The 226,457-nt window shown below is 69.8% G+C and carries 220 protein-coding genes, 1 tRNA gene and 1 pseudogene (1 of these 222 running past the window's edge); 85 read left to right on the plus strand and 137 right to left on the minus strand.

The features are described 5' to 3' along the window. The 3 genes from QSK34_RS20475 to QSK34_RS20485 form a co-directional block, all read left to right on the plus strand. On the plus strand, window positions 1-941 hold a 941-nt coding region (locus QSK34_RS20475), incomplete at its 5' end, for an RICIN domain-containing protein (protein WP_285585864.1). A 451-nt stretch (window positions 942-1,392) separates the two neighbouring features. Next, window positions 1,393-4,521, plus strand: a complete 3,129-nt coding sequence (locus QSK34_RS20480; RefSeq protein ID WP_285585865.1) for a family 43 glycosylhydrolase — start codon at window positions 1,393-1,395, stop codon at window positions 4,519-4,521. 41 nt (window positions 4,522-4,562) lie between these two features. Further along, on the plus strand, window positions 4,563-7,172 hold the full coding sequence (locus QSK34_RS20485; RefSeq protein WP_285585866.1) for a family 43 glycosylhydrolase: 2,610 nt from the start codon (window positions 4,563-4,565) through the stop codon (window positions 7,170-7,172). 3 nt (window positions 7,173-7,175) lie between these two features. Here the strand turns inward: QSK34_RS20485 and QSK34_RS20490 are convergent, their stop codons facing one another. From QSK34_RS20490 to QSK34_RS20505, 4 genes are read right to left on the minus strand one after another with little or no spacing between them, the layout of a single operon-like run. Next, entirely contained in the window at window positions 7,176-8,189 is a 1,014-nt protein-coding gene (locus QSK34_RS20490; protein ID WP_285585868.1) for a glycoside hydrolase family 68 protein, read from the minus strand. 2 nt (window positions 8,190-8,191) lie between these two features. Then, complete coding sequence (locus QSK34_RS20495) at window positions 8,192-9,016, minus strand: carbohydrate ABC transporter permease (RefSeq protein WP_161479980.1); 825 nt, start codon at window positions 9,014-9,016, stop codon at window positions 8,192-8,194. Continuing rightward, window positions 9,013-9,897, minus strand: coding sequence for a carbohydrate ABC transporter permease (locus QSK34_RS20500; protein ID WP_285585869.1), 885 nt, complete (start codon window positions 9,895-9,897; stop codon window positions 9,013-9,015). Before QSK34_RS20500 ends, QSK34_RS20495 begins: the two co-directional genes overlap by 4 nt. A gap of 1 nt (window position 9,898) precedes the next feature. Then, the gene (locus QSK34_RS20505; protein ID WP_285585870.1) at window positions 9,899-11,269 is read right to left on the minus strand and encodes an ABC transporter substrate-binding protein; all 1,371 of its coding nucleotides are present in this window, start codon (window positions 11,267-11,269) and stop codon (window positions 9,899-9,901) included. Between the two features lie 107 nt (window positions 11,270-11,376). Between QSK34_RS20505 and QSK34_RS20510 the strand changes: the two genes are divergently transcribed. Beyond that, entirely contained in the window at window positions 11,377-12,402 is a 1,026-nt protein-coding gene (locus tag QSK34_RS20510) for a LacI family DNA-binding transcriptional regulator (RefSeq protein WP_285585871.1), read from the plus strand. Window positions 12,403-12,409: 7 nt separating this feature from the next. Here the strand turns inward: QSK34_RS20510 and QSK34_RS20515 are convergent, their stop codons facing one another. The 13 genes from QSK34_RS20515 to QSK34_RS20575 all read right to left on the minus strand — a co-directional run bounded on the left by QSK34_RS20515 (window position 12,410) and on the right by QSK34_RS20575 (window position 30,052). Continuing rightward, window positions 12,410-13,180 carry a FadR/GntR family transcriptional regulator gene (locus tag QSK34_RS20515; protein WP_285585872.1) on the minus strand — a complete coding sequence of 257 codons (771 nt, stop codon included), beginning with the start codon at window positions 13,178-13,180 and terminating at the stop codon, window positions 12,410-12,412. 64 nt (window positions 13,181-13,244) lie between these two features. Continuing rightward, a complete protein-coding gene (locus QSK34_RS20520; RefSeq protein ID WP_285585874.1) occupies window positions 13,245-14,093 on the minus strand; it encodes an amidohydrolase family protein in 849 nt (282 codons plus the stop codon). Next, window positions 14,090-16,900, minus strand: a complete 2,811-nt coding sequence (locus QSK34_RS20525; protein WP_285585875.1) for an NEW3 domain-containing protein — start codon at window positions 16,898-16,900, stop codon at window positions 14,090-14,092. The genes QSK34_RS20520 and QSK34_RS20525 overlap by 4 nt, the downstream gene beginning before the upstream one ends. 35 nt (window positions 16,901-16,935) lie before the next feature. Then, window positions 16,936-18,063, minus strand: a complete 1,128-nt coding sequence (locus tag QSK34_RS20530) for a mandelate racemase/muconate lactonizing enzyme family protein (RefSeq protein WP_202609930.1) — start codon at window positions 18,061-18,063, stop codon at window positions 16,936-16,938. A 25-nt stretch (window positions 18,064-18,088) separates the two neighbouring features. Then, a complete protein-coding gene (locus QSK34_RS20535; protein ID WP_285585876.1) occupies window positions 18,089-18,910 on the minus strand; it encodes a carbohydrate ABC transporter permease in 822 nt (273 codons plus the stop codon). Beyond that, window positions 18,910-19,878 carry a carbohydrate ABC transporter permease gene (locus QSK34_RS20540; protein WP_285585877.1) on the minus strand — a complete coding sequence of 323 codons (969 nt, stop codon included), beginning with the start codon at window positions 19,876-19,878 and terminating at the stop codon, window positions 18,910-18,912. The genes QSK34_RS20535 and QSK34_RS20540 overlap by 1 nt, the downstream gene beginning before the upstream one ends. Before the next feature lie 3 nt (window positions 19,879-19,881). Then, a complete protein-coding gene (locus QSK34_RS20545) occupies window positions 19,882-21,030 on the minus strand; it encodes an ABC transporter substrate-binding protein (RefSeq protein ID WP_285585878.1) in 1,149 nt (382 codons plus the stop codon). Window positions 21,031-21,246: 216 nt separating this feature from the next. After that, window positions 21,247-22,002, minus strand: a complete 756-nt coding sequence (locus QSK34_RS20550; protein WP_285585879.1) for a FadR/GntR family transcriptional regulator — start codon at window positions 22,000-22,002, stop codon at window positions 21,247-21,249. A gap of 94 nt (window positions 22,003-22,096) precedes the next feature. Continuing rightward, window positions 22,097-24,484: an RICIN domain-containing protein gene (locus QSK34_RS20555; RefSeq protein WP_285585880.1), complete on the minus strand. Its 2,388-nt coding sequence runs from the start codon at window positions 24,482-24,484 to the stop codon at window positions 22,097-22,099. Window positions 24,485-24,526: 42 nt separating this feature from the next. Continuing rightward, the gene (locus QSK34_RS20560) at window positions 24,527-25,855 is read right to left on the minus strand and encodes a lectin (protein WP_285585881.1); all 1,329 of its coding nucleotides are present in this window, start codon (window positions 25,853-25,855) and stop codon (window positions 24,527-24,529) included. Window positions 25,856-26,356: 501 nt separating this feature from the next. Beyond that, window positions 26,357-27,811, minus strand: a complete 1,455-nt coding sequence (locus QSK34_RS20565; RefSeq protein WP_285585882.1) for an acyl-CoA synthetase — start codon at window positions 27,809-27,811, stop codon at window positions 26,357-26,359. Further along, complete coding sequence (locus tag QSK34_RS20570) at window positions 27,804-29,102, minus strand: MFS transporter (RefSeq protein WP_285585883.1); 1,299 nt, start codon at window positions 29,100-29,102, stop codon at window positions 27,804-27,806. Before QSK34_RS20570 ends, QSK34_RS20565 begins: the two co-directional genes overlap by 8 nt. Window positions 29,103-29,191: 89 nt before the next feature. Next, on the minus strand, window positions 29,192-30,052 hold the full coding sequence (locus QSK34_RS20575; protein WP_285585884.1) for an amidohydrolase family protein: 861 nt from the start codon (window positions 30,050-30,052) through the stop codon (window positions 29,192-29,194). Between the two features lie 72 nt (window positions 30,053-30,124). On the opposite strand from QSK34_RS20575, the gene QSK34_RS20580 reads away from it, so the two are divergent. Continuing rightward, the gene (locus QSK34_RS20580) at window positions 30,125-30,958 is read left to right on the plus strand and encodes a PaaX family transcriptional regulator (RefSeq protein WP_285585886.1); all 834 of its coding nucleotides are present in this window, start codon (window positions 30,125-30,127) and stop codon (window positions 30,956-30,958) included. Here QSK34_RS20580 and QSK34_RS20585 read toward each other — a convergent pair. Continuing rightward, window positions 30,948-32,297, minus strand: coding sequence for an extracellular catalytic domain type 1 short-chain-length polyhydroxyalkanoate depolymerase (locus tag QSK34_RS20585; protein ID WP_285585887.1), 1,350 nt, complete (start codon window positions 32,295-32,297; stop codon window positions 30,948-30,950). The two genes, QSK34_RS20580 and QSK34_RS20585, sit on opposite strands and share 11 nt — an antisense overlap. A 194-nt stretch (window positions 32,298-32,491) precedes the next feature. On the opposite strand from QSK34_RS20585, the gene QSK34_RS20590 reads away from it, so the two are divergent. Beyond that, the gene (locus QSK34_RS20590; protein ID WP_285585888.1) at window positions 32,492-32,923 is read left to right on the plus strand and encodes a MarR family winged helix-turn-helix transcriptional regulator; all 432 of its coding nucleotides are present in this window, start codon (window positions 32,492-32,494) and stop codon (window positions 32,921-32,923) included. A 198-nt stretch (window positions 32,924-33,121) separates the two neighbouring features. Here the strand turns inward: QSK34_RS20590 and QSK34_RS20595 are convergent, their stop codons facing one another. The 3 genes from QSK34_RS20595 to QSK34_RS20605 form a co-directional block, all read right to left on the minus strand. Then, complete coding sequence (locus tag QSK34_RS20595) at window positions 33,122-34,546, minus strand: endo-1,4-beta-xylanase (protein ID WP_285585889.1); 1,425 nt, start codon at window positions 34,544-34,546, stop codon at window positions 33,122-33,124. 780 nt (window positions 34,547-35,326) lie between these two features. Next, complete coding sequence (locus tag QSK34_RS20600) at window positions 35,327-36,796, minus strand: tetratricopeptide repeat protein (RefSeq protein WP_285585890.1); 1,470 nt, start codon at window positions 36,794-36,796, stop codon at window positions 35,327-35,329. A gap of 42 nt (window positions 36,797-36,838) precedes the next feature. Continuing rightward, window positions 36,839-37,351, minus strand: coding sequence for a winged helix-turn-helix transcriptional regulator (locus QSK34_RS20605; protein ID WP_285585891.1), 513 nt, complete (start codon window positions 37,349-37,351; stop codon window positions 36,839-36,841). Between the two features lie 90 nt (window positions 37,352-37,441). On the opposite strand from QSK34_RS20605, the gene QSK34_RS20610 reads away from it, so the two are divergent. Beyond that, on the plus strand, window positions 37,442-37,756 hold the full coding sequence (locus QSK34_RS20610; RefSeq protein ID WP_285585892.1) for a putative quinol monooxygenase: 315 nt from the start codon (window positions 37,442-37,444) through the stop codon (window positions 37,754-37,756). Here the strand turns inward: QSK34_RS20610 and QSK34_RS20615 are convergent. Next, a complete protein-coding gene (locus tag QSK34_RS20615) occupies window positions 37,684-38,706 on the minus strand; it encodes a hypothetical protein (RefSeq protein ID WP_285585893.1) in 1,023 nt (340 codons plus the stop codon). The genes QSK34_RS20610 and QSK34_RS20615 overlap by 73 nt on opposite strands. 114 nt (window positions 38,707-38,820) lie before the next feature. On the opposite strand from QSK34_RS20615, the gene QSK34_RS20620 reads away from it, so the two are divergent. The 3 genes from QSK34_RS20620 to QSK34_RS20630 all read left to right on the plus strand — a co-directional run bounded on the left by QSK34_RS20620 (window position 38,821) and on the right by QSK34_RS20630 (window position 41,409). Continuing rightward, window positions 38,821-39,816, plus strand: a complete 996-nt coding sequence (locus QSK34_RS20620) for a sensor histidine kinase (protein WP_285585894.1) — start codon at window positions 38,821-38,823, stop codon at window positions 39,814-39,816. After that, complete coding sequence (locus tag QSK34_RS20625) at window positions 39,813-40,457, plus strand: response regulator (RefSeq protein WP_285585895.1); 645 nt, start codon at window positions 39,813-39,815, stop codon at window positions 40,455-40,457. The genes QSK34_RS20620 and QSK34_RS20625 overlap by 4 nt, the downstream gene beginning before the upstream one ends. A gap of 82 nt (window positions 40,458-40,539) precedes the next feature. Then, window positions 40,540-41,409, plus strand: coding sequence for a helix-turn-helix transcriptional regulator (locus QSK34_RS20630; protein WP_285585896.1), 870 nt, complete (start codon window positions 40,540-40,542; stop codon window positions 41,407-41,409). Here QSK34_RS20630 and QSK34_RS20635 read toward each other — a convergent pair. Further along, on the minus strand, window positions 41,380-41,622 hold the full coding sequence (locus QSK34_RS20635) for a hypothetical protein (protein ID WP_285585898.1): 243 nt from the start codon (window positions 41,620-41,622) through the stop codon (window positions 41,380-41,382). The genes QSK34_RS20630 and QSK34_RS20635 overlap by 30 nt on opposite strands. A 94-nt stretch (window positions 41,623-41,716) precedes the next feature. Continuing rightward, window positions 41,717-42,601: an AraC family transcriptional regulator gene (locus QSK34_RS20640; RefSeq protein ID WP_285585899.1), complete on the minus strand. Its 885-nt coding sequence runs from the start codon at window positions 42,599-42,601 to the stop codon at window positions 41,717-41,719. Between the two features lie 95 nt (window positions 42,602-42,696). Here QSK34_RS20640 and QSK34_RS20645 point away from each other — a divergent pair, with 95 nt between their 5' ends. Beyond that, window positions 42,697-43,710, plus strand: a complete 1,014-nt coding sequence (locus QSK34_RS20645) for an aldo/keto reductase (RefSeq protein ID WP_285585900.1) — start codon at window positions 42,697-42,699, stop codon at window positions 43,708-43,710. 7 nt (window positions 43,711-43,717) lie between these two features. Here the strand turns inward: QSK34_RS20645 and QSK34_RS20650 are convergent, their stop codons facing one another. From QSK34_RS20650 to QSK34_RS20660, 3 genes are all read right to left on the minus strand, one after another. Beyond that, on the minus strand, window positions 43,718-44,092 hold the full coding sequence (locus tag QSK34_RS20650; RefSeq protein ID WP_285585901.1) for an SSI family serine proteinase inhibitor: 375 nt from the start codon (window positions 44,090-44,092) through the stop codon (window positions 43,718-43,720). A 307-nt stretch (window positions 44,093-44,399) separates the two neighbouring features. Next, window positions 44,400-45,650, minus strand: coding sequence for a cellulose binding domain-containing protein (locus tag QSK34_RS20655; protein WP_285585902.1), 1,251 nt, complete (start codon window positions 45,648-45,650; stop codon window positions 44,400-44,402). A gap of 215 nt (window positions 45,651-45,865) precedes the next feature. After that, window positions 45,866-46,813, minus strand: coding sequence for a PaaX family transcriptional regulator (locus tag QSK34_RS20660; RefSeq protein ID WP_285585903.1), 948 nt, complete (start codon window positions 46,811-46,813; stop codon window positions 45,866-45,868). A 215-nt stretch (window positions 46,814-47,028) separates the two neighbouring features. Here QSK34_RS20660 and QSK34_RS20665 point away from each other — a divergent pair, with 215 nt between their 5' ends. From QSK34_RS20665 to QSK34_RS20675, 3 genes are read left to right on the plus strand one after another with little or no spacing between them, the layout of a single operon-like run. Beyond that, on the plus strand, window positions 47,029-47,751 hold the full coding sequence (locus tag QSK34_RS20665; RefSeq protein ID WP_285585904.1) for a TNT domain-containing protein: 723 nt from the start codon (window positions 47,029-47,031) through the stop codon (window positions 47,749-47,751). 30 nt (window positions 47,752-47,781) lie between these two features. After that, the gene (locus QSK34_RS20670) at window positions 47,782-48,120 is read left to right on the plus strand and encodes a PadR family transcriptional regulator (RefSeq protein WP_235966487.1); all 339 of its coding nucleotides are present in this window, start codon (window positions 47,782-47,784) and stop codon (window positions 48,118-48,120) included. Beyond that, complete coding sequence (locus QSK34_RS20675; protein WP_285585905.1) at window positions 48,117-49,157, plus strand: hypothetical protein; 1,041 nt, start codon at window positions 48,117-48,119, stop codon at window positions 49,155-49,157. The genes QSK34_RS20670 and QSK34_RS20675 overlap by 4 nt, the downstream gene beginning before the upstream one ends. Window positions 49,158-49,200: 43 nt before the next feature. On the opposite strand, the gene QSK34_RS20680 is transcribed toward QSK34_RS20675, so the two are convergent. After that, window positions 49,201-51,273, minus strand: coding sequence for a WD40 repeat domain-containing protein (locus QSK34_RS20680; RefSeq protein ID WP_285585906.1), 2,073 nt, complete (start codon window positions 51,271-51,273; stop codon window positions 49,201-49,203). 295 nt (window positions 51,274-51,568) lie between these two features. Here QSK34_RS20680 and QSK34_RS20685 point away from each other — a divergent pair, with 295 nt between their 5' ends. The 5 genes from QSK34_RS20685 to QSK34_RS20705 are packed head-to-tail and all read left to right on the plus strand — an operon-like array spanning window position 51,569 to window position 55,762. Next, entirely contained in the window at window positions 51,569-52,519 is a 951-nt protein-coding gene (locus QSK34_RS20685; protein ID WP_285585907.1) for an ABC transporter ATP-binding protein, read from the plus strand. Next, window positions 52,512-53,264 carry an ABC transporter permease gene (locus QSK34_RS20690; protein WP_285585908.1) on the plus strand — a complete coding sequence of 251 codons (753 nt, stop codon included), beginning with the start codon at window positions 52,512-52,514 and terminating at the stop codon, window positions 53,262-53,264. The genes QSK34_RS20685 and QSK34_RS20690 overlap by 8 nt, the downstream gene beginning before the upstream one ends. After that, window positions 53,261-54,019 (plus strand): ABC transporter permease, encoded by a 759-nt coding sequence (locus tag QSK34_RS20695; protein WP_285585909.1) that lies wholly within the window; start codon window positions 53,261-53,263, stop codon window positions 54,017-54,019. The genes QSK34_RS20690 and QSK34_RS20695 overlap by 4 nt, the downstream gene beginning before the upstream one ends. Before the next feature lie 10 nt (window positions 54,020-54,029). Continuing rightward, window positions 54,030-55,160 (plus strand): sensor histidine kinase, encoded by a 1,131-nt coding sequence (locus QSK34_RS20700; protein WP_285585911.1) that lies wholly within the window; start codon window positions 54,030-54,032, stop codon window positions 55,158-55,160. Continuing rightward, complete coding sequence (locus QSK34_RS20705; protein ID WP_285585912.1) at window positions 55,157-55,762, plus strand: response regulator transcription factor; 606 nt, start codon at window positions 55,157-55,159, stop codon at window positions 55,760-55,762. The genes QSK34_RS20700 and QSK34_RS20705 overlap by 4 nt, the downstream gene beginning before the upstream one ends. A 101-nt stretch (window positions 55,763-55,863) precedes the next feature. Here QSK34_RS20705 and QSK34_RS20710 read toward each other — a convergent pair whose 3' ends face one another. Both QSK34_RS20710 and QSK34_RS20715 read right to left on the minus strand, forming a co-directional pair. Then, on the minus strand, window positions 55,864-56,478 hold the full coding sequence (locus tag QSK34_RS20710; protein WP_285585914.1) for a hypothetical protein: 615 nt from the start codon (window positions 56,476-56,478) through the stop codon (window positions 55,864-55,866). 486 nt (window positions 56,479-56,964) lie between these two features. Then, window positions 56,965-57,294 carry a putative quinol monooxygenase gene (locus QSK34_RS20715; RefSeq protein WP_285585915.1) on the minus strand — a complete coding sequence of 110 codons (330 nt, stop codon included), beginning with the start codon at window positions 57,292-57,294 and terminating at the stop codon, window positions 56,965-56,967. A 387-nt stretch (window positions 57,295-57,681) separates the two neighbouring features. Here QSK34_RS20715 and QSK34_RS20720 point away from each other — a divergent pair, with 387 nt between their 5' ends. Beyond that, window positions 57,682-58,890 carry a recombinase family protein gene (locus tag QSK34_RS20720; protein ID WP_285585916.1) on the plus strand — a complete coding sequence of 403 codons (1,209 nt, stop codon included), beginning with the start codon at window positions 57,682-57,684 and terminating at the stop codon, window positions 58,888-58,890. A 224-nt stretch (window positions 58,891-59,114) separates the two neighbouring features. On the opposite strand, the gene QSK34_RS20725 is transcribed toward QSK34_RS20720, so the two are convergent. The 3 genes from QSK34_RS20725 to QSK34_RS20735 form a co-directional block, all read right to left on the minus strand. Then, window positions 59,115-59,294: a hypothetical protein gene (locus tag QSK34_RS20725; RefSeq protein ID WP_285585917.1), complete on the minus strand. Its 180-nt coding sequence runs from the start codon at window positions 59,292-59,294 to the stop codon at window positions 59,115-59,117. A 9-nt stretch (window positions 59,295-59,303) separates the two neighbouring features. Next, window positions 59,304-60,314 (minus strand): DeoR family transcriptional regulator, encoded by a 1,011-nt coding sequence (locus tag QSK34_RS20730; RefSeq protein ID WP_285585918.1) that lies wholly within the window; start codon window positions 60,312-60,314, stop codon window positions 59,304-59,306. 889 nt (window positions 60,315-61,203) lie between these two features. Beyond that, a complete protein-coding gene (locus tag QSK34_RS20735) occupies window positions 61,204-61,428 on the minus strand; it encodes a hypothetical protein (RefSeq protein WP_285585920.1) in 225 nt (74 codons plus the stop codon). 86 nt (window positions 61,429-61,514) lie between these two features. Between QSK34_RS20735 and QSK34_RS20740 the strand changes: the two genes are divergently transcribed. Beyond that, window positions 61,515-61,736: a GntR family transcriptional regulator gene (locus QSK34_RS20740; RefSeq protein WP_285585921.1), complete on the plus strand. Its 222-nt coding sequence runs from the start codon at window positions 61,515-61,517 to the stop codon at window positions 61,734-61,736. A 59-nt stretch (window positions 61,737-61,795) separates the two neighbouring features. Here QSK34_RS20740 and msrA read toward each other — a convergent pair whose 3' ends face one another. Next, the gene (gene msrA, locus QSK34_RS20745; protein WP_285585922.1) at window positions 61,796-62,485 is read right to left on the minus strand and encodes a peptide-methionine (S)-S-oxide reductase MsrA; all 690 of its coding nucleotides are present in this window, start codon (window positions 62,483-62,485) and stop codon (window positions 61,796-61,798) included. Window positions 62,486-62,604: 119 nt separating this feature from the next. Between msrA and rarD the strand changes: the two genes are divergently transcribed. After that, window positions 62,605-63,507, plus strand: a complete 903-nt coding sequence (gene rarD, locus QSK34_RS20750; RefSeq protein ID WP_285585923.1) for an EamA family transporter RarD — start codon at window positions 62,605-62,607, stop codon at window positions 63,505-63,507. Here the strand turns inward: rarD and QSK34_RS20755 are convergent. The 17 genes from QSK34_RS20755 to QSK34_RS20835 all read right to left on the minus strand — a co-directional run bounded on the left by QSK34_RS20755 (window position 63,504) and on the right by QSK34_RS20835 (window position 81,830). Then, on the minus strand, window positions 63,504-64,487 hold the full coding sequence (locus QSK34_RS20755) for a polyprenyl synthetase family protein (protein ID WP_030456116.1): 984 nt from the start codon (window positions 64,485-64,487) through the stop codon (window positions 63,504-63,506). The two genes, rarD and QSK34_RS20755, sit on opposite strands and share 4 nt — an antisense overlap. 12 nt (window positions 64,488-64,499) lie before the next feature. Beyond that, on the minus strand, window positions 64,500-66,050 hold the full coding sequence (gene nuoN / locus QSK34_RS20760) for an NADH-quinone oxidoreductase subunit NuoN (protein WP_285585924.1): 1,551 nt from the start codon (window positions 66,048-66,050) through the stop codon (window positions 64,500-64,502). Continuing rightward, entirely contained in the window at window positions 66,047-67,558 is a 1,512-nt protein-coding gene (locus QSK34_RS20765) for an NADH-quinone oxidoreductase subunit M (protein WP_285585925.1), read from the minus strand. The genes nuoN and QSK34_RS20765 overlap by 4 nt, the downstream gene beginning before the upstream one ends. After that, window positions 67,558-69,462, minus strand: coding sequence for an NADH-quinone oxidoreductase subunit L (gene nuoL / locus QSK34_RS20770; RefSeq protein ID WP_502875535.1), 1,905 nt, complete (start codon window positions 69,460-69,462; stop codon window positions 67,558-67,560). Before nuoL ends, QSK34_RS20765 begins: the two co-directional genes overlap by 1 nt. A 9-nt stretch (window positions 69,463-69,471) precedes the next feature. Next, on the minus strand, window positions 69,472-69,768 hold the full coding sequence (gene nuoK / locus QSK34_RS20775; protein ID WP_030456120.1) for an NADH-quinone oxidoreductase subunit NuoK: 297 nt from the start codon (window positions 69,766-69,768) through the stop codon (window positions 69,472-69,474). After that, the gene (locus QSK34_RS20780) at window positions 69,765-70,517 is read right to left on the minus strand and encodes an NADH-quinone oxidoreductase subunit J (protein ID WP_030456121.1); all 753 of its coding nucleotides are present in this window, start codon (window positions 70,515-70,517) and stop codon (window positions 69,765-69,767) included. Before QSK34_RS20780 ends, nuoK begins: the two co-directional genes overlap by 4 nt. Continuing rightward, window positions 70,510-71,025: an NADH-quinone oxidoreductase subunit NuoI gene (nuoI, locus tag QSK34_RS20785; RefSeq protein WP_030456122.1), complete on the minus strand. Its 516-nt coding sequence runs from the start codon at window positions 71,023-71,025 to the stop codon at window positions 70,510-70,512. Before nuoI ends, QSK34_RS20780 begins: the two co-directional genes overlap by 8 nt. Then, window positions 71,018-72,376: an NADH-quinone oxidoreductase subunit NuoH gene (gene nuoH, locus QSK34_RS20790; protein WP_407929408.1), complete on the minus strand. Its 1,359-nt coding sequence runs from the start codon at window positions 72,374-72,376 to the stop codon at window positions 71,018-71,020. The genes nuoI and nuoH overlap by 8 nt, the downstream gene beginning before the upstream one ends. A gap of 5 nt (window positions 72,377-72,381) precedes the next feature. Continuing rightward, on the minus strand, window positions 72,382-74,724 hold the full coding sequence (locus QSK34_RS20795) for an NADH-quinone oxidoreductase subunit G (protein ID WP_051760882.1): 2,343 nt from the start codon (window positions 74,722-74,724) through the stop codon (window positions 72,382-72,384). A gap of 41 nt (window positions 74,725-74,765) precedes the next feature. Beyond that, window positions 74,766-76,052: an NADH-quinone oxidoreductase subunit NuoF gene (gene nuoF / locus QSK34_RS20800; RefSeq protein ID WP_030456125.1), complete on the minus strand. Its 1,287-nt coding sequence runs from the start codon at window positions 76,050-76,052 to the stop codon at window positions 74,766-74,768. Next, complete coding sequence (gene nuoE / locus QSK34_RS20805; RefSeq protein ID WP_285585929.1) at window positions 76,049-76,702, minus strand: NADH-quinone oxidoreductase subunit NuoE; 654 nt, start codon at window positions 76,700-76,702, stop codon at window positions 76,049-76,051. Before nuoE ends, nuoF begins: the two co-directional genes overlap by 4 nt. Further along, window positions 76,699-78,015: an NADH-quinone oxidoreductase subunit D gene (locus tag QSK34_RS20810; protein ID WP_030456127.1), complete on the minus strand. Its 1,317-nt coding sequence runs from the start codon at window positions 78,013-78,015 to the stop codon at window positions 76,699-76,701. Before QSK34_RS20810 ends, nuoE begins: the two co-directional genes overlap by 4 nt. Beyond that, a complete protein-coding gene (locus tag QSK34_RS20815) occupies window positions 78,012-78,665 on the minus strand; it encodes an NADH-quinone oxidoreductase subunit C (RefSeq protein WP_285585931.1) in 654 nt (217 codons plus the stop codon). Before QSK34_RS20815 ends, QSK34_RS20810 begins: the two co-directional genes overlap by 4 nt. Further along, window positions 78,662-79,213 (minus strand): NuoB/complex I 20 kDa subunit family protein, encoded by a 552-nt coding sequence (locus QSK34_RS20820; RefSeq protein WP_030456129.1) that lies wholly within the window; start codon window positions 79,211-79,213, stop codon window positions 78,662-78,664. Before QSK34_RS20820 ends, QSK34_RS20815 begins: the two co-directional genes overlap by 4 nt. Further along, window positions 79,213-79,572 (minus strand): NADH-quinone oxidoreductase subunit A, encoded by a 360-nt coding sequence (locus QSK34_RS20825; protein ID WP_030456130.1) that lies wholly within the window; start codon window positions 79,570-79,572, stop codon window positions 79,213-79,215. Before QSK34_RS20825 ends, QSK34_RS20820 begins: the two co-directional genes overlap by 1 nt. 53 nt (window positions 79,573-79,625) lie before the next feature. Further along, the gene (locus QSK34_RS20830; RefSeq protein WP_285585932.1) at window positions 79,626-80,891 is read right to left on the minus strand and encodes a geranylgeranyl reductase family protein; all 1,266 of its coding nucleotides are present in this window, start codon (window positions 80,889-80,891) and stop codon (window positions 79,626-79,628) included. A gap of 210 nt (window positions 80,892-81,101) precedes the next feature. After that, window positions 81,102-81,830: a demethylmenaquinone methyltransferase gene (locus QSK34_RS20835; protein WP_161479935.1), complete on the minus strand. Its 729-nt coding sequence runs from the start codon at window positions 81,828-81,830 to the stop codon at window positions 81,102-81,104. Window positions 81,831-81,930: 100 nt separating this feature from the next. On the opposite strand from QSK34_RS20835, the gene QSK34_RS20840 reads away from it, so the two are divergent. Further along, complete coding sequence (locus tag QSK34_RS20840; protein ID WP_285585933.1) at window positions 81,931-83,145, plus strand: NHL repeat-containing protein; 1,215 nt, start codon at window positions 81,931-81,933, stop codon at window positions 83,143-83,145. Here the strand turns inward: QSK34_RS20840 and QSK34_RS20845 are convergent, their stop codons facing one another. Then, a complete protein-coding gene (locus QSK34_RS20845; RefSeq protein WP_285585934.1) occupies window positions 83,146-83,352 on the minus strand; it encodes a DUF4229 domain-containing protein in 207 nt (68 codons plus the stop codon). A gap of 240 nt (window positions 83,353-83,592) precedes the next feature. Between QSK34_RS20845 and QSK34_RS20850 the strand changes: the two genes are divergently transcribed. Further along, the gene (locus tag QSK34_RS20850) at window positions 83,593-83,817 is read left to right on the plus strand and encodes a BldC family transcriptional regulator (RefSeq protein ID WP_030456135.1); all 225 of its coding nucleotides are present in this window, start codon (window positions 83,593-83,595) and stop codon (window positions 83,815-83,817) included. Window positions 83,818-84,094: 277 nt separating this feature from the next. On the opposite strand, the gene QSK34_RS20855 is transcribed toward QSK34_RS20850, so the two are convergent. Both QSK34_RS20855 and QSK34_RS20860 read right to left on the minus strand, forming a co-directional pair. Beyond that, window positions 84,095-84,334 (minus strand): hypothetical protein, encoded by a 240-nt coding sequence (locus QSK34_RS20855; RefSeq protein ID WP_030456136.1) that lies wholly within the window; start codon window positions 84,332-84,334, stop codon window positions 84,095-84,097. A 10-nt stretch (window positions 84,335-84,344) separates the two neighbouring features. Continuing rightward, a complete protein-coding gene (locus QSK34_RS20860) occupies window positions 84,345-85,049 on the minus strand; it encodes a hypothetical protein (protein WP_285585935.1) in 705 nt (234 codons plus the stop codon). 305 nt (window positions 85,050-85,354) lie between these two features. Here QSK34_RS20860 and QSK34_RS20865 point away from each other — a divergent pair, with 305 nt between their 5' ends. Then, window positions 85,355-85,651, plus strand: coding sequence for a PLDc N-terminal domain-containing protein (locus QSK34_RS20865; RefSeq protein ID WP_202609923.1), 297 nt, complete (start codon window positions 85,355-85,357; stop codon window positions 85,649-85,651). A 7-nt stretch (window positions 85,652-85,658) separates the two neighbouring features. Here QSK34_RS20865 and ccsB read toward each other — a convergent pair whose 3' ends face one another. The 13 genes from ccsB to QSK34_RS20930 form a co-directional block, all read right to left on the minus strand. Then, window positions 85,659-86,585 (minus strand): c-type cytochrome biogenesis protein CcsB, encoded by a 927-nt coding sequence (ccsB, locus tag QSK34_RS20870; RefSeq protein ID WP_285585936.1) that lies wholly within the window; start codon window positions 86,583-86,585, stop codon window positions 85,659-85,661. Further along, complete coding sequence (resB, locus tag QSK34_RS20875; RefSeq protein WP_285585937.1) at window positions 86,575-88,122, minus strand: cytochrome c biogenesis protein ResB; 1,548 nt, start codon at window positions 88,120-88,122, stop codon at window positions 86,575-86,577. Before resB ends, ccsB begins: the two co-directional genes overlap by 11 nt. Then, a complete protein-coding gene (locus QSK34_RS20880) occupies window positions 88,119-88,847 on the minus strand; it encodes a cytochrome c biogenesis CcdA family protein (RefSeq protein WP_161479930.1) in 729 nt (242 codons plus the stop codon). Before QSK34_RS20880 ends, resB begins: the two co-directional genes overlap by 4 nt. After that, a complete protein-coding gene (locus QSK34_RS20885) occupies window positions 88,834-89,412 on the minus strand; it encodes a TlpA family protein disulfide reductase (RefSeq protein WP_161479929.1) in 579 nt (192 codons plus the stop codon). Before QSK34_RS20885 ends, QSK34_RS20880 begins: the two co-directional genes overlap by 14 nt. A 244-nt stretch (window positions 89,413-89,656) precedes the next feature. Next, on the minus strand, window positions 89,657-90,280 hold the full coding sequence (locus QSK34_RS20890; RefSeq protein ID WP_285585938.1) for a histidine phosphatase family protein: 624 nt from the start codon (window positions 90,278-90,280) through the stop codon (window positions 89,657-89,659). A 71-nt stretch (window positions 90,281-90,351) separates the two neighbouring features. After that, the gene (locus QSK34_RS20895) at window positions 90,352-91,272 is read right to left on the minus strand and encodes a LysR family transcriptional regulator (protein ID WP_285585939.1); all 921 of its coding nucleotides are present in this window, start codon (window positions 91,270-91,272) and stop codon (window positions 90,352-90,354) included. Between the two features lie 188 nt (window positions 91,273-91,460). Beyond that, window positions 91,461-92,753 carry a glutamate-1-semialdehyde 2,1-aminomutase gene (hemL, locus tag QSK34_RS20900; protein ID WP_285585941.1) on the minus strand — a complete coding sequence of 431 codons (1,293 nt, stop codon included), beginning with the start codon at window positions 92,751-92,753 and terminating at the stop codon, window positions 91,461-91,463. 11 nt (window positions 92,754-92,764) lie between these two features. Further along, entirely contained in the window at window positions 92,765-93,388 is a 624-nt protein-coding gene (locus QSK34_RS20905) for a bifunctional DNA primase/polymerase (RefSeq protein ID WP_161479925.1), read from the minus strand. A gap of 161 nt (window positions 93,389-93,549) precedes the next feature. After that, on the minus strand, window positions 93,550-94,536 hold the full coding sequence (hemB, locus tag QSK34_RS20910) for a porphobilinogen synthase (RefSeq protein ID WP_285585942.1): 987 nt from the start codon (window positions 94,534-94,536) through the stop codon (window positions 93,550-93,552). 20 nt (window positions 94,537-94,556) lie between these two features. Then, window positions 94,557-96,137, minus strand: coding sequence for a bifunctional uroporphyrinogen-III C-methyltransferase/uroporphyrinogen-III synthase (locus QSK34_RS20915; protein WP_285585943.1), 1,581 nt, complete (start codon window positions 96,135-96,137; stop codon window positions 94,557-94,559). Beyond that, on the minus strand, window positions 96,134-97,039 hold the full coding sequence (gene hemC / locus QSK34_RS20920; protein ID WP_285585944.1) for a hydroxymethylbilane synthase: 906 nt from the start codon (window positions 97,037-97,039) through the stop codon (window positions 96,134-96,136). Before hemC ends, QSK34_RS20915 begins: the two co-directional genes overlap by 4 nt. After that, window positions 97,036-98,316, minus strand: coding sequence for a glutamyl-tRNA reductase (locus QSK34_RS20925; RefSeq protein WP_161479923.1), 1,281 nt, complete (start codon window positions 98,314-98,316; stop codon window positions 97,036-97,038). The genes hemC and QSK34_RS20925 overlap by 4 nt, the downstream gene beginning before the upstream one ends. After that, complete coding sequence (locus QSK34_RS20930) at window positions 98,313-99,011, minus strand: redox-sensing transcriptional repressor Rex (protein ID WP_030456151.1); 699 nt, start codon at window positions 99,009-99,011, stop codon at window positions 98,313-98,315. Before QSK34_RS20930 ends, QSK34_RS20925 begins: the two co-directional genes overlap by 4 nt. A gap of 157 nt (window positions 99,012-99,168) precedes the next feature. Between QSK34_RS20930 and QSK34_RS20935 the strand changes: the two genes are divergently transcribed. Further along, window positions 99,169-99,408, plus strand: a complete 240-nt coding sequence (locus tag QSK34_RS20935) for a glutaredoxin family protein (protein WP_030456152.1) — start codon at window positions 99,169-99,171, stop codon at window positions 99,406-99,408. Here QSK34_RS20935 and QSK34_RS20940 read toward each other — a convergent pair. Next, window positions 99,398-100,987 (minus strand): putative quinol monooxygenase, encoded by a 1,590-nt coding sequence (locus QSK34_RS20940; protein WP_285585946.1) that lies wholly within the window; start codon window positions 100,985-100,987, stop codon window positions 99,398-99,400. The two genes, QSK34_RS20935 and QSK34_RS20940, sit on opposite strands and share 11 nt — an antisense overlap. A 166-nt stretch (window positions 100,988-101,153) precedes the next feature. Between QSK34_RS20940 and QSK34_RS20945 the strand changes: the two genes are divergently transcribed. The 3 genes from QSK34_RS20945 (at window position 101,154) to QSK34_RS20955 (ending at window position 103,484) form a co-directional block, all read left to right on the plus strand. Further along, a complete protein-coding gene (locus tag QSK34_RS20945; protein WP_030456154.1) occupies window positions 101,154-101,789 on the plus strand; it encodes a sigma-70 family RNA polymerase sigma factor in 636 nt (211 codons plus the stop codon). Window positions 101,790-101,870: 81 nt separating this feature from the next. Next, window positions 101,871-102,560: a DUF5667 domain-containing protein gene (locus tag QSK34_RS20950; protein ID WP_285585947.1), complete on the plus strand. Its 690-nt coding sequence runs from the start codon at window positions 101,871-101,873 to the stop codon at window positions 102,558-102,560. Window positions 102,561-102,617: 57 nt separating this feature from the next. After that, window positions 102,618-103,484 (plus strand): HAD family hydrolase, encoded by an 867-nt coding sequence (locus QSK34_RS20955; protein WP_285585948.1) that lies wholly within the window; start codon window positions 102,618-102,620, stop codon window positions 103,482-103,484. Here QSK34_RS20955 and QSK34_RS20960 read toward each other — a convergent pair. From QSK34_RS20960 to QSK34_RS21020, 13 genes are all read right to left on the minus strand, one after another. Continuing rightward, complete coding sequence (locus tag QSK34_RS20960) at window positions 103,481-104,302, minus strand: lysophospholipid acyltransferase family protein (protein WP_285585950.1); 822 nt, start codon at window positions 104,300-104,302, stop codon at window positions 103,481-103,483. The two genes, QSK34_RS20955 and QSK34_RS20960, sit on opposite strands and share 4 nt — an antisense overlap. Then, window positions 104,299-105,285: an NAD-dependent epimerase/dehydratase family protein gene (locus QSK34_RS20965; RefSeq protein WP_202609922.1), complete on the minus strand. Its 987-nt coding sequence runs from the start codon at window positions 105,283-105,285 to the stop codon at window positions 104,299-104,301. The genes QSK34_RS20960 and QSK34_RS20965 overlap by 4 nt, the downstream gene beginning before the upstream one ends. 29 nt (window positions 105,286-105,314) lie before the next feature. Continuing rightward, window positions 105,315-105,413, minus strand: coding sequence for a 30S ribosomal protein bS22 (locus QSK34_RS20970; protein WP_018654693.1), 99 nt, complete (start codon window positions 105,411-105,413; stop codon window positions 105,315-105,317). A gap of 138 nt (window positions 105,414-105,551) precedes the next feature. Next, complete coding sequence (locus tag QSK34_RS20975; RefSeq protein ID WP_030456159.1) at window positions 105,552-105,755, minus strand: helix-turn-helix domain-containing protein; 204 nt, start codon at window positions 105,753-105,755, stop codon at window positions 105,552-105,554. Between the two features lie 302 nt (window positions 105,756-106,057). Beyond that, entirely contained in the window at window positions 106,058-106,828 is a 771-nt protein-coding gene (locus QSK34_RS20980) for a phosphatase (RefSeq protein ID WP_285585955.1), read from the minus strand. A gap of 8 nt (window positions 106,829-106,836) precedes the next feature. Next, window positions 106,837-108,021 (minus strand): acetoin utilization protein AcuC, encoded by a 1,185-nt coding sequence (locus QSK34_RS20985; protein WP_161479917.1) that lies wholly within the window; start codon window positions 108,019-108,021, stop codon window positions 106,837-106,839. A gap of 21 nt (window positions 108,022-108,042) precedes the next feature. Next, a complete protein-coding gene (locus QSK34_RS20990; protein WP_161479916.1) occupies window positions 108,043-109,227 on the minus strand; it encodes an ABC transporter permease in 1,185 nt (394 codons plus the stop codon). Next, a complete protein-coding gene (locus QSK34_RS20995) occupies window positions 109,224-109,904 on the minus strand; it encodes an ABC transporter ATP-binding protein (RefSeq protein ID WP_285585956.1) in 681 nt (226 codons plus the stop codon). The genes QSK34_RS20990 and QSK34_RS20995 overlap by 4 nt, the downstream gene beginning before the upstream one ends. Next, window positions 109,901-111,220 (minus strand): efflux RND transporter periplasmic adaptor subunit, encoded by a 1,320-nt coding sequence (locus QSK34_RS21000; protein ID WP_285585957.1) that lies wholly within the window; start codon window positions 111,218-111,220, stop codon window positions 109,901-109,903. The genes QSK34_RS20995 and QSK34_RS21000 overlap by 4 nt, the downstream gene beginning before the upstream one ends. A 66-nt stretch (window positions 111,221-111,286) precedes the next feature. Further along, window positions 111,287-112,486 carry an MFS transporter gene (locus QSK34_RS21005; RefSeq protein WP_285585958.1) on the minus strand — a complete coding sequence of 400 codons (1,200 nt, stop codon included), beginning with the start codon at window positions 112,484-112,486 and terminating at the stop codon, window positions 111,287-111,289. Between the two features lie 71 nt (window positions 112,487-112,557). After that, window positions 112,558-113,358, minus strand: a complete 801-nt coding sequence (gene proC, locus QSK34_RS21010) for a pyrroline-5-carboxylate reductase (protein WP_202609920.1) — start codon at window positions 113,356-113,358, stop codon at window positions 112,558-112,560. Window positions 113,359-113,368: 10 nt separating this feature from the next. Further along, a complete protein-coding gene (locus QSK34_RS21015) occupies window positions 113,369-114,094 on the minus strand; it encodes an ABC transporter permease (RefSeq protein ID WP_161479913.1) in 726 nt (241 codons plus the stop codon). Continuing rightward, window positions 114,091-114,819 carry an ABC transporter ATP-binding protein gene (locus tag QSK34_RS21020; protein WP_161479912.1) on the minus strand — a complete coding sequence of 243 codons (729 nt, stop codon included), beginning with the start codon at window positions 114,817-114,819 and terminating at the stop codon, window positions 114,091-114,093. Before QSK34_RS21020 ends, QSK34_RS21015 begins: the two co-directional genes overlap by 4 nt. A gap of 78 nt (window positions 114,820-114,897) precedes the next feature. Here QSK34_RS21020 and QSK34_RS21025 point away from each other — a divergent pair, with 78 nt between their 5' ends. The 8 genes and pseudogenes from QSK34_RS21025 to QSK34_RS21060 all read left to right on the plus strand — a co-directional run bounded on the left by QSK34_RS21025 (window position 114,898) and on the right by QSK34_RS21060 (window position 123,387). Further along, window positions 114,898-115,338 (plus strand): hypothetical protein, encoded by a 441-nt coding sequence (locus QSK34_RS21025; RefSeq protein WP_285585959.1) that lies wholly within the window; start codon window positions 114,898-114,900, stop codon window positions 115,336-115,338. Then, window positions 115,335-115,703, plus strand: a complete 369-nt coding sequence (locus QSK34_RS21030; protein WP_285585960.1) for a hypothetical protein — start codon at window positions 115,335-115,337, stop codon at window positions 115,701-115,703. Before QSK34_RS21025 ends, QSK34_RS21030 begins: the two co-directional genes overlap by 4 nt. A 162-nt stretch (window positions 115,704-115,865) precedes the next feature. Then, on the plus strand, window positions 115,866-117,734 hold the full coding sequence (dnaK, locus tag QSK34_RS21035; protein ID WP_161479910.1) for a molecular chaperone DnaK: 1,869 nt from the start codon (window positions 115,866-115,868) through the stop codon (window positions 117,732-117,734). Next, window positions 117,731-118,330 carry a nucleotide exchange factor GrpE gene (gene grpE, locus QSK34_RS21040; protein ID WP_161479909.1) on the plus strand — a complete coding sequence of 200 codons (600 nt, stop codon included), beginning with the start codon at window positions 117,731-117,733 and terminating at the stop codon, window positions 118,328-118,330. The genes dnaK and grpE overlap by 4 nt, the downstream gene beginning before the upstream one ends. An 81-nt stretch (window positions 118,331-118,411) precedes the next feature. Then, on the plus strand, window positions 118,412-119,581 hold the full coding sequence (gene dnaJ / locus QSK34_RS21045) for a molecular chaperone DnaJ (protein ID WP_285585961.1): 1,170 nt from the start codon (window positions 118,412-118,414) through the stop codon (window positions 119,579-119,581). Window positions 119,582-119,584: 3 nt separating this feature from the next. Further along, window positions 119,585-119,843: pseudogene (locus tag QSK34_RS21050) on the plus strand (heat shock protein transcriptional repressor HspR); the annotation flags it as partial. 176 nt (window positions 119,844-120,019) lie between these two features. Continuing rightward, the gene (clpB, locus tag QSK34_RS21055) at window positions 120,020-122,599 is read left to right on the plus strand and encodes an ATP-dependent chaperone ClpB (protein ID WP_285585962.1); all 2,580 of its coding nucleotides are present in this window, start codon (window positions 120,020-120,022) and stop codon (window positions 122,597-122,599) included. A 98-nt stretch (window positions 122,600-122,697) separates the two neighbouring features. Beyond that, window positions 122,698-123,387: a hypothetical protein gene (locus QSK34_RS21060; RefSeq protein ID WP_285585963.1), complete on the plus strand. Its 690-nt coding sequence runs from the start codon at window positions 122,698-122,700 to the stop codon at window positions 123,385-123,387. A 130-nt stretch (window positions 123,388-123,517) separates the two neighbouring features. Here QSK34_RS21060 and QSK34_RS21065 read toward each other — a convergent pair whose 3' ends face one another. Beyond that, the gene (locus tag QSK34_RS21065) at window positions 123,518-124,048 is read right to left on the minus strand and encodes a tetratricopeptide repeat protein (RefSeq protein WP_328794323.1); all 531 of its coding nucleotides are present in this window, start codon (window positions 124,046-124,048) and stop codon (window positions 123,518-123,520) included. A 158-nt stretch (window positions 124,049-124,206) separates the two neighbouring features. On the opposite strand from QSK34_RS21065, the gene QSK34_RS21070 reads away from it, so the two are divergent. Continuing rightward, window positions 124,207-124,587, plus strand: coding sequence for a hypothetical protein (locus tag QSK34_RS21070; protein ID WP_161479905.1), 381 nt, complete (start codon window positions 124,207-124,209; stop codon window positions 124,585-124,587). Here the strand turns inward: QSK34_RS21070 and QSK34_RS21075 are convergent. The 3 genes from QSK34_RS21075 to QSK34_RS21085 are packed head-to-tail and all read right to left on the minus strand — an operon-like array spanning window position 124,538 to window position 127,692. Then, window positions 124,538-125,233, minus strand: coding sequence for a TetR/AcrR family transcriptional regulator (locus tag QSK34_RS21075; protein ID WP_285585964.1), 696 nt, complete (start codon window positions 125,231-125,233; stop codon window positions 124,538-124,540). The two genes, QSK34_RS21070 and QSK34_RS21075, sit on opposite strands and share 50 nt — an antisense overlap. A gap of 22 nt (window positions 125,234-125,255) precedes the next feature. After that, window positions 125,256-126,551, minus strand: coding sequence for a DUF2252 domain-containing protein (locus tag QSK34_RS21080; protein WP_285585965.1), 1,296 nt, complete (start codon window positions 126,549-126,551; stop codon window positions 125,256-125,258). A gap of 55 nt (window positions 126,552-126,606) precedes the next feature. Beyond that, a complete protein-coding gene (locus tag QSK34_RS21085) occupies window positions 126,607-127,692 on the minus strand; it encodes a CapA family protein (protein ID WP_285585966.1) in 1,086 nt (361 codons plus the stop codon). A gap of 147 nt (window positions 127,693-127,839) precedes the next feature. Between QSK34_RS21085 and QSK34_RS21090 the strand changes: the two genes are divergently transcribed. After that, complete coding sequence (locus QSK34_RS21090) at window positions 127,840-129,288, plus strand: catalase (RefSeq protein WP_285586686.1); 1,449 nt, start codon at window positions 127,840-127,842, stop codon at window positions 129,286-129,288. Between the two features lie 60 nt (window positions 129,289-129,348). On the opposite strand, the gene QSK34_RS37945 is transcribed toward QSK34_RS21090, so the two are convergent. The 4 genes from QSK34_RS37945 to QSK34_RS21110 all read right to left on the minus strand — a co-directional run bounded on the left by QSK34_RS37945 (window position 129,349) and on the right by QSK34_RS21110 (window position 131,403). Further along, window positions 129,349-129,696, minus strand: coding sequence for a DUF397 domain-containing protein (locus QSK34_RS37945; protein ID WP_502875536.1), 348 nt, complete (start codon window positions 129,694-129,696; stop codon window positions 129,349-129,351). Window positions 129,697-129,988: 292 nt separating this feature from the next. Next, window positions 129,989-130,189, minus strand: a complete 201-nt coding sequence (locus QSK34_RS21100) for a DUF397 domain-containing protein (protein ID WP_353051408.1) — start codon at window positions 130,187-130,189, stop codon at window positions 129,989-129,991. Window positions 130,190-130,312: 123 nt separating this feature from the next. Beyond that, entirely contained in the window at window positions 130,313-130,519 is a 207-nt protein-coding gene (locus QSK34_RS21105; protein WP_285585967.1) for a DUF397 domain-containing protein, read from the minus strand. A gap of 20 nt (window positions 130,520-130,539) precedes the next feature. Further along, a complete protein-coding gene (locus QSK34_RS21110) occupies window positions 130,540-131,403 on the minus strand; it encodes a helix-turn-helix domain-containing protein (protein WP_285585968.1) in 864 nt (287 codons plus the stop codon). 669 nt (window positions 131,404-132,072) lie between these two features. On the opposite strand from QSK34_RS21110, the gene QSK34_RS21115 reads away from it, so the two are divergent. Genes QSK34_RS21115 through QSK34_RS21125 form a run of 3 tightly spaced genes read left to right on the plus strand, consistent with a single transcriptional unit; the run spans window position 132,073 to window position 135,758 of the window. Beyond that, on the plus strand, window positions 132,073-134,175 hold the full coding sequence (locus tag QSK34_RS21115; protein WP_285585969.1) for a molybdopterin-dependent oxidoreductase: 2,103 nt from the start codon (window positions 132,073-132,075) through the stop codon (window positions 134,173-134,175). 23 nt (window positions 134,176-134,198) lie between these two features. Then, window positions 134,199-134,801 carry an HD domain-containing protein gene (locus QSK34_RS21120; RefSeq protein ID WP_161479899.1) on the plus strand — a complete coding sequence of 201 codons (603 nt, stop codon included), beginning with the start codon at window positions 134,199-134,201 and terminating at the stop codon, window positions 134,799-134,801. Between the two features lie 48 nt (window positions 134,802-134,849). Further along, window positions 134,850-135,758, plus strand: coding sequence for a Rieske (2Fe-2S) protein (locus tag QSK34_RS21125; protein WP_285585970.1), 909 nt, complete (start codon window positions 134,850-134,852; stop codon window positions 135,756-135,758). On the opposite strand, the gene QSK34_RS21130 is transcribed toward QSK34_RS21125, so the two are convergent. The 4 genes from QSK34_RS21130 to QSK34_RS21145 form a co-directional block, all read right to left on the minus strand. Beyond that, the gene (locus tag QSK34_RS21130) at window positions 135,742-135,969 is read right to left on the minus strand and encodes a DUF8836 family protein (RefSeq protein WP_030456190.1); all 228 of its coding nucleotides are present in this window, start codon (window positions 135,967-135,969) and stop codon (window positions 135,742-135,744) included. The genes QSK34_RS21125 and QSK34_RS21130 overlap by 17 nt on opposite strands. A gap of 41 nt (window positions 135,970-136,010) precedes the next feature. Next, window positions 136,011-136,757 (minus strand): sulfite exporter TauE/SafE family protein, encoded by a 747-nt coding sequence (locus QSK34_RS21135; protein ID WP_285586693.1) that lies wholly within the window; start codon window positions 136,755-136,757, stop codon window positions 136,011-136,013. 89 nt (window positions 136,758-136,846) lie between these two features. After that, on the minus strand, window positions 136,847-137,788 hold the full coding sequence (locus QSK34_RS21140; protein ID WP_285585971.1) for an SPFH domain-containing protein: 942 nt from the start codon (window positions 137,786-137,788) through the stop codon (window positions 136,847-136,849). Between the two features lie 76 nt (window positions 137,789-137,864). Next, window positions 137,865-138,653, minus strand: a complete 789-nt coding sequence (locus QSK34_RS21145; protein WP_030456193.1) for an ABC transporter ATP-binding protein — start codon at window positions 138,651-138,653, stop codon at window positions 137,865-137,867. Window positions 138,654-138,713: 60 nt separating this feature from the next. On the opposite strand from QSK34_RS21145, the gene QSK34_RS21150 reads away from it, so the two are divergent. Beyond that, window positions 138,714-139,439: an Rv1486c family protein gene (locus tag QSK34_RS21150; protein WP_285585972.1), complete on the plus strand. Its 726-nt coding sequence runs from the start codon at window positions 138,714-138,716 to the stop codon at window positions 139,437-139,439. On the opposite strand, the gene QSK34_RS21155 is transcribed toward QSK34_RS21150, so the two are convergent. After that, entirely contained in the window at window positions 139,436-142,177 is a 2,742-nt protein-coding gene (locus QSK34_RS21155) for a WD40 repeat domain-containing serine/threonine protein kinase (protein WP_285585973.1), read from the minus strand. The genes QSK34_RS21150 and QSK34_RS21155 overlap by 4 nt on opposite strands. A gap of 120 nt (window positions 142,178-142,297) precedes the next feature. On the opposite strand from QSK34_RS21155, the gene QSK34_RS21160 reads away from it, so the two are divergent. Further along, a complete protein-coding gene (locus QSK34_RS21160; protein ID WP_285585974.1) occupies window positions 142,298-142,981 on the plus strand; it encodes a hypothetical protein in 684 nt (227 codons plus the stop codon). A gap of 4 nt (window positions 142,982-142,985) precedes the next feature. Here the strand turns inward: QSK34_RS21160 and QSK34_RS21165 are convergent, their stop codons facing one another. Both QSK34_RS21165 and QSK34_RS21170 read right to left on the minus strand, forming a co-directional pair. Continuing rightward, window positions 142,986-143,588 carry a response regulator gene (locus QSK34_RS21165; protein ID WP_285585975.1) on the minus strand — a complete coding sequence of 201 codons (603 nt, stop codon included), beginning with the start codon at window positions 143,586-143,588 and terminating at the stop codon, window positions 142,986-142,988. Continuing rightward, window positions 143,585-144,697, minus strand: a complete 1,113-nt coding sequence (locus tag QSK34_RS21170; protein ID WP_285585976.1) for a GAF domain-containing sensor histidine kinase — start codon at window positions 144,695-144,697, stop codon at window positions 143,585-143,587. Before QSK34_RS21170 ends, QSK34_RS21165 begins: the two co-directional genes overlap by 4 nt. A 91-nt stretch (window positions 144,698-144,788) precedes the next feature. On the opposite strand from QSK34_RS21170, the gene QSK34_RS21175 reads away from it, so the two are divergent. The 3 genes from QSK34_RS21175 (at window position 144,789) to QSK34_RS21185 (ending at window position 147,064) form a co-directional block, all read left to right on the plus strand. Further along, a complete protein-coding gene (locus QSK34_RS21175) occupies window positions 144,789-145,451 on the plus strand; it encodes an SDR family NAD(P)-dependent oxidoreductase (RefSeq protein WP_285585977.1) in 663 nt (220 codons plus the stop codon). Next, the gene (locus QSK34_RS21180) at window positions 145,448-146,425 is read left to right on the plus strand and encodes an S-adenosylmethionine:tRNA ribosyltransferase-isomerase (RefSeq protein WP_285585978.1); all 978 of its coding nucleotides are present in this window, start codon (window positions 145,448-145,450) and stop codon (window positions 146,423-146,425) included. Before QSK34_RS21175 ends, QSK34_RS21180 begins: the two co-directional genes overlap by 4 nt. 99 nt (window positions 146,426-146,524) lie before the next feature. Next, window positions 146,525-147,064, plus strand: a complete 540-nt coding sequence (locus QSK34_RS21185; protein WP_030456201.1) for a DUF11 domain-containing protein — start codon at window positions 146,525-146,527, stop codon at window positions 147,062-147,064. Window positions 147,065-147,125: 61 nt separating this feature from the next. Here QSK34_RS21185 and QSK34_RS21190 read toward each other — a convergent pair whose 3' ends face one another. Continuing rightward, window positions 147,126-148,172: an ABC transporter permease gene (locus QSK34_RS21190; RefSeq protein ID WP_161479889.1), complete on the minus strand. Its 1,047-nt coding sequence runs from the start codon at window positions 148,170-148,172 to the stop codon at window positions 147,126-147,128. Continuing rightward, window positions 148,169-149,074 carry an ABC transporter ATP-binding protein gene (locus tag QSK34_RS21195; RefSeq protein WP_030456203.1) on the minus strand — a complete coding sequence of 302 codons (906 nt, stop codon included), beginning with the start codon at window positions 149,072-149,074 and terminating at the stop codon, window positions 148,169-148,171. The genes QSK34_RS21190 and QSK34_RS21195 overlap by 4 nt, the downstream gene beginning before the upstream one ends. Window positions 149,075-149,281: 207 nt before the next feature. On the opposite strand from QSK34_RS21195, the gene QSK34_RS21200 reads away from it, so the two are divergent. After that, window positions 149,282-150,010 carry a hypothetical protein gene (locus tag QSK34_RS21200; protein ID WP_285585981.1) on the plus strand — a complete coding sequence of 243 codons (729 nt, stop codon included), beginning with the start codon at window positions 149,282-149,284 and terminating at the stop codon, window positions 150,008-150,010. A gap of 54 nt (window positions 150,011-150,064) precedes the next feature. Here QSK34_RS21200 and QSK34_RS21205 read toward each other — a convergent pair whose 3' ends face one another. After that, window positions 150,065-150,946 carry a lysophospholipid acyltransferase family protein gene (locus tag QSK34_RS21205; RefSeq protein WP_285585982.1) on the minus strand — a complete coding sequence of 294 codons (882 nt, stop codon included), beginning with the start codon at window positions 150,944-150,946 and terminating at the stop codon, window positions 150,065-150,067. After that, window positions 150,943-151,671, minus strand: a complete 729-nt coding sequence (locus tag QSK34_RS21210; RefSeq protein ID WP_285585983.1) for a GNAT family N-acetyltransferase — start codon at window positions 151,669-151,671, stop codon at window positions 150,943-150,945. Before QSK34_RS21210 ends, QSK34_RS21205 begins: the two co-directional genes overlap by 4 nt. A gap of 145 nt (window positions 151,672-151,816) precedes the next feature. On the opposite strand from QSK34_RS21210, the gene serB reads away from it, so the two are divergent. Next, on the plus strand, window positions 151,817-153,037 hold the full coding sequence (gene serB / locus QSK34_RS21215) for a phosphoserine phosphatase SerB (protein WP_030456208.1): 1,221 nt from the start codon (window positions 151,817-151,819) through the stop codon (window positions 153,035-153,037). Here the strand turns inward: serB and QSK34_RS21220 are convergent. The 5 genes from QSK34_RS21220 to QSK34_RS21240 form a co-directional block, all read right to left on the minus strand. Next, window positions 153,021-155,096, minus strand: coding sequence for an FUSC family protein (locus QSK34_RS21220; protein ID WP_285585985.1), 2,076 nt, complete (start codon window positions 155,094-155,096; stop codon window positions 153,021-153,023). The two genes, serB and QSK34_RS21220, sit on opposite strands and share 17 nt — an antisense overlap. Next, on the minus strand, window positions 155,080-155,538 hold the full coding sequence (locus QSK34_RS21225) for a SixA phosphatase family protein (RefSeq protein WP_285585987.1): 459 nt from the start codon (window positions 155,536-155,538) through the stop codon (window positions 155,080-155,082). The genes QSK34_RS21220 and QSK34_RS21225 overlap by 17 nt, the downstream gene beginning before the upstream one ends. A gap of 187 nt (window positions 155,539-155,725) precedes the next feature. Then, window positions 155,726-158,026 carry a sodium-translocating pyrophosphatase gene (locus tag QSK34_RS21230; RefSeq protein ID WP_285585989.1) on the minus strand — a complete coding sequence of 767 codons (2,301 nt, stop codon included), beginning with the start codon at window positions 158,024-158,026 and terminating at the stop codon, window positions 155,726-155,728. 455 nt (window positions 158,027-158,481) lie between these two features. Further along, the gene (locus QSK34_RS21235) at window positions 158,482-158,937 is read right to left on the minus strand and encodes an ATP-binding protein (RefSeq protein WP_030456212.1); all 456 of its coding nucleotides are present in this window, start codon (window positions 158,935-158,937) and stop codon (window positions 158,482-158,484) included. Window positions 158,938-158,939: 2 nt separating this feature from the next. Further along, entirely contained in the window at window positions 158,940-159,290 is a 351-nt protein-coding gene (locus QSK34_RS21240; protein WP_030456213.1) for an STAS domain-containing protein, read from the minus strand. Between the two features lie 158 nt (window positions 159,291-159,448). Between QSK34_RS21240 and QSK34_RS21245 the strand changes: the two genes are divergently transcribed. Further along, window positions 159,449-161,785, plus strand: a complete 2,337-nt coding sequence (locus QSK34_RS21245) for a DEAD/DEAH box helicase (protein WP_502875537.1) — start codon at window positions 159,449-159,451, stop codon at window positions 161,783-161,785. Between the two features lie 78 nt (window positions 161,786-161,863). Here the strand turns inward: QSK34_RS21245 and QSK34_RS21250 are convergent, their stop codons facing one another. The 8 genes from QSK34_RS21250 to QSK34_RS21285 form a co-directional block, all read right to left on the minus strand. Further along, window positions 161,864-162,229 carry an Rv3654c family TadE-like protein gene (locus QSK34_RS21250; RefSeq protein WP_285585991.1) on the minus strand — a complete coding sequence of 122 codons (366 nt, stop codon included), beginning with the start codon at window positions 162,227-162,229 and terminating at the stop codon, window positions 161,864-161,866. Between the two features lie 39 nt (window positions 162,230-162,268). After that, window positions 162,269-162,631, minus strand: a complete 363-nt coding sequence (locus QSK34_RS21255; protein ID WP_285585992.1) for a TadE family type IV pilus minor pilin — start codon at window positions 162,629-162,631, stop codon at window positions 162,269-162,271. Next, complete coding sequence (locus QSK34_RS37810; RefSeq protein ID WP_328794318.1) at window positions 162,628-162,912, minus strand: DUF4244 domain-containing protein; 285 nt, start codon at window positions 162,910-162,912, stop codon at window positions 162,628-162,630. The genes QSK34_RS21255 and QSK34_RS37810 overlap by 4 nt, the downstream gene beginning before the upstream one ends. A 271-nt stretch (window positions 162,913-163,183) precedes the next feature. Further along, on the minus strand, window positions 163,184-163,825 hold the full coding sequence (locus tag QSK34_RS21265) for a type II secretion system F family protein (RefSeq protein ID WP_285585993.1): 642 nt from the start codon (window positions 163,823-163,825) through the stop codon (window positions 163,184-163,186). Between the two features lie 472 nt (window positions 163,826-164,297). After that, window positions 164,298-165,014: a type II secretion system F family protein gene (locus QSK34_RS21270; protein ID WP_285585995.1), complete on the minus strand. Its 717-nt coding sequence runs from the start codon at window positions 165,012-165,014 to the stop codon at window positions 164,298-164,300. Between the two features lie 1,187 nt (window positions 165,015-166,201). Then, window positions 166,202-167,347 (minus strand): TadA family conjugal transfer-associated ATPase, encoded by a 1,146-nt coding sequence (locus QSK34_RS21275; RefSeq protein ID WP_285585996.1) that lies wholly within the window; start codon window positions 167,345-167,347, stop codon window positions 166,202-166,204. Then, on the minus strand, window positions 167,344-168,381 hold the full coding sequence (gene ssd, locus QSK34_RS21280; protein WP_161479802.1) for a septum site-determining protein Ssd: 1,038 nt from the start codon (window positions 168,379-168,381) through the stop codon (window positions 167,344-167,346). The genes QSK34_RS21275 and ssd overlap by 4 nt, the downstream gene beginning before the upstream one ends. Before the next feature lie 709 nt (window positions 168,382-169,090). Then, the gene (locus QSK34_RS21285; protein WP_285585998.1) at window positions 169,091-169,855 is read right to left on the minus strand and encodes a Fic family protein; all 765 of its coding nucleotides are present in this window, start codon (window positions 169,853-169,855) and stop codon (window positions 169,091-169,093) included. A 347-nt stretch (window positions 169,856-170,202) separates the two neighbouring features. Here QSK34_RS21285 and acs point away from each other — a divergent pair, with 347 nt between their 5' ends. The 5 genes from acs (at window position 170,203) to QSK34_RS21310 (ending at window position 174,755) form a co-directional block, all read left to right on the plus strand. After that, window positions 170,203-172,161, plus strand: coding sequence for an acetate--CoA ligase (acs, locus tag QSK34_RS21290; RefSeq protein WP_285586000.1), 1,959 nt, complete (start codon window positions 170,203-170,205; stop codon window positions 172,159-172,161). Window positions 172,162-172,530: 369 nt separating this feature from the next. Then, window positions 172,531-172,923: a Na+/H+ antiporter NhaA gene (locus QSK34_RS21295; protein ID WP_285586001.1), complete on the plus strand. Its 393-nt coding sequence runs from the start codon at window positions 172,531-172,533 to the stop codon at window positions 172,921-172,923. A gap of 25 nt (window positions 172,924-172,948) precedes the next feature. After that, window positions 172,949-173,407 (plus strand): phage holin family protein, encoded by a 459-nt coding sequence (locus QSK34_RS21300; protein WP_285586003.1) that lies wholly within the window; start codon window positions 172,949-172,951, stop codon window positions 173,405-173,407. Continuing rightward, a complete protein-coding gene (locus tag QSK34_RS21305; RefSeq protein WP_285586004.1) occupies window positions 173,404-174,330 on the plus strand; it encodes an alpha/beta fold hydrolase in 927 nt (308 codons plus the stop codon). Before QSK34_RS21300 ends, QSK34_RS21305 begins: the two co-directional genes overlap by 4 nt. Beyond that, complete coding sequence (locus QSK34_RS21310; protein ID WP_285586005.1) at window positions 174,327-174,755, plus strand: DUF309 domain-containing protein; 429 nt, start codon at window positions 174,327-174,329, stop codon at window positions 174,753-174,755. The genes QSK34_RS21305 and QSK34_RS21310 overlap by 4 nt, the downstream gene beginning before the upstream one ends. Here QSK34_RS21310 and QSK34_RS21315 read toward each other — a convergent pair. Then, on the minus strand, window positions 174,752-175,927 hold the full coding sequence (locus tag QSK34_RS21315; protein WP_285586006.1) for an MFS transporter: 1,176 nt from the start codon (window positions 175,925-175,927) through the stop codon (window positions 174,752-174,754). The two genes, QSK34_RS21310 and QSK34_RS21315, sit on opposite strands and share 4 nt — an antisense overlap. Window positions 175,928-176,006: 79 nt before the next feature. On the opposite strand from QSK34_RS21315, the gene QSK34_RS21320 reads away from it, so the two are divergent. After that, complete coding sequence (locus QSK34_RS21320) at window positions 176,007-176,966, plus strand: ArsR/SmtB family transcription factor (RefSeq protein ID WP_285586007.1); 960 nt, start codon at window positions 176,007-176,009, stop codon at window positions 176,964-176,966. Here QSK34_RS21320 and QSK34_RS21325 read toward each other — a convergent pair whose 3' ends face one another. Further along, a complete protein-coding gene (locus QSK34_RS21325; protein WP_285586008.1) occupies window positions 176,967-178,553 on the minus strand; it encodes an ATP-binding cassette domain-containing protein in 1,587 nt (528 codons plus the stop codon). It abuts the gene before it with no gap. A 76-nt stretch (window positions 178,554-178,629) separates the two neighbouring features. Between QSK34_RS21325 and QSK34_RS21330 the strand changes: the two genes are divergently transcribed. Further along, window positions 178,630-179,310 (plus strand): TetR/AcrR family transcriptional regulator, encoded by a 681-nt coding sequence (locus QSK34_RS21330; RefSeq protein WP_285586009.1) that lies wholly within the window; start codon window positions 178,630-178,632, stop codon window positions 179,308-179,310. On the opposite strand, the gene QSK34_RS21335 is transcribed toward QSK34_RS21330, so the two are convergent. Beyond that, window positions 179,307-180,497 carry a MarP family serine protease gene (locus QSK34_RS21335; protein ID WP_285586010.1) on the minus strand — a complete coding sequence of 397 codons (1,191 nt, stop codon included), beginning with the start codon at window positions 180,495-180,497 and terminating at the stop codon, window positions 179,307-179,309. The genes QSK34_RS21330 and QSK34_RS21335 overlap by 4 nt on opposite strands. A 111-nt stretch (window positions 180,498-180,608) precedes the next feature. On the opposite strand from QSK34_RS21335, the gene QSK34_RS21340 reads away from it, so the two are divergent. Continuing rightward, a complete protein-coding gene (locus QSK34_RS21340) occupies window positions 180,609-181,154 on the plus strand; it encodes a HEAT repeat domain-containing protein (RefSeq protein WP_161479792.1) in 546 nt (181 codons plus the stop codon). On the opposite strand, the gene QSK34_RS21345 is transcribed toward QSK34_RS21340, so the two are convergent. Both QSK34_RS21345 and nth read right to left on the minus strand, forming a co-directional pair. Continuing rightward, window positions 181,104-181,748 carry an NUDIX hydrolase gene (locus QSK34_RS21345; RefSeq protein ID WP_285586011.1) on the minus strand — a complete coding sequence of 215 codons (645 nt, stop codon included), beginning with the start codon at window positions 181,746-181,748 and terminating at the stop codon, window positions 181,104-181,106. The genes QSK34_RS21340 and QSK34_RS21345 overlap by 51 nt on opposite strands. Before the next feature lie 37 nt (window positions 181,749-181,785). Next, a complete protein-coding gene (gene nth, locus QSK34_RS21350) occupies window positions 181,786-182,484 on the minus strand; it encodes an endonuclease III (RefSeq protein ID WP_161479790.1) in 699 nt (232 codons plus the stop codon). A 76-nt stretch (window positions 182,485-182,560) separates the two neighbouring features. Here nth and QSK34_RS21355 point away from each other — a divergent pair, with 76 nt between their 5' ends. The 3 genes from QSK34_RS21355 (at window position 182,561) to QSK34_RS21365 (ending at window position 184,599) form a co-directional block, all read left to right on the plus strand. Beyond that, window positions 182,561-183,052: an RNA polymerase sigma factor gene (locus QSK34_RS21355; RefSeq protein ID WP_285586013.1), complete on the plus strand. Its 492-nt coding sequence runs from the start codon at window positions 182,561-182,563 to the stop codon at window positions 183,050-183,052. Beyond that, entirely contained in the window at window positions 183,049-183,933 is an 885-nt protein-coding gene (locus tag QSK34_RS21360) for a hypothetical protein (RefSeq protein WP_285586014.1), read from the plus strand. The genes QSK34_RS21355 and QSK34_RS21360 overlap by 4 nt, the downstream gene beginning before the upstream one ends. A gap of 123 nt (window positions 183,934-184,056) precedes the next feature. Then, the gene (locus QSK34_RS21365) at window positions 184,057-184,599 is read left to right on the plus strand and encodes a hypothetical protein (protein ID WP_285586015.1); all 543 of its coding nucleotides are present in this window, start codon (window positions 184,057-184,059) and stop codon (window positions 184,597-184,599) included. A 37-nt stretch (window positions 184,600-184,636) separates the two neighbouring features. On the opposite strand, the gene QSK34_RS21370 is transcribed toward QSK34_RS21365, so the two are convergent. Together QSK34_RS21370 and QSK34_RS21375 are read right to left on the minus strand one after the other, a co-directional pair. Continuing rightward, a complete protein-coding gene (locus QSK34_RS21370; RefSeq protein ID WP_285586016.1) occupies window positions 184,637-185,818 on the minus strand; it encodes an NAD(P)-binding domain-containing protein in 1,182 nt (393 codons plus the stop codon). An 8-nt stretch (window positions 185,819-185,826) separates the two neighbouring features. Beyond that, window positions 185,827-186,366 (minus strand): OsmC family protein, encoded by a 540-nt coding sequence (locus tag QSK34_RS21375; protein WP_285586017.1) that lies wholly within the window; start codon window positions 186,364-186,366, stop codon window positions 185,827-185,829. A gap of 47 nt (window positions 186,367-186,413) precedes the next feature. Here QSK34_RS21375 and metX point away from each other — a divergent pair, with 47 nt between their 5' ends. From metX to QSK34_RS21390, 3 genes are read left to right on the plus strand one after another with little or no spacing between them, the layout of a single operon-like run. Then, a complete protein-coding gene (gene metX / locus QSK34_RS21380) occupies window positions 186,414-187,598 on the plus strand; it encodes a homoserine O-acetyltransferase MetX (RefSeq protein WP_285586018.1) in 1,185 nt (394 codons plus the stop codon). Then, complete coding sequence (locus tag QSK34_RS21385) at window positions 187,595-188,917, plus strand: O-acetylhomoserine aminocarboxypropyltransferase/cysteine synthase family protein (protein ID WP_161479787.1); 1,323 nt, start codon at window positions 187,595-187,597, stop codon at window positions 188,915-188,917. The genes metX and QSK34_RS21385 overlap by 4 nt, the downstream gene beginning before the upstream one ends. Beyond that, the gene (locus QSK34_RS21390) at window positions 188,914-189,384 is read left to right on the plus strand and encodes a CoA-binding protein (protein ID WP_285586019.1); all 471 of its coding nucleotides are present in this window, start codon (window positions 188,914-188,916) and stop codon (window positions 189,382-189,384) included. Before QSK34_RS21385 ends, QSK34_RS21390 begins: the two co-directional genes overlap by 4 nt. A 4-nt stretch (window positions 189,385-189,388) precedes the next feature. Here QSK34_RS21390 and QSK34_RS21395 read toward each other — a convergent pair whose 3' ends face one another. Together QSK34_RS21395 and QSK34_RS21400 are read right to left on the minus strand one after the other, a co-directional pair. Further along, the gene (locus QSK34_RS21395) at window positions 189,389-190,321 is read right to left on the minus strand and encodes a polyprenyl synthetase family protein (protein WP_285586020.1); all 933 of its coding nucleotides are present in this window, start codon (window positions 190,319-190,321) and stop codon (window positions 189,389-189,391) included. A gap of 24 nt (window positions 190,322-190,345) precedes the next feature. After that, window positions 190,346-191,239, minus strand: a complete 894-nt coding sequence (locus QSK34_RS21400) for an SDR family NAD(P)-dependent oxidoreductase (protein WP_285586021.1) — start codon at window positions 191,237-191,239, stop codon at window positions 190,346-190,348. A 91-nt stretch (window positions 191,240-191,330) separates the two neighbouring features. Here QSK34_RS21400 and QSK34_RS21405 point away from each other — a divergent pair, with 91 nt between their 5' ends. Together QSK34_RS21405 and QSK34_RS21410 are read left to right on the plus strand one after the other, a co-directional pair. After that, a complete protein-coding gene (locus QSK34_RS21405) occupies window positions 191,331-191,921 on the plus strand; it encodes a TetR/AcrR family transcriptional regulator (RefSeq protein WP_285586022.1) in 591 nt (196 codons plus the stop codon). 41 nt (window positions 191,922-191,962) lie between these two features. Continuing rightward, window positions 191,963-192,643, plus strand: coding sequence for a Crp/Fnr family transcriptional regulator (locus tag QSK34_RS21410; protein ID WP_030456245.1), 681 nt, complete (start codon window positions 191,963-191,965; stop codon window positions 192,641-192,643). On the opposite strand, the gene QSK34_RS21415 is transcribed toward QSK34_RS21410, so the two are convergent. The 4 genes from QSK34_RS21415 to sp36 are packed head-to-tail and all read right to left on the minus strand — an operon-like array spanning window position 192,640 to window position 194,839. After that, complete coding sequence (locus tag QSK34_RS21415) at window positions 192,640-193,422, minus strand: MBL fold metallo-hydrolase (protein WP_285586023.1); 783 nt, start codon at window positions 193,420-193,422, stop codon at window positions 192,640-192,642. The genes QSK34_RS21410 and QSK34_RS21415 overlap by 4 nt on opposite strands. After that, the gene (locus tag QSK34_RS21420; protein ID WP_285586700.1) at window positions 193,422-194,210 is read right to left on the minus strand and encodes an NUDIX hydrolase; all 789 of its coding nucleotides are present in this window, start codon (window positions 194,208-194,210) and stop codon (window positions 193,422-193,424) included. Before QSK34_RS21420 ends, QSK34_RS21415 begins: the two co-directional genes overlap by 1 nt. A gap of 21 nt (window positions 194,211-194,231) precedes the next feature. Next, a complete protein-coding gene (locus QSK34_RS21425; RefSeq protein WP_285586024.1) occupies window positions 194,232-194,687 on the minus strand; it encodes a RidA family protein in 456 nt (151 codons plus the stop codon). Next, on the minus strand, window positions 194,684-194,839 hold the full coding sequence (gene sp36, locus QSK34_RS21430) for a Sp36 family protein (protein ID WP_137246435.1): 156 nt from the start codon (window positions 194,837-194,839) through the stop codon (window positions 194,684-194,686). Before sp36 ends, QSK34_RS21425 begins: the two co-directional genes overlap by 4 nt. Before the next feature lie 62 nt (window positions 194,840-194,901). Here sp36 and bagA point away from each other — a divergent pair, with 62 nt between their 5' ends. Continuing rightward, on the plus strand, window positions 194,902-195,882 hold the full coding sequence (gene bagA / locus QSK34_RS21435; RefSeq protein ID WP_030456249.1) for an ATPase BagA: 981 nt from the start codon (window positions 194,902-194,904) through the stop codon (window positions 195,880-195,882). Beyond that, window positions 195,879-196,997, plus strand: coding sequence for an ATPase BagB (gene bagB, locus QSK34_RS21440; RefSeq protein ID WP_285586025.1), 1,119 nt, complete (start codon window positions 195,879-195,881; stop codon window positions 196,995-196,997). Before bagA ends, bagB begins: the two co-directional genes overlap by 4 nt. A gap of 3 nt (window positions 196,998-197,000) precedes the next feature. Here bagB and QSK34_RS21445 read toward each other — a convergent pair whose 3' ends face one another. Then, on the minus strand, window positions 197,001-197,297 hold the full coding sequence (locus QSK34_RS21445; RefSeq protein WP_030456252.1) for a WhiB family transcriptional regulator: 297 nt from the start codon (window positions 197,295-197,297) through the stop codon (window positions 197,001-197,003). A gap of 287 nt (window positions 197,298-197,584) precedes the next feature. Between QSK34_RS21445 and QSK34_RS21450 the strand changes: the two genes are divergently transcribed. Then, window positions 197,585-199,789 (plus strand): transglycosylase domain-containing protein, encoded by a 2,205-nt coding sequence (locus QSK34_RS21450; RefSeq protein WP_353051410.1) that lies wholly within the window; start codon window positions 197,585-197,587, stop codon window positions 199,787-199,789. A 62-nt stretch (window positions 199,790-199,851) separates the two neighbouring features. On the opposite strand, the gene QSK34_RS21455 is transcribed toward QSK34_RS21450, so the two are convergent. Next, window positions 199,852-200,307: a GatB/YqeY domain-containing protein gene (locus QSK34_RS21455; RefSeq protein WP_030456254.1), complete on the minus strand. Its 456-nt coding sequence runs from the start codon at window positions 200,305-200,307 to the stop codon at window positions 199,852-199,854. Between the two features lie 81 nt (window positions 200,308-200,388). Between QSK34_RS21455 and QSK34_RS21460 the strand changes: the two genes are divergently transcribed. The 3 genes from QSK34_RS21460 (at window position 200,389) to QSK34_RS21470 (ending at window position 203,631) form a co-directional block, all read left to right on the plus strand. Continuing rightward, complete coding sequence (locus QSK34_RS21460; protein ID WP_285586026.1) at window positions 200,389-201,291, plus strand: metallophosphoesterase; 903 nt, start codon at window positions 200,389-200,391, stop codon at window positions 201,289-201,291. Between the two features lie 46 nt (window positions 201,292-201,337). Further along, window positions 201,338-201,411: transfer RNA gene (locus tag QSK34_RS21465), tRNA-Pro, on the plus strand. 231 nt (window positions 201,412-201,642) lie between these two features. Further along, window positions 201,643-203,631: an alpha/beta fold hydrolase gene (locus QSK34_RS21470; RefSeq protein ID WP_285586027.1), complete on the plus strand. Its 1,989-nt coding sequence runs from the start codon at window positions 201,643-201,645 to the stop codon at window positions 203,629-203,631. A 69-nt stretch (window positions 203,632-203,700) separates the two neighbouring features. Here the strand turns inward: QSK34_RS21470 and QSK34_RS21475 are convergent, their stop codons facing one another. Then, window positions 203,701-204,552, minus strand: coding sequence for a helix-turn-helix domain-containing protein (locus QSK34_RS21475; protein ID WP_285586028.1), 852 nt, complete (start codon window positions 204,550-204,552; stop codon window positions 203,701-203,703). Window positions 204,553-204,707: 155 nt separating this feature from the next. Here QSK34_RS21475 and QSK34_RS21480 point away from each other — a divergent pair, with 155 nt between their 5' ends. The 5 genes from QSK34_RS21480 to QSK34_RS21500 all read left to right on the plus strand — a co-directional run bounded on the left by QSK34_RS21480 (window position 204,708) and on the right by QSK34_RS21500 (window position 210,128). Next, window positions 204,708-205,553 (plus strand): SDR family NAD(P)-dependent oxidoreductase, encoded by an 846-nt coding sequence (locus QSK34_RS21480; protein ID WP_285586029.1) that lies wholly within the window; start codon window positions 204,708-204,710, stop codon window positions 205,551-205,553. Window positions 205,554-205,667: 114 nt separating this feature from the next. After that, window positions 205,668-206,114: a (2Fe-2S)-binding protein gene (locus QSK34_RS21485; protein ID WP_161479765.1), complete on the plus strand. Its 447-nt coding sequence runs from the start codon at window positions 205,668-205,670 to the stop codon at window positions 206,112-206,114. Then, window positions 206,107-207,087: an FAD binding domain-containing protein gene (locus tag QSK34_RS21490; RefSeq protein ID WP_285586030.1), complete on the plus strand. Its 981-nt coding sequence runs from the start codon at window positions 206,107-206,109 to the stop codon at window positions 207,085-207,087. The genes QSK34_RS21485 and QSK34_RS21490 overlap by 8 nt, the downstream gene beginning before the upstream one ends. Beyond that, the gene (locus QSK34_RS21495; protein ID WP_285586031.1) at window positions 207,084-209,291 is read left to right on the plus strand and encodes a xanthine dehydrogenase family protein molybdopterin-binding subunit; all 2,208 of its coding nucleotides are present in this window, start codon (window positions 207,084-207,086) and stop codon (window positions 209,289-209,291) included. The genes QSK34_RS21490 and QSK34_RS21495 overlap by 4 nt, the downstream gene beginning before the upstream one ends. A gap of 57 nt (window positions 209,292-209,348) precedes the next feature. Further along, complete coding sequence (locus tag QSK34_RS21500) at window positions 209,349-210,128, plus strand: hypothetical protein (RefSeq protein WP_285586033.1); 780 nt, start codon at window positions 209,349-209,351, stop codon at window positions 210,126-210,128. Here the strand turns inward: QSK34_RS21500 and QSK34_RS21505 are convergent. After that, window positions 210,125-211,417 carry a serine/threonine-protein kinase gene (locus tag QSK34_RS21505; protein ID WP_285586034.1) on the minus strand — a complete coding sequence of 431 codons (1,293 nt, stop codon included), beginning with the start codon at window positions 211,415-211,417 and terminating at the stop codon, window positions 210,125-210,127. The genes QSK34_RS21500 and QSK34_RS21505 overlap by 4 nt on opposite strands. A 79-nt stretch (window positions 211,418-211,496) precedes the next feature. On the opposite strand from QSK34_RS21505, the gene QSK34_RS21510 reads away from it, so the two are divergent. Next, window positions 211,497-212,099 (plus strand): TenA family protein, encoded by a 603-nt coding sequence (locus tag QSK34_RS21510; protein ID WP_285586035.1) that lies wholly within the window; start codon window positions 211,497-211,499, stop codon window positions 212,097-212,099. A gap of 4 nt (window positions 212,100-212,103) precedes the next feature. On the opposite strand, the gene QSK34_RS21515 is transcribed toward QSK34_RS21510, so the two are convergent. The 4 genes from QSK34_RS21515 to QSK34_RS21530 form a co-directional block, all read right to left on the minus strand. Next, a complete protein-coding gene (locus tag QSK34_RS21515; protein ID WP_285586036.1) occupies window positions 212,104-212,943 on the minus strand; it encodes a PhzF family phenazine biosynthesis protein in 840 nt (279 codons plus the stop codon). A gap of 8 nt (window positions 212,944-212,951) precedes the next feature. Next, window positions 212,952-213,401 carry a DUF3307 domain-containing protein gene (locus tag QSK34_RS21520; RefSeq protein WP_285586037.1) on the minus strand — a complete coding sequence of 150 codons (450 nt, stop codon included), beginning with the start codon at window positions 213,399-213,401 and terminating at the stop codon, window positions 212,952-212,954. A gap of 84 nt (window positions 213,402-213,485) precedes the next feature. After that, on the minus strand, window positions 213,486-214,142 hold the full coding sequence (locus tag QSK34_RS21525; protein WP_161479756.1) for a Crp/Fnr family transcriptional regulator: 657 nt from the start codon (window positions 214,140-214,142) through the stop codon (window positions 213,486-213,488). Next, window positions 214,139-215,020, minus strand: a complete 882-nt coding sequence (locus QSK34_RS21530; protein WP_285586038.1) for an LLM class flavin-dependent oxidoreductase — start codon at window positions 215,018-215,020, stop codon at window positions 214,139-214,141. Before QSK34_RS21530 ends, QSK34_RS21525 begins: the two co-directional genes overlap by 4 nt. Before the next feature lie 105 nt (window positions 215,021-215,125). Between QSK34_RS21530 and QSK34_RS21535 the strand changes: the two genes are divergently transcribed. Next, entirely contained in the window at window positions 215,126-216,265 is a 1,140-nt protein-coding gene (locus QSK34_RS21535) for an MFS transporter (protein WP_285586039.1), read from the plus strand. An 18-nt stretch (window positions 216,266-216,283) separates the two neighbouring features. Here QSK34_RS21535 and QSK34_RS21540 read toward each other — a convergent pair whose 3' ends face one another. Then, the gene (locus QSK34_RS21540) at window positions 216,284-217,042 is read right to left on the minus strand and encodes a hypothetical protein (protein WP_156046096.1); all 759 of its coding nucleotides are present in this window, start codon (window positions 217,040-217,042) and stop codon (window positions 216,284-216,286) included. Between the two features lie 289 nt (window positions 217,043-217,331). On the opposite strand from QSK34_RS21540, the gene QSK34_RS21545 reads away from it, so the two are divergent. The 3 genes from QSK34_RS21545 to QSK34_RS21555 all read left to right on the plus strand — a co-directional run bounded on the left by QSK34_RS21545 (window position 217,332) and on the right by QSK34_RS21555 (window position 220,201). Further along, window positions 217,332-218,336: an NAD(P)-binding domain-containing protein gene (locus QSK34_RS21545; protein WP_285586704.1), complete on the plus strand. Its 1,005-nt coding sequence runs from the start codon at window positions 217,332-217,334 to the stop codon at window positions 218,334-218,336. A gap of 76 nt (window positions 218,337-218,412) precedes the next feature. Continuing rightward, entirely contained in the window at window positions 218,413-219,363 is a 951-nt protein-coding gene (locus QSK34_RS21550) for a daunorubicin resistance protein DrrA family ABC transporter ATP-binding protein (RefSeq protein WP_030456276.1), read from the plus strand. 13 nt (window positions 219,364-219,376) lie between these two features. After that, window positions 219,377-220,201 carry an ABC transporter permease gene (locus tag QSK34_RS21555; RefSeq protein ID WP_285586041.1) on the plus strand — a complete coding sequence of 275 codons (825 nt, stop codon included), beginning with the start codon at window positions 219,377-219,379 and terminating at the stop codon, window positions 220,199-220,201. Here the strand turns inward: QSK34_RS21555 and QSK34_RS21560 are convergent. Further along, complete coding sequence (locus tag QSK34_RS21560) at window positions 220,183-223,224, minus strand: AfsR/SARP family transcriptional regulator (protein WP_285586042.1); 3,042 nt, start codon at window positions 223,222-223,224, stop codon at window positions 220,183-220,185. The genes QSK34_RS21555 and QSK34_RS21560 overlap by 19 nt on opposite strands. Window positions 223,225-223,261: 37 nt before the next feature. Here QSK34_RS21560 and QSK34_RS21565 point away from each other — a divergent pair, with 37 nt between their 5' ends. Both QSK34_RS21565 and QSK34_RS21570 read left to right on the plus strand, forming a co-directional pair. Next, entirely contained in the window at window positions 223,262-224,119 is an 858-nt protein-coding gene (locus tag QSK34_RS21565) for a DUF4429 domain-containing protein (protein WP_285586043.1), read from the plus strand. Window positions 224,120-224,141: 22 nt separating this feature from the next. Then, entirely contained in the window at window positions 224,142-225,008 is an 867-nt protein-coding gene (locus tag QSK34_RS21570; RefSeq protein WP_285586044.1) for an aldo/keto reductase, read from the plus strand. On the opposite strand, the gene QSK34_RS21575 is transcribed toward QSK34_RS21570, so the two are convergent. Continuing rightward, window positions 224,992-225,450 (minus strand): NUDIX domain-containing protein, encoded by a 459-nt coding sequence (locus QSK34_RS21575; protein WP_285586045.1) that lies wholly within the window; start codon window positions 225,448-225,450, stop codon window positions 224,992-224,994. The two genes, QSK34_RS21570 and QSK34_RS21575, sit on opposite strands and share 17 nt — an antisense overlap. A 104-nt stretch (window positions 225,451-225,554) precedes the next feature. Between QSK34_RS21575 and QSK34_RS21580 the strand changes: the two genes are divergently transcribed. Beyond that, window positions 225,555-226,457: the start of an MMPL family transporter gene (locus QSK34_RS21580; RefSeq protein ID WP_285586047.1), read on the plus strand. Its footprint extends 1,305 nt past the window's final position; the window shows 903 of its 2,208 coding nt (coding positions 1-903); it begins with the start codon at window positions 225,555-225,557; its stop codon lies off the right edge, out of view.

Genomic DNA, 226,457 nt, shown 5'->3' on the forward strand with positions numbered 1-226,457 from the left:
TGGAACTACGCGGCGACGACGGCACCGGCTGGTCCCTCGCCTGGAAGATCAACTACTGGGCGCGGATGGAAGAAGGCGCCCGCGCCCACACCCTGCTCCGCCTGCTGGTCACCACCGCCCGCCTCGCCCCCAACATGTTCGACCTGCACCCGCCCTTCCAGATCGACGGCAACTTCGGCGCCACCTCCGGCATCGCCGAAATGCTCCTCCAAAGCCACAACGGGGAGCTGCACATCCTCCCCGCGCTGCCCTCGGCCTGGCCCACCGGCAAATACCAGGGGCTGCGCGGGCGTGGTGGTTACACCGTCGGCGCGACCTGGGCCTCCGGCCGGGCGACGGAGATCCTCGTGAGGTTCGACCGGGCCGGGACCGTCCGGGTGCGTAACGCGGTCTTCACCGGCACGGTCGAAGTCACCGACAACGGCGCGGCGGTCACCTTCACCAAACCCGAATCCGACCTGGTCTCCTTCACCGGGCAGGCCGGGCGCACCTACCGGCTGACCGGCACCGGAACCCCGCAGCAGCCGACCTCGTATGTGCGGATCGTCAACGGCACCACCGGGCTGGTGCTGGACAGCGGCGGCAACGTCGCCTCCGGCTCGGTCGTCAAGCAGTGGAACTACGACGGCTCGACCAACCTGCAGTGGCAGCTCGTCGACCTGGGCGGCGGCTGGTACCGGATCGTCAACCGCACCAACGGCATGGTCATCGACAGCTGGGGCAACACCGCCAACGGCGCCAACGCCCGCCAGGCCGCCTGGACCGGCAGCAACAACCAGCAATGGCGGCTGGCCGCCGCGAGCAACGGCCGCTACCAGATCATCAACCGGGGCACCGGCACCGCCCTGGACGGCATGGGCAACGCCACCTCCGGCTCCACCGTCTGCATGTGGGCGCCGAACACCAACACCAACAACCAGTGGACCGTCGTCACGATCTGACGGAGCCCTCCGAGTTCCTCGCCGCCGCGGGTGCCACCGCGGCGGCGAGGCCGTTCACGGGACAGGTTTCGCGGTTGTTACGGGATCTTGCTCCGCGCCTCTTGTCTGAAGTGTCCAGTCACTTTACAGTTTCAGACGAAAGGTTCAGAAAATAACCAGAAAATAACTGCCACCTTCTTGACCGTATGCCCGGTTGAGGCGTTCTCGCCTCCCGTCCATCCGAAGGGTGCTTTCGTGTCCTGACCGAATCCACGCGTGTACGTGTCCCCCGATTTGTTAGCGATAACAGCTCATCTACACGCGCCGATCCCTCCAGGAGCCTCATCATCACCATCGACAGAGGTCGGTGACGCATGCCCGCACGCGAACAGAATGACGCCTCTTCACCTTGAAATGTTAGCGATAACAGTTACGTAGCTTTCCGGCGCCCGCTGTACCTCTGGAGTCCGCCATGTTCGTGTCCCCCCGCCTCCGTTCACGTCTCCCCGTCGTTCTCCTCGCCGTGCTGGCCTGCGTCGGAATGGTGGCCCCACGGGCGAGCGCCGATTCCTGGTCGCCGGCCTCGTCGTACACCTCCACCGACAGGGGCGACGGCAGCTACACCGTCCCGCTGCTGCGCTCCGACGTGCCCGACATCAGCGTGGAACGGGTCCCGGCCGCCGAGAACGACGAGGGCCGCGACATCTACTACATGATCAGCACCACGATGCACCTGAGCCCGGGTGCGCCGATCATGAAGTCGTACGACCTGGTGAACTGGGAGATCGTCAACTACGTCTTCGACCGGGCGAACATCGGGGACTCCTTCTCCCTGCGCAACGGCCAGAACAGCTACGGCCAAGGCCAGTGGGCGTCGTCGCTGCGCTACCACGACGGCATGTTCTACGTCGCCTTCAACACCAACAACCTGGGCGGCGCCTACCTCTACCGGACCGACGACATCGACGACGGGAAGTGGGAGCGCACGGCCCTCGGCCGGGGCCTGCACGACCCCTCGTTGTTCTTCGACGTCGACGGCACGGCCTACATCTTCTACGGCTCGGGCGGGACCAGCGCCGTGCGGCTGAACGACGACCTGACGGCCATCGCGCAGGACTACCCGAACATCTTCACCGCGGCCGACTACGCCGGCCGGCCCTTCATCGGCGGCCTGTTCGAGGGCGCGCAGTTCTACCACATCGACGGCTGGTACTACGCGGTGATCATCACCTGGCCGTCCGGGCAGGGCCGCCAGGTCGTCATGTTCCGCTCCCGGGACCTGCTCGGCCGTTACACCTCCGCCGGCGGCGTCAACACCTACGAGGCGCGCGGGGTGCTCAACTCCAACGGCTTCGCGCAGGGCAGCCTGGTGCCCATCTCCCGCGACGGCGGCCGGACCGACTGGTACGGCATGTTCTTCCGCGACACCTTCCCCGTCGGGCGCATCCCCGCGCTGATCCCCGCGACCTGGCAGGACGGCTGGCCGACCTTCAGCGCCGCCCAGGTGGACGGCGTGTTCGACAAGCCGATCCGGCTCACCCCGGAGCAGGAGACCTTCGAGCGGCAGAAGAGCATCGTCGCCTCCGACGACTTCGCCAACGACGCCCCGGAGCGGGAGTACATGGAGGAGGACTGGACGATCCCGGAGCCGCCCGACATCGACGAGTCGCTGATCGGCGTCGAACTGGTGCAGAATCCCGGGTTCGAGGCCGAGACGACCTCCCCGTGGGCGGCCCAGTTCGGCGCGACCCTCAGCCGGGACACCGGTGACCCCGCCGCGGGCGCGGCGGCGCTGAAGGTCGGCAACCGGACCCTCAACGGCTCCGGCCCCAACCAGTACCTCAACGGGAAGATGCAGCACGGCGTGACCTACACCGTGTCCGCGAAGATCAAGTACACCTCCGGCCCGAGCAGCGTTCGGTTCAACCTGGTGGCCGACTGGGGCTCCGGTGTCCAGGTGATGACGTTCGGGAACGTGCCGAGCGGCCAGTGGACGACGGTCTCCGGCCGCTTCACCGTGCCGGCGACGGCCAACCTGAACAACTTCAAGTTCGCGGTGGAGACGCCGTGGGCCAACCCGCAGCCCGCGTCGTCCAGCGTGGAGTACCTGATCGACGACGTATCGGTCGTCGGGTTGCCGTCCACGGCGGAGTACCCGACCGAGGCGGAGATCGCCCCCAACGGGTCGCGGCTCGACGTCGCCTGGGAGTGGAACCACGCCCCCGACAACCGCAACTGGTCGCTCACCGACCGGGACGGCTGGTTGCGGCTGACCACGGGCAAGCCCGTGACCGGCCAGTACGTCTACACCAAGCTCTCCAACCGGGCCGAGCTGGCGTGGCTGGAGGAGGCCCGCAACACCCTGACGCAGCGCACGTTCGGGCCGCGCCAGTCGGCGGAGACCCGGATGGACGTCTCCGGCATGAAGAACGGCGACGTCGCCGGCCTGGCCGCCTTCAACCGCGGCTTCTCCTACGTGGCGGTCAAGCGGGCCGGCGGCGTGAACACGCTGGGCGTGGTCAACCGAGGCCAGCCGTTCGGGGTCGACCTCGACCAGACCGCGTTGGAGGCCTTCGTCCCGGGCACGACGGTGCCGCTCGGCGACGCCACCGTGGTGTCGGTCAAGGCCGACCTCGACTTCGCCTCGCCGGTCGGCCAGTTGTGGACGACCTTCTACTACAGCCTCGACGGGCTGACCTGGACCCGGCTGGGCAACCGCGTCGGCCCGCAGACGCTCGACGGCAGCCTCGCCCACTTCATGGGCCACCGGGTCGCCCTGTTCAACTACGCGACCCAGGAGAAGGGCGGGCGGGTCGACTTCGACCACTACCTGCTCAGCGACACCCTGACCGCGCAGAACCTCCCCCTCGACACCTCCCGCCTGGACGCCGCCATCGCCCACGCCGGGACGCTGAACGAGCACCTCTACCCGGCCGACGCCTGGGCCCGCGCGCAGAAGGCGCTCACGGCGGCGAAGGCGGCCCGGGCGGGCGCGTTCGGCACCCAGAACCAGATCGACGCGCCGGAGCGGGCGCTCAGCTACGAGCTGGCCCGGCTCGGCACGCTGGAGATCGAGGACGTGACCGGCCCGGTCGTCGAGGTCTCGGGTGTGGAGGACAGCGGCGACAGCCGGGACCTGCACATCGGCTGGAAGGCCACCGACGCCCAGTCCGGCGTCGGCACGACCACCGCGACCCTCGACGGTGAGCCGGTCCAGCCCGGCCCGCTCACCCTCTACGAACTGGCCCTCGGCGAGCACGTGCTCACCGTCACGGCCGTCGACCACGCCGGGAACCAGACCGTGCAGACCGTCCGGTTCACCGTCTCCACGTCGGTCGAGGACGTCTCGGCGCTGATCGACCGGTTCGCGGCCGAGGGCAGGACCAACGCGAGCAGCGCGGTCCGCCTGCACAAGGAGCTCGACCGGATCATCGCCGCCATCGCCGAGAAGAAGGACGCCAAGAAGATCATCAAGGTGATCGAGAAGTTCAAGAGCGGGGTGAAGGACCACCGCGTCGAGGCCGACGAGATCGTCCGCACCACCCTGCTCCGCGACGCCGACGCCCTGATCGTCGGTTACGGAGGAACCCCCCGGTCCTGACCGCCGGTTCAGCAGATCTCGACGAACAAGGAGAACATGTCGTGAAATTACGCTCGCGCTTCGCCGCGATCGTGACCACCGCCGCGATGCTGGGCACGTTGTCGACCGTCACGGCCTCGCCCGTCCAGGCGGCCGGTCCCGACCTCATCGTCAACGGCGGCTTCGAGTCGGGCCTCACCGGCTGGTTCCCGAACAACGGGAACGCGACCGACACGGCCACGCTGACCCCGACGACCGACGCCTACTCCGGCTCGGCCGCCGTCGCGGTCACCCAGCGGACGACGACCGGATCGGGCCCGATGCAGGACCTGTCGGGCAAGGTGCAGGCGGGGAAGACCTACTCGGTCACCGCACGGGTCAAGTACGAGAACCCGAACAGCCCGGCCACCAAGCAGTTCTTCGTCACCATGCACTACGGCGGGGGGACGTACACCAACCTCGGCACCGTGACCACCCCGCGAGGACAGTGGGGCCTGATCCAGGGCACGTTCACCATCCCCGCCGCGCAGAGCGTGACGACCGCGCGGATCTTCGTCGAGACCCCGTGGACGCAGACGCCCTCCACCGCGCCCGACACGCACCTCATGGACTTCAAGGTCGACGACGTGACGCTCAGGGAGTTCACGCCCTCGACGACGATCGAGGTGCTCGGCAAGAACCCCGGTGAGGGCAACCCGCTCATCTCGCACAAGTTCGGGGCCGACGGCAACGCCTTCGTGCACGACGGCCGGGTCTACCTCTACATGACCAACGACACGCAGGTGTACAACCCGGGCCCGAACGGGATCTCCCCGACCAACACCTACGGCGGGATCAACACCATCACCGTCATCTCCTCCGACGACCTGGTGAACTGGGTCGACCACGGCGAGATCCCGGTCGCCGGGCCGAACGGGGTCGCGAAGTACGCGAGCCAGTCGTGGGCCCCGGCGATGGAGAGCAAGATCGTCGACGGCAAGGAGAAGTTCTTCCTCTACTTCGCCAACAACGGCGCCGCGACCGGCGTCATCGTCGGCGACTCGCCGCTCGGCCCGTGGCGGGACGAACGGGGCAGCCTCCTGATCACCGGCGCGACGCCGGGCGCGTCCAACGGCGTCAACTGGCTCTTCGACCCGGGCGTCTTCATCGACGACGACGGCCAGGCCTACCTCTACTTCGGCGGTGGCGGCGACGACGGGTCGCGCAGCTACGAGAACACCAACCACCCCAAGTCGACCCGCGTGATCAGACTCGGCGACGACATGACCAGCACCGTCGGTTCGGCGGAGGTCATCGACGGGCCGCTCATGTTCGAGGCGGGCCACGTCTTCAAGCGCGAGGGCAAGTACTACTACTCGTACTCCTCGAACTTCGGCTTCGGCGGGCCGATCGACCCGGCCGGTCCGCCGACCGGCGCGATCGCCTACATGGTGGCCGACAACCCGATGGGCCCCTGGACCGCCGACAAGTACAAGGGCGTGATCTTCCGCAACCCCGGCAACTTCTTCGGCGCGGGCGGCAACAACCACCAGTCGGTGTTCCAGCTCGGCGGGGACTACTACTTCACCTACCACGCCCAGACGCTCAACCGCCGGATCACCGGTGGCGCGACCCAGGGCTTCCGCAGCCCGCACATCGCCAAGCTGGAGTTCAACCAGGACGGCACGGTCAAGGAGGTGCTCGGCACCTACGACGGCGTCGAGAACATCCGCGACCTGGCCCCCTACCGGGTGATCGAGGCCGAGACCATCGCCTGGCAGCAGGGCATCGCCACCAAGAAGGTCGAGGGCTCCTCGGCCGAGTTCGGCGACCGGGCGCCCAACCTGGTGCTGCACGACGTCGACAACGGCGATTGGACGTCGCTCGCGTCGGTCGACTTCGGTGAGAAGGGTGCCACCGCGCTCACCGCGAAGGTCAAGCCCCTGGTCGCCGGCGGCCGGATCGACGTCCGCCTCGACGACCGCACGGCCCCGGTGGTGGCCACGATCCCCGTCGACGCGCCGCTCAACGCGTGGACGGAGCTGACCGCTGAACTCGACGGCCTCACCGGCGTGCACGACGTGTACTTCACCTACGCCGGACCGGCCGGCGCCGACCTGTTCGAGGTCGACTCGTGGGCCTTCGAGAGCAAGGCCGAGGACGAGACCGCTCCGGCGGTCGAGGTCACCGGCGCGGCCGACGGCGGCGAGTACGGCGACAGCGGCGACCTGACCCTCGGTTGGACCGCCGAGGACGCCGAGTCGGGCGTGGCCACGATCACCGCGACCCTCGACGGCCAGCCGGTCCAGCCCGGCGCGATCACCCTGTACACCCAGGCCCTGGGCGAGCACGAGCTGGTCGTCACCGCCGTCGACCACGCCGGGAACGAGACGGTGAAGACCGTCGGGTTCACGATCACCACCTCGGTCGAGGACGTCTCGGCGCTCATCGACCGCTTCGCAGCCGAGGACAAGACCAACGCCAGCAGCGCGGTCCGTCTCCACAAGGCACTCGACCGTGTCATCGCGGCCATCGCCGAGGAGAAGGACGACAAGAACGTCATCAAGGCGATCGAGAAGTTCAAGAGCGGGGTGAAGGACCACCGCGTCGAGGCCGACGAGATCGTCCGCACCACCCTGCTCCGCGACGCCGACGCCCTGATCGTCGGTTACGGGGGCACGCCCCGGACCTGACGCTCAGCAGGGTTCGACCCGGGTGCGGTGGCCCTCCAGGCGCAGTCTGAGCAGGGGGGCCACCGTGCCGCCGAAGTTGGCCCGGTCGACCGGGCCCCGGTAGTCGAGGAAGCTCACCACCCGCAGGTCGTCGAGCACCATCCAGGCGTAGGCCTGGTCGGGCTGGGCCTGCGGGTTCCCGATGACGAGCCCGGAGCCGTTCAGGGGTTCGTACGGCCCCTCCAGCGAGTCGGCGACGAAGCCGTAGAGGCCGGTCGGGGCGGCGTCCGCCGGTTCGAACGACTGGCGGTGGGTGCAGAAGAACAGGTAGTGCAGGCCGTCGTGGACCACCACGTGGGGGCGTTCCAGCTCGCGGTTGATCCCGTCGGCGACCAGCAGCGGGTGGTTCCCCGACCCGGAGTCGGTCAGGGCGACGGCCCCCATGTAGCGGTCGCCCCACGGAACCGAGGCGGCGATCAGCAGGCGTCCCCGGAACCAGGCCGGGTCGCGCCAGGCCAGGATCCGCCCGGGGCCGCCCTCGATCTGGTCGGCGGGCAGGAAGTACCGCGGGTCCGGCTTGGCGAGCTCCCGGTGGACGCCGTCGCGGGCCTCGAACACCCGCTGCGTGAAGGTGCGGCGCTCCTCGCCGCGGAACCCGCTCGCCGTGTAGAAGACCGAGATCGTGCCGTCGGCCCGCCGGATCGCGGTGCCCGACCACTCGCGGCTGCCGGGAGAGGCCCCGTCGGGGAAGACGTCGCCGAGGTCGACCCACTTGCCGTCGTCGAAGGCGAGCGAGCGGATGCGGGCCACGTCGTGGCGGTCCTCCGGATGGCCGGCCGCCGGGGCGGCCAGGCCCATCCAGAGTTCGCGGCCGTCGAAGAGGGCGGTGGCACCATCCTCTTCCTGGATCGGCCACATGTCCCACAGGTCGAAACCGGGCAGCGCCGGTTCGACGGGTCCGGTGATCAGCGGCGCGGTCGTCGCCGGGTCGTCTTCGATCAGGTCGAGGTGGCGCCTGGTCCACCGGGTGGTCGTCACGGTCATCCCTTCAACGAGCCCTGGAGGAGGGCCGTCACGAAACGGCGCTGGAAGATCAGGAACACCAGGAGTGTCGGCGTGAGGATGAGCAGCGAGCCCGCGCACAACAACGGGATGTCGGTGCCCCACTGCCCCTGGAACGCCCCGAGGGCGCCCGACATGGTGCGCTGCAACGGGTCGTCGACCAGCACGATCGCCAGCAGGAACTGGTTCCACGTCCAGAGGAACAGCAGGATCGCCAGCGACGACGTGGCCGGGGCGGCCAGCGGCACGTGCACCTTCCAGAACAGCTGCCAGGTGCTCGCGCCGTCGATGCGGGCGCTCTCCGAGAGCTCCTCGGGCATGTTCACGAAGTGGGCCCGCATCCAGAACACCGAGAACGGCATGAACAGGCCGATCAGCGGCAGGATGATCGCCCACCGCGTGTTCAGGATCCCCATGTCGCGGGCCAGGTAGTAGAGCGGGGTGACGATGCCCTCGAACGGCAGCGTCAGCCCGAGCACGAACGCCACGAACACGAACCGCCGCCCGGGGATGCGCAGGTGCCCGATGGCGAACCCGGCCATCGTGGCCACCACCAGCGAGATCGGCACCACCCCGAGGACGATCAGCACGCTCGACTTCAGCAGCTCGGTCATCCGGGCGGCGGTGAACGCGGTGGCGAAGTTGCCCCACTGCGGGTCGTCGGGCCAGTCGAGGCCGAGCGGGTAGCTGCCCGACGGGTGGAGCGCGGTGACGAAGAGGCTGACGAACGGCATCAGGGTGGCGGCCATCAGCACCAGCAGCAGCACCCGGCCGGTCCAGGCCTCACGACGAGCGGTTTTCATGATGAGCGGTCCCTGGTGAGCCACTGGATCGGCAGCGCGCACGCGATCACCAGCACGGTGAGGACCACCGCGAGGGCCGAGGCGAGGCCGACCTCCCGTTCGGAGAAGGCCAGGTAGTAGATCTCCAGGCCGGGCACCATGCTGGCGTTGCCGGGCCCGCCCTGGGTCGAGATGTAGACGATGTCGAAGCTGGCCAGCGCGGCCACGACCGTCACGGTGACGCACACCCCGATCTCCTGCCGCAGGCTGGGCAGGGTGATCGAGAAGAACTCACGGAGCGGACCGGCGCCGTCGAGCCGGGCGGCCTCGTACAGGGCCGGATCGATCTTGCTCATGCCGGCCAGCAGCAGGAGCGTGCACAGGCCCAGGAGCACCCAGGCGCCGATCACCCCGACCGCCGGCAGCGCGGTGGAGAAGTCGCCGAGCCAGGCCCGGGTGATGCCCTCCAGTCCGACGGCGGTCAGCAGCTGGTTCACCAGCCCGGTGGACGACAACAACCAGCTCCAGGTGATGCCGGCCGCGACCAGCGGGATCACCTGCGGCAGGAAGATGACCGTGCGGGCCACCAGGGCGAGGCGGCTGGCCGCGATGCGCCGGATCGTCGCCGCGATGGCCAGCCCGAGCACGACCGGGACGGCGCTGAAGAACACGATCAGCTTCAGCGCGTTGAGGATCGCGGCGAACAGGTCGGGATCGGTGAAGACCCGCAGGTAGTTCTGGACGCCGTTCCAGGTGGCCACGCCGATGCCGTCCCACGAGTAGAGGGAGTACTGCACCGTCATGACCAGCGGCTGGATCACGAACACGACGTAGAACGCGGCCGCGGGCAGCACGAACAGCCAGCCGGCCCAGTTTCTGCGCCGCTGCGCGGCCGCCTTCACGTCAGCCTCCCTTGACCTGGGACTGGTAGTCGGCCTGCACGCTCTTCAGCAGGCCGTCGGGCGTCTGCTCGCCGGCCACCAGCTTCTGCAGGTTCGGGGTCCAGCTCTTGGCGTAGATCGCGCCGGTGGCGTTGGCGATGAAGTCCATCGCGCCGTTGTCCTCGGCGATCCGCGCGCCCGCCGCGAGGGTGTTCTCGGTGACGCTGCCCGCCGCGACCGGCGGCATCGGCGCGTCGGCCGGGCCCATCGGGTGGGAGCCGCCGACCTCGACGCCGATGGTGCGCGCCTGGGTGTCGGTGGCGACCCAGTTGAGGAAGGCCGCGGCGCAGTCGGCGTTCTTGGCGTTCGCCCCGATGCCGAAGGTCAGCGGGGCCGACATCGCGGCGCGCTTGCCGCCGGCCTGGGCCGGGGGCATCAGGAAGAAGCCGATGTTCCCGGCCATCTGCTTGTCGAGGTTGCCCGACTCCCAGTCGCCGTTGAACATGAACAGGCCGTCGCCCTTGATGAAGCGGCTCATCATGGTGGCGTAGTCGACGGCGTTGACGTCCTTCCAGAAGTAGCCGGACTTGATCCACTTCTCCAGGTGCTGGGTGGCCTGGAGGTTCGACGGGGTGTCGATGGTCGCGCCGGGCTTCTGGTAGATCCACTCGTTGATCGGCGCCGGCGGCCCGTAGGAGGCCATCAGGTCCTGGAGCGGGAAGGCCAGGCCGCCGGTCGCGCCGCCGTTGAACTGGGCGATCGGGGCCAGGCCCGCCTCCTTGGCCTTGGCCAGGGCGGCGTCGAGGTCGGCGAGCGTCTCGGGCGGGGTGGTCATGCCGATCTGCTCGGCCAGCTTCTTGTTGTAGAAGACGCCCGTCATGGAGAAGTTCAGGCCCATGGCGTAGAGGGAGCCCTCGCCGCGCACGGCGCCGCCGGGGGACAGCCGCATCTGCTCCAGCTGCGAGGGGGGCCACTTGTCCCAGCCGAAGACCTTGGCGTAGTCGTCGAGGTTCTTGAGCAGGTTGTTCTTGACCAGTTCGGAGACCTGGGGCAGGCGCATCAGGTCCGGCGGGTCGTCGGCCAGCACCCGCGGCGCGTTCTGGGTGATCACCGCGAACTGGTCTTCGCGGATGTCCCAGGTGACGTTCGGGTGCTGCTTGGTGAACTCGTCGGTGAGGGCCCTCGCGATCGGGAAGCCCGTTTCGAAGTAGCCCTTCAACGTGATGGGTTCGGTGCCGCAGGTCGGCGCGGCCGACAACGCCGGCGCCGACGAGGCGGCGGCCGTCGGCTGCGCGTTGCCGCTGCCCGGCGCGGCGCACGCGGCGGCCAGGCTTCCCCCCAGGATGACCACCATCGCCACGCGGCTCCGGCGGGAGTGAACTCGACGAGACATGGTGCGTCTCCCTTTGCTAAATCGGATTAGCGATGCGATAGTCTCACCGTGCGTATCCGACCGTGTCAAGGCCCCGTAATTGGGTTGAAATATGGAGGTCTCCCCCCGTGAGCCGACGTCGGGTCACCTTGGCCGATCTGGCCGAGGCGGCCGGAGTGTCCCGTACGACCGCCTCGCTCGTGATGACGGGCAGGGGCCGTGAGCTGCGCATTTCTCACGACGTGGAGCAGAGGGTACTGCGTGCCGCCGACGAGTTGGGCTATCGCCCGAACGCGGTCTCCGTCGGGTTGCGCACCGGCACGACACGCACGATCGGCTTCGTCTCCGACACCGTCGCGACATCACACCTCGCCGGAGACATGATCAAGGGCGCCCTGGAGGCCGCCCGCGAACGCGGCGTGATGTTGTTCATCGGTGAGAGCGAGGGCGATCCCGAACTGGAGCGCGGCCTGCTGCACGCCATGCAGGACCGCCAGGTCGACGGCATCATCCTGGCCGCCATGTTCACCCGGACGATCAAGGTCCCGAAGGACATCGGCCCGGCCGTCCTGCTCAACGCGCTGCCCCGGCCGGCGTCGGGCCTGCCCTCGATCGTGCCCGACGAGATCGAGGCCGGGCGGTCGGCCGCCCGGGTGCTGCTCGACGCCGGGCACCACGACGAGGTCTATGTGATCGGGGCCGGGCCGACGCTCCAGGACGTGCCCGCCGACAGCGTCGCGGCCGTCGAGCGCCTGATCGGCATCCGGGAGACCGGGCTGAAGATCGCCGGAGCCCGGGTGTGCCCCGACTGGCAGCCCGAACACGGCCTGGCCGCGACCCGCGCGCTACTCGCCGACCACCGTCCCCGGGCGCTGATCTGCCTCAACGACCGGGTGGCGATCGGTGCCTACCAGGCGCTCGCCGAAGCCGGGCTCTCGGTGCCCGGCGACGTCTCGGTGGTGTCGTTCGACGACCATCCGATCGCCTCGTGGATGTGGCCCAAGCTGACGACCGTGGCACTGCCCCACTACGACCTGGGTCGCAAGGCCGTGGAGGTGCTGTTCGCCCAGATGGCCGGGGAGGTGGAGCCCGGCCAGGTGTTCCGGGTGCCCATGCCGGTGCGGCACCGGGAGTCGGTCGCCGCGAGGGCGTGAGACCCGGTCAGCGCCGCAGGCGCACGGGCTCGCCCGGACCGCCCCGGCGGACCAGCCAGGCCTCGGTGATGTGGGTGAACATCGCCTCGGAGGCCCCTTCGGGGTCGCCGAGGGCGATGCGCTCGTAGACCCGCCGGTGGCCGAGGTTGGAGGCCACGCACAACGCGCGTTCGGTGCGGCCCGTGTAGCGCGAGGTGTTGATCACCTGGCTCTCCAGCTGCCGCACCACCGCCCGCGCGATGCGGTTGCCGGACGCCCGCATGATCGTGTCGTGGAAGGCGCGGTCGTAGTCGGCGTAGGCGACGGGGTCGCCGACCAGTTCGTCCATGCGGTCGACGAGGGCGCGCAGGCGGTCGACGATCTCGCGGTCGGCGACGCGGGCGGCCACGTGGGCCATGTCGGACTCCAGCAGGCGCCGCGTGACGACCAGGTCGTCGAGCACGGTGATGCCGTCGTCCTGGGCGATGGTCGCACCCAGCACGAGTTCGTCGAGCATGTTCCACTCGCTGGACGGGGTGACGATGGTGCCGCTGCCCTGCCGCACCTGGACCAGCCCCTTCTCCTGCAGGACCTTCACCGCCTCCCGGACGACGGTCCGGCTGACGGAGAAGGACTCGCACAACGCCGGTTCGGGCGGCAGCGGGGTTCCGGGGGCGTGCACCCCGCGGACGATGCGGTCGACGAGCTCCCCCGTGAGCGCCTGGGCGAGGTTGGCCGGTCGTTTCGTCCAGTCCGGAGACGGCCCGGTGCCCGTGGACGCCCTCCCAGATGCCGCCATGTCCCCTCCAGCTGACCCCCACGCACGTGTGCGATGAGTCTAGACGTCATACGAATCAGGTGGTTTACAGGCGGTACACGCGCTCGGCCGTTCCGCTGAAGATCGCCTGCCGTTCCGTCTCCGACAACCCGGCCAGCAGGGTCCGCACGGTGTCGGTCCACCGGGGCAGCGACCCGGCGAGCAGGCAGACGGGCCAGTCGGAGCCGAACATCAGCCGGTCGGGACCGAACGCGTCGATCGCGACCTCCACGTAGGGCCGCAGGCCGTCGGCGTCCCAGTGCTCCCGGTCGGCCTCGGTGATGAGGCCGGAGAGCTTGGCCGTCACGTTCGGCTCGGCGGCCAGCCGCCGCAGCAGGACCGCCCACGACTCCAGCTCCCCGGCGGCGATGGCCGGTTTGGCCAGGTGGTCGAGCACGAAGCCGAGGTGGGGCAGGGCCCGCACGGTCTCGATCGCGGCCGGAAGCTGGTGGGGCGCCACCAGCAGGTCGTAGGTGAGCCCGGCCGAGGCCACGTGGCGCAGGCCCGCGCGCACGTCGTCGCGGGCGAGCCAGGCCGGGTCGGGTTCGGCCTGCACGAGGTGGCGGATGCCGCGCAGCAGCCCGCCGCCCGGGGAGGCGGCCAGTGCGGCGAGTTCCTCCGGCAGGTCGGGCCGGGTCAGGTCGGCCCAACCGACCACGGCGGCGATGGTCTCCGACCCGGCCGCCGTGAGGAGGAACTCGCGCGTCTCGTCGGCGTCGGCCAGCACCTGCACCAGGACCGACCGGCTCACCCCCGCCTCGGCGGCGGTGGCGGCGTAGTCGGCCGGGGAGAAGTCGCGCAGCAGGACCTTCATCTCGGGGGAGGTCAGCCAGTCCTGGGGACGCCGGGACAGGTCCCAGAGGTGGTGATGGGCGTCGACGACGGAGTTGCTCATGCCTGCCTCACACTGAAGTCGCTGAATCCGAACCAACCCGCGCGTGCCGTGGCCGTCAGGCCCGCGTCCTGCCGGTGGGCGCCCGTGACGTCGGCGGTCGGGCCGACCTTGATCCACGTGGTGCCGCTGCGAGAGTAGTAGCCGCTGACCTGGTCACCCGAGCGCACCAGCCGCACCCAGACCGGCGCCCCGATGTCCGGGACCGACCCGGCCGAGTCGAGCCGGCCGTCGCCGTCGGCGTCCCACCGGAAGGCCACGCCGTCGCCAGGTGTGGCGACCATGGCCGCGTGGCCGCGCGAGCAGCCGGAGAGGTCGTCGCGCAGCACGACGCCGGCCTCGGCCCGGGGGTCGGCGGGGTCGAGGTGGGTGACCCGGGCCGTGATGACGGCCGAGGGGCCGGCCACGCCGTCGCGGTAGACGACGCCGTACTCGTCGGGCGACCCGGGCTCGGCGATCATGATGGCGTACCGGGAACCGGCCTCGGCGAACCGGCTGGACACCGAGCCCTGCGACTTCAGCGACGTGAGCGGGTTCAGCGCGGTGAGCGTGAGCGACCGGACCACCTCCGCCCCGGCCAGGTCGGCCCATCCGGACACGACCGCCTTCACCACGGCCGACCCCACGGGGACGCGGGCCGACGCGGGCGCGGTGACCTTCCAGCGCTCCGTGCCGGACGCCCCGGAGTCCAGCCCGCACCGCACCGGCCGGCCGGCGCGTTCGGCCCGCCAGCCGTCGGGGACGACCAGCGCGACGGTCACCGCCGACGCGCGGCGATCACTCAGGTTCCGCACGTCCACCGTGACGACCGCCGTCTCCCCCGCGTCGAGCACGGGCGGGTCGGCCGCCAGGGACACCCCGAAAGGGGGCCGCCCCGGGTCGGGCGGGCCGCGGTGGTCGCCGGTGGGACCGGCGTCGTACATCACCCGGGCGGCCTCCACCGAGACGGTCTCCGGCGTGACGGTCACGTTGTCACGCAGGACGTCGCCCCGGCGGCCGTCGGCGATGCCGGTGACGGCCGAATTGGTGACGTGGTTGCCGGTCAAGGTCAGGTCGCCGGTGCGGTTGCCGTTGGCGATGTTGGCGTGCGCCCACGGGCCGGCGGTGTCTGCGAAGACGTTGCGGCGCACGGTCAGGTGGCGGGAGGCCTCGTCGAAGTAGACGCCGTACTGGCCGCTCCTCTCGCAGTAGTTCTCCTCCAGGACGCCGCCCGGTATCGCCGAGAGCGTGTAGAGCGCGCCGCCGCCGGCCATCGTCCGCACCACGTCGCGGACGTGGTTGCCGACGACGTGGACGTCCCGCATCGTCGTCGGGGTGTCGTAGACGGGGCGGAAGTCGTACAGGCCGCGGGCGAGGTAGTCGAGGCTGCCGCCCGGGTCGTTGGCGCCCCAGCCGTAGCCGAGGGCGATGCCCGAGTAGGGCAGCTCGGCGACGTAGTTGTGGGCGATGGTGAGCCGGGTGACGTAGCTGGCGAAGACGCCGGCGTGGTCGAGGTAGTCGACCGCCGTCGCGAAGACGCGGTTGTCGCTGATCACGATGTCGCTGTTGACCATGCGCGGGTCGGAGGGGTGGTGCGCGTCCGGGCGCACGCCGCCGACCGTGATGCCGCCTCCGGCGTTGGCGGTGAAGACGCCGCCGGTGACCGTGATCCGGCGCGCGCCCAGGCCGACGCCGGTGGCGTGCGCGTTCGCGTCGTTGCCGATGCCGAGGGCGACCGAACCGAGGTTGACGAACGTGCATCCGGCGAAGGCGACGTCCTCGGCCGCCGACACCTGGACGGCCCCCGGCACCTGGAACCAGCCGTCGCGGGAGGCCTCGAACCCCGCGCAGCCGACCGCGCACGTGGCGAACGCGTCGGCCGGGCGGTGCGGCTGCGGGCCGGCGATGAACGCGCCGGTCTGCTGGTTGGCGTATCCGTCGGAGGACGACGGGCGCAACCACGTGGTGCCGGTGAAGGTCAGGTTCTCGAACCGCAGGTTGCGGACCGGTTCGTCGTAGGTGCCGCCGACCTCCAGCAGCGACTCCAGGCGCGGCAGCTCGACCCGCGCCGTGGCCATGTCCTGCCCCGGGAGCGGCCGGTAGTACAGCGTGGCGGAGGTGGGGTCCAGGTGCCACTCGCCGGGTTCGTCCAGGAAGCTGCGGGAGTTGACCAGGAAGAACTCCGGGACGCGCATCGGCGCCTGGAGGGTGTCGTAGCCGTAGGTGTTGTTGTCCCACGCCGGTTGCCGCATGACGACGGTCGTCCCGGTGATCCGCTCGACCGGGGCGAACCGGTTGGTGAACGCCGACGTCGCCTGGAACTCGACGCGGCCCTGGTCGGGCAGGCCGGCCAGCCACGCCAGGGCCGGGTCGTCCAGGGTGAGGCCGGTGGCGGTCAGCGTGACGTGCTCGCGCGGCAGCCTGATCCGGGCCCGCCGGGCGAGCGCGCCGTCGACGTAGAGCTGGCGGCTGTCGGCGCCGGCCTCCACCCGGGCCCGGTGCACACCGGTCGCCGGGTCGTCGGGCTCCCACCCGGTGACGGCGACGGCGCCGCTGATCACGGGCTCGGCCCCGCGGGCCGCCGTCCAGATCACCGGGTGGCCGTCGCGGCCGGAGTCGGCCGCGTCCAGCCGCAGCGGCGCGGTCAGCCGGTGCACGCCGTCGAGGAGTTCCACGGTCACGTCGAGGTGCCCCTGGGCGAGGGCGGCGCGCACCCTGCGCCGCGCCTCGCCCAGGGTCGCGAGCGGCCGGCTCCGCCTGCCGGGCCCGGCGTCGTCGGCGTTCGCGGCGCCGGTGGGGGCGACGGTGACGACCACGGGTGAGAGAGACACGGCAGATCCTTTCTTCCGGTACGGACACGGCGACGTCAGTGCACGCGGGGAGCCAGCAACCGCAGTCCGGCCAGCCCGGGACGGACGGCGGGGCTGTCGTAGGCGCGGGTGAACGGGCCGCCGGTCACCGCTCTGATCGCGTCCTCGTCGAGCGTGACGCCCGCCCCCGGCGTGTCGCCGAGGATGAACGCGCCGTCCTCGATGGACACGTCGAGGTTGAGCCCGGTGGGCGGCCGGAGGTCCTGCAACTCGGTGACCAGGTGGTTCGGCACCGACGTGGCGGCGTGCAGCAGGCCGAACGGCGTGGTGCCGATCGGGCTGACCGGCAGGTCGTAGGCGTGCGCCAGCGCCGACACGCGCAGGAAGTGGGTGACCCCCCAGACCGCCGCCGTCTGCACGACGTCGACGGCCCCGGCCGTGATCAGGGGCCGGAACTGCTCCAGCCCCGTGAGGTTCTCGCCCGTGGCGACGGCGGCGCGCACACCCCGGCCCACCGCCGCCAGGCCGTCGGCGTCCCAGCGCCGGACCGGCTCCTCGATCCAGGTCAGATCGAGGGTGCGTTCCAGCTCGGCCACGTGGCGGACCGCCTGCTTGCGCGACCAGGCCTCGTTGGCGTCGAGCATCAGCCCCGGCCGGGCGCCGTTCCCGGCCTCGGTCAGCACGTCGCGGACGAGGGTCAGGCGGTCGCGGTCGCGGTCGACGTCCAGGCCGCCCTTGAGCTTGGCGGCGCGCAGGCCGCGTTCGGCGTACTCCTTGTACAGGCTGACCAGCCCGGCGTCGTCCAGGCCGATGTCCAGGCCGGAGGCGTAGGCGGGCACCCGGCGGTCGCGCCCGCCGAGCAGGCGCCACAGCGGTTCGCCGGCCGCCTTGGCCTTGATGTCCCACAGGGCCGTGTCGAGCGCCCCGATGGTGCCGAACACGGTCCCGGCGTGGCCGGCCTTGAAGGTCCGCCGCAGCATGCGGTCGTAGAGCGCCGTCACGCCGCGGGGGTCCTCCCCCTCCAGCGCGGAGAAGATCGAGTCGATCTCCACGTGCGGGCCCATGCCGACGCCGGTTATGCCCTCGTCGGTCTCGACGACGACGATCGGGACCTGGACGACCCCGTCGGCGTAGAGACCGTTGGCGTCCCCCACGGGACGGCCCCAGTCATGGACGGTGGTCAACGCGCGATACCCCGAGATGCGCATGTCAGCCCTTCGTGGAACCGGCGGTCACACCGTCGGCGATTTGACGCTGGAGGAACAGATAGACGAGCAGGACGGGCACGGCGGCGATCAGCACCCCGGCCGCGAAGGTCGGGACGTTGTCGGTGTACTGGCCGCGCAGGGAGGTGACCCCGACCATGAGGGTGCGGTGGTCGGCCGACGGCATCATCAGCAGCGCGATGAGCACGTCGTTCCAGCAGAACAGGGCGTCCAGGATGCCGACCGACAACAACGCGGGCCGGCCGATGGGCACCATGATCCGGCGGTAGACGCCGTAGACGGTGTTGCCGTCGATGCGGGCCGCGTCCACGATCTCCTTGGGGACCGACCGGTAGTAGCTGGTCATGAGGAACACGGTGAACGGCAGGAACTGGGCCACGTAGGCGAGGATCAGCCCCGGGTAGGTGTCGATGAGACCCGTGTCGGCCATGACCCGCGACAGCGGCACCATGATCACCTGGAACGGGATGAACAACGCGGCCAGGCAGCCGATGAACAGGGCCTTCGACCCTCGGAACGGCAACCTGCTCAGCGCGAACCCGGCCATCGAGCCCAGGAGCAGCAGCAGGAACACCGACGCCGCCACCACGAACAGCGAGTTGGCGAAGTAGCGCGCCATGCCGACGCTGCTCCACGCCGCGACGATGTTGTCCCAGTGGAGCGACTCGGTCAGCGAGAACCGGTCGAGCACGTACTCGCGCCGGGTCTTCATGGCCACGTTGGCCGTGAAGATGATCGGATAGATCGTGGCCAGGGCCAGGATCGCCATCGGAACGGCGACCACCCACTTGGCGAGGCGCCGCATCAGTCCTCCCGTCCTGCGCGGCGCAGCACGCTGATCTGCAGCAGGCCCACCACGAGCATGATGAGGAACAGGACCGTGGAGGCCGCCGAGGCGAGCGCGGGCCGGTTCATCTGCCCCTGCTGAATCCAGATGTAGTACTCCGGCAGGTAGGTCGACCCCTCGGGCCCGCCGCTGGTCATCACGTAGAGCAGGCCGAACATCGAGGTCAGCATGCCGATCATCGTCGTGACGAAGACGAACTGGATCGTCTGGCTCAGGCTCGGGATGATGACGTGCCAGATGCTCTGGCGCAGCGACGCGCCGTCGACGCGGGCGGCGTCGAGCAGCGAGGAGTCCAGGGTGGCGAACCCGGCCAGGAACACCACCAGGGCCATGCCGAACGTGGCCCAGATCTGCACCCCGACGACGGCGAACTTCGCCACCCCCGGGTCGCCCAGCCAGTCGACCGGACCCAGTCCGACCGCTCCGAGGAACTCGTTGAGCGGCCCGTCGAAGGCGAGCATGAGGTTGAAGATGGCCCCGACGATCACCGGCGACAACACCGCGGGGAAGAAGTACACGCTGCGGAAGAACCGGTGGCCCGGCACCTTCAGGTAGATGAACGTCGCCAGCAGGCCTGGGATCGCGACCGCGACCGGCAGGAGCAGCACCAGCAGCCCCACGTTGGCCAGCGCGGTCTGGAACAGCGGGTCGTCCAGCAGCTCCAGGTAGTTGGCGAAGCCGACCGCCGTGCCGTTGGCCTCGCCGTCTCCGGTGAAGGAGAAGTTGACGCCCAGCACGAGCGGGTAGAGCCGCAGCGCCACGATGATCAGCACCGCCGGAGCGATCAGCACATACGGCGCGAAGCGTTCGGAACGCCCTCTGCGGCGGGCCGCGCCGTGGCGGGCCCGCTCCCTCTTGTCGCCTCCCTCGACGGCCCGCCCGGAAGTTCCCGGGCGGACCATCGGTGAGGTGTTCCTCGTCGGCACCGCTCAGTTCTCCTGGTCGGAGGCGGCCAGTTCCTCCACCGCCTCGTCGACGGTGGCCGAACCGCTCAGCAGCTTCTGGGACAGCCGGCCCATCAGGTCGATGGTCTTGGAGTCCATCGCGACGTGCAGCGCCGGCTTGCCCGCCTTCAGCTGCGCCACGATCTCGCCGACGACGGGGGCGTCCTGTGGAGCGGAGATGGTGGTGTCGGACGCGATGGCGCCCGCCTCGGCGGAGAAGGACGACAGGGCGTCGGTGGTGGTCAGCGAGCGGACCAGGTCGGCCGCGGCCTTGGGGTCCTTCGTCCACTTGGCCACCGCGTAGCCGATGCCGCCGTCGTAGGGCAGGCTCGGCGTGGCCCCTTCGGTGACGACCGGGGCGAGCATGATGCCGACCTTGTCGGGGCCGATGAACTCGCCGAAGTCCTTCCAGTGGCCGATGTCGGACATCAGGCCGATGATGTGGGCGGCCTTGCCGGTGTTGAAGACCGAGAAGATGTCGGTGAACATCGCCGTGGAGTTGGCGCCCTCGTTGTTGAGCTTCTTGTCCCCGGTCTCCTTGAACATCTCGAAGATCTTCTTGACGTGGGGGGACTTCCAGTCGCGCTTGCCGGCGATCCAGTCGTCGTACTCGGCCGGCGTCAGGACGCCCGAGCCCATGGCGGAGAGCCAGAACTGCGGGCCGATGCCCTCCTTGTTGCCGAGGGCGAAGCAGGCGGCGCCGGTCGCCTTCTTGAGCTTGTCGCAGTTGGCGAGGAACTCGTCCCACGTCGTGGCGGGGGCGGTGATGCCGGCCTTCTCGTAGAGCGCCTTGTTGTAGTAGATCGGGTGGCCCTGGAGGGTCACCGGGGCGCCGTAGGTCTTGCCGTCCTTGGCGAAGGCCTCCCAGCCGGCCAGGCGCGACTTGTCCTCGGCGACGTACTCGTCGAGGGGCAGGAGCGAGTCGGCCCGGTCGCGGATCTGGCCGCCGCCGTTGAAGAGCATGACGTCGGGCCCGGTTTTGGTCTGCATCGCCGCGCCGAGCAGGGTGTAGTACTGCTCGAAGGGCTGGGGCACGAACTCGACGGTGACGTTGGGGTGCTTCTTGGCGAAGTCGGCCTTCGCCTTCTCGATGTACGACGCGGCGTAGGGCTCACCGGACTTCCAGTCCCACACCACGAGCTTGCTCGCGGCTCCGGCGGCTCCAGCGGATTCGGTCGGCGTGGACGCGGGGCGCGTCGCACTGCCGCACCCGGCAACCGTTAACGCTAACACCACAACGCCCGCGCTCAGGGTTCGCTTCATCGTTGGTTCACTCTCCCGGCGGCGGCCGGTCGGCCCGGCCGCTCATGTGAACCGGAACGTAATTCGTATGACGTCTTACGTCAATACTTATTCGGTCGCTGAGAAGATCCGTTGCTGAATCTCTCTCCGGTAGTCCTCAAGAGTGTTGTCGATGTGGGCGGCGGCGGCCTCCGCCGCGGCCTCGGCGTCGCCGATCCTGATCGCCTGGAAGATGGCCTCGTGCTCCTCGACCGCCTTGGCGGCGTGGCCCCCGATCGAGCCGCTCATCCCTATGAGGCTCGACTGCGCCTGGAGCCGTCGCGCCTCCCGGACGGCCACCTGAAGGAACATGTTGTGCGAAGCGGTCGCGATGGCCGTGTGGAAGGCGTCGTCGCCCTCGTTGAACAGGTCTCCACGGTCGGTGTCGAACCCATGCCGACAGACGCCCGCGGCCTTCTCGATCTCGTGCAGCTCCGCGGGCGTGGCCCGGCGCGCGGCCAGGCGGCTGGTCTCCATCTCCTGGGTACGCCGGAACTCGAACAACATGTAGACGTGGTCGAGGTCGGCCGGGAGGAAGAACGGCGCCCACCGGCCGGTTCCGAGCATGCCCTCGTCGTCGGCCACATAGAGGCCCCGGCCCTTGTGCGCCCGCACCCGGCCCAGGGCGGAGAGGATCTTCACCGCCTCACGGACCACCGTGCGGCTGGTGCCCAGCCGCTGCGCCAGGTCGATCTCGGTGGGCATGCGGTCACCCGGCCGCAGCCTCAGCCGGCTGATCAGCTCCAGCACCTGCTCCGCCGCCACCTCATAACCGGGCCGATAAGGGGCCGCCGCCCGTTCCACGCCGCTCGTCTGCTCTGCCACACCCCCAAGAGTACGACTGATGGGCCTCGCCATGAGGCCGCACATCCCACGATGGAAGGGGGGCCGGGCGCCGAGTCCGGCCCCCCTCGTCTCGTCAGCCCCGCAGGGTCCAGCGCTGGTTCGCGCCGGCGTGGCAGGACCAGAGCTGCAGACGGCTGCCGTTGGCCGTGGCGTTGCCGGACACGTCCAGGCACAGTCCCGACTGGACGCCGGTGATGGTGCCGTTGGCGTTGACCGTCCACCGCTGGTTGGCGCCGCCGTTGCAGTCCCAGATCACGACCGGGGTCCCGGTGGCGGTGCCCTGGCCGGAGGCGTCCAGGCACTTGTTCCCGAACACCGTGAACTGCCCGGACGACGTCCGCGACCACCGCTGGGTGGCCACCCCGGAGCAGTCCCAGATGTGCGTCGGGGCTCCGTTGGCGTTGCTGTTGTTCTGCACGTCGACGCACCGGTTGGACTGCACGCCCACGATCTCCACGGTCTGCGGAGTGGTGGTGCCGCCCTGCGGCCCGGCGGCGTTCATGACGGCCTGGGCGCCCGACGGCCAGTTGCCGTTGGAGACGACGACGTTGTTGTTGACGACGTTGCCCCGGTCACCGTTGGTCACGTTGGTGGAACTGCTGCTGGTCCAGTTCCCGGTGACCGTCCAGTTGCCCATGTTCTCCCCGCCCCAGTAGTTGGCGGTGGCCCACACCCCGATGGAGGAGAAGACGTTGTTCCTGACGGTGTAGTACTTGGACCCCTCGTCGAAGTAGACGCCGAAGTGCCCGTTGGTGCGCAGGCAGTAGTTGTCGCTGATGACCGCGCCCGGGTTCCACGACAGGGTGTAGATGCAGCCGCCGTCGTTCATCTGCTGCATCACGTCGTGGACGTAGTTCCCGATGAGCCGGTTGTTCGAGGCGGTCGTCGGGGTCGTGTAGCGGGGCTGGTAGTTGTACAGGCCCCGGTTGGCGTACTGGGTGTTGCCGCCGGTGTCGTTGGCGCCCCAGCCGTAGCCGATCGACATGCCGGTGTAGGGCATGTTGTAGACCTCGTTGTACGACACCGTGGCGTCGCTGACGTAGGTGGTCAGCACCGACACGATGCCCCGGTAGTCCAGCCCCAGGTCGTGGATGCGGTTGTGGCTGATCGTGATGTTGCGGTTGACCATGCGCTGGTCGCTGGGGTGGTGGGCGTCGGCCCTGACCCCGCCGACCACGACGCCGCCGGCCGAGCTGCGCGCGATCTCCGACCGGGTGATCGTGATGTTGCTGGCCGCCAGGCCGACGCCGCTGGTGGTGGCGTTGGCGTCGTTGCCGATCCCGATGGCGGTCTGCCCCAGGTTGACGAACTGCGAGTCGCCGAACGTGATGTTGTCGGCGGCCGAGATCTGCACGGCGGCGGGCATCTGGTTCCAGTTGGGCCGGGCCGCCTCGAACTGCGTGCAGCCGTTGTGGCAGGTCGAGAAGCCGGGCCAGTTCCAGTTGCCGTAGATGTAGGAACCGGTCTGCTGGTCGACGAAGCCCTGGTTGCTGCTCGGCCCGAGCCAGGTCGTGCCGGTGAAGGTGATGCCGGAGAAGGCGATGTGGTGGGCGGGCGCGGACAGGGTGCCGCCCACCGACACGAGCGACTGCAGCACCGGCAGTTCGACGCTGAGGCTGCTCATGTTCTGCCCGGCGGCCGGGATGTAGTAGAGCACCCCGGTGCCGGTGTTGAGGTACCACTCGTTGGCGGCGTCGAGGAACTCGTAGGCGTTGGTCAGGTAGAGCGGCCCGGCCCGGTGGGGCTGGGTGAAGGTGTCGTAGCCGAAGTTGTTGTTGTTCCAGGCCGGCTGCTGCATCGTGATCTGGCCGCCGCTGATGCTCTGCACCGGGGAGTACCGATCGGTGAACGACCCCACGCTCTCCATCTCGACCCGGCTCTGGTTCGCCAGGTTGTTGAGGTAGTTCAGGGCGCTGCTGGTGAAGCGCATGCCGGTGCTGCTCGCGGTGAAGTCGGCCCGGTTGACCTGCGTGCGCGCCCGGATCGCGGCCGCGCCGTTGACGTAGAGCTGCCGTGAGTCGACGCCGGTGCCGACGTTGGCCCGCCAGATGTTCCTGGCGGAGTCGGCGAGCGTCCAGCCGGTGACGGCCCTCGCGCCGGTGATCACAGGCCGGGCCCCCGCGGCGGCCTGCCAGCGCACGGTGTAGCCGTTGTTGCCCGAGTCGGCCGCCGTCAGGCGGAGCGGCGCGGTCAGCCGGTAGGTGCCCGCGGCCAGTTCGACCACGATGTCACCGGACATGCCGGCGTTGAGCGACCGCACGGCCGTCTGCGCCGCCGGGATGGAGCACGGCTGCGCCGAGGTGCACGCGCTGCCCGAGCCGGTGGCCGAGACGTACAGGGTCGTCGTCGCCGCGGCGGCCGGGGAGACCGGGGCCGCGACGGTGACCGCGACGGTGAGCCCGAGCGCGGTCGTCCCTGCGGACAGCAGCCTTCTCAGGGCGGGTAAGGAGAACGGGAGCATGGAGCCTTCCTTGGGGGGAGCGTTCGGCCGGAGGCCGCTTTCTCAGGCGCGCGTCCAGCGCTGGTTGGTGCCGCCGTGGCAGGCCCAGATGTGCACCCGGGAGCCGTTGGCGGTGCCGTAGTTGGACACGTCGAGGCACTTGTTGGCGCCGAGGGCGGTGACACTGCCGTCGGAGTTGAGGCGCCACTTCTGGTTGTTCTGGCCGTTGCAGTCCCAGATGATCACCGCGGTCCCGTCGGCCGTGCCGCCGCCGTTCACGTCGAGGCACTTGCCGCCGTAGACCCGCAGCTCACCGGCGGCGGTGGCGGTCCACTGCTGGTTGGCCTGCCCGTTGCAGTCCCAGAGCTGGGTCACCGCGCCGTTGGCCTGGGAGGCGCCGCTGACGTCCAGGCAGCGGCCCGAGCCGACCCCGCGCAGCGGAGCGGTCGTGCCCGGAGAGGTGGTGGGCGTGGGCGTCGGCGACGGCGAGGGGTTGGGGCCGCTGCCGAACTGGGAGAAGAACTTCCAGACCTCGCCCTTGGTCCAGGTCGTGACGCCGCTCTCCCCGTAGGTGCCGTCGACCGGGCCGGGCATGTGCCCGTTGTCGAAGGCGGCCCACACGACCGGGTAGCCGGCGCGGCAGCCGGAGTAGGTCGTCAGGGTGTGGGTGCGGCTGCCCGCGGCGGGCTCGGGCGGGTTCTGCGCGGTGCATCCGTTGTTGCGGACGAACCGGTCGCGCAACGACCGTCCCTGGGAGATGTTGAGCACGTTGTCGGTGATCCCGTGCAGTCCCATGTACGCGATCGGCTGCGTGCCGCCCTCACATCCGCTGAGCTGCGCGCCGGCGAAGACAGCGACCGCGCGGAAGACCGTCGCCCGCGAGCAGGCCAGGGAGTAGCTCATGCCGCCGCCGTAGCTGAAGCCGGTGGCGAAGCGCTGGGTGGTGTCGACGCACAGGTCGCTCTCGATGCGCGCGATCATGTCGTCGACGAAGCGCACGTCCTCGCCGCCGGAGTTGGCCCAGCCGTTGCCGAAGCCCTGCGGCGCGACCAGGATGGCGCTGTTGTTCGACTGCTCCTGCTGCCCGTAGTAGGACCACGCGGTCCCGCTGGTGCCGCCGGAGGCGACGTCGTTCATGGTGCCGCCCCGCCAGTGGAAGGCGAAGATCAGCCGGTACTGCCGGTTGTTGTCGTAACCGTCGGGCACCCTCAGGATGAACTGCCGGGTCTTGCCACTGCTCTGGATGGTCTGCGTACCGCTGCGGAGCGTCGGCGCCTTGCCGCACCCGGCGGTCGCGGCGGCGCCGGCCGGGGTGGCGACCAGCCCCGAGGCCAGCACCAGCCCGGCTGCGGCCACGACGGCCGCGAAGATCGTTTTTAATCTTGACGTCATGCGACTTCCTCTGCGCTCGGTAGGACGATGAGGTCGCTCTCGACCGGCTTCAGGGCAGGCGAACAGGGCCGGCGCGTCCGGCATGCCGTTCAGGGGAGACGAAGGCGGCCCGGCCGGTGACCGGAGTGGCACCACCGGATACTGGCCGGGGCCGCCGTGACATCTGTGTGGCGCATATCGGTCTGATCAGGGGCTCGGGAGAAGGAAGAGCCTTCTCACCTGCGGCTCCTCATCGACGACCTCTGCGGAGGGATGCGGCGTCCATCCTCAGACGATGCGCAGTTCACGAACATGTGAGCGTTAACACGCGCACACGTCGCCACAGCTCCTTTCTTCCTGTGAATCCACCCTGACAGGTCTTGCGTAGCAAACAACAGGCGAGCGGGCAGCGTCAAGAGTATGAAACATTCCGACAAACTCGGGGGCGTGTCGCGGACCCGGGGGTCCTGCGCTTACAGGCCTCCCCGTGCTCTCCGCGTAGATCGCGACCTGCTGAAATCTTCATTTCGGGACGCCCAGCGCGCGCAGCTCCGGTTTGCGGATCTTGCCGGAACCGGTCTTCGGGAGGGCGTCGACGACGTCGAAGTACACCGGGATCTTGTACTTCGCCAGCCGGTCGCGTAGGAAGGCGGTCAGCTCCCCGGTGCTCACCTCCGCGCCCGCCACGGGCACCAGGAAGGCGCGGCCCACCTCACCCCACCGGGGGTCGGGCACGCCGACCACGGCGGCCTCAGCCACCGCCGGATGGGTGAACAGCACCGCCTCGACCTCGGCGGGATAGACGTTCTCACCGCCGGAGATGTACATGTCCTTGACGCGGTCGACGATTGTGAGGTGCCCTTCGCCGTCCATGACCCCGATGTCGCCGGAGTGGAACCAGCCGTCCTCGGTGAGGGCGGCGGCGGTCGCCGCGGGGTTGCGCCAGTAGCCGGGGGTGACGTTCGGCCCCTGGATGAGTACCTCGCCGGGTGTTCCGGGGGGCGCGTCCACCCGCACGTCGGCGAAGAAGACCGGCACCCCGGCCGAGCCCGCCCGGCGTTCGCTGTCGGCCGCCTCCAGGAAGGTGGCGCCGGGGGCGGTCTCGGTCAGTCCGTAGCCCTGGCAGAAGACCAGGCCGCGTTCCTGGTACGCGCGGATCAGCGCCACCGGGATCGGCGCCCCGCCCGACATGAGGGTGCGCAGCGACGACAGGTCGGCGTCGCGCCATCGGGGCGACCGGGCGAAGTCGGCGAACATGGTGGTGACGCCGAACATCCACGTGACGCGGTGCTCCTCGATGAGGTCGTAGCAGCGGTCGGCGTTCCACGACGGCATGATCACCGAGGTGCCGCCCTTGAGGAAGGTCGGCAGGAGGGTCTGGTTCAGGGCCGCGACGTGGAAGAGGGGCGCGCTGATCAGCGTCACCTCGGTGCTCGTCAGGTCCACGCCGATCATCATGTTGACGCAGTTCCACACCAGGTTGGCGTGGGTCAGCATGGCGCCCTTCGGGCTGCCGGTGGTGCCCGAGGTGTAGAGGATCAGCGCCACGTCCTCGGGCGCGACCGCCACGTCGATGGGGGCGGGGTCGCCGGCCGCGATCCACGTCTCGATCTCGTCGAGGTCGGCGGCCGGGATCTCCACCCCCTTCTGGGCGTGGGCGGGGTCGTACACGAGGAGGGACGCGCCCGAGTCGCGCAGCATGTACATGATCTCGGGCCCGGCCAGGCGGAAGTTCAGCGGGACGAACACCCCGCCGCGCAGGTGGGTGGCGAACATGGTCTCGGCCAGCGCCACGTGGTTGGGGCCGAGGTAGGCGACCCGGTCTCCCGGCCGGATGTCCAGCCGGGAGGCCAGGCGGGTGGTCCTCTCGTGGAACTCGGCGTAGGTCACCGCACGGCCGGCGTACACGAACGCGGTCCGGCCGGGGCTCATCCGGGCGCGGCGGGCCGGCCAGCCGCCGAGCCCGGCGTTACGCATCGGTGGCGGCGAGGTCTCGGGTGCTGGTCTCCCGCAGCGCCAGCACGCAGACGACGGTCAGCAGGCAGCAGACCGCGATGACGACGGACACCGCCGTGGTGCCGCCGCCGCCAGACGAGGCGTCGATCTGGGCGAACAGCAGCGGCCCGAGGCCGGCGCCGAGCCCGGCGAACTGGTAGCCGAGCGAGGCCCCCGTGTACCGGTTCCTGGTGGGGAAGAGTTCGGCGTAGAGCGCCGCGAGGGGGCCGTACATCAGCGGGTGGATGATCGCCTGGCCGATCACCAGCGCCAAGGTGAGCACGACGACGCTGCCGGTGTTCACCATCGGGAACAGCACGAACGCGAAGGCGGCCATCAGCAGCGCGCCGACGAGCACGACCGGCCGCCGGCCCGTCCGGTCGGACAGCGCCGACCAGCCGATGATGCTCACCACCGCCAGCGCCGACGAGAGGGTCAGGCCGTTCAGCACGTCCTGGCGGGCGAAGCCGGTCCGCACCCCGTAGGCGATCAGATAGGTGGTGAGCGTGCCCTGGGCGACGAAGGCCGACAGGCCGACGCCCACGCCGAGCAGCAGGGTCCGGGGATGGTCGCGCAGCACCTCCAGCAGCGGCATCCGGGCGGGCCGCTCGGCCGCCGTGAACACCGGGGTCTCCTCGACCCGCAACCGGACGAACAGCCCGACCGCCAGCAGCAGGATGCTCAGCAGGAAGGGCACCCGCCAGCCCCAGCTCAGGAACGCCTGCTCGTCGAGGAGCGCGGCGGTGCCGCTCAGCGCGCCGGTCGAGAGCACCATGCCGAACGGAGCGCCGGCGTTGGTGAAGCTCGCCCACAGGCCGCGCCTGCTGGTCGCGTGCTCCGCCGACATCAGCACGGCCCCGCCCCACTCACCGCCGATGGCGAGGCCCTGCACGATCCGCAGCGCGACGAGCGCGACGGGGGCGAGCACGCCGATCTGCTCGTATGTGGGCAGCACGCCGATGAGGAAGCTCGCCAGGCCCATCAGGGTCATGGTGAGGACCAGCATGCGCTTGCGGCCGAGCCGGTCGCCGAAGTGACCGAAGATCACCCCGCCCAGAGGCCGGGCGAGATAGCCCGTGGCGAAGGTGCCGAAGCTGGCGACCGTGGCCGTGAGCGGGTCGAGGGTGGAGAAGAAGACCTTCCCGAAGACCACGGCCGAGGCGGTGGCGTACAGCAGGAAGTCGTAGTACTCGATGACGCTGCCCAGGAAGCTCGAGGCCACCGCGCGGCGGAGCTGAACCTGGTTGTGGGGTAAGACCGACGGGTCCGACATGACAAGCTCCTCGATCAGGGAGTGAGCCGCTGCGCCTGCTGCCCGGAGGTTAGGCACATTCGTGACGGACGTCAATCCTTTGCCAACTATCAACTCAGACCGAGCAGCCGGGCCGCGTTCTCCTTGAGGATCTTCGGCCGGACCTCGGGCTTGATGTCGAGTTTGTCGAAGTCGGCGAGCCACCGGTCGGGCGTGATCATCGGGTAGTCGGAGCCGAACAGCACCTTGTCCTTGAGCAGCGTGTTGGCGTACTGGACGAGGATCGGCGGGAAGTACTTCGGCGACCAGCCCGACAGGTCGATGTAGACGTGGGGCTTGTGGGTGGCGACCGCCAGGGCCTCGTCCTGCCAGGGGAACGACGGGTGGGCCAGGATGATGCGCAGCTCGGGGAAGTCCACGGCGACGTCGTCGACCAGCATCGGGTTGGAGTACTTCAGCCGGATCCCGCCGCCGCCGGGCAGGCCCGCGCCGATGCCGGTCTGACCGGTGTGGAACAGCGCCGGCACGCCCAGCTCCTCGATCGCCTCGTAGAGGGGGTAGGCCGCCCGGTCGTCGGGCGCCATGCCCTGCACGCTCGGGTGGAACTTGAAGCCGCGCACCCCGTACTCGGCCACCAGCCGGCGGGCCTCCCTGACGCCCGCCCTGCCCTTCCACGGGTCGACGCTGGCGAACGGGATCAGCACGTCGGCATGGGCGGCGCAACTCTCCGCCACCTCCTCGTTGGAGATGCGCGGATGCCCGGTGGCGTGCTCGGCGTCGACGGTGAAGACCACGGCGGCCATGCGGCGCTCGCGGTAGTGGGCGGCGATCTCGGGGATCGTCGGCCGGGCCCCCTCTTTGAAGTACTTCGCCGAGGCGGCGACCAGGTCGTCGCTCAGCGACGCGTGCCCGTCGGCGGAGACCTCGGCGTGCGTGTGGACGTCGATGGCGACCAGTTCGTCGACGTTCATGGGACCTCCTTGGGCACAAATCTGACTTTCGTCAATTATGTGCCTGACATCTGGCCCGTCTACGCTTTCGCTGTGACCATCGGCGGCGACGACGAACCGGCCGCGCCCTCCGCGCGCCCCCAATCCCTGATCTTCAGCTTCCTCGGCGTCTACGCCCTCGACCGCGGCACCGCCATCTCCTCGGGCAGCGTCATCGAGGTGTTCGCCCGCCTCGGCGTCTCCGAGGAGGCCGTCCGGTCGACGCTCGCGCGGATGGTCAAACGCAACCTGCTGGTCCGCCACCGGCTCGGCCGGAGGGTCTACCTCGGGCTCACCCCCCACGCCGAGACGGTGCTGCGCGACGGCCGCCGCCGCGTCTGGGAGACCGGCGCGGTGAACCGCGACTGGGACGGCACCTGGACCGTCGTCGGCTTCTCGTTGCCCGACAGCCGCCGGAGCACCCGCCACGACCTGCGCTCACGCCTGATCTGGGCCGGATTCGGGCCGCTCCAGAGCGGGCTGTGGATCACCCCGGGCACCAAGGACGTCACCGGCGTCTTCGACGGCCTCAATGTCGACGACCACGTCACGGTGCTGACCGCCCGCGCCTACACCCCCACCGAGGCCGCCGACCTGGTCGCCAAGGCCTTCGACATCGAGCAGATCGCCCGCCGCTACCGCGCCTTCCTGGCCCGGTGGGACGTGCCCCGGCCGCTCCCCGACGCCCCCGACGCCCTGGTCAGGCAGCTGCTGCTGCACACCGACTGGTTGCAGCTCGTCCGGCAGGACCCCCACCTGCCGGCCGAGCACCTCCCCGACGACTGGCCGGCCATCCGGGCGGAGCAGGTCTTCCACGCGCGCGCGGAAGAATACGTGCGCCCCGCCCGGCTGGTCGCCGACGGCGTCCTGGACGAACTCATCCCATGACGCAGGCCGTGCCGTTGAGCGTGAACCCGGACGGGTTCGTGTTGGTGCCGCTGTAGGTGCCCTGGACGCCGAAGCCGGCCCGGCCCTGCGGTGCGATGGTGCCGTTGTAGTTCACGTTGCGCGCGGTGACCTGCGTGCCCGACTGCGTCACGGTGGCGTTCCACGCGTTGGTGACCCGCTGGTTGCCTGCCCACGACCACGTGACGGTCCAGCCGTTGACGGGCGTCGTCCCGGTGTTCGTGACGCTGACCTCGGCGGTGAACCCGTTGTTCCACGTGTTGGGCACGTAGGTGACCCGGCACCCGGAACCGGGGCTCGGCGACGGGCTGGGCGACGGGCTGGGCGACGGGGACGGACTGGGAGAGGGACTCGGCGAAGGCGAAGGTGAAGGCGAAGGGGACGGGGACGGGCTCGGCTCGCTGGTCAGGCCGAAGAACTGGATCGCGGCCGCGGCCATGCCGGTGCTCGGCAGGCTGTGCCCGGCGCCCTGGATGCTGTACGCCTCGACCCGCACCGTGCCGGACGAGTCGGCGTAACGGCGGCGGTTCCAGTTGGCCTGCGGGGTGTCGCTGCTGGTGGGCGTCTGGCTCAGGCCGAACACGTTCGTCCACTGGTCGATCGCCTGCTGGTGGGTGGCGTAGTAGACGAGGGTGTCGTTGGTGCCGTGCCAGAGCTGGACCCTCGGCCGGGGGCCGCTGTAGCCGGGGTAGGCGGCCCGGACCAGGTCACCCCACTGCTGCGGCGTCTTGTTGATGCGCCCGGAGGCGCAGTCGCTGACACCCGGCGACGGCACGTAGTCGGCCTCGTTCGGGAAGCACGCGAACGGCACCCCCATGAACGCCGCTCCGGCCTTGAACACGTCGGGGTAGTTGCCGAGCATGATGTTGGTCTCCATGCCCCCGGCGGAGCTGCCGGTGACGAAGAGACGGTTGGCGTCGCCGTTGTGGCGCTGCCGCGTGTAGGTGACCATCGACATCAGCGAGACGGGGTCGCTGCCGCCGTTGCGCACCTGCGAGGCCGCCGACCACGAGTCGAAGCAGTTGCCCTTCTTGGACGCCGACGGGTAGATGACGATGAAGCCGTACTGGTCGGCGAGAGATCGGAACTCCGAGCTGGAGTAGAACCCCGGTCCGGAACCTCCGCATCCGTGCATGGCGAGCACGATCGCCGGGCTGGGCCGCACGTTGTCCGGCACGTACAGGTGCATACGCAGGTTGCCGGGGTTGCTGCCGAAGTTGGTCACCTCGGTCAGCGTGGCAGCGGCCGCGGGTTGTCCGGCCGCCAGGATCGTGGCGGCGTACACCACTCCGGCGGCGACGACTGCGGTCAATCGCTTCATCGGCCCTCCTCTGGTCGACGTCCTGACGTCAGCCGGTATACGAGCGGCGCGGAACCCCGGTCAAGGTTCGCCCGTACGCGATCACAATCGAATGATCATGGAAATGCGCTGCTCACGCTGGTCATCGGGCCAGTGCTTATCAAGTAGCTTGATATGTGGGGCGGGAAACTTACATCGCCCGTTATGGTCATCCGGTGAACCCGCCCAGGCTGAGCTATCTGGTCTACCGGCTGGAGCGCCGCATCCGCGCCCGGCTCGACGAGGCCCTCGCGCTCCACGGCATCACGACGACCGAATACATGGCGCTCGGCGAACTGCGCGTACGCGACGGCCTGTCGTCGGCCGAACTGGCCCGCATCGCCTTCGTCACCCCGCAGGCGATGAATCTGGTGGTCCGCGACCTGGAGAGACGTGGTCTCATCCACCGTGACGCCCACCCGGACGGCGGGCGGATCCTGCGGGTCCACCTGTCCCGCCAGGGCCGGGCGGCGCTGCGCAGGTGCGACCGCGCGCTCGACGGCATCGAGGACGAGATGCTGGCCGGCCTCGACGACAGCACCCGCGTCACGCTGCTGGAGGCCCTGACGTGGTGCACCCGCGCACTGCACCCGCCCGGGGCTGGGTGACCTCCCGAAATCACCCAGACCCGGTGGTGGACTCCGGGCGTTCCCGCCCCACGTCCACCGACTGGTCGGCGCCGCCGCGGCGTCCCAGACCGGGGTCTGGGCGCCGTCGGCGGCGCCGGAGTTCGGCAGGACCGAGCCGCGCGTCCCCTACGGCTCTACCGGTCGGACAGGGACCGGATCACCGAGGGAGACCGCGGGTCAGGTCCGGCTCCACCGCTGGTTGGCCCCGTTCCAGCAGGAGTAGACCTGGATCAGGGCGCCGTTGCCGGAGCCGGCGGCGTCCAGGCACAGGCCCGACTGCACGTTCCTGATGCTGCCGTCGGAGTTGATGGTCCACTTCTGGTTCGCGCCGCCCCAGCAGGTGTAGATCTGCACCTTCGCGCCGTTGCCGGTCCCGGCGGCGTCGAGGCACTTGTTGCCGTAGACCCGCAGTTCCTGCGCCGAGGTGTAGCTCCACTGCTGGTTGCTGTTGGTGTGACAGTCGTAGAGCTGGACCTGCACGCCGTCGGTCGTCGAGGCGCTCGGCACGTCGACGCACCGGTTCGACTGCTGGCCGCGGATCTGTTGCCCGGTGCCCGGCGTGGGCGTGGGGTTCGGCGTGGGCGAGGTGCCCGGCGAGGGCGAGGTGCTCGGCGACGGCGACGGGTTGGGCGTCGCGGCGTTGAGGGCGTTCAGCACCGAGTTGTAGGCGGCCTTCTTGTTGCCGCTGGTGTCGAAGAGCAGCGGGCTGGTGTTGGCGCCCAGCCAGGAGTCGCTGTCACGCACGCCCCACACGGTGATGCCGGTGCAGCGCGCCACCGCGAGGCAGTCGTTCACGACGGCGGCGTAGGTCTGGGCCGAGCCGCCCTGGATGTCCAGCTCGGTGATCTGCACGTCGACGCCGAGAGCCGCGAAGCTCTGGATGGTCGTGCGGTAGTTGCTGTTGTACGGGCTCTGGCTGTTGAAGTGGGACTGGAGTCCGACGCAGTCGATCGGCACGCCGCGCTGCTTGAAGTCGCGGACCATGTTGTAGACGGCCTGGGTCTTGGCCCAGCTCCAGTTGTCGATGTTGTAGTCGTTGTAGCAGAGCTTGGCGGCCGGGTCGGCGTTCCGCGCGGTGCGGAAGGCCACCTCGATCCAGTCGTTGCCGGTCCGCTGGAGGTTGGAGTCACGGCGGCCGCCGGAGTTGCCGTCGGCGAAGGCCTCGTTGACGACGTCCCAGGCGTAGATCTTGCCCTTGTAGTGGCCCATCACGCCGTTGATGTGGTCGATCATCGCCTGGCGGAGCGAGCTCCCGGACGTCTGCTCCATCCAGCTCGGCTGCTGGGAGTGCCAGGCCAGCGTGTGGCCGCGCACCCGCTTGCCGTTCTGCACCGCCCAGTTGTAGATCCGGTCGCCGGCCTGGAAGTTGAACTGCCCCCGGTTGGGTTCGGTGGCGTTGATCTTCATCTCGTTCTCGGCGGTGATCATGTCGAACTCGCGGTTCGCGATCGTCGTGTACTGCGAGTCACCCAGCTTGCCCTGGGCGATGGCGGTGCCGAAGTACCGCCCGCTCTGCTGCGCGGCGGCGGCCAGCGTGCTGCCGGCGGCGTCCGCCGGCACCGTCACCATCAGCGCGGCGCCCACGATTCCGACGACGCTCACCACACCGGCGCTGAAGACCCTCCGAAGGGAGGATGCGGGTAATGCGTTCATACCCATGCCTGACTCCATAACTGAAATCACCGAAAGAGGGAATGCGGGAACCCGGCGAACGACGCCGCACCCCAGACCGCTGGCGCACACCACTGATGGCGTCATGACCGGCGGCCCCTCTGATCACCACATCAGGCCGGGCCGACCGCCTCGGAGACTTAGTGTGGAAACCCAACCGAAACATGTCAACACCGGAGCGAAATTTTCGGCGGCCATGCACCCTGGCCTGATATCCGCCGCGAGCACGTGTACAGGCGTCAACGAGGCAGTGTGTCGCGGGAGGGCGGCGAAAATTTACCGGTGCCGCACAACTGCAAGTTTCATGCTCACGCCGTAATTTACGGACGCCGAAACGGCTTGTCAGCAGGGCACGCCACCCCGTCGCGGCCCCCGAGGGCCCTTGACGCCGTCCCACCCGCTGTATTTACTCACCGCCAGCACCACCGACGCCGGGACGCCGAAGGGAGGTCGCACTACGACTTGGTAGCGCTAACAGGGCCGAGCCTGTTCAGCGCGACGTCGTAGGGCCTGGGTGGCACCACACTCCTGGGTCCCCGTGTCCGTCGCTCCGCCTCCTCCGGGAGGCGGAGCGACGCCCGGACCGGTGGTTTCACCGATGTCCGGCGCACGCCTGTCCCGAGACCATGCCCATATGGCCGACAAGCCGGTTCGACCCTCGTCCGCCGCCGAGCTGACGACCCTGCCCACCCCGCGCGCCGGCTCTGGCCGTTACCCTCCGGCGACCAGGCGGCCCCGGAACTCGGCGGTCGCGCTCTGGATCAGCTGGTTCAGGTGCTCGATCTCGGCCTCGGTCGGTTCGCGCCGGAGTTCGGCGTTGATCGCGAAGTCGCCGTTCTCGACGGTCACGGCGAGGTCGGCGAGCAGGTCGTTCGGCAACCTGCCGAGAACGAACTCCCGGAACGCGTCGGCGATCGCCCCCTGGACGTCGCCGCAGCCGCACGACCGCCCGGCCGCGATGGCCGTGAGGTGGCTCCGCCCGGTGATCGCGTCGGGGTGCGCGACGTCCAGCGTCGCCAGCCCTGCCTCCACGACGTGCCGGGCCTCGTCGAGCCGGTCGGCGTGCTGAAGGAAGAGCCCGAGCGCGATCCGCGAACGGCCGAGGATCTCGTGGTCGGTGCCGAGGTCGGCCACACCGACGGCCGCCCGCAGCCGTTCCTCCGCCTCGCCAGGACGATCCGCCGCCGCCAGCGCGAGACCCCAATTGCGCAGCACCTGGGCGTGGAACTCCGGACGACCGAGGCGGTCGGCGATGGCCTGGGCCCGGGCGTAGGTGGCGAACGCCCCGGCCGTGTCACCGGTTTCGTCCTGCGCCATGGCGAGGGCGAGCGCCGCCGTCAACGCGTCCTCCTCCCGGCCCTGCCGGTCGTAGGAGGCGAGCACCTTCCCGATCGCCTCGACCCGTCCGGCCTGGTCGCCGGAGTCGCGACCGGCGTTGGCGAGCTGGGAGAGCACGTTGAGCGTCGCCTGGTGGTCGGGGCCCAGGCGCTCCTCCAGGGCGTCGGCGAGCCGGGCGAGCACGGCCTTCCCCAGCATCGGGTCGCGGGCCGACCGGTCGACCGCCGCGTACGCGACGCCCGCGACCACCTCGTCGGGCAGCCGGTCGAGCGCGGAGAACGGGGGCTCGCCGGTGTCACCGGCCACGACGATCTCTCCCCGCGCCGCCAGCGCGGCGGCGACCCGCTCGTGACCGCTGCGCCAGTAGACGCCGACCGCCTCCTCGACGACCTGGCGCGCCTGCGCGACGTCGCCGCGCCGCAGGAGCACATCGGCCAGCGGTTCGAGCGCGAAGGCGTGACCGGGGTGGTCCCGGCCGTAGAAGACCTCACGGTCGCGGAGGTTGCGGCGCAACTCGGTCTCGGCCTCGTCGAGCCGTCCGGCGACGTCCAGCGCCATGCCGAGGTTGAGCCCGTAGGTCAGCTGCTCCTTGCGGGTCTCGGGGTCGCCGGACGGCGGGCCGGAGCAGGCGCTGCGAAAACATTCGACCGCCCGGTCGGACTGACCGGAGGCGAAGAGGAGGTTGCCGAAATCGCACTGGGCGGAGGCCCATTCTGGGCTTTCCCGGCCGTGCCGGCTCTCGACGGCCAGCAGTTCTCTCCGCATGACTTGTTCGGCGTCGACCAGCCGGCCCTCGTGCAGGAGCCCGAACGCGATGTCGAGCGACGACGGTGATCTTGACATGCCGGGAGTATAGGGACGTCCACCGACACGACCCCGAGGGCGTCAGCCGATCGGTTCGAGCAGCCGCCGTGGCGTGTTGATCGCGTCGGACACCGGGTCGTCGCCCTGGTCGGCCGGGTCGAACCCCGGGCCGGGCTCGACCCGGGTCTCCGTGACCGGCACCAGCTCGCCGCACCGCTCGCAGCGCCCGGCGGGGTCGAGCAAGCCCCCGTCGCCGTCGTGGCGGACCGCGCGTCGCGCCCCGCCCGGCGAATAGTGGGTGTCGCCCCAGCTCATCAGGGTCCGCACGACCGGCCACAGTTCGACGCCCTTGGGGGTCAGCCGGTATTCGACGGTCGCGCCCTCCTCGCGGGTGAGCACGCCTTCCCGTACGAGCAGCTTCAGCCGGTTGGTCAGCACGGCACGCGGGATCTTCAGCTGGGTGGCAAAGTCGCCGAACCGGCGCACCCCGAAGAACGCGTCGCGGACGATCAGGAGCGTCCACCGCTCACCGACGACCTCCAGCGCGCGCGCCAGTGAGCAGTTGCGGTCGGCATAGGTGCTGGGCAGGGTCATGCGCCCGATTCTACCCACCTCGGTTCGGTGACTGAACTGTGCGTGCTACGTTGTAGTTCAGTCACCGAACCAGCCACGTGAGGATCGTCCATGTACCAGTTCGTCGTCTCGTTCACCGTCCGGCCCGAGCACCGCGACGACTTCGTCCGCGCGGCGCGGAAGACCGCGCGCGACTCCCTCGCGAACGAGCCCGGCTCCCGGCGGTTCGAGGTCATCGCCGACGAGGCGAACCCCGACGTCTTCTACCTGAACGAGGTCTACGCCGACGTCGACGCCTTCAACGCGCACGCCGCGGGCCCCTACTTCGGCGCGTTCTTCGCCGAGGCCGGCGCCTACGCCGAGGGGCCGACCTGGCTCATGCGCGGCACCGTCGTCACCGACCACCAGCCTCGGCGCAGGGCGTAGGCCCAGGCCGCGACGCCGAGGGCGAGGCCCCACACGGTCCAGAGCATGCCCGGCACGTTCACCCCCCACGAGGCGGGGTCGACGCCCATCCGGACGTTCATCAGCCCGGCGGGAACCAGCACCACCGCCACGACCGACGCCGGGACGACGGCCAGCGCGGGCGGCACCCGTTCGCCCGCCCTGAACCAGACCCAGCGGGGATAGACCTCGCCCCACCGGCTGACCAGGCCGTGGGTGAGCACGCATCCGCCGATCGACCCGATCGCCCCGCCGAGACCCACCTCCAGCATCCCCGGCGTCTGCCGCATCATGAGCAGGAAGTCCTCGGGGATGCCGAGCGGTACCCCGAAGTACCAGGCGATCCTGGTGATCTCATAGGGAACGGGCGCGGCGCACGCCACGTAGACGGCCCACCGGCCCCAGCGACGGGCCGCCTCCGGGGTGGTCCACCGCGGGCGGTGGTAGGCGAGGGCCGCCAGGGCCCACAACAGGCCGCCCAGGAAGACGATGATCAGGTTCACCCGGTGCCAGTACAGGATGTCCCCGATGCCGTCCTGCGGACCCGGCACGCCCGTGAAGGCGAACACCAGCAGCAGCGGCGCGAAGGCCAGCACGAGCAGGGTGTAGTCGGGGATCGCGAGCGCCAGCGTCGCCGCCATGGTCCAGCCGAAGACCAGCATCACCGTCCGGGCCCAGCCCCGTCCCCACCCACGCGCCATCGCCACCGCGACGACCGCGCCCGCCAGCCCGGCGACGGCCATGACGGGCGCCACGACCCCGGCCCGGCTGCCCTCCAGGATCGACCCCGACGCGCGGTCGGCGGCGACGGGCGCGAACGGGAACCCGCCGCCGCCCAGCGCCCAGAACACCCCGAGCGCCCCATAGACCGCCGACCAGGCGGCCGCGGCGTACCCGGCCCAGGTCGGCCAGTGCCTCCACCAGCGGAGCATCACTTCATCACGTCCTCACATCCGGTTGGCACCAGCCTTGGGTACGCCGGGCCGCCCGCCCATATGCCGTTCGGCACATAGGCGACGGGCCGGCCGCCTACCTAGGCTCAGGACATGCGCACCCGAATCACCCGGCCGGTCGACGGCCGCCTGATCGCGGCGATCACCGGCGGCGCGGGCGTCGTGTCGCTGACCGTCACCGCCGTGACAGTGGCGACCGGCGGGCAGAACGACGCGTCCGGGTGGACCGTCGCCGAGTCCGGGTGCCTGCTCTCGCTGATCATCGTGGCGGTCCGCGCCGCCCCCGCTCGCGCCGCGCTCACCGCTGCGGCGCTCGCGGGCCTGGCCACGCCGTCTCTGCTGCTCCGGTACGGTCTGGGCACTCCGACCCCCGAGGCGGTGGCCGGTTTCGCCGTCTGGGCTATGTCGGCGGCGCTCGCCGCCACGGTCGGCCTCTATCTCCGGTCCCTGGACGACCGCCGCACCCGCTCGGTGCTCGACGCACGCCGGGCCCAGCGCACCCAGCTCGCCCGCGACCTGCACGACTTCGTCGCCCACGACATCAGCGGCATGCTCGCCCAGGCCCAGGCCGGCCGGGTCCTCGCCCAACACGACCCCCGACGCGCGGCCGCCCTCTTCGAGCGCATCGAACAGACCGCCCTCCAGGCCCTGGCGTCGATGGACCGCACCGTACGGATGCTCGACGACTCCGCCGACCGGACGCCGCTCCCCTCCTTGGCGGACCTCCGGGACCTGTGCGACCGCTTCTCCGGCGCCACGACCGTCCACCTGGACATCGGCCCCCGGCTCGACCACCCGGCCAGGGAGGCGGCGGCCACGGCCTATCGGGTCGTCGTCGAGGCCCTGACCAACGTCCGCCGCCACGCGCCGACGGCGAGCCACGTGGAGGTGACCGTGACCGATGTCCCCGGCCCGGCCCTGCGGGTCACCGTGACCGACGACGGCCCCGGCGGAACCCGCCGCGGCGGCGGTTCGGGCCTGCCGGGCCTGACCGAACGGGTCGAGGCGCTCGGCGGCACGCTGTCCGCGGGCCCGCACCCGCCGCGCGGCTGGCGGGTCGAGGCGACCATGCCGTCGGTGACGACGTGATCCGCGTCCTGGTGGCCGACGACCAGGCGGACATCCGCAGCGCGTTCCGGATCATCATCGACGCCCAGCCCGACATGACCGTCGTCGCCGAGGCCGCGTGCGGCGCCTCGGCCGTCGAACAGGCCCGGCACCTGCGCCCGGACGTCGTGCTCGCCGACATCCGGATGCCGCGCCTCGACGGCCTCGAAGTCACCCGCCTGCTCGCCGGACCGGACGTGCGCGACCCGATCCGCGTCGTGGTCGTCACCACCTTCGACCTCGACGAATACGTCCACACGGCACTGCGCAACGGCGCCTGCGGCTTCCTGCTGAAACGGTCGAGCCCGGCGATGCTCGCCGAGGCGGTCCGCGCGGCCGTGTCGGGCGACACCCTCATCAGCCCGCAGATCACCGTGCGCCTCCTGCGCGACCTCACCACCCCGTCGCAGGCGAGCCCGGCCGGCCTCACCGCCCGCGAACTGGAGATCACCCGCCTGGTCGCCCAGGGCCACACCAACGCCGAGATCGCGGCGGCCCTGTTCATCACGGCGGGCACGGTCAAGAACCACGTCGCCGGGATCCAGCGGAAGCTCGCGACGAGGAACCGGGTGGGCATCGCCGCGTGGGCCTGGTCCACGGGCAACGCCCGGCGCCCGGCGTGAAAGTTTCACGCCCGGCCGTCGCTGACCTCGTGCCGTGCGAACGCGCCCTCGGCATTTCGGTCAGGTAATGCAAGATTCAACCATGGCCGATGAGTGGGCGGCCGCCCGGGAGCTCGGAAGGTTCCTCCGGTCCCGGCGGGAGCAGACGACGCCGGGAGAACTCGGGCTGGAGCCCGGCCCGAGGCGGAAGGTCGAAGGACTGAGACGTGAGGAGGTGGCGGTGCTGGCCGGTCTGAGCACCGACTACTACCAGCGTCTGGAGCAGGGCCGGAGTGTGCGTCCCTCCCAGACCGTCCTCGACTCGATCGCCGACGCGCTCGACCTGGACGAGGTGGAACGCCGCCACCTGATGAGGCTGGCGCAGCTCACGCGCCGGCCGCATGCGTCGTCAGGACGGGCGGCCGACCGGGTGCCGAGGAACGCGCGGCTGCTGCTCGCGTCGGTCGGCCTGCCCGCGTTCGTCGCCAGCCGGCATCTCGACATGCTCGCGTGGAACCATCTGGCCGCGGCGTTGCTGGGCGATCCGGGCCGGCTGCCGCCCGACCGGCGCAACGTGCTGCTCACCCTCTTCCACGAGATTCCCAGGCCGCGCTGCTCGGCCTGGGAATCTGTGGCGCTCGACTACATCGGCGTCCTGCGTGCCGCCGTCTCCACCGACCCCGACCACCCCCGAGCGGTCGCGGTCGTGGCGGAACTCAGCATGACCAGCTCCGAGTTCCGCCGGATGTGGGCCCGGCACGACGTCAGAGAGGGCGTCCACGGCACGAAGACCTTCCAGCACCCCCACGTCGGCGACATCGCCGTCGAGTGGGACGCCTATCCGCTGCGGCCCCCGCCCGGCCCGCTCATGGTCGTGTTCACTCCGCAGCCCGGGCACGAGGAGCGGCTGCGGCTCCTGAAGGTCGTCGCGGACGCCGACGGGTCAGCGCTCCCACACCTCCCAGGCGGTTGACGTCCCCACGCAGGCGTACCAGTCCCCGGCGTGCCCCTCCTGCTCCGCCCTCCAGTTCTCGTAGTAGCGCTCTACGCCCTCGCAGTAGAGCTGCCCCGCGTAGGACTTGGCGAAGGTGTGGAGCAACGTGGCCGCCTGCGCCGGGGCGGCGAGCAGGCCGACGCTGGAGACGGCGGCCACGGCCATGACGGCGACACGTGTTCTGAGCTGCACGGTACGGCTCCCATCTGGGCGGATCCGGATGTCGTACCGCCGACGGTAGGCCGTGCCGACGGGCCTTCCCTGGGTCTGGCGCACCCACCCAGAGTCACCGGTTCTGCGCTAGGGCCGCCAGTTGCGCGGCGTCCCGGCCCGGGGAGGCGCCGAACGCCTTGCGGTATTCGCGGCTGAACTGCGACGGGCTCTCGTAGCCGACGAAGTAGCCGACCTCCGCCACGTTGCCCGACCTGGTCATGAGCAGGGTGCGGGCCGCCTGGAGCCGGATCTGCTTCTGGAACTGGACCGGCGTCATCGACGTCGCCGCCCGGAAGTGCCGGTGGAAGGACGACGCGCTCATCCCGCACAACCCCGCCAGGTCGGCGACGACGAGATGCTCCCGGTAGTGCTCGCGGATCCAGCGGATGCCCCGCGAGATGAGCGCGAGGTTCCCGTCGACGAGCCCGATCTGCCGCACGAGCGCGCCCTGGTCGCCGCTGAGCAGCCACCAGAGGATCTCCCGCTGGTATCCGGGCGCGAGCACCCGCAGGTCGTCGGGCCGGTCGGCGACGCGCAGCAGCCGGACGACCGGATCGAGCAGCTCCGGCGTCGCGTCGCTCACCGCCAGCCCGGTGAACGCCGGGGACGGCCCGGTCACGGCGATCTCCAGCAGCAGGGGCGCGACGACGGCCGGGCTCAGGGCCATGCTGAAGACCACGAACGGCTCGTCCGGGCTGGCCGCCAGCGCCTGGCCGACCACCGGGAGGTCGACCGACACGACGACGTACTGGCCGGCGCGGTAGTCGTACGGGACGCCGTTGAGCACCGTGCGCTTGACCCCCTGCGCGACGATCGCGACCGACGGCTCGGAGATCGTGGCGACCGGCGGGGTCGCGCACGCCACCGACGCGATGGTCACCCCACCCGCGATGGTCCTCTGACGGCCGTCGGCGGTGTGGCGCATGATCAGCCGCCGCATCTCGTCCAGGAGCTCCATGCGCGCCAGTCAACCACCCTGATTGACAGGATCGGGCACGGCGGCGGCAGGATCTGGCTCACGGCCGGGCGGCCCGGCTTGGTGGACTTGACCACATGAAACGCAGAACTCTCGGCGCGACCGGGATGTCGGTCAGCGAACTCTCCCTCGGCGCGATGATGTTCGGCAGCATGGGGAACCGCGACCACGACGACGCGATCCGCATCATCCACCGCGCGCTCGACGCGGGCGTCAACGTGATCGACACCGCCGACGTCTACTCCCACGGCGAGTGCGAGGAGATCGTCGCCAAGGCCGTGAAGGGCCGCCGCGACGACCTGGTGATCGCCACGAAGTTCGGCCTGCCGATGGGCGAGGACCCGAACCAGCGCGGCGGCTCCCGCAGGTGGATCGTCAAGGCGGTCGACGACAGCCTGCGCCGCCTCGACGTCGACCACATCGACCTCTACCAGATGCACCGCCCCGACCACGAGACGGACGTCGGCGAGACGCTCTCGACGCTGACCGACCTCGTCCGGGCCGGCAAGATCCGCGCCTTCGGCTCCTCCATGTTCCCCGCCGAGCTGATCACCGAGGCCCAGTGGGCCGCCCAGCGCACGGGCACCCACCGCTTCCTGACCGAGCAGTCGATGTACTCGATCTTCACCCGCAAGCCCGAGGCGGCCGTCTTCCCGACCACCCAGCGCCACGGCATGGGCGTCCTGACGTTCAGCCCGCTCAACGGCGGCTGGCTCTCCGGCCGCGCCGACCTGGCGGCCGGCCACCGCGCCACCCTGCTCCCGGGCCGGTACGACCCGGAGAGCCCGACCGGCCGGCTCAAGGCCGCCGCGCTCGCCGAACTCACCGACCTCGCCGCCGAGGCCGGGCTGACGCTGCCACAACTCGCGATCGCCTTCGCACGGGCGCACCCGGCCGTCACGTCCGTGATCATCGGCCCGCGCACCGCCGACCAGCTCGACGGGTTGCTGCCCGGCGCCGAGGTCGACCTCACCGACGACGTCCTGGACCGCGTCGACGCCATCGTCCCGCCGGGAACCGACCTCGACCCCAAGGACAACTACGACACCACCCCGCCGGCCCTGCGGCACGCCCGCCTCCGCCGCCGCTGAACCCGCCTCAGAAGTTGAAGACGGCCCCCGTGACCACGGTCATCTCACAGCGGTTCCCGAAGGTGCGGATGTAGCGAACCGGCCTGCCCTCCCAGGTGCCGAAGGCCGTGACCCGGTGCGGGAGGTACTCCTTGGTGCAGATCACGTTGGGGTTGGACACCAGCCTGCCGAGGTCACCCTTGATCTCGCGAAGAAGGTCACATGCCGGCTTGGGGCTGGTGTGCGTGCCGCCGTCCGGATCGCAGAACAGCGTGGCGACCGTGTGCCCCCGGCCGTCGACGCTCCTGCTGAGCGTCAGTGCCCCCGAGGGCGTGTCGGCCAGGGCCGGATGGGCGGCGAACAGCGGGGCGGCCACGATGGCGGCAGCAAGAAAGGCACGCATGTTGACTTAGGGTAGCAATGCGTATCCGAACAGTCACATAGCCACGCACCCCAAAGGCCCGTGGCCGATTCGATCGGCCACGGGCTGCCTGCCCACAACAGGCGACGGCGGCTCCCGCGCCCCGGAGCCGATCGGCACGGGCCGCCGCCCGCCCAGGTCAGGCGACGACGGCGACGGGGTCGGCGATGGCATGGCCGCCGACCACGGCATACCCGACCACGGCGCAGCCGACTTCGGCGGCCATGGTGCACGCGCCGCTCATCCGGTGCCCTGGAGCCGATCGGCCACGGGCCGCCGCCGGCCTAGGTCAGGTGGCGGTGCAGGTGACGGTGGCCCCCGCGCCGGTTCCGGTGCCCTGGAAGCCGAGGGTGGCACTCTGCCCGGCTGTCAGTCGCCCGTTGTAGCTCTGGTTGGTGACGGTCACGGATCCGCTGGTGCCGGAGTTGACGCCGTTCCACAACGACGTGATCGCGGCACCGGAGGGCAGGGTCAGGGCCAACCTCCAGCCGTTGATCGCGGCGCTGCCCGCGGTGACGGTGATGGACGAGACGAACCCGCCGCCCCACTGGTCCTGCACCGTGTACGTCGCCGAGCAGCCCTGCGTCCCGCTGGGCGAGGGGCTCGGGCTCGGCGAAGGGCTGGGGGACGGACTGGGCGAAGGACTGGGCGAAGGACTGGGCGAAGGACTGGGAGACGGGCTGGGCGACGGGGAGGGCGTGCCGTCGAGTGTCAGGTTCTTCCGCTGGATCTGCCACTGCGTGTTGCACAGACCGCAGTTGTTGCCCACGAACGCGCCGCCGGCCGCGGTGTCCCCCTTCAGCCGCCATTTCAGCCACAACACCGCGACCCGGCCGAACTCGCCGCCGTTCGTCTGCCCGTAGGTGCCGCCGTGACCCACGTTCAGATTGCCCATGAACGCGGGCAGCCCGGACGGCAGCTTGCCCCAGTCGTCGATCGCGTTGGGGTAGGCGATGTCACTCGTGCCGCCGATGAAGTAGGCGATCGGCTTCGTCAGCCGTCTGAGCTGGTAGTCGTCGGCGTCGTTCAGCAACCCGCTGCTGAAGATGGTGGTCGTGGAGATGCGCGGGTCGTTGGAGACGGCGTAGGCCTCCAGCCCTCCGCAGGAGAACCCGCCGACCGCGATCTTGCTCGTGTCGAGCCGGTTGTACAGGACGCTGCCCTGGCGGCCGTTCTCCGAGATCGCCCAGTCGATCGACTGGGTGAGCATCTGGGACGTCGTCGAGCCGGATCCGTTCGGGCTGCCGTTGGCGATGACCAGGAACCCGTGCGAGGCGATCTCGCGGAGGAAGTTCGCCTGCGACAACCCGTTGGCGGAGCAGGCGCCGTTGCCCCACACGTATATAGGGAGTCTCTGGGACGGGATGGTGACGGGCCGGTAGACGGTGTGGTTCTGGAGGCTGCCGTCCCAATCGGCGGGGTACGGGCCCGACCCGCCGACGGCCGCGGCGGCCGGCGTGTTGGTGAGCGCCACTATTCCAGCCAATAAGGGGACGACCGCGGCCGCCAATCCCGCGCTGATGATCGAGCGTTTCCTCACTTCACCCTCCAAAGGCGTTCGAAATGTGCAGTTACTATCACTGCGGTAACAAAAAGTGTCAAACACTCGAACTCGCCCTATTAATAGGTGTGGCACGCAGACCGCGAACACCCTCGGACAAGGCGCATCCAGAGGCCCAGATCACCTCGCCCCGCGGCCCGGCATCCCACGGCGCGCACGAAACAGCCCCGCGCCGGGTGACGGTGAAACTTTCCTCAGCGGTCCCGGTGCACCCGAACCGACAGAGACTCCTCGGACGCCCGGAAGTGCGTGATCCAGGACGCGGCGTCCGGCCAATGAGGGGTCGCGATCTCGATGAGCCGCGCCTCGGCGAGCGAACCGAGCGCGGAATGGATCTCCAGCAGCAGTTCCCGGGCCGCATGGCGCGGCCACGCCGCAGGAAGAAGATGCTCGGGCAGGTCCGGATCGACGTCCGGGAACTTCCGCCAGGAATCCATGACGGAGGTCCGCGCCACCAGCGCCCGAGTGGCGTCGACCTCCCCGTCGCGCACGGCCACCCGCAGGCCGGAGTACTGCGCGATGAAGTCCTCGTAGCCCGAGGCGAGCCCGGCCAGATCATAGGCGGCGGCCGGACCGTGCGGCCCGGCCTCCTCGTCGAACCGGGTGTGCATCACCGACCACCGGCCCCCGTCGACCCCGTCGAGGATGTCGTGCATCGCCTGTTTCACCGGGCCGGACTCCGATCCCGGCCGGATCCAGACACTGTCGTACAGCCGGGCGAACCCCAGCGCCCCCAGGGCCTTGCGCACCGCGTGCCGCGCGGCCTGGCCCGACTGCGGAAGTGAGAAGGAGACGGTCACCCAGTCGCCGGTCCACTTCGGCGGACGCGCGCCGAAGCTCAGGAAGTGATCCATCCGGGAACGATGCCGCGCGATCGCCTGCGGCGTGAGGTGGTAGACGGGCGGCCGCCCCGACCCCCGCACCGCGATGAGGCCGCGCTTGGTCAGCCGCGACAACGCGGCCCGCGCGCTCGACTCGCTGATGCCGAACTCCGCGAGCATCGCGACCACCGCCGCCGACGGCAGGTCGGCCTCCGAGGAGTCGAGGTACTCGCCGAGCAGGGTCGCCAGCAGGTGTTGCGGGTTGGGGCCGGCCTGCGTACGCGGGTCGCTGACGTCGTCCGCAGGTAGTTGGGCGTGCACGGCACAAGCTTGCCCCACGTGGCCGACGTGCGGAGCATTCCCGCATATCAGCATTTATCGCAGGGCGGGGAAAAACGTTTTCCCGCCTTGCCTTTTGCCCTTCCCTTATGACGCATCGGGAATGTAGAAGTCGTTCACCGTCTCAAATAGCCAACAGGGAAGTCATGCCACATTACCGACGGAGTGTCGTACTGGCCATCGCCATGGCCTGCACCATGGGCGGCACGGCCGCATATGCCGAAAACGCCGTCCAGCCGAAAAGCTCGCCGACTCTCCGGCCCTCGGCGCCCCCGCCCAGGAAAATCGTCCACAATCGAATTCCGCAGAACATCGGTCAGATCTGCGGCGCACCCTATGTGACGGGCGACCCGGACCTCGGGCCGGTACGCCTGCCACGGTCGGGCTACCTCGGCGCACTCGTGCGCGGCTACGTGCCCATGGGCGGCCTCAAGCCCCAGCACTTCCTCTCGCGCTACTGGAACTACGGCGTGAACGACTACCGTTACCCGCCGAACTCCGGGTTCGGCCTCTCCGGCAATTACCCCAACGGCAGGCTGCTGTCCAAGACGACGTTCCTCCAGATCGGCATGAAACTCGACCGTTTCGGCGGCTACGGAGGCGCATTCTTCGCTCCCATGGGAGACGCTTTCGCCAAACGCGCCCTGCCGCCGCGCAACCTCAACACCAATCCGCAGGACCCCGCACACCCGTGCAACTATCACGTGTTCAGGGTGCTCAAGTCGTTCCGCGTGGACGTGGGCCCGGTCTCCCCCGCGTTCCAGCAACCGGGCGGCGGCACGCAGTATCACGTGCTCAGCAAGTACATTCCCGAAGCCCCGCAGTCGAACGAAGAGGTACCGGTGAGCTGGCTGCTGCAGAACGGGTACCTGCGGGAGCTCACCCCGCCCGACCAGCGGACCAGCATGCGCCGATCCTAATATCCTGCTAGACAGGATATGCTGAGCCTCATGAACTCACGGGGCATGACGGAGCAGGCGTTCCTCGTCCTCACCGCACTGGCAGACGAGTCCCGCCACGGCTACGGGATCGTCCAGGAGGTCGAGCGACTCTCAGAGGGCCGCGTCCACCTGAAGATCGGCACCCTGTACGGAGTGCTCGACCGACTGGCCGCCGAGGAACTCCTGTCGCTCGACCGCGAGGAGGCCCACCAGGGACGCCTGCGGCGCTACTACCGGCTCACCGACCAGGGCGCGAGCGCCCTGGAGGCGGAGGCCGCCCGCCTCACCGAAACCGCCCGCTACGCGACCGAACGCCTGCGCGCCCGCCATGCCGGGGGGACGGCGTGACCACCCTGGAAGACCGCTACCGGCGGGTGCTGCGGCTGCTGCCGGCGGCCTACCGCGCCGAACGCGAGGAGGAGATGGTCTCGGCCTTCCTCGACGGCGCGGGCCCGGACGACGAGAACGCGCGGCCACGCTGGCCGGAGATCGCCGGCGTGGCCGCCTTGGCGGTGCGGATCCGGCTGGGAGGCACGACCCCGAGAAGCGCCGCCTGGGGCCGGACCGTACGACTGACCGCCCTGATCGGCCTGGCCTTCCAGGCGACGATGAGCTGCGTCTACCTGGCCCAGACCCTGGGCGTCCACGGGCTGCTCCCCCTGCCGTTCGACGAGACGCCGATCGGCGATCCCGCCTCGGCCGAACGACTGTGGCACGTGACCAGGGACCTCTCGTCCCTGCTCTGGATCGCCGGCTATGTGGCGCTGGTCCGCGGCCGTCCGCGTGTGGCAAAGGCGACGGCGACCCTGGGCCTGACCGTCTACGTGCTGTCCGGGACGGAGGCGGCGGAGTCGTTCGTGCTCGTCGTCGCCACGCTCGCCCTGCTGGCCGGATATCACCGCGACGCCCCGGCGCACCGCCACTCGGGACGACTGGCGGCGCTCCCCGTGGTCGCCGGTGCGGCGGTCTTCCTGGTCATGATGATGTCGACCTGGGCCATGACAGCGTCGAGCCGGTCGCCGGAGTGGCCGGGCACGTGGGTCTGGGTCTGGTCGTGGCTGCCGCCTTCCGGCCTGTTCTGCCTGGCGCTCCTGGTGGCATGCGCCGTCTGTCTCGCGGCCCACCTGACCGCCCCTCGGTGGCGCTCGCCCTCCGTGCCGCTGGCACTGGCGATCCTGACCGTGCCCGTCACCCTGGCACGCCTGTCCTACCTGAACCCCGGCTCCGACCAGGCCACCGACACGATGAACGCCGTCACCGTCGCCCAGGCCGTCGCACTGGTGCTGGCCGGCACGATCCTCACGGTGATCGGCACCCGGACACTGCCCGCCAGGCGCACACAGCGAAGGCCCGCAATCGATGTGGACGATCAGGGGCCGGCCTGAGATTGTCCTACCGGGTCACACCGACAGGACTACGGACGCTGCATCACGCGGCAGGCCCCAGATCCCAGGTCCACAGCGCTTCGCGGCCGCCGCCGACAAGCACGGCGCGGCCGTCGAGGTAGCTCATCGAGAGAGAGCCGAGGTAGCGGGAAGGACACTGAAGCGTCCCGATCTGCCGGCTGGTCGTGAGGTCCCAGACCCGCATGCTCCTGTCCTGGGGCGAGTAGGTGACCGCGATCGGGACACCGGCGACCCGTCCGGAGGCGATGCTGTTCACCTGCTTGGAGTGGCCGAGCAACGGACGCTCGACCTGCTTGCCCGTGGCGAGGTCATAGAGTTCCACGGTCCTGCCTGTGGCCACGATCGCGACCGCCGTACAGTCGAACAAGGCGATCTCCACCCGGGCCGAGTGCTCGGTCTTCGCGATGCGGAACGATGCCATCCGTTTTCCCGCGCCGACGTCCCAGAGCCGGGCGCGGGTGGCGCTGAAGGTCACCGCGACCGGCCGGTCGGCGAGGCTGATGAGGGCCAGCTGTCCGGCCGGGCCCTTTCCGACGGCGAGATCGTGCAGCAGCGTTCCCGAAGGAAAGTCCCAGATGCGTACCGCGCCCCGAGAGGAAGAGCCACCGGCCGCGTCGTCCTCGTCGACCGCTCCGACCACAAGCGTCCGGCGATCGGCTTCGGTCAGCGCGACCCCGTTGACGAAGCCGTCAGAGCCGATGAGGGGTTCGCCGATCGGCATGCGACTGGCAAGATCTAATAGCCGGATCGAATAGTCTCCGGAACCGATCCCCGCGGCCAGAACCGCTCGTCCGCCGTAGTCGCCGGTCGCGAACGAGGTGATGCGCCCGGGCAGCCTGACCGGCGCGTCCAGCGGCCTGCCGCTGCCGAGATCCCACACGCCGGGGAATCTGTCGTCACCGTTCCCTTGGGCCACCACGATCGGCCTGCCGTGCAGTTCGCCGTTCACGCCGTGGATGTCACCGTTGGGCCCCCCGGTGGCAGGAGGAGCGGATTCCCGGCCGGTGGCGAGATCGTAGGCGCGGACGGCGTTGTCGCGCCCGCCGGTCACGATCATGGGACGGTCGCCGAGATCACCGACCGCCAGCGACGTGACGTGCCCCGCAATCTCGAAGGACGACACCCTTTCACCAGTGGCCGTATCGATGACCGCGATCGAGCTACGGAGCCTCGATCCGTAAGGGTCGGTGGCGATGCCCCCGACGGTTTCGACCGAGACGAACACGGTCCGGCCGTTCAGCACGGCGAGCGACGAAGGGCCGAACCTTCCCCTCAGCCAGTGGTAGGTCGCCTCACGCGTGACCAGATCCCAGCGGATCACCCCGAGATCGGGCGTGGGGATCAGTGCCACCGGACGGCCGCCGATCGTGGTCGTCCTGATCGTGTCGATGCTCTGGATGAACTCGTCCTGAAGAGTGAGCGGTTTCCCGACGGGTTTTCCGGACACCGGATCCCAGGCGATCACGGCGTCGCCCTCTCCGGTCAGCACGAGCGGGACGCCGTGGACGCGGGTCAGCGCGACGGCGCTGAAGATCCCGGTGCCGATGGGCCGACCGATCCGGCGGCCGGTCGCCAGATCGAACACATGGGCGCCGTCGGTGCCCGCCGCGGCGGCGATCGGCCTGCCGTCGAGCTCGCCGAACGCGACGGCACGGAACCGCCCGGCGGGGAGCGGTCCGCCGACGGGCAGCCGAGTGGTCGCGTCCCACCTCTGGAGCGCCCCATGGCTCCGGCCGAGGATGACGGGCCTGCCGTCGACGGTGCCGTACGCCACCGGGCCGTCGCCGGGGATCGGATCGCCGATCGGTTTCAGAGTGGCCCTGTCCCAGATCCGGATCGTGTGCTCGACACCCGCGCTGATCGCGACGGGCCGGCCGTCCAGCTCATCTACCGCCACCGAGGTCACGTCGGAGTGACCGCCCATGTCCATCGCGACGGGCGCCGCGAACGAGGCGGGAACGCCACCGGGTGACGTCTCCTGGCAGGCGGTGGCCGCCCGAGGCCACTTCACGACGGTCGACCCGGCCGAGGCCAGCGGCACGAACCCGGCCAGAATCAGCGCGGCGAGGATGGGTGGCAGCCGTCGAGAGAACATCCGAACCCCTGTCGCCGAATGGCTCCCGAGCATAAACCGCATCCCCGCCGGCGATGTCGCCCCGACGTGATCCGCCGAAGGACACCGAGGTCGCCACGTCAACCCGACCTCTATCTCTCTGCATTCATTGCGTGCGCCAGGCTCTCAATGATGGGCAGCGTCGGGATTGTCCCGCTGTCGCGCAGCATCTTGCCCAGTTCATACGCAAGTCGCGTCGCCTCGAATGCTTCGCACGCGCCGCGAAGTCATGAATTGCTCACTGTCTCCACCACCTCCCCTACCGAAGAATCAAGGCGTGACAGCGATTCAGGTGAACCGCATCAGCAAGAGCTACGGCGAATTCCAGGCGGTCGACGACATTTCGTTCGAGGTCGAGGCGGGAACGGTCTTCGCCTTGCTCGGCCGCAACGGCGCGGGCAAGACCACGACGATGGAGCTGCTCATCGGGTTCCAGAAGCCGGACACCGGCTCGGTCCGGGTGCTGGGCCTCGACCCGATCAAAGACCGCGCCCAGGTGCGCGGCAACGTCGGCATCATGTTGCAGGAGGCCGGGTTCTTCCCGGACCTGACGGCCGGGCAGACGGTCGAGATCTGGCGGGACTTCACCCCCGCCGCGCGCCCCGCGAGCGAGGCGCTGGAGCTGGCGGGCCTCACCGCGAAGGCGAAGACGAAGGTGCGGCAGCTGTCCGGCGGTGAGAAACGCCGCTTGGACCTGGCGCTGGCCCTGCTGGGCCGGCCCGACGTGCTGTTCCTGGACGAGCCGACCACCGGCATGGACCCCGAGGCCCGCCGCAACATCTGGGAGGTCGTCCGCGACCTCGCCGCCCGGGGCACGACCGTGCTGCTGACCACCCACTATCTGGAGGAGGCCCAGCAGCTGGCGACGAACCTGGCCATCATGGACAGAGGTGAGATCGTCGTCGGCGGCGACATGGCCGAGACGCTGGCCGCGCGGGTGGGGCGGGTCTCTTTCGAGCTGCCGTCCGTGATCGATCCCGGGGAGTTGCCGCTGCCCGCGACCGTGCGGGGCAGAGTCGCCGTGGTCCAGGCCGCCGATCCGGACCTGGCCGCCCAGACGCTGCTGGGCTGGGCGAGCGAACGCGGCCTGCGCCTGCGCGGACTGGAGGTCCGGGCGGCCTCACTGGAAGACCTGTTCCTGGAACTGGCCCAGAACCACGAAACACTTCCAAACGGCGCACCGGCCCGAAGCGACCGCCCTGGCCGAAGTGGTGGCGCCCGTGCGTGACGTGCTGGCCGTGGCGCGGCTGGGCGGACGGCTGTTCTGGGGCGACGGGCGGGCGGTCGGCGGCATCGCGGTGCTCGGCGTCTGCCTGGGCGCGGGCCTGCCGTTGCTGATCGCCGCCTCGCTCAGGAGCCGCGATGTGGAGGTGGTGCTCGGCATGCATCTCGGCATGCTCGCCGTGGTCCTGACCATGGTCGCGACCACTCAGACGGCCGTGACGCTGTCGACCCGGCGGGAGATGCTGGTTCTCAAGCGGCTACGCGCCTCGGGCCTGCGCGGGCGGGCCATCATCGGCGGCGAGCTGGTCAACATCGTGACGCAGGCCACTCTCCTGTCGGCCCTCATCTCGCTGATCCTCTACACCTTCACCTACGTCCCGCCACCTGAACTGCCGCTGTTGTTCGCGGCGTGCGTCGTCGCGGTGGCCGGGGTGCTGGCGCTGATCGGCGTCGTCTTCTCGATCGTGACCCGCCGCCCTGACCTGAACGCCCCCGCCACGATCCCGTTCATTGTGGCCGCCGCGGTCGGGGCCGGAGGATATGGGCCGTTCGTCACCGCCCTCCTGCCCGGCTGGGTCCAGTGGGCACTCGACCTGCTGCCGACCGGAGCGATGGTCGAGATCGCCGGACTCGCCTACCGGGGCGGCGAGCTTGCGACGCTGACCGGGCCCGTTCTGAACCTGACCGTCTGGGCCCTCCTCGGCCTGGTCACCGTCCGCTTCCTCTTCCGATGGGACCCACGGCGATGAGTTTCACAGCCACCTACAAGCTGAGCGCCCGGCTGTTCTGGCGCGACAAGGGCATGCTGCCCGCCTCCGTGATCACCCCGCTGGGGCTGGCGATCGGAATGCCGACGCTGATGCGCAACGTCCGGGCCGACGGCGTCGCGGCCGCGGCGCAGATGTTCGCGGGGGCCCTCGCGCTCATCCTGGCGGCAACCGCGTTTCTGAACATCACCGTCGCCCTGACCATGCGCCGCGACCAGCTCGTGCTCAAACGGCTGCGCACCACCCGGCTCACCGACCGGCAGATTCTCCTCGGCGAGGTCGCGAACAACGTCACACAGACGGTCGCCCTCATGATCGTGTCGGCCGTGGCCGTACACTTCCTGGCCGATGTGCCGCTGCCGAGGAATCCGGTGCTGTTCACGGTGTTCGCGATCGCGGGTTCGGCGGTGCTGGCGACGCTGGGGGTGGCGTGGACGGCCGCGATCCCGCGTGGGGAGCTCGCGGCGCCCATGACTCTGCCGTTCTTCTTCCTGGCCGGGCTCGCGTCCGGGGCGATGGGCTCGATCATGGACCTGCTGCCCTCCTGGCTGCACCCATTGCTCGCCGCCCTGCCCACCAGCGCGGTGGTGGACGTGGTCCGCACCTCCTACGGGCCGGGAACACTCGGCTCCGACCTGGCGGCGGCAGCCGTACCGGCTTTGGCTCTGGCGGTGTGGGCGGGGGTCGCACTGCTCTCGATCAGGAGGTGGTTCCGCTGGGACTCCAGAAAGTCATAATGGGCCGATCATGAACTCGACCTCCGCACGGCGGCTCGGGATCGCGCTGATCGTCCTGATCTCCATCGGCTACACGATCATCCCCGTCGTGGCCTCCCTCGTGACCGCCTCCATGTCGATCAACGCCCGGCTGCTCGCTGCGCTGACCGCTTTCTACTTGCCGCACATCCTTCATGTACGACAGGCGTTCACAGGCGCCAGATCCCGGTGGCTCCCCGCGACACTGACGGTGCAGGTGGTCGCCGCCTACCTGCCGGAGGTCATCGGATTCCCCAACTGGTCGGCCGGGACCGCGCCGCTCCTGGCCGGGCCGGTGCTCCTGCTGCTCCCACTGCGCTGGGGCGGCGTCATGGTGATGACGATGGCGGCGGTGGAGTTCTGGTGGCTTTACGGCATCTGGCACGACGTGACCGGCTCGTTCTTCTACTCCCTCACCATCGTCATCACCGGCGCCATGTTCTACGTCGTCGTGCGGCTGGTCCGGGTCACCGCCGAACTCGAGCAGGCGCGGGCCGGCCTGGCGGAGGCGGCGGTACTGAAGGAGCGGTTGCGGATCTCCCGCGACCTGCACGACGGGCTGGGCCATAGCCTCACCGCGATCGTGTTGAAGGGCGACCTGGCCACCCGGCTCATGGACCGCGATCTCCCCACCGCGAAGACCGAGGTCGGCGCGCTGGTCCAAGTGGCGAGGGAGGCCGCGCAGGAGGTGCGTCAGGTGGCTCGCGGCTACCGGCGGATGACGCTCACCGATGAGGTGCACCGGGCCGCGGCGCTGCTCGAATCGTCTGGCATCGGCTGCCAGGTCAACCTCGCCCAAATCACCGTGTCCCAGGAGCCGGACGAGGCCCTCGCCTGGGCCGTGCGCGAGGGTGTCACGAACATCCTGCGGCACAGCCGCGCCACCACCTGTTCGATCACCACCTCCAACCGTGCGGGACGCGCCCATCTGGAGATCGTCAACAACGGCCTCCCACCTGATGACGCGCAAAGCGCTACGGCCGGTGATGGCCCTGGGGGTGTCCAGACTCTCACCGGCGGGCTGGTCGGGCTGGCGGAGCGGGCCGCGCAGGTGGGGGGCACGGTCGAGGCCGGGCGCACGTCAGAGGGCGGATTCCGGTTGACCATGGAGGTGCCCACATGATCCGCGTCCTCCTGGCCGAGGACATGCATATGATCCGGGCCGCCCTCACCGCCCTGCTCCGACTGGAGGCCGACCTGGACGTGGTGGCCGAGGTGACGCGCGGCGACGAGATCGTCCCCGCCGCGCTGCGGGTGCGGCCTGACGTGGCGATCGTCGACATCGACCTGCCCGTGCTGGACGGCATCACCGCCGCCGCGCAGCTGCGGGAGGTCCTCCCCGACTGCCGCATCCTGGTGCTGACCGCGATGGGCCAGCCAGGTCAGGTACGGCGCGCATTGTCGGTGGGCATCGAGGCGTTCCTGGTCAAGGACGCCCCCGGCGACCGCCTGGCCGACGCGATCAGGCGCACGGCGGCCGGGCTGCGGGTCCTGGACGCGGAGCTGGTGGCCTCGGCGATGGAGCGCGGAGAGAGCCCTCTCACCTCACGCGAGGCCACCGTCCTGCGGGAAACCGCCGGAGGCGCCACCGCCGAAGAGATCGCCGCCCGGCTGCACCTGTCGGCGGGCACCGTACGCAACTACCTCACCGGCGCCATCACCAAGACCGGCGCCCGCAACAAGATCGACGCCATCCGAATCGCCGAGGATGCGGGCTGGCTGTGAACCTCGGTCCGCCGTGAGGCCGACCGTGCATCAGACTCCACGAGATCGATCCCGCACGCCGGGAACTACACATCCTTTGCCCGCAAATGAGACATGCGCATTCATTCGGAAATGACGCCCAGCAGCCCTTGCGATGAAAACAAGTCGCGGTCGAGAAACCGCCCACTGACTCTTCCCAAGACACATAGATACTCTTCCAGCTGCCCTTCCAGTGAACTGATGTCACATGTCAGATCCTCCCAGTGAACGCGATATTCTTCCTCATCGTAGATGGTTCCATCCCATACACCATCGTGGATGTAAGAGAGTTCATCGATTTCTCCTATGCCGTAGATGCATGAGACATCGAAGACGCGCTGGCCGCCTAGGCTGAGGGCCTCCGGAGACGACCTGAATCCATTGAGATAAAGAACTAGGGACCAGCCGGGAGCAAGGCGGGTGATCCAAGCCCGCTGCGACCCTCCGGACTTAGAACCGTAAAATTCCATGGCAGCCTGAAAGTCGCACACGACTGTCGTCTCCGCTGCGATGCGCAACCGCCGGGCCACCTCGCCGATGTCTTCGATGCTGACCCATTGAGCCATGAAGAAGCTATGGAGTCCATGTTCAAGCAGGAGGCTCTGTTGACTTTCGGCAGGAAAGGCATTCATAGAAGATATCCAGATCCTGTACGACGACAGCGAGAGGAAAGCGGGCGAGAAGCTCAGCAATGTCACTCCTCGCCCGCCTCCCAGGACGGGTTCACCTGGCGAATCTTAAAATTCGATGAGCACCTAGAATCAGTGCCTCGTCCTGGCGCCCGGACGCGCCGCCGGCCGCCCCAGGCGGGCGCCTTGACCCTGTCGAGAAACTCGTCACCGAAAACACGTCCGGCCCAAGATCAGCTCCACGCACGGAGCCGATTAAGGGCCGCTCTCCGCCTCACCAGAAGTAAGACCGACCGGACATGGGACACCCGTCCCTACGAGCGTGTACTTAGGTGACCCATTAGGACCGGAGCATGCGCAGATCTGGGCGTGGCTCGCCGCAAGCCGCTTTCCGCCCGGCCAGACCTGTGACCTGCACGGCCAGCTGAATCCGGACCTCGCCCGGTGCTCCAGTGCAATGGACAGTGGCTCCGTGCTGCCGATTCGGGCCGGCCTGCGCCCGGGAGGCTCTGACATCGTCCGCGGGTACGTGGACATTCACGCCCCAAGCCTGCCTCACGCCTCAGGCACGGCCATCTCGCCGAGAAGTGACCAGTCGTCCTGCGGAAGCGTCGCGTTGACGATCCGGGGGGTCTCGGCGAGATGGCGGGGCAACGTCTGCTGCGCCTTTCTGAAGTGATCGGACTGGACGTGCGCACCTCCCGCATCGCCATCCCGAAACGCCTCGACGAGGACGTACTCCGTCGGGTCCTCGACACTGCGCGACCAGTCGAACCACAAGCAGCCAAGCTCACCGCGAGTGGCCTCGGTGAACTCGCGTGTGATCTCCGGCCACTGGTCGGCATACTCGGGCAGCACGTGGAACTTCGCCGTAATGAAGATCATGGAATGTCTCGCAAGTCAGTGAGATGGCATGGTACGACCGGCATGACCGGCGCGTGATCCGTCGAGTCTAACCAGACGGCCTCCGCCCGACGGAGACCGCGACCCCCACCCGCCAACGCCGAGGGGTGCGCCTCCACGGTGAGCATTACACCTCGACTGGAGCTCTCGGAGAAACTCGTCGCCGAACACACATCTGGCCCGAGATCAGCCTCCGAAGGAGGACGACCAAGGGCCAGCGATTCAGGCCGAAGCCGCAGCTCTACGCCTCACCGGACGTAAGACCAACAGGACAGGAACCCCAGTCCCAACCAACGTGTATCTATGTGGCCCATGACGAGACGCGCAGCGATCTACTGCCGTATCAGCCAGGACCGAGCAGGTGCGGGCTTGGGAGTCGCCCGACAGGAAGCCGATTGCCGCGCTCTGGTCGAGCGCAAGGGCTGGCACGTCGTCGGCGTCCTCGGAGCGGCGGCCCGCCACGAAGCAGAGCACAAAGCAGAACGTCCAAAGCGGCAGCGACGACAGAACGCCGAAGCGGGCAAGGTCTCCGGAGGAGGATTGCGCCCGTATGGCTACGGCGACGATCGCGTAACCGTCATCGAGGAAGAAGCGGCGATCATCCGGGAAGCAGCCCGGAGAGCCCTGGCCGGCGAATCGCTGTCGCGCATCTGCCGTGACTTCGAGCAGCGTGATGTACGTACACCCGGTGGCGGGCACTGGATCCCCACCACGCTGCGGCGGTTACTTGCTTCAGCGCGGATCAGCGGCCGACGCGAGCACAGTCCGCGCAGCGCTTCCGAGACCACCCGGCCACTCTTGGGCGAAATCGTCGCCGACGCCGTCTGGCCGAGCATCATCACTGCCGTCGATTCCGACCGGCTCCGCGCCCTGCTCAATGACCCGGCCCGCGACTACCACCGCCAGGCCGCCACCGGGCGCACCTATTTACTGTCCGGCATTCTGCGTTGCGGCCGATGTGGGCACCGTATGAACGGACGTCCTCGGTCAGGAGTCCCTCGCTACGTCTGCCCGAATGTCCCCGGCAGCGGCTCTTGCGGCGGCATCGCCACCAACACCACCCGAACCGATGACCATGTCCGCGACATGCTGCTGACCGCGCTCGACTCTCCGACCCTGGCCCAGCGCATCCGCAGCCAGACCGGCGACAACCACAACCTCGCCGAACTTGTCCGCACCGACGAAGAGCAGCTCGAAGAACTCGCCGAAGCATGGGCCAGCCGCAAGGAATGGATGGCCGCTCGCGCCCATCGACCTTCGCCTGGAGAAGAACCGCGCCGAGCTCGCCAGCCTCTCCCGCCACTCACCACTGATCACCTTCATCGGCACCGCCGAACAGATGCTCAACCGGTGGAAAGCGATGAACGTCTCCCAGCAACGCGCGATCGTCGCCGCCACCGTGCGCACGATCTCAGTCGCCCCCGCCGACCCACGCAAGAGGTGGGACCCCGACCGCTTTGCCTTCGACTGGATCGCCTAAGCGGCCACCAGGCGGCGCTCCGACCCTCCATCGCCAACCAGCCGGAACACCGCCGCCACCCGCTCCAACACCGCAAGATCCTCAATTACCGGCGGTAACCCTTGAGCCGCCCGAGAAGCAGCCACCCTAGCCCGCAGTTCCTCAGTCACTTCCGCCACCGAGCAGGAACCTCTGCCCAGCCTCGCTGGCAACGCCTACGTACTTGCTCCCTTCGTCGCATGCTTGCCTCCCTTCTCGTACTCCTCTCTGTATGGCTCTACAAAGAGGATGCGAGTTGGGTAACGAGCAGCACGACCACACGCAGGGACGACATCAGGACGTCTCAGATCAGCAGACGTCCCGGGTGGCTACACACTGCACCCACCATGATCAGAAAGAAAAATATCTGTACGTCTTTAAAGCGGCCCGCCTGCGGCGTGCCGCGCGCCGGGCGATTGCGGGCCGCGCTGCGGCTCTTCGGCCGGTCGCGGCCCGCGCCGCCCGGCACCCAGGGCGTTTCCACTGCAAAATGCTAGCCATCAGAAGACATCGCCGCGTGGAAACGCTTCAGCCAAGCAGACCGCTCGGAATCAATAGAGTTTTCAAAGTATGACTCTGACCATTCAAGATCGAATTGTTTCGTTGCCCAGAGAGCCTGATCAACTAGGCCTTCGAACAATTCCTTGGCCGTGGGCGCGGCTAGCGGATCGTCGCTCGTTGCGGACCGCCATTCTCGACTTAGTTTTTCCATGTATTCGAGTCCAAGAACTTCCAAAATGTAAATCATTTCTTCCGTTAGGCCAGTATCCTCCGATCTGGTGGCAAGAAAAAGCGCGCGGCATATATCCAGAATAACCTTCCCTCGGAGAGAGGTCTGATACATCTGCGCAGACGGATTTGGTTGATCCAAAAGGCCGGCTGCCGCAAGAATATGCACACGATTTCGAACGGTGGTGGTTGATACATGGAGCCGCTCGGCCAGATTGGGCATGTTAACGAACCCGGCCCTTGCAATCGACTCAATCAGGGCCAGGTTGAGGCCAGATATGCCGCCTCCTAGGAGGTGGCTTATATCGGTGCTGGAGACGCCGCCAAGGATTGTTGAAACAAGAAGATCTTTTGCTATGCGTTCTTGGAGGTGTCTAGATACCGCCGTTCGGTCATCCTCCTTATCGGAGTCGAAGTTTGATGGTATCCAGATAATGCGGAGTCGAGATAATCGATCTCTCAGGGGGGTCTTCTTGAAGTCTTCGATTATCTCCCAAGTTGCGCGATGATTCGAAGTGGTATCTCGGGCAACATAGAGAGATATCTTGGTTTCATCGTCGGACAAGAGGATCCTCAGATCCTTGTCTATGCCTTCCGAGTGCCGCCAAAGAGTTTGACCGCTCAGCGCGCGAGACCAGTCGCGCTTTAGTTCGCAGGTGAAGTCAAATTTCTTCCGCTCGCTCTCTTTAAAGCCGTAAAGCCTGCTGCCCGAAAGGCGTTTCAAGATCGATATTGTTTCCTCGGATAAGAACTTATGCTCATCTGATTCAGCCACCACACCTCCTGCGGATCCCTAACAGTCTGGCACGGACCACTGACAATTTGCCCGAGTTTGCGATGCTGCGGTGGCCGCAGGAGTTCGTCGCTGCCTAAGCATGGTGTCTTGTGTGGGCTCACCTGGCAGGGCCTAGTGTGCTGACTGGCGGTTGCGCGATATCTGCGCGATGATCTTCTCGACGATAGCGAGAGGACGCCCAGGTAAAGGGTGGGTGTCCGAGTTGCTCACGGCGGTCTTGAAACCGCTAGCGATTCCAAGTCGGGGCCGTGACGAATCGCCACCTCGGACCTCTTGTTGACGGGTTGGGGCGATCGGCTGCCGCGCCGCTTCCGGTGCTCGGGCCTAGCGGCCCTGTGCTCCGGGTCGGCTTGCCATCGGATGAGCCTGGGTGATCACCGCAGGGCACGACGAGGACACACGAGACCGAGAAGCAGCCGCGGGGAACGACAACCACCGGCAGACATCTCCTAAATCAGAACCCAGATGTCGCGATCACCCCACGTCACAGCGCCCCCGCGCAGTTCAAGAACAACTGCTCGGGAGGGACACTCCTGGAAGGGCTACAGATCAGGTGCTTAGCGGGCACCGCCCATCAGAAGAAGCCGCCACCAGTAGCGGGCCTTCTCCGCCCGCCACGCCTCCGTGAACATGTGTTGTTCAGGCTCGCTCTGGATCACTTTGTGAATCTGCTGGAGCCCACCGACCTGAACGAGCTCGTAGTACACCGCCAGGCACGAGCACGTGTAGTCAAGGACTCGATACGGCCCACGCGACTGGGCCTCCCAGGCTAAAGCGACTCGATCAGCGGCCAGGGGCGCAACATGAGGCGATATCCCTGGACAGTCCACATCGTGCGGGGTCATACCGCCATGCGCCTGTCTGCGTGTCATTCGTCAACGCGAGCGAGACAGGCGGCCTGAGCGTTGAGGAGGACGTGCAGGACATCAAGGCTTGGGGCATCGACCGTCATGCACACGCCGGCCGCAAGCTCGGGACCGGTGATGCGATGAGCGCGACATGTGGCATACCAGGATCCGGTTCCGTCGACGCTCTCGCTACGCCAGATCGACCAGGTCGGGAAGCAAGCGGCAAGCTCCTCAAGCTGCATCATTCGCAACACAATAAGCAGGAAATATATACCTGTCTATAGCTAGCTACTTCTATGGCTACCAGCCTGCACCTACCTACAGTGCTGCGGTGATCGACTACGACCCCACCCGACCCAAGTGGATCCAGATCGTCGAGGTCGTACGCGCACGCATCGAGTCAGGCGAATACCCGCCCAATCACCTGATCTCGGAAGTCCAGTTGGAGGCGGAGTTCAACGTCGCCCGAGTGACCATCCGCAAGGTCACCGCCCAACTACGCGAAGACGGCCTGATCGTTACCACTCGCGGCATGGGCTCGTTCGTGAAGTAGGGCAAACAAAGGAGACCCCCGAGCGGCCGTGCCGCCGGAGGTCTCACCCGAACCGCGAACTACTCCTCAGGCGAGGAGCTGGTCAGCCCTGTGGGGCACCAGTTCGACGGGTCACCTATCTTGACGCCCGTCCCGCCAATCCCGCAGTACCCGTTAACGTTGCGGTGAAGGTACTGCTGGTGGTAATCCTCCGCGTAGTAGAACTCCGGCGCCTCCCGCACCTCAGTGGTGATCCCCCCGTACCCAGCCGCCGTCAGCACCTCCTGGTAAGCCGCCAGCGAAGCCGCCGCCGACTTCTCCTGCGCCTCGGAGTGCGTGTAGATCGCCGACCGGTACTGCGTCCCGACGTCGTTCCCCTGGCGCATCCCCTGCGTGGGGTCGTGCGCCTCCCAGAACACGCGGAGCAGCTCCTCGTACGACACCCGGGAGGGGTCGAAGACGACCCGGACGACCTCGGTGTGGCCGGTCAGCCCGGAACAGACCTCCTCGTAGGTCGGGTTGGGGGTGTACCCGCCCTGGTAGCCGACCGCGGTCGAGACGACCCCGGGGGTCTGCCAGAACTTGCGCTCCGCGCCCCAGAAGCAGCCGAGTCCGAAGTCGGCGACCTCGGTGCCCTCGGGCCACGGCGGGGTCAGTGGGGCGCCCAGGACAAGGTGCCGGTCGGCCACCGGCATGGTGGCGGACCGTCCCGGGAGCGCGTCGCCGGCGCTCACCATGGTTGCCTTGTTCGTACCGAAGATCCAACCCATGTCTACCTCCTGACCACCTCAACCAAGGTGCGCCAAGCTTTGTTCCGTTAGAACCACTTAACCATCAAACCAACATCACTTATTTGTAATAAACAAGGTAAGCAGCCAAACTTGGGTTCATGCCTGATTTGCGCCGAGGAGTCTGGTACGGCATCGCCGCCTACGTCCTCTGGGGCCTGTTCCCTCTGTACTGGCCTCTCCTCAAGCCCAGCGGTGCCGTCGAGATTCTCGCGCACCGCATGCTCTGGTCGCTGGCCGCCGTGGTCGCCATCCTGGCGGTCCGGCGGCACTGGAAGTGGATCAGGCGGATGACCAGGAGGCAGGTCCTGCTGCTGACGGCGGCGGCGGCGCTCGTGTCGGCCAACTGGGGCGTCTACATCTACGCGGTCAACTCCGGGCACGTCGTGGAGAGCGCCCTCGGCTACTTCATCAACCCGCTGGTCAGCATTCTGTTCGGCGTCGTCATCCTCGGTGAGCGGCTGCGCCGGTGGCAGTGGGTCGCGGTCGGCCTGGGAGCCACCGCGGTCGTCATCCTCACCCTGGGCTACGGGCAGCTGCCCTGGATCGCCCTCACGCTGGCGTTCAGTTTCGGTCTGTACGGCCTGGTCAAGAAGAAGGCCCAGGTCGGAGCGGCCGAGAGCCTCACGATCGAGACCCTGGTCATGCTGGTCCCGGCCGCGATCTACCTGTTCACCCTGGGCGGGGGCAACACCTTCGGCAACCACGGCACGGGGCACGCCCTGCTGCTCATCAGCTCCGGCATCGTGACGGCGGTTCCGCTGCTGTTCTTCGCCGCCTCGGTCATCACCGTGCCGCTGACGATCGTGGGGCTGCTCCAGTACATCGCGCCCGTGCTGCAGTTCCTCTGCGGGGTGCTGATCGTCAAGGAGACCATGCCGGCCGAGCGCTGGCTCGGCTTCGGGGTGGTCTGGCTGGCCCTGGCGGTGTTCACGTGGGACAGCCTCCGGTACGGGCTCGTCAAGCAGCCCGTACAGGAGAAGGAGCTGGCGACGGTCGGTTAGCCCGAGCGCTCCACCACGAAGTCGCACAGCGACAGCAGGGCGGCGCGGGCCGGGATGTCGGGCAGCTCGGAGAGCTGCTCCTTGGCGCGTGCTGACCAGCGCTCCAGCTCCGCCCGTGCCATCTTCAGCGACTCCGAGGCGCGCAGCAGTTCCAGCGCCTCGTCGATGTCGGCCTCGGGCACCGGGCCGGCGACGAGGGAGCGCAGACGGGGGTTCTCGTCGGAGTTGAGGGCGTAGAGGACCGGCAGGGTGCGGATGCCCTCGCGCAGGTCGGTGCCGGGCGTCTTGCCCGAGGTGTCGGAGGCGACGTCGATGATGTCGTCGCCGAGCTGGAAGGCCACCCCGATGGCCTCGCAGGCCGCGGTCAACCGGAGCACGACGTCCTGCGGCGCGCCGGCCAGCATCGCGCCGAGCCGGGCGGAGGTGGCGATCAGGGAGCCGGTCTTGTCGGCCAGTACGTCGATGTAGTGCTCGATGGGGTCGACGCCCTCGGCCGGGCCGACGGTCTCGCGGATCTGGCCGCGGACCAACCGGGCGAAGGTCTTGGCCTGGATGCGGACCGGCTCGGGTCCGAGGTCGGCCATGATGTCGGCGGCCCGCGCGAACACGTAGTCGCCCGTCAGGATCGCCAGGGTGTTGTTCCAGCGGGCGTTGGCCGACGGCTTGCCGCGCCGCTCGGACGCCTCGTCCATCACGTCGTCGTGGTAGAGCGTGGCCACATGGGTCAGTTCCATGACGACGGCGCCCGGGATGACCCCGGGCGCCGTGTGGTCGCCGAACTGGGCGGCGAGGAGGACGAGCATCGCGCGGAAGCGCTTGCCGCCCGCCTCTATGAGGTGTTTGGACACGTCGGTGACGAACGTGTCCTCACTTTCCACCGCCGAACGGAGCTGCTTCTCCACAGCCGCGAGGCCGTTGGAGAGGTCCTCGGCCAGCCGCGCGTCGGCGACGGGCAGGTCAACAACGGGCGGCGCGGCCATAGCAAAGCTCCCTTATTGCACGAACAATGACTTCGCAGCCTTTTCCGCCAGATCGAGGACAGGCTGCGGGAAAACCCCCAGGGCTACCGTAGCGAATGCCGAGAAGCCGACCACAGTCGACGTGGCCCACGACGGCGTGACGACGGTCGGGCCGTCGGCCGAGGGGTCGCTGAAGAACATCAGCACGATCACGCGGACGTAGAAGAACGCCGCCGCGGCCGAGGCCACGACCGCGAGCACGACCAGGCCGGTCAGCCAGCCCTGGCCGACGGCCACGGCCGACCTGAAGACGGCGTACTTGCCGAAGAAGCCGCTGGTGAGCGGGATTCCGGCGAAGGCCAGCAGGAAGAAGGCGAACAGGCCCGCCAGCTTCGGCGAACGCTTGCCCAGGCCCGCCCAGCGCGACAGGTGCCACGCCTCGCCGCCCGGGTCGCGCACGAGCGTCACGACGGCGAACGCGCCGACCGTGGTGATGCCGTAGGTGACCAGGTAGAACAGCAGACCCGACAGCGCCAGCGCGTTCTGGCCCTTCTCGCCGACGGCCATGACGCCGACGAGCAGGAAGCCCGCGTGGGCGATCGAGGAGTAGGCCAGCATGCGCTTGATGTCGGTCTGGGTGATCGCCAGGATCGAGCCGACCACCATCGTCAGGGCGGCGACGCCCCACATGATGGGCTGCCAGTTCCAGCTGTCGTTGCCCAGCGCGACCCAGAAGACCCGCAGCACGGCGCCGAAGGCGGCCACCAGGGTTCCGGAGGCCATCAGCGCGGTGATCGGGGTCGGGGCGCCCTGGTAGACGTCGGGCTTCCACGCCTGGAAGGGCGCGGCGCCGATCTTGAAGAGCAGGCCCACGCCCAGCATGGCCGTGCCGACGAGCAGCAGGGTCTCGGTGCCGCCGGCGGTGGCCAGGGCGCGGGAGATGCCGACCAGGTCGACGGTGCCGGCGAAGCCGTACAGCAGCGCGGTGCCGTACAGGAAGAAGGCCGAGGAGAACGCGCCGAGCAGGAAGTACTTGACCGACGCCTCCTGCGACAGCAGGCGGCGGCGACGGGCCAGACCGCACAGCAGGTAGAGCGGCAGCGACATGACCTCGAGGGCGACGAACATGATGAGCAGGTCGTTCGAGGCCGGGAAGAGCAGCATGCCGCCGATGGCGAACAGGGCCAGCGGGTAGACCTCGGTGTGCGCCGCACCCTCCGTGATCGCCTTCTCCTCCTCGGCGGAGCCGGGGACGGAGGCGGCGGAGGGCACGAACTGCTCTTCATCGTTGATCAGCAGGATGCTGACGAACGACAGCACCAGGATGGTTCCCCAGATGAACAGGGTCGGGCCGTCGACCGCGACCGAGCCCATCGCCGCCGGAGTCGTCGGGACGCCGCGGATCGTCTGCAGGATGACCAGCGCGAACGCGCCGACCAGCGACAGCAGCGTCAGCGGGACGTGGACCGCCCGCCGCAGGTAGCGAGGCGCGAACGCCTCGACGAGCACCCCGATGATGGCCGCGCCGAAGATGATCAGCAGCGGGGCCAATGCGAAGTACTCGATGGTGGGAGCCGTGATCACTGGCCCTCCTTAACAGCGACGACCGGAGCCGGGTCGGTGACCTTCACGTTGACGAGCGACTCCTTGACCGCGGGGTTGATCACGTCGAGAAGCGGCTTGGGGAAGAAGCCCAAGACGACGATCAGGGCGATCAGCGGCGCGACGACCCAGCGTTCGCGCCCGTTGAGGTCCTTCATCTCGGCGACCGACTCGGCGGTGGGGCCGTTCATGGTGCGCTGGTACATCCACAGGATGTAGATGGCGGCGAGGATGACGCCGGTCGTGCCGATGATGGCCGGGACGGCGTAGCGCTCGAAGGTGCCCAGGAGCACCATGAACTCGCTGACGAACGTGCTCAGACCGGGCAGCGACAGACCCGACAGACCCGCGATGAGGAACGCGCCCGCCAGCAGCGGGGCGACCTTCTGCACGCCGCCGTAGTCGGCGATGAACTGCGAGCCGCGACGGTAGATCAGGAAGCCCGCCACCAGGAACAGCACACCGGTCGAGAACCCGTGGTTGACCATGTAGAGGGTCGCGCCCGAGGCCGCCGTGGTGGTCATCGCGAACACGCCCATCGTGATGAACCCGAAGTGCGAGATCGAGGTGTACGCGATGAGCCGCTTGATGTCGGTCTGACCGATCGCCACGATGGCGCCGTAGACGATGCCGATCACCGACAGCGCGATGACGACCGGGGTCGCCCACTTGGCCGCGTCGGGGAACAGCTCCAGGCAGAACCGCAGCATGCCGAAGGTGCCGACCTTGTCGAGCACGCCCACGAGCAGCACCGCGGCGCCGGCCGGGGCCTGCGCGGCGGCGTCGGGCAACCAGGTGTGCACCGGCCAGAGCGGGGCCTTGATCGCGAACGCGATGAAGAAGCCCAGGAAGAGCCACTTCTGCGTCGTCGGGTCGGTGACCGCGCCGATGAGCTCGGGGAACAGGAAGCTGTTCTTGTCGGCCACGTTGTAGAGCGCGATCACGGCCACCAGCATCAGCAGGCCGCCGAACAGCGAGTACAGCAGGAACTTGACCGCCGCGTAGGACCGCTGCGCGCCGCCGTACGACCCGATCATGAAGTACATCGGGATCAGCATGGCCTCGAAGAACACGTAGAACAGGAAGACGTCGGTCGCCGCGAAGACGCCGATCATCATCGCCTCGAGGACGAGCAGCAGCGCGAAGTAGGTCCGGACCGAGCGCTTGCCCTGCTCGGCGTCGTGCCAGGAGGCCAGCACGACGATCGGCACCAGGACGGCCGACAGCAGGATCAGCACCAGCGCCACACCGTCGACGGCCACCGCGTAGTGGACGCCGAAGGAGGGGATCCAGTCATACGTCTCGGCGTACTGGAACCGGTCGCCGTTGGGGCTGAAGCCGACCGTCATCACGACGGCCAGCACCAGCACGAGCAGCGAGACGCCGAGCGTCGCCTGCTTGGCGACCTTGTCGTTCTTGAGGAACGACACGCCGAGCGCGCCCAGGACGGACACGCCCATCAGGATCGAAAGCCACGGGATGGCGGTCATCACAGGGTCCCAACCACGAACCAGGCACCGGCCAGCACGGCGGCACCGACGAATATCGACAGGGCGTACGACCGGACGTAGCCGGTCTGGATCTTCCGCAGCCTGCCGGAGGATCCGCCGACACCGGCCGCCAGGCCGTTGACCACGCCGTCGATGCCCCGGTTGTCGAAGAAGACCGCCAGGCGGGTGAGCCACTGGCCGGGGCGCATGAACAGCGCCTCGTTGAGGGCGTCGCCGTAGAGGTCACGACGGGCGAAGACGGTGAGGAACGAGCCGCGCGGCTGCACGACCGGCACTTCGGAGCGGCCGTACTTGGCGATCGCGATCCCGGCGCCGACGGCGACCAGGGCCAGGGTGGTCAGGCCGGGGACGCTGAACGGGTGGAACCCGGGCAGCTCCGCGGGCTGGCCGACGGCCGGGCCGAGGAAGACCATCAGGCGGTTGCTGAGGATCAGGTAGGCGCCCAGGCCGACCGAGAAGATCGACAGGACGATCAGCGGCCAGGTCATCACGGCGGGCGACTCGTGCGGGTGGGCCTTCTCGTCCCAGCGCTTGGGGCCGAAGAAGGTCATCACGACCATGCGGGTCATGTAGAAGCCGGTGATGCCGGCGCCCACCACCGCGAGCCAGCCGAGGATCGCGTTGTGGTGCATGACCGACTCGATGATGCCGTCCTTGGTGAAGTAGCCGGACAGCAGCGGGAAGCCGATGATCGCCAGGTAGCCGATGAAGAAGGTGACGAACGTGATCGGCAGCAGCTTGCGCAGGCCGCCGTAGCGCCGCATGTCGACCTCGTCGTTCATGGCGTGCATGACCGAACCGGCGCCGAGGAACAGGTCGGCCTTGAAGAAGCCGTGGGTGATGAGGTGGGCGATGGCGAAGGCGTAACCGGCCGGGCCGATGCCCGCGGCGAGCATCATGTAGCCGATCTGCGACATCGTCGAACCGGCCAGGCCCTTCTTGATGTCGTCCTTGGCCGTACCGATGATCGCACCGGCCAGCAGCGTGGCCACACCGACGATCGTCACGACCAGACCGGCCGTGCTGCCCTCGGGGAAGAACGCGGCGCCCGAGCGGACCACCAGGTAGACGCCGGCGGTGACCATCGTCGCGGCGTGGATGAGGGCCGAGACCGGGGTCGGGCCCTCCATCGCGTCCAGAAGCCACGACTGCAGCGGGAGCTGCGCCGACTTGCCGCAGGCGCCGAGCAGGAGCAGCAGGCCGATCGCGGTCTGCACGCCCTGCGAGGCCTGGGCGGCGTTCGGGAACACTTCGGCGTACGACAGCGTTCCGAACTGAGCGAAGATCAGGAACATCGCGACCAGGAGGCCGAAGTCACCGACCCGGTTGACCACGAACGCCTTCTTGGCGGCCACGGCCGCCGAGGGCTTGTACTGCCAGAACCCGATCAGCAGGTAGGACGCGAGACCCACACCCTCCCAGCCGATGAACAGGGCGACGTAGTTGTCGGCCAGCACCAGCAGCAGCATCGCCGCGACGAACAGGTTCAGGTAGGCGAAGAACCGCCGCCTGTCCGGGTCGTGCGACATGTAGCCGATCGAGTAGATGTGGATCAGCGAGCCGACAAACGTGATCAGCAGGCAGAACGAGATCGACAAGGGGTCGATCAGGAGCCCGATGTTGGCGACGCCCGGGATGAACTCGTAGAGGTTCACCGACTGGCGGCGCTGCGCCGGGTCGAGCCCGATGAGCTGAAGGAACACGAGGGCCGCCACCACGAAGGCGCCGACCGACATGAGCACGCCAAGGAGGTGGCCCCACTTGTTCGTGGCGCGGCCACCGATAAGGAGAATCGCGGCACCGGCGAGGGGCAGCACGATCATCAGCCAGGCCAGGCTGATCGCACCCCCGCCGGCGTGCGACAGGATCTCTGCGGGTTCCACGGCCACCTCTTAGTACTTCAGCAGGCTGGCGTCGTCGACCGACGCGGACCTGCGGGTTCGGAAGATCGTCACGATGATGGCCAGGCCGATGACGACCTCGGCGGCGGCCACGATCATCACGAAGAAGGCGATGACCTGGCCGTCGACGTTGCCGTTCTGGCGGGCGAAGGTGACGAACGCCAGGTTGCACGCGTTGAGCATGAGCTCCACGCACATGAACACGACGATGGCGTTGCGCCGGACGAGCACGCCGATCCCGCCGATCGCGAACAGCAGCGCGCTGAGCACGAGGTAGTGGGTGGTCACTTGTCCTCACCTTCCAGGATCTCGGCCACCTTCGGGTCGATGGTGCCCTCTTCGGCCTCGTACCTGGCGATGTAGCGGTTGACCGACAGCTTGGAGATCTTGCCGTCGGGCAGCAGCGCGGGCATGTCGATCGCGTTGGCGCGGGCGTAGGTGCCGGGGCCGGGCAGCGGGGACGGGTCGACGCCCTCCTCGCCGTACTTGACGAAGCGCTCGCGGGACAGGTCCCGCTGGGTGGCCTTCTGCTCCAGGCGCTCGCGGTGGGCCAGCACCATCGCGCCCAGCGCCGCGGTGATCAGCAGCGCCGAGGTGACCTCGAAGGCGAACACGTAGCGCGTGAAGATCAGCTCGGCCAGCGACGGCACGTTGCCCGCCGCGTTCACCGCGCCGAGACCGGCGGCCGGGGCGAACACCACGTTGCCGATGCCCAGCGCCACCAGGGCGGCGAAGCCGAGCCCGGCGACGATCGCCCAGAAGCGCTGGCCCCTGATCGTCTCGACGAGCGAGTCGGAGGAGTCGACGCCGACCAGCATCAGCACGAACAGGAACAGCATCATCACGGCGCCGGTGTAGACGATGATCTGCACCGCCGCCAGGAACGGAGCGTCCTGGACCGCGTAGAGGACCGCCAGCGAGAGCATCACCACGCCGAGCATCAGGGCGCAGTAGACGGCCTTGCGGCTGAAGACGAGCCCGAGTGCCGCGCTGACCGAGACGACGGCGAGCACCCAGAACGTGATGGTCTCACCCATTGTCGCGTCCCAGTCGGTAGTAGTCCTCTTCGGTCTCTCCGAGGCGCATCGCGTGGGGCGGCTGCTCCATGCCCGCGGTCAGCGGGGCGAGCAGCATCTCCTTGGTGTAGATGAGCGCCTCGCGGCTGGAGTCGGCCAGCTCGTACTCGTTGGTCATCGTGAGCGCCCGGGTGGGGCACGCCTCGATGCACAACCCGCACAGGATGCAGCGCGCGTAGTTGATCTGGTACGTCCGGCCGTAGCGCTCCCCGGGAGAGAAGCGCTCCTCGTCGGTGTTGTCGGCGCCCTCCACGTAGATGGCGTCGGCGGGACAGGCCCAGGCGCACAGTTCGCAGCCGACGCACTTCTCCAGGCCGTCGGGCCACCGGTTGAGCTGGTGCCGCCCGTGGAAACGCGGCGCGGTGGGCCGCTTCTCCTCCGGGTAGTTCACCGTCACCGGCTTCTTGAACATGTGGTGGAAGGTGACGCCGAACCCCTTGACGGGGTTCAGCCAGTCGAACTTAGGCACTGGGGACCTCCTTGCGATTCGCCCCGTGGTAGTGCGGCAGATCCAGCGGCGGGACCGGGAATCCACCGGCGGTGGGCTCCTCGCGGAGCTGCTCGAACTCCTCTTCGACCTGCTCGGCCTGGGCCTCGCGGCGGCGCTGCTGCACGGTGTCGAAGCGGAAGAAGACCGCGAGGGCGCCGATCACCACGATGGCCATCAGGATGAAGACCGGGGTGCTCTGCTCGACACGCAGCGCGCGGAAGGTGGCGACCAGCAGGATCCACGCCAGGTTCAGCGGGATCAGGACCTTCCAGCCGAAGGCCATGAGCTGGTCGTAGCGGACCCGCGGCAGCGAGGCGCGGACCCAGACGAAGAAGCAGAAGATCAGCACGATCTTGGCGAAGAACCAGAGCAGCGGCAGCCAGCCGACGTTCGCGCCGTCCCAGAGCGAGATGGGCCAGGGGGCCCGCCAGCCGCCGAGGAACAGGGTGACCGCCACACCGGAGACCACGAACACGTTGACGTATTCGGCCAGCTGGAACATCGCGAACTTCAGCGAGGAGCTGTATTCGGTGTGGTAACCCGCGACGAGCTCGCCCTCGCCCTCGGGGAGGTCGAACGGCACGCGGTTGACCTCGCCGAACATCGTCATCACGTAGATGAGGAACGACGGGATCAGCAGGATGGCGTACCAGCTGGGCAGCGGGACGTCGACGCCGAAGAGCGTCGCGGTGCCGCCGTCGGCCTGCTTGGCGACGATCTCCGAGGTGGAGAGCGTGCCGGCGTACAGGAAGACCGCCACGAACGACAGGCCCATCGCGATCTCGTAGGAGACCACCTGGGCCGACGACCGCAGGCCGCCGAGGATCGCGTAGGGCGACTTGGACGCCCACCCGGCCAGCACGATGCCGTAGACGCCGATCGAGGACATCGCGAGGATGAACAGGACCGCGACCGGCATGTCGGTCAGCTGGAGCGGGGTCTTGTGGCCGAACATCGAGACGACCGGGCCCATCGGGATGACCGAGTAGGCCAGGATCGCCGGCACCGAGATGACCACCGGCGCGAGGAAGAAGATGACCTTGTCGACCTTGCGCGGCATCAGGTCTTCCTTGAGCCCCATCTTCAGACCGTCGGCGACGGTCTGGAGCAGGCCGAACTTGCCCGCCCGGTTGGGGCCGTAGCGGTGCTGCATGCGCGAGATGAGCTTGCGCTCCAGCCACACCCCGAACAGCACGCCGAGCAGCAGGAAGACGAAGATGACCAGGCCCTTGATGATGCTGATCCACACGGGATCGTGGCCGAAGTCGGCCAGCCCGGGGCCGGGACTGCCCGGGGCGGCCGGGCTGGCCAGCACGCTGGCCGTTGTCAGGAGGCTCATGAGGCACTTCCGATCGTGACGACATCGCCCGCCTCGGCCCGCAGGTCGCGGGTGACCGAGACTCCGCCGGAGTTGGCCGGCACCCAGACGACCCGGTCGGGCAGGTCGGCGATCCGCAGCGGCAGGGTGACGCCGTTGACGGTGACCTTGTCGACCGCGCCGATCTCGGCGGCGGTGGCCGGGGACAGCAGCGCGACCGCGTCGCGGGCGGTGCCCGCGAGGAACGGCTCGCCGTCCTGCAGCTTTCCGTCGTCGAGCAGCAGGTGCCAGCTCGCCAGGACGGCCTGGCCGGCGCCGGTCTCGGCGACGGTCCCGCCGGTGACGCTCGGCGCGGCCGGGCGCCCGCCCTTGTAGGAGCCCAGGGCGCCGAGCTCGCGGCGGACCGCGGCGACGTCGGGCAGGCCCAGGTGGACGTCCATCGCGTCGGCGATGGCGGCGATGGCGCGCAGGTCGCTCATCACGCCGGGCTGCGGGATCGACGCCTCGAAGGACCGGCCGCGGCCCTCCCAGTCGACGAACGTGCCGGCCTTCTCGGCGACCGCCGCGACCGGCAGCACCACGTCGGCGCGGTCGGTGACGGCGCTGGCCCGGATCTCCAGGCTGACGATGAACGGCGTGTTCTCCAGGGCCCGCAGGGCGAGCTCGGGGTCGGGCAGGTCATAGGGGTCGACGCCCGCGATGACCAGCGCGTCGAGCCGCTCGTCGAGGGCGGCCCGCAGGATCTCGCCGGTGTCGAGGCCGACCTGGGCCGGCAGCGAGGCGACGTTCCAGACCCGGGCCACTTCGGCGCGGGCGGCCTCGTCGTCGACCGGGCGGCCGATCGGCAGCAGGTTGGGCAGCGCGCCCGCCTCGACGGCGCCGCGCTCACCGGCCCGGCGCGGCACCCAGGCCAGCCGGGCGCCGGTCGAGCCGGCCAGCCGGACCAGGGCCGACAGCGCGCCCTTGGCCGAGGCCAGGCGCTCGCCGGCCATGATGATCGTGCCCGCGGGCAGCTTGACGCCGTCGGAGATGAGCTCGCCGATCGACTCGGCCTCGGCGCCGGGGACGGTCCGGATCAGGGTGCCGCCCATCTTGGCCAGGCCCGGCGTGGCGAACGGCGCCAGCGCGTAGACCTTGAGCCCCTTCTTCTGGGCCGCCTTGCGCAGCCGCAGGAAGACGATGGGCGACTCCTCCTCGGGCTCGAACCCGGCCAGCAGCACGGCCGGGGCGTTCTCGAGGTCGGTGTAGGAGATCTCGATGCCCTTGCCGGCCACCGAGTGGGCCAGGAACTGGGCCTCCTCGGCGGAGTGGGGGCGGGCCCGCATGTCGATGTCGTTGGTGCCGAGGGCGACCCGCGCGAACTTGCTGTAGGCGTAGGCGTCCTCGACCGTCAGCCGGCCGCCGGTGAGCACACCGGCCTTGCGGCCCGCGAGCCCGGCGGCGACGGCCGCGAAGGCCTCCGGCCAGGAGGCCGGGACCAGCACGCCCTCCTCGTTGCGGACCAGCGGGCTGCGCAGGCGGTCGGGCTGGGTGGCGTAGGAGAACGCCCACCGGCCCTTGTCGCAGTTCCACTCCTCGTTGACCTGCGGGTCGTCGCCGGCCAGGCGGCGGGTGACCTTGCCGCGCCGGTGGTCGGTGCGCAGGGCGCAGCCGGAGGCGCAGTGCTCGCACGCGCTCGGCTGCGAGACGAGGTCGAACGGACGCGACCGGAAGCGGTAGGCCGCGCCGGTCAGCGCGCCCACCGGGCAGATCTGGATCGTGTTGCCGGAGAAGTAGGACTGGAACGGCTCGCCGTCGGCGACGCCCACCTGCTCCTTGGCCCCGCGCTCGAAGAACTCGATGAACGGGTCGCCCGCGATCTGGTCGGAGAAGCGCAGGCAGCGTGCGCACTGCACGCAGCGCTCCCGGTCGAGCAGCACCTCGGTCGAGAGCGCGATCGGCTTCTCGAAGGTGCGCTTCTGCTCGACGAACCGCGACTCGCCCTGGCCGTTGGACATCGCCTGGTTCTGCAGGGGGCACTCGCCGCCCTTGTCGCAGACCGGGCAGTCGAGCGGGTGGTTGAGCAGCAGCATCTCCATCACGCCGCGCTGCGCCTTCTCGGCGACCGGCGAGGTGAGCTGGCTCTGCACGACCATGCCCTGCGCGACCTCGATCGCGCACGAGGGCTGCGGCTTGGGGAAGCCCCGGCCGTTGCCCGCGTCGGGGATGTCGACGAGACACTGGCGGCAGTTGGCCGCCGGGTCGAGCAGCGGGTGGTCGCAGAAGCGGGGGATCTGGATCCCCAGCAGCTCTGCCGCCCGGATGATCATCGTGCCCTTCGGCACGCTGACCTGGAAGCCGTCGATGGTCAGGGTGACCATCTCGACGACCGCCCGCTCCTCGGGCTGGGTTGCTTGGATGGTCACTTGGCCCCCCACACGGTGGCGAGTGCGGGATCGAACGGGCAGCCGCCGATCTCGAAGTGCTTGAGGTATTCGTCGCGGAAGTGCTGCACCGAGGAGTAGATCGGGCTCGTCGCGCCGTCGCCCAGGGCGCAGAACGACCGGCCCAGGATGTTGTCGGCGATGTCGGTGATCGTGGTCAGGTCGTCTTCGGTGCCCTGACCCTTCTCCAGCCGCTTGAGCACCTGCTTGAGCCAGAAGGTGCCCTCACGGCAGGGGGTGCACTTGCCGCACGACTCGTGGGCGTAGAACTCGGTCCAGCGCAGCGTCGCCCGGACCACGCAGGTGGTCTCGTCGAAGATCTGCAGCGCGCGGGTGCCGAGCATGGAGCCCTTGGCGCCGACCGACTCGAAGTCGAGCGGCACGTCGAGGTGCTCGTCGGTGAAGATCGGCGTCGAGGAGCCGCCCGGCGTCCAGAACTTCAGCCGGTGGCCCTCGCGGATGCCGCCCGCCATGTCGAGCAGTTCCCGCAGGGTGATGCCCAGCGGGGCTTCGTACTGGCCCGGACGGGTGACGTGGCCGCTGAGCGAGAAGATGCCGAAGCCCTTGGACTTCTCGGTGCCCATGCCGGCGAACCACTCGGCGCCGTTGGCGACGATCGAGGGTACCGAAGCGATCGACTCGACGTTGTTCACGACCGTCGGCGCGGCGTAGAGGCCCGCGACGGCCGGGAACGGCGGCTTGAGCCGGGGCTGGCCCCGGAAGCCCTCCAGCGAGTCGAGCAGCGCGGTCTCCTCACCGCAGATGTACGCCCCGGCGCCGCTGTGCACGACGATCTCCAGGTCGTAGCCGCTGCCGAAGATGCCGCGCCCGATGTAGCCCTTCTCGTAGGCCTCGCGCACCGCCGCCTGCACCCGCCGGATGACGTGGACGACCTCGCCGCGGATGTAGATGAAGGCGTAGTTGGCCCGGATGGCGAACGCCGTGATGATGACGCCCTCGATCAGCGAGTGCGGGTTGGCCATCATCAGCGGGATGTCCTTGCAGGTCCCCGGCTCCGACTCGTCGGCGTTGACGACGAGGTAGTGGGGCTTGCCGTCACCCTGCGGGATGAAGCCCCACTTCATGCCGGTCGGGAAGCCCGCGCCGCCGCGGCCGCGCAGACCGGAGTCCTTGACCGCCTGGATGATCGCGTCGGGGTCCATCGCCAGCGCGCTGCGGGCGGCGGAGTAGTCGCCGTAGCCCTCCAGCGTGAAGGAGTTGGGCAGGTCCCAGTTCTTGGTGAGGACCGGAGTCAGCGTGGTCACTTGGGAGCCTCCCAGCCGTTGGCCTTGGCGATGCGCAGGCCCTCGAGCGAGGGACCGGCGGCCGAGGGACCCTCACCGGCGAGCTCGTCGGACAGGCCCGAGAGCACCCGCGAGGTCTCCTTGAAGGTGCAGAGCCGGCTCGGGCCACGGGTCGGGACGACGGGCTTGCCGGCCCGCAGGTCGTCGACGAGCTGCTTGGCCGACTCGGGCGTCTGGTTGTCGAAGAACTCCCAGTTCACCATCATCACCGGCGCGAAGTCGCAGGCCGCGTTGCACTCGATGCGCTCCAGCGACACCTTGCCGTCGGGAGTGGCCTCCTCGTGGCCGACGCCGGTGTGCTCGCTGAGCTCCTCCCAGATCTGGTCGCCGCCCATCACCGCGCAGAGGGTGTTGATGCAGACGCCGACGTGGTATTCACCGGCGGGCTTGCGCTTGTACATCGTGTAGAACGTCGAGACGCCGACGACCTCGGCCTTCGACAGGCCCAGCATCTCGGCGCAGAACTCCTGACCGGCGTCGGAGACGTAGCCGTCCTCCGACTGGACCAGGTGGAGCAGCGGGAGCAGCGCCGACCGGGCCTTGGGGTACTTGCCGATGATCTCCTTGGCGTCCAGTTCCAGACGCTCGCGGACCTCTGGGGAGTAGGTCATCGGTCCACACCTCCCATGACGGGGTCGAGCGAGGCCACCGCCGAGATGACGTCGGCGATGTATCCGCCTTCGCACATGGCCGGCACAGCCTGCAGGTTCGTGAAGGACGGGTCGCGGAAGTGGACCCGGAAGGGCCGGGTGCCGCCGTCGCTCACCACGTGGGCGCCCAGCTCGCCGCGGGGCGACTCGACCGGCACGTACGCCTGGCCGGCCGGCACCCGGAAGCCCTCGGTCACCAGCTTGAAGTGGTGGATCAGGGCCTCCATCGAGCTGCTCATGATGTGCGCGATGTGGGCGGGCGAGTTGCCGAGGCCGTCGGGGCCGAGCGCGAGCTGCGCGGGCCAGCCGATCTTCTTGTCCTCGATCATGACGGGCTGGTTCTTCAGCGGCCCGGTGAGCCGGTCGAGCGCCTGCTCGATCAGCTTCAGCGACTCCTCCATCTCCGAGACCCGGACCTGGTAGCGCCCGTAGACGTCACAGGTCTGCTGGGTGGCGATCTCGAAGTCGTAGGTCTCGTAGCCGCAGTAGGGCTGCGACTTGCGCAGGTCCCACGGCAGGCCGGCCGCCTTCAGCACCGGGCCGGTGATGCCCAGCGCCATGCAGCCGGTCAGGTCGAGGTAGGCGATGTCCTTGGTACGCCGGGTGTAGACCGGGTTGGCGTCCAGGATCTTGCGCATGTCCTTGATGCGCTCCGGCATGACCTTGAGCAGTTCGCCGATCTTGTCGACGGCGCCCGCCGGCAGGTCGACGCTGACGCCGCCCGGCCGGATGTAGGCCATGTTCATCCGGAGACCGGTGATGTACTCCATGATGTCGAGCACCATCTCGCGCTCGCGCAGGCCGTAGAGGAACGGGGTGGTGGCCCCGAGCTCCATGCCGTAGGTGCAGATCGCCATCAGGTGGGAGGAGATGCGGGTGAGCTCCATCGTGAGCACCCGGATCGCCTGCGCCCGGTCGGGGATGCGGTCCTCGATGCCGAGGAGGCGCTCCACGCCCAGGCAGTAGGTCGTCTCGTTGAAGATCGGCGACAGGTAGTCCATGCGCGTCACGAACGTGACGCCCTGGGTCCAGGTGCGGTATTCGAGGTTCTTCTCGATGCCGGTGTGCAGGTAGCCGATGACGGTCCGGGCCTCGGTCACCGTCTCACCGTCGAGGGTGAGCACCAGCCGGAGCACGCCGTGGGTCGACGGGTGCTGCGGGCCCATGTTGATGACCAGCCGCTCCTCGGACGACTCGGCCACCGCCTCGGTGAGCTTGTCCCAGTCCTGGCCCGCGACGTCGTAGACCTTGCCTTCGGTCGCTTCCTGAGTCATGCGTACGACCTCCTCTGGTCCGGCGCGGGGATCTCGGCGCCGCGGTATTCGACCGGGATGCCGCCCAGCGGGTAGTCCTTCCGCTGCGGGTGGCCCTCCCAGTCGTCGGGCATCTCGATGCGCGTGAGCGCCGGGTGCCCGTCGAAGATGATGCCGAAGAAGTCGTAGGTCTCCCGCTCGTGCCAGTTGTGCGTCGGGTAGACCGACACCGTCGACGGGATGTGCCGGTCGGTGTCGGGCGTCGCGCACTCCACCCGCACGCGGCGGTTGTGGGTGATCGAGCACAGGTGGTAGACCGCGCGCAGCTCCGACCCGGTCTCGTGGGGGTAGTGCACCCCCGAGACGCCCAGGGAGAGCTCGAACCGCAGGGCGGGGTCGTCGCGCAGCTTCTTCATGATCTCGACGAGGTGCTCGCGCGCCACGTGGAGGGTGAGTTCGCCCCGGTCGACCACGACCCGCTCGACGCCCTCGTGGTCGAGGCCGTCGACGATCTCGTCGAAGTAGCTCCCGTAGGGGCGCGGGCTGGAGACCGGCGCCGGGCGGCGGACCACGAGGCCGCCGTAGCCGGAGGTGTCGCCGGTGCCGGAGGTCCCGAACATGCCGGTCCGGGCGATCGGCTGCTCCGGGACCTCAGGAAGGTTGTCGCTCATTTCTGCCCTCCCTGGTCGATGAGCGGCAGGGTGCGAAGCGCCTGGAGTTCGAGCTCCTGGACCTGCTTCTCCCTGTGGGCGCCGAACTTCATGTTCTGGATCTTGTCGTGCAGCTTGACGATCGCGTCGATGAGCATCTCGGGCCGCGGCGGGCAGCCGGGCAGGTAGATGTCGACGGGCACGACGTGGTCGACGCCCTGGACGACCGCGTAGTTGTTGAACATGCCGCCGGACGAGGCGCACACGCCCATGGAGATGACCCACTTGGGCTCGGCCATCTGGTCGTAGATCTGGCGCAGCACCGGCGCCATCTTCTGCGACAGGCGACCGGCCACGATCATCAGGTCGGCCTGGCGGGGCGACGCGGACGCGCGCTCCATGCCGAAGCGGGCCAGGTCGTGCTTGGGGCCACCGGTGGACATGAGCTCGATCGCGCAGCAGGCGAGACCGAAGGTGGCCGGCCAGACGGAGTTCTTGCGCGCCCAGCCGGCGACCTGCTCGACGGTGGTCAGCGCGAAGCCGCTGGGCAGTTTCTCTTCAAGGCCCATTAGTCCCAGTCCAATCCGCGACGCCGCCACACGTAGGCGTACGCCACGAGCACGGTGACGATGAACAACACCATCTCGACCAGACCGAAGACCCCGAGCTTGTCGAAGGCCACGGCCCACGGGTAGAGGAAGATGATCTCGATGTCGAAGACGATGAAGAGCATCGCGGTGATCATGTACTTCAGCGGGAACCGGCCGCCGCCGATCGGCTGCGGAGTGGGGTCGATGCCGCACTCGTAGGCGTCGAGCTTGGCGCGGTTCCACCGTTTCGGCCCGGTGAACGGGGCGATGCTCACGGAGAAGACGGCGAATCCCGCCCCGAGGACCGCGAGCACCAGGATGGGGGCGTAGAGCTCCATCGCTTAAGGCGTCCTCTCGGTGAATGTGGTCATGGTTCTTCGATCCAGTGGTGTCATGCCGACGGCGCGACCTTCGACAGGGCGTTGATGATCCGGTCTGACGCGTCGCCACCGTGGTCGGTCAGGTTGCCCAGCAACTTCAGGCCGAACCTCATCAACCGGGGGTGGGGCAGCGCGTGCCGCGTCAGGAAGTTCATCACGCCTGGTTTGCCGATCGCCTCGACGAAGGCCCGGCCCAGGGTGAAATAGCCGCCGTACGCGTCTTTGAGTATCCGCGGGTAGGCCCGCAGGACCCGCTCGCGCGCGGCGGGGGTCGGCTGGGCGAGCGCGGTCACCACGGCGTCGGCCGCGATGCGGCCGGTCTCCATCGCGTACGCGATGCCCTCGCCGTTGAAAGGGTTGATCATCCCACCGGCGTCGCCGACGAGAACCAGGCCCCGGGTGTAGTGGGGCTGCCGGTTGAAGGCCATCGGCAGCGCGGCACCCCGGATCGGGCCGACCATGTTCTCTTCGACGAAGCCCCACTCGGCCGGCATGTTCTTGGTCCAGCGCCGGAGCAGGTCGCGGTAGTCGATCTTCTTGAACGCCTCACTGGTGTTGAGCAGCCCGAGGCCCACGTTGGAGGTGCCGTCGCCGACGCCGAAGACCCAGCCGTAGCCGGGCAGCAGGCGTTCGCCGTCCCAGAGCTCCAGCCAGGTCTCGAGGTAGTCGTCGGTGTGGCGGGGGCTCTTGTAATAGGTGCGGACCGCGACCCCTATGGGGCGGTCTTCGCGCTTGTGCAGGCCCATGGCCAGGGAGATGCGGGTGGAGTTGCCGTCGGCCGCGATCACCAGGCGGGAGCGGTAGACGTCGCCGGAGGCGGTCTTCACCCCGACGACGTGGCCGCTGCGCTCGTCGATCACCGGGGCGGTCACGTTCACGCCCTGAAGGAGGGTGACGCCCTTGGACACGGCGTGGTCGGCCAGGATGACGTCGAAGTCCTTGCGGGTGCGGACCAGCCCGAAGTCGGGGAAGCTCGACAGCTCCGGCCAGTCGAGCTCGAACGACAGGCCGCCGCCGACGACGCGCAGGCCCTTGTTCCTGATCCAGCCGGGCGCGTCGACGTTCACGCCCATCGCCAGCAGTTCCTTGACCGCGCGCGGGGTCAGGCCGTCGCCGCAGACCTTCTCCCTGGGGAAGGTCGTCTTCTCCAGCAACAGGACCGAGAGCCCGGACTGCGCCAGATAAAACGCGGTCGTCGATCCGGCGGGGCCGGCGCCGACGACGATCACGTCGGCATCGGTCTCGCTCCGCCGGGCCGCAAGGGCTGGCTCGCTCACGAGGGGACCTGTCCTGTCCTTTTGAGTTTCTTGGGGCCGCAGACCGTGTAGGCTGAGCCTTTCGTGCCTTTGTGAACTACTTCACAAACTTGTCGCGCCGCAGTCTAGTCCCTCTTCCGACACCTTCGTCAGGGGGTAGACACCTACCGGCGGGTAAACATGCACAGTCGTGACGAAAAGATCGCCATACCTGGCGTGCCGGTGCAAATTTCATGACTTTTCCGGGCGGATGCCCCGGTGCAGCGCCACGATCCCCATGCTCAGGTCACGCCACGCCACCCGCTTCCACCCGGCGCCCTGGATGACCGCCGCGAGGCTCTTCTGGTCGTGCCAGTCGCGGATGGACTCGGCGAGGTATTCATAGGAGTCGGGGTTGGAACTCACCGTACGGGCCACCACCGGCAGCAGGCGCATCAGGTAGTGGGTGTAGACGAGGTCGAACGCCTTCGGCTTCGGCCGCGAGAACTCGCACACCACGAGCCGCCCGCCGGGACGGGTCACCCGCAGCATCTCCTCCAGCGCCTGACCGGTGTCGGCGACGTTGCGCAGCCCGAACGAGATCGTGACCGCGTCGAACACCCCGTCGGCGAACGGCAGCCGCAACGCGTCGCCTGCGACGAACGTCACACCCGCGACACCGCCGGTCAACCCGGACGAACCACGCCGCCGCACTCCAGTCTGCAACATGCCGAGCGAGAAGTCGCAGGCGATGGCACGTGCTCCGAGCTGGGTGAACGCATCGGTAGAGGTGCCGGTGCCGGCCGCCAGGTCGAGCACCAGCTCGCCGGGCCCGGCGTCGATCGCGGACGCGGTCGCCCGCCGCCACAGCCGGTCCTGGCCGAGCGACAACACGTCGTTGACCAGGTCGTAGCGCGCGGCCGTGCGGTCGAACATGGCCGCGACCTCATGGGGCTGTTTGTCCAGCGAAGCGCGCGTCATGGTGCCCAGCCTAGGACGACCTCACACACCGTCATGCCACGCCCGGTCGAATGTGCGCAACGTAGTGCGTTGATTACTCTGCGTCTGCTAGGACTTGGCCATGCGTGCCAGATTCATGATCACAGTAAGCGCTCTCGCGCTCGTGGCCACGCCGGCCTCGGCGGGCGTCCGTCACCCCTCGGTCGTGTCGCCCGATCCGGTGAACCACACGCCCCACGTCCTCGACGGGATCGTCAACGCGCTGGCGCTGGTCGGGAACACCGTGGTCGTCGGCGGCGAGTTCTCCTCGGTGAAGTCGGGCACCTCCACCTTCCGCCGCGCCAACCTCTTCGCCTTCGACCTGACGACCGGCAGGGTCACCCCCTTCGCCCCCTTCCTCGACGGCCCGGTCAACGCACTGGCGGCCGGCGCGAACGGCACGGTCTACGCCGGCGGCTCCTTCTCCCGGGGCCTCGCCGCCTTCTCCGTCCCGTCGGGAGCCCCGATCCCGTCGTTCGGGGCGACCGCCTACGGCGGTGAGATCACCTCTCTTGTACGCCGGGGCGCGCACCTCTACGTCGGCGGTGACTTCTCCCACATCAGCAGAGTCCAGCGCACCGCGCTGGCCCGCCTCGACGTCTCCACCGGAGCGGTCGACCCCGCATTCGCCGTCGCCGTCGGCGGGGGCCGGTCGGAAGGCGATCCGAAGGTGCACGCGATGGCCGCGACGAAAGACCGGTTGATTCTCGACGGCTCGTTCACCACCCTCGGCGGCCAGCCCCGCGACCAACTCGGCCAGATCGATCTGAAGACCGGCGGGGTCGCCCGGTGGCGCACCAATGCCTACGCCCCCCATTGCCGCGACGGTTTTCCGTCCTATGTACGCGGCCTCGACGTCTCCCCCGACGGTTCCTATTTCGTGGTCGTCACCACCGGGGGCGCCGCGCCGAAGACGGGGAAACTGTGCGACACCGCGGCCCGCTTCGAGACGTACGCGAAAGGCGTGAACGTGAAGCCGACCTGGGTGAATCACACGGGCGGCGATTCGCTCTACAGCGTCGCGGTCACCGGCGCGGCCGTTTACGTCGGCGGCCACCAACGCTGGATGGACAACCCGCTGGGAAAGGACTCCGCCGGGCCGGGAGCGGTCCCACGAGAGGGCATCGCGGCGCTCCATCCGCGTACCGGAAAGGCGCTCGGGTTCAATCCCGGCCGCGAGAGAGGAATCGGGGTGAAGGCCTTTCTCGCGGTAAAGAAGGGGCTTTTGGTGGGAAGCGACACCACGAAGCTCGGGCACGAGTACCATGCCCGAGTCGGAATGTTCCCGATGCCCTGACTAGCCCTCGGGCTGGCCCCTCTTCTCGCTGATCTTCTCGCTGACCGCGTCCCGCTGCTTCGACAGCAGAACGTAACTGGCGAGCCCGCTCACGAGGAAGGCGGCCACGAAGAGCACGAAGGTGCGAAGGCCGAGCAGGTAGAGGACGCCGAAGCTGGCGGCGAACAGGGCCACGCGGGACACCGTGTAGACGATTACCGGATGCACACCGTAGAGGTTACGTCACTGTCCCGTATGGCGGACTCTCTTCGCATCCGGCACGAGCGCTGCTAGTGTGCCCATCACGGCGCTTTCGTAAAGAAACACCCATGAGCGCCCCAAAGAGGCTCTATCATATAACAATCGGGCACTGAGCCGGTAACATCCCGTGATCTTCTCTGAAAACCACGGATAAATCAGGCTTCGCTCGGCACACTGGTTACCTGTCCGCCCGCTGCATGACGCGGGATGCGAGGGGGAGAGATTGTGGAGAGTAGCAGCGAGCGACTGCTGACCCCTGGAGAGGTTGCCGCCCTCTTCCGGGTCGACCCGAAGACCGTGACTCGCTGGGCCGCGGCGGGGCGAATCAGCAGCATCCGTACCCCCGGAGGGCATCGGCGTTTCCGCGAGTCGGAAGTGCACGCCCTTCTCCGTGGAGAAGACGTCCTGACGGCCGACAAGCCGAACGGGTAGAGCTTCACGGGAAGAAGCAGAGAGGCGCGGCCAGAACCTGGGAGCCGCGCCTTTTTCTGTGTCTATGGACGCGCCTTCGGCGCGGCAGTCCTCGCGCTTATACCCGGCGCCTTCCCTCGTCGCTCCGGGTCGCTTCGCTCCCCTGCGCTCCTCAGTCCAGACGCCGGCGCGCTGCGGCAATTCATGAATCTGGCCTGAATTATTTCCCGGCGCCGGCCTGGTGATTGAATATTTGACCACTTGGTGGCATGTGAAATTGCACGCCGCTGAGGCTCGATTATTTTTCCTGCTCTGCCTTGAAGGCCAGGAATTCTTGTTCCAGGGCGTCGTTCTCTTCTTGCCATCTTCTGCGGCGTTCTGCTTCTTCTTCCTCGGTGATGGACTCTTCGAGCCACTGGTCGTAGTCCGGCTCGCCGGGCGCTATCTCGACATACGCGTTGCCGATCAGGCGGCCGTCGTCGCTGGTCAACGACTGCGGGACCCGCAGCGTGCCGTCAGCGAGCCGGATCACGAACATCAGGGGACCTCTAGATTCCGTAGCGCCTGTTGAAGAAGAGCATGACGTTGAGTGCCGTGCGGGTGTCGCCGCCCAGCATGTCTATCAGGGCGGGACGCTGCCTCGACGCGATGGCGGCGAAGGCGTCGGCGAAGAACTCCTTGCGGCCGAGTTCTCCGGACTGCTTGTGGAAGGCGGAGGCCAGGTGGGGGATGCACTCGTCGTAGAGGGCGGCGAACTCGGGTGAGTCCGAGACCCACTCTCCCGGACGGGAGTCCACGTCGTCCAGCGCATGACCGACTTCGTGCATCATCACATCGGGGGTGGGACTCGGGCGGTCGCCGACGACGATCTTCCGGTCGCCGTAGGCGCCGGCGCAGATGTCCCAGGTCGCGCGGCCGCTCGGCAGCGGGGCGCCTCGCAGGTAGCCCATGTCGTCGAGGTCGGGGACGCCGCCCGGGCCGACGTAGATGCCGTCCAGGCCGACCGCCAGCATCTCCTTGAGCCGGTCGGGCAGTCTGGCGAGGCTGTCGACGGCGCGGATGACGTCGGGGGGCGGGGGGCCGTCCATGGCGTCCCACTGCCGGTAGAGGATCGTCTCCAGGGCGCCGCAGTTGCGGCGGCCGTCACGGTAGTCGGGGCTGTCGGGGTGGTGCGGCTCGGCGCGGGCGGGCTGGTCGTCCAGCTCGAAGTCGCGCCACGTGTACTGCGGGCGGTCGACGACCGGGGCGGTCACCGGGGTCTCTGCGACCCTCGGCGCATCGGCCCATCGGTCGGTGACCTTCGTCTCGATGCGTTCCTGCGTCGCCTCCGCCCCACGACGGGAGACGTAGCTGGCCCCTGCGTGGCTCCGCTGCCACCACCGATTCCCTCGCCGGTGGCGGCCTCTGTCGCCCTGCTGCGCCATCGCACCTCTCTTTGGTCGGGAAGGTGCTGTACCGGTGCAGCGTACGATGCCCGTCTGGTCCGAGTCATCCCGCTTCGTCGGTCGCTATGCAAGACGCAACACGATCAGGCCACGGGATGGCATACCGTGTTGGAATGGCGAACGTGGTTGTCGGCCTGGCGTTGCTGGCCTTCTGGCTCTACTGCCTCTTCGACGTCATCACCACTCCCCCGGAGATCGTGCGGACCCTCCCCAAGGCCGCGTGGGTTCTGGTCGTGATGATTCCGGCGATGGGCGGAGTGTTGTGGCTGCTCGCCGGGCGGCCGGTGCTTGAACCGATCACCCCCGGACAGAACCTTCTCCCCTCACCGCCCCCTGAGGCGCCGAGGGGTCCCGACGACGACCCCGACTTCCTGCGCAGCCTGGAGCGCAAGCTGCGCGACGAGGACTAGCCGGCGTCTACTTGTTGACGTCGGCGTAGGAGTGCAGGCCGCCGATGAAGATGTTCACCCCGACCAGGTTGAACATCAGGCACGCGAACGCGATCAGCGAGACGATCATCGCGGCCTTGCCCTTCCAGCCGGCGGTCGCGCGGGCGTGCAGGTAGGCGGCGTAGGCCACCCAGGTGATGAACGCCCAGACCTCCTTCGGGTCCCAGCCCCAGTAGCGACCCCACGCCTTGTCGGCCCAGAGCGCGCCCGAGATGACGGCGAACGTCCAGATCGGGAACGCGATGACGATGACCCGGTGGGCGACCCGTTCGAGGTCGGCCCGCGACGGCAGCCGCGACGGGCCCTCCTTGCGGATCAGGAACAGCGCCGCGGCGACGCCGCCGACGATGAACAGGCCGCTGGCCGCGACGGCGGCGGTGACGTGGATGGCCACCCAGTAGGAGTCGAGCGCGGGCACGACCGGGCCGGCCTGCGTGTAGAGGACGCGGACCGCGAAGCCCAGGCCGATCGCGGCGACCACGCCGACGAACGCGCCGAGGAACCTCACCGGGTAACGCAGCTGCAGGAGCAGGAACACCGTCACGGCCGCGAGCAGCATGGCGACGACGAACTCGTACATGTTGCCCCACGGCCAGCGGTCGACCGCGAGGCCGCGCGTGAGCGTGCCGCCCACGTTGGCGGCCCAGCCGAGCCACATGGCGGCGGTGCCGACGAGGCCCGCCTTGGGGGCCCACGACGCCGGTTCGGGCGCGGGGGCCGGTTCGGGGAGGTCGTCGGAGGGACCGCCGACGGCGACCAGACGGCGCTCCTTCACCGTCTCGGTGACCCGGCCGAAGGCCAGCTCCAGGGCGTAGCCGATCATCGCGGCCAGGTAGAGGAGAATTGCGGCCAGCACGAGCTGGTCGCTCAGCGTGGCCAAACGATCAGGAGACATCCTTCACCTCTGCGCGAGCGTGGTGTTCCAGGGCTTTCGTCAGCTCGGCGAACTCCTCGCCGAAGTCTCCGCCCTCGGTGCGGGTCAATCCTCCCACCGTGACCCCTCCGTCCCTCACCCGCACCCAGACGCGGCGGCGGTGGATGAGCAGGGACAGCAGCAGGCCGAGAATGGCGGCGCCGGAGGCGAGCAGGGCCGGGAAGCGGCCCGGGTCGTAGGTGGTCTGAAGGGTGATCCACTCCTTCACACCGGTGAACTCGATCTTGCCCGCCCCTTCGGGCAGGTCGGCCACGTCGCCGACGGCCATCGGCTTCGGCGACTCGGTCATCTGGCCGAGCGGCTTGAGGTTCTGGTGGCCGCCCAGGTCGTACACCGACTGGGGGATTCCCTCGTCGAGCCCCAGGTCGCCCTTGAACGGCCAGATCTGCACGGTCGGGTTGGCCGCGCCCGGGAAGATCGACAACCAGTCCTTGCCGTTGGGCACCGTGGAGGGCAGGAAGCGGCCGAGGAACGCGAGCTGCTCGGGGGCCGCGTCGGGCACCTTGATGACACACTCCGACTCGTAGGTCGAGGTGTTGTTCACCAGGCACGGCACCGCGCCCTCGAAGGCGACCTTCCCGTCGCCGCCGGTGATCCGGAACGTGGGGGCGTAGCCGTGCCCGATCAGGTACGTCAGCGCGCCGTCGGCCTCAAGGGGCTCGTTGACCCGGAGGGTGACCTCGCGCTCGGGAGACGTGGGCGAATCCTGCACGGCCAGCTTGGCGTAGTAGTCGAGCGGCTGGCCCTGCTTCTCGTGACCGGGCCCGATGTAGGTCGCCTGGAAGTCCTTGAGCGTGAACGAGAACGGCTGGAGGTCCTCGGGCGACACCTGCGACCCCGGCAGATAGCGGTCGTACGCCGCCACCGTGTTCGCGAACCCGTCGCCCTCCACCACGAGCACGTTGCCCCGGTAGCCGAACAGGCCGCCCACCCCGACGGCGACCAGCAGCACGAGCAGCGCGACGTGGAAGAGCAGGTTGCCGGTCTCGCGCAGGTGACCCTTCTCGGCCGACACCCAGCCGTCGCCGGTCGTCACCCGCCAGCGCTTCGACCGCAGGTAGGCCTCGGCCGAGGCGAGGTCGCCCTCGATCTCGGCGTGGTGCGGCAACCGGGCGAGGTTGCGGGGCGCGGGCGGCGGCGTGCGCCGGATCTCCTTCAGGTGCACCATCGTGCGCGGCAGCACGCAGCCGATCAGCGACAGGAACAGCAGCAGGTAGATCGCCGCGAACCAGGGCGCCGTGAAGACGTCGAACAGCGAGAACCGGTCGAGCCACTCGGCCTTGGTCGGGTCGTTCTGGAAGTAGCGGGCGACCGCGCCCGGATCGACCCCGCGCTGCGGGTAGAGCGACCCGGGCACCGAGGCCAGGGCCAGCAGGAACAGCAGGATGAGGGCGGTGCGCATCGAGGTGAGCACCCGCCAGCCCCAGCGCAGCCAGCCGACCACGCCCAGCCCCGCGGGGCCGGTGCCGGTCGTCTTCTCTTCGTCGGTCAGTGTCATATCACCGGCTCGAATCCGCCGATCCACACCTGGAGACCGGCGATGAGCTCGCCCCACAGACCGGTGACCAGCAGCAGCCCGACGGCGACCAGCATGGCTCCTCCGATCCGCGTGATGAGCTGGGTGTGGCGGCGCACCGCCCGGAACGTGTGGAGCGCCTTGCGGTAGGCGAGCCCGGCCGCCACGAACGGCAGCCCGAGCCCGAGGGCGTAGCCGAACGCCAGCAGCGCGCCCCTGGCGGCGCTGCCCTGGTCGACCGAGAGGGTCAGCACGACGGCCAGCGTCGGCCCGATGCACGGCGTCCAGCCGAGTCCGAACACGATACCCAGCAGCGGCGCCCCGGCGAGCCCGGCGGCCGGCACCCGGTGGATGCGGAAGTCGCGCTGCAACCCGGGGATGATCCCGATGAAGGCCAGCCCCAGCACGATCGTGACCACGCCCAGCACCCGCGTGATCACCTCGGCGTTCCCGAGCATGGCCGCCCCGAGCCCGCCGAACAACGCCCCGCCCAGCACGAAGACCAGGGCGAACCCGAGCACGAACAACCCCGAGCCCAGCACCAGACGCCCCCGCTTGGGGTCGGCGCTCATGCCGGTCACGTACGACAGATAGCCCGGCACCAGCGGCAGCACGCAGGGCGACAGGAACGACACCAGGCCCGCGAGCAGCGCGATCGGCAGGGCGACCAGCAGCGACCCGGAGGCGACGGTGTCAGCGAGATTCACTGGAGACCTTGGTCACGGCGTCGAGGAGGGCCTGGTACTTCACGGCGCCCAGGGCGCGGGCCGCGATCCGGCCCTCCTTGTCGATGATGAGCGTGGAGGGGATGGCGGCGGGCGGGACCGTGCCGGAGAACCCGAGCAGGACCTTGCCGCTCTGGTCGTGGATGCTCGGATAGCCCGGCGTGAGCTGGGCGTCGTAGGCGGTGGCGGCGGCCTTCTGGTCCTTGAAGTTGATGCCGAGGAAGTCGACGCCGTCGGCCTTGGTGCGGGCGGCGACGTCCTTGAGCGTCGGCCCTTCGGCCCGGCACGGCGCACACCACGAGGCCCAGAAGTTGATCACCGTGACCTTGCCGGGAGCCATCTTCGTGGGCGTGCCCTCAAGGGTCTGGCCCTCGACGACGGGGGCGGGCTTGCGCTCGCCCACGTCGAAGACCTGGACCTTGCCGTCACCGGCGACGAAGCGGGTGTCGTCGGACTCCGGCTGCCCCGACCCTCCGACGTTCCCGGCGCATCCGGTCAGAACGAGCACCGAGCACACGGCGACGAGAGCACGCGAGAAGGGGGACATGGAGGAGATCTCCTTGAACTACAACCGGTAGAGCAAACATAGTATCGACCCACCTGGTTGGTGGTCGGTCCGGGCGCTCTCTGTTTGACGGCCGCGCCTCCGGCGCGGCGGGTCCGGGCGCTCTTGTCCGGCGTCTTCCCTCGTCGCTCCGGTTCGCTTCGCTCTCCTGCGCTCCTCAGTCCAGACGCCGGCGCGCCCGGACACGGCACAAGTAGACGTGGCTACACGTGAAGCGAGATCTTTACTAGTTCTTCAGCAGTGCGGCGGCGGGTTCGCTGTAGCCGACGCTGATGAGGCGGTCGCCGTCGAAGGTGAAGGTGGTCAGGCTGCACAGGCTGGCCTGGCGGCGGCGGGGGTCGTGCCAGAGGCGTTTGCTCTCGGCGGCCAGGCGGATGATCCAGATCGGCAGCTGGTGGGAGACCAGCAGCGCCTCGTGGCCCCGGGACTCGGCGCGGGCGTCGTCGATGACCGATTTCATGCGGGCCACGACGTCGCGGTAGGCCTCGCCCCACGAGGGGCGGCGGGGGTCGCGGAAGTGCCAGAAGTTGCGGGGGTCGCGGAAGAAGGCGCGGTTGTCGCCGGCGACCGGCTTGCCCTCGAAGACGTTCATGGCCTCGGTCAGCCGCTCGTCGAGGACCACGGGGAGCTTGAGCACCTCGGCGGAGGGTGCGGCGGTCTCCTGGGCGCGCTCCATCGGTGAGCTCCACAGGGTCACGATGTCGCGGTTGGCGATCGACTTGGCCACCATGTCGGCCATCGCCCGGCCGTTGTCCGACAGGTGGAAGCCGGGCAGCCTGCCGTAGAGGACCCCGGTCGGGTTGTAGACCTCACCATGGCGCAACAGGTGAACGACGGTCATCTCAGTCATGGTGGCGCCAGCCTACTCGCGGGAAATGACGAGACGGCGTCAGGCCAGCCGAAGAGTCTGATCGGAATGCCTCAGACGAGCTCGAGCGTGGTCTCCAACTGGCCGCACACCGTGCGCAGCGCGTCGACGGCGGCCCGGATGGCCGGCCGGCGGGCCGCGTCGGTACGCCATAGGGCGTAGATGCGCCGGGTCGGCCGGGGCAGGATCGGGATCGCCCGCACCCCTTCCGGCAGCACGCCGCGCCCGAGCCTGGGGATCAGCGCGTGGCCGTGGCCGCCCGCGACCAGCGCGAGCTGGGTCGGGTATTCGTCGGCCATGCAGACGATGTCGGGCTCCTTGCCCGCCGACCGCACCAGGAACAGCAGGAAGTCGTGGCAGACCGTGCCCGGCGCCGAGGTGATCCAGCGGTCGTCGGGCAGCTCCGACAGGGAGATCTCGCGCCGGTCGGCCAGCGGATGCTCGGCCGGCACGGCGATGTCGGCGACGTCGTCGAGCAGGGCGGCGCGCGAGAGCCCCTCGGGGATGGCCATCGGGCGGTTCAGCCAGTCCTGCACCACCGCCAGGTCGATCTCACCTCGGGTGACCTCGCGGATCTGCCGCTCGGGCTCCCGCTCCCAGAACAGCATGCCCAGGTCGGGATGCTGCTCGTTGAGCAGCTTGAGCGCGGCGGGGAAGATGCCGCGCGCGGCCGTCGGGAAGGCTGCGATCGAGAGCCGCCCGACCACCGCGCCGCGCAGCGCCTCGAAGTCGGCCTCGGCCGTCTCGACCAGGGCGAGGATCTTCTCGGCGTGCTCGGCGAGCAGCCCGGCGGCGTCGGTGAGCTTCACGCCCCGGCCGTTGCGCTCGACGAGCACCGCGCCGGTCTCCTTCTCCAGCTTCGCGAGCTGCTGGGAGATCGCCGACGGGGTGACCATCAGCGCCTCGGCCGCCGCGCCGACCGAGCCGTAGGTGGCGACCGCGTACAGGGCCTTCAAGCGGTGCAAGTCCAACATGTAGTCAGTCTAAAGGGTCCACCCAAGAAAATCTCGCTTGTCCTCAACTATTAAGCGTTGCATCATGAAGACATGCGAATCATCAACAACCTCTTCACGAAGCAGTCCACCGTCGCCCGCGTCTCCTACCTCGAGACCCTGGCCACCAACGCTCGCCAATCGCGCGCCAAGAACCGCGCCCGGAGCGCCTAACCCGCAGCCTGGGCCGCGGCCTTGGCCGCGATCGGGAGAGCGTCGACGACCTTCGACAGCGCCCCGTCGTCATGGGCGGACGACAGGAACCAGGCTTCGAAGGCCGACGGGGGAAGATAGACGCCCTGGTCGAGCATCGCGTGGAAGAACGCGGTGAACACGGCCGTGTTCTGGGTCTTCGCCGACGCGAAGTCGGTCACCGGCCCCTCGGTGAAGAAGATCGAGAACAGGTTCCCGGCCCGCTGCAGCCGGTGGGGAACACCCTCGGCCGCGAGCGCGCCGGACGCGGCGTCGCCGAGGGCCAGCGCGGCGGCGTCGACTCGCGCGTAGACGTCGGCGTCACAGTGCCGCAGCGTCGCCAGACCGGCTGCACAGGCCAGCGGGTTACCCGACAGGGTGCCCGCCTGGTAGACCGGGCCCTCGGGGGCCAGCCGGGCCATCACGTCGGCCCGTCCGCCGAACGCGGCGGCGGGCAGCCCGCCGCCCATGACCTTGCCGAAGGTCATCAGGTCGGCGTCCACCGGGTCGAGGCCGTACCACCCCTCGGCCGAGACCCGGAAGCCGGTCAGCACCTCGTCGACGATGAGCAGCGCGCCGTTGGCCGCGCAGAGCTCCTTCAGCCGCCGGTTGAAGCCCTCGGCGGGCGGCACCACGCCCATGTTCGCCGGGCACGCCTCGGTGATCACCGCGGCGATCTCGTGGAGCGTGAACGCCTCCTCGACCGCCGCCAGGTCGTTGTAGGGCAGCACCAGCGTGTCGGCCGCCGCCGCGCCCGTCACCCCCGGGGTGTCGGGCAGGCCGAACGTCACCACGCCCGACCCCGCCGAGGCCAGCAGGGCGTCGACGTGGCCGTGGTAGCAGCCGGCGAACTTGACGATCTTCGAGCGGCCGGTGAAGCCGCGCGCGAGCCGTACCGCGCTCATCGTGGCCTCGGTGCCCGAGCTGACCAGGCGGACCTTCTCGACCGGCGCCACCCGGGAGACGATCTCCTCGGCCAGCAGCACCTCGCCCTCGGTCGCCGTGCCGAAGGAGAACCCGCCCGACATCGCCCGGGTGACCGCCTCCACCACCGCCGGGTGGCGGTGGCCCAGGATCATCGGCCCCCACGAGCAGACCAGGTCGACGTAGGTGTTCCCGTCGACGTCGGTGATGTGGGGACCCTGTCCGGACGCCATGAAGCGGGGCGTGCCCCCCACCGAGTTGAACGCCCGGACCGGCGAGTTGACCCCACCCGGCACGATCTCCTTGGCCCGCGCGAACAGGGCCGCTGATTCATCGGTACGACTCACGGCCACCGAGCCTAGTCGGCGAGCACGTCCAGCACGCGCAGCGGATCGGGCAGCGGACGCCCGTCGGGCGGCCGGAGCCACCGCACCGTCCCCCCGCCGACCAGCGACGACGGCGGCGCCAGGACGTAGGAGTCACGGCAGTGCCAGCGCAGCCCCGGATTCGACTCGATCGTCTCGGGAGCGTGGTCGATCGACGACGTCCACCACTCGTCCTCGTCCTCGGGGTTGCCGCGCGTGGCCACGAAAAAAAGAACCCGGTCGCCGCTTGCGGCAACCGGGCCTGGAGACTCCATGGCGGTCAGGGCGGACATCCCGAGGTCCGCCGGGACGTCGAACACGTCGAATACGCGTCCGGTGGGCAGGATCACATTCGCCTCCGGCTCCTGCTCCCACCACCGGGTGAGCTGCGCCGTGTCGGTCGTGGCCTGCATGCGCCAGGCCGGCGACAGCGGATGGGCGCCCGGATCCGGACAGCCCACACGGTCACACGAGCACGCCCGCTGCCCCTCACGCAGCGGATGAGCTCCCAGACAGCTCGCCCAGCCCAGCCGGGCGTAGTCGACCACCGCTTCGAGCCGGTGCGGTATTCGGTGCGCGCGGCGTTTGGAGCGGCGAGCGAGCGGGACCCCGACCATCAGATGCTGTTCCTCCCCCACAGAGAAAAAACGGGCTGTTGCCCCCGATAATGCCCGGACCGACCGGATCTTCGCAGGGCGACCCCAGGAAAGCGGGCCGTGGACGGCCGAAGTCCGGCCGTGGTTCGCGCTCTGAATCCACCCGATGACAAAGCGTCGAGTCAGCCCAGCCGCCGGGCCACTTCCGTGGCCCAGTAGGTGAGGATGAGGTCGGCCCCCGCGCGGCGGATCGCGATCAGCGACTCCATGATCACGCGGTCGCGGTCGATCCAGCCGTTGGCGGCGGCGGCCTCGACCATGGCGTACTCCCCCGACACCTGGTAGGCGGCCACCGGCACGTCGACCAGGTCTCTGACCTGGCGCAGGATGTCGAGGTAGGCCAGCGCGGGCTTGACCATGACGGCGTCGGCGCCCTCGGCGAGGTCGAGCCGCACCTCGCGCAGCGCCTCGCCGACCGGGCCGGCCGGGTCCTGCTGATAGGCGCTGCGGTCGCCGAACTGGGGGGCGCATTCGGCGGCGTCGCGGAAGGGGCCGTAGAACGCCGAGGCGTACTTGACCGAGTAGCCCAGGATCGGGATCTCGGCGTGGCCGTCGGCGTCGAGGGCGGCCCTGATCGCGCCGACCTGGCCGTCCATCATGCCGCTGGGTGCGATCACCTGGGAGCCCGCGCGGGCCTGGGCGACCGCGGCGGCGGCGTAACGCTCCAGGGTCAGGTCGTTGTCGACCTCGCCGGCCTCGGTCAGGATGCCGCAGTGGCCGTGGTCGGTGTACTCGTCGAGGCAGGTGTCGGACATGATCACCAGCGCGTCGCCGACCTCGCTCCGCAGATCGTTCAGGGCGAGCTGGACGATGCCCTCGGGGTCGTCGGCGCCGGAGCCCCGGCCGTCCTTGACGGCCGGGATGCCGAACAGGATGACGCCGCCCACCCCGGCCTCAGCGGCCTCGTGGGCGGCCTTGCGGAGGCTTTCGCGCGTGTGCTGGACGACCCCCGGCATCGACCCCACCGGAGCCGGCTCGGTGATGCCCTCCTTGACGAACATCGGCAGGATCAGCTCGGCCGGGTGGAGCCGGGTCCCGGCCACCATCCGGCGCAGCGGAGCGGTCCGGCGCAGCCGTCGCGGGCGGGCGACCGGGAACTCGGCACTCATGCGAAAACCACCTTCTGAGGTCACTTGGGACGTCGCCGGGCACCCCTTCGGGTCTGCGAGGGGCGGCGTGGGATCTCGCCGGCGGAGACGGCCGCCTGGCGCTGCTTGGCACCATACTCCGCCAGTGCGGCGGCCAAGGCCGAGGCCGAGGGTTTGTCGGCCATCACGTCGACGCGCAGGTTGAACTCCTCGGCCGTCTTGGCGGTCTGCGGCCCGATGACCGCGATCACCGTGACGTTGTGCGGCTTGCCGGCGATGCCGACGAGGTTGCGCACCGTCGAGGACGAGGTGAACAGGACGGCGTCGAAGCCGCCGCTCTTGATGGCGTTGCGGATCTCCTCGGGCGGCGGGGCGGCCCGGACGGTCCGGTAGGCCGTCACGTCGTCGCACTCCCAGCCGAGCTCGGTCAGGCCCGCCACCAGCGTGTCGGTGGCGATGTCGGCCCTCGGGAGCAGCACCCGGTTGATCGGGTCGAGCATCGAGTCGTAGGGCGGCCACTCCTCCAGCAGCCCCTCGGACGACTGCTCGCCCGTCGGCAGCAGGTCGGGCTTGACCCCGAACTCGACCAGGGCCCTCGCGGTCGCCTCGCCGACGGCGGCCACCTTCAGCCCCGCGAAGGCGCGGGCGTCGAGGCCGTACTCCTCGAACTTCTCGCGGACGGCCTTGACCGCGTTGGCGCTGGTGAAGGCCACCCACTCGTAGCGGCCGGTGACCAGGCCCTTGATGGCGCGGTCCATCTGCTGCGGGGTGCGAGGCGGCTCGACGGAGATCGTCGGCACCTCCTCGGGCACCGCGCCGTAGCTCCGCAACTGCTCCGACAGGCCGGCGGACTGTTCCTTGGTACGCGGCACCAGAACCCGCCAGCCGAACAGCGGCTTGGTCTCGAACCACGAGTGCTTCTCACGCTGGCCGACGGCGTCGCCGACCACGACGAGCGCCGGTTCGGTCATGCCGGCGTGCTTCAGGTCGGGCCCGAGACGGCCCAGCGAGGAGACCACGGTGTACTGCTCGGTGGTGGTGCCGTCGCTGGTCACCGCGACCGGGGTGTAGTCGGGCAGGCCCGCGGCGATCAGCGCCTTGCCGATCGCGGGCGCCTCGGCCACCCCGTTGTAGATCACCAGCGTGCCCTCGACCGAGGCGTGCTTGGACCAGTCGTCGACCTGGCTCGCGTCGACGATCCGGAACTCCGGCCCGGACGACGCCGGCGGGATGCCCGCGTAGGTCAGCACCGCCGTCGCCGGCGGCACACCGGGCACGATCTCGAAGTCGACCTCGTCCTGCGAACACGCCGCGACCTCCTCGGACACCGAGGAGAAGAACGACGGGTCGCCGGGGCACACCCGGACGACCAGCTTCCCGGCCTTGGCCGCGCCGACCGCGCCGACCAGCGCGCCGGGGTCGGCCACGACGTCACGCACGTCGACGCCGGCCCGGCAGTGCCGCAGCAGCGGGCCGTACGACTCGCGGTCGACGACCACGACGTCGGCCTTGGACAGCAGATCGGCGCCCCGGAGCGTCAGCAGGTTCTCGTCACCGGGACCAGCTCCTACGAAGGCGACGAAGCCCCCGATGCCATGCTCATGATGCTCTGATGTGGTCAATGGGCCTGCTCTCCCATCAATTGCCCGGCCCCCTCCGCGATCATGGTGGCCGCGAGCTCGCGCCCGAGTTCCATGGCCGAGGAGACGGGTCCGGTGGTGGACTTGCGCACCGCCGCGGCGCCGTCGATGGACACCACGGTGGCGGTCAGGGTGAGCGTGTGGCCGTCATCGACGGCATAGGCGCCGACGGGGGCCGAACAGCCCGCCTCCAGCGCCGCGAGAACGGCACGCTCGGCGACGACGGCGTCACGGGTGCGCGCGTCGTCGAGCGTGCTCAGAAGCTTGATCAGCTCGGGCCGGTCGGCCCGGCACTCCACCGCGAGCGCACCCTGGCCGGGGGCGGGCAGCATCTCGTCGGTGTCGAAGAAGTTGGCGATCTCGTCGTCGCGCCGGAGCCGCGCCAGGCCGGCGGCGGCCAGCACGACGCCGTCGAGCTCGCCGGAGGTCACCTTGCCGATCCGGGTGTCGGCGTTGCCGCGGATCGGGACGTAGTCGAGGTCGGGGCGCAGCAGCCGCAGCTGCGCGATGCGGCGCGGCGAACCGGTGCCGACGCGGGAGCCGGGCGCCAGATCGGCGAGCTTGCGGGCGCCGACGAGCGCGTCGCGCGGGTCGTCGCGCAGCGGGATCGCGGCCAGGACCAGCCGGGGGTCGGGGGTGGTCGGCAGGTCCTTGAGCGAGTGGACCGCGAAGTCGATCTCGTCGGCGGCCAGCTTCTCGCGCAGCTCGCTGACGAACACGCCGGTGCCCCCGAGCTGGGAGAGCTGGGCCTTGCTGACGTCGCCGAAGGTGGTGATCCCGACGAGGTCGACAGCACGGCCGGTGAGCTCGGTCAGCCGGTCCGCCACCTGCTGCGACTGCGTGGTCGCCATCAGGCTCTTGCGGGTGCCCAGCCTCAGGTTCACTGCTCGATCTCCATCCGGGAAACGGCGTCGGGCGCCTTCGGGTCCAGGTTGAACAGTTCGCGCAGCGCCTCCGCATAATGATCGCCTGCCGGAGACGCAGCGAGCTGCTTGACACGCACAGTCGGCTCGTGGAGCAGTTTGTCGACCACCCGCCGGACCGCCTGCGCCACTTCGTCGCGCTGACGCTCGTCGAGATCGGGCATGCGCGAGTGGAGCCGGCCGAGTTCCGATTCGACCACCTGGGCCGCGCGACTGCGCAGCGCCACCACAGTAGGCGTCACCTTGGCCGCGCGCGCGGAGTTGAGGTAAGCGGTGACCTCGTCGGCCACGATCCGGCGTACGGCCGCGATGTCGGCGGCCCGGCCGCCGTCGGACCCGGCGCCCGACTGCTGCATGTCTTCGAGGTCGACCAGGGTGACCCCGGGCAGCGCCCGGACGGCGGTGTCGACATCGTGCGGCAGCGCGAGGTCGAGCAGGAAGAGGGGGACCCGCCGCGCGGGAATCATCTCGGGGGTGATCACGCGGGTGCCCGCGCCGACGCAGGAGACGACCAGGTCGGCGGTGGCCAGCTCGGCGGCGATCTCCGACAGCGGCACGGCCCGGCCGCCGACGGTCTCGGCGAGCCGCTCGGCCCGCTCGAAGGTCCGGTTGGCGATGACGATCTCGGTCACGCCGGCCCGCGCGAGGGTCGCGGCGGTCAGCGCGCTCATCGAGCCCGCGCCGACGACCAGCGCCCGGCGGCCCTCGACGGGCCCGAGCACGGTCTCGGCCAGGGTGATGCCGACGCCGATGAGGGAGGCGCCCGCGCGGTCGATGCCGGTCTCGCTGTGGGACCGCTTGCCGACCCGCAGGGCCTGCTGGACCAGCTCGTTGAGGATCGAGCCGACCGCGTCCTCCTGCTGGGCCAGGCGCAGCGCGGCCCGGATCTGCCCGAGGATCTGCCCCTCGCCGACCACCATCGAGTCGAGCCCGGAGGCCACCGACATCAGGTGGTGTACGGCCTGGTCCTCATAGTGGACGTAGAGATGGGGAGCCAGGTCGACCCCCGCGTGGCGGTCGAGCAGGGTGGTGATCGCCGACACCCCGCCGTGGAACCGGTCGACCTCGGCGTAGACCTCGACCCGGTTGCACGTGGAGACCACCATGGCCTCCGCGACGTGGGCGTCCTGCCGCACGTCGTGGAGGAGCTTCACCAGGGCGTCGCCGGAGATGGCCACCTGTTCGAGCACCGAGACCGGCGCGCTCCGGTGGCTCAGCCCCACGATCAGCAGACTCATGAGACCTCCCCCGCCCATTCCTCGCCCATTACGGGCCCCCCATTCACCTTGCGCTGCTCATGGAACGCGAGGATCTGCAGTTCGATGGACAGATCGACCTTGCGGACGTCGACGCCCGCAGGAACCGTGAGCACGACGGGGGCGAAGTTCAAGATACTCGTCACTCCGGACGCGATGACCCGGTCGCAGACCGCCTGGGCGGCGGTCGCCGGAGTCGCGATGACCACGATCGACACCCCCCGCTTGGCGATCACCGATTCCAGTTCGTCGCTGTGTTCCACGACGAGCCCGGCGATGTGGTCGCCCACGACCTCCGGGTCGGCGTCGAGCAGCCCGGCCACCCGGAACCCCCGGGAGACGAACCCGCCGTAGTTGGCGAGGGCCCGGCCGAGGTTTCCGACTCCGACGATCGCGACCGCCCAGTCCTGGGTCAGGCCGAGTTCGCGGGAGATCTGGTAGATGAGGTACTGAACGTCGTAGCCGACGCCCCGTGTTCCATAAGAGCCCAGATGCGACAGATCTTTGCGCAGTTTGGCGGAATTGACCCCCGCCGCGACCGCGAGATCCTCGGAACTGACTGTGGCTACGGCCCGCTCGGCCAAACCGTTCAACGCACGCAGGTAGAGCGGCAGCCGAGCGACGGTCGCGTCGGGGATGCCGCGTTCACGCGGTTGTTGCGGGGTTCGGCGGATCACAGGCCGGCACTCCTGAGGGGGAATCGGTTTCGGGGCCGCTTTCCAGGTTAGTGCCTTTGTGAAGTGATGCACAAAGTCGAGCGACCCCCTTGTCGTGCTCACTTCCAGGGTGTCAGGACTGGCCGCCGGTCTCGAATCCGCCCCATACGGTAGGCATATGGCTCACCGCATCACGCTGCTCGGCAAACCCGGCTGCCACCTGTGTGACGACGCCCGCGCCGTCATCGAGCGCGTCGCGACCGAACTCGGCGTCGAATGGGACGAGCGCGACATCACGCAGAACCCCGCCGACCTGGAGAAATACTGGGAGATGATTCCCGTCACATTGGTCGACGGCGTGCAGCACGACTACTGGCGGGTCGACGAGAACCGGCTGCGGCAGGCGCTCAGATCCTGAAGGTCGTGGGCAGCGGCACGACCTTGGCGGCGTTGACCGTGAGTTCGATCACATTCGTGGCCAGCACCAGCGGCTGACGCTCGGTGGCGAACCGCTCCATGTGGGCCTGCCGCTGGTGGTCGTGGAAGGCGGTCTGGTCGCGGTAGAGCTCGTAGACCAGCCGCTGGAGCGGGGCCGACTTCACACCGTGGCAGACGAACAGCAGCGTGTCGGGCTCGTTGCGGAGCACCTGCTCGACGGTGTCTTCGGCCAGCTGGTCGAAGGCCTCGCCGGCGCCGTCCATCAGCGTGAAGACGGTCAGCATGCCGTAGATGTTCGGTGAGGGCCGGACCGAACCGGTCGCCGTCGTGGGGGCCGGGACCTGCGCCGCCGCCATCGACTGGGCGGCCTGCACCTGACCCGGGTAGAGCACCCCGGTGTTCGGCATCTGGAACTCGGTTGACGCCGTCGGGGGCGGCACCGGCATGGCGTATTCGGGGGCCTGAGGGTTGAAGGCGTCGGCGGCCATGAAGGTGCCGGTCGCCGGGGCGCCGAAGTCGGGGGGCAGCGGCGGCTGGGGCGGCTGCTGCTGCGGCGGCGGGGGCTGCATGCGGGAGGCGTAGTCGAAGCCACCGCCCTGCTGCTCGCCGGCGCGGTATTCGGCGACCAGGTCGCCGAGGCCCGAACGGGGCGCGGGCGGGACCGCCGGCTGCGGGCCGGTGGTGGGCATCGGCGGGCCGCCCATGGGACCGCCCATGGGGGCGCTCATCGGCCCGCTCATGGGGCTGGCCATGGGTTGCTGCTGAGGCGGCGGCGGCATGCCGGCCACGCGGCGGCCGAGGCTCTGCTCCTGCCAGACCGGCTGCTGCGGCTGCACCGGCATGGGGCCACTCGGCGGGCCCTGCTGCTGCGGCGCCGGTTCCTCCTCGTCGTCGTAGGGGGCGAGGGGGCGGTTGACGGCGTACCAGACGCCACCGGGGATGGCGGCCAGCAGCGCCGCGACGAAGATGCCCTGCACCAGGAAGAGCTGGGAGCCGATCGCGGCCATGCCGATGGGGGCCAGCACGACGGTCGCGTTCATGTTGTCGGCGTCGTAGTCGTCACCCGACCGCATGCGGATCAGCGCGACGATCAGCGCGACGAACAGGATCACCAGCGCGAGCACGTGGACGCCGCGCAGCAACCACTCGGGCGGGATGTCCCACTTGTCGGCGGCGATCGGCAGCGTCTTGTCGAAGCCGCTCTGCACCGGGTCGAGGGTCATGATGACCACGCCGACGAAGCTCAGGCCGCCCACCAGGAGCCAGCCGGCGAGCCGGGCGGACCGTGACTCCGCGAGCAGCTGGATCAGTCCAGCGGCCAGCCACAGCGGCGCCAGCAGGGCGCCGCCGATCTGGAACACGCGGAAGGTCAGCGGGCCGAACCCGAGGAGGGTGCCGATGGCGATCGCGCCGAGCCCGAGGCACACCGCGACCGTGGTGATCGCCCACGCCACGAGCCAGCCGGAGGACTCCTCGCGGATCCGCCCGACCAGGACGCCTGTGGTGATCGCGGCGAGGATCGCCCCCGCGAACGCGATGACTGCGACAACGAGTTCCATGACGGACCAACTCTATGGCCTGTCCCTGTCCACACGCCCAGCCAGCGGGACTCGTCGGAAGCGTCCGTTACGGAAGGGATTACAGAGACCACCCTCATTGTGTAATTTATGGGAGATTTCTAGAGTGGCGAGCACGCCGACTTCCCCTCTCCCATGGGATATCCGGATGCTGAACAGTTGGTCGTTAGCCGGGCTGGCCCCTTCGGTCCCCGCTGGAGCGTTGCAGCCCGCGCCCGAGGCGGTCTCGCCGGAGTTCGACGAGATGCGCACGCTGGTGCTGCGCGCCAAGACGGGCGACACCGAGGCCTTCGGGCAGCTTTACGACCGGTACGTCGACCTCGTCTACCGGTACGTCTTCTTCCGCGTGGGCTCCCACCCCCTCGCCGAGGACCTGACGAGCGACACGTTCCTGCGCGCCCTGCGCAACATCTCCGACTTCACCTGGCAGGGCCGCGACTTCGGCGCCTGGCTCGTGACGATCGCCCGCAACCTGATCACCGACCACTACAAGTCGGGCCGCAGCCGCCTTGAGGTGTCCACCGCCGAGGTCCTCGACACCCCGCTCGACGGCCCCCACATCCCCGAGAACGCCGCGATCACCAACATGGTGAACGAGCACGTCATGCGCGCCGTCCAGCAGCTCGGCCCCGAGCAGCAGGAGTGCGTGATCATGCGGTTCCTGTACGGCATGTCGCTCGCCGAGACCGCCGCCGCGATGGGCAAGAAGAGCGGCGCGATCAAGGCCCTCCAGTTCCGCGCCATCAAGGCGCTGGCCAGGTCGCTCCCGAAAGATCTCAGTTGAGACACACCCCGTAACCCCTCCGACGCAGCGTCGTTGGTCTATTCGCAGGGGTGGGTGGATCTTCGAGCGGGAGCTCTGGCGATGGGGTGGTGGCGTCTTCCGCGTGCGCGGCGTGCCGCGCGTGTCGCCGCCCGGCTGGAGGAGCTCGGCCGTCGTGAGGCCGCCGGCCGCGAGGTCGCCGGGCCCCGGGCCGAGTTCCGCGAGGAGCTGCGGGCCGAGTTGTTACGTACACACCAGGAAGAACGCGCCGCGCCGCGGCGTCCCGGACCTGCGCACGCGCGGCCGCGCATCCGGCGTGTGCCCCTGCTGGTGCGGCTGCGCCCGTGGCTGGCGCTCGGCGCGATGGTCACGGCGACCATGTCGGTGGCGACGGTGACCTACTCGTCCGGGCCGGGCGAGGTGCTCTACCCGCTGAAGCGGGCGGCCGAGTCGACGCTGCTGACGCTCACCCGCAGCGAGGCCGAACGCGCCGACCGGCAGATGACGGTGGCCCGCTCGCGCGCCGCCGAGGCGGCCGAACTGCTGAAGGCCGCCACGCCCGACCGCGCGGAACTGATCGAGCAGACCCTCGAAGACATGGACAGCACCACGCGGCTCGCGCTGGAGAAGGTGAAACAGCCCACCAAGCCGCCCGCGAAGGTGCGCCGGTTCGCCCGGGAGCAGAAGAAGGTCGTCGAGAAGATGGTGCCGAAGCTCGACGCCGAGAACCGCGAGATCGCGACCGAGTACCTGAGCCTGATCGACGGCTACGCGGGACCCGCCGGCAACTAGCGCTGTTCATGCGCGGGCAACCGGGCGAAGGGGGCCCAGCGGTTAAGCTCGGAGGTTATGAAGCGGCTACTGAGACGGCGCGAAGCGGCGGAACTCGCGGGTGAGGTGGCGGCCGCGGCCGCGTTGCCGGCCCCGAGCGCCGAGCCCGATCCGACCGCCGCCGCATTCTTCGACGTCGACAACACCATGGTCCGCGGCGCGTCGATCTACCACTTCGCCAGGGGCCTGGCCGCCCGGGGCCTGTTCACCACCGGCGACCTGGTCAAGTTCGCCGTCGGGCAGGCCATGTTCCGGGTCCGCGGCAACGAGAACCCCGACCACGTCGCCAAGGCCAAGGAGATGGCGCTGGCGTTCGTCGCCGGGCTGAAGGTCGACGAGGTCGTCCTGCTGGGCGAGGAGATCTACGACGAGGTGATGGCCGACCGCATCTGGTCGGGCACCCGCGCGCTGGCCCAGGCCCACCTCGACGCCGGTCAGCGGGTGTGGCTGGTCACCGCGACGCCGGTCGAGCTGGCCCACGTCATCGCCCGGCGGCTCGGCCTGACCGGCGCGCTCGGCACCGTCTCGGAGACCAGAGACGGCGCCTACACCGGTCACCTGGTGGGCGATTTACTGCACGGCCCGGCCAAGGCCGAGGCGGTCAGGGCACTGGCCCGCCGTGAGGGGCTCGACCTGACCCGCTGCTCGGCCTACAGCGACTCGGCCAACGACCTGCCCATGTTGTCGCTGGTCGGCCACCCCTACGCCATCAACCCCGACACCGAGCTGCGCGAACACGCCCGGCAGCGGGGCTGGCAGGTGCGCGACTTCCGCACCACCCGCAAGGCGACCATGATCGGGTTGCCCATCGCGGCGACGGCGGGCGCGATCGCGGGCAGCGTGGCGGCGGGGCTGGCCCTGCGACGCCACTACAAGAAGCACTAGAGGAAGAAGGCCGGTCCGCGGCGCAGCCGCAGCGCGTTGAGCGAGCGCTGGATCGTCTCGCGGACCTGGTCGGTGAGTTCGAAGACCACCATCGGGTCGTCGGCGTCGGCGGGGTCGACCTCGTCTGACCTGATCGGCTCGCCGAACTCGATCAGCCACTTCGACGGCAGCGGCACCAGCCCGAGCGGGCCGAACCACGGGAACAGCGGCGTGATCGGCAGATAGGGCAGGCCGAGCAGGCGGGCCAGCGGGCGCAACTCGCCGATCTTCGGATAGATCTCCTCGGCCCCGACGATCGAGCACGGCACGATCGGCACCCCGGCCCTGATCGCGGAGGCGACGAACCCGCCCCGGCCGAACCGCTGGAGCTTGTAGCGCTGGGACCAGGGCTTGCCGATGCCCTTGAAGCCCTCGGGGAACACCCCGACGAGTTCGCCCTTGCGCAGCAGCCGGTCGGCGTCTTCCTTGCAGGCCAGGGTGTGGCCGGTCTTGCGGGACAGATGGCCGAGCAGCGGCAGCCGGTGGACGAGGTCGGCGCCGAGCAGCCGCACCACCCGCCCGGCCTTGTCGTGGAGGGCGACCTGCAACATCAGGGCGTCGATCGGAAGGGTGCCCGAGTGGTTGGCGACCACGAGGGCGCCGTCGGGCGGCAGGTTGTGCAGGCCGATGGTCTCGACGCGGAACCAGTGGCGGTAGAGCGGGCGCAGCAGTTCGAGGAGGACCTTGTCGTTGAGCTCGGCGTCGTAGCCGAACTCGTCGACCTCGTAGCGGCCCGAGATGCGGCGGGCGGCGAAGGTGAGGAGTTCCTCGGCGGTCACCACGTGCTCCGGGTCTGGAGGAAGTCGTCGAACGCCGACGCGGTGGTGTGTTTGGGCACCCAGCCGAACTCGTCGGCCAGCCTGGCCGAGTCGACCACCCGGCCGTGGCTCATCAAAGCCAGTTGGTCGGGCGTGAAGTCCATGCGCCCGACCGCGCGGGCGGCCTCGCCCAGGAACCGGAACGCCGGGGCCGGCACCGGCAGGAAGAACCGGCCGGCCCGCCGCAGGCACTGCGAGAGCAGCAGCACGCCGTCGCCCGCGACGTTGAAGACGCCGGGATGATCGTCGAGCGCGGCCCGCCTGAGCACCTCGACCCCGTCGTCTTCGTGGACGAACTGGAGTCGCGGGTCGAAGCCGAGCACGGTCGGCAGGACCGGCGCCCGGAAGTAGCGGGTCAGCGGGGAGTCGACCTTGGGCCCGATGAAGTTCGCGAACCGCAACGTCGTCGTCACCACGTCGGGCCGCCGCCGCGCGTAGCCGCGGACGTAGCCCTCGACCTCGGACGCGTCCTTGCCGTAGCCGGTGTGGGGAACCTCCACCGGCTCGCTGTCCTCGGTGAAGACGGCGGGGTCGGTGGGAGAGGAGCCGTAGACGGCCGTGGTGGAGCGTACGACGACCCGGCGCACGGTCTCGGAGCGCTGGCAGGCCGCGAGCAGTTGCATCGTGCCGATGACGTTGTGCTCTTTCATCGCCGGACGACTGCCGGCCGGCCCGCTCATCAGGCTCATGTGGACGACCGTGTCGATGTCGGCCGCCGCGATGACCTGGGCGATGTCGGGGCTGCGCAGGTCGACGCGGACAAACTCGACGCGGCCCAGAGGGTTGAGTTGGGCGCCGCCATCACGCGTAAGCGACGTCGGCGGCACCGTGTCGACTCCGATGACCCGGCTGACGGCCGGGTCGGCTGCGAGGACGCTCGCCAGCCGAGCGCCGATGTGCCGGGATATCCCGGTGACCAGGACTGTCCGGGTCACGGGACTCATAGACTCTTCCTCGCAGGGACCGCGCTGGGCTACTTCTTGTTACGCCGCTGGATGCGGGTCTTCTTGAGCAGCTTGCGGTGCTTCTTCTTGGCCATGCGCTTGCGGCGCTTCTTGATCACAGAGCCCACGGGACCCCCAGGTGAAGATAGACGTCGTACCGGTGCGCGAGCGCACACCGGCACAACAGCCTACCGGCGATCCATGGTTGATCGTTCCCCTGGGGGGACCCGCGTTGCCCTTGGTATCGCTAGTCGCTACAGGTCACTTCATCCAGCCTCGATGAAAGCGTCCCTCAGATAGTCGTGCACCGCCTGTTCGGGCACTCTGAAGGACCGGCCTACCCTGATGGCCGGCAACTCGCCCGAGTGCACGAGCCGGTACACCGTCATCTTGGACACCCGCATGACGGTGGCCACTTCTGCCACCGTCAGGAACTTCACCTCGCTGAGAGGTCTTTCGCCTGCACCCATCGGACGCCTCTTCCGCACGTGTTTCCGGGTTATCCCCACTGGTGCCATTGCTCACGCACGTGTACTGCTGTCAGCGTAAGTCGGGACTTCACGGAGGCAAACCCCCCATTTCATCAGCCATCGGGGGATCTTGCCCGCGAAACACCGAAAAACGCTGGCCAGCAGCCGGACCGTGCCCCTCGCCTTGATCTTGGAACGGACCAACTTCTCTCACATTAGAGTCGCCCAGGATCAGGAAAAAGTTGTCAAGCGGTCGACACACCAGTGCAAAAGTGGGCGTGAAACCCCTAAAAGGGACGCCCCTAAAGGCCGGCCGCCACACATCGAAGCAGGTAGTCGGTCAACGGTCCGTAATAGCGGGGCAGCACGTTGTCATCCAGGGGCACGGTGACCGCGATCTTCCCCTCGGCTTCTCCCACGAAAAGGGCCGGATCGTTGCAGTCGGCGAACCCGACCGTCTCGACGCCCGCCTCCCCGGCCGCGCCCGCCCAGCCGTGGTCGGCGATGACGAAATCCGGTCTCTGCTCCTCGAGCATCCGCCGCATCGGAGCGGAGTCATGCGTGTGCACAAGGGCACCGCCGTCGTCGAGGAGGGCGACGTCGTCGATGTAGCGGATCGAGCGCCGGCGGCCGAACGAACCGGGAAGGTACGTCCACCCTTCCGCCGGAGTAAGTAGAGTCGCCCCCTGAGTCACGACGAAACGAGCGATAGCCATGTGAACGACCATCAGCCCGGTCGGGTGGCCGGTGGCGATGATCATCTTGGGGTCGGGCCGCCGCAGCGCCCCCGCGATCCGGTCGCCCATCGCGTCGAGCGCCGCGACCGTCCGCTCGGGGTCGATCGTGTCCTGACCCGACCGGTGGCCCGGATCGGCCACCACACCCGCCGACTTGGCCATCAGGTCGAGGACGTCGCGGTAGGTCCAGGCGCCCTCGAAGGTCAGCCCGAACATGTAGTGGGGGTCGCGCACCGCGAGTGACCGGTAGTGGTCGAGGTTGTTCTCACGGCTCGTGGCGACGTCACCCGCGATGCGGGTGCGCACGAGGTGGTCGATGAGCTCTGCTCGCGTCATGCCTGATGTCATGGCAGTGGGTCCAGACCGTGGTAGGGGAAGACCGCGTTCCGGGTGGCCATAATCGCGCGGTCGATCGGATCGGCCGGGTCGTAACCCTCGGAGATGGGCCGATATTCGGGGGTGCGGCCGTCGGTCATCGTGAGCGGCGGCAACTCGCCGGTCCGCGCGCGGACGAACTCGCGCCACGCCTCGGGGGTGGCGGTCTCGGGCTCGACGGGAGCACCCGCGGCCTCGGCGATCAGATGGGTCCACGCCCTCGGCACCACCTGGACCAGCTCGTATCCCCCGCCGCCGGTGGCGAGCCACCGCCCGCCGGCCGTCTCGTGGGCCAGCTTGTGCAGTTCCCGGTACGCCGTCCGCTGGCCGTCGAGCGACAACATCAGGTGGGCCAGCGGGTCGAGGGCGTGGGAGTCGCAGCCGTGCTGGGTGACCAGGAAGTCGGGGGCGAACTCGCGCAGCAGCGGCGGCACCACCGCGTGGAAGGCCCGCAACCACCCGGCGTCGCCGCAGCCGGCCGGGAGCGGCACGTTCACGGCCGTCCCCTCGGCGCCGGTCTCCTCGGCGAAGCCGGTGCCGGGGAAGAGCGTGCGGGGCGACTCGTGGAGGCTGATCGTCAGCACCCGCGGGTCGTCGAAGAACATGGCCTGCACGCCGTCGCCGTGGTGGACGTCGACGTCGACGTAGGCGACCTTCTCGACCCCCTGGGCGAGCAGCCAGGCGATGGCGACCGCCGGGTCGTTGTAGACGCAGAAGCCGCTGGCCGTGGCCGGCATGGCGTGGTGGAGGCCCCCGGCGACGTTCAGCGCGTGCATCGCGCCGCCCTGGTGCACCTGCTTCACGGCCTCCAGCGTCGCCCCCGCGATCAGCGCGGAGGCCTCGTGGACGCCGGCGAAGGCCGGGTTGTCGCTGGTGCCGAGCCCCGCCCGCAGATCGGGCCGGCCGTCTTCGGAGACCCGCTTGACCGCCTCGATGTAATCACGCTTGTGCACGCTCGCGAGGTCGTCGTCGGTCGCCGGCGCACAGGGCACGATCTCGACCGCGCCGAGCACCCCGAGCTCCCGGGCCAGCGCCATGGTCAACTCGACCCGCACCGGCGCGAGAGGGTGATGGGGCCCGAAGTCGTACGACGTCAGGGCGTCGTCCCAGACGACCCGCACGGGTCCGCAGGCGCCACGCGCGAAGTCGCTCATAGCCAGCAAATTACCGCACGCTCATTCGGCCCGGAGGGCCACCACCGGGTCGAGGCGCCCGGCGCGGCGGGCCGGGGCGACGCCGAAGAAGACGCCCACGACGGCCGAGACGCCGAAGGCCAGCAGGATCGACCAGAGGGTGATCGACGCCGGTACGGGAGAGAGCGCCTCGATCAGGAGTGAGCCGCCGATGCCGAGGGCGATGCCGATGGTGCCGCCGATCGTGGTGAGCAGCACGGCCTCGATGAGGAACTGGCCGAGGACGTCGCGCTGGCGGGCGCCCAGGGCCTTGCGCAGGCCGATCTCCTTGGTGCGTTCGCGCACGCTGACCAGCATGATGTTGGACACCCCGACCCCGCCGACCAGCAGCGAGATGCCCGCGATGGCGGCCAGCACGCCGGTGAGCATGCCGAGGACGGTGCCGATCGTGCCCAGCAGCTGGGTCTGGGTGACGGCCGAGAACTTCTCGTCGGGGTAGCGGGAGGTGAGGGCGTCCACGACCTTCTGGCCGAGGGAGTCGATCACGTCGGGGCCGGAGGCGCCGATGGCGATGCCGTTGACGCGCTGGACGCCGAGCAGCCGCTGGGCCGTGGTGACCGGGATGTGGGTCTCCCGGTCGCGCGCGACCCCGAAGGTGGCGCCGACCTTCTCGTACACGCCGACGACCCGGAAGCGCACCCCGGCGATCGTGGCCTGTCTGCCCACCGGGTCGAGGTCGCCGAAGAGCTGCTGCGAGACCTCCGAGCCCAGGACCGCGACGCGGCGGCGGGTGTCGACGTCGGTCTCGGTGAGGTAGCGGCCGCGCTTCAGCGGGCGTTCGAAGACGTTGGGGATGTTCTCGTCGGTGCCGACGACGGTCACGAACGCCTCGTTGCGGCCGACGCGGATGTTCTCGCCCGACTGGACCGACACGGTGACCCGGCTCGGGTCGCCGACGACCCTGCGCACGTAGTTGACGTCGGACAGGTCGAGGCGGCTCTGGGTGGGGGCGGCCTGGAAGTTCAGCTGGCCCGGCACGACGAGGATGATGTTGGAGCCCAGGCCGGAGATCTCGTCTTCGATGGCGTCCTTGGCGCCGGTGCCGATGGCGACCAGGATCACCACGGCCGACACGCCGATGATCACACCGAGCATGGTCAGGGCGCTGCGCAGCCGGTTGACCCGCAGCGCCTCGAGGGCCATCCGGAAGGCCTCGGCGGTCCTCACGCGACGTCCCGCTCGATCAGGCCGTCTCTGACGTGGATCTGCCTGCGGGCCCGGTTCGCCACCTCGGCTTCGTGGGTGACCAGCACGATCGCCACGCCCTGGTCGGCGTTGAGGCGTTCGAGCAGGCCCATGACCTCCTCGCCGTTGCGGGTGTCGAGGTTGCCGGTCGGCTCGTCGGCCAGCACCACCTGCGGGTCACCCACGAGCGCGCGGGCGATGGCGACCCGCTGCTGCTCGCCGCCCGACATCTGCGACGGGCGGTGGTCGAGCCGGTGGGCCAGGCCGACGGCCTCCAGAGCGGCCCGCGCCCGCTTGCGCCGGTCGGCCCTGGCGACCCCTCGGTAGACGAGCGGCAACGCCACGTTGTCCAGGGCGGAGGTCCGGGCGAGCAGGTGGAACGACTGGAAGACGAAGCCGATCATCCGGTTGCGCAGCTCGGCCAGTTGGGTGTCGTCGAGGGTCGAGACGTCGACGCCGCCCACCCTCAGCACCCCCGAGGTCGGCCGGTCGAGGCAGCCGAGCAAATGCATCAGGGTCGACTTCCCCGACCCCGACGGCCCGACGATCGCGGCGAACTCGCCGTCGCCGATGGTCAGGTCGACGCCGCGCAGCGCGTCCACGGTCACGCCTTCGAGTTGGTACGACCTCGTCAACCCTGCGGCCTCGAAGGCGCTCACGGGATCTCCTGCCCCTGACGCACGCCGTCGGCCCCCCGCGTGATGACCCGGTCGCCTACCTTGACCCCGTTGACGACCTCGACGAAGGCGTCGCCCTCCGCGCCGAGGGTGACGGTCCGGCGTTCGGCCCTGCCGCCGACGACGGCCCAGACGACGGTGTCGCGCCCGCTGGTGACCACGGCGGCGGCCGGGACCGCGACGGCCTCGGGCGACTCCTTGACGATCATGCGGACGACGGCGCTCATGCCGGGTTTGGGGTCGGGCGCCTCGGAGCCGTCGTCGAAGCGGCCTTCGGCGAGCGAAAGGCGTACCGGATAGCTGACGCCGCCCGTCGCGCCCTCCTGGGGCGTCACCCCGACGCCGGTGACCTCGGCCGTGTAGACCGCGCCGGGCACGGCGTCGAACTCGACCTCGGCCCGGGTGCCGTTCTCGACGAGCAGCACGTCGGTCTCGTCGACGTCGGCCCGCAGGTTCAGTTCGGAGACGTCGGTGACGGTCAGCAGCGCCTCCCCCTGGCCGACCGGGACACCTTCGGCGATCGTGCCCGCCGAACTGCCGGCCGCCTGGGCCGGGACACCTCCGCCGGAGACGAGCTCGGCCAGATCGGGCAGCGCGGGCGTGGCCGACCCGCCACCACCGCCGAGGGTGACGACCCCGCCGAACGGCGCCTTGATCGTGAGCCCTTCGACGGTCTCCTCCGCGGCCTTCACGGCGGCCCGGGTCTGGCTGCGCGAGGCCGCCTGAAGCGAGCTCATCGACGACGAGAGCCCGCTCATGCCCGCGCCGAGTTGCCCGGTGAACGAGGTGAGCATGCGGTTGAGGCCGCCGACGATCCCGTTCAGCGCCTTCTGCTGGGATCGGTGCTGTTTCTCGGCCAGGTCGATGGCCGACAGCAGGTGCCTGCGGATGGCCTTGTCCTCGACCTTGCGGGCCGCCTGCCGGGCCTGCGCGAACGATTTCCGGACGTGGGGGTCGATCCCGTTCGGCAGCCGTAGCGACGGCACACTCGGCGCGCCTCCGAAGGAGACCGGCTTCGCCGCCTGCCGGTCGGCCTTCTTGGCCTCTTTCAGCCGGTCACGGGCCTGCGGCGCGCTGATGCGGGCGAGGATCTCGCCCTTCTTCACGGTGTCGCCGTCGGAGACGTAGAGCTTGGCGACCGTCCCGGCCGCGGGAGAGGTGAGGCTCGCGGTGGCCCGTGCCCCGACGGTCGCCGGGGCCTCCACCACCTCACTGACGGGCGCCCGCGCCACGGTCGCGGTCTGCACGACGGGCGCCTCCTCCGCCGTACAGGCGGATAACGCGAGAAGGAGCGCCAACAGGGGGATACCACGCCGGATCACCACAACAGCCCATCGTAGATCCCGGCCGTGCCGGTCCCCGAGTCAGCGGCCGACCGCGCGCAGGTTCCGGACCGGGCGGATGGACAGCAGGACGCCGATGCCGGCCAGGCCCGCGAAGAAGCCGGCCCAGATGACCGTCTGGGCGCCGATGGCCTCGCCGACGATCGGGCCGAGGGACTGGCCGATGGGGATGCTCAGGACCGAGCCGGCCACCTCGTAGGCGGTGACGCGGTTGAGGACCTCGCCCGGGACCTGGGTCTGGACGCTGGTCGCCCACATCACCGACCAGAAGGCCCAGGCCGCGCCCGCGAGGGTGTAGCCGGTGACGATCACCGGGATGGGGGCGGCCAGCGCGACGACCAGGGGCATGGCCATGAAGGCGATCATCGCCACCGCGCCGGAGAAGAGCGGTCTGACCGGGCGGTAGCGCATGGCCACCAGGCCGCCGACGATGCTGCCGAGGCCCTCGCCCGTGATGGCCATGACGTAGGCCGCGTCGCCATTGGTCTCGGAGATGACCTGGGCGCCGACCGGCCACATCGGGCCGAACAGGACGATCCCGTAGACCGCCCAGACGAGGATGACCGACCACATCCACGTACGGGACCGGAACTCGGCCCAGCCCTCCCGCAGGTCGCTGATCAGCGAGGTCGCCTCGGTCTTGGTCAGCCGCACCCGCATCGCGAGCAGGCACAGAGCGCTGACCAGGAACGTTCCGGCGTTGATGGCGTACACGACACCGGGGCCGCCGAACAGGACGATCGCGCCGGCGATGCCGGGGCCGACGAGGCGGGCCACCGCGTCGGCCACGCGCAGGGTGGCGTTGGCGCGCTGGGGGTCGGCGGCGATCTGCGGGATCATGCTGTTCACGCCGGGCTGGAAGAGCGCCGCCCCCAGGCCGCTCAGGAACGACATCGTGATCAGGAGCCAGAGCGGGGGCTGCCCGGCGAAGAAGGCCACCGCGATCGTGAGCTGGGTGGCGATGCGCAGGACGTCCGCGAAGATCATCATGCGCCGGGCGGTGAACCAGTCGGCCAGCACCCCGCCGAACAGGACCAGGCCGCCGAAGGCCGCCATCCACGCCGCCAGGACGACGCCGACCCCGACCGGGCCGTAGATGCCGAGGACGCCGAGCGTCACCGCCACCGGCAACATCGCGTCGCCCATGAGGGCGACCGCCCGGCCGACGAAGTAGAGGGAGAAGTCACGAGACCACAGGCGAGCCGGGGAGAGTACCACCACTCGCCTTAGCCTATAAGGAAAGCTTCCTAACCATTAAGTCCTTTTCGGCTGGTCACAATGGGTAGCGGGCGCTACTTGTTCGTGCCGCCGAGCTCCCGGCTGCGGTCGCGGGCGGCCTCGATCGCGTCGAGGAAGGCGGCGCGCACGCGGTGGCGCTCCAGTTCGGCGATGGCGGCGATCGTCGTGCCGCCGGGCGAGGTGACCGCCTCGCGGAGGATCACCGGGTGCTCCCCCGAGTCGCGCAGCATGATCGCCGCGCCCACGATCGACTGCTTGACCATGTCGAGGGCCGCCGCCCGCGGCATGCCGAGCAGGATGCCCGCGTCGACCATGGCCTCGACCAGGTAGAAGAAGTAGGCGGGACCCGAGCCCGACAGGGCCGTCGCGCCGTCTTGCTGCGACTCGGGGATGCGCAGCACCTTGCCGACCGGCTGGAGCAGGTCTTCGGTCAGCTTGAGGTGCTCCTCCTTCGCGTGGGCCCCGGCCGAGATCACGCTCATCGCCTCGTCGACCAGCACCGGCGTGTTCGACATGACCCGGACGACCGGGATCGGGCCGCCCAGCCGGGCCTGCACGAAGTCGGTGGTGATGCCCGCCGCGACCGAGATGACCAGCCGGTCGGACGGCACCACGGGGGCGATCTCGCGGAGCAGGGTGCCCATGTCCTGGGGCTTGACCGCGAGGATCAGCGCGTCGGCCTGCTCGGCCGCCTCCAGGTTGGTGACGACCTTGACGCCGTAGGTCTCCGTCAGCTGCCTGGCCCGGTCGGGCCGGCGGGTGGTGACCATGATCTGGTCAGCCGCCCGCCCCGCCCGGACCAGGCCGGAGAGCAGAGCCTCACCCATCTTGCCGGTGCCCAGGATCGCGATCATGCGTGGCAGTTTACGGGGTGCGCCTCTTCAGCGTCGCGGCCCCCAGAACCAGGGCCAGCAGGACCGATCCGGCCACCACCGCGATGTCGCGCCAGAAGTCGGAGCCCAGGTCGCCGCTCATGACGGCCAGCTTCATGGCCTCCAGGGCGTAGGACATCGGCAGCACGTTGGAGATCCACTCCAGCACGGTCGCCATCTGGTCGCGCGGCACGATGATCCCGCCGAGGAGGAGCTGCGGGACCATCACCAGCGGCATGAACTGGACCGCCTGGAACTCCGAACGGGCGAACGCGCTGCAGAACAGGCCGAGCGCGGTGCCGAGAAGCGAGTTGAGCAGGGCGACCAGGACCAGCGCCCAGAGGTCTCCCCGCAGGTCGAGCCCGAGCCAGGTCAGCGAGACCGTCAGCGCCAGGGCCACCTGGAGGACGGCGGCGGCGCCGAAGGCGAGGCCGTAGCCGAGGAGGAGGTCGAGCTGGCGCAGCGGGGAGGCCATCAGCCGCTCCAGCGTGCCGGAGGTGCGCTCGCGGAGGGTGGCGATGGAGGTGACCAGGAACATCACCAGGAACGGGAAGATCGACAGCAGGGCGGGGGCCCACTGGGCGAAGACCGGCTCGTTGTCGATCACGTAGTAGAGCAGGATCATGATCAGGCTGGGCACCAGCACCATGAGGGCGACCGTGCGATGGTCGTTGCGGAGCTGGGCCAGGATCCGGCGGGCCGTGGCGAGCGTGATCATGCCGGCTGCCTCTCTTCGATGAGGCGCAGGAAGGCCTGCTCCAGGTCGGCGGTGTCGGTGCGGGCGCGCAGGCCCTCGGGGCTGTCGTCGGCGAGGATGTCGCCCTCGCGCAGCATGATCAGGCGCTGGCAGCGGGCGGCCTCGTCCATGACGTGGCTGGAGACCAGGATCGTCACGCCGCGCTCGGCCAGGCCGCCGAACAGCTCCCACAACTCCTTGCGCAGCACCGGGTCGAGCCCGACGGTCGGCTCGTCGAGGACGAGGAGCTGCGGCGACCCGAGCAGCGAGACCGCCAGGCTGGCCCGGCTGAGCTGGCCGCCCGACAGGGTGCCGCCGAGCTGGTCGGCGTGCCCTTCGAGGCCGACCTCGCGGAGGACCCGGGCCGGGTCGGTCTTCGGCGCGCCGAGCACGGCGGCGAAGTAGCGGAGGTTCTCCATGACCGACAGATCACGGTAGATCGCCGGGTTCTGGGTGGAGTAGCCGATGAGCCGGCGCAGCTCGGCCGACCCCGCCGGACGCCCCAGCACGGTCACCTCGCCCCCGGCGACGACCTGCACGCCCACGATCGATCGGATCAGCGTGGTCTTGCCGCAACCACTCGGGCCCAGCAGCCCGGTGATCTGGCCCTTCGGCACCTCGAACGACAAGCCGTGGAGCACTTCGCGGGCTCCCCGGACGACCCGCAGCCCGGTGACGGCTATCGCGGGTTCAGCAGAACTCATCATGTGATGAAATTAAACCTGGGCCCATACCGGAGTCAACGGGTTACTGAACCCCCGCCGAGTGACGCCCGTCATAGGGGCATGAGAAGGATCTGGCTCGCCACCGCGGCCATGCTCACGGCCGTGATCATGACCGCGGCCTGCGGAAAGGGAGACACCGTGGACAGCGGTTCGCCGATCGGCCCCGACCAGCCCGCCACCCCGCCGGCCTCGGCCGCGCCGAGCCCCGGGCCGGAGCTGGTGCGGCCCAAGGGCGGCACGGTGGACCCGCGGAAGGTGCCCTGGACCCGCGCCACCCCCGCCGGAGACGGCGTGATGATCTCCTGGAGCTCGGGGGTCGAGCCCTGCTACACCCTCGACCGCGTCGACGTGAAGGAGTCCGACACCGAGGTCACGGTGACCCTCTGGGAGGGCACCACCGACCCCGAGGCGGCCTGCATCCAGATCGCGATCGAGAAGGAGACGTTCGTCAAGCTGGCCAAACCCCTGGCCGGCCGGGAAGTCGTGGATGGTGCCAAGTGAGACTCTTAGTCGTCGCCGCGGCCGTGGCCGCGCTGCTCGTCCCCGCCGCCGCCCCCGCGCAGGCCGCCCCCGGGCCGAAGGTGGTGAAGGTCCAGAAGGGCGCCCTCTCCCCCAAGAAGGTGAAGTGGCTGAGCGCCAAGCCCCACATGCGCGGGGTGCGCGTCGTGTGGTGGTCGGGCGTCGAGCCGTGCACCGTGCTGACCAAGGTCACGGTGAAGGAGACCAGGAAGACGGTCCGGATCACCCTGTACGAGGGCTCGGTCAAGGACGCCGGCATGTGCGTGGCCATGGCGATCAAGAAGGCAACGTACGTGAAGCTCAAGAAGCCCGTCGGGAAGAGGGTGATCCTCGACGGCGCCAGGTAACCCTTAAGGGTCGAATCAGGGATATCCCGGGAACATTCCGCTCGCGCTGAGAGTTGAGCCCACTAGACTCAAGACCGTTGACAGGACAGCGTTTGACAAGGGCTGTCGTACTCACCGAAACTTGAGTCACCACGACTCAACTTTGACTACAAGGACGTACTCATGGCACGTGCGGTAGGTATCGACCTGGGGACGACCAACTCCGTCGTCTCGATCCTCGAAGGCGGTGAGCCCACCGTCATCGCCAACGCGCAGGGCTCCCGCACCACCCCCTCGGTGGTCGCCTTCGCGAAGAACGGAGAGGTCCTCGTCGGCGAGGTCGCCAAGCGTCAGGCCGTGACCAACGTCGACCGGACCATCCGCTCTGTCAAGCGTGAGATGGGCACGAACTGGTCCGTCGAGATCGACGGCAAGAAGTTCACGCCCCAGCAGATCAGCGCCTTCGTCCTCCAGAAGCTGAAGCAGGACGCCGAGGCCTACCTCGGTGAGAAGATCACCGACGCGGTCATCACCGTCCCGGCCTACTTCAACGACGCGCAGCGCCAGGCCACCAAGGAAGCCGGCCAGATCGCGGGCCTCAACGTGCTCCGGATCATCAACGAGCCGACGTCCGCGGCGCTGGCCTACGGGCTCGACAAGGACAAGGACCAGACCATCCTGGTCTTCGACCTCGGTGGCGGCACCTTCGACGTGTCGCTGCTCGACGTCGGCCAGGAAGACGGTCACGGGTTCGTCGAGGTCAAGGCCACCAGCGGTGACAACCATCTGGGCGGCGACGACTGGGACCAGCGCGTCGTCGACGAGCTGGTGACCCGCTTCAAGAACGCCCACGGGGTCGACCTGTCCAAGGACAAGATGGCCCTCCAGCGTCTGCGTGAGGCGGCCGAGAAGGCGAAGATCGAGCTCTCGGCGCAGACCGAGACCACGATCAACCTGCCCTACATCACCGCCTCGGCCGAGGGCCCGCTCCACCTCGAGGAGAAGCTGACCCGCTCCGAGTTCCAGCGCATCACGGCCGACCTGCTCGACCGCTGCAAGGGCCCGTTCCACCAGGTCATCAAGGACGCCGGGATCAAGGTCTCCGACATCGCCCACGTGGTGCTCGTCGGCGGCTCGACCCGCATGCCCGCCGTGACCGAGCTGGTCAAGGAGCTCACCGGCGGCCAGGAGCCCAACAAGGGCGTCAACCCCGACGAGGTCGTGGCCATCGGCGCCGCGCTCCAGGCGGGTGTGCTCAAGGGTGAGGTCAAGGACGTCCTGCTGCTCGACGTGACCCCGCTGTCGCTGGGCATCGAGACCAAGGGCGGCATCTTCACCAAGATCATCGAGCGCAACACGACGATCCCGACCAAGCGCTCCGAGGTCTTCACCACGGCCGAGGACAACCAGCCGTCGGTGCAGATCCAGGTCTACCAGGGCGAGCGCGAGATCGCCGCGCGCAACAAGAAGCTGGCGACCTTCGAGCTCACCGGCATCGCCCCGGCGCCCCGCGGCATCCCGCAGATCGAGGTCACCTTCGACATCGACGCCAACGGCATCGTCAACGTCGGCGCGAAGGACCTGGGCACCGGCAAGGAGCAGTCGATGACCATCACCGGCGGCTCCGCGCTGAACAAGGACGACATCGACCGCATGGTCCGCGAGGCCGAGTCCTACGCCGAGGAGGACAAGCAGCGTCGCGAGGAGGCCGAGGTCCGCAACAACGCCGACTCGCTGGCCTACCAGACCGACAAGTTCCTCCGCGAGAACGACGACAAGGTCCCGGCCGACATCAAGACCGAGGTCACCGAGTCGCTCGCCGAGCTGAAGAAGGCTCTGGAGGGCACCGACGTCCCGGCCATCCGGACCGCCGCCGACAAGCTCGCCACCGTCAGCCAGAAGATGGGTTCGGCGATCTACGCCAACTCCCAGGCCCAGGCCGGCGAAGGCGCCCCCGGCGCCGAGCAGGGCGACGCGGGCAAGGCCGACGACGACGTCGTCGAGGCCGAGATCGTCGACGACGAGCCGAAGCGGGAGGGCGGCGCCAAGTGACCCCGCGTGAGAACGGTTCCGAGCAGGAGCCGGTGATCCGCGACAACCGCAAGATCGACCCCGAGACGCTGGCGGCCCGCGAGAACGCACCGGCTCCCGACGAGACCGCGGCCGACGCCTCCGCCCTGGGCGGGGCGGCCGCGGAGCTCCTGGCCGAGCGCACCGCCGATCTCCAGCGTCTGCAGGCGGAGTACGCCAACTACCGCAAGCGGGTCGAACGCGACCGGATCACGGTCCGGGAGCAGGCCGTCGCGGGTGTCATCAACGAACTGCTGCCGGTTCTCGACGACATCGGCCGGGCGCGTGACCACGGGGAGCTGACCGGTGGTTTCGCCAAGGTGAGCGAGTCGCTCGAAGCGGCCGTCGGCAAGCTGGGCCTGACGTCGTTCGGCACGAAGGGCGACCCCTTCGACCCGACGTTCCACGAGGCCCTGATGCACAGTTACTCGACCGAGGTCACCGAACCGACCTGCGTCGAGATCCTGCAGCCCGGCTACCGGCTCGGCGAGCGCGTCCTGCGCCCCGCCCGGGTCGCGGTGGCCGAGCCGGAGACCGGTGGTGGCGACGTCCTCGACGACGAGCCCGCCGGCGCCTGATTCTCCAGGGAGCCCCCTCCCGCCCCGGACGCGGGAGGGGCACCCATCACATATGTGTCTTTCACGCGGAGGAAGCGTTAGATGAGCACCAAGGACTACCTGGAGAAGGACTACTACGGCGTCCTCGGTGTGCCCAAGACCGCGACCCCCGAAGAGATCAAGAAGGCCTACCGCAAGCTCGCCCGGCAGTACCACCCCGACGCGAACAAGGGCAACAAGGAGACCGAGGAGAAGTTCAAGGAGGTCTCCGAGGCCTACGACATCCTGAGCGACACCAAGCGCCGCAAGGAGTACGACGAGGCCAGGAGCCTGTTCGGCAGCGGTCTCGGGGGGTTCAACCGGGGCGGGCGGCCGGGCCAGGGCCAGCAGGGCTTCGACTTCGGCGACCTGTTCGGCGGCACCGCCCAGGCGGGCGACCGGATCGGCGACATCTTCGGCGGCCTGTTCAACCGCGGCGGCGGCCCGAAGGCCAACACCGCCGGGCGGGCCCGCCGCGGCCAGGACATCGAGTCCGAGGTCACCCTGTCGTTCGCCGAGGCGATCGACGGCACGACCGTCTCGCTGCGGCTGACCAGCTCCTCGGCCTGCCCGGCCTGTTCCGGCACGGGCGCCAAGGCCGGCACCACGCCCCGCGTCTGCCCGACCTGTGACGGCACCGGCGCGGCCAGCCGCAACCTGGGCAACTTCGCCTTCTCCGAGCCCTGCCGCGACTGCCGGGGCCGTGGCCTGCTGGTCGACGACCCGTGCCCGGTCTGCGAGGGCAGCGGCCGCGGCCGCAGCACCCGCACCATCCAGGCCCGCATCCCGGCGGGCGTCAGCGACGGCGGCCGGGTCAAGCTGAAGGGCAAGGGCGCACCCGGCGAGAATGGCGGCCCCGCTGGTGACCTCTACGTGCTGGTGCACGTCCAGCCCCACCCCGTGTTCGGCCGCAGCGGCGAGAACCTGACGGTCAACGTGCCGGTCACGTTCCCCGAGGCCGCGCTGGGCGCCGAGATCAAGGTGCCCATCCTGCGCGGCATGCCGGTCACGCTCCGCATCCCCGAGGGCACCCCCAACGGCCGCACCTTCCGGGTGCGCGGCCGGGGCGCCCCGCGCAAGGACGGCACGAAGGGCGACCTGCTGGCGACCGTCCAGGTCGCCGTGCCCGAACACCTCGACGAGAAGGCCAGGGCCGCCCTGGAGCAGTTCCGCGACGCGACCGACGGCCACGACCTTCGCGAAGAATTGATCAAGCAGGCCAGAAGCGAGTAGCGCATGGACGCCAATTTCTTCGACCTGTCCGACGAGACGCCCGTCTATGTGATCTCAGTGGCGGCCCAGCTCAGCGGCCTCCACCCCCAGACCCTGCGCCAGTACGACCGCCTGGGCCTGGTCAGCCCCGGCCGCACAGCCGGCCGAGGCCGCCTTTATTCGACCCGCGACATCGTCTTGTTGCGCGAGGTCCAGCGCCTGTCACAGGAAGAGGGCATCAACCTGGCGGGCATCAAACGCATCTTGGAGCTGGAGACCGAGAACCTCCGCCTGAGAGACGAACTGACCCGCATGGCCGCGGAACTCAAGCTGATCCGGGCTCTGGTCAGGTATGAACTCCCACCGTCATAGGTCCAAGCATTTGTCATATGGGGGAAGTGCCCAGCCGCGCCGGCTGAAAGCGGCTGGGCCGCCGAGCGAAGCGAGGCAGGTAAACAGGTGGATTACAAACTGACCCAGAAGAGCCAGGAGGCGCTGGCGGGGGCGGTGCGCCGGGCGGCGGCCGAGGGAAACCCCGAGGTGGCGCCGGCTCATCTGCTGACCACGTTGCTGGCGCAGACCGGGGGCACGGCCGTCCCGCTGCTCGAGGCCGTCGGGGCCGACTGGAAGAGCCTGCGCACCCGCGCCGAGACCCTGCTGGCGGCGCTCCCGAAGGCACAGGGCGCCACGGTGAGCGCGCCGTCGACCTCCCGCCAGTTGCTGACCGTGCTGCACACCGCCGCTCAGCGGGCCGCCCAGCTCGAAGACGAGTACGTCTCGACCGAGCACCTGCTGGTCGGTCTCGCCACCGACGGCGGCCCGATCGCCGACCTCTTGAAAGAGCAGGGCGCGACCGCCCAGGCGCTGCTCGACGCGTTCGAGAAGGTGCGCGGTCACACCCGGGTCACCAGTGAGAACCCCGAAGACACCTACCGGGCGCTGGAGAAGTACGGCGTCGACCTGACCGAGCGGGCCCGCCACGGCAAGCTCGACCCGGTCATCGGCCGTGACTCGGAGATCCGCCGGGTGGTGCAGGTGTTGTCGCGGCGGACCAAGAACAACCCGGTTCTGATCGGTGAGCCGGGCGTCGGCAAGACCGCCGTGGTCGAGGGTCTGGCCCAGCGGGTGGTGGCGGGCGACGTGCCGGAGAGCCTGCGGAACAAGCGTCTCGTGGCGCTCGACCTCGGCGCGATGGTCGCCGGGGCGAAGTATCGCGGCGAGTTCGAAGAGCGCCTGAAGGCCGTGCTCAACGAGATCAAGGAGAGCGACGGCCAGGTCATCACGTTCATCGACGAGCTGCACACGATGGTCGGCGCGGGCGCGGCCGAGGGCGCGATGGACGCGGGCAACATGCTCAAGCCCATGCTGGCCCGCGGCGAGCTGCGCATGATCGGCGCGACCACGCTCGACGAGTACCGCGAGCGCATCGAGAAGGACCCGGCGCTGGAGCGCCGTTTCCAGCAGGTGTACGTCGGCGAGCCCACCGTCGAGGACACGATCGCCATCCTGCGTGGCCTGAAGGGCCGCTACGAGGCCCACCACCAGGTCCAGATCGCCGACGGCGCGCTGGTGGCCGCCGCGACCCTGTCCGACCGCTACATCACCGCCCGCTTCCTGCCCGACAAGGCGATCGACCTGGTCGACGAGGCCGCCTCGCGGCTGCGCATGGAGATCGACTCGCGTCCGGTGCAGATCGACGAGCTGCAGCGCATCGTCGACCGGCTCAAGATGGAGGAGCTGGCCCTGGCCAAGGAGACCGACGAGGCGAGCGTGGCCCGCCTCGAACGGCTCCGCGAGGAGCTGGCCAACCGTCAGGAGGAGCTCAACGGCCTGGTCGGCCGCTGGGAGGCCGAGAAGGCCGGCCTCAACCGGGTCGGCGACCTGAAGATGCGCCTCGACGAGACCCGCAGCCAGGCCGAGCGGGCCCAGCGCGACGGCGACTTCGAAGAGGCCGCCCGCCTCATGTACGGCGAGGTGCCGCGCCTGGAGAAGGAGCTGGCCGACGCCATCCAGGCCTCCCAGCGCGAGCAGACCATGGTCAAGGAGGAGGTCGGCCCCGACGACATCGCCGAGGTCATCTCCGCCTGGACGGGCATCCCGGCGGGCCGCCTGCTGGAGGGCGAGACCGCCAAGCTGCTGCGGATGGAAGACGTGCTCGGTGAGCGTCTCATCGGCCAGAAGGCCGCCGTGCAGGCCGTCAGCGACGCCGTCCGGCGGGCGCGGGCGGGCGTGGCCGACCCCGACCGGCCGACGGGCTCGTTCCTGTTCCTCGGCCCGACCGGTGTCGGCAAGACCGAGCTGGCCAAGGCGCTGGCCGACTTCCTGTTCGACGACGAGCGGGCGATGACCCGCATCGACATGAGCGAGTACAGCGAGAAGCACAGCGTGGCCCGCCTGGTCGGCGCCCCGCCCGGCTACGTCGGCTACGAGGAGGGCGGCCAGCTCACCGAGGCGGTGCGGCGCCGTCCCTACACGGTCGTGCTCCTGGACGAGGTCGAGAAGGCCCATCCCGAGGTCTTCGACATCCTGCTCCAGGTGCTCGACGACGGGCGGCTGACCGACGGGCAGGGGCGTACCGTCGACTTCCGGAACACGATCCTGATCCTGACGTCCAACATCGGTTCGCAGTTCCTGGTCGACCCGGCTCTTGAGCCGGGGGCCAAGCGCGACGCGGTGATGGCGGCGGTGCGGGGATCGTTCAAGCCCGAGTTCCTCAACCGGCTCGACGACGTGATCCTGTTCGACGCGCTCGGCTCCGAGGAGTTGTCGCAGATCGTCGACCTGCAGGTGGACCACCTGGCGCGGCGGTTGTCCGACCGGCGGCTGACGCTGACGGTCACCCCGGCGGCCCGCGACTGGCTGACCCTGACCGGTTACGACCCGCTCTACGGCGCCCGGCCGCTGCGCCGCCTGGTGCAGTCGGCCATCGGCGACAAGCTGGCCCGCGCGTTGCTGAGCGGGGAGATCCGCGACGGCGACGAGGTGATCGTCGACCTCGACGAGGCCGGCGACACGCTGAGCGTGCGGCCCGGCGTGTAATCAGTTCTCCACGACTGGGACAAGCGGCTCCCGGCTGCGAAAACCCCGCTGCTACGTTCGGCACTCACCGAACTACCGCAAGCAACAGGGGGACGTCGATGCCGACGACACCACGTAGCATCCGGGGGCGGCTCGTCGCCCTGGCGGTCGTCACCGCCGGGGTGAGCTGGTTGTCCGCCGCCGGCCACCAGGCCCACGCCGACGACGGCGTGTGCGTGACCGGTTACCGGGCCGCCGCCAGGACGGGCGCGGTCACCGCCTCGGTCGTGAAGGGCGCCGCCGACGTCGCGCGGGCGGCGGGCGCGGCCGGCCGGACGGCCCGCGACCTGACCCGCACGGGCGGGTCCGCGGCGATGACCATGGCCCAGGCCGGCCGTCTTGCCGGGGTGCCGTGCGGGCGGGTGGCCCCTGCCGACGAGGTGTCCCGGACCGTCCAGCGCGCCGCCGCCCTGCTCGGGCTGGCGGGCCTGGCGCGGACCGACGGGGTGCTCGGCGTCGCGTCGGGGTCCGCTCTGCCGGGGGTGCCCAACGTGGTGCCCGATCTGTCGGTGCTGCCCGACCTGCCGGGTGTGCCGCCGGTGCCCCGGGTGTCGAAGGCGCTGCCGAAGGTCCCGAAGGTGGCCGTCGTGCCCCGCGGGATCACCGACTCGGTGGGCGGCGTCGTCGACGGCGTCCAGCCGCAGCAGGCCCCCGCGCCGAAGAGGAAGGCCGACGACCTGGGCGTCGGCGGTCTCTCCGGCATCACCAGGCTGACCGGCGGCCTCCTGGGCGGAGCCCTCCTCCACTGAGGCGGCGTCCCGCCACCACTGATCTTGTTTTCCCCTTCGCCTCCGGCCAGCGCTCCCCGAGAGCGGGCGGGCCGTCGACATATGAGAACGGGCCGCGAGTGTGCGTACACTCGCGGCCCGTTTCTCTTGGTCAGGAGGCCAGGGCGTCGAGGTCGTCTTCCGGGAGGCCCAGGTCGATGCGGATGCGGTAGCGCGTGCGCAGCAGGGACTCGCGGAGCGAGTTGCCCGGAGGGCAGGCGGTGACGCCCTCGGTGGCCCATTCGTGGGCTCCGGCCAGGTCGCCGTACGCCGCCAGGGTCTCGGCCACGTTGAGCACGGTCGCCGGGGTGCAGGGCGCGGCGCGCAGGGCCTCGATCACGTCGCGGGCCTCGTCGGGCCGGTCGAGTTCGAAGAGGGTGTCGGCGATGCCCGCCCGGGGGTCGACGTTGACATCTCCCCCGTCGTCTTCGGCCGCCATGCGGTAGCGGTCGAGCGCCGCGTCGGGGTGACCCGCCTGACGCCATTCCTCGGCGGCCAAGGCCAGGATGTAGGCCCGGGATACTTCGCCCGATTCGTACCCTTGCGCGAGGTCGTCGAGGCGCCTCGCGAGGGCACCGTGGTCGTCGAGCAGCAGAGCCTGTTCGAGCAGACGATCAAGCTGCTCCCGCGTCACATGTGCCACAAGGATGAGGCTAGCGAGCGCGAAGGTTCTTTGCCCGGACAACGGCAGGCATTCCTCCGGCAACGATTCGCGCCAGATCACCTACAGAGCGTGTGTCGTTCCAGCTCATGGGCATTATTCACGGGACCTGAGCTTCATCAGGAGGTGACGGGACTGCGATGGGCCTTTCCAAGCAGACGACCTTCACAGTGGCCGGCGCGCTCATGGCGGCTGCGATTCTGCCCGGTTTGGCGGGTTATGTCGCGGCGCGTTTCGAGGCCCACGAACAAGCCGTCAACGAGGTGCTCCGGCTGCGGGCACAACTGAAGGACATCCGGACGGCGAGGGGCGCCGACATGCGGACCCTCGAACTGCGCGACGCCGAACTGCGGGCCGCGCAGACAGGCCAGGACAGGGCGCAGCGGCAACCGTGCCGGTCACAACTCCAACGCGTGATCCTGGCCGAACCGCGCACGCCGATGCCCGACCCGGCCGCCGTCGAGGCGCTCATCAGGAGCCGGATCGAGCTCCAGGCGCCGCCCGGTTGGCCGACGCGGTGAAGTCGCGCAGCTGCCGCGACAGATAGCTGCGCACCAGGGTCTTGGCCTCCGCGATGATCTCGGGATCTCCGTCGGGATCACGCCGGAAGGCCAGTTTCAGCACGGCGTCGCCGCCCTCGACCGCCACGAGGATCGCGGTGTCGAGGCGTTCGCTGTCGGCCATCCCGAACTCCTTCAGCAGGAGCCCGCGCAGGCGGCCGGCGATGACGGTGTTGTTGTCGGTGCCCGCGTCGAGCAGGTTGAGGTCGACCGCGTCGCCGAACCGCAACGACCGGAAGCCGGGCACCGACCGGTGCATCTCGACGTACTCGTCGATGATCGCGTCGACCGCGTCCCACCAGCCGCCGTACTCCTCGCTGATGAAGCGGCGGCCCACCCGGGCCACGAAGAGTTCGACGTTGCGCCTGGTCAGAGCCTGGCTGATGGCACGTTTGTCGGGGAAGAACTGGTAGACCGAGCCGATCGCCACGCCGGCGCGCTCGGCGATCCTGGTCGTCGACAGGCCGTCGTACCCGACCTCGTCCAGCAGCTCGGCGCAGGCGTCGAGCATGCGCTCGACCCGGCGCGCGCTGCGGCGCTGCGTCGGCTGACGGCGCAGCGAGGAGTTTCCGGCATCGTCGGAGTAGTCAAGGGGCTGGCTGGACACTCTCCCTATCTTGCCCGGGAATCTACAGACCGGGGAATCGCCCGTTACGGAACAGATCCACGAAGAGCTGGTGGTCGCGCCGGGCACGGGCGCCGTATTCGTGGGCGAAGTCGACGAGCAGCGTGGTGAACGCGGCCTCGTTGCCGTCGACCACCGCGACGATCGCCTCTTCGGTGGAGAAGTCGACCAGGTCGTGGCTCGACTCGTCGTCGGCGACCGAGTGCATGCGGGCGACCGCGCGGCCCAGGTCGGTGATCACCGAGGCGAGCTCGGCGGGCTCGTTGACGTCGCTCCAGTCGAGGTCGGCCGAGTAGGGCGAGACCTCGGCGACGAGCTGGCCGACGCCGTTCAGGTCGGCGTACCCGAGCCAGGAGTCGGCGTAGGCCTGGAGGGCACGCTGCGACTCGGCGGTGCGGTGGCCCTGGTGCCTGAAGTAGCCGTGCACCTTCTCGTCGTCGATGTAGCGGGCCACGGCCGGGACCTGGGCCTGCTTCATGTAGAGGATGACGTCGTTCTCCAGCGCCTGGGTGTGCCCTTCGAGGAGCAGGTTGTACGACGGCAGCCCCGCCGACCCGATCCCGATGCCCTGCCGCAGGACGACGTCCTTGACGTGGTGCTCGACCGGGTTGAGCGGCTGCGGCAGCGTGGCCAGGTAGCCCTCGTAGGCCGTCAGCACGGCCTCGCGGGTGGCATCGTCGACCGGGTGACGGTTGTCGGCGACCGCGAAGCGGCGCTCGAAGTTCTCGATCGTGGTCTCCTCGTCGAGCAGCGCCACCCGCGTGTTCAGCCGCGCGGTCTGCAGCACCCGGTGGAGCACCCCGCTGGTGGTCTCCAGCGTGAGCGACCCGATGGCGTCGTCGCCGCCGTGGGCGATGGCGGTGAGCTCGTGGAGGTAGGAGCCGGCGAACTCGCGGACCAGCTCGGAGATGACCTCGTCGGACAGCGCCTTGGCGTAGCCGATGAGCGCGACGCTCGCCACGAACCGCTTCAGGTCCCAGATGTACGGCCCGACGTAGGCCTCGTCGAAGTCGTTCACGTTGAAGACCAGGCGGCCCGAGGAGTTCATATAGGTGCCGAAGTTCTCGGCGTGCAGGTCGCCGTGGATCCAGACGCGGCGGGTCAGGTCGTCGAGGAACGCGTCGTCGGCCAGCTCACCCGCGAGGTCGGCGTAGAACAGGCACGCGCTGCCCCGGTAGAAGGCGAACGGGGAGGCGGCCATCTTGCGGAACTTGGCCCGGAACGCCCCCGGAGTGCGGCCGATGGACTCACCGAACTCGGCCAGCAGGACGTCGAGAATGAACTGGGACCGCTGCGTCATGAGGAGACGGTAGTGCCGCCGGGGCTGACAACGCCATGACCAGCCGATTGACAAATCAGGGCTTGGCCGAGAGTCCCGTGCACTCGCGCAGCGACCGCCAGTAGGCGATCTCCTGCCTGCCCGCCGACCCGGTGACCGGAACCGGCACGCCGCCGTTGATGCGGGCCGGGGTCCAGGTGTCCTTCATCACCTTGCGCCCGTTGATCGTCAGGGTCAGCACGCCGGTGCGGCCGGTGTCGGGGCCCCAGTTGTAGAAGACGAAGTTGCCCAGGCCGTAGCTGACGTAGGCGTCGTCGAGGTAACCCGCGCCGAGCAGGATGTGGGCGTGCCCGCCGACCACGACGTCGGCGCCCGCCTCGACCAGCTTGGGGGCCAGCGAGAGCTGCGCCTGGTTGGGGCACTTCTGCAGCTCGGTGCCCCAGTGCAGGTGGACGATCACCGTGTCGTTGTTCCGGCGGGCGTTCTTGACCGCCTGGATCAGCCGCGCCTCCTCCTTGGCCGAGGCGAGGCCGCCCTGGGAGCCGGTGGCCGTCCACGAGGAGATGAACTCGGCGTCGAGCACCTGCGTCGCGCCGATGATCGCGACCTTGTTGCCGTTCACGACGGTCCGCCAGGGGCGGTAGGCCTCGGTCGCGTTGCGCCCGATGCCCACGATGGGGAACTTCGACTTCTTGATGGCGGCGAGGGAGTCGTCCAGGCCGCTCTGCATGTAGTCCATGCCGTGGTTGTTGGCCATCGAGGCGACGTCGACCCCGGCGGCCTTCAGCGCGGTCAGCGCGGTGGCCGGGGCGCGGAAGGTGTACTGCTTGCCGGGGGCCGGGGTGCCCGCCTCGGTGATGGCGGTCTCCAGGTTGACCATCGCGAGGTCGGCCTTGGACAGCACCTTGGCGATCGGCCCGAGCGCGGTCTTCGGGTTGGCGTTCAGCCGCGACCGCAGAATGCCCTCGAAGTGGACGTCACCCCCGAAGGCGATGGTGAACGGCTTCTTCGTCGGCTTCGGCTTGGGAGACGGCGTCTGGCGGGTGGCCTGCTCAGGCGCCTTGACGCGCTGGACGCCGGGGTCGCCCTCGGCGGCGGCGCATCCGGCACTCAGGGCAGCGGCGGCGATCATCGCAATTGCACGTCTCACGGTCCAGAGCATGCCATCTCATGAAGGTTCGCGCCTTAGGGAGACTTCTTATGGACAAACTGGGGAAATTCACTTACTTGAACAGTTCAAGTTAAGCGACGTAGCGTGGGGAAGGTGGTGAGACCAGACCACTCTGGAGGACACCCGATGACTGACCGAATGAATGGCAGGCCACGTACCACGACGGATTCCGGCACACCGGCCCCGAGCGACGAGTTCTCGCTCTCCGTCGGCCCCGGGGGCCCGCTTCTGCTGCAGGACCACTACCTGATCCAGAAGATGGCCCAGTTCAACCGGGAGCGGGTGCCAGAGCGTGTCGTCCACGCCAAAGGCGGCGGCGCCCACGGGTTCATGGAGATCACCGAGGACGTCAGCCAGTTCACCAAGGCCGGGCTCTTCCAGAAGGGCGCCCGCACCGACCTGTTCCTGCGCTTCTCGACCGTCGCCGGCGAACTCGGCAGCGCCGACACCCAGCGCGACCCGCGCGGCTTCGCGATCAAGTTCTACACCGACGAGGGCAACTACGACCTCGTGGGGAACAACACCCCCATCTTCTTCGTACGAGACCCGCAGAAGTTCCAGGACTTCATCCACAGCCAGAAGCGCCGCGCCGACAACCACATGCGCGACCACAACATGCAGTGGGACTTCTGGACGTTGTCCCCCGAGTCGGCCCACCAGGTGACCTTCCTGATGAGCGACCGCGGCACCCCGGCGTCGTGGCGGCACATGCACGGCTTCGGCTCGCACACGTTCCTCTGGTACAACGCCGCCGGCGAGAAGTTCTGGGTCAAGTACCACCTGCGCACCGAACAGGGCATCAAGAACTTCACCGACGCCGAGGCGACCGCGATGATCGCCCAGGACGCCGACTTCCACATCCGGGACCTGTACGACGCCATCAAGCGCGGCGACCACCCGTCGTGGACGGTGAACGTGCAGATCATGCCGTTCGAGGAGGCGGCCGACTACCGTTTCAACCCGTTCGACCTGACGAAGGTCTGGCCGCACGGCGACTACCCGGAGATCACGATCGGCCGGTTCACGCTGAACCGGAACCCCGCGAACTACTTCGCGGAAGTCGAACAGGCGGGCTTCGAGCCGTCGAACTTCGTGCCCGGGATCGGCCCTTCGCCGGACAAGATGCTGCAGGGGCGGCTGTTCTCCTACCCGGACACGCACCGTTACCGGATCGGCGCCAACTACCAGCAGTTGCCGATCAACGCGCCGAAGGTGCCCGTCCACAGCTACAACCGGGACGGGGCGATGCGGTACGCCAACATGCCCGACCCCGTCTACGCGCCGAACAGCATGGGCGGCCCGGCGGCGTTCGAGGACCTGTACGCGGGGGACACCTACCACGTGACCGGGGAGATCATGCGCTCCGCCTACCGGCCGCACGCCGAGGACGACGACTTCGTGCAGCCTCGGGCGCTGTGGGAGAACGTGCTGAGCGACGAGGACCGGGCGAACCTGACGAGCAACATCGTGGGGCACGCTTCGGCGCCGGAGATGACGCGTGAGGTGCAGAAGCGCGTGGTCGAGTACTGGACCAACGTCCACAAGGACCTGGGACAGGGCGTGGCCCAGGGGCTCGGGATCGACTAGCCGTCCGACCGAGAACGGCCCGTGTCCTCCGGAGAGGATGCGGGCCGTTCAGGCTTTCAGTTAGAAGTCGAACTCGCCGTCCCGAACTCCTCGCTGAAAGGCGTCCCATTCGGGACGAGTGAAGATCAAAGCGGGACCGGACTCGTTCTTGCTGTCACGCACCGCGATCCCGCGGAGACCCAGATCCGCCACCTCGACACAGTTGCCCGCGCAGCTGTAAGAGCTCTTCTTCCAAACTGGCCTGATCGTTTCCACTGGCTCAGCCCCCAATCCCGGCGACCGGTTTCTCAGCACCGCGTCGCAGACCAGCGCCGCCCTGCCTTGTCCATGGAGCAGTCGAAAGCACGCTCGCGAACTGAGTCGTCCCTCGCGGGCTTTCACCACGGGCATCATAAAGATCATTCTCATGCCCGCTTCGGAAGGCCGAATGAGTCATGGGCAACGCGCTTCCGGTGGGAAATCCAGCAGATCCGCCACTTGCCGAATCCAGGTCATGGAAAGAAGCGCCGAGTTATGACGGTGACCTATGTGGCGTGCATCACCTCAGGCACCGATCTGGATTACCCCCACATCCATGGTAACAGCGATATTTGACCATTTGCAGTAATATTTACCTAACCCCAATGGGGGCTTCCGGTCCGCCGCAAAACGAACGGCCCGCTTCCTCCCCACCGAGGACGCGGGCCGTTTCACGTCAGCCTCAGTCGAACTCTCCAACCGCCAAACCCTGGAGGAAGGCGTTCCACTCGGCTTCGGTGAACACCAGTACAGGCCCGTCAGGGTCCCGACTGTTTCTGACGGCGGTGTAACTCCCTGCCAGCCGAGCCACTTCAACACAGTTGGACTGACCGCTGAAGCTGCTCTTCTGCCAGACGGCATCGGACATGTCGACACTCGACACGGCCCACCCCTTTTCGTCTTGGTCATCCCAAGAATGACGAAAAGGGGATGGGTCGCTCAATGCCTCAAACGTCACTATGTAGTCCAGCAATACCCCATTCGGCACAACCAGAACATAGTTAACTTACAGGTCAAACTCGCCGTTCTTGACGCCCCCGACGAAGGCGCGCCACTCCTGCGGCGTGAAGATGAGCGCAGGGCCCGACCCATCCTTGCTGTCACGCACGCCCACATGTTCTTCATCGAGCCGCGCCACCTCCACGCACTGCGCGGTCCCGCTGAACGAACTCTTACGCCAGACAGCCCTGCTCATGTCCATGTAGACCGACATCCATTTCCGCGCCTGGCACCCTAACCATGCCAGAACGCCGCTGCGTCCTTGATCGCCCGCCTGGAAGCGGCGGCATCTAGGGCCACTCCCATCAGATGATCGAAAGCTCGCTCGTACCTGAAGACCTCTTCCGCGTCCTCCAGGAAGCGCGATCCTTCGAGATCTTCGAGGTACACGATGTCCGGGAAGTCGGGGAACGTGAAGTGAACGAACGGGCCGGTGGTCACCGGCAGCGGCGTTGACGTGGAAATGACCCTGATCTCGACGTGATCGAATTCGGAGACGACGACCAGCTTCTCCAGCTGCTCGCTCATCACCTCGGCGCCGCCGACGTCTCGGCGGAGCAGCGATTCTTCGAAGACGACCCGCAGCCGCAGCGGTTTGGGACCGTGCAGGAGGATCTCCTGCCGGCGTTCTCGCACCTCGACCCGGTCGTTCAGCCACGTCTTGGGGATCGGCGCGATGGGCTGCATGTGCTGCCCCATCAGCGTTCGGGCGTAGGCCGGGGTCTGCAGCAGGCCGGGCAGCACCATCGGCTCCCAGTTCCGCATCTCCTCGGCGTCGGCCTCGAGTCCCAGATATGAGACGAATCCCTGTGGCATGGATTCGCTGTACGGCTCCCACCAGCCCTTCTGGGCGGCATCCTGCCGGAGCTTGAGAACATGCCCGAGTGTGGTGTCATCGGCACCATACGCAGATACAAGTGCGGTGATGTCAGCCTCGCTCGGCATGGTCTGTGCGGTCTCGATACGGCTTACCTTCGCGGCGGACCAGCCCAGAGGGCCTGCCACTTGCGCGCCGGTTTTGCCGGTCGCCTCTCTGAGGCGGCGAAGTTGCTGACCGAGGCGGCGGCGACGAGGTGCGGCGGTGTCCTTCTCTGCCATTTCGTCCCCTCCGTCCCTCAACTGCTGGACTGGGAGCCCTCATAGGGAGAGCCACTCGCATCGTATGCAAATTGCACTGCACATGCAGTGTAAGCCGAGAATTTTCTTACGGCACGTCTTGCCGACAAATCTCATCTGATAGACCATCGAGACAGAAAGGTTCATAGAAGATCACTCAACCGGACAGAACCGGCTCTAGAACCTTCCGGCAATGAAAAAAGGCCGGGCCGAAGGCTGCCACCGACGACCCGACCCGAGAGCTCCACTCGAAGCCACCGATAAGGAGTCTCCTATGCCCTTCCACCGTACCAACGCCATCTTGCTATGCAAGGCCCGACTCATACTGCTCCGCGATGGGGCCGACCGTCGGTTGTGCTCGGCGCAGGATCGTTGGGCCTATGAGCTGGAATGGACCACCACTCGCAGAGGCTTCGGGAGTCGCGTCTACCGTGACCCCCGTTTCGACGTCGTCCGCGAGGTCGAGGAGGCCGGCCGGCTCCTGCTGGCCGGCTGACCCCATAGAGCTGGGCCGTGCCCACCGGGCGCCGGGCGCGGCTCAGGAGGAGGCCCGGACGGTCCGCGGGGGCGTCTGGGCGACGGCGGGGCCGCAGAATTTTATTCCGTTCTGGGGCTTCCGCCCCTCCTGCTCGTGGGCGCACGATGAGATTCATGACGACCGTCCACCGAACCTGCCCGCTTTGTGAGGCCGTCTGCGGTCTCACGATCACCCTTGAGGGTGGCCACGTCACCAAGGTCACCGGCGACCGTGACGATCCCTTCTCCAAGGGTTTCATCTGCCCCAAGGGGGCCTCGCTCGGGCGGCTCGACGAAGACCCCGACCGGCTCTCCGCACCATTGGTTCGCGAGGGTGACCAGTGGCGCGAGGTGAGCTGGGAGGAGGCCTTCGCGGCCGTCGCCAAGGGCCTGAAGGACATCTCGGGACCCGAGCGGGCCGTCTACCTGGGCAATCCCAGCGCCCACAGCATGGCCGGGTCTCTCTACGGAGGGGCGCTCATCAGGGCGCTGGGCACCCGGAACGTCTTCTCGGCGAGCACGGCCGACCAGATGCCCAAGCACGTCGCCTCGGGGCTGATGTTCGGGCATCCGATGACGATCGCCGTGCCGGATCTCGACCGGACCGACTTCCTCCTCATGCTGGGGGCCAATCCGCTGGAGTCCAACGGGTCGCTCTGCACCGCGCCCGACTTCCCCGGCCGTCTCAAGGCCCTGCGGAAGCGGGGCGGGACCCTCGTGGTGGTCGATCCCCGGCGGACGCGGACCGCCGACCTGGCCGACGAGCACGTCTTCGTCCGGCCCGGCACCGACGCGTTCCTGCTGGCCGGGATCGTGCACACGCTCTTCGCCGAGAACCTGGTGAAGGTCGCCCTGCCGGTCGAGGGGCTGGCCGAGGTCGAGGCGGTCGTCAAGGACTTCCCGCCGCAGGTGGTGGAGGCCGCCTGCGGCGTCCCGGCCGAGGTGACGGTACGGCTCGCGCGCGCTCTCTCGGCCGCCCCCACCGCCGCCGTCTACGCCCGCATCGGGACCTGCACCGCCGAGTTCGGCACCGTGACCCAGTGGCTCGTGGACGTCCTCAACGTCCTCACCGGCAATCTCGACCGCCCGGGTGGGGCCATGTTCCCGGCGCCCGCGACCGAGGGGGCGCGCCGGCGCAAGCCGTACCGGACCGGACGGTGGACCAGCCGGGTCCGCGGCCTTAAGGAGACCAACGGCGAGTTGCCCGTCGCGACCCTGGCCGACGAGATCGAGACGCCCGGCGAGGGGCGGATCAGGGCCCTGGTCACCGTGGCCGGGAACCCGGCCTCGTCGGCGCCCAACGCGAAACGGCTGGCCGAAGCCCTGACCAGGCTCGACTTCATGGTCAGCGTCGACATCTACCTCAACGAGACCACCCGCCACGCGAACGTGATCCTGCCGCCGCCCCGGCTGCTGGCCACCGGCCACTACGACTTCGCGCTGCTGAACTTCGCGGTGCGGAACTACGCCCGCTACTCGCCGCCGGTCATGGCGGCCGACGGGCCGTCGGAGGCCGAGATCCTCACCCGGCTCATCACGATCGCCTCCGGTGTCGTAGACGTCGACGACCTGATCATCGGTCAGATCATCGGCGACCACGACCCGGCCGAACTCGACGGGGGCACCGGGGCCGAGCGCCGTCTCGACGCCATGTTGCGGCTGGGGCCGTACGGGAAATGGAACGGCGGCGACCTCACGCTGCGCAAGCTCCGCGACGAGCACCCCCACGGCCTGGACCTCGGGCCCCTTCAGCCACGCCTGCCCGGGATCCTCACCACGGCCTCCGGGAAGGTCGAGCTGGCGCCGCCGGAGATCGTCGAGGACGTCTCCCGGCTCAGGGAGCGGCTCACCGTCCAGAGTCCGGAGTTCGTGCTCATCGGACGCCGCCACCTGCGGTCGAACAACTCGTGGTTGCACAACATCGAGCCGCTCGTCGGCGGCAGCAACCGCTGCACGCTCCAGATCAACCCCGCCGACGTCGCCCGGCTCGGGCTCGGAGACCACGCGCTGATCCGGTCGGAGGCGGGCGAGCTGACCGTCCCGCTCGAACCGACCGACAAGATCATGCCCGGCGTGGTGAGCCTGCCGCACGGCTGGGGACACGACGGGTTGCCGCAACAGGTGGCGTCCGGGAACGCGGGTGTGAACGTCAACGTGCTGACGGATGAAAAGATCATTGATCCGCTGTCCGGGAATGCCGTGTTCAACGGTGTTCCGGTGATCCTGTGCCGCGTTTGATCACCACGGAATAGGGTGGCGCGGTGACCATCGCGCAGCACCGGGATCGCCTCGACGCTCAGCTCGCCTTCGTGGTGGAGATCGACAAGCTGAAGCGTGTCATCCGCCGGAACACCCTCATCGACGGATCGCGCCGCGAGAACGACGCCGAGCACTCCTGGCAGCTCGGCGTCTGGGCGCTGGTGATGGCCGAGCACGCCCCCGAGGGCACCGACATCGACAGAGTGGTGCGCATGCTGCTCGTCCACGACATCGTCGAGATCGACGCCGGTGACACCTTCATCTACGACCGGGTGGCCGTCGAGGCGCAGGAGGCGGCCGAGCGGGCCGCCGCCGACCGGATCTTCGGGCTGCTGCCGAGCGACCAGGCCGGGCCTCTGCGGGAGTTGTGGGACGAGTTCGAGGCCCGGCAGACCCCGGAGGCCCGCTACGCCAAGGCCCTCGACCGGCTCGCGCCGATCATGGCCAACCACCACAACGACGGCGGCACCTGGGCGCTCTACAAGGTCACCGCGTCCCAGGTGCTCGCCAACGTGGCGATCATCGAGGAGGGCTCCCCCACCCTGGGCGCCTACGCCCACGATCTGGTCGAGACGTCGGTGCTCCGAGGTCACCTCGCCCGATGATGTTCGTCTCCTGACAGTCCGGGTACGTCGTGTCAGGGGGTGACATCGATGGACAGATCAACCGAGAAGTCCGCGAAGCCACGCAAAATCGGCAATGGCGGCGGCGATCTCCTCGACCGGCTCGAACACGCCACCGCGCTCGACCGGCCGATCAGGGGGCTCGCGAAGGCGGTCAGATCGCGGATCGGGCCCGGCTGGGTGCGCGACGCGCTCCACGGCGTGCCGATCGGCCATCCGGTGCACCCGCCGCTGGCGACCGTGGCCGTGGGCTGTTTCGTGGCCACCGCCATCCTCGACGCGACCAAGTCCGACCCCATGGCCGCCCGGACCGTCCTGGCCGCCGGCCTGGCGACCGCGTTGCCGACCGCGGCGGCGGGGGTCACCGACTGGTCGACCCTCCACCGTGAGCAGCAGCGGGTCGGATTCGTGCACGCCGTCGCCAACGCCGCCGCCGTGGGCCTCTACGCCGGTTCGCTGGCGTTCCGGATCGCCGGGCGGGAGAAGGCCGGGCGGTTCTTCGCGACGGCGGGCCTGATGGCCGCGAGCGCCGGCGCCTACCTGGGCGGCCACCTGGCCTACCGGCTCGCGGCGGGGGCCAACCACGCCGAACAGGTCAGCCATCTGGTGCCGACCGGCTGGCACGACCTCGGCCCGATCAGCGACCTGCCCAACGGACGGCCCGTCGCCCGCCGCCTGGGTTACATCGACCTGTTCGTGCTGCGGCTGGGCGAGGGCGTGACGGTGCTGGCCGACGGGTGTTCCCATCTGGCCGGGCCGCTGCACCAGGGCCGGGTGACGATCGAGAACGGCGAGCCGTGCGTGGTGTGCCCGTGGCACGGCAGCGTGTTCCGGATCGCCGACGGCGCGGTGATCCACGGCCCGGCGACGGCGAGGCAGCCCTCGTTCGAGACGAGGGTGCGCCGCGACGGCGTGGTTCAGGTCAGGCCGGCTCGTTAGCGTCGATCGGGTGCTCCACCAGGGCGAGCACCCGGCTCTGCATGAACCGGGCGGTGCGGACCGGAGTTCCGTTCCTGGTCACTTCGGAGACCTCGACGACGCCCCGGCCGGTGGTCACCTCGACCCGGCGGCCGGCCTTCGTCGCGATGACCTCGTAGGTGCGGGGGGTCCCTCCGGCGTCGATGACGATTTCTACGCGATCGCCTTTCACATGGGGTTTCATACCCATTTTCGATAATTTGTACGCATAAATCAGGCCAACAACTTCACGATCGCCGCGATCCCCACCACGACGATCACCCCCCGCAGAACGGGCGCCGGAATACGCCGCCCGATCCGGGCGCCCACGAATCCGCCGATCGCCGAACCGAGCGCGATCAGCGCGACCACGGTCCAGTCGACCTCGGCGATCACCACGAACAGCACCGCCGCGGTGAAGTTGACCAGCAGCGACAGCAGGTTCTTGGCCGCGTTGAGGCGCTGGAGCTCCTCGTCGAGGAACACCCCCATCAGCCCGATGAGCACGACCCCCTGGGCGGCGCCGAAGTAGCCCCCGTACATGCCGGCCCCGAAGATTCCCAGCCAGAGCCACGGCCCGCCGTGTTCCGAACGGCGGCGATGGGAGATCCAGCCGGCCACCCAGGGCTGGATGACCACCAGCACGCACGCGATGGCGATCAGCACCGGCACGATCACGTTGAAGGCCTGGGCCGGGAGCCGGAGCAGCAGGAACCCGCCGACCAGCGACCCCAGGACCGAGGCGGCGGCGAGCCTGGTCAGCCGGGCGCGCTGCCCCCGGAGCTCGGCCCGGTAGCCGAGCACGCCGGTGACGCCGCCGGGCACCAGCCCGATGTTGTTGGACACGTTCGCGACGATCGGCGGATACCCCACCGCGAGCAGCGTCGGGAACGTGATCAGCGAACCGGAGCCGACGACGGCGTTGATGCCGCCCGCCCCGATCCCGGCCGCGAACACCGCGGCCGCTTCCCACGCCGTCAACACGGTGTCACAGATCCTCATCTCGTACCGGCTGACGGAATCCTAGGCGGCAGCGGCCCGAGCTCAGGACAGAGGGTCGGGACTTCCGGTCAGGTCGCGGGAGGCTTGGCGGGGAGGTCCTTGTCGGGCTTGCTCTGGGGCTGGAAGAGGCCCCCTAAGGACTCCAGGGCCTTGCCCATCTCCGAGGGGACGATCCACAACTTGTTCGCGTCGCCCTTGGCGATCTGCGGCAGGGTCGTCAGGTACTGGTAGGCCAGCAGCCGCTCGTCGGGGTTGCCGTCGTGGATGGCCTTGAAGACCATGCCGATCGCGTCGGCCTCACCCTTCGCCCGCATCGCGCGGGCCTCCGCCTCGGCCTGCGCCCGCAGCACCACGGCCTCGGCCTCGCCGCGCGCCTTCAGCACGGCCGCCTCGCGCTCGCCCTGGGCGGTGAGGATGGCCGACTGCTTGTTGCCCTCGGCCGTGAGGATCGCGGCGCGCTTGTCGCGGTCGGCGCGCATCTGCTTCTCCATCGAGTCCTGGATGGAGGCGGGCGGGTCGATGGCCTTGAGCTCGACCCGGTTGACCCGGATGCCCCAGCGGCCGGTCGCGTCGTCGAGCACCCCGCGCAGCTCGGTGTTGATCTCTTCCCGGGAGGTCAGCGTGCGTTCGAGGTCCATTCCGCCGACCACGTTGCGCAGGGTCGTCACGGTCAGCTGCTCGACAGCGACGATGAAGCTCGCGATCTCGTACGTCGCCGCCTTGGGATCGGTCACCTGGAAGTAGATGACCGTGTCGATGGAGACGACCAGGTTGTCGGACGTGATGACCGGCTGGGGAGGGAACGTCACCACCTGTTCGCGCAGGTCGACCTCGACCTTGATGCGGTCGATGAACGGCACGACGATGTTCAGTCCCGCGTTCAGAGTGCGGTGATATCGACCGAACCGTTCGACGATTCTCGCCGTCGCCTGCGGCACGATGCGAATCGTCCGGGCCAGCGCGAACGCGGCGAGGAAGACCACGACGAGGGTGATGACGAGCTGGGTCATGCGTCCACTCCAGTCTGTGACGACTGGAGTGAATGATATTTGGACGACGCTTTACAAGAGGAAAAAGAACGAAATATCAGAATGGCCTGGCGTACCAACGACCGGACGCGTTCCTCTCCAGCCCCAGCGGCACCCCGAACGTCTTCGACAGGTTGTCGCCGGTCATCACGTAGTCGATCGGGCCCTGGGCCACGATCGAACCGTGCCGGAGCATGAGCGCGTGGGTGAACCCGGCCGGGATCTCCTCGACGTGGTGGGTGACGAGCACCATCGTCGGCGCCTTCGGGTCCTGCGCGAGCTGGGAAAGGCGCCTTACCAGATCTTCGCGGGCCCCGACGTCGAGTCCGGCGGCCGGCTCGTCGAGCAGCAGCAGCTCGGGGTCGGGCATAAGGGCACGGGCGATCTGGACGCGCTTGCGCTCACCCTCGGAGAGGGTGCCGAACCGGCGGCGGATCAGGTGGGCGCAGCCGAGCTGGTCGATCAGCTCGACGGCGCGGGTGACGTCGTGGGAGTCGTACTCCTCGGTCCAGCGGCCGAGGATGGCGTAGGAGGCGGTCAGCACGAGGTCGATGACCTTCTCCTCCGGCGGGACCTTCTCGGCCAGCGCCGAGCTGGCCAGGCCGATGCGCGGACGCAGCTCGAACACGTCGGTCTGGCCCAGGCGCTCGCCCAGGATGTCGACGTGGCCGTCGGTGGGGAACAGCAGCGCGGCGGCGATCTGCAGCAGTGTGGTCTTGCCGGCGCCGTTGGGGCCGATCACCACCCAGCGTTCGTCTTCGGCCACCGCCCAGTCGATGTCGCGCACCAGGATCGCGCCGTCGCGCCGGATGGCGACGCCACGCATGTTGAGCACCTGACCGCCCACGACGATCCCCCTCACGTCCGAATCCGTCCGCGTAAAATCTATTGCCTTATCGTGGTTGGGGTGCGCACCGATTCACCGATCTCCGCGGCCCTGGTCTCCTGGGGGAACGCCTGGCTGACCGGCCACGCCGGTCTCGACGACGCCGTCGACGCCCTTGAGCGGGTGGCCGGTCCCCAGATCGTGACGGATATCACTGGCGAGTCGCCGCTGCGCGTCTTCCTCGCCGAACTGCGGGCGACCGGACTGTCGTCGTTCCGGCTGGCGCTGCCCATCCCCGGCGATCTTCTCGGCCTCACCGGGCCGCCCGTCTTCAACGGCGCCGCGCTCGAAGCGGGGCAAGCCGTCATCGCCGTGCTCGGCACCCGGCGGTTCGGGCTGGTGCCCTCCCCCGACCGGCGCGGCTCGTCCTACTCGGGCATCCGGTGGACCGTCCACGACGCCCACGTCGCCGACGCCGACGTGCCGCAACTGGCCGACGCCGAGCGGGCCCTGTCGGCCGCGATGCGGTCGGCGACCGACGCGCTGACCTCGGTCGACGGGCCCATGCAGGGCTTCCCGGCGCTCGACCACGTCGACGGCGCGCTGGCGCCCGGCTACCCCGGCCGCGCCCACCGCGTCGGCCACCTCGCGGCCCGCCTCTCGCTCGCGCTGCGGCTGGCCGAGGAGCGCGGGCTGACCTCCGGCCAGGTCACCGCGCGCCGCGAGGCGCTGAAGGCCCTCGATCATGCGGTACGCCGGGCGCGGGTCGCCGCCCACCACGCGATCCTCGAACAACTTCGCGCCTAGTTCGTCAGCTTCCAGAATCTGACCCGCTTGTCCTCCCCGGCCGAGACGACGACCGTCTCGCCGTCGACGTCGGCGAAGCCGACCGAGTAGACGTTCTTGCCGTCGTGGGCCTTCACCGGCTTGCCGGCCTCCTCCGACTCCTCCAGGTCCCACATCCGGAGCGTGCCGTCGGTGGAGCCGGAGACCGCCATCGGGTGGCCGCCGATCTCGCGGTAGGCCAGCGAGTAGACGTTGTCCTTGTGGCCCGTCAGGCTCTTGCCCACCTGCTTGCCGGTCTTCAGGTCCCAGACGCGGACCTTCTTGTCCTGGCCGCCCGAGATGGCGACGGCCTTGCCGTCGACCTCGCCGGTGGTGACGGAGTAGACGGGCTTGCCGTGGCCCCTGAAGGTCTTGCCGTACTGCTTGCCGGACGAGGCGTCCCAGACCTTGAGACTCTTGTCCTCGCTGGCCGAGACGATGACGGTCTTGTCGCCGACCTGGCCGAAGGCCAGCCAGTTGATCACGTTCTTGTGGGCCCTGATGCCGCCGCCGATGGGCTGGCGGGTCTTCAGATCCCAGAGCCGGATCCGGCCGTCGGCGCCCGCGGAGGCGGCCACCCACTTGCCGCCGACCTTGCCGATGGCGACCGTGTAGACGGAGTCGCCGTGGCCCCACAGGCCGCCTCCGACGGCCTTGCGCTTCTCGACGTCCCAGACGCGGACCGAGCCGTCGCGGCTGCCGGTGACGGCGAGCGGGCGGCCGTTGACCTCGGCCGTGGCGACGGCGTAGACCCAGTCGCCGTGGGCGTAGATCGGCTTGCCGAGCGCCTTGTGCGACTCGGCGCTCCACATCCGGACCGACCGGTCGACGCTGGCGGTGACGACGACGGGCTTGTCCTTGTCGCCGCCGACGGCGACGGAGTAGACGGAGCTCCGGTGGCCGGCCAGGGAGCCGCCGTCCTGCTTGCCGAGTTCGGGCACCGGCGCCACGGTCGGCGTCGGGCTGGGGGACGGCGACGGCGACGGCGCGGTGGTCGGGGACAACGAGGCCGCCGCCGGCGACGGGACCGAGGCCGCGGTGGTGGTGCCCGGCAGCTGGGTCACGGGCGCGTCGGTGACCCCGCCCTGGGCGGCGACGGGGATCTTCTCGGGCTCGTCCTCGTCGCCGCCGAAGAGGTTCGGCACGAGGAACAGCGCGGTCGCCGCCACCGCGAGCACGCCGACGAGGACCCCGGTGACCAGGCCCGCCCTGCTCTTCGTGGGCGGCGCCTCGCCGAGCCAGCCGCCGGTGGGGTCGGGACGGGGGTGGTAGGTGGTCGCGTCGGCGTCGAGGGGCGGCGGCGGTGTGTCCTTGGACGTCGCCACGTCCTTCGACTTCGACTTCGACTTGGCCTTGGACTTGCCCTTGGCCTTCGGCTCGGCCGGCGGCTGGTATCCGGGCGGCGGAAAACTCTGGTGCGGTCCAAGCGGACCCTGGTAGCCCGGCGGCGGGAAGCTCTGCCCCGGCTGCGGCTGCTGGTAGGGCGGCGGGTATCCGGGGGCCTGCGGGTAGCCGGGCTGGGCCTGATGACCCGGAGGCGGGAAACTCTGACCCGGCCCCTGCGGGTGGCCCGGCTGGACCTGATAACCGGGTGGCGGAAAGCTCTGGCCCGGCTGGACCTGATAACCGGGTGGCGGAAAGCTCTGGCCCGGCTGCCCCTGATGGCCGGGTGGCGGGAAACTCTGGCCCGGCCCCTGCGGATATCCCGGCTGCGCCTGATAGCCGGGTGGCGGGAAGCCCTCGCCCGGTGGCCGCAGGTGGGGTGCCTGCGGGTCGGGCGGGGCGAAGCCCGGGGTGACGGGCGGGGGCGTGGACGGGGGTTTCTCCGCCGGCGATTTCTTCTCCGCCTGCGGCGTGTTGTCCTTCTTCTTCGAGGCGGCGTTGAGGCCGGCCAGGAGGGACTTGTCGAGGTCGTCGTCGACCTGGTGGTCGAGGAGGGCGAACAGAGCCTCGCTCGCGGTCGGGCGGTTCTCGGCCTGCTTGTCGAGGCTGGCCTCGACGATGGGGCGCAGCAGGTCGGGCAGCGTCGAGACGTCGGGGGTGTCGTTCATGACCCGGTAGAGCACGGCGGGCAGGCTGTCGTGGCCGAAGGCGGGCCGCCCGGTCGACGCGTAGAACATCGTCACGGCCCAGCTGAACATGTCGGACGGCGGCCCGACGCGCTTGGCCTCGATCTGCTCGGGCGACATGTACGCCGGCGTGCCGACCACCCCGCTCGACAGGGTCGACGACGAGTCGAGCGCCCGCGCGATGCCGAAGTCGATCACGCGCGGCCCGTCCTGGGCCAGCAGCACGTTCGACGGCTTGAAGTCGCGGTGGACGATCCCGGCCCGGTGGATGGCCGCCAGGGCGGTGATGGTGCCGACCGCCAGCCGGTGGAGGTTGCCGCCGGTGCGGGGACCCTCCTGCTGGACGACCCGCTGCAGCGAGACGCCGTCGACGAGCTCGGACACGATGTAGGGGCGGTCGCCGTCCATGTGGGCGCCGATGACCTGGGCGGTGCAGAACTGCGCGACGCGGCGCGCGGCGGAGACCTCGCGAAGGAACGAGTCGGCGTCGATTGCGTCCGTAACGCGCAACAGTTTTATCGCGACCGGGGTCCCGTCGGGTGCGGTCCCGGCGTACACGACACCCTGCGCGCCCTCCCCAAGGCGCGCATCGATGCGGTAAACCCCCAGCTCAGTTGGGTCGCCAGGCCGTAATGGCGAAGTCTGCGGCACGACGGTGCTCCCCCGTACAAACGATCAACTCTACGCGAAGTGTAGTAGTGCTTAACCGTTCCAAAGTGATAATGGTCTAGACATACGGGGATTGCCATGTCTTGTCCAACGGAGAATTCCATGCGCCGAACTTCCGGCATCGTCGCCGGACTCATGCTCTTAGCGCCGCTCGCGGTGAGCGTTCCCGCGAGCGCCGCGCCCGCTTTGGCGAGCGCCGCCAAGGGCGTCACCGCGAAGAAGGCTCCTTTCGCCACCTTCAAGGTGCACAACGTCGTCTATCCGAAGAAGGTGAAGGCCGGGGCCAAGATCACCTACTACTTCGAGATCACCAACGTCGGCCCGCACAGCGCCGACTACTACTACATCGGGGGCATCCTGCCGAAGGGCATCATCAGCACCCTGAAGTGGAACGGCCCGAAGAACACCACGTGCACGTGGGAGGGCAACGAGTTCTGGTGCTGGCCGCCGCCCATCCTCTACCCGAACCCGGAAGAGGACTGGCAGACCGACACGACGTGGCTGACGATCCAGGTCACCCTGAACAAGAAGACCCGCGGCACCGCCACCGCCAAACTCGGCGGCATCACCTTCGACGTGCCGACCGGCGCCGGCGACCTCGACGAGAAGCGCCTCCGCGAGCTGGGCATCAAGGGCTGGATCTACACCAAGACCGTGAAGACCCAGATCGTCGCCCCCTCGGTCAAGAAGACGAAGAAGAGCACGAAGCAGGTCTACGTGCCGCCGCCCCCGCCCCCGCCGAAGCCCGACCGCGCTCCCACGCGCAACCGCAAGAAGGGCACCTGACGGCTTACGCCAGTCCGTGCCGCACGGCGTACAGGGCCGCCTGTGTCCGGTCCTGTACGCCCAGCTTCATCAGCACGTTGGACACATGCGTCTTGACGGTCTTCTCGGCCACGTCGAGCGCCCGCGCGATCTCCCGGTTCGACCGCCCGCCGGCGATCAGCGCCAGCACCTCGCGTTCCCGGTCGGTCAGCGCCACCGCCTCGGACGACGGCGTCAACATCGCCTCGGCCGCCTCGGGGGCCAGCGCGACCTGCCCGCCGTGGACAGCCCTGATGGCCGACACGAGCGCCCCCGGGTCGACGTCTTTGTAGAGGAAGCCCGCCGCCCCGGCCCGCATCGCGGGGGCGACGTCGCCGCGCTCGGTCATCGAGGTCAGCACGATCACCCGGGCGGCCCCGTCGAGCTCGGCCAGCGCGCCCAGCCCGTCGAGCACGGGCATCTTCAGGTCGAGCAGCACGACGTCGGGCGACAGCGCGCGGGCCAGCTCGACCGCCTCGGCGCCGTCACCGGCCTCCGCCACGACCTCGATGTCGCCCTGGACCTCAAGGAACGTGCGCAGGCCCTGGCGCACGATCGGATGGTCGTCGGCGATCAGCACCCGGATCATGTCGGCACCACCATCCTCACCGTCGTCCCGGCCCCCGGCCGGGAGATCACGTCAAGCCTGCCACCGACCCCGGCCGCGCGGTCGCGCATCGACGCGAGCCCCAGGCCCCGGGTGGGCTCGCCGTCGAAGCCGACGCCGTCGTCGACGACCTCCAGCACGAGGTCGGCGTGCTCACGCCGGAGCCGCACCCGCAACGACGAGCACCCCGAGTGGCGCAGCGCGTTGTGCTGGGCCTCCTGGGCGACGCGCAGCACCGCGACCTCGGTCTCGGCCGGGAGGTCGCCGTCGAAGCGCCCCTCGAAGCTGACCGTCGCGGAGTGGAGCCGGTCGAGCAGCCCGACGTTCTTGCGCAGCGTCTCGACCAGCCCGTGGCTGTCGAGCTCGGCCGGCCGCAGCTCGACGATGACCTCTCTCAGCTCGGCCAGCGCCTCACCGGCCACCCGCTGGACGGTGTCGAGCTCCCGCGCGGCCCGTTCGGGATCGGTGGCCACCAGCGCCTTCGCGGCCTGGGCCGTCAGCCGCAACGAGAAGAGCTTCTGCGTGACGGCGTCGTGGAGCTCGCGGGCCATGCGCTGGCGCTCCTCGATGACCGTCAGCTCGCGCCCCCGTTCGTAGAGGCGGGCGTTGGTCAGCGCGATGGCGGCGTGGGCGGCGAAGAGGGTCAGCACATCCTGGTCGTCGGCGGTGAAGGGGCCGCAGGCCTTGTTGGCCAGGAAGATGATGCCGAGCACCTGGTCGCCGTCCTGGATGGGGACGCCGAGGAAGTCTTTCAGGATGGGATGGGCCTTGGGCCAGCCGTCGAACCGGGGATCGCGGCGCACGTCGCCGAGCCGGACCGGGGTGCCCTCCCGCAACATCGCGCCCAGCAGGCCGTGCTGGCGCGGGGTGGGCCCGATGGCCGCCCACTGCTCGGGGGTGATGCCGTCGGCGACGAACTCGGCGAACGACCCGTCGTCGTCGGGCACGCCGAGGGCGGCGTAGCGGGCGTCGAGGAGCTCCCGGGCCGAGCGCACGATGACCTGCAGCACCTCCCGCGGGGAGAGGTGCCGGGTGACCGCGAGGACGGCGGCGCTGACGGCGTTCAGCAGCGCGTCCTGACTATCCCGCATGCTGCAACCCTAAGTCCTAGCCCGGAAGGCCTAGGTCCGGCGGGTCTCGGGCCCGATGTGCCGGAACGCCGCTGTTCCTAGCGTTGAGGGCATGAAGAACGCACTGATCACCGGGGCCTCCCGAGGGCTCGGGCTGGCGCTGGCCACCGAACTCGCCAAGGACGGATGGCGCCTGACCCTGACCGCCCGGGGCGCCGACGACCTCGCCGAGGCGGCCGAGCGTCTCGGCGCGACCGCGATTCCGGGGGACGTGGCCGATCCCGCGCATCGGGAGCGGCTGGCGGAGGCCGTACCGGACCTGGATCTGCTGGTGAACAACGCCAGTGGGCTGGGGGCCGCGCCCCTGCCGCCGCTGGGCGACTATCCCGTCCCGGTCCTGCGGCAGTTGCTGGAGACCAACGTGGTGGCGCCGCTGGCGCTGACGCAGGCGGTGCTGCCCGCGCTGCGCCGTCGCAAGGGGGCGGTGCTCAACGTCTCCTCCGACGCCGCCGTCGAGGCCTACGAGGGGTGGGGCGGGTACGGCGCCTCCAAGGCCGCGCTGGAGCAGATCTCCAACGTGCTGGCCGTCGAGGAGCGGGACGTGGCGGTCTGGTGGCTCGACCCGGGCGAGATGCGGACGCGGATGCTGGCCGACGCGATCGGGCCGCAGGAGGCGGGCGAGGCGCCGCTCCCCGACGAGGTCGCGCCGCTGATCGTCAAGCTGGTCGCCGAGCGCCGGCCCAGTGGACGCCACACCCGGGGGAGCCTGGCATGAGCATCGACTTCGCCCTGCCCTCGGTCAACGAGGCCCACCGGCCGCCGGAGGCCCGCGACTCGGTCAAGCTCATGGTCTCCGACCGGCGGACCGGCGCGATCACCCACCACGCCTTCACCGATCTGCCCGAACTGCTCGACCCCGGCGATCTGGTCGTGGTCAACAACTCGCGCACCCTCCCGGCCGCCGTGAAGCTCGACCGGCTCTGGGTGCACTTCTCGACCGAGCTGCCCTGGGGAGAGTGGCTGGTCGAGCTCCGGTGCCCGGAGGGCACCACCTACAGGGGCGGCGCCCCGGGCGAGTGGTTGCCGCTCCCGGGCGGGGCCACGCTGCGGCTGGTCGAACGTTTCACCCCCCGGTTGTGGAAGGCCCGGCTCGACACCGACGTCATCGGCTACCTGCAGCGGCACGGCACGCCGATCCGCTACTCCTACGTCGACCGCGACTGGCCCATCGACGACTACCAGACCGTGTTCGGCCGGATCCCGGGCAGCGCCGAGATGCCCAGCGCCGGACGGCCGTTCACCACGCGCCTGGTCACCGACCTGGTCTCCAGGGGGATCACGATCGCGCCCGTCACCCTGCACACGGGAGTGGCCTCACCGGAGAAGGACGAACCGCCCTACGCCGAACGCTTCGACGTCCCGGCCGCCACCCGGCGGCTCGTCGCGATGACCAAGGAGAACGGCGGCCGGGTCGTCGCGGTCGGCACGACGGTGGTCCGGGCGCTGGAGACCGCCCACGACGAGGGCTGGACGTCGCGGATCGTCTCGCCGGAACACCCGCCCGAGGTCGTCGACGCGTTGTTGACCGGGTTGCACGAGCCCAGGTCCACGCATCTCATGATGTTGTCGGCCGTCGGGGGCGCCGATCTCGTCATGAAGTCGTACGAGGCCGCGCTCGACAACGGCTATCTGTGGCACGAGTTCGGCGATGTCCACCTCATCCTTGGAACGCACCGAATCGACGCATAAAAGATCTTTCGAAGTTCAACCGGGTAATGGTAGGAAATCCTCCGAGTATCACGGGGGTTCCTTCTCTCTCCCCGTCTGTTCTTTGGGAGAACACAACACATGCGCACTGTCACGCGCGCGATCGCGGGGGTCGCCCTGCTGGCCGCGGCGGCCTTAGTCGCCCCGGCCTCCGCCTCGGCCACCACCGCCGACGACCCGTGGTCGCTGTTCAAGATCACGAAGCTGTCGTACACCAAGAAGGCCAAGCCGGGCGGCTACGTCACCTACACCTTCGAGGTGACCAACAAGGGCCCGCACGCGGCCGACTACTTCGACGTCGGCGGGGTCCTGCCCCCGCACGTCGACCTCAAGAAGAGGATCTCCTACGGTTCCGGCGACGAGCTCAAGTGCTACATCGACGGACGGAACTTCTTCTGCCCCAACGACTTCATCCTCGAGGTGGGCGACTCCACCTGGGTGAGTCTGCGGTTCCAGCTCAAGAAGACCGCCAAGGGCACCCAGACCGGCAAGGTCGGCGCCTGGGTGTACGACATCCCCGCCGGCGCGGAGAACCTCGACCGGGCCCGGCTGCGCGAGCAGAACCTCAAGGGCTGGGAGATGATGCGGACCGTCAAGACCGCGGTGGTCAAGAAGAAGTAGCGGCACCCCAAGGCACCCCCAAGACCCGCCGTCGTGGCCGCGACGGCGGGTCGCCGTTTTCCTAGACGCTGTCCCAGCGGAACACCTTCATCGCGATCAGGCCGATGACCAGCCCGAACGCCAGCACGATGCCCAGTTCGGGCAGCACCGACAAGGGCCCCTGGCCGCGCACCATCACGTCGAGCAGGCCCTGGTTGAGGTGCTTGAGCGGGAAGACGTTCGACAACGTCTGGAGCCAGCCGGGCGCGGCGTCCAGCGGGATGAACGAGCCCGACAGGAACGCCATCGGCAACACGATCAGGTTGGCGATGCCCGACGCGGCCTCGGCCGACTTGGCCAGCCCGCCCGCGACCAGGCCGATCGCCATGAACGTCAGGGTGCCCGCGACGACCAGCGGGATCGCCATCCACCAGTAGGCCGACAGCTGCAGCCCGAAGAACGGCAACGAGGCGACGACCAGGAAGATCGCGGTCTGGATCAGGGCGATGGCGACGCTGACGCCGACCCGGGCGCCGACGACCGACCCGAGCGCGACCGGGGCCAGCCGCAGCCGGCGCAGGATGCGCTTCTCCCGCCAGGTGACCAGCGTGGCCGCCGCGCCGAACGCGGCGCCCATGGCGATCGCCCAGCTCAGCAGGCCGGGCGTGACGTACTGGATGGCCTTGAGCGAGTCGTCCTCGACCTGCTGGGCGGTCATCGTGAAACGTTGCGGCACCCCGACGGCGTTGGCCTGCGTGACGACCTGCCGCAGCACACCCTGGACGGTGCCCGACCGCACCTGGTCGGCGGCCGAGTAGGAGACCTGGAGGGTGTCGCCCTGCTGGCTGATCGCCGCGACGACGTCGCCCTCCCTGACCTTCTCGCGCGCGGCGGCCGGGTCGTCGCTCTTCTGGATCTCCAGTACGTCGCCCAGCCCGGCCGCGCTCTGCTCCAGCAGCGGCACCCTGCCGACCTGGATCACCGCCATCTTGGAGGTGCCCATGTCGCTGAAGATGCCGCCGAACAGGACCAGGAACATCAGCGGGAACAGGATGGAGAAGAACAGGGCCGACCTGTCCCGGAACCACCCGAGCAACATCGCCCGCGACAGGGACGTGAAGGCGGTCACGCGCGGTACTCCCGTCCGGTGAGGTTGAGGAAGACGTCTTCGAGGGTGGCGCCGCGCACCTGGATGCCGGTGAGCAGGTTGCGCTCGGCCAGCGCGGTCAGCACCCGCGCCGGGTCGTCGGTGCCGATGGTGACCGAGACCCCGTCGTCGTCGACGGAGGCGCCGGGGCCGGCGATCTCGGCGGCCGACTCGACGCTGAGCGTGCCGGTCTCCAGGCTGATCCTGGTGACCGACTCCAGGCCTCTGACCAGGGAGGCCGGGGGGCCGAGTTCGAGGATGCGGCCGTCGTCCATGATGGCGACGCGGTCGCAGAGCGACTCGGCCTCGTCCATGTAGTGGGTGGTCAGCACGACCGTGCGGCCGTTGTCGTTGATCTGGCGCAGCAGGTCCCACAGGTTGCGCCGGGCCTGCGGGTCGAGGGCGGCGCTCGGCTCGTCGAGGAAGACGATGTCGGGGTCGTGGACGAGCGCGCAGGCGATGGAGAGCCGCTGCCCCTGGCCGCCCGACAACCGTTCGGCCGGGGTGTCGGCCTTGTCCTCCAGCCCGACCTGGGCGAGCATCTCGTCGGCCTTCTTGGCGGCGACGCCGTACAGGGAGGCGAAGGTCCTGATCTGCTCGCGGGCGGTGAGCCGCTCGAAGAACGAGGTCGCCTGCAGCTGTACGCCGATGCGCGTCAGCAGCTTGGCGTTGCGCGGCCAGGGACGCATGCCGAGGACCTCGACGGTGCCGGAGTCGGCCTCGCGGAGGCCTTCGACGATCTCCAGGGTGGTGGTCTTCCCTGCGCCGTTCGGGCCGAGGATGCCGAAGAATTCGCCCTCTTCGACGGAGAACGACACGCCGTCGACGGCGCGCACCTGACCATAGTGTTTTCGCAGATCATTGACGATGATCGTGGACCCCATGGGGCGAAGACTACCCAGGTATGAAGGTAGGCGGGCGATTCGCCCCCAGCCGCCCCAAAAGCCCCCTCCTACGCTGAGGTATTGATTTTGCGCTTTCGGTAACCGGTGTCACAGGATTCACATTCGTTCACGGGTATTTCTGATCTTGCGCCCCCTACGGGGCCGAACGTACGGGGCGCTTCTCTCAGACAACCCAAAGGAAAAACAGTGATTCACCGACTCAAGATCGGGTCTTCGTGCTCGCCGGCCAAGGGGTCCCTCGCGGGCGCCCTGGCGACGGCGGCGCTGATGGCCGGCGGCCTCCTCTCGATGGCGACGCCGGCGCAGGCGAGCGAGGTCCAGCCGGTCACGCCGCAGTACGTGGCCGAGGCCCAGACGTCCAGCTGCAACCACTGGAGCTGCGACCGCTACCACCACCACCACAAGCCTCACCACAAGCCGTGCGTGATCTGCAAGGGCCGTCCCGGCCCGCCCGGACCGCCCGGACCGCCCGGACCGCCCGGAATGCAGGGCCCTCCCGGCCCTCCCGGAATGCAGGGCCCTCCCGGCCCGCCTGGAATGCAGGGCCCTCCCGGCCCTCCCGGAATGCAGGGCCCTCCCGGCCCGCCCGGACGCTCGGGCAGTTCGATCGACAGCGCCTTCCAGGGCAACAACAAGTTCATCGGCTACGCGCCCGGTGACGGCACCACGCTGATCCGCGACCCGCGGACCGTGCCGACCTGGCACGACATCAGCAGCGTGCCGAACTACCCGGCGAACGTGACCGGGGTGTCGCTGGCCGTCATGGGTAACGACCTGCACGTCACGGTCGTCACCTCCACCGGCGTCGTCCGGCAGACGTCGTGCACGGTCAACCCGACTCCGGGCACCGGCATGAACCCGGCGTGGCCGGGCAACTGCTCGCCGTTCGTGAACCACACGCCGCCGAACGGCTGATCGTGAAGTAGGAGGACGGGCGATCAGGCCTCATGGCCTGGTCGCCTGTTCGTTTCACGAGTGCGGGCCGGTAAAAGAGGTGCCGAGGGCGGTCCTGACCTGCGCCTCGGCCACTCCGGCCAGGGACCGCCGCGTCTGGCCGGTCCCCGCGACCGGCGGGAACATCGTCACCTCGACCGTCATGTGCTTGGTCGCGGCCACCCGGGTGATCGACCCGATCAGGGAGTCGCCGCCGACGTAACAGGGCCGGGCGGAGGTGGCGTCGTCCTCCAGGTAACGGATCGTCGCGGGGCGGACGGCCGCGCCCGCGTCGATGGCGGCCTGGAACAGGGCCGGGCGGAAACCCCCCATGCTCTGGCCGCACCACGTGGTGCCCTCGGGGAAGGCGACCACGGTGTCGCCGGCGCGCAGAGCCACGGTGACCTCGCCGACCGTGCGGGGCAGCAGGCTGAGCCGTTCACGGTCGATGAAGATGGCGCCCGAGCCGGCGACGAGCGTGTTGATGAGCGGCCAGCGGGCGATCTCGCTCTTGGCGAGCAGGCGTGCGGGCATGACTGCCGCCATCACGAGCGGGTCGAGCCAGGAGATGTGGTTGGCCACCATGAGGGCGCCGGCCCCGTCGGAGACCGCTTTGACGGCCATGGCCGCGCCGCCGACGAAGGCGAACCCCTGGGCCACCGTGACCTTGATGCCGAGGGCCCGCAGCAGCAGCCGTGACCAGGCCATCGTCACCCGGGCCAGGGTCTCGGCCGACAACCGCCGCGCGAACACCGCGAAGACGAGCCCGGCCGTGAGCACGACGACGGCACCGGTCAGCCGCGCCGCCTGGCGCACCACCCCGGCCGGACGGCGGGCGGGCGCCACGCAGGTGTCCGGCTCGCAGGGCGCCAGCGGCAACCAGGGCGTGAGCGCCCGGACCGGCGCCGTGATGGTCATGCCGCCTCTCCCAGGAAGTGCCGCAGGTAGCGGGTGTCGACGTTGGCCAGCGAGAGCAGCACGAAGAAGTCGGCGGTGCCGAAATCCGGGTCGTGGGCGGGCGCGCCGCAGATCCACGAGCCGAGCCGCAGGTAGCCGCGCAGCAGCGGCGGGATGACGAACCGCTCCGGCGGGACGCCGCCGACCCACGGCCTGCGCGGGGCGACGCGGTACTCCTCCGGCCCGAGGTCGATGTTGGCGACCACCCCGGCCGCGGCCGCGCCGTTGTCGTCGAGGGGCACCGAGCAGCACCCGGCCAGCCAGGAGTGGCCGCCGCCGACCATGTAGTGGGCGATGGCCGCCCACATCAGGCCCATCACCGCGCCGCCCCGGTGGTCGGCGCGCACGCAGGTGCGGCCCACCTCCACCAGGCCGTCGCGGACGCCCGCCAGCCGGCCGGTGTCGAAGTAGCCGTCGGAGTACATCCGGTCGGTCCGCCCCGGGGGCAGCATCCGGTAGGTGCCGACGACCTCGGTGCCCGCGCGCACGATGAGGTGGTCGCAGTAGGCGTCGAACCGGTCGGCGTCGAGCCCGGACACCGGGGAGTCGAGCCGCGCGCCCATCTCCCCGGCGAACACCTCGTAGCGCAGCCGCTGGGCCGCCTGGACGTCCGCGGCGCTGGTGGCGAGGCTGACGGAGTACCGTCCGCGGGCGTCCGTGAGGTGGAGTTCCCTCTCAGTCTTCATGACTGAAATGACGACATGAGGAAGTGACGAAGATCTCTCACTTTTCGGGCGTGTCGGCGTCCGCATGGTGAACCTGGTGTACGGCCCCGGTACCAGGCCCAGTAGCGTTGAGGCGACGGAACCGTCCTACGCCCAGAGATCCGGGATGAAACAGCGCACTCTTCTGATCACGCTCACCGGTCCTGACCGCCCTGGGGTCACCTCCCGACTCTTCTCCGTACTCTCCGGTTTCCCCGTGACCGTCGCCGACGTCGAGCAGGTGGTCATCCGCGGCCGCCTGACGCTGGGCGTCCTGGTGGCCTACGCGGGAGGCAAACCGAAGGGCACCGGTGAGACCATCGGCGGCCTGTGGACCGCAATCGAGCAGGTCGCCGCCGACCTGGACATGGACCTCGAACTCACCACCGGGACGGCCTCCAAGGAGGCCCGCAGGCGAGGGCGCCTGCACATCTCGGTGCTCGGCAACCCGCTCACCCCGGCCGCGATGGCCGGGATCACCGGCCGGATCGCCGCCAGCGGGGCCAACATCGACCGCATCGAACGCCTGTCGTCCTACCCGGTCACCTGCATCGAGATGGCCGTCTCCGGCGCCGACCCGAAGACGCTGCGGTCCGAGCTGGCCATCGAGGCCAGCCACCAGCAGGTCGACGTGGCGGTGCAGCGCACCGGCATCCTCCGCCGGGCCAAGCGCCTGGTGGTCATGGACGTCGACTCGACCCTCATCCAGGGCGAGGTCATCGAACTGCTGGCCCGCCACGCGGGCAACCTCGACGAGGTGGCCCGGGTGACCGAGGCGGCGATGCGCGGCGAACTCGACTTCGCCGAGTCGCTGATCCGCCGGGTCGCGCTGCTGGAGGGCCTGCCGGAGGAGGTCTTCGAGAAGGTCGCCAAGGAGGTCGTGCTCACTCCCGGCGCCCGCACCCTGGTCCGCACGCTGAAGCGGCTCGACTACAAGTTCGCCATCGTCAGCGGCGGGTTCACCCAGATCACCGACACGCTGGTGGCCGACCTGGGCATCGACTACTCGGCCGCCAACACCCTCGAAGTGGTCGACGGCCGGCTGACCGGGAAGGTCGTCGGCGAGATCGTCGACCGGCCCGGCAAGGCCCGCGCCCTGGAACGCTTCGCCGCCCAGGCCGGGATCGCGGTCAGCCAGACGGTCGCGGTCGGCGACGGCGCCAACGACCTCGACATGCTGGAGGTCGCCGGGCTCGGCATCGCCTTCAACGCCAAGCCGGTGGTCCGGGCCAAGGCCGACACCGCGCTGAACGTGCCCTATCTCGACTCGATCCTCTACCTCCTCGGCATCTCCCGCGAAGAGGTCGAGGCGGCCGACGCCGAAGACGGCCTCACCGGTCTCCGGTAGCCAGGATCACCACCCGCGCCGAGTCGTCGGCGAGGGCCTTGAGCGCGTGGTCGGCGGCGGCCGCGTGCAGCAGGGCCCTCCTGACCTCGGTGCGGGAGTCGACCGGGTCGGTCTTCAGCTCGTCGAGCCGTCGCAGAGCCAGCTCTCCGAGCCATTTCCGCAGGTCGGACAGCGTCTGGTCGACGTCACCCTGTGACTGGTAGGGCTCTCCCTCCTGTACGGCCACCGCCCCGCCCTCCAGCCGATCGGCCACCGCGTGCAGCACGGCCGGAGCCGGGCCGACGTCGTTGCCCGGGTCCTCCCGCAACACCGAGGTCAGCGTGATGAGCCCGTCGCGCACCCTGGTCACCTCTTCGAGCAACTCGGCGACGTGCCCCGTCTCCCCCGCGCCGGGCTCGTGCGCCATCGCCGCGATGCCCTGCCCGACCGCGTCGGCCATGTCGGCGGCCCGCCGGATGGCCAGCTCGGCCGACCCCTCGGGCCGTCTGCCCCGGGTGGTCTCGGCCAGGGTGCGGGCCGCCAATGCGTGCGCCCTGAGCAGGTCGGCCAGCCGCCGCCGGAGCCGCACCGCCTCGCCGCGCGGCCAGAGCAGCCGCACGCAGGCCAGCGCGATGGCCCCGCCGAGCACGTTCAGCCCGATCCGGAACCCGGCGATCTCCCAGGTCTGGACCGCCTGGATGTCGATCAGCAGCAGCACGCACATGGTCATGAACGTGGCCCAGTAGACGTAGTGGACGGCGTACAGGCCGAATCCCAGACCGGCGCTGACCACGATCAGAGCGGCGAGCCAGCCGTACCCGGGGGCGATCACCAGCACCACGGCGGCGACCAGCGCCCCGGCGATGCTGCCGCCGACGCGGGCGCCGGCCTTGTCGAGGGTCTCGCCGTAAGTGGGCTGGATGGTCAGCAGCACGCCCAGCGCCAGCCACTGCGCGTGCTCCGGCGTGAAGATCGCGATGATCACGCACGCCGTGGCGGTGCCCAGCATGGCCCGCAGCAGATGCCGGAAACCGGGGTCGTCCCTGGTCAGGCGCATTGAGGGAGATCTGGGAACGATCATGATGGCGTCGGTGACCGGGCTCTCCACGGGCAGCCGCGGGATCGGGATCAGGCCCGACCGCAGCTTCATCGCGGGCATCCTCGCCTGGTCGAGCGTGGCCCTGATCCGGGTGGCGGCGTGGTCGACCTGCCGCAGCAGCACCAGCCGCAGCAGGGTCCGTTCGTCGTCGGGCCGCTCGCCGCGCAGTTCGTCGACGCGGGCGGCGAAGTCGACCTCGACGATCTCGACGTCGTCCTGGAACAGGGCGCGGGTGCGCGCGGCCAGCTCGGCCGTCAGCGGCTCGATCTCCGCGCGCAGGCCCGCCGCCTCGGCGAGTTCGCGCAGCGTGATGGCCTCGTAGAAGACCCTGCGCAGGGCCGTGGTGACCCGCTCGGCGTCGCGGGAGCGGCGCTCCCACCGGTGCCGGGCGCAGGCGGTGCGGGCGCTGTGGAGGGCGCCCGTGACCTGGTCGCGCAGCTCCTCCCGGCGCTCGCCGTCGAACGTCGCGTCGAGCAGGTCCGCCAGCAGGCCGGAGGCCTCGGAGAGGGTCGCGGCCAGCGGCCGGGTCCGCCGCCACGCCCACGGCAACGTCAGCAGGAACGCCGCCAGCAGCCCTCCCACCACCTGAAGGACCAGGTGGGGGATCGGGTCGACCGGCAGCGGGTTGGCCGCCGTCAGCAGCAGCGCCAGCGGCGCGGTGAAGCCCACCACCGGGAACCGGATGGCCAGCGCCGCCGCGACCGTCGCCACGGGCACCAGCAACCAGTCGTGCCCCACGAGCAGGGCACCGAGCACCGACCCGGCGGCCAGCACGAGCACGCCGGCGAGCATGAAGGGCAGGCGTACACCCGGCGGATCGGGGTTGGCCCTGATGGTCACCAGGAAGGCGCCGAGCGCCACCACGCCGCCCTTGGCGGGGTGTCCGGCGGCCAGCCCGACGATGAGCGGGATGAGCAGTCCGGCCGCGCCGACGAGGCCGTAGCCGACGGCGAGGCCGCGGTCTCTAAGGCTGGTGGCCATCGACCAGGGTGCCGGTGCCCGGGTCGAGCTCCTCCCACGGCCCCGGCAGCTCGATCACCGCGAACGCCCCCGGCTTGAAGGTCTCGGTCTGCGGCCCCGACAACTGCACGACCAGGTCGTGGACCGAGGGGTTGTGCCCGACCAGCACCAGCGTCTCGAGCTCGGGATCGGTCCGCCGGACGATCTCGATCAGGTCGTCGGTGTACGCCTCGTAGATGTCCCGCTCGAACTCGATGGGCACCCCTTCGAGCCCGAGAAGTTCGGCCGTGAGCCGGGTGCGGGCCGACGGCGACGCCACGATCAGGTCGGGGGTCAGCCGCGCGATCAGCTCACCGGCCTCGCGGGAGTTGCGCTCGCCACGGTTGGTCAGCACGCGGTCGAAGTCGAGCACGCCGGGCGTGTGCTCGGCCTTGGCGTGCCGCAACACGATGAGCTTCTTCACGCGGTCAACTCCCGTTTCAGGGCATCGCCCACATGGCGAGGCCGACGATCACGGCGAACATCAGAGCCATGCCGAGCAGAATGACTGCCAGGCCGCGGCCACCCTTGTCGTTCATGAAAGTCGAGTCTATGGACGTGCGGCGGCCCTCCGGCACATGGGTGCCGGAGGGCCGCCGCCGACCGGGGGTCTAGCTGACCACCGGCTCCAGCTTCTGCTCGTTGTCGGTGTTCGGCTTGTCGATCGTCACCGAGCGCCGCTTCGACGCGACGATCGCGCCGATCACGACGACCACGGCCACGACCGTCACGCCGACCCGCAGGGCGACGTTGTCGAAGTAGGTCACCACGGCCGGGGCGATCAGCAGCGCGACCAGGTTCATGACCTTGATCAGCGGGTTGATGGCCGGACCGGCGGTGTCCTTGAACGGGTCGCCGACGGTGTCGCCGATGACCGTCGCGGCGTGGGCCTCGGAGCCCTTGCCGCCGTGGTGGCCGTCTTCGACGAGCTTCTTGGCGTTGTCCCAGGCGCCGCCCGAGTTCGACAGGAAGACCGCCATCAGCGTGCCGGCCGCGATGGCGCCGGCCAGGAAGGCGCCCAGCGGGGCGTATCCCAGCGCGAAACCGACCGCGATCGGCGTCATGACGGCCAGCAGACCCGGCGTCGCCAGCTCACGCAGCGAGTCCTTGGTGCAGATGTCGACCACGCGGGAGTAGTCGGGCAGTTCGGTGCCCGCCATGATTCCGGGCTTGCTGCGGAACTGGTCGCGTACCTCGAAGACCACCCGCATCGCCGCGCGCCCGACCGCCATGATCGCCAGACCGGAGAACAGGAACACCACGGCCGCGCCGACGATCAGACCGACGAGCACGTTCGGCGAGTCGACGCTCAGCGAGAAGTTGGCGAACCCGCCGAGCATGTCTCTCACCGCCGGTGACGCGCCGGCCAGCGCCCCTTCGACGGCCGTCCGGAACGAGCCGAACAGCGCCGTCGCCGCGAGCACGGCGGTCGCGATCGCGATGCCCTTGGTGATCGCCTTCGTCGTGTTGCCCACGGCGTCGAGCGAGGTCAGCACCTGCGCGCCCTCGCCCTCGACGTCGCCCGACATCTCGGCGATGCCCTGGGCGTTGTCGGAGACCGGGCCGAAGGTGTCCATCGACACGATCACGCCGACCGTGGTCAGCAGACCGGTTCCGGCCAGGGCCACCGCGAACAGCGCCACGGTGACGTTGCCGAAGCCGAGCAGGAAGGCGCCGTAGACGGCGCCGCCGATCAGCAGGGCCGAGTAGACGGCCGACTCCAGGCCGACCGAGATACCCGACAGGATGACGGTCGCCGGGCCGGTCAGCGAGCTCTCGCCGATCTCCTTCACCGGACGGCGGTTCGTCTCGGTGAAGTAGCCGGTGAGGATCTGGATCGCGCTGGCCAGCACCAGGCCGACGAGCACCGCGCCGATGGCGATCCAGCGCGGGTCGGCGTCGAGGTTCTGCACGCCGCCGTTCAGCTCCGAGAAGCTGCCCGGCAGGTAGAGGAACGCCGCCACCGCCACGAAGATCGCCGAGATGATCGCCGAGATGAAGAAGCCGCGGTTGATGGCGGCCATCGCGTTGCGGTCACCCGCCCGGGGCGCGGTGATGAAGATGCCGATGATCGCGGTGATGACACCGATCATCGGGACGATCAGCGGGAACACCAAACCCTCGGTGCCGAACGCCGCCTTGCCCAGGATCAGCGAGGCGACCAGCATGACCGCGTACGACTCGAACAGGTCGGCCGCCATGCCGGCGCAGTCGCCGACGTTGTCGCCCACGTTGTCGGCGATGGTCGCCGGGTTGCGCGGGTCGTCTTCCGGAATGCCCTGCTCGACCTTGCCGACCAGGTCGGCGCCGACGTCGGCGGCCTTGGTGAAGATGCCGCCGCCGACTCGCATGAACATCGCGAGGAGGGCGGCGCCGAAACCGAACCCTTCGAGGACACTCGGCGCGTCGCCCTTGTAGGCGAACACCACGATCGCCGCGCCCAGCAGGCCCAGCCCCACGGTGAACATGCCCGCCACACCACCGGTGCGGAAGGCGATGCGCATCGCCGTCTTCTCACCGGACTCACGGGCCGCCGCGGCGACGCGGACGTTGCCGCGCACCGCCAGCCACATGCCGATGAAACCGGTCAGCGCCGAGAACAGCGCGCCGATCACGAAGAAGACGCTGCGCCCGATACGCACCCCCGTCGTCTCCGCCGGGAGCAACAGAAGCACCAGCGGGATCAACACGACAAAGATGGCAAGCGTCTTGAACTGCCGGGTGAGATAGGCGGCGGCGCCCTGCTGAACGGCTTTCGCGATGTTCTGCATGCGCTCGGTGCCCTGACCCGCCGCGAGGACCTCGCGTACGAGCCCGCCCGCGACAGCGAGGGCGAGAAGGGCCACGGCCGCCACCACGACCACGAGAGTGAGGTGACCACCGCTCAGGGAAACCGCCGCGCCGTCATCCACGGCTAGAAAATGTGCAGGAACAGACAATCCGTCCTCCTCGGCCAGACGGGTAGGTCCTGCCCGGGAGTGGCTGCCCCAAAATGTTACGGCTGCCCCGTAGGAGGAGAGCTCCGGCGGCGCACTTCCGGGTCATTGGCAGTGCCGCTTCCGGTTGCGTTCCGCAATACCTTGGCCGGTGCCGGGTACTCTACGCAGCGCTTCGCCATATATGAACCCCCTGCGCCCCGCAAATTGGTGAACAGATCGGCTGCGGATTGGGCATCGCCGTATGTCGCGGGGATTGCGCACAGGTAAAAAGAGGCTCCCGCATGACAGGGAGACGTGACTTCGAGGCAGATTCCAAGTCGCGAGACACGACCGGCCTGGGGCCGGCCGGATCTCGTGTCTTTGCAGCAAAGTCAGGGCGCGAGCCACAGCCGGCCTTCCGCCGGCCGCGTCTCGTGTCTGCGTCTTGCTTAGACGGCAGCCAACCCGTTAGGGGTGGGGGCGGCCGGCCAGCTCATTCGAATCTTCACGCCGGTGGGGCCGGGTGAGACCTCGACGTCGTCGGCCAGGCCCGCGATCACCGCGATCCCGAGGCCGGGCATCTCGGGCACTATCCCGAGCATCGCGTCGACCAGCCGGTAGCCGTCAGAGGAGTCGACGGCCTTGAGGTCGTCGCTGGGGGCGGCGTCGGTCACGGTGACCTCGAACCGCCCCGAGTCGTCTTTGAGCTCGATCCGGATCGGCTCCCCCGGACAGTGGAGACGATGTGCCTCCACGGCCCGGGAGCACGCCTCTCCGACGGCGAGCCTTACTTCGTCCAGCAGCGCCTCGGCCACCCCGGTGCGCCGGGCGATGGCCGTCGCGACCAACCGAGCGGTGCGCACGTGGGCCGGTAGCGCGCTGAACGTCAGCTCGACGGTGGCCATGACTACTTGTCTCGGCCGTGGGCTTCCTTGGCCTCCTCCACAGAGGCGTAGATCCCGAAGACCTTGGTCAGTCCGGTGATCCGGAAGATCTTCAGAATCCGCTCCTGAGTGCAGACGAGTTCCAGGGAGCCATCGTGCGCCCGCACCCGCTTGAGCCCGCCGACCAGCACACCAAGGCCGGTCGAGTCGAGGAAGTCGACCTTCTCCATGTTCACGAGAAGGTGGAAGTTCCCCTTGTTCACCAAATCGATGAGCAGCTCACGCAATCTGGGCGCGGTGTAGACGTCGATCTCACCCTCAACCTCGACGATGGTGAGTCGGTCCTCGGTACGGTGGTCCAACTTCAGATCCACTGATCCTCCAGCGCCTTGCCTGCGTAGGTCCCGATGCGGATCGTGCATCCTAGGAAAGCACGACCCCGACGCGCGGCATTCAACCACGCCACGCCCCTGTGTCTATACGAAATCACGACTCCGGGCGACTCTCCCCCGAGATGCCAGGATGGAAACCCATGACTTCGCCGACATCCCCAGCTCTTCCCCGAGAGCGTACGCCAAACCGGGGCGGCCCCCTTCTCGACCGTCTGGTCACGGTCCCGGGCCGCCACGGGCGGGTCACTCATGTGGAGCATGTTCCGGCACGTCAGGCAGGTCAAGCCCAGTGGCCCTCCTGGGTTCCGCCGCAGGTGCGGGAGGGATTCGAGGGACTCGGGATACAGGGGTTGTGGAGTCACCAGTCAGAGGCCGCCGACCTGGTGCATCGTGGCCAAAACGTGATCATCGCGACCGGCACCGCGTCGGGGAAATCGCTGGCCTATCTGGTGCCGGCGGTGACCGAGGCCCTGTCGGGCGGGACCGTCCTCTACCTGACCCCGACCAAGGCCCTGGCGGCCGACCAGCTCCGCTCGGTGAGCGCGCTGGGCGTCCAGGGCCTGCGCGCCGCGACCTTCGACGGCGACACGCCCCATGAGGAACGGGCCTGGGTCAGGCGGAACGCCAACTACGTCCTGACCAACCCCGACATGCTGCACCGCTCGATCCTGCCGAGGCATTCGGCCTGGACGTCGTTCTGGCGCCGCCTGCGCCTGGTGATCGTCGACGAGTGCCACGGCTACCGGGGCGTCTTCGGCTCCCACGTGGCCCAGATCCTGCGCCGCCTTCGGCGCGTCTCCGCCAAATACGGCGCCTCCCCCGTCTTCTTCCTGGCGTCGGCCACGGCGAGCGACCCGGCGACGACCGGCATGCGCCTGACGGGCCTCCAGATGGCCGAGGTGACCCGGGACGCCTCGCCGAGAGGCACGACGACGGTCGCGCTGTGGGAACCGCCCCTGACCGATCTACGCGGCGAAGGTGGAGCTCCAATTCGCCGGGCCGCCACCGCCGAGGCCGCCGACCTGCTGGCCGACCTCGTGGTCGACGGGGTGCGGACACTGGCGTTCGTCCGCTCCCGCCGGTCGGCCGAGACGGTGGCGCTCACGGCCCGCGGCCACCTGGAGGACGCGGGCGTCCCCCTGGCCGACAAGATCGCCGCCTACCGGGCCGGCTACCTGGCCGAAGACCGCCGCCTCCTGGAGAAGGCCCTGCGGTCGGGCGACCTGCTCGGCGTGGCCACGACCAACGCCCTGGAACTCGGCGTCGACGTGTCGGGCCTCGACGCCGTCTTGATCGCCGGCTGGCCCGGCACCAGGGCCAGCCTGTGGCAGCAGGCCGGCCGCGCCGGACGCGACGGGCAAGACGCCCTGGCGGTGCTGATCGCCCGCGACGACCCGCTCGACACGTATGTCGTCCACCACCCGGAGGCCCTTTTCGGCCGCCCGGTCGAGGCGACCGTCCTCGACCCCGACAACCCCTACGTGCTGGCCCCCCACCTGTGCGCCGCGGCGGCCGAGGTGCCGCTGACCGAGGCCGACCTGGAGATCTTCGGCCCCTCCGCGGCCGGGGTGCTCGACGACCTGGTGGCCGACGGCCTGCTGCGCCGCCGCCCGACCGGCTGGTTCTGGACCAGCCGCGACCTGGCCGCCGGCCTGGCCGACATCCGGGGGTCGGGCGGGTCGCCGGTGCAGATCGTGGAGACCGACACCGGACGGCTGCTGGGCACCTGCGACGAGGCGTCGTCGCACACCTCGGTGCACACCGGGGCGGTGCACATCCACCAGGGCGAGACGTTCGTGGTCGACGAACTCGACCTGGAGATGGGCGTCGCCCTGGTCACCCCCGGCACCCCCGACTACTCGACCTTCGCCCGCGACGTGACCGACATCGCCGTGATCGAGTCGCTGCGCTCCCACGCCCTCGGCCCCGGGGAGCTGCACTTCGGCTCGGTCGAGGTGACGAGGCAGGTGGTGTCCTACATGAAGCGCCGTACGTCCACCGGCGAGATGCTCGGCGACGAGCCCCTCGACCTGCCCCCGCGCAGCCTGCGGACCAAGGCGGTGTGGTGGACGCTGCCGCCCGAGTCGCTGCCGCCCGGCATCGGCGACCTGGGCGGGGCCGCCCACGCGGCGGAACACGCGTCGATCGGCCTGTTGCCCCTGTTCGCGACCTGTGACCGGTGGGACATCGGAGGCGTCTCGACCGAACTTCACCCCGACACGGGACGCCTGACGGTCTTCGTCTACGACGGGCACGCCGGCGGCGCCGGCTTCGCCGAACGCGGCTTCGGCAACGCGGTGGCCTGGCTGACGGCGACGCGCGACGCGATCGCGTCGTGCGAGTGCGGCCACGGGTGCCCGAGCTGCATCCAGTCGCCGAAGTGCGGCAACGGCAACGAGCCGCTGAGCAAGCGCGGAGCCCTGGAGCTGCTGGACGTTTTACTGGGCGGCTCCGTTCAGCGCTCCGCCTCGAGGTAGACGGGCCCGGCTTCCACCGTGGCCGACGCCTGCCGTTCATCCAGCCCCGGAACTGGACGTTTCACCGGGCGGTCCCGCTCAGCGTTCCGCCTTGAGATAGACGGGCCCGGCCCGCGACGTGGCCGACGCCTCCCGCTCGTCCAGCCCCGGAAACCGCAACCGGACCCGCGCCGTCACCTCCGACACCCCGCCCTCGATCTCACACGATGCGATCCGGGCGTCGTTGGCGGCGACCACCTCCGCGGCCCGCCCACACGCCTCACCGGGTGCCGCGACGGCCAGTTCGGCGGCGGCCAGGGCGCCCAGGTCGGCGGCGGTCCGGGCCGCGTGCACGGCCACTCTCGCCATCCCGACCTGGACGAGCACATAAGCCAACCCCCACACCACGGCCATCACCGCGACGACCCAGACGGTCGCCGACCCCCGATCACATCGCCTGTTCACTTCACCGGCACTCACCATCACCCGTCGCCTCCCGCCTTCTCACCGACCGACCGGCACGCCCTTCTCGGTCGCCGAACTCGCCGACGCCGACACCGCCACCTCGGGCAGCACGACAGCCCAGGCAGGCCGAACCCGAGCCCGCACCGTCACCTCCGTGACCACCGCCCCCACCGTCAGCTCGACCGTGGCTCCGGCCGGCGCCACCTCCAGGGCACCCGCACGCACGGCGGAGACCTCGTCTCCCCGGGCCGCGGCCCGCGCACCGGCCCGGGCGGCGTCGACGCACTCCAGCCGCGCCCCGACCACACTCACCGCCCACAGCGCGGCGCCGAGCACGACCACGAGCGCGGGCAGCGCCGCGGCCATCTCGGCGGTGACCGAACCGCGCTCGCGCCGGCTCATCCGGCCAGCGCCAGCGCCTTCTGCACGAGCGAGACGAGCATCTGCTGGACGTCGGGCGAGGTCACCACCTTGAACAGCAGCCCCGCGAACCCACAGGCTGCGATGGTGCCGACGGCGTATTCGGCGGTGGACATCCCCGCGTCGGCACGCCGATCTCCCTTGGGCTCCGACAGCACCCGAGCCGCCCGGGCGGCCGCCTCCCGCAACCGCTCGGCGGCCTGAGCCCGCTTGGCCTCGGCGGTCGCGCGGGTCCACGAGATGCCTTGGGTCTTGACGTTCACGCGTCCTCCTGACACCGGCCCGGACCATCCGTTCCGGCGGTCCCAGCCTGCCGATCGGACCGGCCTTTCCACCGGGACCAGCCTCGGCCTGTGGAAAACGAAAGACCTGTGGATAACTCAAAAGACCTGTGTGTACGGGGGAATCGAGCCCAGAATCCACATGGAGAGCCAGCGTTATCCACACCTGTGGACAACTTCCGTCCACACCCTGTGCAGTACCGCCGATGGGTGTGGAAAACCTCGCGCAAAGATCATGACAGCTCGCCCGGGATCAGGGCGCGAGAACCTGGGTCGCCAGCCCCGCGACGACCGGGATGATGCCCAGAAAGCAGAACGCCGGCAGGAAACACACACCCAAGGGCGCCACCGCCTGAACCCCCACCCGCCGCGCGGCGGCCGAAGAGGCGGCCCGCCCGGCCTGCCGGGCATCCTCGGCGACCCTGGTCAGCACATCGGCGACCGGCGCGCCTGACTCGACCGCCCGCGCGATGGCCCTGGCCAGCAGAGCGAGCGCGTCTTCGGCGGCGAGCCCCCGCCACACCTCGACGGGATCGGCGCCCAACCGCATCTGCCCACCCGCCCACCGCAACCGCTCCCCCAGGGGACCGTCGACGACCCGGGCGACGATCTCGATCGCCCCCACGAGCGGCTGACCGGCCCGCAGGCACTCGGCCATGAGATCGGCGGCGAACGGCAGATCTGCGCGGACGAGCTCCCGATGGCGGCGATCTTGGGGAGCCTCCTTCCGCCTGAAGTGGACGACCACGGCCCCGGCCAGGAGCACCCCCAACACGACCCCGGCCACCCCACCGACCACGAGCACGACCAGCACGAGCACCGGGCCCGCGACCAAGGCGATCCGGCCCGCCGGGTTCTCGGCCGAGGGACCCTTCGCCCGCGGAGGATCGACCACCGCCTTGAGCCGCTCAGCGGCAGTACGCCGAACCGGCCAGCACATGATCGACAGCGCCAAACACAGACCGGCAAGAACCCCGACCACCACGCCCTCCTTCTTGAGCCGATCTCAACCACTGGTGAATCGCCGCCCGCCTCGCACAGCGGCTTGGAGGCCCTGCCTGAAGTGGGAACTCCTGAAGCGTGCACCGGCCTCATCGAGCCCGACGCCGGGCTACGACCCAGAGCTTCTGGCCAACCACCCGAGCGGGTTCCTAGCCCCACGCCGGACTGCACGAGCGTCTGGCCAACCGCCCGAGCCGGGTTTCAGCCCGACGCGGGGCTGAGAGACGAGCGTCGGGCCAACCGTCCGAGCCGAGTCCTGGGCTTCTACGCCACCTCGTGTCTGAAGACAGCCCCCGAACCCACATCGATACCGACATCGCACCCCGGAGAAAGATCATTGAAGTGGAACCTGAAGCACCGCCCCATCAGCGGACACTGTCTTCGGCCTTCCGCACCATGCGGTCCGTCCACCGCAGCCCGGCCACATTGAGCAGCAACCCCACGACGAGACACCCGATCCCCGGCAGAGTCGTGAAGAGAAACGGGAGCGGCCGCATCCCCAACCCGGCCGCCATCAACAACCCGAGCGCGGGCAACCCCGCAAGCAGCCGAGCAGTGGCCCGAGGCCCGGCGAGTTGCGCCGAAATCTCCTGCCGGTGGTTCTCCATGTCCCGCAACGCCCCACCCACACGCTCGACGAGAGGCGCAAGCCCACCACCGACGCTGACCCCCACCTCCCAGCAGGACGCCAGCCGCCGCAACCCTTCACCTCCCACGGGCGGCGCCGCATCGATCAACGCCGCCGGGACATCCCCGCCATCGCGAGCCACCCGCGCGACCGGCCGAAGCGCTGCGACGATCTCCGGCGGCCCCTCGATGGAACCGATGGCCCTGGAAAGAGCCTCACCAGGCGTCCGCCCGGCCGCGAGCTCGGCCACGATCGCCTGACACAACTCAACGGTTCCACCCCGCCAGGCCCGCACCAGCCCCTTACGCGACCGCCTGGCCTTCAGCAGGTCGGGCAAGGAGAACCCGGGCCCGGCCTCCCGCGTCAACTGCGCCAGTCGCACCACGGGAACCGAAGGCCCGGACCACACCCAAACCGCCAGCCCGGCACATAACCCGACCAACAACGTGATCACGCCATCTCCAATCGCCCAACGCCCATCTGGCGCAGAGGCCACACCCCTGGGCCGTTCGCACTGACCTCGCTCACAGGCACGCCAAACCGCGCGCACAGGATGCGCGCATAGGCGACGCAGGCCACGCTCCAGGCCACGCCGTACACGTCACGCCCAAGACCGCTCTGCAGAGACGCACACAGACCTACGCCGGGCAACCGAACCGCGCAGACCGCCCGTCATCCACCGCCGCAGCACAAGCCACGCCCACAGACCGCGCCGCAAACACCAGCCCTTCAGACCACCCCCAGGACCGGGCGGCGCAGACGCGCACATACCACCGCCCAGACCGGCACTGCCCAGACCACGCACGGCACAGAGCACAGGCCGAGCCCACAGACCGCGCCCCAAAGACCGCGCCCCAAAGACCGCGCCGCAAACACCAGGCCTTCAGACCACCCCCAGGACCGGGCGGCGCAGACGCGCACATACCACCGCCCAGACCGGCACTGCCCAGACCACGCACGGCACAGAGCACAGGCCGGGCCCACAGACCGCGCCCCACAGACGCGCCCCACAGACCGCGGCCCAAAGACCGTGTCGCAGACACCTCAAGCCTTCAGGCCACGCACCAAGAACCGGGCGGCGCAGGCCCGCACAGACCACCGCACAGACCGGCGGCACTCAGACCACGTCCAAGGGCCAAGCCACGTACGCCTTACCGCACGACAGACGCCGCATCGGCCACGCTGCACAGGCGACACCCCAACGCCACGCCCCAACGCCACGCCCCAAGGACCAGGCGGCACAGACCCGCACAGACCTCGCCTCACAGGCAATGCCGCTACGCCACGCGCCACCGCCACGCCACCCGACGAACGCCCCGCCAGCCACGCTGCACAGCTGACGCGCGAAGGCCACGTCGCACAAGCCACGAGATGACGCGCAAAAGCCACGTCGCATAAGCCACGCTGCCCACGCAGAGCCTCCATGACGACCGCCATGAACATCGACAAGGCCCGGCCGTCGATGCTCGCCTCCTGGCTCCGCGCAAACCCTGCCGCCGTAACAAAGCAGCACCGACGCGGCCGGTTGCCGCCGTTCACAGGAGAGGTCCGGAGGCGGCGGGCGGTGCCGACCAGGCGAAGCCGTAAAGGAGAAAGACCGACATCCCGCGGCAATCGCTGCCACAAGCCGGAAGGCCCCCTTCACCTCCCCAGGCACCGTTCCCGCAGCGCCCCGACCGCCGCCCCCTCCCGCACCCCGCCCCGCCCGTCGAACGAAACCGCCGGCACCGCCTCGACAAACCCATCCACCCCCCGCCGCAACAAACAGATCTCCGCCACCCGCCGCACCCCCGTCCCGGAGTCCCGAACCACGTGGATCACCGCATCCAGCGCCGCCGCCAGCTGGCTGTGCACCGCCTCCCGGCTCAACCCCGCCGCGCACGCCAACGCCTCAAGCCGAGGCGGCACGTCAGCCGCCGTGTTGGCGTGCAAGGTCCCGCATCCGCCCTCGTGCCCCGTGTTCAGAGCCGCGAGCAGGTCGACCACCTCGGCCCCGCGAACCTCCCCGACGACCACCCGGTCAGGCCGCATCCGCAACGCCTGCCGCACCAGGTCTCGCAGCGTCACCCCGCCGACTCCTTCGAGGTTCGGCGGCCGCGTCTCCAGCCGCACCACGTGGGGATGCGCCGGCCGCAGCTCGGCCGAATCTTCGACCAGCAGCAGCCGCTCCCCCGGGTCGGCCAGCGACAACAGCGCCGACAACAACGTCGTCTTCCCGGTCCCCGTCCCGCCCGACACGACGAACGCCAGCCGGGCCCGCATCATCGACCGCAACACCTGCGCCCCCACACCGGTCACCAGGTCGTCGAGCCCGTAGGTGTGCCGGGGCGGCAACCGCAACGACAAACACGTCCCCTCCGCGGAAACCGGCGGCAGGACCGCGTGCAGCCGCACCCCGCCGGCCAGCCGCGCGTCGACATAGGGGCAGGCGTCGTCGAGGCGTCGCCCGGCGGCGGCCGCCAGCCGTTGTGCGAGACGTCGCACGTCGTCGTCGGACCGGAAGGTGACGGACGTCTTCCGCAACCCGCCCCCGTCGTCGACCCACACCTCCCGGGGACCGTTGACCAGCACGTCGGTCACCCCGGGTTCGGCGAGCAGGCCTTCGAGCGGACCGGCCCCGATCAGTTCGGCGCGGAGCAGCCGGGCGACGGCCAGGACCTCGGCGTCGCCGAGCACCGCACGTTCGGCACGCAGGGCGGCGGCCACCTGGGCGGGTGACGGGTCGAGGCCGTCGCGGGCGAGCCGGACGCGGACCGCCTCCAGCAGCTCCGCCGACACCGCGCTCACGACACCGACAACCCGGCCAGCAGTTCCCCGCAGAACCGCCCGAGCGGCGTGCGTTTCAGCGGTGGGGCGTCGCCGCGGTCGAGCGCCTCGGCCAGGCCTCGCTGCTCCGGCACGACGCCCGCCAGCGGCACCCCCAGCGACTGCGCCACCACGCCGGGCTCCAGGCTTCCGGCGCGCACGACCGCCCGTACGTCACCGGCCTGTTCCCGCACCCCGGCCAGTGCCTGACCGGCGGCGAGCACCCCTCGCACATCCGCGGAAACCACCAGCAAAGCCACGCCGGACCGCGAAAGCGCCTCCTCGGCACCGGCGTCGACGAACCGTGGCAGATCGACCACCACGAGATCGCAGCCTCGCCGCGCCGCCTCCAGCACCGCGCGCATCGCCTCGCGGGGGATGCGCATCGGTTCGCCCCGGTGCCATGACAGGACAGTCAACTCGCCGAAGGTCGGCAGTGCCCCCTGGAGGGCCGCGTAGCTCACGCGGCCCTCCCGGCCGACGATGTCGGGCCATCGGGCGCCGGTCGCCTCCTCCTGTCCGAGCACCACGTCGATGCCGCCGCCGAGCGGGTCGGCGTCGACGAGCAGGGTTCGGGAGCCCGATCGGGCCGCCGTCAGGGCCAGTGAGGCGGCCAGCACCGTGGCGCCGACGCCGCCGCGGCCGCCGGCCACGCAGACCACGGCCCCGGCGCGGGAGGAGGGTTCGGCGGCTTCGGCGAACTCGTCGACGAGCAGCCGTTCGGCGTCGGGCAGCTCCAGGACGGCCGACGCCCCGACGGCCACGCAGCGCCGCCACATCGACGGATCGGCCGGGTCGGACGTCACCAGCAGCACGCCCTGCCGGGGCGGCGGGCCCGTGGCCGCGAGGGCGTCGGCCAGGTCAGCCCCTATGACGACCAGCGGCGCGGTCCGCCACCGGGGGCGCGCCTGGGCGGCCTCATGGGCGACGTCGAGCTCGACTCCGGCGGCCGCGGCCACCCGCAGCAGGTCGTCGAGCAGGTCGCGGTCGGCGGTGACGGCCAGCGGGCGGTGCATGGGCGGAGGCTCCTCGGTCGTGGGTCGGAAGCCTCACGGTGCCGACCTGCCGAAGATCACGAACGCCCGAACCGGGATCTGTGGATAAGGGTCGCCCTGTGGAAAAGGGGGCGACCCCCGCCGGGGGGGAGAGCGGGGGTCGCCGATCGGTCCGGCTCCGGGGGGGTAGAGCCGGTCCCGTGTGATGAAAGCTTTCATCAGTGGGCCAGGGCATGGCAAGGGACTTGCAAAGGTGCCCTGTGCACAGTCACTCCCACACTGGGAGATAACACCGTATGCTGCCCGATCCGCCCGAGTTTCGTCGAGCAGCAATCTGCAATTTGCGGCAGTTTTTTTGGGCTTCGCGCAAGCAGGGGGAATGCGGCCGTATGGTCACGGTCAGTGATCACTGTCAGGAGGGGACGTGATGTATCGATCCATTGCCCCACATGGTCACAAACCACACCAGAAGCCGGAATCGGCGGATTCCGGGCTCGGTAAAGGTCTTGCTCGGAGGGGTTCCCAAGTGCGCAGTTCCGACGTACAAAGGGCGTACGGACCGAGTGTCCGGGTACGGCCGTCGGGCACCCACGTGCGACCAGCCGCGGGAGGCGTGTCGTTGCGGGCTTGTCCCGTTTCGACAAATTAGGTGCACGCTTGGTAACCCGACTCGACGTACTGGCGACGGCGTCCCATTCCAGGGACGCCGTCCGCTTGTGTCCGCAATTGATTAACGCGACAGCGCTTCACAAATGGCCGTGGTCTCCCTGACGCCCAGGACCACTGCCCGCGCGCAGTGGATCACCCACGTCGCGACACCCTCGGACGTGCCGGTCAGATAGGCCTTCAGGGCCTCCGGGTACGCCCCCGCCGACTCCCGGTGCCCCACCTCCACCGCCACGAGCGACTTGGGGTCGAGGCCGTGTTCGACCAGGCTGAGCCGCTCCGCCGCCCGCGCCACCAGCCCGTCGGCCACGCCGAACGGCCGCAGCGCCACGATCTCGGCGTGCACGATCGCACCCAGCACCAGCGCGGGCGCCTTCGTCGAGGTCAGCCCGGCCAGAGCGGCCATGCGCGCGGAGACGTCCACCGGGGCCGGGCCGATCCCCAGAGGGTCGGCCGCCGTGTCGCCCGTACGCGGACGCCCCGGATCGGCGAGCAGCCCCGCGGCCGCGAGCGTGTGGAGCCGGGCCAGCACCTGCGGCGGCGCCGACCGCCACAGCGGCCCGAGACGGCCCAGCTCGGCGGAGACCCGCAGCGCCCCCTGCGCCACCGGATCATCGGCCTCCCCGGCCCGGAGCGTGCCCAGCGGAACGTCGGCGCCCTCCAGCGCGGCGGAGGCACGCGCGCCGCGCAGGGCGGACTCGGCCGACACCTCGGGCTGCCGTCTGCGCAGGATGCGATGCCGATAGAGGACGTCGACGGCCTCCCGGGCCTCCGTGACGGCCTCGGGCACACCGGGCAGCTCGGCCACCACGACCAGCGGATCACTCATCCGCCCGACCCTATCGACAACAGAAGAGCCCTTCCGTTACGGCTCCCCGGCCGGCCCCGCCCGCCGCCCCCGGCCCCGCGCCGCATCCGGCGCCGGCCCCCGCTCCCGGTCCCCGCCGTCACGAGAGACCGTCACGGCGACCTCCGAAAGGCCGGTCAACCCATCCCAAAGACCGTCCCGGCCCCTCGTCAAACCGCCCCCGCCGCCCGAAGACCGTTCAACGACGAGCACGCACCGCTGGACGAAGTCAGGTTTGACTCCCCTGGGCCCAGTCACGTGTCATTAACACCCGATACGGCACGATACGAAGAAGTAAGGCCATAGGAATTTCGGGTAAGGAGTTCGCGGTGACGGAGTCCCAGGAAACGCTGTCGAACCTGTTGCAGGAGAACCGCCGGTTCGAGCCGCCCGCGGAGCTCGCGGCGGCGGCGAACGTCACGGCGAGCGCCTACACGGAGGCCTCGGCCGACCGGCTGGCCTTCTGGGAGGCCGCCGCCGACCGGCTGGCCTGGGCGGAGCGCTGGCACACCACGCTGGAGTGGGAGGCGCCGTTCGCGAAGTGGTTCGTCGGCGGCAAGCTGAACATCGCCTACAACTGCGTCGACCGGCACGTCGAGGCCGGGAACGGCGACAAGGTGGCCTTCTACTGGGAGGGCGAGCCCGAGGGCGACAGCCGTGTCATCACCTATGCCGACCTGCAGAAAGAGGTCAGCAAGGCGGCCAATGCGCTGACCGAACTCGGCGTCGGCAAGGGCGACCGGGTGGCGATCTACATGCCGATGATCCCCGAGTTGCCCGTCTCGCTGCTGGCCTGCGCGCGCATCGGCGCGATCCACTCGGTCGTGTTCGGCGGGTTCTCCGCCTCGGCGCTGAAGAGCCGCATCGACGACGCCGACGCCAAACTGGTGATCACCGCTGACGGCGGCTTCCGGCGGGGGGCGCCCAGCGCGCTCAAGCCCACCGTGGACGAGGCCGTCGCGCAGTGCCCGCAGATCGAGAAGGTGCTCGTCGTCCGCCGGACCGGCCAGGACGTCGCCGTCACCGACAAGGACGTCTGGTGGCACGACGTGGTCGAGCGCCAGAGCGACCAGCACACCCCCGAGCCGCACGACGCCGAGGACCCGCTCTACATCCTCTACACGAGCGGCACCACCGGTAAGCCGAAGGGCATCCTGCACACCACCGGCGGCTACCTCACCCAGACCGCCTGGACCCACCACGCGGTCTTCGACCTCAAGCCCGACACCGACATCTACTGGTGCACCGCCGACATCGGCTGGGTGACGGGCCACAGCTACATCGTCTACGGGCCCCTGGCCAACGGCGCGACCAGCGTGATCTACGAGGGCACCCCCGACACCCCGCACCGCGGCCGGTTCTGGGAGATCGTGCAGAAGTACAAGGTCACCATCCTCTACACGGCGCCGACGGCCATCAGGACGTTCATGAAGTGGGGCGACGACATCCCCGCCAAGTTCGACATGTCGTCGCTGCGGGTGCTGGGCTCGGTCGGCGAGCCGATCAACCCGGAGGCCTACGTCTGGTACCGCGAGCACATCGGCGCGAACCGCGCCCCGGTGGTCGACACCTGGTGGCAGACCGAGACCGGCGCGATCATGATCAGTCCGCTGCCCGGCGTCACCGCCGGCAAGCCGGGCGCGGCCATGCAGCCGCTGCCGGGCATCGTCGCCGACGTGGTCGACGACCAGGGCAAGTCGGTGCCGAACGGCGGCGGCGGTTTCCTGGTCGTGCGGGAGCCGTGGCCGTCGATGCTGCGCGGCATCTGGGGCGACCCCGAGCGCTACAAGGACACCTACTGGTCGCGGTTCGACGGGTTCTACTTCCCCGGTGACGGCGCCAAGCGCGACGACGACGGCGATCTGTGGCTGCTGGGCCGCGTCGACGACGTCATGCTGGTCTCGGGCCACAACATCTCGACCACCGAGGTCGAGAGCGCCCTGGTCAGCCACCCGAAGGTGGCCGAGGCGGCCGTCGTGGGCGCGACCGACCCCGTGACCGGCCAGGCCATCGTGTCGTTCGTGATCCTGCGCGGGAGCGCCGAGGAGAGCGGGGACATCGCCGCCGAGCTGCGTCAGCACGTCGCCAAGGTGCTGGGCCCGATCGCCAAGCCGCGCCAGATCATGGTCGTGCCGGAGCTGCCGAAGACCCGCTCGGGCAAGATCATGCGCCGCCTCCTGCGTGACGTGGCCGAGAACCGGTCGCTGGGCGACGTGACCACCCTCACCGACAGCTCGGTCATGAACCTGATCTCGGAGAAGCTTCCCACCGCCAAGAGCGAGGACTGATCCGACATCCACAGCCGGGGCGGTCGTCCACAGGTGACGGCCCGCCCCGGCTGTGATCGTTCGGCGCTGGGTAAAGTGGGCCGAAGGTGTGCCGGGAAGTCTGGTCGGCGATTTCTGGGGGAATCGTCCGGGTGCTTCCCCGATCACCCGAGGGGGAGCAGTCGCGCCGTGGTGCGGGCCGCCGAGGCTCTGCGGACCCAGACGATCGGCGTGATCATGCTGGTCGCCACGGTGGACGAATGGGCTGCCGGCGATCTTTCTTCTTCGTCGCCGGTGTGGAGCTGAAGGAGGAGCTGGTCCACGGGGAGCCGTCCCGCGCGCAGTGGCCGGGATGGCGGTGCCGGCGCTGATCTGGGGGTGAGCTGAGGGGTGCCGAACGCCATACGGGGGTGGGCGATTCCGACGGCGACCGACATCGCGTTCGCGGTGCCGGTCTTCGCCTTCCTTCCCGCCGGGGTTCCGCTCGATTTGAGCGCCCTCGGAAGTGTTTTCACCGACAGAATCACTCTCGGCGTGCTTCTCGGGCTCGTCGTCGGGAAGTTCGTCGGTGTGTTCGGCGGTGCGTGGCTCTCGGTACGACTGGGTTTCGCCCGGATCAGCCCAGATCTGGTCTGGCGTGACATCGCGGCCGTGCCGGTCCTCGCCGGGATCGGCTGCACCGTCTCACTGCTCATCGGCGACCGGGCCTGCCCGGGCGGCACCGGGATCACCACGGCGGTGCTCAGGAGCCGCGTACGGACGAGGGCACGAGATGATAGTTGACAGTCCGCAGAATAGGAGATCCCTGATGCGCGAGGACGAATCGCTCGGCGCTCTGGTCGCCGAGGCGAGCACCCATATTTCGACACTGGTCAGAGCCGAGATCGAACTCGCCAAGAGCGAGCTCAAGTTCGACGCGAAGCGGGTGGGCATGGCGACCGGCCTGTTCGCCGCCGCCGCGTTCACGCTCCACCTGGTCCTGATCCTGGCCTCCTTCACGATCGCCTACGTCCTGCACGACGCCGTCGGCCTGTCGACTTGGTTGTCGTTCCTGATCGTCACCGTTTTCTACCTGGTGACGGCCGGGATCCTCGGCTTCGTCGGCTACCGCAGGCTGCAGGGGCTGGCCGGGTTCAAGCGCACCCGGCGCTCGCTCCAGAGCCTCAAGTCCACCGACGAGACACCGCACCTCGAGCCGGTGTCCACCACACCCACCACGACCACCGCGGGCGAGGTGGGCGCCCACCGCGCCACGATCGCGTCATGAAACAGGCCCCGGAGGAGAACCAGCTGGTCCGGGCCGAGGGCCCGTGGGAACACCGCTGGATCCACGCCGGGGGCACCCGCTTCCACGTGGTGGAGGCCGGTGAAGGCCCGCTCGTGCTGCTGCTCCACGGCTTCCCGCAGTTCTGGTGGACCTGGCGGCACCAGCTGGAGGCCCTGCCGGCGGCCGGTTACCGGGCCGTCGCGGTCGATCTCCGGGGGTACGGCGCCAGCGACAAGCCGCCCCGGGGATACGACCTGCCGACCCTGGCCGGAGACGCGGCCGGCCTGATCAGGGCCATGGGCGAGACCGGCGCGATCGTCGTCGGCCACGGCTGGGGCGGCTTGATGGGCTGGACGATGGCCGCCCGCGACGCCAAGTTCGTGCGCCGCCTGGTGGTCGTCTCGGCGCCCCACCCGCTGCGCCTGCGCACCGCCCTGCTCACCGACCCGCGGCAGCTGAGGGCCAGCCGCCACGCGTTCGGCTTCCAGGTGCCGCTGTGGCCCGAACACCGGCTGACCCGCAAGAACGCCGCCCGCGTCGGCCGGCTGCTCGACGCGTGGGCGGGGCCCGCCTGGCCCTCCGAGGAGCTCAACCCGGTCTACCAGGACGTGTTCCGCATCCCCGCGTCGGCCCACTGCGCCCTGGAATACCACCGCTGGTTCGCCCGCTCGCAGCTCCGCCCCGACGGCCGCCGCTACGCCCGCCAGATGCGCCGCGAGGTCGAGGCCCCGACCCTGCAACTGCACGGCGCGCTCGACCCGTGCATGCTGCCCCGCACCGCCCAGGGGTCGGGCCAGTACGTCGCCGCCCCCTACCGCTGGCGCCTGATCGAGGGCGCGGGCCACTTCCCCCACGAGGAACGCCCCGACGTCTTCACCGCTGAACTGACCTCCTGGCTGGCCGACCCCGAGCCCGACCGATGACCCGCGACCGCGACGCCGAGGGCCGGGCCCGCAACGCCCGCCCCCGAGACGCCTTCGGCAGACCCCTCCCCCACGGCGCCGAGGGCGTGGCCCGCGTCCCCGACGACTACGCCCCCACGGCGCGGCAGGCCGTCGAAGACGGCGTCGAGATGTTGCGCCTCGGCCGCCCGTTCCACGCCCACGAGATCTTCGAGGGCCGCTGGAAGTCGTGCCCGCCGGAGGAGCGGGAACTGTGGCAGGGCCTGGCGCAGATCTGCGTCGGCCTGACCCACCTGCAACGCGGCAACACGCGGGGCGCGGAGACCCTGCTCGACCGGGGCGCCGGACGCCTGGCCCCGATCGAAGGCCGGCCCTACGGGATCAACGCGGCGCTGGCCGCCCGGGCGCGGTCGATCGACGACCTCCTGGCCGCGCTGGGGGCCTAGGCGGAGACCTCCGCCGGTCCCGGGCGCAGCCCCGGGGCCAGGGCCAGCGTGACCGCGACCGACGCCACGGCCATCACGGTCATCGCCGTGGCCGGGCCGCTGACCTGGGCCACCGACCCCGCCACGGCCGCGCCCACCCCCTGCATGACCATCATCCCCGAGCCGTTCAGCCCGAGGGCGTGCCCGCTGAGCTCGTCGGGGGTGAGGGCCATCAGGCGTTCCTGGAGGAGCAGGCTGGCGGCGTACCCGACGCTGGCGAGGGTCACCGCGGCGACCGCGACGCCGATCGGAGGGTCGGTGAAGAAGACCAGGTAGGGGACGGCCAGGAGCAGGCGCATCGGGCCGCCCAGCCGTTCCCGCCAGCCTGCCGGGAGGAACCGCCCGACGAGGGTGTCGCCGATCAGCATGCCGAAGGCGGCGAACGCGAACAGGACGCCGGCGCTGGCGGGGTCGTACGAGACGAACAACGACTCGCACCCCACGATCAGCCCGTTCGGCACCCAGAGGGCCAAGAAGACGTACCGCCGGGGCCGGGACGCCCAGAGCCGCGAGTTGCCCTGCCACGTCTGCGCCACCGACGGCCGCCCGGACGTGCGCGGAGGCCGTCTCGACAACCCGAGCAGCACGACCAGGGCGGCGACGAACTCCAGCGCGGCGCTGACCAGCAGCGTCTGGACGGGGGTGAACAGCGCGACCAGGAGCCCTCCGGCCGCGAACCCGGCGATCTGCGAACCGCCGACGGCCATGTTGAGCACCGAGCGGCCGAGCAGGAACCCGTCGCGCGTGAGGATCTCGTTCAGCAGCCCGTAGCGCACCCCGCCGCCGACCGACGCGACCACGCCGATCACGACGAGCACGGCGAACCGCACCACGATCGGCAGGTCGGGAATCGCCTGCACGGCCGTGCCGACCCCGAAGACCACGGCCAGCCCCGCGAGCGCCATCCGGGGCGGCAGCCGGTCGGCGGCCGACATCAGCAGCGTCGCCCCGACCACCTGCGCGAGCAGCGGCCCGAACATGGCCAGCGCCGAGAGCAGCGGCGACCCGGTCGCCTCGAACACGAGCGTCCCGAGCGCGAGGTTCCCGATCGTCGACGCCACGACGTGCAACGTGGACGTCGCGAACAGCGGCGCGAACTCCTTGGTAGCGAACAACTCTCGATATGTACGCATACGGAACACATTCCATCCCCGCAGGTCAGAGCCGGTAATGTTTCGCCGGGACGCGAAACGACCGGCACGGGGGGGTGGCATGGGCTGGTGGCAGGTCGGCGCGGACACGCTGGCCGGGAGCAGGTTCGTGGTGTCGCCGCTCGCCGAGACCACCGCGTGCATGTTCGCCCTCGGCGGCGCCCACCCCGCCCATCCGGGTGAGCGGCTCTGGTTCGACCGGCACGCCGACCGCTTCAAGGCCCGCCTCGCCGCCGACCCCCTCGACGACCTGCTGATGCGCGCCGCGAACGGACGCGAGTGGGTCGCCGACTTCCTCGTCCCGGCGCCCACCGGCACGGGTGAGCCGACCTTCGCCGACGAGGTCGCCACCATCAGGAACACCCCGCCCGACGTCGTCTACGCCGACCTGGAGGTCTCCCTCGGCCGGATGTTGCCGGGCCCGCTGCGCCGTGCCGACCTGGCCGAACGGGCGGCGTCCGTACTGGAATGGGTGTGGACGGAAGCGGTCGAACCCACCTGGGACCGGCGCAGGAGGATCCTCGAGGCCGACATCATCGGCCGCATCGGCAGCCTGAGCATGGGCGGCTGGGAGGCGGCGCTCAACGACATGCGGCCGGGCATGCGCTGGCTGGGCGACAGCCGGTTGCAGATCAACACCACCAGCAACCCGCCCCGCGACATCACGACGGCGCGGCTCATGTTCGTGCCGGTCACGCCCCGGCACAGATGGGTGGCGTGGGAGCATCCGCACCGTTACGCGGTCATCTATCCGGCCGCGGGGGTGCTCACCGAGGTGCGCGAGGTCTCGGGGCCGCTCGGCCGCCTGCTGGGCAGCGCCCGCGCAACCGTGCTCGTCCTGCTCGACACCCCCAAGAGCACGACGCAGCTCGTCGCGCTGACAGGCCAGGGGCTCGGTTCGGTGGGCCGCCATCTGAAGGTGCTCCTCGACGCGGGCCTGATCGAACGCCGCCGGGCCGGCAGGTCCGTCCTCTACTACCGCAGCCGCATCGGCGACGCCGTGGTGGCCTCGTCGGAGTGATCACGACCAGACCGGTTCGGCGCTCTCGAAGACGGCCCCGTCGGCGCCGAATATCAGGAAGCGGTCGAAGTCGGCCGCGAACCAACGGTCGTGCGTCACGGCCAGCACCGTGCCGGTGAAGCCCGCCAGCCCCTGTTGCAGGGCCTCGGCCCCGGCCAGGTCGAGGTTGTCGGTGGGCTCGTCGAGCAGCAGCAACGTCGCGCCCGACAACTCCAGCAGGAGGATCTGCAGTCGCGCCTGCTGCCCGCCCGACAGGGTCTCGAACAGCTGGCCTGCGGCGGGAGCCAGTTCGTAGCGGGCCAGCGCGGCCATCGCGTCGTTCAGGACGAGCGCGCCGGACGTCATGACCAGGTCGACCGGCCGGCGGCCGTGCAGGTCGGGCCGCGTGTGGGTCTGGACGAAACGGCCGGGCCGCACCCGCGCCCCGAGCCGGACCGCCGGGGACGCCGCGCCGTACGCCGACTCGATGACCTGGAGGAACGACGACTTGCCCGATCCGTTGGAGCCGAGCACGCCCACCCGCTCGCCGAACCAGATCTCCGTGTCGAACGGCCGGGTCAGGCCGGTCAGCTCCAGGCCCTCACACGTCACGGCGCGTTTCCCGGTCCGGCCGCCGCGCAGCCGGATGCGCACGTTCTGCGCTTTCGGCGGCCGTTCGGGCGGTCCGGCCTCCTCGAAGCGGGCGAGCCGAGTGCGGGCGGCGCGGTAGGCCGACGAGAGCGCGTCGTTGTTGGCCGAGGTCTGCCGCAGGGTGTGCACGAGCCGCCAGAGCCTGGCGTGCTCCTCGTCCCAGCGGCGGCGGCGTTCCTCCAGCCGGTCGATCCGGTCGTTGCGGGCGGCGGCGTAGGTGGCGAAGCCGCCGCCGTGGATCCAGACGCCGCGGTCCTCCACGGTGACGATGCGGTCGGCCACGTTCGCGAGGAGCTGCCGGTCGTGGGAGACCAGCAGGACCGTCTTGGTGGTGGCGGCGAGCCGGCCCTCCAGCCACTGCTTGCCCGCGACGTCGAGGTAGTTGTCGGGCTCGTCGAGCAGCAGCACCTCGTCGGGGCCGCGCAGCAGGGCCTCCAGGACCAGGCGTTTCTGCTCCCCACCCGACAGCGTCGTGACCGGGCGCTCGCGGACCGCGTCGAAGGGCCGGCCCATCGACGCGGTGACGCACACGTCCCAGACGGTCTCCATGGCGTAGCCGGCGGCGTCGGCGTAGTCGGCGACGGCCTGCGCGTAGCAGAGCTGGTTCGCCTCGTCGTCGCGGGCGGCCAGCGCCGCCTCGGCCGCCGACACGGCCGCCGCCGCGTCCCTGACGTGCCGCGGCGCGACCGACAGCAGCAGGTCGTGGACGGTGCTCCGGTCGCGGATGCTCCCGACGAACTGCCGCATGACGCCGAGCCCGCCGGTCTGGGTCACCCGGCCGTCGTCGGGCCGCAGGTCACCCGAGATGAGCCTCAGCAGGGTGGTCTTGCCCGCGCCGTTCGGCCCGACCAGGCCGGCCTTCACGCCGTCGCCCACCCGGAACGACACGTCGTCGAGCAGCGGACGCCCGTCGGGCAGCACGTAACGCAGGTGTTCGACGTCGACATGTCCCGGCATCCGACCTCCACCGGATCGTTGTTCGAGTGACCGGACCAACGATCCGGTACTCGAACGTCATACTAGACTCGGCGGGGTGAACGCGAGAACCGGCGGGGTGTGGCTGAGGACGTCCGGCCGAGAGGAACGGGGTGGCCCCCCGCTCAGCAGGCGGCGCATCGTCGACGAGGCCGTGGCGCTGCTCGACGCCGAGGGCGCCGACCGGCTGACCATGCGGCGGCTGGCTGAGCGGCTCGGCACCGGCTCGACCACCCTCTACTGGCACGTGAAGACCAAAGACGACGTCCTCGACCTCGCGCTCGACGCGATCTTCGCGGCCGTCCCGATCCCCGAAGACCAGGAGTGGCGGGCCGGCGTCACCCGCCTGATCGGCGACTGGCGGGCCACCCTGCTGCGGCATCCGTGGTCGGCCGCGCTACTGGGCCGCCCGATGCTGGGCCCGAACGTGCTGGCCAGAAGCGATTTCCTGTACGCCACCCTCGTCGGCGCCGGAGTGACCGAGCCCCACCTGACGGCCGCCGCGTTCGGGTTGTCGAACTTCGTCATCGGCTCGGCGCTCATGCAGGCGACCTGGCTCGTCAACGCCGACGCCGAGACCCGCGACGCCGCCAGAGACCACATGGCCCAGCAGAGCGACCGCTATCCGGCCCTCGCCGCTCACGGCCCGCTGACCGCGGCCGACGACTGGGACGAGAGCTTCGAACGCGGCCTGAACTGGCTGCTCGACGGCATCGAGGCGACGGTCGCGGCCGGTTAGTCGCACTCCTGGGTGTCGACCCGGGCGATGGCCGCGCTGCCGTCTTCGGCGTCGGTGCGGACCTCTTCGGCCGTCAGCGCGTAGCCGGTGTCCTTCTGGTCGGTGGCGGCGGCGAAGATGACCCCGAAGACCCGCCCGTCGGGAGCGAGCAGCGGCCCGCCCGAGTTGCCCGGCTGCACCTCGCCGCGGATCGCGTAGACCTCGCGGTCGACGGTGTGGCGGTTGTAGATGTCGTAGGACTCGGCGGGCTGCTTCACGCGGATGCGGGCCGGCTTGATGGTGAAGCCGTGGCCCTTCGGATATCCCGCGATGATGGCATCGTCTTTCGACTCGGCGGCCATGTCGAACTTGAGCGGGTTGACGTCGAGCGACTCGACGTAGAGGACCGCGATGTCGCGGTCGGGGTTGTAGAGCACGACCCGGGCGTCGTGGCTGGCGCCCCGGTAGTCGGTCACCCGCAGGTCCTGCGAGACGCCGGCCACGACGTGGGCGTTGGTCATGATGCGGTGGGGGGCGTAGGCGAAGCCGGTGCCCTCGATGCGCTTGCGGCACGTCGGCGCGGTGCCCTGCACCTTCACGATCGCGCGGCGCGCCCGCGCCAGCTGCGGGTCGTTGATGATGCTCTCGTCGGGGGCCGGGACGTCGACGAACTGCGCGCCGCCGATCGCGGTGAAGACCTCGGGCCACGGCGACGCGTCGACGAACTCGCGGAAGCCGCGTGTCAGGTCGCGGGCCGCCTCGGGCATCGCCTGGTCCATCGTCTTCAGCAGCAGGGAGTCGTTCACCTGCTGCTTGGGCAGCGGGAAGTTCATCGAGATGACGAGCGAGCCGATCAGCCAGGCGAACACCAGCACCGACAGGCCGCTGGCGAGGGAGCCGCCGAAGGCGTCGATGACACGCGCCGGTTCCCACGTGACGTGGGAACGCACGACGGCGCCGATCGTCGAGGAGGCGAACTGGCCGACCGTCGCGGCGAGGAACACGATGACGATGGCGAGCAGCGCACGCTCGGTCTCACCGTTGACCAGGGCTCCGGCGATCGGCGGCGCGATGAACATCCCGACCAGCGCGCCTCCGGCGAAACCCACGAAGCTGAACGCGCCGATGATGAAACCCTGGCGATACCCCGACACCGCGAAGGCCAGAATCAGGCCGATCAGGATGAGGTCGAGCAGATCGCCTTGCACGCCTGTATTCCACCTCTATCGCCACCGGGCCCGGCCACCACCCTTAACCGTATCCAGCCACGCGCGGTCTCGTGCACGGGTTCTTCGCAGTCCACTCGATATCGTGACGCCATGGGGGGACCTGTTGAGGAACTGATCCAGACCGCACTGGCCGATGGAGACCCGGACGGCCCGACCCGCTGGGACGCCATCGCCGCCTTGCAGGAACGCGGCGACCTGGAGACTTTCACCGCCGCGCGGCGCCTGTGCGCCGCCGAGACGGCCACGGAGAGAGTTCTCGGAGTCGACATTCTCGGAGAACTCGGACGTGACCGGCCGTTCGCCGACAAGACCTTGCCGGTGCTGCGATTCCTGGCCGCGAGCGAGACCGAACCTCGCGTGCTCTACTCGGTGCTCATCGCCTTCGGTCATCTGCGCGACCCGCGGGCGCTGCCCTCGGTGATCGAGCTCGCGTCCCATCCGGAGGCGACGGTCCGCTACGGCGCCGCGTACGCCCTCCCGAACGTCGTCGGCCGCCCGGCCGACCCGGCCGGGGTCGCGGCGCTGCGCCGCTTGGCGGCCGACCGCGACGACGACGTGGCCGACTGGGCGACGCTGGGGCTGGCGCTAACGGGAGGCGAGGTTCACGACGTCAGGGGGCAGGTCCTCGATCCGTGACCGGTCCCACGGCCGCTCGAAGCCGCAGGTGGCGAGCACGCCGTCGAGCACCCCGGCGGTGAAGCCCCAGACCAGCAGGCCGCGCACGCGGAACGCGGGGCCGACGAACCCGCTCGGGTGACGCAGCCTGAACCGGTTGGCGGGGTCGACGAGTTCGGCCACGGGCACCCGTTCGACCGACTCGACCTCGTCGGGTGAGGCGGCGTGCACGGCGCAGGGGGTGTGCCACCAGCCGATGACGGGGGTGACGCGGTTGTCGCTGTGCGACAGGTAGAGCTCGGGCATGACGCCGAGCACCTTCACGCCCTCGGGGTCGAGGCCGGTCTCCTCGGCGGCCTCGCGGAGGGCCGCGCCGACCGGGCCGTCGTCGCCGGGGTCGACCCCGCCGCCGGGGAAGGCGGGCTGACCGGCGTGGTTGCGTCCTTTGGAACTGCGCTGGATGAGCAGGATGTCGGGCCCGGCCGGGCCGTCGCCGAACAGCAGCAGGACGGCGGCCTTGCGACCGCGGTTCCGGGGCGGGCGCATCGCGAGGGGGACCGGGCTCCGACCGGCCTTCTCCGCCGCGTCGGTGATCCAGGCGGGTACGTCGGTCATGGACACTCCAACCGCCGGCGCCCCGCGAAGCTTCCCGTCACGAGAACGGTCCCGAACGCACCAGCTTGGCGGCGGCCTCGGGGTCGGTGGGGCCGGTGCCGTACGAGGGGCAGAGCGCCGCCAGGGGGCAGGCCCCGCAGGCCGGTTTGCGGGCGATGCAGATCCGGCGGCCGTGCCAGATGATGCGGTGGGAGAAGACCGTCCACTCCTTCTTCGGGATGAGCTGCCCGATCTCCTGCTCGATCTTGACCGGGTCGAGCTCCCCCTCGATCCACCCGAACCGCTTCACCAGGCGCTGGAAGTGGGTGTCGACGGTCAGCCCCGGCACCCCGAACGCGTTGCCGAGCACGACGTTGGCGGTCTTGCGCCCGACCCCGGGCAGGGTGACGAGGTCGGCCATCTTCCGCGGCACCTCGCCGCCGAACCGGTCTCTGATGGCGATCGACAGGCCGATGACCGACTTGGTCTTGGCCCGGAAGAACCCGGTCGGCCGCAGGATCGCCTCCATGTCGTCGGGATCGGCGACGGCCATGTCCTCGGGCGTCGGATATTTGGCGAACAGCGCCGGGGTGGTCAGGTTGACCCGCACGTCGGTCGTCTGCGCCGACAGGACCGTCGCGACGAGCAGCTGGAACGCGTCGGCGAAGTTGAGCTCGCAGTGGGCGTCGGGATAGGTCTCGGCCAGGATCCGGTTCATCTTCCGCGCCCGCCGCACCAACCCGAGCCGTGTCTCCATGCACTCAAGCGTAGGGGTGATAACACCGCGCTTCGCGACATCTACCAGGTGACGGCACCTGAAGAGAGGACGGGGCGTGCGTGACGAATCGGGCTTCACCGGCATGTTCCAGCAGCACTACGAATCGGTCCTGCGCTACGCCTGGCGCCGCGTCGGCCCCGCCGACGCGGCCGACGTCGCCGCCGAGACGTTCAAGATCGCCTGGGAGAAGTACGACAGGGTGCCGCGTGACCAGCCGCTGCCCTGGCTCTACGCCACCGCCCGCAACCTCGCCCTGAACCTGATCCGGCGCACCCACCGCCGCGACGCGCTGACCACGCTCGTCACCGCAACGGAGGAGGACCACGCCGCCGAGGTCGCCACCCGCCAGGCGGCGCTGGCCGCGCTGAACAGCCTGAGCGAGAGCGACCGCGAGCTGGTGCTGCTCATGTCGTGGGAGGGCCTCGACCTCGCGCAGGCCGCGAAGGTCGTGGGCTGCTCCAAGGCGACGGCGGCGATGCGCGTGCACCGATTACGCAGACGGTTGCGGCACCTGTTCGTGGAGGAACCAGAAAGGAGCATGCGATGACCTGGCTCCAGGACAACGACCCGGCCGCCCACGTGCGCGCCGACCCCGCGACGATGTCGGCGACGCTGGACGCCATCATCCGATCGCCCCGGCCGGTGCGGCGCCGTCGCCGAAAGCCGCTGATCCTGATCACGCTCACCGCCGTGCTGGCGGTCGTGCTGCCGATCGTCCTGCGGCCCGCCCCGGGAGCGCCTTTCGTCCTGGGGCCGGCCAAGGCCCTCGCGTTCGCGAAGCAGGGCGACTACATCGACGTCCAGATCGTCGACCCCGACGCCGACCCCCGGCGTTACCGCGAGGACTTCGCCGCGCACGGCCTGAAGGTGAATCTGGTCATGGAACCCGCCTCGCCGAGTCTGGTGGGGAAGGTCCTCGGCATCTTCTCCCCCGACCACTCGGTCAACCACCGTCCCGACGGATTCGAGGTCGCGAACCAGCTCGTCAAGGCCATCGAGGGCGCTGACTGCGGGAACTTCTGGTGCCTGGCCGGGGTGAGCATTCCCCTCGATCTCCGCAGCCCACTGGAGATCAGTGCGGGGCGTCCCGCCCGGCCGGGGGAACAGTACGCGGTCACCGGGGACCCGGCCGCGCCGGGCGAGGTTCTGGAGGGCGAGGATCTGACGAATCTGACGGTCGCCGGGGCGCGAAGTCTCCTGCGGGAGCGGAACGTCGCCGTCGAGACCTACTACGAGTCCGGCTACGGGGTCCGCGGCGACTGGGACTACTCGGAGCACACTTTGCCGCCGGAGAAGATCCCCGACTCCTGGTATGTGCACGAGACCTGGGGCGGTCACCACCCGGGCACGGTGCGGCTCGTCGTCGCGGCCGCGCCGACGGATCGGCCGCTCTGGAACTTCCTCCGGTCGTTGATGTTCTGGAGGTAAGTGATCACGTACTTCGCTACTCGAAAACGGTTGAAACGTTATCTATTGCCCCGATCATGGGAGTTTCCTGAGAGACCCCTGATCCCCGAGAGAGGAACGATGCACACGTTGACAGGAGCATTCGTGCTCGTCGCAGGCCTCATGGCCGTCCCGGCCGCGGCGCACGCGGCACCCATAACCAAGGGTCCGTGCTGGGCCGGGTCGTGGACGGTCACGCGGGCCACCGCCGAAGTCGTCGGCAAGAAGCACAACTATTTCGTGGAGGGCGGCGCCGGCATCAAGGCGACGTTCACCCGCGAGGGCAAGCGGGTCGTCGCCGACTACGACTTCGGCGGCTCGACCTCCCTGACCGGCGGCGCCACCCTCACCATGAGCGGCGCCGAGACCTTCACTTACACCTTCGGCGGGCACGGCGCCCACACCCACGGCAAGGTCGCCCTCAAGCCGCGCACGGGCAGGAGCGGCGCCACGTTGGAGCGCTCCGGCGGCGGAGGGAAGGGCTTCTCCGGCCTGCTCCGGGTCGCCGTCGGCCGCAACGAGGACCTCGGGGCGATCCCCCGTAAGGGCACCTACACCTGCGTCCCTGACACGTCGCTGCGCATCCACACGCACGGCAAGTCGGGCCGCACGCTCGTCACGATCGACTGGGAGCTCACCCGCTCCTGACCAGTGAGACGCCTCTCGCGGCCCGCACCGCGTGAGGTCAGCCGAGCCCCTGTACGAGATGCCCGATCACGTCCCGGGCGTCGTCTTCGATCCCGCAGATGAAGGTCGACCCGCGCCGCCGCAACACCGGCAGGCCGAGGGCGTAGAGGCCGTCACCGACCACACCCCCGTCGTGGACCAGCGCCCCCTTCGCGTCGACGACCGGCACGTCCAGCCACGAGTAGTCCGGACGGAAGCCGGTGGCCCACACGATCGAACCGATCTCCCCTGACCGCAGATCGAGCCGCCAACGGGCCGATTCCGGTACGCGAGTGGGCTCGTGCCGTTCCCCCGGAGCGGTTCCGGCCCACTCGTCGAAGGTGTCGAGCAGCCGGTTCAGCTTGAGGTCGGCCAGCGCCGCCACGTTGCGCAGCCCGCCGGAGAAGAGCGCCGCGCCGTCGCGGATGACGGAGAGGCGGCCGACCAGTTCCACGCCCATCGAGGTCAGCGTGTTGAGGTCGAGCGTCGACCCGGCGACGAGCTGCGGCGACGGCAACCGTCGCGCCCGGGTCAGGTCGTCGAGCTCGTCGTAGCGCTGACCCCAGATCCCCGCGTGGTGCATCCACCAGAGCACGTCGCGGCCCCGGTAGACACGAGGCAGCCGCACGTGCTCCCCGACGGAGAGCACAACCGGGCGGCCCGACTGCTGGATCTCGGCCGCGAGTTGCACGCCCGTCGCCGACGCGCCCACGACGAGCACGCCGCCGTCCGGCAACCGGGAGGGGTTCCGGTAGTCGAACGGGGTGACCTGCTCGACGCCCGCGGGCACGTCGAACGCCGGCACGACGGGACGGTTGCAGGCGCCGCTCGCGATGACGACCGTTCTGGCCCGGACGGGACCCTCGCTCGTCGTCAGCGTGTAGCCCTCGGGTGAGCGCCGCACCGATGTGACGTTCACACCGGTGCGGACCGGGACGTCCTTGGCGGACCGTTCCAGGAGGTCGACGACCTCGCTCGTGTCGGCGTAGCCGTCGGGTTCGGGGCCTTCGTAGGCCGCGCCGGGAAGGCGGCTCAGCCAGTTGGGGGTCAGCAGGCGCAGCGAGTCCCACCGTTCGTGACGCCACGAGTTGGCGACCTCGCCGCGCTCCAGCACCACGTGGTCGACCGAGGCGCCGGTCAGGAAATGGCTGGCCGCGAGGCCGGCGTGACCTGCCCCGATGACGGCCGTGGTGACGTACACGACGGACCTCAGGCGACTTCGACGGTGACGTTGGTGGGGTTGGTCAGCGCGTCGAAGACGGCCGAGCGCTTCTGCGACTGGGCGACCAGGGCCTCGATGTCGGCCTGCGAGGCGTCGGCGTCGATCGTGAAGGTCACCTTGATGTCGTTGAAGCCGTTGCGGACGTCGCTGTCGGCGCCGAGGATGCCGCGGATGTCGTGGTTGCCCTCGACGACCGACTCGACCGAGTTGAGCTTGATGCCGCGGTTCTGGGCGACCGAGGCGACGCCGGCGGTGAGGCAGGCGGCCAGGCCGACGAGCAGGTACTCGATCGGGGTGACGCCGTTGTCCTCGGCGGCGAAGACCTCGGGGTGGTCGGCCTCGAAGACCGACTCGGACTTGTGGCTCTGCTCCTGGCCGAGGCCGAAGAACTTCTGGATCTTGGTGGTGCTGTGGACGCCGTGCTGCCACTTCGAGCTGGCCCGCCAGGTGAACTGGGCGGCCTCGGGCGCACCCTTCAGCACCTCACGGGCGTCGAGCAGGGCCTGGACGTTGACACCGTTGGACATGGTTCCCCTCATTTCCTACAGGTTAAATGAACAATACAATGAAACCCATGGGCTCCATAGGTTTCGTTGAAACTCAGTACCTCGACCTGCACGGTCCGATACGCCTCGACAGCGGGCGGGAGCTGCGCGACGTCCGCGTGGCCTACGAGACCTACGGCACCCTCTCCCCCGAGCGCGACAACGTCATACTCGTCTGCCACGCCCTGAGCGGCAACGCCCATGCGGCCGGTTTCGCGAAGACCGCCCCCGAGGCGAGCGCCCGCGACGGCTTCGGCGCCGAAGACCGCGACGGCTCGCAGGGGAAAGGGCTGGGCTGGTGGGACGGGATGATCGGGCCCGGAAAGGCTTTCGACACCGACCAATACTTCGTCGTCTGTACCAACCTTCTCGGTGGCTGCAACGGCACGACAGGGCCCGCGACCATTGATTCCGCGACCGGCCGCCCCTACGGGTCGGACTTCCCGGTGGTCACGGTGGCCGATATGGTCCGCACCGAACGCGCCTTCCTCGACGTGCTCGGAATCGAGCGCCTCGCGGTGGTCGCGGGGGGCTCGCTGGGCGGGATGCAGGCCCTCGAATGGGCGGTCCAGTACCCCGGTCAGGTCGACTCCATAGTGGTCATCGCCTCCACCCACGCCCTCCACCCCCAAGGACTGGCGTGGAACGCGATCGCCCGCGAGTCCATCATGCGCGACCCCGACTGGCAGGGCGGCCACTACTACGGCACCGGCCGCAAGCCCGACGCCGGCATGGGCGTGGCCCGCATGGTCGGCCACGTGACCTATCTGTCCGGTCCGGCCCTCACCGACAAGTTCGGCCGCCGCCTCCAGTTCGCCGACGACATCCGCCACACGATCGTCGAGCCCGAGTTCGAGGTCGAGAGCTACCTGCGTCACCAGGCCGACTCGTTCGTGAAGCGGTTCGACGCCAACAGCTACCTCTACATCTCGCGCGCGCTGACCTACTTCGACCTGGCCCGTGAACACGGCGGCGGCTCGCTGGAGAAGGCGCTGGAGAACATCCAGGCCCGCACGCTGCTGATCTCGTTCAGCTCCGACTGGCTCTATCCGCCGGAGGCGTCGAACGAGATCGCCACCGCCCTGACTAATCTGGGCAAGCCGGTGGAGAACCACCTCATCGACGCCCCCTACGGCCATGACTGCTTCCTGCTGGAGGAAGCACGGCAGACCCCGCTTATCCGGCAGTTCTTGACGAGGAAGATGGCTTCGTGAGCGACAGACCCTTTCGTACCGAAGAAGCCCGGGAGTTCGGGTTCGAGACCCGCCAGCTCCACGCGGGGCAGCGGCCCGATCCGAACACCGGAGCCCGCGCGGTGCCCATCTTCCAGACCACCAGCTACGTCTTCGAAGACCCCGAGTCGGCGGCGGCCTACTTCAACCTCCAGGAATACGGCAACACCTACTCCCGGATCATGAACCCGACCACGGCGGTGTTCGAGGAGCGGATCGCCAACCTGGAGGGCGGCACCGGCGCGGTCGCGTTCGCCAGCGGCATCGCCGCCCAGGCCGCGGCGCTGTTCACGCTGCTGGAGCCGGGCGACCACGTGGTCTCCTCCTCGGCCCTCTACGGCGGCACGGTCAACCAGCTCAAGCACCTGTTCCGCAAGATGAACGTCGAGCTGACCTGGGTCGACCCCGACGACCCCGAGGCCTGGCGCGGCGCGGTCAAGGCCAACACCAAGGCCTTCTACGGCGAGACGATCGGCAACCCGGGCGGCAACGTCCTCGACGTCGAGACCGTCGCCACGATCGCCCATGAGCACGGCCTGCCGCTGATCGTCGACAACACGTTCGCCACGCCCTACCTGTGCCGGCCGATCGAGTGGGGCGCCGACATCGTCGTCCACTCGGCGACGAAGTTCATCGGCGGCCACGGCACCAGCATCGGCGGCGTGGTCGTCGAGGCCGGCACCTTCGACTGGTCGAACGGCCGTTTCCCGGTGATCGCCGACCCGTCCCCGGCCTACCACGGCCTGAAGTTCCACGAGACCTTCGGCGAGTACGGCTACCTGATGAAGCTGCGCGCCGAGACCCTGCGCGACCTGGGCGCGGCCATGTCGCCGTTCAACGCGTTCCTGTTCCTCCAGGGCCTTGAGACGCTGTCGCTGCGCATGGACCGCCACGTCGACAACGCCCTCCAGGTGGCCGAGTTCCTCGCCGCCCACGAGCTGGCCTCCAACGTGACCTATCCCGGGCTCGCGGGCAGCAAGTACAAGCCGCTGGTCGAGAAGTACCTGCCGCGCGGCGCGGGCGCGGTGTTCTCCTTCGAGTGCGCCGGCGGCCGCGAGGGCGGCCAGTCGTTCATCCGCGGCACCTCGCTCTGGTCGCACCTCGCGAACGTGGGCGACGCCAAGAGCCTGATCATCCATCCGGCCAGCACCACCCACCGGCAGCTCGGCGACGCCGAACTGGCCGCCACCGGCGTGGGCGCCGGCACGATCCGCCTGTCGGTCGGCACCGAGTCGGTGGCCGACCTGATCTGGGACCTGGAGCAGGGTTTCGCCCACGTCCAGAAGGGTTTGGCGTCATGACGTACCAGGAGCCGCAGGACATCCAGCGGGTGGTCAACACCGCCCGGACCGTCGCGGTCGTCGGCCTGTCGGGCAACGAGCTGCGGGCCAGCAACTTCGTCGGTTTCTACCTCAAGCGCCACGGCTTCAAGGTGTTCCCGGTCAACCCGCGCGAGAAGGAGATCCTCGGCGAGACCTCCTACCCGAGCCTGTCCGACATCCCCGAGCCGGTCGACGTGGTGAACGTCTTCCGCGCGCCCGACGCCGTCCCCGGCATCGCCCGTGAGGCGGTCGAGATCGGCGCCAAGGCGTTGTGGCTGCAGTTCGGCGTGATCAGCGAAGAGGGCGCCCGGATCGCGGCAGAGGGCGGCCTCACCGTGATCATGGACCGCTGCATGAAGATCGAGCACGCCCGCTACCTGGGCCGCATGCACTGGCTGGGCTTCAACACCGGGCGGATCACGTCGGTCCGCACCGGCATCCACTGATCGCCTAGCGCCCCCGGCCGACGCTGAGGTCGGCCAGCAGCCGCAGCTCCGGGGTGGCCCCGTGGCCGAGCGCCGCGAACGCGAGCTCGACCTGCCGGTCGGCCTCCCGGAGCGCCCACTCCCGCGCGCCCGTCTGTTCGACCAGGTCGGCCTCGGCCGCGGGGTCGGGTTCGCCGTTGAGCGACTCGGCCAGGAGCACGGCGACCTGCGTGCCGGAGTTGAGCGCGGCCACGACCGGCAGGCTCTTGCGGCGGCAGGCCAGGTCGGCGGTCAGGCTGCGCAGGTCGTCGGTGAGCCGGAAGGCCAGCCCGAGGCGGGTGCCGAACTCGCGGAAGACGTGCACCTCCCGGGCTCCCCCGGCCAGGGCGCCGAGTTCGCAGGCGGCGCCGAGGAGCGCGCCGGTCTTGTTCTCGGCCATGGTCATGCACTCGGCCAGGCTCACCTCGGGCCGGGTGACGAACGCCAGGTCGCTGGCCTGCCCGTGGCACAGGTCGAGCAGGGCGTCGGCGAGGGTGCGCACCCCGGCCGGACCGACCAGCGCCATCGCGACCGCCAGCAGGGCGTCGCCGGTCAGCAGCGCCTCGCTCAGCCCGAAGACCGTCCAGGCCGCCGGGCGCTCCCGCCTGACGGCGTCGCCGTCGATCACGTCGTCGTGGAGCAGCGAGAAGTCGTTGACCAGCTCGGTCGCGACCGCCATCGGCACCGCGTCGTGGGCGTGCCCGCCGGCCGCCCGCGCGCAGCCCAGCGCCAGCGCGGGCCGGACGAACCGGCCCTGCCCGCCCCTTCTCGGACGGCCCCGCTCGTCCCACCAGCCGATGTGGTAGCCCGCGACGTGCCGCAGCTCCGGGGAGAGCCGGTCGATCGCGGCCCGGTGGGCGGGTTCGATCAGTTCACGCGTCGCGTTGAGAAGGTCGGCGACGCCCATCGAGTCGGTCACCCGGCTACCGATACACGACCGGCCTCACACCGCCGCGTCGCCATCGGCGCTCGTGGACAACGCTTGACCCAGAGGATCACGCTCGTAGGCGGTGGCGTCGTCGCGGTCGGTGGAACGGCTCAGTTCCTCGTACGCCGCGTCGCGCTCCGCGGTGGTGCGCGCGGCGTACCGGGCGCCGTTGAGGGCGTCGGAGCCGAGGAGCAGCCGGATCGGGGGCGCGTCCATCTCGGTGAGCTGGACGATCACCTGGGCCACCTTGGCGGGGTCGCCGAGCGCTTTGTGGTCGCCCTGCCGCAGCACCTGCACCATCGCCCCGACGGTCTGCCGGTAGGGCTCGGAGATCGGCGGGATCGTCATCGACGAGCCGCCCCAGTCGGTGGTCATGCCGCCCGGCTCGATCGTGGTGACCTTGACGCCCAGGGGGGCGAGTTCCTGCGAGATGACCTCGGTGAAGCCGTTCACGGCCCACTTGGAGGCCTGGTAGGCCGACAGGCCGGGGGTGCCGAGCCGGCCGCCGATCGAGGAGACGTTGATCAGCGAGCCGTGCCCCTGCCCGCGCAGGATCGGCACGACCGACCGGGTCACGTTGACGACGCCGAAGAAGTTGGTCTCGACTTGGGCGCGGAAGTTGTCGGCCGGGGTGTCCTCGAACGCCGACGTGTCGGCCCAGCCGGCGTTGTTGACCACGACGTCCAGCGTCCCGAACGCCTCGACGGCGGCGGCCACGGCGCTCTCGACCGCCTGGGGGTCGGTCACGTCGAGGGGGAGGGCCAGAAGGCGGTCGCCGTACTTGGCGGCGAGGTCGTCGAGCTGGGCGGGGTTGCGGGCGGTGGCGGCGACGCCGTCGCCGCGTTCGAGGGCGGCCAGGACGATCTCGCGGCCGAGACCCCGGGAACTGCCGGTGACGAACCAGATCATGGTGGGCTCCTTCTGACTAACTGGTTAGTTGAAACGCTAGCCACGGGCTGGCAGAGTTGTCAACTAACCGGTTAGAAAATAGTCTTGGGCCATGCCTGGGAAAGCCGACGCCACGCGACAGCGCCTGCTCGACGCCGCCTTGGAGGAGTTCGCCGAATACGGCATCGCCGGGGCCAGGGTCGATCGCGTCGCGGCGTTGGCCGGCACCAACAAGGCGCAGATCTACCACTACTTCGGCAGCAAGGATCAGCTCTTCGACGCCGTCTTCAACCGGATCGTCGAGGGGATCGTGCGGGAGACCCCGATCGACGCCCACGACCTGCCCGGTTATGCCGCCGCCCTGGCCAGAGGCTATGAGGCCCACCCCCAGGTGATGCGGCTGGCGACCTGGCAACGCCTGGAGCGGGCCGACGACCCGCCGGTCCCGCTGGCCGTCCAGAGCATGACCCACAAGGCCGAGGCGATTGCCAAGGCCCAGGCCGAGGGCGTCCTCCCCGCCGACTTCCCGCCGGGTGTCCTCCTGAGCCTGGTGCTCCATCTCGCCTCGGTGTGGACGGCGGTCAGCCCCGAATCCGCCGCCCTGGTCGACTCCACGACCCCCGACGAGCGTGCCCGCTACGTCGAGGACGCGGTCCGGCGTCTCATTTCTGGTGGTCCCGGTGCTACGGAAGGCAGGGCATAGGCCACAATGGCTACGATCGCGAATGAAGTTGGGAGGCAGGCATGAGCACCGAAGAAGTCTTGAGCAGGGCCCCCCTCTTCTCCGCGCTCGACCGTGAGAGCGCCGCGGCCCTCCGCACGAGCATCACCGAGGTGACCCTGACGAAGGGTCAGACCCTGTTCAGCGAGAACGAGACCGGCGCGACGCTCTACGTCGTGCTCGAAGGCAAGATCAAGCTCGCCCGGACCGCGTCCGACGGCCGGGAGAACCTCCTGTCGGTCCTGGGGCCCTCCGAGATGTTCGGCGAGCTCTCCCTGTTCGACCCGCGCCCGCGCACCGCCTCGGCCATCGCGCTGACCGACGTGAAGCTGGCCGGCCTGTCCCACGACGACCTGCGGCCGTGGCTGACCGGGCGTCCCGAGGTGGCGCTCCACCTGCTCCGGGCGCTCGCCCAGCGGCTGCGGCGCACCAACGACGTGCTGGCCGACCTGGTCTTCACCGACGTGCCCGGCCGGGTGGCCAAGGCCCTGCTCGACCTGGCCGAGCGGTTCGGGCAGAAGGTCGACGACGGGATCCGCGTCCACCACGACCTGACTCAGGAAGAGCTGGCCCAGCTGGTGGGGGCCTCGCGCGAGACGGTGAACAAGGCGCTGGCCGACTTCGCCGGGCGCGGCTGGCTCCGCATCGAGGCCAAGGCCGTCGTGATCATGGACATGGAGCGGCTCTACAACCGCTCCCGCTAGAGGCTCTTCAGGTAGTTGAGCTGGGCGGCGACCGACATCTCCGCCGCCGGCCACAGATCCCTGGGCACCTCCGCGTAGACCATCTCCACGATCTCCCGCGCGTCCTTCGCGCCGTCTCTGATCGCCTGGCGGATCTGGTCGAGGCGCTGCCTGCGGTGGGCGATGTACTGGTCGAGCGTGCCGATGGGGTCGGGCAGGATCGGGCCGTGGCCGGGCAGCAGGGCCCGGGCCTCGGCCAGTTCGGCCATGCCGCGCAGCTTGTCGAGGCTGCGCAGGTAGTCGGCCAGGTCGCCGTCGGGGGCGATCACCGTCGTGCCCCGGCCCAGGATGGTGTCGCCGGTCAGCAGGGCGCCGTCTGCCGGCAGCCAGAAGCACAACGAGTCGAACGAGTGGCCCGGGGTGCCGATGACCCGGATCTCCACGTCGCCGACCGTCAGGCCGTCGCCGTCTCCCAGGCCCTCCTCTCCCAGGACGTGGGTGCGGTCGAGGGCGCGTACCGGCGCCTTGACCATCTCGGCGAACCGCCGGGCTCCGCCGCTGTGGTCCTCGTGGCCGTGGGTGAGCAGGACGACCGCCACGCTCCGGTCGCCCAGGCGGCCGGCCACGGTCGACAGGTGGGTCTCGTCGTCGGGGCCCGGGTCGACGACCGCGACGGTCTCTCCCTGGCCGAGGATCCACGTGTTGGTGCCGTCGAGGGTCATCGGGGAGGCGTTGGGGGCCAGGACGTTGGAGGCGTTCGCCGTGCCCGAGCCGTCGATCGGCAGTGAGAGGCCGCTCATCAGATCTGTCCCTCGGTCGTGAGGACCATCTGCCCGGCCTTCTCGACGGGGACGGGCATGACGGTGGTGATCTTGGGGTCGCCGGCGAACACGTCGGCGACCGTCTCGAAGGCCGACAACGTCGTCAGCGTGTGCAGCGTCGGCGGCATCAGGAAGTATCCGGAGGTCAGGGCCTCGGCGGGGCTCATCCAGACGACCGTGTCGGCCTCGCCGCCCACGTCGCGGGTCCGCTGGCCCGAGGGCAGGGCGGCCACGAAGAAACGGGTGTCGAAGCGCCGGGTCTCGATCTCCGGGGTGATCCAGTGGGCCCACGGCTTCAGCAGGTCGGAGCGGAGCACCAGGCCGTTGTCCGCCAGGAAGTCGGCGAACGACAACTCGCGGCTGATCAGCGCCAGCCGCTCGGCCTCCCAGCCCGTCGTGTCGGGCACCACCTCGGCCGCCGACCGGCCCGCCAGCAGGACGCCGCTCTCCTCGAACGTCTCCCTGACCGCCGCGCAGACGAGGCTCCGCGCCGTTTCCTCGTCCGCGCTCAACATCACGGCCCAGTCGGCGGGCGGCGGCCCGGCCCAGCCGATGTCCACGACGGCGTCTCGGGGGTCGACGGAACCCCCGGGGAAGACGTAGGCCCCGGCCGCGAAGGCCATCGTGGCCGCGCGCCGGAGCAGGTAGACCTCCAGAGGGGGCTCCCGCAGCAGGGCCACCGTGGCGGCGGCTCTGGCCGGGACCGGGACGAGCCGCCCGGCCAGCAGGTCACGCGCCCGTACACCCAGCTCGCCCGGCAGCGGAATGTCCACCGTCCGAGTGTAGAACTATCGGATCTCCGCGATCAGCTCCACCTCGACCGGGGCATCGCGGGGCAACACGGCCACGCCGACCGCGCTGCGGGCGTGGGCGCCCTGGAAGACCTCGCCGAGAAGCTCGCTGGCCCCGTTCACGACCTGCGGCTGGCCCGTGAACGACGGGTCGGAGGCGACGAAGCCGACGACCTTGACGATGCCGGCCACCTGCGACAGGTCGCCGACGACCGACTTCAGGGCCGCGATCGCGTTCAGCGCGCAGACCTTGGCCAGCTCGTAGGCCTCCTCGGGGGTGACCTCGGCGCCGACCTTGCCCGTCTTCAGCAGTTCCCCGCCCGCGATCGGGAGCTGGCCCGAGGTGTAGACGTGGGCGCCCGAGCGGACCGCCGGGACGTAGGCCGCCAGCGGGGCCGCCACCTCGGGCAGCGCCAGGCCGAGGGCCGACAAGCGGTCTTCGGGGCTGCTCACGCCTTGGCCCGCTTCATGTAGGCCACGAGCTGCTCGGGGTTCGGGCCGGGGACGACGGCCACGAGCTCCCAGCCGTCTTCGCCCCAGTTGTCGAGGATCTGCTTGGTCGCGTGCGTCAGCAGCGGCACGGTCACGTACTCCCACTTCGTCATGGCGGAAGGCTATCGATACTCCTCGGCGTATCGGGAAATGGCGTTTGGGTAGCCTCACGGGTGTGAGATCTCGCGACACCGACTGGGACGGAGTACGTCTCCATGTCGTGACCGGCAAGGGCGGCACCGGCAAGACGACCGTGGCCGCCGCCCTGGCCCTGGCCCTCGCGGCCGGCGGCCGCAAGGTGCTGCTCGTGGAGGTTGAGGGCCGCCAGGGCATCGCGCAGGTCTTCGATCTTCCACCGCTCCCCTACGAGGAGCGCAAGATCGCGGTGGCGCCGGGAGGCGGCGACGTACACGCGCTCGCCATCGACCCCGAAGAGGCCATGCTCGAATACCTCGAGATGTTCTACGGGCTCAAGCGCATGGGCAAGGCGCTGACCAAGATGGGCGTCGTCGACTTCGCCACCACGATCGCCCCCGGCCTGCGCGACGTCCTGGTGACCGGCAAGACCAGCGAGGCCGTCAGGCGCCGCGACAGGACCGGCAAGAGGGTCTACGACACCGTCGTCATGGACGCCCCGCCCACCGGCCGGGTCACCCGCTTCCTGAACGTCACCCAAGAGGTGGCCGGCCTGGCCCGAGTTGGTCCGGTACGCACCCACGCCGACATGGTGCGCGGAGTGGTGGCCTCGCCCGAGACGGCTGTGCACTTCGTCACCCTGCTGGAGGAGATGCCCGTCCAGGAGACCCTCGACGGCGTCGCCGAGCTGCGCGCGGCCAAGCTGCCCGTCGGCGGGATCTTCGTCAACATGGTGAGGGCCGTCGACCCCACCCTCGCCGGGCCCTTCGACCTGGCCGAACTGGCCATGGGCGTGAAGGCGGCCGGCCTGGGCGACGACGGCAACGCGGCGGTCATCGCCGAGGCGCTGGCCGGAGAGGTCGTCGAGCAGCAGCGCCGGGCCGAGCTGGAAAGAACCGAGCGTGACGCGCTGGAGACCGCCGGGGTGCCACGATATGAACTGCCCCTGCTGGCGGACGGCGCCGACCTCGCGGGCCTCTACGAACTCGCCGAAGCGATCCGCACGCAAGGAGCCGCATGACCTCGCCCGAGCTTGACCTCGACGGCATCATCGACGATTCGGGCACCCGGATCGTGGTGTGCTGCGGGTCGGGCGGCGTCGGCAAGACCACCACGGCGGCGGCCCTCGGGCTGCGGGCGGCCGAGCGGGGCCGCAACGTCGTGGTGCTGACCGTCGACCCGGCGCGGCGGCTGGCCCAGTCGATGGGGCTGACCTCGCTCGACAACACCCCGCGCAAGGTCGCGGGGGCCGAGGGCGAGCTGTTCGCCATGATGCTCGACATGAAGCGGACCTTCGACGAGATCATCGAGGCCCACGCCGACCCCGAGCGGGCCCGCCAGATCCTGACGAACCCCTTCTACCAGTCGCTCTCGTCGAGTTTCTCCGGCACGCAGGAGTACATGGCCATGGAGAAGCTCGGCCAGCTCCGGCGGTCGGGCGAATGGGATCTGATCATCGTCGACACGCCGCCCTCGCGGTCGGCGCTCGACTTCCTCGACGCGCCCGAGCGGCTGGGGCGGTTCCTCGACGGGAAGCTGATCAGGCTGCTGATGGCGCCCGCCAAGGCGGGGGGGCGCAGCGCGTTCAAGATCCTGAACGCCGGGTTCGGGCTGGTGGCCGGGGTGCTGACCAAGGTGCTCGGCGCCCAGGTGCTGAAAGACATCCAGACGTTCGTCTCCGCGCTCGACGCCGTCTTCGGTGGATTCCGCCAGCGGGCGGAGCAGACCTACAAGCTGCTGCAGGCGCCCGGCACCGCGTTCATCGTGGTGGCCACGCCGGAGCGTGACGCGATGCGGGAGGCCTCCTACTTCGTGGAGCGACTGGCCGAGGAGCGGATGCCGCTGGCCGGTCTGGTGATCAACCGGGTGCACCGCTCCCCGGCTCCCGATCTGTCCGCGGCGCGGAGCACCGCCGCCGCGGAAGATCTGGAGTCGCGTGGTGAGCACGAGCTGACCGCCGCCGTGCTGAGACTGCACGCCGGACGGATGCAGCTCGCCGCCCGCGAGCACCGGGAGCAGGAGCAGTTCGCCTCGGCCCACCCCACTGTGCCGGTCACCCGGGTGCCCGCGATGTCTCAGGACGTACACGACCTCGACGGGTTGCGTGAGATCGGGGAGCTGCTCGCCAAGCGCTGAGGGTCAGCCGGCGATCAGCTCGTTCGTCCGTTCGTATTCTTCCTTCGCCATCTCCAGCAGGTCGCGCCAGGAGTCGACGTCGGGCCGACGGCGCAGGAGGGCGCGCCTTTCCCGTTCGGTCATCCCGCCCCAAACCCCGAACTCGATGCGATTGTCCAGCGCATCGGCGAGGCATTCGGTCCGGACAGGGCATCCTCGACAGATCAACTTCGCCCGGTTCTGCGCGGCGCCCTGAACGAACAGAGCGTCAGGGTCCGCACCTCGACAGGCGGCACGGGAGGTCCAATCCGTGATCCACATTTTTCGACCCCACTCCCCTTAGGTGGTCAGTCGTGACTTCTGGGGCCGACGGGCGCGGTCGCCGAGCCTCCTTATTCAGTTGCCGCAGAGGAGAACGTACGAGACGCGGAGTCCGAATGGACAGACCCGCAGGGACCAAATTTGGCGGCCGGTCGTGTCCGGGTATGACTAGTCATGCCAAGCGCGGGTAATGCGGCGTGGTGCGTTTGGTACCGAATCTCCCCTTGCTTCGACGTACGCTTAGCTCCGTGCAAGCTTCAGGCAAAGCCCGCTTCGGGAACGCGATCTTGACCCTCGTCAAGCTCATCGCCGCCGCCTCCATGGCCGGCGTGCTGGTCGCGGCCGTCGGGCTGCCGGCCATCGGTGGAGCCGGCTTCGGCGCGAAGTCAGGCGTCGAGTCCTTGCGCATCGAGGCGGAGGAGCTCAACGAGCCCCCGCTTCCCGAGAAGACCGTGCTGCTCGACAACGACGGCAAGCAGATCGCGCAGTTCTATTTCCAGAACCGCGAGTCGGTGCCGCTGAGCAAGATCGCGCCGGTGATGCAGCAGGCGATCATCGCGATCGAGGACTTCCGGTTCTACGAGCACGGCGCCCTCGACATCGAGGGCACGATCCGCGCGATGACGAAGAACTTCTTCGGCGGCGGGGTCGTGCAGGGCGGCTCGTCCATCACGCAGCAGTACGTGAAGCTGGTCATCTTCAACTCGGCCGAGACCGAGGAAGAACAGCTGAAGGCGATCGAGGCGACGTACACGCGGAAGCTCAACGAGATCCGCTACGCCATGGCGATCGAGAACAAGTACTCCAAGGACGAGATTCTCAACCGCTACCTGAACATCTCCTATTTCGGCGACGGCGCCTACGGCATCGAGGCGGCGTCCAAGCGCTTCTTCGACAAGCACGCGTCGGAACTGGAGCTGCACGAGGCCGCGACGCTGGCCGGCGCGGTGCAGAACCCGAGCCAGACCGACCCGGGCCGGGGCAAGGAGTTCCGCGCGCGGCTGCTGGCCCGCCGCAACACCGTGCTCGACCGGATGGCCGAACTCAAGAAGATCACCCCGGAGCAGGCGCTCGCGGCCAAGCAGCAGAAGCTCGGCTACAAGGGCGAGAAGATGCCGGGCGGCTGCGAAGACAGCTCCTACCCCTACTTCTGCCTGTACGTCCAGAACGACATCCTGAACAACCCCGACTTCGGCAAGACCGAGAAGGCCCGGCGCGACTTCCTGAACCGCGGTGGCCTGACCATCCGCACCACGCTCGACCGGAAGATGCAGAAGGCGGCCGACGACACGATCAGGAAGTACGTCTACCCGACCGACGAGCAGGTCGCCGCCCAGGCGCTGGTCGAGCCCGGCACCGGCGCGATCAAGGCGCTGGCCGCCAGCCGCAAGTTCGGTGACAACAAGAAGAAGAACGAGATGAGCTACAACCTGGCGGCCAACCGTGCCCATGGCGGCGGTTCGGGCTTCCAGGCGGGCTCCACGTTCAAGGTGATCACCCTGCTGACCGCCCTCGACGAGGGCATGAAGCTGAACGACGGCTTCGCCACCGGCAAGACGTACGACATCCCGACCAACGCGTTGTCGCCGTTCCGCGACTGCAAGGGCAACCGGACCGGCGAGACCCACCAGGTGTTCAACTCCAGCGAGGGCGCGGGCGGCTTCAACACCCTCCAGACCGGCACCTGGGGCTCGGTGAACACGTTCTTCATGAAGCTCGAGGAGCACGTCGGCCTCTGCAAGGTCGTCAAGATGGCCCAGAAGCTCGGCATCCAGCGCGCCGACGGCGAGAAGCTGCGCGAGGTGCCGACCTTCACCCTCGGCGTCAACGAGATGGACCCGGTGACGGTCGCCAACGCCTACGCCACGATCGGCGCCCGCGGCAAGTACTGCGCGCCGATGGTCATCACCGAGATCGTCGACCGCGACGGCAAGGCCACCAACTACAAGCCCGACTGCGACCAGGTGCTCGACGAGAAGGTCGCCGACGCGGCCAGCTCGATCCTCAGCGGCGTCTTCACCAAGGGCACCATGACGGGCGTCGGCGGCATCGGCCGCGACGCGGCCGGCAAGACCGGCACCACCGACGGCTACACCGCCGCCTGGTTCGCCGGCTACACCCCCGACCTCGCGTCGGCCGTCAGCATCGGCGACCCGCGCGGCGCCTTCAAGTACGACCTGACCGGCGTCACCATCGGCGGCAAGCCCTTCCCGTACGTCTACGGCGCCTCCATCTCGGGCCCGATCTGGAAGTACACGATGCTGAAGGCGCTGAAGGGCGTGCCCGCCACGGACTTCACGCCGGTCGACATGTCGGAGTTCGGCGGCTGCTCCGCCGGCTTCTGCCAGCCCAAGCCGAAGCCCAAGCCCGAGCGGGGCGGCGACGGCCCCGGCGACCACCGGGGCGGCGACAACCGGGGCAACGACGACGGCGGCGGCCCTCCGCCCGCCGACAACAACGGCGGCGGCGTGATCATCCCGGCCACCGACTGACCAAACGGCTGAGGGCCCTTCCCCGATCGGGGGAGAGCCCTCAGCCGTCGTGTACGGGAAGATCAGCCCGCCAGCCGCGCCTTCACCGCCGCCGCGACCCGGCCGCCCTCGGCCCGCCCCGCGACCTTCGGGTTGACGACCTTCATGACCTGGCCCATGGCCTGCGGCCCCGCCGCCCCGGTCTCGGCGATCGCCTCGTCGACGAGCGCGGCCAGTTCGGCGTCGGAGAGCTGGGCCGGAAGGTACTCCTCCAGCACGGCCTGCTCCTCCAGCTCGGCCTTCGCCTGCTCCTCACGCCCCGCCCCGGCGAACGCCTCGGCCGCCTCGCGGCGCTTCTTGGCCTCCCGGGTGAGAACCTTGACGATCTCGTCGTCGCTCAGCTCACGGACGGCCTTGCCCGCGACCTCCTCGACGTTGATGGCGGCCAGCGCCATGCGGATCGTCCGCAACCGGATGTCGTCACGAGCCTTCATCGAAGTCGTGAGGTCGGCCTTCAGCCTGTCTTTCAGAGCGCTCATGGCCCACTATCTTGCCGTGTCCCAGCCGGGGATCTCTCCGGGTTATCCCGGGCCCACCCGGCGTTCGGGCATGATTGGGATGTGCGGAAAGTCGTAGCGGTACCTCTGGGAGTGGTCGGTCTCGGGCTCGCCGGGCTGGGCTACGCGTCGATCGTCGAACGCAACTGGTTCAGACTCCGGCGCTTCGAAGTGCCGGTTCTCGACCCCGGCCGCCGCCCCGTGAAGATCCTGCAGATCTCCGACCTGCACCTCACCCCGGGCCGCACGCGCCTGATCAACTGGGTGCGGTCCCTGTCGCGCCTGGAGCCCGACCTGGTGGTCAACACCGGCGACACGATCTCCCACCCGGACGCGATCCCCGCGTACATGCGGGCCGTCGAGCCCTTCCTCGACCTCCCGGGCCTGTTCGTGTACGGCTCCAACGACATGTACTCGCCGCATTTCAAGAACCCGGCCCGCTACCTGTGGCGGACGTCCAAGACCGACAGCAAGAAGCGGAACATCCCCGACCTGCCGTGGCTGGAACTCGGCACGGCCATGACGTCGGCCGGCTGGCTCGACATGAACAACACGACGGCCCGGCTGAAGGTCGGCGACCTCGACGTGGCGGTCGGCGGGATCAACGACTCCCACATCGACCTTGATCGCTATGACCGAATCGCGGGGCCCGCTCCCTCTGACGCCGATCTGCGCCTTGGGGTCATGCACTCTCCCGAGCCCCGGAACATGACGCGGTTCGCGGCCGACGGCTATCAGCTGCTGCTGGCCGGGCACACGCACGGGGGGCAGGTCTGCATCCCCTTCTACGGGGCCCTGGTGACCAACTGCGGGATCGATCGGGCTCGGGTGAAGGGTTTGTCCCACCACGAGGCGGCGTGGCTCCACGTGTCGGCTGGGCTCGGGACGTCTCCCTTCGCGCCCGCCCGGTTCGCGTGCCCGCCGGAGGCGACGTTGCTGACTCTGGTGCCGCGCGTGGCGCGATGACGCAAGCGCGGCGAAAGTCCGCTAGACTCAACGAGGCAGAAAGCACCGGGGTGTAGCGCAGCTTGGCAGCGCGCTTCGTTCGGGACGAAGAGGTCGTGGGTTCAAATCCCGCCACCCCGACGGTGTAGTACCAGGTAAAGGGTCTGATCCACTTCGTGGGTCGGGCCTTTTTCTGTTGCCGAGATGGGCGCCGATCACTGCTGACCCATGCGCTGCTGCGCAAGGTGGATGCCTGAGCCGCTACGAAGGCGGCAGGGTAGTGCTGCCCCTACCTCCGATACACCGGCTGGCGTCAGCGAGCCGCCGACCCATTCGCACCAGACTCGCTCCTGACACCCAGGAGAGGTCGGCATGAACACCTCCGGATCGACGCCCGCCAGAATCATCGCGCTGGCGACCATGACCCTCGCCACCCTTGCCCTCGGCTACCTGGGCGTCCGAGATACGACGACACCGGCGGCCTCCCCCACGGCCAAGGTCGGCACACTGATCCTGAACCCCTGCACGTACGAGACTGAATCCGGAGCGCTCCCAGCGGACTGCGGCACCCTGACCGTGCCGGAGAACCACGACGTTCCCGGCTCTCGGCCGATCACGCTGCCGGTGAACCGCATCCGGGCCACCGGGCCTGACCCGGCCGAGCCGATCTTCCGTCTCGCGGGCGGGCCCGGCCAGACGAACATGACCTTCAAGGAAGCCGCTCGCCTCTCTGACCGGCACGACATCGTCCTGGTCGGCTACCGCGGCATCGACGGTTCCTTCGTCCTCGACTGTCCTGAGGTGACCACGGCGATGCGGCACTCCGCCGACCTCTCCGGATCCGACACGACCCGCCGCACCTCCGAGGCCCACGCCGACTGTGCCCGGCGCCTGACCGAGGGCGGCGCCGACCTCGACGGATACTCGCTGCCGCAGCGCGTGGAGGACCTGGAGGCCGTCCGCCGCGCACTGGGCTACCAGCGGATCAACCTGATCAGCCAGAGCGTCGGGACCCGCACCGCCATGATCTACGCCTGGCGCCATCCGAAGTCCATCCACCGGTCGGTGATGATCGGCGTGAACCCGCCCGGCCACTTCCTCTGGGACCCCACCATCACGGACGACCAGTTCGCCCGATACGCGCGGCTGTGCGCCCAGGACCAGGCATGCGCGGCGCGCACCGAAGACCTCGCCGCCTCCATGGAGGCGACCGCCGCCCACCTGCCCGGCAGGTGGGGGCCCCTGGCCGTCAAAAGCGGCAACGTCCGCGCCGCGACGCTGATCGGCATGGTCAACTCCACCCGATTCGCCGCACCGCTCAACGCGCCCTCGATACTCGACGCCTGGCTGGCCGCCGCCGAAGGCGATCCAAGCGGGCTCTGGGCCATCTCCCTGCTCGCCGATCTGACCATCCCGACGTCTTTCATCTGGGGAGAGTCCGCCGCGACCACCATGATCGACGCCGCGCCGGTCGACCGCTACTACGCCGCGGGGGGCGACCAGGGCTCGATCCTCGGCAACGCGGGCGCGGATCTGCTGTGGGCCGGCGGTGGGCTCACCAGGGCGTGGCCGTCCAGCCCCGACAACCGTGAATACCAGGAGGTCCGCCCGACCGACGTCGAAACGCTCCTGATCAGTGGCACCGTCGACTTCACCACACCCGCCGAACTGGCCACCAGGGAACTGCTGCCCGCACTGCGCAACGGCTACCAGGTGATCCTGGCCGAACTGGGGCACACCACCGACTTCTGGCGCTACCAGCCTGAGGCCAACCGGCGGCTGCTGACCACCTTCTTCGACCACGGCAAGGCCGACACTTCCGGATACACCACCCACACGGTCGACTTCCGGGTCGGCACGCTCAGCCTGCCGAACATCGCCAAGATCCTCGTAGGTTCGCTGACCGGACTCACGCTGGCCGCCGCCGCCCTGCTCGCCGGGATGGCCCGCCGGGTGCGCCGCCACGGTGGCTTCGGGCCCAGAACCGGCACCTGGCTGCGTGTGCTGACCCCGGTGATCCTCGGCCTCGGCGGCTGGTCCCTGGCCGTGCTGGCCGTGTCGATCCTCTGGCCGGCGGCCTACCTCGGCGACCCGCTCGTCACCGTACCGCCCGTCGGCGCCGCCATCGGCTACGGCGCCTACTGCGCCTGGACCCGCCGCGACCGGACCTCCCGGCAACGGCACCGGGGCCTGGCCGCCGCACCGGCCGCGGCGCTCGCCGGAGCCTGGCTGGGGTCCTCCGCCGCGAACGGCCTCCCCAGCGTAACGACCGCGATCGTCGGCGCCGCCCTCGCCGCCAACCTCACCCTCCTCGCCCTCGACATCATCGGCGACCGCGCCGCCCCACTGCCGGAGCGCTGATCCACCGTTCCGCCGATGGGCCGCGGCCTTGAGATCGTTCGACTCGGGAAACCCAACAGGGCTGATTGCTCAGATCCGGTCGCCGGACAGTGCCCAGCTGGTCAGAAGCCGCATGGCCTCGTGTGAAGCCGTTCCCGCCTCCGTGGTGTAGACGAACAGGGTCTGGTCCGGGTCGCCCGGCATCGTGAGCGTCTCGTACTCCACCGTGAGCTCTCCCACGACAGGGTGCCGCAGGCGTTTGGACCCGAAGGTCCGCTGATAGACCCCGTGCTCCTCCCACCACCGCCGGAACTCGGGACTGCGCTCGGAAAGCTCGGCCACCAGCTCCTCGGCGGCCCGGTCCCCAGGGTCGTGCCCGACGTCCAGACGCAGGCTCTCCACGGCCGCGCGGGCCTGCACGTCCCAGTCGAGGAACAGGTCGCGGGCCTGGTCGGTGAGGAACATCCACCGGGCGTAGTTGCGCTCGCGGGGACGGAGGGCGTCGAAGTCGCTGATCAGGGCTCTGGCCATGCGGTTGGTGGCCAGGACGTCGGTCCTGCGGCCGAGGATCAGCGCGGGGGTGCCTTCGAGGGAGTCGAGGAACTGGTGCAGGCCGGGGCGCACCCTCTGCACGGTCGGGACGCGGCGGCGGGTCCCGGTGGCCGGTCCGATCAGGTGGCCGAGATGTTCGCGGCCGGCCGCGTCAAGGCCGAGCGCGCGGGCGATCGCGTCGAGGACCCCTGCCGACGGGGTGATGCGCCGTCCCTGCTCCAGCCGCGTGTAGTAGTCGGTGGACACCCCCGCCAGCAGCGCGACCTCCTCGCGGCGCAGGCCCGGGACCCGGCGGATGCGGTCATCGGCCGGGAGGCCTGCGCGGGACGGGTCGACTCTGCTGCGGGCCCGCCGGAGGAAATCCGCGAGCTCCCTGTTCTCGGCCGCCATGGCCTCATCCTGCCAAAAAACGTCCTGGGCGAGCCTGGATCGGCCGTACCTAGGACGCGGCGTCCCAGGACGCAGGGGGCCGGATATGGCGCCGGATCGAGCCCTCCCGCGGCGAAGACTGGAGTCACGTCCCACCGCATGAAGGAGAGATTCACATGACCACCACTGCGACCTGGTTCGTCACCGGCACGTCTCGCGGGCTCGGCCTGGAGCTCGTGCGCCAGCTGCTCGAAGCCGGTCACAACGTCACCGCGACCACCCGTTCCACCGAGCGCCTCACCGAGGCCCTGGCCGGGGTGGACACCTCCCGGCTGCTGGCTCTGGAGGTCGACCTCGCGGACGAGGCCGCGGTCGCCGACGCGGTCCGCCGCACCACCGAGCGCTTCTCGCGCCTGGACGTGGTGGTCAACAACGCCGGTTACGGCTTCCTCGCCTCGGTCGAGGACACCACTGACGCCGACGCCAGGCGGATGTTCGACGTCCAGGTCTTCGGGGTCTGGAACGTCCTGCGGGCCGTGCTGCCGATCTTCCGGACGCAGAAGAGCGGCCACGTCGTGAACGTCTCGTCCGTGCTGGGCCTGGTCTCCGTCCCGGGCTGGGGTCTGTACTGCGCGGGCAAGTTCGCGCTGGAAGGTATGAGCGAGGCGCTCGCGGCCGAGGTCGCGGAGTTCGGCGTCAAGGTCACCCTCGTGGAGCCGGGCTACTTCCGCACCAGCTTCCTGACCACCGACTCGCTGGCCCTGCCGACCTCGACGACGGAGGGGTACGAGGCCATCCGCCAGATGACCGACGACCACCTGAACCTCCAGGGCAGCCAGCTCGGCGACCCGGTGAAGGGCGCCGCCGCGATCATCTCGATCGTGGCGTCGGGCGACGGACCGCTCCGCCGGCTCCTGGGGTCCGACGCCTACTCCTACGCCACCGGCAAGGTGCGGGCGCTCCAGGCGGACATCGAGGCCGGACGCGAACTGGCCCACAGCACCGACTTCCCGCAGTCCTGACACGAGCGTGCCAGGAGCAGGTCAGATCTCCCCCATGGGCGCGTTGATCCTCGTCCGTACACACTTGTGACGGTCCCCACCTCGATGGTTAGCGTCGCTACAAAGGGGGACCTCATGACCACGCTGACCGTCAACGGCACGGAATATCCGCTGGACCTGGCCGACCCCAGGGTCACTCTTCTCGACGCCCTCCGCGACAGGCTCGATCTCACCGGCACCAAGAAGGGCTGTGACCAGGGCGCCTGTGGCGCCTGCACGGTCCTCTCCGACGGGCGGCGCATCCTGGCGTGTCTCACGCTGGCGGCGCAGTGCGACGGCCGGGAGATCACCACGATCGAGGGCCTGGAGTCCCATCCGATGCAGGACGCGTTCGTCCGGCATGACGCCTTCCAGTGCGGCTACTGCACGTCGGGGCAGATCATGTCGGCCGTCGCGCTGCTGGGGGAGAACAGGGCCGGTACGGATGCCGACATCCGCGAGTACATGAGCGGCAACCTGTGCCGCTGCGGGGCCTACTCCAACATCGTCGCGGCCGTCCGGGAGGTGGCCCGGAATGCGTGAGTTCCGCTATGAGCGGCCGGCCACGGTCGCCGAGGCGATCAGGGCGGTCTCCCATGATCCGGAGGCCGACTTCCTGGCGGGCGGCACGACCGAGGTCGACCTGATGAAGGACGGCGTGTTCCATCCCGACCTGCTGGTCGACATCACCCGGCTGCCGCTGCGGGGGGTGCGCAGGAACGGCACGATGCTGCAGGTGGGGGCGCTGACCACCATGGAGGAGCTGGCGGCCGACCGCACCCTCGTGGAGCGGGCGCCCTTCGTCGTGGAGGCGCTGCTGCGGGGGGCGTCGGCGCAGTTGCGCAACATGGCGACCATCGGCGGCAACCTGCTCCAGCGCACCCGCTGCCGCTACTTCCGCGACCCGGCCGTGCCCGCGTGCAACAAGCGGGAGCCCGGGTCGGGCTGCGAGGCGGTCAACAGCGTGGCGCGCATGCACGCGATCCTCGGGGCGAGCCCCGCCTGCATCGCTCTGCACGCCTCCGACCTGGCGGTGCCGCTGGTGGCGCTCGACGCGGTGGTGCACATCCAGAGCGAGGAGGGCGAGCGGCTCGTCCCGCTGACGCAGTTCTACCTGATGCCCGGGGAGACGCCGGACCGGGAGAACGTGCTGCGCCACGGCGAGCTGATCACCGCCATCGACATCCCGCTGCCGCCGCCGGGGACCCGGTCGATCTACCTGAAGATCCGCGACCGGGCCTCGTACGAGTTCGCGCTCACCTCCGCCGCCGTCGCGGTGATCATGGACGGTGCGGTGATCAAGGAGGCGCGGGTCGCCATGGGCGGGATCGGGACCATCCCGTGGCGCGGCTTCGAGGCCGAAGAGGTGCTGCGCGAGGCCCCCGCCACCCCCGACACCTTCCGGAGCGCGGCCGACGGCACGATCCGCGACCCGTTCGTCGTGCCGGGCACCGCGTTCAAGGTCGAACTGGCCAAGCGGACCCTGATCCGCGCCCTCACGGAGGTGACCTCGTGACGACGATCCAGCAGCCGCGCATCCTGGGGGCGGGCGTCAACCGCGTCGACGGCCCTCTCAAGGTGACCGGCCAGGCCAGATACCCCAACGACTTCAACCTGCCCGGCATGGCCTACGCCGCCGTGGTGCGCTCGACCATCCCCTCGGGGCGGATCAGGCGCATGGACACGACGGCGGCCGAGAAGTCGCCCGGCGTGCTCGAAGTGATCACCCACGAGAACGCCGACCACCTGGGCGAGGCGCCGGCGACGTTCATCAAGAACCCGCAGCCCCCGCTGCAGGACGACGTGATCCGCTTCTACGGCCAGTACATCGCCGTCGTCGTCGCCGACACCCAGCAGAACGCCACCGCCGCCGCGCGCCGCATCGAGGTCGAGTACGACCGCCACGAGGCCCTCCTCGACCCGCACGACCCCAGGGCCGAGCGCATCAAGGACCCGTGGGGGGAGGACACCGCCTGGGGCGACGTCAGGACGGCGCTCAACCGGGCCCCGGTGATGATCGACCAGACGTACACGACCTCGGAGAACACCAACAACCCGCTGGGGCTGTTCACCACCGTCGCGTCGTGGGACGGCGACACCCTGACCCTGCACGACTCCAACCAGTGGCCCAACATGATCCAGCAGGTGGTGGCCGCGATGTTCGGCGTCCCGCGAGACGCCGTGCGGGTGCTGACGCCGTTCGTCGGCGGCGGGTTCGGCGCCGGGCTGCGCTGCTGGTCCCACATCCCGCTCGCGGTGATGGCCGCCCGGCACGTCGGCCGCCCGGTGAAGCTGGAGCTGACCCGGCCCGAGATGTTCACCGGCCTCGGTCACCGCACCGCCAGCATCAACTGGATCAGGCTGGGCGCCACCCGCGACGGCCGGCTGACCGCGATCGAGCACGAGAGCCTCACCACGCTCCCGCTCGACGGCGACGAGTACGAGCCCTGCTCCTCGGTCTCCACCTGGTCCTACGCCAGCCCCAACGTCACCACCCGCGACCAGCAGGTCCGGCTCAACATCCCGTGGACGAACTTCATGCGCGCCCCCGGCGACGCCCAGGGCAACTTTGCGCTGGAGTCGGCCATCGACGAACTGGCGTGGGAGGTCGGGCTCGACCCGCTGGAGATACGCCTGCTGAACTACGCCGAGGTCGACCCGAAGACCGGGCGGCCGTGGTCGAGCAACGCGCTGCGGCAGTGCCTGGAGGTGGGCGCGCGGCGGTTCGGCTGGTCGGAGCGGAACCCGGAGATCCGGTCGATGCGCGACGGGCACGAGCTGGTCGGCTACGGCGTGGCCGGGGTGAGCTTCTTCTGGTACCAGCAGCCGTGTTCGGCCAGGGTGATCGTCAAGGGCGACGGCTCGGCCTACGTCCGCAGCGCGGTCACCGACATCGGGACCGGGACGTACACGATCATGGCGCAGCTCGCGGCCGGGCTGCTCGGGCTGGAGGTCGACCAGGTCGAGATGCAGCTCGGCGACTCCTCGATGCCGGTGGGCACCGCCGCCGGCGGCTCGGGGCTCACGGCGGCGCTCGGCAGCGCCGTGCACGACGCCTGCGGGCGGCTGATCCAGAAGTTCGTCGACCTGGCCGGGACCGACCCGTTCTCGCCGCTGGCCAACGTGCCGTTCGAGGACGTCGAGGTGTCGGAGGGCCGCCTGTTCCGCAAGGGCGAGCCGACGCGCGGGGAGTCGCTGGCCCGCATCCTGGCCGTCCACGGCCTGACCGAGTTGTCGGCCGACGGCAGCTCGACGCCGAACTCACCCGAGCAGCTCGGGATGACCCCGGCCGGGGCACGCGGCGCCCGGTTCGTGGAGGTGCGCGTCGACGAGGACCTCGGGCGGATCAGGGTCGCCCGGATCGTCACGGTCAACGACGGCGGCCGGATCCTCAACGAGAAGCTGGCCCGCAGCCAGATCCTCGGCGGGACCGTCGGCGGCGTCGGGATGGCGCTGTTCGAGGAGACGGTGACCGACAAGGACACCGGCCGCATCGCGAACGCGACCTTCGGCGACTACCTGATCCCGGTGAACGCCGACATCCCCGACGTCCACATCGAGTTCGTGGGGGAACCCGACGCGTTCAACCCGATCGGGGTGAAGGGCATCGGCGAGATCGGGCTGGTCGGCGTGGCGCCCGCCATCGCCAACGGGATCTTCCACGCGACCGGGAAGCGGATCAGGGCGCTGCCGATCACCATGGACATGCTCATGGACTGATCGGGGGTTGAGCGGCCGGAAAGCCGACTGCAAGCCGGAGTGCGCACCATTGGTGACATGAAGGCCGCTCTCCCCCTCGCCCTCGCCCTCCTCGCCCTGACCGGTTGCGCCGCCGTCTCCGGCGAACAGCCGGCCACCACCGTCGTCAGCACCGCGACCCCGGACGCCGCCGAACCCACCCAAGCCGCCGAACCCGCCGAGGAGTCCGCCGAGTCGTCCTCGGACGTCGTCGCCGACGGCGCCGAGATCTCCGCCGAGCTCACCCGGGCCGGGCAGCGGGACGTCTACCCGCTCGACCTGGGCGACGCCCGCGAGTTCTACGTGACCGACATGTCCGGCGACGGCATCGAGTTCCAGGTCGTCTCCGAGGTCGACGGCCAGCCGATCAGCCCGTCGGGGTTCGCCCTCGCGTGGGGCTCCACCGTCGTGAAGCTGACCAAGACCGGAGCACACCGTCTTGAGGTGTACGGCCAGACGAACGTCGTCGGCCCCTACAGCTTCCGCGTGGCCACGGTGAAGGTCCGCGACATCCCCACCACGATCGGCCTGAACGTCAACGGCCAGCTCGACGTGCCCGGCCGGATCGACCGCTACGAGTTCGACTCCGACGGCGCGACGGCCATCAAGCTCATCGGCGGCAACGGCGCCTGCCAGGCCATCGAGCTGGAACTCGTCGACGCGGCCGAGAAGAGCGTCGCGACCGCACGCCAGCCGATCCCGCTCTGCGGCTACGAGGCGCCCATCCCGCTCGCCAACGGCGACGGGGCCTACGCGCTGGTGGTCAGGTCGGGGGCGGCCAAGACCGGCGGGTACACCTTCCAGATCGCGCGGGCCTAACCCTTGGTCAGCGTGCCCTCGTAGAGGGCGGAGCCGCCGCCCTCCTGGCCCTCGAAATTCAGCGTGCCCGGCTCGGTCAGCGTGAGGGTGATGTCGCCGCCCACACACTGGCCGAGCTGCACGACGGACATCTCCAGGATCTCGCCGTTCCTGCGGGTCGTCCGGAGCCGGACGTCCTGCTCGCAGTCGTCGCGCCGCCAGGTGCCGTTCTGGGCGCCGCCTTCGAGGACGAGCGTGACCGAGGCGCGGTCGGCGCCCCCGTCCCGCAGGACGTCGCCGCTCCAGGTTCCGGCGAAGGAGGCGGGGACGCCCTCCCCGGCGGTCCGGGTCTGGGACGTCGGGCCGGGCTCCGTCTGAGCGCGGGTGCCCGGGTCGTCGTTGAGGGCGGTCCACAGGATCCCGATGGTCACCGCGACGGCGAACCCGATGCCCGCGGCGGCGGCCAGGCTCGGGCCGCTGCGCCGCCGCTTCTCCGTCAGCACGGCCGTCTGCGGCCCCACGCCGATCAGCATCACCCACAACTCGTGGGCCGTGGGCCGGGCCTCCGGGTCTTTGGCCAGGCAGCGGGCCAGCGTCTCGCGTAAGGGCGACGGCACGCCGTCGAGACGAGGAGCGGTGTTGAGGATGCGGCTGAAGACGGCCGCGACGGTGTCGTTGCCGAAGGGCGGCTCGCCGGTCGCGGCGTAGACCATGGTCGCCGCCCACGAGAACACGTCGGCGGCGGCCGATCCGTGGACGCCGCCCAGCTGCTCGGGGGCCATGTAGGGCGGCGTGCCGGAGATGGAGGTCGGCAATGTGGCGGCGTCGGCGAGCTGGGCGATGCCGAAGTCGACCACCCGCGGGCCGTCGGGCCCGAGCAGCACGTTGGCCGGTTTGAAGTCGCGGTGCACCACCCCGGCGCCGTGGATGGCCGCCAGGGCGGCGGCGGTGTTCACGGCCAGCCGTTCGAGCTCGCCCTCGCGCAGCGGCCCCCGGTCGCGCACCCGGTCGTGCAGGGACGGCCCGTCGATGAACTCGCTCACCACGAAGGGCGCGGCCACGTCCAGTTCGGCGTGCAGGACCCGGGCGGTGCAGAAGGGCGCCACCCGCCGCGCCGACTCCAGCTCGCGCGCCAGCCGCCGCCGGATGGCGGGATCGGCCCCGCCGCGCAGCAGTTTCACGGCCACACGCTCGCCCGTGGAGGAGCGGGCTTCGTACACGATGCCCTGGCCGCCCTCGCCGAGACGCCCGACAAGCTCGAAGGCGCCCAGGACGGGCGGGTCACCCGGCTCCAACGGGCCAGCGGGCATGGGTCCTCCCGGGGCGCACACGACGTCCACACCATAGCGCCCGGGGGAAACGTCGGACGTGGCGGGTAAAAATGGGAGCGTGTCGCTTTCCACCGAACTTCACAACCTCGGCCGTCCCCTCGTGGAGCGGCAGCTGGCCCATCCGACCGTCCGGGGGATCGCCGACGGCAGTCTGCCCGAGGCCACCTTCCGGGCCTGGCTGGAACAGGACTACCTGTTCCTGCTCGACTACGTCCGGGTCTTCTCCCGGCTCGCCTGGCAGGCCCCCGACGCCCACCTGGGCGACCTGGTCGACCTGGCCTACTCGACCTTCCACGACGAACTCGCGCTCCACCGGTCGATGTCGGCCCGCTACGGAGCCGACCTCAACACGGCCACCAAGGGCAAGGCCTGCGCCGCCTACACCGAGTTCCTGCTCGACAGCGCCGCCCATTACGGAGAGGGGCTGGCGGCGCTCTATCCGTGCATGTGGGGCTATTCGACCCTCGGCCAGGCCCTCGCCGAGACGGCCGCGCCGCGCTACCGGGCGTGGGTGGAGACCTACGCCGACCCGGGCTTCCAGGCCCTCACCGAACGCATCGCCAAGATGATCGACGAGGCCGACGTCCATCCGGGCCGGGCCCGGGAGCTGTTCCTACGGGGCATGGAACACGAGATCGCCTTCTGGGACGTCACCAACTAGCCGATCAGGTCTCCGTGAAGCGCACGGCTCGGCCGCTGACCCTGATTCGCTGGTCGTCTGTCAGCGGGGCGGCGGTCAGCAGGCTCGGGCGGCCCATGTCGGCGCCCTGGTGGATGGTGACGACGTCGTCTTCCTTGATCAAGGCCAGGTCGCGCAGGTAGCCCGTGAAGGCCGCGGCGGCGGCGCCCGTGGCCGGGTCTTCCACCACACCCCCCGGCGGGAACGGGTTGCGGGCGTGGAAGACGGTCGGCGACTCGGCCCAGAAGAGGTTCACGGTGATCCAGTCGCGGGCCGCCATCAGTGCGCCGAGGGCCTCGAAGTCGTAGTCGAGGGCGGCCAGCAGTTCCCGGGAGGCCAGGCCCATCACCAGGTGGTTCATGCCGGCGTTGGCGACGTGCACCGGGAAGGCCGGGTCGAGGTCGGCGGCGCTGTAGCCGAGGGCGCGCAGGGCCGCTTCGACGTCGGCGGGGTCGGCCGGGCGGGTGGTCGCGGGCGGCGAGGTGAGGGTGGCGGTGACCGGGCCGTTGGGTTCGGCGACCACGTCGACGTCGACGGGGCCGGCCTTGGTCGTGAGGTGGATGGTGCCCGATCCGGTGCGTTCGCCGATGGCCACCGACGTCGCGATGGTGGCGTGGCCGCAGAAGGCGACCTCGGCCAGCGGGCTGAAGTAGCGGATCGTGTAGCGGTCGTCCCCCTCGGGGAACAGGAACGCCGTCTCGGAGTAGCCGACCTCGGCCGCGATGGCCAGCATCTCCGCGTCGGTGTGGCCCGCCGCGTCGAGGACGACCCCGGCCGGGTTGCCCCCTGACGGGTCGGCGGTGAAGGCCGCGTACCTGAGGATCATGACGCCCCCTAGACGATGATCAGTGCCGAGACGAACAGCCAGGCGAGATGCCAGGTCTGGTCAAGAACATACGCCCCCGTCCCGATGGACGGGTTGTCGTCATGGCCGGGACGCGGCACGCCGAGCGCGGCGAACCTGCCGCGGCCGGTCCTGGCGGCGAGCCACTGGATCGGCCAGCGGCGGTCGGCGATCCAGTGGGTGACCCCCGTGACGGCCAGGCCGATCGCGACGTCGGCGGGGGCGAAGACCGCGCCGAGCTGCCAGACCAGCACCATCAGGCCGGCCAGGGCGAGCACGACGTGGGTGAGGACGTGGGTGGTGTTGGCCAGCCGTCCGGCCCAGCCGGGCTTGATCTTGGTGCACGCCTGGTGGTCGGTCTGGATCCAGTGATCCACGATCATGTGGGTCGTGTAGAGCGTGACATAGACGGCGGCGAACTCCGCCAGGGGGTCGCTCATGTCCACATCCGTCCTTCCCGCACCATTCCGCAACATGATCGACAGTAGGGCGGGCTGCCGGGAAGTTCTGTGAACCAGTACTCACTACGACTGACGTGCGCGGCGCCGCAGTCCGTCCATGTCATTGATAAGTACGCGCCGGCGGCCCGTCTCGATCAGACCTCGATCACGCAATCCGCGAAGCGCCTTGTTGACGGCCTCCCGGGAGGAGCCCACCCAGCTCGCCAGTTCGTCCTGGGAGAGCGGCAGTTCGAGGCTGACCCCGCCCGGCACCGGCTCGCCGTAGCGCTCGGCCAGCTCCACGAGCCGGTTGGCGACCCGGACGGCGGTGTCGAGCACGCCGTACTCGATCCGCTTGCGGTCGGCGTCGCGCAGGCGTTCGGTGACGGTACGCATGATCAGCACCGCGACGCGGCCGTTCTCCCGCAGGAACCCGGCGAAGTCGCGGATGGCCAGGCCCTCGACCGGCTCGACCGCGGTCACCGTGGCCGACCGGGGCTGGCCGTCGATGGAGGCCATCTCACCGACGACGGCTCCGGGGCCGCGTACGGCCAGCACCACGTCGGTGCCCGATTCGGTCGCGGCCGAGATCTTGACCTTGCCCGAAAGGACCAGCAGCACCCACGTGGAGGGGTCGCCCTGCGTGAAGACGATCTCGCCACGGGCCCAGGTGCGGGTCCGGCCGCGCGCCCGCAGGTCGATCTGCTCCTGGGGGGTGAGCTTGTCGAACAGCTCCGTCATGGCGCCCTTCGTAGTTCCGGCAGCACGTCTGCCGCCACCGCGTCGAGGACCGATTCGTCTCCGGCCCAGATGCCAGTCTCGCGCGGCCAGGGCGCGGCCAGGTCGGTGTAACCGAGTTCGGCAGACCTTCCTACAAAATCGCGATAACACTCGACACTCGACAACGAATAGACGGGGGCGGAGTCCGACTGCAGGAACCGCCGCACGCCCTCCCGCGGACGCCCCAGGTCGGCGAGCACGTCGTCGAACCGGCGCGAGGCCTCGGCGACGGCGGCCCACCAGGCGTCGAGCGTCTCCTTTCCGCGTCCGCCCAGGGTCACCCAGCCGTCGCCGAACCGGGCGGCCAGCGCCATGGCCTTGGGGCCGTCGGCCGCCACGAGGAACGGCAGGCGCGGGCGCTGCACGCAGCCGGGCGTGTTGCGCGCCTCGACGGCCTCGTAGTAGTCGCCCGACCACGACACCCGCTCCTCGCGCAGCAGCAGGTCGAGCAGTTCGACGAACTCGGCGTAGCGGGCGTGCTGGCTGGCGGGTTTCCAGCCCAGCACGCGGGAGTCGTAGTCGCCCCGGCTGCCCGCGCCGATCCCGAGCGTGAAGCGGCCCTGGGAGAGGTCGTCGAGGGCGGTGAGCTCGCGGGCGAACGGCACCGGGTGGCGGAAGTTGGGCGAGGAGACCAGCAGGCCGATCTCGATGGTCGAGGTCACCATCGCGGCGGCCGACAGGGTCGGCACCGAGCCGAACCACGGGCCGTCGACCAGGGTGCGCCAGCCCAGGTGGTCGAAGGTCCAGGCGTGGGCGAAGCCGTAGGCCTCGGCGGCTCGCCAGCGGCGTTCGAGCTCGGGGCGGCGGTGTTCGGGCAGGATCGTGATTCCGGCACGCATCTAACCATCGTGACATGCGGGCCAAATCCCCACATTTCCGATCGGTCTTTTAACCTGGTCGGGTTTGCGTGCCCTCCCCTCCCTGACCGATCGAGAGGACACCTGTTGGCCCCCGACCTCACCAGGGCCCGATTAGGAACGACGTCGTCCTTCGTGCTGTGCGGGATCATGTCCGGCACGCTGACGGTGCGCGTCCCGGCCATGACCGACACCGTCCACCTCACCAAATCGCAACTCGGCATCGTCCTGCTCGCGTGGGCGGTCGGCGGGCTGCTGGCCATGCAGGGCTCCCGGCCCATGTTGCGCCGGCTGGGCAGCGGCCGGTCGCTCACCCTGTCGATGCCGCTCAGCGCGCTCACCCTGGCCGGGGTGGCGCTGGCGCCCGACTACGTCACGCTGATCGTCGCGGCCGCCGCGTTCGGCATGGCCGTGGGCCTGTTCGACATCTCGATGAACGCCCAGGGCGCGGTGGCCGAGAACGCCTCGGGCCGGTCGCTGATGAGCGGGTTCCACGCCGGGTGGTCCATCGGGGCCATCGCGTCGGGGGCCATCGGGATCGGCGCCATCCGGCTGGGGTTGTCGTTCCGCGACCACCTGCTGCTCGTGGCGGTGGCCAGCCTGCCGATCGCGGCGGCGCTGGCGCGCACGTACCTGCCCGACCCCGGCAGCGACGACGGCGGCGCGGCGGTGCGCCGGCGGTTGCCCCCCGTGGTCTACGTGCTCGGGGTGGTGGTCTTCGCCGCGTTCATGATCGAGGGCATGGTCGGCGACTGGAACGGTCTCTATCTGCGCGACGTGCTGGGCGCCCCCGAGTCGCTGGCCGCCCTCGGCTATCCCCTGTTCGCCGGCGGCATGCTGGCCGCCCGGCTGGCCGGTGACCGGCTGCGCAGACGCTACGGCGCCGCCGCGTGCCTGCGCTTCGGCGGGCTCGTGGTGGCGTTGTCGTTCGGGGTGATGATCACGGCGCCGGTGGCGGAGGTGGCGCTGGTCGGGCTGCTGGTCGCCGGGGTGGCGATGGCCACCGTGATCCCGTTCGCGCTGTCGCTCGCGGGTGGGGCGGACCCGGCGCAGTCGGGGCCTGCCATCGCGCAGACGGCCGCCATCGGCTACGCCGGGTTGCTCCTCGGACCAGTCCTGATCGGGTTCCTCGCCGACGCGACGTCGCTTCGGCTGGCCCTTTCTGTGGGACTGGTCCTCGGAGCGGTGATCTGGTTGTCGACCCGTTACCTACCGGCCGACTCCTGAATCATCAGGAGTGAATCGTCAGGAGTGGGCCAGGCAGCTCGACGAGACCGTCACGACGGTCGGCAGGCTGCCGGTGTTCACGAACTGCATCTGCCACTGCGTGCCGCTGGCGGCGCTGCGGATGGGCGCCATCGGGACGCCCTGGCTGAGCAGCGGAACAGTCCACGAGCCGCCGACCAGCGTGCTGCCCGCGGGGCAGCTGCCGCCGCTGACCTGAGCGTTCAGCTGCGGAAGCAGGGTCACCGGCTTGCCGGCGACGTGGACGACGCCGGTGATGGTGGAACCCTGGGCGGCCGAACCGGCCGGGCCGCCGATGGCGCCGCCACCGAGGTCGTCGTCGTCCTCGAAGCCGTCTTCCTCTTCGAAGCCGTCGTCGCCGTCCTCGTCGTAGAAGTGGCCCGGCACGCAGTGACGGTCCGAAGCGCTCACAGCGCGACGCTCGGCCGAGATGCCGGCGTCCATGCCCTCGTTCCAGTCCATGCGAGGAGCGGTCTGAGCGCCCTGCATGCCCTCGAAGTGGTGGCCGTGGTGGCGGTGGTGCTTCGGCTTGTGGTGGTGCTCGTGCAGGTGGTGCAGGTGCTTGTTGAAGCAGCGGTTGTGGATGATGTGGTTGTCGTGCTTGTGGTGGTGGTGCCGGTGCACGAAGTGGCGCCTGTGGTGGTGGTGCTTGTGGAGCCAGTGCTTCGTGTGGAAGATGCGGTGGTAGTGGTGGATGTGGTGCCATTCAATCTTCGGGCGAATACGGATGTGCCGCTTCTTCACCCGGTACTTGATCACCTTGACTCTCTTGGCTTTCTTGTACTTTTGAACGGGCGCGTGGCCCACGACTTGGGTGTCAGAGACCGGGGCGGCTTGCGCGGGAAGCGCAGCCCCCAGAAAACCCAGGCCCATGATTAGGGCGATCATGTACGTTCCGTACCTCATGTGCCGATCATGCAATAACTGGGCGGATCTACTTTGGCAGCACACACAAAGGCACGGGAAAGCTCGGCCATGAAATGCCCGTTAATTCGGGAAGTTTCCCGGGGTTCACTTGGTTGAGAAGGTCGTGAGAGATGTCGATGTTGTGGTGATCGGGGCTGGTCAGGCCGGATTGTCTGCTGCGTACCACCTTCGGCGGTTCGGATTGTCGCAGGTCGTGCTCGACGCGGAGGCCTCCCCGGGCGGGGCGTGGCGGCACCGATCCCCCACGCTGACAATGGATCGCGTGCACGGGATCTTCGATCTGCCGGGCATGGCCCGGCCCTCTGTCGACCCGACAAGGGCGGCGGCGGAGGCCGTACCGGAATATTTCGCCGCTTATGAAGCACAAATGGGTTTGGACGTCATCCGCCCGTACAAAGTGGGAAAAGTCCAGCCGGGTTTCACGGTGGACGACAAATGGCGCGCCCGGGGGATCGTCAACGCCACCGGAACGTGGACCCGCCCCCATTGGCCCTTCTATCCCGGGCGTTTCGACGGGCGGCAGCTCCACTACGCGTCCTACACGGGCCCGGCGGAGTTCGCCGGTCTGAACGTCGTGGTCGTCGGCGGCGGCCACTCCGCGATGCACGTGCTCTCGGAGGTCGGCGCGGTGGCGCGGTCGACGCTCTGGGTGACCCGCCGCGAACCCGACTTCCGCCCCGAGGGCTTCGACGGCCGGGAAGTGGTGGCCCTCGTCGAGCAGCGGGTGCGGGCCGGCCTGCCGCCTCAGAGCGTGGTGAGCGTGACCGGCCTGACCTACACCCCGGTCGTCACCGAGGCCCTGGAGCGCGGCGTACTGACCCGGTGCCCGATGTTCACGCACCTGGTGAGCGACGGCGTGTCGTGGGGCGAGGAGGTCTTCCCCGCCGACGTCATCGTCTGGGCCACCGGCTTCCGCGCCGACCTCCGCCACCTCGCCCCGCTGAAGCTGCGCGAACCGGGCGGCGGCATCCGCATGGACGGCACGCGTGTCGTGGCCGACCCCCTGGTCCACCTGGTCGGCTACGGCCCCTCGGCCAGCACGGTCGGCGCGAACCGGGCCGGCCGGGCGGCCGCCCTCGACCTGGCCCGGCGACTGGCCCCGCACAACTCGCTGAGAGCCGGCTGAGGCGCTGCTGAGGGCCCGCTGAGGCTGACAGCGCGCTGTGCGCCGGATGACAGGGGCGGGCCGCACGCTGGGAGGCATGGAATACGCATTCGAGGCCCGGGGCCTCGTGAAACGCTACGGAAAGACGACCGCCCTGGCGGGGCTCGATCTCTCCGCCCCGCAGGGCACCGTGCTGGGGGTGCTCGGCCCGAACGGGGCCGGCAAGACGACCGCCGTGCGGATCCTCGCCACGCTGCTGCGCCCCGACGAGGGACGGGCGTTCGTGGGCGGGCTCGACGTCGTCAAGGACGCCGCCAAGGTCCGCCGCCTGATCGGCCTGACCGGCCAGTACGCCTCCGTCGACGAAGACCTGACCGGCATGCAGAACCTGGTCCTCATCGGGCAGCTGCTCGATCTGCGCAAGAGCGAGGCGGTGGCCAGGGCCACCGAGCTGCTGGGCGAGTTCGGGCTGGCGGACGCGGGGGCGCGGCAGGCCAAGACCTACTCGGGCGGCATGCGCCGCCGCCTCGACCTGGCCGCCAGCCTCGTCGGCCGCCCCGACGTCATCTACCTCGACGAACCGACGACCGGCCTCGACCCGTCCAAGCGCGACGACGTGTGGAACATCGTGCGCGGGCTGGTCAAGGACGGCGTGACCGTGCTGCTGACCACGCAGTACCTGGAGGAGGCCGACGCGCTGGCCGACGAGATCACCGTCGTCGACCACGGCCGGTCGATCGCCCACGGCACCCCCGCCCAGCTCAAGCAGATCGTCGGCGGCCAGACCATCCTCGCCCGCCCCGCCGACCCGGCCCGCCTCGCCGAGACCGAGGCCATCCTCACGAGCGTCTCCGGCCGTCCGGCCGAGTCGCCCAGCCGCGGCGTGGTCACCGTGCCCGTCGACGGCGACGCCCAGTTCACCGAGGCGGTGGCGCGGCTGGCCCAGGCCGGCGTCTCCGTCACCGAGTTGTCCCTGCGCCTGCCCAGCCTGGACGAGGTGTTCTTCACCCTCACCGGCCAGCGCGCCACCGACGAAGAAGCGGCCTGAGAGGCGATCCCCCATGACCACCACCACGCTCTCCCCCGTACAGCACGAGAAGCCCGTCCCCACCCGCTCGCAGCCACGCCCTTTCGGGCTGGTCAGACATAGTCTCGCCCTCGCGCGGCGCAGCTTGATAAAGACCATCAGGACACCCGAGCAACTGCTCGACGTGACCCTCCAGCCGATCATCTTCGTGGTGCTGTTCGTGTTCCTGCTCGGCGGCGCCATCGCCGGGGACACCCACCAGTACCTGCAGTTCCTCCTCCCGGCGATCCTGGTGCAGACCGTCGTGTTCGCCTCGGTCGCGACCGGCGTGAGCCTCAACACCGACCTCAAGAAGGGGGTCTTCGACCGGTTCCGCAGCCTCCCGATCGGGCGGTCGGCGCCGCTGATCGGGTCGGTGCTCGGCGACCTGATCCGCTACGTCGTCGCCACGCTCTCGCTCACGATCTGCGGGCTCGTGCTCGGCTTCGAGCTGGTCAACGGGATCGTGCCCGCGCTGGCCGCCGTGGTCATGACCATCGCGTTCGCGTTCTGCCTGAGCTGGGCGTTCGTCCTGCTCGGAATGGTGCTGCGGGAGCCGGGCGCGGTGCAGGGCGTCGCGTTCCTCACCATGTTCCCGCTGACCTTCGGCACCGGCATGATGGCCCCGGTCGACACCCTGCCGGGCTGGCTCCAGTCGTGGGTGCAGGTCAACCCGGTCGCCCACGCGATGGAGGCCGCCCGCGGCCTCATGATCGGCGGACCGGTGGCCACGCACGTCGTCTGGGTCGCCGCCTGGGGTCTCGGCCTGCTCGCGATCTTCGCGCCGCTGGCGGTGCGGGCCTACCGGCGCAGGACCTGATCGATCGCGGCCGGCCGGTCGAGGGCGGCGCCCTTGTCGTAGGCCTGCCGGTAGGCCTCGTCGCCGAGGGTCTCCCGCAACTGGACGGAGATCCGGAAGACGTCGGGGTTGTACGCGTCGGGGGCGCCCCGGAGCTGCTCGCTCGCGCCGAGTATCCGGGCCGCCCCTTCGGCGTTCCCTCGTACGGCCTCCACCTCGGCGGCCAGCACGCCCACCCGGGCCAGGACCGGCCGGTCGCGTACCGAGTCGGCCAGTTCGGCGGCCTCGGCGGCGGCGGAGGCGGCGGCGTCCGGATCGCCCTCGGCGACCGCCAGATGGCCGAGGCACGTCAGCACCAGCGCCCGGAACTGCGGCGACACGATGCCCGACCGGTCGACGGCGGCGGCCGCCTCCTCGTACTGGATGCGCGCCTCGACCAGGTCGCCCACCTCGCGGGCCAGGTCGCCGAGCCCGATGCGGGAGAACGCGGCGTCCCTGACCGACCACTCGTTGCGGCTCGACTCGGCCATCAGCCGCAACTCGTGGCGGGCGCCGTCGACGTCGCCCTGGCGGCGGCGGGCGGTGGCCAGGTACATGCGCTGGTGCCCGGCGTCGTCGTCGGGATTGAGCAGCCGGGTCAGCTCGATGGCCTCCTCCAGCGACTTCACCACGAGGTCGAAGTCGCCGAACAACATGGCGGCGTCGGCGATGAAGGTCAGCGCCTGGGCCAGCCCCCAGCGGTCGCCGACCTCGCGGAACCCGGCGGCGGCCTCACGCAGGTCGGCCAGCATGCCGACGGGGTCGCCCTCGTTCTCCAGCATGAACCCCCGGAACATCAGCAGCATCGCCCTGCTCCACGGGTCGGCCACGCCGAGGGCCCGGTCGATCGCGGCCAGGCCGCCTTCGGTGTCGTCCTGGAACAGGTGGTAGATCGGGCTGAGCAGGCAGAACAGCGGGTCGTCGTCGATGTCGGCCTGCCGGGAGATCTCGCCGAACCGGGCGATCAGGCCCTCGACGTCCTCGACCGGCTGGCTCATCAGCGAGTTCAGCAGATACATCATCGTGGTGACCAGCCATGCGTTCCGGTCGATCTCGCCGTCGAGGTCGAGCGCCGACTTGAGCCAGGGCACCGACTCCGACCGGCGGCCGGTGATCATCCAGAACGTGCCGAGGGCGGCGGTCATCCGGGTCGCGGTGGCGGCGTCGCCCCGCTCGATGGCGTAGTGGAAGGCGGCCAGCAGGTTGTCGTGGTCGGTGCCGAGGACGCGGATCCAGGTGAGCTGCCCGTGGCCGCGCATCTGGCCGCCGCCCTGCTCGGCCAGGTCGAGGAAGTAGCGCGTGTGGGCGCGGCGGACCTCGTCGACCTCGCCGCGTTCGGCCAGGCGTTCCAGGCCGTATTCGCGGATGGTCTCCAGCATGCGGTAGCGGGGCCCGTCGATGAGCTGGAGCAGCGACCGGTCGACCAGGGCGGCCAGCAGGTCGAGCGAGCCGCCCACGGCCTCGGCCGCCTCGGCGGTGAACCCGCCGGGGAACACCGCGAGCCGTTCGGCCAGGTAGCGCTCGTCGTCGCCGAGCAGGTCCCAGCTCCAGGCCACCACCGCGCGGAGCGTCTGGTGCCGCGCCATCGCGGTACGGCTCCCGCCCGTCAGCAGCCGGAACCGGTCGTCGAGCCGGGCCGCCACCTGGTCGACGGTGAGCGAGCGCAACCGGGCCGCGGCCAGCTCGATCGCCAGCGGCAACCCGTCGAGGCGGCGGCAGATCTCCTGGACGACCGGCGTGTTGGCCTCGGTGAGGGCGAACCCGGGACGCACCGCCTCGGCCCGGTCGAGGAACAACCGGACCGCCGGCTCGTCGGCCAGCGGCGGCACCGGCCAGAGCGACTCGCCGAAGATGCCCAGCGCCTCCCGGCTGGTGGCCAGCACCGTCAGCCGGGGGCACAACCCCAGCAGTTCGTCGGCCAGCCGGGCGGCGGCGTCGATGAGGTGCTCGCAGTTGTCGAGCAGCAGCACGCCCTCGACGCCCGACAGCACCTCGACGATGCGGGCGACGGTGCCCTCCTGGACCTTCGTCTGCCCGGCGCCCACCGCCGTCAGCACCGCCTGCGGCACGTCGTCGGGGTTGGTGACCGGGGCCAGCTCCACCAGCCAGACCGGCCGGTCGAGCCCGGCGGCGACCGTGCTGGCCAGCCGGGTCTTGCCGGCGCCGCCGGGCCCGACCAAGGTGACCAGGCGGCTGTCGGCCAGCCGCCGGCCGATCTCGGCCATGTCGTGGTCGCGGCCGACGAAGCTGGTCAGCGGCGCCCGCAGCACCGGACGCCCCCGGCGCGGCGCCTGCTCCTCGCGCAACACCGCCAGGTGGGCCTCGCGCAGCTCGGCGCCGGGGTCGACGCCGAGCTCGTCGGCCAGGGCGTGCCGGACCTCCTCGAAGACGCTCAGCGCCTCGGCCCGCCGCCCGGAAGAGGCCAGCGCCCGCATCAGCAGGGCGTGCACCCGCTCCCGCAGCGGATGGCGGGCGGCCAGGTCGCGCAGTTCGGTGATCACCGGCTCGGCTTCGAGCCGGTCTTCGGTGGCGGTCAGCCAGGCCTCGTCCAGCCCGGCCACGGCGGCGTCGGCGAACGGCGCGTCGGCCACGTCGGCCAGCGGGCGCCCCCGCCACAAGGCGGCGGCCTCGCCCAGCAGCCCGGCCGCCCGCCGGTGGTCGCCGGAGGCCAGCGCGGCCCGTCCGCTCGCGGCCAGCGCGGCGAACCGGTGGGCGTCGACGTTCTCCTTCGGCAGCGTCAGCCGGTATCCGCCGGGTTCGGAGCGCAGCGCCGCAGGGTCGGGCAGCACCCGGCGCAACCGCGACACGAGGGATTGGAGGGCGTTGGCCCGGTCGGCCGGGGGCGCGTCGCCCCAGAGGGCCTCGGCCAGCTCGTCGTGGGTGATCAGCCGGCCGGGGTCGAGCGCGAGACGGACCAGCAGGGCACGGAGGCGGGCCCCGCCGATCGTCACGGCGTCGCCCCTGTCGGACCGCACTTCGAGCGGCCCGAGAATCCCCACGCGCATAATCCCCACTTTGCCACCTGATGCGTAAGATCCGGCCATGACCGAGGTGCTGGTACGCGACGGCTCGTGGACCTTCAATGGCGACGTCATCCGGATCGTGCCCGCCAAGGAGCGCGGGGTGAACAAGCTCCGCCAGGCCCTCGGAGAGCTCGTGGTGCCGCTCGCGGCGGTGGCCGGCATCGCCTACCAGCCCGCCCGCAAGGGCGGCCAGTTACGCCTGCGCATGCGCGAGGGCGCCGACCCGTTCAGCCACGCCACGGGCGGACGCCTCCCCGAGGCCGCCGACCCCTACCGGCTCACGATCGACGCCGACCGCACGGGCGTGGCCGAGTACTTCGCCGACGAGGTGCGCGCCGCCCTGCTCGCCGAAGGCGTGCCCGACGGGCCCAGCGACCGCTTCCTGCTGCCCGGCCCTCCCGTGCCGCTGACCGCCAACGCCTCCGACGCCCTGATCACTTTTGACGGCGACGTGATCCTGATCGAGTTCAACTGGGCGGCCGACACCTCCAAGCGCAAGGCGGGGCCGCAGCGGATCGCGCTGGCCGACCTCGCGGCCGTCGAGTGGATCCCCAACGGCGGCATGGAGAACGGCCGGCTGCGGTTCACCCGCAAGGACGAGCCGTCCACCCGCCCGCCGATCAAGCACGACCCGTCCTCGGTCGTCCTGTGGGGCCTCGACAAGGAGACCCGCACCGTCGCCCTGCTGGTGACGGCCGTCGTGGCCCGGCTGCCCCATCCGCTGGCCGAACCGCCCGCGGTCGAGGCCGCCCCGAAGGACGACGACCACGACGTCGTGCTGCGCCGCCTGCGCGAACTCGGCGCGCTGCACCGCGACGGGGTGCTGACCGACGACGAGTTCGCGACCGCCAAGCAGGCGCTGTTGAAACGTCTGTGAACGCCCTGGCTAGCCTGAGGGCATGATTACCCGCCGCATCGGAAGCCGTCAGGTGAGCGCCATCGGTCTTGGCGCGATGCCCATGTCCACCGCCGGTCACATGCCCGACGAGGCCCAGTCGATCCGCACCATCCACGCGGCACTCGACGCCGGGGTCACCCTCATCGACACGGCCGACGCCTACACGCCCTCGCACACCGACGTCGGCCACAACGAGCGACTGGTCGCCAAGGCCCTGGCGAGCTGGAGCGGCGACGCCGGGTCGGTTCTGGTCTCGACGAAGGGCGGGCACACGCGTACGCCCGGCGGCGGCTGGGGCAGGGACAGCCGGCCCGAGTACCTGTTCCAGGCGTGTGACCGCTCGCTGAAGGCTCTGGGGGTCGATTCGATCGGCCTCTACTTCCACCACCGGCCCGACCCGCAGGTGCCCTACGAGGTGGCGATCGGCGCGATCAAGGACCTCGTCGAGGCCGGGAAGGTGCAGACGGCCGGCGTCTCCAACGCCAACCCCGAGCAGTTGCGGATCGCGCGGGAGATCCTCGGCGACGACCTGGTGGCCGTGCAGAACGAGTTCTCGCCGAAATTCCGCACCAGCGAGCCCGAGATCGACGTCGCCGAGGAGATCGACATCGCGTTCCTGTCGTGGTCGCCGCTGGGCGGCATGGGCTCGGCGGCCGAACTGGGCAGCCGGCACGCCGCCTTCGGCGAGATCGCCGCCGCCCACGGGGTGTCGCCGCAGCAGGTCTGCCTGGCCTGGCAGCTGGCGCGCAGCCCGCGCATCGTGCCGATCCCGGGCGCGAGCCGCCCCGAGAGCATCCTCGACTCGCTGAAGGCGCTCGACCTGGAGTTGTCGGCCGACGAGCTGGCCCGCCTCAACTCAGGTAGCTGAACCCTCCCGACGCGCGCGCGGCGACGGAGGCGTGCAGCCGCCGGGCCTGCCAGTCGGGCAGGATCTTGTCGGCCTCGGCGGGGGTGAAGAACCCCCAGTCGTCGAGCTCCTCCTCCTGGATGGTGATCCGCGCGCCGTCGGGCAGGGTGCCGCAGTCGAAGGTGAAGTGGACGAGCGGGAAGGGCCGCTCGTCCTTCTCCGGCACCCAGTGGACGACGAGCAGCCGCCCCACGGAGAGCGTCAACCCGACCTCCTCCCTGAGTTCCCGGGCGCAGGCCTCCTCAGGGGTCTCGCTCTCGTCGACGTGGCCGCCGGGCCAGCCCCACATGTCGCGGTAGTTGGGTTTCACGAGCAGCACCCGGTCGTCGGCGTCGGTGACGAACCCGGCGGCGGCCGGGATCACGCGGTGGAGCCGGGCGTAGAACACGTCTGCGGGGATCACAGCCCTGAGGTTAGCCGGGGTTGTCCCCTAGCTCTCCGGAAGGAGGGCCGATCTCCCATCCACGCAGGAGGTTCCGGCCCCGATCGATTTCTACGTTCGTAGACATGGTTCGGAATCGGAACATCGCCGCCCGGGTGGGCGGCTGGAGCGCACGCCACCGATGGTGGGCGCTGTTGATCTGGGTGGCGTTCGTGGCCGGGGCCACGCTCGTCGGAAGCGCCGTCGGCACGGCGGAGATGAAGTCCTACGAGAGCGCCAACGGCGACTCGCGCGCCGCCGGGCAGATCCTCGACGGTGCGGGGTTCGTCGATCCGGCCGGCGAGGTCGTGTTGGTGCAGAGCACCGAGCTGACCACTGACGACCCGGCCTTCCAGCGGGCGATCGACGACGTGAAGCGCTCGATCACCGCGACCGGACTGGTCGACGAGATCACCTCTCCGGCCCCGGTGACGGCCGACGGCCGGACCACCCTGATCCAGTTCACCATGAAGGGCGACGCCGACACCGCCGCCGACCGGGTGCAGCCGCTGCTCGACGCGGTCGACGGCGTGCAGGCCCGCCACCCCGGTCTGCGGGTCGAGCAGGCCGGCGGGGCCAGCGCCGACAAACTGATCGGCGAGGCCATCGACGAGGACTTCGTCCGGGCCGAGCAGCTCTCGCTGCCCATCACGCTGGGCATCCTGCTGGCCGCCTTCGGCGCGATCCTGGCCGCGGTCATCCCGGTGGCGCTCGCGCTGACCGCCATCGCCGCCGCGACCGGCCTGCTCGCCCTGACCAGCCAGTTCCTGGCCGTCGACGCCGCCACCACCAACGTCATGCTGCTGATCGGCCTGGCGGTGGGCGTCGACTACTCGCTCTTCTACATCATGAGAGAGCGGGAGGAACGGGCGAAGGGCCGGAGCAAGCAGCGCGCTATCGAGATCGCCGCCGGCACCTCGGGCCGGGCGGTGCTGATCTCCGGCATCACCGTGATCGTCGCCATGGCGGGCATGTTCCTCACCGGCAAC

The sequence above is a fragment of the Herbidospora sp. NBRC 101105 genome, from assembly GCF_030269205.1.
Classification (GTDB): domain Bacteria; phylum Actinomycetota; class Actinomycetes; order Streptosporangiales; family Streptosporangiaceae; genus Herbidospora; species Herbidospora solisilvae.

Excerpts from the sequence above, each read along its gene's own strand:
- QSK34_RS20480 (WP_285585865.1), top strand. The coding sequence starts at position 1,393 with ATGTTCGTGTCCCCCCGCCTCCGTTCACGTCTCCCCGTCGTTCTCCTC.
- QSK34_RS20495 (WP_161479980.1), bottom strand. The coding sequence starts at position 9,016 with ATGAAAACCGCTCGTCGTGAGGCCTGGACCGGCCGGGTGCTGCTGCTG.
- QSK34_RS20505 (WP_285585870.1), bottom strand. The coding sequence starts at position 11,269 with ATGTCTCGTCGAGTTCACTCCCGCCGGAGCCGCGTGGCGATGGTGGTC.
- QSK34_RS20515 (WP_285585872.1), bottom strand. The coding sequence starts at position 13,180 with ATGGCGGCATCTGGGAGGGCGTCCACGGGCACCGGGCCGTCTCCGGAC.
- QSK34_RS20520 (WP_285585874.1), bottom strand. The coding sequence starts at position 14,093 with ATGAGCAACTCCGTCGTCGACGCCCATCACCACCTCTGGGACCTGTCC.
- QSK34_RS20535 (WP_285585876.1), bottom strand. The coding sequence starts at position 18,910 with ATGCGGCGCCTCGCCAAGTGGGTGGTCGCCGTTCCGATGGCGATCCTG.
- QSK34_RS20555 (WP_285585880.1), bottom strand. The coding sequence starts at position 24,484 with ATGCTCCCGTTCTCCTTACCCGCCCTGAGAAGGCTGCTGTCCGCAGGG.
- QSK34_RS20560 (WP_285585881.1), bottom strand. The coding sequence starts at position 25,855 with ATGACGTCAAGATTAAAAACGATCTTCGCGGCCGTCGTGGCCGCAGCC.
- QSK34_RS20565 (WP_285585882.1), bottom strand. The coding sequence starts at position 27,811 with ATGCGTAACGCCGGGCTCGGCGGCTGGCCGGCCCGCCGCGCCCGGATG.
- QSK34_RS20570 (WP_285585883.1), bottom strand. The coding sequence starts at position 29,102 with ATGTCGGACCCGTCGGTCTTACCCCACAACCAGGTTCAGCTCCGCCGC.
- QSK34_RS20575 (WP_285585884.1), bottom strand. The coding sequence starts at position 30,052 with ATGAACGTCGACGAACTGGTCGCCATCGACGTCCACACGCACGCCGAG.
- QSK34_RS20585 (WP_285585887.1), bottom strand. The coding sequence starts at position 32,297 with ATGAAGCGATTGACCGCAGTCGTCGCCGCCGGAGTGGTGTACGCCGCC.
- QSK34_RS20600 (WP_285585890.1), bottom strand. The coding sequence starts at position 36,796 with ATGTCAAGATCACCGTCGTCGCTCGACATCGCGTTCGGGCTCCTGCAC.
- QSK34_RS20605 (WP_285585891.1), bottom strand. The coding sequence starts at position 37,351 with ATGACCCTGCCCAGCACCTATGCCGACCGCAACTGCTCACTGGCGCGC.
- QSK34_RS20610 (WP_285585892.1), top strand. The coding sequence starts at position 37,442 with ATGTACCAGTTCGTCGTCTCGTTCACCGTCCGGCCCGAGCACCGCGAC.
- QSK34_RS20615 (WP_285585893.1), bottom strand. The coding sequence starts at position 38,706 with ATGCTCCGCTGGTGGAGGCACTGGCCGACCTGGGCCGGGTACGCCGCG.
- QSK34_RS20620 (WP_285585894.1), top strand. The coding sequence starts at position 38,821 with ATGCGCACCCGAATCACCCGGCCGGTCGACGGCCGCCTGATCGCGGCG.
- QSK34_RS20630 (WP_285585896.1), top strand. The coding sequence starts at position 40,540 with ATGGCCGATGAGTGGGCGGCCGCCCGGGAGCTCGGAAGGTTCCTCCGG.
- QSK34_RS20640 (WP_285585899.1), bottom strand. The coding sequence starts at position 42,601 with ATGGAGCTCCTGGACGAGATGCGGCGGCTGATCATGCGCCACACCGCC.
- QSK34_RS20645 (WP_285585900.1), top strand. The coding sequence starts at position 42,697 with ATGAAACGCAGAACTCTCGGCGCGACCGGGATGTCGGTCAGCGAACTC.
- QSK34_RS20650 (WP_285585901.1), bottom strand. The coding sequence starts at position 44,092 with ATGCGTGCCTTTCTTGCTGCCGCCATCGTGGCCGCCCCGCTGTTCGCC.
- QSK34_RS20665 (WP_285585904.1), top strand. The coding sequence starts at position 47,029 with ATGGGCGGCACGGCCGCATATGCCGAAAACGCCGTCCAGCCGAAAAGC.
- QSK34_RS20670 (WP_235966487.1), top strand. The coding sequence starts at position 47,782 with ATGAACTCACGGGGCATGACGGAGCAGGCGTTCCTCGTCCTCACCGCA.
- QSK34_RS20680 (WP_285585906.1), bottom strand. The coding sequence starts at position 51,273 with ATGTTCTCTCGACGGCTGCCACCCATCCTCGCCGCGCTGATTCTGGCC.
- QSK34_RS20695 (WP_285585909.1), top strand. The coding sequence starts at position 53,261 with ATGAGTTTCACAGCCACCTACAAGCTGAGCGCCCGGCTGTTCTGGCGC.
- QSK34_RS20700 (WP_285585911.1), top strand. The coding sequence starts at position 54,030 with ATGAACTCGACCTCCGCACGGCGGCTCGGGATCGCGCTGATCGTCCTG.
- QSK34_RS20705 (WP_285585912.1), top strand. The coding sequence starts at position 55,157 with ATGATCCGCGTCCTCCTGGCCGAGGACATGCATATGATCCGGGCCGCC.
- QSK34_RS20715 (WP_285585915.1), bottom strand. The coding sequence starts at position 57,294 with ATGATCTTCATTACGGCGAAGTTCCACGTGCTGCCCGAGTATGCCGAC.
- QSK34_RS20735 (WP_285585920.1), bottom strand. The coding sequence starts at position 61,428 with ATGATGCAGCTTGAGGAGCTTGCCGCTTGCTTCCCGACCTGGTCGATC.
- msrA (WP_285585922.1), bottom strand. The coding sequence starts at position 62,485 with ATGGGTTGGATCTTCGGTACGAACAAGGCAACCATGGTGAGCGCCGGC.
- rarD (WP_285585923.1), top strand. The coding sequence starts at position 62,605 with ATGCCTGATTTGCGCCGAGGAGTCTGGTACGGCATCGCCGCCTACGTC.
- QSK34_RS20755 (WP_030456116.1), bottom strand. The coding sequence starts at position 64,487 with ATGGCCGCGCCGCCCGTTGTTGACCTGCCCGTCGCCGACGCGCGGCTG.
- QSK34_RS20765 (WP_285585925.1), bottom strand. The coding sequence starts at position 67,558 with ATGACCGCCATCCCGTGGCTTTCGATCCTGATGGGCGTGTCCGTCCTG.
- QSK34_RS20780 (WP_030456121.1), bottom strand. The coding sequence starts at position 70,517 with ATGGGTGAGACCATCACGTTCTGGGTGCTCGCCGTCGTCTCGGTCAGC.
- QSK34_RS20795 (WP_051760882.1), bottom strand. The coding sequence starts at position 74,724 with ATGGTCACCCTGACCATCGACGGCTTCCAGGTCAGCGTGCCGAAGGGC.
- nuoE (WP_285585929.1), bottom strand. The coding sequence starts at position 76,702 with ATGACCTACTCCCCAGAGGTCCGCGAGCGTCTGGAACTGGACGCCAAG.
- QSK34_RS20810 (WP_030456127.1), bottom strand. The coding sequence starts at position 78,015 with ATGACTCAGGAAGCGACCGAAGGCAAGGTCTACGACGTCGCGGGCCAG.
- QSK34_RS20815 (WP_285585931.1), bottom strand. The coding sequence starts at position 78,665 with ATGAGCGACAACCTTCCTGAGGTCCCGGAGCAGCCGATCGCCCGGACC.
- QSK34_RS20820 (WP_030456129.1), bottom strand. The coding sequence starts at position 79,213 with ATGGGCCTTGAAGAGAAACTGCCCAGCGGCTTCGCGCTGACCACCGTC.
- QSK34_RS20825 (WP_030456130.1), bottom strand. The coding sequence starts at position 79,572 with ATGGAGCTCTACGCCCCCATCCTGGTGCTCGCGGTCCTCGGGGCGGGA.
- QSK34_RS20835 (WP_161479935.1), bottom strand. The coding sequence starts at position 81,830 with ATGACGCGCGCTTCGCTGGACAAACAGCCCCATGAGGTCGCGGCCATG.
- QSK34_RS20840 (WP_285585933.1), top strand. The coding sequence starts at position 81,931 with ATGCGTGCCAGATTCATGATCACAGTAAGCGCTCTCGCGCTCGTGGCC.
- QSK34_RS20850 (WP_030456135.1), top strand. The coding sequence starts at position 83,593 with ATGCGAGGGGGAGAGATTGTGGAGAGTAGCAGCGAGCGACTGCTGACC.
- QSK34_RS20855 (WP_030456136.1), bottom strand. The coding sequence starts at position 84,334 with ATGTTCGTGATCCGGCTCGCTGACGGCACGCTGCGGGTCCCGCAGTCG.
- QSK34_RS20865 (WP_202609923.1), top strand. The coding sequence starts at position 85,355 with ATGGCGAACGTGGTTGTCGGCCTGGCGTTGCTGGCCTTCTGGCTCTAC.
- ccsB (WP_285585936.1), bottom strand. The coding sequence starts at position 86,585 with ATGTCTCCTGATCGTTTGGCCACGCTGAGCGACCAGCTCGTGCTGGCC.
- resB (WP_285585937.1), bottom strand. The coding sequence starts at position 88,122 with ATGACACTGACCGACGAAGAGAAGACGACCGGCACCGGCCCCGCGGGG.
- QSK34_RS20885 (WP_161479929.1), bottom strand. The coding sequence starts at position 89,412 with ATGTCCCCCTTCTCGCGTGCTCTCGTCGCCGTGTGCTCGGTGCTCGTT.
- QSK34_RS20890 (WP_285585938.1), bottom strand. The coding sequence starts at position 90,280 with ATGACTGAGATGACCGTCGTTCACCTGTTGCGCCATGGTGAGGTCTAC.
- QSK34_RS20895 (WP_285585939.1), bottom strand. The coding sequence starts at position 91,272 with ATGTTGGACTTGCACCGCTTGAAGGCCCTGTACGCGGTCGCCACCTAC.
- QSK34_RS20905 (WP_161479925.1), bottom strand. The coding sequence starts at position 93,388 with ATGGTCGGGGTCCCGCTCGCTCGCCGCTCCAAACGCCGCGCGCACCGA.
- hemB (WP_285585942.1), bottom strand. The coding sequence starts at position 94,536 with ATGAGTGCCGAGTTCCCGGTCGCCCGCCCGCGACGGCTGCGCCGGACC.
- QSK34_RS20925 (WP_161479923.1), bottom strand. The coding sequence starts at position 98,316 with ATGAGTCTGCTGATCGTGGGGCTGAGCCACCGGAGCGCGCCGGTCTCG.
- QSK34_RS20935 (WP_030456152.1), top strand. The coding sequence starts at position 99,169 with ATGGCTCACCGCATCACGCTGCTCGGCAAACCCGGCTGCCACCTGTGT.
- QSK34_RS20940 (WP_285585946.1), bottom strand. The coding sequence starts at position 100,987 with ATGGAACTCGTTGTCGCAGTCATCGCGTTCGCGGGGGCGATCCTCGCC.
- QSK34_RS20945 (WP_030456154.1), top strand. The coding sequence starts at position 101,154 with ATGCTGAACAGTTGGTCGTTAGCCGGGCTGGCCCCTTCGGTCCCCGCT.
- QSK34_RS20950 (WP_285585947.1), top strand. The coding sequence starts at position 101,871 with ATGGGGTGGTGGCGTCTTCCGCGTGCGCGGCGTGCCGCGCGTGTCGCC.
- QSK34_RS20955 (WP_285585948.1), top strand. The coding sequence starts at position 102,618 with ATGAAGCGGCTACTGAGACGGCGCGAAGCGGCGGAACTCGCGGGTGAG.
- QSK34_RS20965 (WP_202609922.1), bottom strand. The coding sequence starts at position 105,285 with ATGAGTCCCGTGACCCGGACAGTCCTGGTCACCGGGATATCCCGGCAC.
- QSK34_RS20975 (WP_030456159.1), bottom strand. The coding sequence starts at position 105,755 with ATGGGTGCAGGCGAAAGACCTCTCAGCGAGGTGAAGTTCCTGACGGTG.
- QSK34_RS20980 (WP_285585955.1), bottom strand. The coding sequence starts at position 106,828 with ATGACGCGAGCAGAGCTCATCGACCACCTCGTGCGCACCCGCATCGCG.
- QSK34_RS20985 (WP_161479917.1), bottom strand. The coding sequence starts at position 108,021 with ATGAGCGACTTCGCGCGTGGCGCCTGCGGACCCGTGCGGGTCGTCTGG.
- proC (WP_202609920.1), bottom strand. The coding sequence starts at position 113,358 with ATGATCGCGATCCTGGGCACCGGCAAGATGGGTGAGGCTCTGCTCTCC.
- QSK34_RS21015 (WP_161479913.1), bottom strand. The coding sequence starts at position 114,094 with ATGATCACGCTCGCCACGGCCCGCCGGATCCTGGCCCAGCTCCGCAAC.
- QSK34_RS21020 (WP_161479912.1), bottom strand. The coding sequence starts at position 114,819 with ATGATGAGTTCTGCTGAACCCGCGATAGCCGTCACCGGGCTGCGGGTC.
- QSK34_RS21025 (WP_285585959.1), top strand. The coding sequence starts at position 114,898 with ATGAGAAGGATCTGGCTCGCCACCGCGGCCATGCTCACGGCCGTGATC.
- dnaK (WP_161479910.1), top strand. The coding sequence starts at position 115,866 with ATGGCACGTGCGGTAGGTATCGACCTGGGGACGACCAACTCCGTCGTC.
- dnaJ (WP_285585961.1), top strand. The coding sequence starts at position 118,412 with ATGAGCACCAAGGACTACCTGGAGAAGGACTACTACGGCGTCCTCGGT.
- QSK34_RS21060 (WP_285585963.1), top strand. The coding sequence starts at position 122,698 with ATGCCGACGACACCACGTAGCATCCGGGGGCGGCTCGTCGCCCTGGCG.
- QSK34_RS21070 (WP_161479905.1), top strand. The coding sequence starts at position 124,207 with ATGGGCCTTTCCAAGCAGACGACCTTCACAGTGGCCGGCGCGCTCATG.
- QSK34_RS21080 (WP_285585965.1), bottom strand. The coding sequence starts at position 126,551 with ATGACGCAGCGGTCCCAGTTCATTCTCGACGTCCTGCTGGCCGAGTTC.
- QSK34_RS21085 (WP_285585966.1), bottom strand. The coding sequence starts at position 127,692 with ATGCTCTGGACCGTGAGACGTGCAATTGCGATGATCGCCGCCGCTGCC.
- QSK34_RS21090 (WP_285586686.1), top strand. The coding sequence starts at position 127,840 with ATGAATGGCAGGCCACGTACCACGACGGATTCCGGCACACCGGCCCCG.
- QSK34_RS37945 (WP_502875536.1), bottom strand. The coding sequence starts at position 129,696 with ATGAGAATGATCTTTATGATGCCCGTGGTGAAAGCCCGCGAGGGACGA.
- QSK34_RS21105 (WP_285585967.1), bottom strand. The coding sequence starts at position 130,519 with ATGTCGGTCTACATGGACATGAGCAGGGCTGTCTGGCGTAAGAGTTCG.
- QSK34_RS21110 (WP_285585968.1), bottom strand. The coding sequence starts at position 131,403 with ATGGCAGAGAAGGACACCGCCGCACCTCGTCGCCGCCGCCTCGGTCAG.
- QSK34_RS21115 (WP_285585969.1), top strand. The coding sequence starts at position 132,073 with ATGACGACCGTCCACCGAACCTGCCCGCTTTGTGAGGCCGTCTGCGGT.
- QSK34_RS21125 (WP_285585970.1), top strand. The coding sequence starts at position 134,850 with ATGGACAGATCAACCGAGAAGTCCGCGAAGCCACGCAAAATCGGCAAT.
- QSK34_RS21140 (WP_285585971.1), bottom strand. The coding sequence starts at position 137,788 with ATGACCCAGCTCGTCATCACCCTCGTCGTGGTCTTCCTCGCCGCGTTC.
- QSK34_RS21160 (WP_285585974.1), top strand. The coding sequence starts at position 142,298 with ATGCGCCGAACTTCCGGCATCGTCGCCGGACTCATGCTCTTAGCGCCG.
- QSK34_RS21165 (WP_285585975.1), bottom strand. The coding sequence starts at position 143,588 with ATGATCCGGGTGCTGATCGCCGACGACCATCCGATCGTGCGCCAGGGC.
- QSK34_RS21170 (WP_285585976.1), bottom strand. The coding sequence starts at position 144,697 with ATGCGGGATAGTCAGGACGCGCTGCTGAACGCCGTCAGCGCCGCCGTC.
- QSK34_RS21175 (WP_285585977.1), top strand. The coding sequence starts at position 144,789 with ATGAAGAACGCACTGATCACCGGGGCCTCCCGAGGGCTCGGGCTGGCG.
- QSK34_RS21180 (WP_285585978.1), top strand. The coding sequence starts at position 145,448 with ATGAGCATCGACTTCGCCCTGCCCTCGGTCAACGAGGCCCACCGGCCG.
- QSK34_RS21185 (WP_030456201.1), top strand. The coding sequence starts at position 146,525 with ATGCGCACTGTCACGCGCGCGATCGCGGGGGTCGCCCTGCTGGCCGCG.
- QSK34_RS21195 (WP_030456203.1), bottom strand. The coding sequence starts at position 149,074 with ATGGGGTCCACGATCATCGTCAATGATCTGCGAAAACACTATGGTCAG.
- QSK34_RS21205 (WP_285585982.1), bottom strand. The coding sequence starts at position 150,946 with ATGACCATCACGGCGCCGGTCCGGGCGCTCACGCCCTGGTTGCCGCTG.
- QSK34_RS21210 (WP_285585983.1), bottom strand. The coding sequence starts at position 151,671 with ATGAAGACTGAGAGGGAACTCCACCTCACGGACGCCCGCGGACGGTAC.
- serB (WP_030456208.1), top strand. The coding sequence starts at position 151,817 with ATGAAACAGCGCACTCTTCTGATCACGCTCACCGGTCCTGACCGCCCT.
- QSK34_RS21220 (WP_285585985.1), bottom strand. The coding sequence starts at position 155,096 with ATGGCCACCAGCCTTAGAGACCGCGGCCTCGCCGTCGGCTACGGCCTC.
- QSK34_RS21235 (WP_030456212.1), bottom strand. The coding sequence starts at position 158,937 with ATGGCCACCGTCGAGCTGACGTTCAGCGCGCTACCGGCCCACGTGCGC.
- QSK34_RS21245 (WP_502875537.1), top strand. The coding sequence starts at position 159,449 with ATGACTTCGCCGACATCCCCAGCTCTTCCCCGAGAGCGTACGCCAAAC.
- QSK34_RS21255 (WP_285585992.1), bottom strand. The coding sequence starts at position 162,631 with ATGAGCCGGCGCGAGCGCGGTTCGGTCACCGCCGAGATGGCCGCGGCG.
- ssd (WP_161479802.1), bottom strand. The coding sequence starts at position 168,381 with ATGCACCGCCCGCTGGCCGTCACCGCCGACCGCGACCTGCTCGACGAC.
- QSK34_RS21285 (WP_285585998.1), bottom strand. The coding sequence starts at position 169,855 with ATGAGTGATCCGCTGGTCGTGGTGGCCGAGCTGCCCGGTGTGCCCGAG.
- QSK34_RS21300 (WP_285586003.1), top strand. The coding sequence starts at position 172,949 with ATGCGCGAGGACGAATCGCTCGGCGCTCTGGTCGCCGAGGCGAGCACC.
- QSK34_RS21305 (WP_285586004.1), top strand. The coding sequence starts at position 173,404 with ATGAAACAGGCCCCGGAGGAGAACCAGCTGGTCCGGGCCGAGGGCCCG.
- QSK34_RS21310 (WP_285586005.1), top strand. The coding sequence starts at position 174,327 with ATGACCCGCGACCGCGACGCCGAGGGCCGGGCCCGCAACGCCCGCCCC.
- QSK34_RS21315 (WP_285586006.1), bottom strand. The coding sequence starts at position 175,927 with ATGCGTACATATCGAGAGTTGTTCGCTACCAAGGAGTTCGCGCCGCTG.
- QSK34_RS21320 (WP_285586007.1), top strand. The coding sequence starts at position 176,007 with ATGGGCTGGTGGCAGGTCGGCGCGGACACGCTGGCCGGGAGCAGGTTC.
- QSK34_RS21325 (WP_285586008.1), bottom strand. The coding sequence starts at position 178,553 with ATGCCGGGACATGTCGACGTCGAACACCTGCGTTACGTGCTGCCCGAC.
- QSK34_RS21340 (WP_161479792.1), top strand. The coding sequence starts at position 180,609 with ATGGGGGGACCTGTTGAGGAACTGATCCAGACCGCACTGGCCGATGGA.
- QSK34_RS21345 (WP_285586011.1), bottom strand. The coding sequence starts at position 181,748 with ATGACCGACGTACCCGCCTGGATCACCGACGCGGCGGAGAAGGCCGGT.
- nth (WP_161479790.1), bottom strand. The coding sequence starts at position 182,484 with ATGGAGACACGGCTCGGGTTGGTGCGGCGGGCGCGGAAGATGAACCGG.
- QSK34_RS21360 (WP_285586014.1), top strand. The coding sequence starts at position 183,049 with ATGACCTGGCTCCAGGACAACGACCCGGCCGCCCACGTGCGCGCCGAC.
- QSK34_RS21375 (WP_285586017.1), bottom strand. The coding sequence starts at position 186,366 with ATGTCCAACGGTGTCAACGTCCAGGCCCTGCTCGACGCCCGTGAGGTG.
- metX (WP_285586018.1), top strand. The coding sequence starts at position 186,414 with ATGGGCTCCATAGGTTTCGTTGAAACTCAGTACCTCGACCTGCACGGT.
- QSK34_RS21390 (WP_285586019.1), top strand. The coding sequence starts at position 188,914 with ATGACGTACCAGGAGCCGCAGGACATCCAGCGGGTGGTCAACACCGCC.
- QSK34_RS21400 (WP_285586021.1), bottom strand. The coding sequence starts at position 191,239 with ATGATCTGGTTCGTCACCGGCAGTTCCCGGGGTCTCGGCCGCGAGATC.
- QSK34_RS21405 (WP_285586022.1), top strand. The coding sequence starts at position 191,331 with ATGCCTGGGAAAGCCGACGCCACGCGACAGCGCCTGCTCGACGCCGCC.
- QSK34_RS21410 (WP_030456245.1), top strand. The coding sequence starts at position 191,963 with ATGAGCACCGAAGAAGTCTTGAGCAGGGCCCCCCTCTTCTCCGCGCTC.
- QSK34_RS21415 (WP_285586023.1), bottom strand. The coding sequence starts at position 193,422 with ATGAGCGGCCTCTCACTGCCGATCGACGGCTCGGGCACGGCGAACGCC.
- sp36 (WP_137246435.1), bottom strand. The coding sequence starts at position 194,839 with ATGACGAAGTGGGAGTACGTGACCGTGCCGCTGCTGACGCACGCGACC.
- bagB (WP_285586025.1), top strand. The coding sequence starts at position 195,879 with ATGACCTCGCCCGAGCTTGACCTCGACGGCATCATCGACGATTCGGGC.
- QSK34_RS21445 (WP_030456252.1), bottom strand. The coding sequence starts at position 197,297 with ATGTGGATCACGGATTGGACCTCCCGTGCCGCCTGTCGAGGTGCGGAC.
- QSK34_RS21455 (WP_030456254.1), bottom strand. The coding sequence starts at position 200,307 with ATGAGCGCTCTGAAAGACAGGCTGAAGGCCGACCTCACGACTTCGATG.
- QSK34_RS21470 (WP_285586027.1), top strand. The coding sequence starts at position 201,643 with ATGAACACCTCCGGATCGACGCCCGCCAGAATCATCGCGCTGGCGACC.
- QSK34_RS21475 (WP_285586028.1), bottom strand. The coding sequence starts at position 204,552 with ATGGCGGCCGAGAACAGGGAGCTCGCGGATTTCCTCCGGCGGGCCCGC.
- QSK34_RS21480 (WP_285586029.1), top strand. The coding sequence starts at position 204,708 with ATGACCACCACTGCGACCTGGTTCGTCACCGGCACGTCTCGCGGGCTC.
- QSK34_RS21485 (WP_161479765.1), top strand. The coding sequence starts at position 205,668 with ATGACCACGCTGACCGTCAACGGCACGGAATATCCGCTGGACCTGGCC.
- QSK34_RS21490 (WP_285586030.1), top strand. The coding sequence starts at position 206,107 with ATGCGTGAGTTCCGCTATGAGCGGCCGGCCACGGTCGCCGAGGCGATC.
- QSK34_RS21500 (WP_285586033.1), top strand. The coding sequence starts at position 209,349 with ATGAAGGCCGCTCTCCCCCTCGCCCTCGCCCTCCTCGCCCTGACCGGT.
- QSK34_RS21505 (WP_285586034.1), bottom strand. The coding sequence starts at position 211,417 with ATGCCCGCTGGCCCGTTGGAGCCGGGTGACCCGCCCGTCCTGGGCGCC.
- QSK34_RS21515 (WP_285586036.1), bottom strand. The coding sequence starts at position 212,943 with ATGATCCTCAGGTACGCGGCCTTCACCGCCGACCCGTCAGGGGGCAAC.
- QSK34_RS21520 (WP_285586037.1), bottom strand. The coding sequence starts at position 213,401 with ATGAGCGACCCCCTGGCGGAGTTCGCCGCCGTCTATGTCACGCTCTAC.
- QSK34_RS21525 (WP_161479756.1), bottom strand. The coding sequence starts at position 214,142 with ATGACGGAGCTGTTCGACAAGCTCACCCCCCAGGAGCAGATCGACCTG.
- QSK34_RS21530 (WP_285586038.1), bottom strand. The coding sequence starts at position 215,020 with ATGCGTGCCGGAATCACGATCCTGCCCGAACACCGCCGCCCCGAGCTC.
- QSK34_RS21550 (WP_030456276.1), top strand. The coding sequence starts at position 218,413 with ATGGAATACGCATTCGAGGCCCGGGGCCTCGTGAAACGCTACGGAAAG.
- QSK34_RS21555 (WP_285586041.1), top strand. The coding sequence starts at position 219,377 with ATGACCACCACCACGCTCTCCCCCGTACAGCACGAGAAGCCCGTCCCC.
- QSK34_RS21560 (WP_285586042.1), bottom strand. The coding sequence starts at position 223,224 with ATGCGCGTGGGGATTCTCGGGCCGCTCGAAGTGCGGTCCGACAGGGGC.
- QSK34_RS21565 (WP_285586043.1), top strand. The coding sequence starts at position 223,262 with ATGACCGAGGTGCTGGTACGCGACGGCTCGTGGACCTTCAATGGCGAC.
- QSK34_RS21570 (WP_285586044.1), top strand. The coding sequence starts at position 224,142 with ATGATTACCCGCCGCATCGGAAGCCGTCAGGTGAGCGCCATCGGTCTT.